Here is a 230686-nt window from a genome sequence, read left to right as displayed (position 1 = left end):
CCTCACATTTCACCCGCCGCCGCTGACTTCCAAGCACAGAGAGTCGCTGATGCCCGCCATTTACCAGTTAAAGTAGTAAAACAATTAATCAGGGATAATATTGAGCCACCTCCATCGGAATTCCTCGGTGAGCCAGTGATTAATGTGTTAAAACTTAATCTTGCCCTTGATAATTTGCACAAGAAAAAACAGTAAGGTTGAACATGGATCAACACGAACCACAGCGCCCTAACCCGGATGAATTACTGACACTGGTTAACGAGAAACAGCGCGGTAAATTAAAAATATTTTTCGGGGCCTGCGCCGGTGTGGGAAAAACCTACGCCATGTTGCAGGAAGCGCAAAGATTGCGTTCTCAGGGGCTGGATGTAGTTATCGGCGTAGTCGAAACCCATGAGCGGCAAGGAACTGCCGCTTTACTTAATGGTCTGCCACAACTGCCACTTAAACAGATCCACTACCGACGGCGCAGAACCACCGCCTTTGATCTTGATGCCGCCATTGCCCGTCACCCGGCCATCATTTTGATGGATGAGTTGGCATTCAGTAATCCCCACACCAGCCGTCATCCCAAACGCTGGCAGGACGTTGAAGAATTGCTTGAGGCTGGCATAGATGTACTGACGACCATCAACGTTCAGCATCTGGAAAGCCTTAATGATGTTGTGGGTGATATTACGGGTATCCGGGTCAGGGAAACTATCCCGGATCACATCTTTGATCAGGCGAATGAAATTGTCTTAGTTGATCTGCCTCCAGATGATCTGCGCCAGCGGCTCCATGAAGGTAAGGTATATATTCCTAGCCAGGCAGAACGTGCCATCGAAAATTTTTTTCGCAAAGGTAATTTGATTGCATTGCGGGAGCTCGCTTTACGCCGGACGGCTGATCGCGTTGATGATCAAATGCGTGCTTTCCGCGACACACAAGGGCCTGAACCGGTCTGGCATACCCGTGATAACCTCCTACTGTGCATTGGTAACAACTCAGGTAATGAGAAGCTTATCCGCACTGCCGCTCGCCTTGCGGCCCGATTAGGCTGTATCTGGCATGCAATCTATGTTGAAACTCCAAAACTGTACCAACTACCCGAAGGTAAACGGCGTACCATTTTAAAAGCACTTAGATTAGCGCATGAATTAGGGGCTGAAACCGCGACACTTTCCGATTCAAACAAAGAAAAAGCGGTATTACGTTATGCCAGAGAACATAACCTCGGCAAGATTCTGATAGGCCGTCGCTGTACCTCCAAACAGAAGCTATTTGGCTGGCAATGGCGTCCAGGTTTTGCTGACCGACTGGGAAAACTAGGGCCAGATTTGGATCTGGTCATTGTCGCATTAGAAGAACGCAGCCAATGGGATAAAGAGCATGACAACCGCCCTGTGAGTGAAAAATGGCGAGTACAGATTCAGGGCTGCTTAATCGCTATTGCGCTCTGTACACTTATCACCCTGTTCTCCCGAACATTCTTGCTGACCCTTGATAAAGCCAATCTTGTCACACTTTATCTGCTTGGCGTCGTCATTATTGCGCTATTTTACGGACACCGACCCTCAATCTTTGCCGCTTTTATTAATGTTATTAGTTTCGATATCTTCTTTGTACAGCCTCATTGGTCTCTTGCTGTTACCGATATGCAGTACCTGCTGACTTTTAGTGTCATGCTGATAGTGGGCGTCGTCGTTGGAAACCTCACAGCGGGAATGAGATATCAGGCGCGAATTGCCCGTTACCGCGAACAACGAACCCGCAATCTCTATGAAATGACCCGTGAACTGAGCCGAGCGCTGAATGAAGAAGATATTGCCCGCACCAGCTACCATTTTCTTACCAATGGTTTTCAGGCTAAAACCGGCCTCTTTTTACCCAACGACGATGGCAACTTATATCAATTGACGACAAATAATGGCGGTCATATGCTGATTGATGATGCCATTGCAAAATGGAGCTTTGATAAAAATCTGCCGGCCGGAGCGGGAACCGATACGCTACCTAGCGTACCTTACCAACTACAGCCTATTGCTACACCTTCTCAGACACTGGCTGTATTGGCTATTGAGCCATCTTATTTGCGCCAGTTACTGATCCCTGAACAACAGCGATTACTGCAAACATTTACCGGCCTCATCGCCAATGCCTTGGAAAGATTGCAACTCTCACGCCGGGCAGAATCCGCGAAGCTGGATACAGAGCGGGAACAGTTACGTAACTCGCTTCTGGCGGCCCTGTCTCACGATTTACGCACGCCGCTGACAGTCCTGTTCGGACAAGCGGAAATCCTGATGTTAGATTTATCTGCCGAAGGCTCTCCACATACCAAACAGGTGAATCAGATCCGCCAACAAATTCTCAGCACTTCCCGTCTGGTTAATAACTTACTGGACATGGCGCGTATCCAATCGGGAGGAATTCAGCTCAATCTGGAATGGCAATCGCTGGAAGAGATCGTCGGCAGTACCTTACGTTCTCTGGAATATGCGCTCAACCGTCACCCAGTCGCGGTTTCCCTGCCATCCGATTTGTTGTTGCATTGTGATGCCAGTTTACTGGAGCGGGTATTTATCAACCTGTTGGAAAACGCAATCAAATATACCGATGACCAAACACCACTGGGCATCAAAGCGACAACAGAAAAAAACCAGATTCATATTGAAGTTTGGGATGCGGGTAAAGGCATTCCCCCGGAACAAGAACAGTTAATTTTCGATAAATTCTCCCGCGCTCGTAAAGAGTCTGCCATTCCGGGCGTGGGCCTTGGATTGGCAATTTGCCGGGCAATTATTGAAATCCACCAAGGAAAGATTTGGGCGACCAATAACGAAAAAGGTGGAGCAAGTTTTCACTTTGTTCTACCGTTAGAGAAACCGCCAGAAATTATTACTGAGGAGATGTGATTATTACCAACAATAACACCATTTTGATTATTGAAGATGAAAAAGAGATCCGACGCTTTGTCCGGCTAGCGTTGGAAGGTGAAGGCTATCGCGTATTTGACAGTGATACCCTGAAATGGGGCCTGATTGAAGCGGGAACCCGTAAGCCTGACTTAATTATTCTTGATTTGGGCTTGCCGGATGGTGACGGTATTAATTTGATCCGTGATCTACGCCAGTGGAGCTCAATTCCCGTTATTGTTCTCTCTGCCCGTGATAAAGAAGCGGATAAAGTTGCGGCATTGGATGTCGGCGCTGATGACTATCTGAGTAAACCCTTTGGCATCAGTGAACTATTGGCAAGAGTCCGGGTTGCCTTACGTCGTTTTGCCAGAACTAATAAAGAAGAATCGATCGTTCATTTTTCTGATGTCGTTGTCGATCTGGTTAACCGCCGAATCACCAAAAACGATGAAGAACTACATCTCACCCCGATTGAATTCCGGTTACTAGGTGAATTATTGGCGAATAGCGGCAAAGTACTCACCCAACGCCAATTACTCAACCAGGTTTGGGGCCCTAATTATGTTGAACACAACCATTATTTACGGATTTATATGGGGCATTTACGACAAAAATTGGAAACTGACCCAACCAGACCAAAACATTTACTGACTGAAACCGGCATTGGCTATCGGTTTATGCCTTAATGCCTGAAACACAAATCGAATCTCTTCATGTCTCAGGCAATTAACATCTCTCAGCAAAACTTAGCTTATTTCACCTGACACACATGTTCAGATAAATAATAAGCGACAGACTCTTCACAGCAAGAGCCAATAATATCGGCACCCGGAAGCGCTTGTTTCACCCTATTATGCGCCGTGCCCATGATGACCCCTTTAGCGACGGTTGAAAGCATTTCTACATCATTCATACCATCGCCAAACGCAATAGTTTGATTGATTGGGACGCCAAGAAACTCAGCTAACTGAATTAAAGCTTGCCCTTTCGAAACACCACTACCCATTACCTCCAGACACCAAGGAAATGAGAAAGCGACACTGACATTATCGGAAAAGAGATCAATTAAATGACGTTCTAATTTAACCAACGCATCATGATCTCTCTTCTTGTGAATGAAAAAGATTTTCTCAACCGCATCACAAGGCATTTCATCAGCCTGTCTAACTACGGGATTAAAATTATCATTCTGATTAAAATCACTGAAACTATGGTGTAGCTCACTGGTTAACCATTGGGAACCACAATACATATTAATCACTAAATCCTGATCCGCCTGAGTTTCCTCAATCACTCTTTTTACTACATCACCCGGTAGATATTGTTTGATATCCAATTTCTTACAGGCACTGGTCAATCTGGCGCCATTAGACGTAATCAGATGTACAGGTATACCAAAGTCACCAATAATAGCATTAACATCAGCATGATGCCTGCCAGTGGCAAATACGATCTGCTTGCCTTTATTTGACAAATTAGTCAACACCTGATGGGTAAATTTACCTATCGTATCCCCGTGAAGTAATAGAGTTCCATCAAGATCTGTAGCAATAAGATTATACATAAGCGCTTCCCGGTACATTAAGAGCAGTTATCATCTAAGCTTTATTAAGCAATTCGAGCGATGCCTGCTTGGTAAATGTCATCCTTTCTTCCAGACTATGATTATCCTTTTCATAATAAATTGTTGCCTCTGCATTAACCTGAGGTCTTGGAGTTATTTTTTCCAATATTGGCATCGTGTCAAGGAATAATTGTCTGGAATAGTTAATAGCCCTTGTATAAGTATCAATAACCTCTTCAAATTCAGGGTAAATAGAAAATGAGATCTGATTGACAATTGGCCCCGCGTCAATACCTTCATTAATTTCATGGATCGTCACACCGTGGGACTGTTCTCCATTTTTCAAAGCCCAGTTTACCGGCCTTACGCCGCGATATTTAGGCAAATAGGACAAATGGATATTCAAGATTCTCTTACAAGAATTAATGAATTTTAACGGTAATATCCGCTTATGAAACACGACAAAGCATAAATCACAAGTGAAATCACCGCTGTCATAGCCGGGTAGATTCTCAACCTTATTATCCTCAATAACAGAAATATTATTTTGATAACAGAATTCGATCAACGTCTGATCAGTACTCACAGGTTCGAATTTATCTGCCACCACGTGCGATATTTTATACTCTTTATGATTTAAGAAATACTGACAAATGAAAATTGCCAATTCTCCTTTACCACAAATTACCACTGTTTTTGGATGGCTCATTCGCAAACCTCGTTAATTTCCTTAACCACACTAATATCACTAATACTAATTAGCCCCTGCATCACCATACGCAATGAACGTATTAAAATTTCATTATCGCTTGGTGTTCGGCAAGAAATACGCAAATACCTATCAGAATCTATATTTCCTTTGCCAGAACACTCTTTTACATATAACCCATGAATATCTAAAAGTAACTGTGATATCGTTTTTGCATCAGAAACATGCAATTTACAGTAAACAAAATTAGAATCCGTTTCATAGGCAGTAATACCTTCGATTGAATTTAATTCTTGCTGTAATTTTAACGTATCAATAATCACTTGTTCACAACTTAATTTATAACTCTCTCTATATTGAGGTAATCTCAATAAAAACTCTTCAGCAAAACCATTAATATTCCAAATGGGTAATACCGCTCTTATTTTACCAAGTAATTCCTGATTTGCAGTGGCAATATACCCGATACGAATACCACCAATGCCAAAGGTTTTACTCATGCTTCGAATAACAGATAAATTCTTATAGTTATCTAAATGCTTTAACATTGTGTCATCACGCATTTTAGAGAAATCTAAGAAAGATTCATCAATAATTAAATCGATATTTAATGCTAACAATTCGCCAGCCAAATATAACAGACTATCAATAGGCGTCAGTTTACCTGTCGGATTATTTGGTGATTCAATCACTACCACATTTGGCTTTTCCTCTTTCGCCAACGTTAATAGTTCATCAATATCTATCTCAAAATCTCTGCTCTCTTTACTATAGCTAAATATTGTTCTGTCTTTACCAAAGCAATTAGCATATTCATTAAATGAAGGTACCGTGACTAATACTTTACCTGTATAAACATCAGGAAGCCGTTTAATTATCTCAGCAGCGCCATTCGAAATACATAATTGCGTTCTCTCTATCCCAATAAATTCAGATAAAGCATGTTCGACTAAACGATTCCCGCCAGGATAATTTAAAAATATTTCATCAAAATTATTCTTTATTTCATTTTTCAATTTCTTAGGTGGAAAGTTGAAATTATAAATTAATCCAAAGTCAATAATAGGATAACGCCAGTAACCACCGTGCCTATTTTGAATAAGATCTAATTTATTATTACTTGAGATAAAGTCACAAATAGTAAGATCATAAGTATTATCTACCTCATACCATTGAAAATGATCAACAATACTTGCTTTAAATTCAGCCATATTATTCAGCAAAGAGTGTTTAAATATATCCTCATAATATAACCCAGTTGATCCGCTATTAACGTAACTTTCTAGCTCTTTAGTAACATATTCAGCAAAATTAGCGGTGCAAATATTATAAATATTTACCGTCTTATATTGACCTTCTTCAACCTGATAATGACTATCCTTAGTAGAATTTAATGCAATAATATTATCTTTATCTATTTTTGCATAAGTCCCTTCCATATTACCACTAAGAGGAGAAACAAGGACATTGAGATCTCCCGCTTTTAACATCACTGTTTCCAAACATTTCTTTGTGAAGAAAATATCCCCTTCAAGGATCAGCGTATCTTGCTTAATCCAATTCCTGGCAAGATATAAAGAATAGATATTATTGGTTGATTCCCACTTTTCACTATTAACAAATTCAATATGTAAGTTATATGCGCCTTGTTCAATATGAGACATTAAAACATCGCTCTTATAACCCACCACAATAATAACTTTTTTAATACCGACAGCTTCGATATTCCTCAGCGCATTATCGATAAATGATATCTGATTTGTTTCTACCAAAGGTTTTGGTTTATTTGATGTTCTGGTAGATAACCGGCTGCCTCTTCCGGCACAGAGAAGGATTGCTGTTTTTTTATTCATAGTCTTAATAAATTATTTTAAATTGATGTTAAAAGGTTATTTTATTCTTAAATAATAATTAACCTAAAATATAGTCCGTTAATAATGATATAAAATTGATATTGAATTAAATATTAATTAAATACGAGGTCATATATAACATGTTGATATACCCAAACCCCATCAATTCTTCCGTGGAAACTTGCCTCACCACCATTTTCACCACCCGTCTTTACACCAGCCCCCAGACCAAATGTATGAAAATTATTGAGCGCTTCACCTGAAGTTGATACAGGATTTAATTTTTCGTTGATCAACAAACCATATTTATCACTTTTAAATTCAAGAGTAATGTTATTTTTATCAATAATTTCAACAAGTTTTGAGTGATATCCCGTACAGTGAATCAATAAATCATCACAATTAATACGTTGCATAACTTCGTCACTCGATATTTCTGAGATATTTAAAATAGAAATATTTTTATGTCTTCTTTCTTTAAGTTCTTGAGCAAATACAAAAGAATCATATCTCAAACCTGAATATCGGTTAACCCGCCCACTTAAAGGACAGATATCTTCCTGAGTGAAAGCATAACCGTAAGATTCTGCACTTGCAGGTGAATCAAAGAACAATTTAAAATCTTTATTAACCAGAACATTTATCTTACCAGTAAACTTTAATTGCTCTATCAGCCGAATTAAACAAGAAACAGAACTATGTGACGAACCCAATATTGATATACTTTTTATATCACCTTTATTTATAACCTCATCATAAAAACCTTTAATGAAATCACCTGAGGTAATATTCTTGTTATTATGCAATAACCTGGATTCGTTTGAATTCCCACCTATATTAAACAGTACTTTTCTCGCTGATACAATATAATCTTCATTATTTTTATGATAAGTTATATCATAGTTACCATCTTCATTCTGCTTAATCTTTTTTACTTCCGCATCAGTCAAAACATTAAACCGATCACCATATTTATTTTCCTGAATAAAACGTGCAATTCTCTCCAAATATTGACCGACAAACCTCAATTCAACTGGCTTATCTCTATTGGCACTAAAATGTTCCCACTCCGGTGTTGATCTTATATATTGACTAAGCTCATCATCACAACCGTCAAACTTCTCTAAAAATACACTACCTAAAGAGTTCGCGGTAATTTTATATTTCTTTAATGAACCAGAACCCACTATCTCTGTTTTTTCTAAAATCAGACAATCTTTTATAACTTCATCTTTTAATAAATCCGGGATTAATGAAATATTTGCAGGCCCCGCACCACACATTACCACATCATAAAACTGCTTATTCATTGACAAACCCTAACATTTTTAATGAAATTTGTGTTTCAATCACATTCCCGGCAAACTCATGACGAGTCTGTTTATAACCAAGCGGTTGCCCAGCCAAACCCGCCTTAATAACATCACTATGATTAATTGTTTTACTCTCATTGCGGGAATAAACCAATAGCTCCTTCTCATAATCAAATGCCAGACAAGGAATGCAACTTAATTTTAATGTTTTGGCTAATTCAAGCCGATGATGACCATCAATAACCACATTCGTTGCTTCATCAATCCAGATTGGTTGAGTCCAGAAACCTTCAAATTTAACTTTTTCGATTAACTGCTCGACACGATCAGGGCAATGTAATTCAGTTGGTCTAAGATTTGAGACTTCTTCTAATATTAATTTCATGTTTATCCCTTAGTTTAAACATCCGATAGAAAATTACCAACATCAACACACTTAATATCGCTAATAATTGAAATAACACTCCACCATCAAATAATTGAATAATAGTACCACCAACTAACGGCGATATAGAAAAACCAATACTATAAAGTGACGCTGCACCAAAATATGCGCCACGTAAATCATTTGGCGCCAAACGATCAATAAAAACATTCACACATGGAAACAAAATAGTTTGACTGATACTCATGGTAAAAGCAGCCATATACCACAATAAATAAACATCATAATACTTGAATGAAATAAAGAACATACATTCAGATAAAATGAGTAATACAGACCCTATATTTATTTTCGTTTCCAACTCCATTTTTTGCGTTAACATGGAAAACGGTAACTGCATAACGACAATGGTTATCGCATGTAACATAATAAGCGAAGCAATAAACTCAGCGTACCCATTAAACCCTAATGAGGTAATTAACTGTGGCAAAGTTGAATCAAAATGGCCAAAAATAAACATCATGAGAATATTATTGATAACCAACATTAAAAACACACGGTCATTCAATAAAACCTTTATCGTTCCTTTAAAGTCTTCATTATTTGTTAAGTTGATTTTTATTTTCTTGCCAAATAGGTAAACAGGGATCATAAAAATCACATAGGATACCGAAACAATCAAAAAAGAAATAGAATTAATATCCAGGCTTAATTTTATTCCTAAATAAGGCCCGACTACCGCTCCCGCATTTAGAAATAAATACCTTAAGTACATGGCATTCTCTCTTACCTGCTTTTCCTCAATAATATCACCGATAACGGCTTTTATAGGATTATTCACCAGCGCCCAAGAAATATTCGCTAATAAAGTGCCAATAATAAAACCAGACTGATGTTCAGACAACCATAATATTAAATATGCCAATGAAGATATAAGACATCCAATGATAATTATCTTAGCCCGGCCGACTTTATCAGAGAAGTAACCTGCATAAAAACTTAATATTGATGAAATCGCAATAGATAAAGAGAGAACTAATCCAATCATCGATGCAGTAAAATGAAACTTTGTATATAATATGATGGATATAAAAGGCCATACCATCATTGATGTTGATCTTGTTACAAAAGTCCCCAGAAATAGACCCCATATACATGCCGGTATGGATGTATAATTATTAAGAGAAAAATTTTTCATTGCTATGTTCTTATATTATTTATATTGATATCTTTTAAGCCAATCATTTAAAATACTTATGGAAGTACATAAAACCCACTCTCCCCTACAAAAAATAAAATGTAGAGGAAATCACTAGGATGATCTGTACGATAAAGCAAATCCAATGATATATGATTTATTCTTAATATATTATCAAAACAGATGTTAATTGCAAACGAAATATGACACTTTTGTTACATGTTAAACGTAGATCAAATGCTGGTGATGTTAGTAAGCAACATAATGACATAAGTACTTTGCACTTTAACAGGCAAAAACGCAGGTAAAAAGGGCCTTTAATCTCAGATAGATACCTTTCAGTTCAATCTTTATCTATTCAAATAGCAATCAAAACTCAGCTTAATCTAATCCCAAAATAAACTGTAATATTATATTCAAAGTGAAATAGATAAATAAAATTGTATTTTAGTTTAATAGCTAAACTCTGGTGGGGATAATTATTATTTATAGATTTATATGAAGCCATCTGAGATTAAAACTGGAAACTATTTCACAGGCCCAAAATATTCAATAACTAAAATTGGGATTAGTAATGAGTTTATTCTTTAATTTCCTTAATGAGAGTAATGGTATATTCAAACCAAGAGAACTGTCTTATCATCTCAACTCATTTGATACTAACTATGAAGGATTACTCGCGATGGGTACCTGGCTTATCTATGCCTTATTATCAGCGTTTACTGCCGCTTTGGTCGCTATCTTCGGAAAAATCGGTTTGCAAAATCTTGATGCCAATACAGCAACAGCAATACGCGCAGTCATTATGGCGTTGTTTCTTGTCGGCGTCGTTGTAGTACAGGGAAAATTAAATCTGGTTAGTGAAGTGCTGGCAAATCGCAAGGCGTTGCTTTTTATCGTTTTAAGCGGTGTGGCGGGGGCATTGTCATGGCTGTTCTACTTTCTGGCAATCAGAAACGGCAATGTTTCTCAGGTTGCCCCGATTGATAAACTCAGTGTCGTGTTTGCTGTTATCTTGGCCGTTATCTTATTTGGTGAAAAGATATCATTTATGGCCGCAGGTGGTGTTGCACTGATCACTGCCGGCGCATTAATGGTTGCCTTGGGCTGAAAAATAAAAAATCCGCAAAAGCCATTTCACCATTGCGGATTCTTTTTAATCGAATAAAAGATCAACCTGCGGCAAAAACCTGGTTAACGATATCCAGTGCTTCCTGCTCAATTTTCTGCCGGTGCTCAGGACCAAGGAGGCTTTCACAATAAATTTTGTAGGCTTCTTCTGTCCCCGATGGGCGAGCGGCAAACCAGCCGTTTTCTGTTATCACTTTTAAGCCGCCTATTGACGCTCCGTTACCAGAAGCTTTTGTCAACCGGGCTGTGATTGGATCACCAGCAAGCTTATCCGCTTTCACCATTTCTGGTGATAACTTGGCTAATAATGCCTTCTGCTGATAAGTTGCCGACGCCTGAATACGGCTATAACTTGGCGTACCGAAGCGAACCGCCAACTTATTGTAATGCTGCTGCGGATTTTCCCCCGTTACCGCAGTCATCTCTGCCGCCAGTAAACACAAGATAATCCCATCTTTATCTGTAGACCACGGCGTACCATCAAAACGCAGGAAAGAAGCTCCTGCGCTCTCCTCTCCGCCAAAGCCCAACTCACCTTTATATAGACCGTCAACAAACCACTTAAAACCTACGGGTACTTCCACCAATTTACGACCAAGATCGGAGACAACCCGATCAATCATGGCACTAGATACCAATGTTTTACCTATCGCAACACTTTCTGACCATTGCGGACGATGGCGGAATAGGTAATCTATCGCAGTTGCCAGATAGTGGTTCGGATTCATCAAACCGGCAGGAGTGACAATACCGTGGCGGTCGTAATCAGGATCGTTTGCAAAAGCCAAATCAAACTTATCGCGCATGGCTAACAAACCCGCCATTGCCCAAGGGGACGAGCAATCCATACGAATGACGCCATCATGATCCAAGTGCATAAAACGGAATGTCTGATCGACTTGATCGTTAACCAACGTCAGATCCAAATTGTAGCGCTCACCGATACGCTGCCAAAATGCAATGCCAGAACCCCCTAAAGGATCAATACCAATTTTCAGCCCGGCCTGTTGGATAGCAGCCATATCAACCACATCGCCCAACGCGCTAACATACGGCTCAACTAAATCCTGCTGATGCAAATATTCACTGCTCAACACCTGAACAAATGGCAAGCGTTTAATGCCTTTCAGACCTTCTGCAAGCAACTCATTCGCACGACGTTCTATAATTGCTGTCAAATCCGTATCTGCCGGGCCGCCATCAGGTGGGTTATATTTAATCCCTCCGTCTTCTGGTGGATTATGGGAAGGGGTAATAACAATCCCGTCAGCCAACGCTTTCCCCAAGCGGTTATAACAAAGGATGGCATGAGAAATCGCAGGTGTTGGCGTAAATCCATTATTTTCCTGCACAATCACGTTCACGCTGTTAGCCGTTAACACTTCCAATACGGAAATAAATGCCGATTCTGATAAAGCATGGGTATCTTTACCCACATAACAAGGGCCATTAATTCCCCGTTGCTTGCGAACTTCTGCAACAGCCTGAGTAATTGCCAGAATATGCGCCTCATTAAAACTGTGACGCTGAGAACTGCCACGATGACCGGATGTACCAAATTTAACCTTATGCTCAGAGTTCTCCGGCTGAGGATGTAAGGTGTAATACTGTGATGTAAGCTGCGCTACATTTATCAGATCACTTTGGCGGGCAATCTGTCCCGCACGCGGATGATTTACCACTTTAAATCTCCCCTGGACAAGAGCTGCGCTGCACTTTGTGTCAGCACAGCCTTAATCAGTTAAATCGTGCCACATACCTTGTCGATAAAATTGGCTGAGAATTTCATATCCTGCATAATTTGCTCAACCATATTACGCTTACGATCAGTATTGGTGTTAGTAATCACCCAAAAAGGTGTGCCCGGAATGTGACGAGGTTTAGTTTGTTTACCACTGGCGAGTAATGTCTGTTGATCGCCAGCAAAATAAACGCGGGTACGACCATGCATAGCATCAGTCGTCTGGGAAAAACTTTCACTGTTCAAGCTATATAATGTAGATAAGATCAACATAAAACGCTCAACAGATTTTTTCTTATCAGAATAGTCATCTGAAAGTAACAATTCACGCATCACACGGACAGAATCACGCTGGCGGGCTACCGGCGCTTTCTCCACGGCACTGATAGGCTGTGCATTTTGTACTGGCTGTTCGGCGTTAAATTTCAACATTCGCCGTAAAATATCAGATGCACTTTCACCAATATGTTGTGTGTGGCTGGCAATATAGCGGTAAAGGTCTTCATCAACTTCTATCGTTTTCATTTCTATCCAGTACTGTTCTAAATAAAAAATTTTGACAGATTATAAAGTATAAAAAGAGAAAACAAAACAATTAAAATTTCAATAACTTAAAAGTATTTAAACATGAAAAACAGCATAATAAAATATCCACTTTTCATTTAAAATAAATCAATCAGTTACATAAATATTGTGAATATAAATCTCATTATCATGTTAAAGACTTCCCACAAGCCGGGGAATAAATCATCGCTATATTGCAGAAAGTTTTTATGATGATAGTAAAGAATGTCACAAAACCTATTTATTCATTGTAAAGTGTCATATCAATCTTTTAATACCACCTATTTAATCGTTGATAATCACATAATGATTTATTCTGATATTACACCCAGATAATGATAAAACCTGGTTGCAACATTGCCGACAATAAATTTAATCAAGGGAGATTAAGCAGCGAAGGGGAAAATTGATTATAGACGGTAAAACAGTTTAAATTCATGGAGATGTCTGTTTATTGCTATTAAATCTTTACAGGAAATGCATTTTAGTAAATTACACACCTTTTATTTAAATATAATATTTACCACTTGCCAAAATAAATCGTAACCATATAAATTATATGAAAAAATTGGCAATGTTATTATTATTCCATTTTATAGCATTAAGATTTTAAACTAAAATTCCATATCCTGTTTTCAATGTGAATTATAGATACAACAACCCCCAATTAATTGTATAAATCATAATATCTATTATTTAAATTTATTCCCATAAATTCAAAACAATATTATTAAACCAAGATTTCATATAAATACTAGAAAATAAAATAGATTTCCATAGCTTTCAACATTAATATACAGTTGAAATGGTGATGTTTTATAAAATTTCAGTCAGATATATACAATCATTAATTTTGAAATGTATATATCTGCCTTTATAATTTAATCAATAAGTGAAAGTTGTTGTCGTAAATAGGTACCTGAACCTAATAATCCTGGTTGTGGATGAGTAATCAAATAAACAGGAATCTGTTGTACTAATGTTTTAAAACGCCCTTTATCTTCAAATCCATGAAGAAAGTTCGATTGCTTAAAGAACTCAAGGAATCGCGGCACTATACCACCGGCGATATACACACCACCAAAAGTCCCCATATTTAACGCCAAATTTCCGCCAAATCGCCCCATAATTTCACAAAATAGTGTCAAGGCACGATGGCAATATTGACAACTTTCATCCAATGCTCGTTGCGTCACGGTTTCTGGTTCTAAATCTTCCGGCTGACGATGATCCAAGATAGCAATCGCCTGATAAAGGTTTACCAACCCACTACCGGACAAGATTCTTTCTACCGAAACATGCCCAAATTTACGCCGTAAAACGGCCAATATCGCATCTTGTTCTTCACTATTCGCTGCAAAATCTACATGACCACCTTCACCAGGCAAACTTACCCATTGCTTGTCTACTTTGATCAAATGAGCTACGCCAAGGCCAGTCCCCGCCCCGTAAACCGCTATCGGTTTGTCTTTAACCGCTTCTCCTCCGCCTAATTGAACCTTGTGTTCTTCTGTCAGCATTGGAATAGCCATAGATACAGCCGTGAAGTCATTGATCACATCTAATTTTTCTAGCCCAAGCGTCTGTTTCAGCTCACTAATCGAAAATGCCCATTGGTGATTGGTCATTTCTACCCAGTCACCATTTATCGGGCAAGCAATAGCGATACATGCATAAGTCACTACTGTTTTTTGCTCCGCCAAATAGTGATTGATAATAGACTCTAATCCTGTGTATTGTTTTGCACTATATGTTTCGATCCGCTCAATCGCCCCATTTTCCAAATTGCAAAGTGCTAATCTGGCATTAGTACCACCGATATCAGCAACAAATCCGTAGAAATTCATTTTTATATCCTAATAATTTGCCAGTACAACAATTAGGTAAAGCTTATCCCATCTGGCATTATTGGTATAGATCGTTTAACTATCTGATAATATCGTCCATTTAGCATGAGTACCCCGCATGTTGATATTTTGTGCTTTAGGGGATAGATTGATTATGTTAGTTGGAGAGTAACGCGCTAAAACCAAGGCTACCAACCTTACGAATAGCATAGAAGAAAAACCACCCTATTTAAGGGTCAATGTAAAAAAACCAACCTCACCAGTTGGTTTTTTACATTTATATACTATGCAGTTAAGGCTATATGGTTAAGCAGCCTTATGACGTTTATTGGATTTTCTTTTTTCACTTCTCATTGCTTTGCTGTGAGCCTCGGCGAGCACCCGTTTTTTCTCACTATTGGCAAAACGATTTAAAACTTGTCTGATTAATGGCTGGTAGCCTAAGCCATTAAGGTCAGCTATCATTTTCAAATCTTCAATCAGAGACCGATTTAATCTGATTGAAATGGGCTGTAACTCCAGCGCTTCGTTAATCAGATCTTCTGTTACATCATCAGATACTTTAACGTGAGCTTCACTACAACCAAGCTCACTGTTCTCCCATGCTTCATCAATGGAAGCTATCAGGTTATTTGCTCGCTTATCAGTTTGTTTGCTCATTTCTCTGTTCCTAGACCATATTTTTTGTAGATTCTCAATTCATCTTCGTTAGGTGCATAAGCTGACCTTATTCAACAGGTGGGTTTTTACCTGCTAATTTCAATCTGATGTTTGATGATATCAAGAGCTTCATGTGCTTTGGCGTTTTTAACTCATGGTTAATCTGTATATACACAAAATGATGAAGCTCATGCTAAGAATATTGATACTATTCTGCAATTTCACAGCATAAATACAGCACACGAGAATCTAGCCGTGGTAATAAAATTACTAAAAGATGAGGTGTAACATGAGTTTTTTTGACGAATTAAAAGCATCCCTAGAAGAAGCAGTTGAAATTAAACAAGGTAATAAAGCCGCAGAATGTGTGACCCGATACGAAGTTGCCGACGTTAAAGCCATCCGTGCTCAACTTAACATTTCACAGGCAGAGATGGCGGAGGCTTTAGGCACTAGCCTTGATACAAGCGTCAAAATCCGACAGGACTAGCGACAAAGGTGTTAGCTATCAATCCAAGAAAGCCCTAATTTCTATAGGGCCCTGGCGACGCATTGATTAGCCGGTGTGCCGTACAAGTACTAAAGTTACTTACCACATCTTGGCTCTACCTGTTTCCAAGAGGCCATAGTTTGAGTGTTCGCATTACTCATGACTTTTTTTACTGCGGGCCAGCGCTCACGCGCTGTTGTCTCGCTTCGCTCGGCTCGAACCTGCGACCAATTGATTAAAAGTCAACTGCTCTACCGACTGAACTAACAACCTGACTGTAGGAAAACTATTCTGATTGAATCTTTTGAGATGGTGGGTCGTGCAGGATGACTCGGCCTACGGCCTCGCCCTGCGGGCCAGCGCTCACGCGCTGTTGTCTCGCTTCGCTCGGCTCGAACCTGTGACCAATTGATTAAAAGTCAACTGCTCTACCGACTGAACTAACAACCTGACTGTAGGAAAAATATTCTAATTGCGTCTTTTGAGATGGTGGGTCGTGCAGGATGACTCGGCCTACGGCCTCGCCCTGCGGGCCAGCGCTCTCGCGCTGTTGTCTCGCTTCGCTCGGCTCGAACCTGTGACCAATTGATTAAAAGTCAACTGCTCTACCGACTGAGCTAACAACCTGACTGTAGGAAAAATATTCTAATTGCGTCTTTTGAGATGGTGGGTCGTGCAGGATGACTCGGCCTACGGCCTCGCCCTTCGGGCCAGCGCTCTCGCGCTGTTGTCTCGCTTCGCTCGGCTCGAACCTGTGACCAATTGATTAAAAGTCAACTGCTCTACCGACTGAGCTAACAACCTGACTGTAGGAAAAATATTCTAATTGCGTCTTTTGAGATGGTGGGTCGTGCAGGATGACTCGGCCTACGGCCTCGCCCTTCGGGCCAGCGCTCTCGCGCTGTTGTCTCGCTTCGCTCGGCTCGAACCTGTGACCAATTGATTAAAAGTCAACTGCTCTACCGACTGAGCTAACAACCTGACTGTAGGAAAACTATTCTGATTGAATCTTTTGAGATGGTGGGTCGTGCAGGATGACTCGGCCTACGGCCTCGCCCTTCGGGCCAGCGCTCACGCGCTGTTGTCTCGCTTCGCTCGGCTCGAACCTGTGACCAATTGATTAAAAGTCAACTGCTCTACCGACTGAGCTAACAACCTGACTGTAGGAAAAATATTCTAATTGCGTCTTTTGAGATGGTGGGTCGTGCAGGATGACTCGGCCTACGGCCTCGCCCTTCGGGCCAGCGCTCACGCGCTGTTGTCTCGCTTCGCTCGGCTCGAACCTGTGACCAATTGATTAAAAGTCAACTGCTCTACCGACTGAGCTAACAACCTGACTGTAGGAAAAATATTCTAATTGCGTCTTTTGAGATGGTGGGTCGTGCAGGATTCGAACCTGCGACCAATTGATTAAAAGTCAACTGCTCTACCGACTGAGCTAACGACCCATCTATAGGAAAACTACTCTAATTGCGTCTTTTGGAATGGTGGGTCGTGCAGGATTCGAACCTGCGACCAATTGATTAAAAGTCAACTGCTCTACCGACTGAGCTAACAACCTGACTGTAGGAAAAATATTCTAATTGCGTCTTTTGAGATGGTGGGTCGTGCAGGATTCGAACCTGCGACCAATTGATTAAAAGTCAACTGCTCTACCGACTGAGCTAACGACCCATCTATAGGAAAACTACTCTAATTGCGTCTTTTGGAATGGTGGGTCGTGCAGGATTCGAACCTGCGACCAATTGATTAAAAGTCAACTGCTCTACCGACTGAGCTAACGACCCATACCAAATAGATGTGATACCGCCTGAAACAATCTTAATGAAGTGGTGGGCGATACCAGATTCGAACTGATGACCCCCTCCTTGTAAGGGAGATGCTCTACCAACTGAGCTAATCGCCCACTTCAATAACTATTGCTGCTTCTATACCACTGAATTTATGATTGGTGGGCGATACCAGATTCGAACTGATGACCCCCTCCTTGTAAGGGAGATGCTCTACCAACTGAGCTAATCGCCCAATCATAAAATCTTTTTTATCACAACGAGATGGTGGGCGATACCAGATTCGAACTGATGACCCCCTCCTTGTAAGGGAGATGCTCTACCAACTGAGCTAATCGCCCCGTCGTGATGGGGTCGCATTATAGGGATAGTTCAGAATGAGTCAACGCTTTTTCTAGAGAAAAATATCGTTCGTCTCAAAATTAAACAAGGGTGAGATAATTATCGTCACTATAGGGTACAGTTTAGACAAATACACTGACTTTTCTCAACAACTCCCCGTTAACAGCATTGAGGAATTAAGGTGCAGTGATAAAATAGCCCCCCTCTTTTATTACTTTAAATCACCGATAACGTTCATTGAAAAGTGAAACGTAATTAAGGCAATCCCCAATGAGTAAAATCAAAACCCGTTTCGCACCAAGCCCAACCGGCTATCTCCATGTTGGCGGTGCTCGTACCGCACTTTATTCCTGGTTATATAGCCGCCATAACAAAGGCGAATTTGTATTGCGTATCGAAGATACTGACCTTGAACGCTCAACTCAGGAAGCTATCAATGCCATTATGGACGGTATGAACTGGTTAAATCTGAATTGGGATGAAGGCCCTTATTATCAGACGAAACGTTTTGATCGCTATAATCAGGCTATCGATCAAATGCTGGAGCAAGGAAGCGCTTATCGCTGCTATTGTTCTAAAGAGCATCTGGAAGAATTGCGTGAGACTCAAATGGCAAATGGCGAGAAACCACGTTATGACGGCCGTTGCCGTGATAATTCATGTCAACATAACCCAGATCAGCCCCATGTTGTCCGTTTCCGCAATCCACAGGAAGGTTCTGTTGTTTTTAATGATCGTATCCGCGGCCCCATTGAGTTCAGCAATCAGGAGCTTGATGATCTGATTATCCGTCGTACCGATGGCTCACCAACGTATAATTTCTGTGTTGTTATCGATGACTGGGATATGGAGATCACTCATGTCATCCGCGGTGAAGACCATATTAATAATACACCTCGTCAAATTAATATTCTGAAAGCACTCGGCGCTCCCGTACCAGAATATGCGCACGTTTCTATGATCCTCGGTGATGATGGTAAAAAATTGTCCAAACGTCACGGCGCAGTGAGCGTGATGCAATACCGTGATGATGGCTACCTGCCAGAAGCACTGCTGAATTATCTGGTTCGTCTGGGTTGGTCGCATGGTGATCAAGAAATTTTCAGCATTGAAGAAATGACTGAGTTGTTCAGCCTGGATGCTATCAATAAATCCGCCAGCGCATTCAATACAGAAAAACTGCAATGGCTGAACCATCACTATATTAATACCCTGCCTCCAGAGAAAGTTGCCGTTCATCTAGCATGGCACATGGAGCAACAAGGTATTGATACCCGTAATGGTCCACAGTTGGTTGATCTGATTAAATTACTGGGCGAACGCTGCAAGACTCTGAAAGAGATAGCCGAATCTTGCCGCTACTTCTATGAAGATTTTGCTGAATTTGATGCCGATGCAGCGAAGAAACATTTGCGCCCAGTCGCCCGTCAACCTCTTGAAGTTGTCCGTGCGAAGCTGACTTCAATTACTGACTGGACGCCAGAAAATGTTCATCATGCCATTCAATCCACCGCTGATGAGCTGGAAGTCGGTATGGGTAAAATCGGTATGCCATTGCGGGTTGCGGCTACCGGTGCAGGTCAATCCCCAGGTGTGGATGTCACTATTCACGCTATCGGGCAAACTCGTACTTTATCCCGTATTAATCAAGCGCTGGAGTTCATTGCTCAACGCGAAACTCAATCTTAATTAATGCATCAAAGGCATCACTTACTACAGGTGATGCCTTTCTGTTTTCCAAAAATCCTATTTAATTGCTACCTCTTTATCACTTTCCCAAACACCTTCTATTTCACTTCAATCCATTGCTCAACCTCTGTTTTGTTAATTGATCATAAAATTGATGGCTTTTTCAACGCTCGTTGTGAGAATGATAAGTTAGCCGTTGACAGTATTTGCAGGGTTTCATATTATGCGCCCCGTTCCATTAATTTTGATTGGGGCTATAGCTCAGCAGGGAGAGCGCTTGCATGGCATGCAAGAGGTCAGCGGTTCGATCCCGCTTAGCTCCACCAAATCCTTTATATTGAGATAAGGTATTTGGTACTAAAATTAGGAAATACCACGCTCGTGGGGCTATAGCTCAGCTGGGAGAGCGCTTGCATGGCATGCAAGAGGTCAGCGGTTCGATCCCGCTTAGCTCCACCAAAATTATCAGGCCCTGAAAGCCATGCTTTCAGGGCCTTTTGGTTATTCCCATTCATAACCACCATCATCGATTAAAAAACAAACGCCAACCTTGGCTAGCCTTTTTTCAATGGTTTCACCAACGAATCCAGTCCTTCTAGTTTTATTGCTAAAGTTATCTCCATCAGCGCACCCAATTTACCTTGTGGAAATTCCCCCTTACGAGCGAACCACAATAAATACTCTTCCGGTAAGTCAATGAGCATACGCCCTTTGTATTTACCAAACGGCATTGCAGTATTAGCAATTTCTATCAGGTTCTCTTTTTCCATAATTTACACATCTATAAGGAGAAATAGGTGAAAGGGAATCTGCACCATTCATGATGCAATATTCCACGATAAAACATCATCTTTTACAGTACTAAACCGGCAATAGCCGCAGACAAGAAACTGACAAGCGTTGAACCAAATAGTAGTTTCAAACCAAAGCGGGAAACGACATTACCCTGTTTCTCATTCAAGCCTTTAATCGCACCGGCCACAATCCCAATGGAAGAGAAGTTAGCAAAAGAAACCAGGAATACCGACAAAATACCCTGTGAACGAGGAGAAAGTTCTGTCGCAACGGATTGTAAGCTGTGCATTGCCACAAATTCGTTAGCAACCAATTTGGTTGCCATGACGCTACCAACCCGTAATGCTTCATCTGTGGGAATTCCAATTACCCAAGCAAATGGATAAAACACGTAGCCGAGCATCTCCTGAAAACTCTTTTCAAACACCATGCTGAACAAAGCATTAATAGCCGCAATCAGGGCAATGAAACCAATCAACATAGCAGCAACAATGAGGGCCACTTTAAAACCCGCCAAAATATATTCACCTAGCATTTCGAAAAAACTTTGGCCTTCGTGAAGATTGCTCATCTGAATATCCTCTTCACTATCAACAGCATAAGGATTAATCAGCGATAGGATGATAAAGGTACTGAACATATTAAGCACCAATGCCGCTACAACATATTTAGGCGCTAAAATTTGCATGTAAGCCCCAACGATCGACATAGAAACCGTTGACATTGCAGTCGCAGCCATCGTGTACATGCGACGCTCAGACATTTTTCCCAGTACGTCTTTATAAGCAATAAAGTTTTCAGACTGCCCAAGTATCAGAGAACTGACCGCGTTAAATGATTCCAGTTTACCCATACCGTTGACTTTAGACAGCAGAGTACCAATAACCCGGATGATAATTGGCAATAGTTTGATATGCTGCAAAATACCAATCAGCGCAGAAATAAAGATAATCGGACACAATACATTCAGAAAGAAGAATGCTAGTTTTGCATCCATCATGCCGCCAAAAATGAATTCAGTTCCTTCACCCGCATATTTCAGTAAATGCTCAAACAACCCGGCAAATCCCATGACAAATTCCTGACCAACACCAGAATTCAGGAAAAACCAAGCCAAAATAAGCTCAATAACAAGCAATTGAATAACATAACGAGGACGAATACTTTTACGGTCATTACTTGTCAAAATAGCAAGGCCGCCAATGACAATCAAAGCTAAGAAGAAATGCAGGATCTGAGACATATCACACTCCAAACACGATAGAAAGCGAGTTTTTATCAACGCATTCTATGCAATAAAAGGCGATCAAATAAGAATATACCCGTTATCTTTCAAGTCGCCTCTTTGTTGGCTGCACTCGCTCACCCCGGTCACATAGTTATCTATTGCTCCCGGGGATTCACTCCCTTGCCGTCGCGATGCATCTTAAAATCCATAGGGTATAGATATCACATTAGACTGAAATAATTCTTACTGTAAATCTTTACTTAATGTGTCTGATCACATTTTTAGCTGAATCGAATAAGATAAGCTTTAAAAATACCTTAACAACATATGACTGATTATTGAGAAAAACTCTCAATAATCAGTATATAAACAAAAAGTTATTCACCCAATAAACGGATCATTTCTTCTTCATCAATAACCGGAATATTCAACTCATTAGCTTTAGCTAATTTTGAACCGGCAGCTTCACCCGCAATCACCAAATCTGTTTTCTTAGAAACGCTGCCCGTCACTTTTGCCCCAAGTGCAACAAGTTTAGCTTTGGCTTCATCCCTGGATAACTGATGCAATGAACCTGTCAGCACAACTGTTTTACCCGAAAATGGGCTGTCAATTTTCTCAGCTTTCGTTACAACGACCGGTTCCCAGTCGATACCGATATTATCAATCAGATCGTCAATAACTGCTTGGTTATGGGGTTCATTGAAGAAGTTAACGACATGTTTTGCCACCACTTCGCCAACATCTTGAACCTCTTTCAATGCTTCCTCATCAGCGGAACGTAATTTATCCAGTTCGCCAAAGTGAGCAGCCAAATTAGCAGCGGTCGCTTCCCCAACTTCACGGATACCCAACGCATAAAGGAAACGGGCAAAGGTGGTTGCTTTCGCTTTTTCCAACGCATCTACCACATTCTGGGCAGATTTCGGCCCCATGCGATCAAGCCCAGTCAACTTGCCTGCCGTCAGCCTGAAAAGATCGGCCGGGGTTTCGACATACTCTTTATCCACCAGCTGATCGATAATCTTTTCTCCCATGCCGTCAACATCCATCGCCCGACGGGAAACAAAATGCCTAAGCGCCTCTTTACGCTGAGCGCCACACACCAATCCCCCCGTACAACGCGCTACAGCCTCCCCTTCAATCCTTTCAATGTCTGCCCCACATACCGGGCAATGTTCAGGGAAAACAACTTCATTACTGTCCTGCGGCCTTCTCTCTTCCAAAACACCGACAACTTGTGGAATCACATCTCCAGCACGGCGGATAATAACCGTATCGCCAATCCGCAAACCTAAACGTTCAATCTCATCCGCATTGTGCAATGTTGCATTACTGACAGTCACACCAGAGACCAATACTGGCTCCAGACGTGCTACCGGCGTTATCGCGCCAGTACGACCAACCTGAAACTCAACATCACGAACAATCGTCATTTGCTCTTGAGCGGGAAACTTGAACGCCGTTGCCCAACGTGGCGCACGAGCGACAAAGCCTAATGTTTCCTGTAATTCCAGCGAATTAACTTTGACAACGACACCATCGATATCAAACCCCAATGCGGAACGCTGGTTTACGATATCATGATAAAAATCAATAACCTGTTGACTATCGGTACACACTTTAACTTTATCGCTGACCGGCAATCCCCATTTCTTAAACTGTATCAATCGCTCGTAGTGACTAGCTGGTAATTCTCCCCCCTCCAATACGCCAACACCATAACAGAAGAAAGCCAATGGGCGTTTAGCCGTAATACGGGGATCGAGCTGACGCAACGAGCCAGCCGCCGCATTACGTGGGTTAGCAAATACTTTTGCCCCCGTGCGACGCGCCTCCTCATTCAGTTTCTCAAACCCTTTTTGCGGCATGAAAACTTCACCGCGAATCTCAATACGCGCTGGAATATTTTCGCCGAATAGACGCAGGGGAATTGCACAGATAGTCCGTATATTTGATGTAATATTTTCCCCGGTTGTACCATCACCGCGGGTTGCAGCCCGTACCAACTCACCATGTTCATACAACAGGCTGACCGCCAAACCATCCAGTTTCAGCTCACAGCACACCACTAAATCCTGAGTCTCTTTCAGACGGTCACGCACCCGCTTATCAAACGCCAGATAACTCTCTTCATCAAATACGTTATCCAGTGACAACATCGGAATTTCATGGCGGACTTGTTCAAAAGCCGTCAGAGGAGCAGCCCCAACCCGCTGCGTTGGTGAATCTGATGTAATCAACTCAGGATACTGTTCTTCAAGATCCTTCAATTCCTGCATTAACCGATCATATTCTGCATCAGGGATCTCTGGCGCATCCATGACGTGATACAGATATTCATGATGACGCAGTGTTGTTCTGAGCTTTTCTATTTGTTGAGCCGTTGATTTCATGATTTATAACCAGCGATAAAAAGCCCCCGGCTGGCGGAGGCTTGAACATTCGATAATTGATTATACCTGAACACCAAGTGTGCTGCGAATACGCGCTTTATACAATTCGATTTTTTGCGGTGTTAGCATTTTCCGCTCATCATCAAGCACCACGCCCCCAACATCAGAGGCAATACGCTGAGCTGCCTGTAACATCAGTTTAAAATTCTGATTAGATTCTCCGTAAGAAGGGACTACCATAAACATGGAAATCCCCGGAGTTGTAAAATCAGCCATTGTTTCAGGATTAAATGAACCCGGTTTCACCATATTTGCCAAACTAAACAGTACCGGGCCACTACCTGATGGGTTCACGTGACGGTGAAAAATCTGCATTTCCCCAAACTGGAAGCCAGATTGCAGAATACTTTGCAGCAAGGGTTCACCATTCAATGCCTGGCCGTGATGTGCTGCTACGTGAAGAACCAAAACGATTTCTTTCACTTTGGTCTGAGTTTCTTTTTCGCCAACCGCCTCCTGAGACTTTTCTTCAATCGCAGATCTGTTTTTTTCAGGCTCACTCTGCTCTTCGAATTCAAACAGACCGAGTTGGGGTTCCGGTTCTTCTATGGCTGCCCTTCTCGCTGTCGTTTCAGGCTGACGGCCCGTCAGCAACGGGTCATCGCTTTCTTCAAGCGTTGCAGCATCAATTTCAGTCAACTTTTGCTGACGGCGCTCGATAGCTGGCTCAGCTTTATACTCCTGATGAGATTTCACCTGTTTATGGGCATAAGGCTTTTGCTGATTGCTGAACGCTTCATCGTCACTGTCATCGACGAAACTGTTCTGACGATCATGTTTATGACGTTTGACTGGGCGATCACGAAAAAGCGAAGAACGCTCTTTACGGCTGGTCCACAACCCATGTAACAGCAAAGCTATTATTGCTATCGCACCAACAATGATTAATATCAGACGCAAATCCTGCATCATTGCTATCTCTGTTGTTTAATTAAGTATGCCACCACGGCGGAATATTTTCTGTATTAACTGTATTTGTCAAATAACACAAGTGCAAGCTTATACACACTTTTCTTATCAGAAAGATGCCTAATAAGCCCCTTTTGCGTTCTTTTTATACAGAACAATACTAGTCAGTCGAAAATCCTACCTATATGATAGCGTTTCAATCACACAGGAGAGAATAGGAAGTATGCTGAATTTGACAAAATTGCCCAAAAATTTGAGCGGCTTTCAGTATTTGATGCAAGGTTGCAAATTAATTACTCGCTCAGGCATTAAAAGATTTGTCCTATTGCCTTTGTTGGCAAATATTTTGTTTCTCGGCGGTTCATTTTGGTGGCTCTATCAGAAACTGGAGAACTGGATCCCTTGGATAGTGAGCAAAGTACCGGATTGGATGCAATGGCTCAGTTATATTTTATGGCCGATGGCCGTGCTCTCTGTTTTGCTGATTTTTACTTACTTATTCAGCACAATAGCGAATTTTATCGCAGCGCCATTCAATGGTCTGCTAGCAGAAAAACTGGAAGCGGATTTAACAGGAATCCCCGCACCGGATACCGGCGTTATAGCACTCTTCAAAGATGTTCCACGTATCCTAAAACGGGAATTAACCAAGCTATGCTACTATATTCCACGCGCTCTGGTCTTATTGTTACTCTATTTTATTCCTGTTATCGGGCAAACTGTCGCGCCTGTGCTCTGGTTTATTTTCAGTGCCTGGATGCTATCAATTCAGTATTGTGATTATCCCTTTGATAACCACAAAGTCAGTTTTCCAACAATGCGTAGCGCTCTTCGCCAAAACAAAATAATTAATCTGCAATTTGGCGCAACAGTGAGTATTTTAACCATGATACCCATTGTCAATTTGGTGATTATGCCTATTGCCGTATGCGCGGCGACAGCAATGTGGGTCGATCGCTATCGAGATCAACACGTCTCTCGTATTATGCCATGATATTCATTTAAGTTATTCTTTTAGACAATAAAAATATATTTAAGTTATATTTCCATTAACCGGTTGTTGGCGTATTGTTGACCGGATATCACTAAAGGGAGTTGAAAGACGAGTATGAGTAAAATTTACGAAGATAATTCTTTGACTATTGGTCGTACCCCGTTAATTCGCCTAAAACACTTTGGCAATGGGCGTATTCTGGCAAAAGTAGAATCCCGTAACCCAAGTTTTAGTGTAAAATGTCGCATTGGTTCCAACATGATTTGGGATGCTGAAAAACGCGGTATCCTAAAACCGGGACAAGAATTAATAGAACCCACCAGTGGTAACACTGGAATAGCGCTTGCGTATGTCGCCGCCGCTCGGGACTATAAATTAACGCTGACAATGCCAGAAACCATGAGTATTGAACGCCGCAAGCTCTTGAAAGCATTGGGTGCTCAGTTGATACTGACGGAAGGCGCTAAAGGAATGAAAGGCGCCATTGAGAAAGCTAACGAGATTAAAGCTAGCGATCCCGACCGCTACATTATCCTGCAACAGTTCAGTAATCCGGCTAACCCGGAAATCCATGAAAAAACTACAGGCCCGGAAATCTGGGAAGATACAGACGGTGAAGTGGATGCATTTGTTTCCGGTGTAGGGACCGGCGGTACACTAACAGGCGTTACCCGTTACCTGAAAAACACCAAAGGTAAAAATGTCACCGCGGTTGCCGTAGAACCCGAAGAATCACCCGTCATCAGCCAGACTCTGGCCGGTGAAGAAGTGAAACCTGGTCCCCATAAGATTCAAGGTATTGGCGCGGGTTTTATTCCAGATAACCTTGATTTGAAACTGGTTGATCGCGTTTTCAAAATCAGTAGCGAGGAAGCAATTAAAACCGCACGTGAAATCATGGTGAAAGAGGGCATTCTGGTAGGTATTTCCTCTGGTGCCGCCGTTGCGGCAGCGGTAAAACTTTCTCAGGAACCGGAATATAAAGACAAAAATATCGTTGTCATTCTGGCTTCATCAGGTGAACGCTATTTAAGCAGCCCACTGTTTACTGACTTGTCTGATGAATAAAAGTTTTTAAGTAAGTTACTTAGATTTATTGATAAAAAAGCACCTAAATGGTGCTTTTTCTGTGTGGTAGATCAAACTTTTTCACTTTGCCAGATGATTTCTTACAATGGGTCTAGTATTTAACCAATAATAATTATTTCGATGCTCGAAATTAATTAACAGGAGTAGTAGTTTCAGTTAAGTAGTTCCGCGATCTATCTTTACTTCAAACTATCAATCAGAAGCATCGGAAAGAACAATTTTTTTGATAATGAATAAAAATTTTTATTACATTATCAACCTGAGAGTCTATCTCAGTAGACGTCATTAGTGCTGTTTATTCTTACCAGTAAAAGTAAATACAGACAGCACACATGGCCCGGAAGTTATGGGTCGTACTAAAGAGCGTTCAGAGGCTATTTAGCGCTTTTGCCAGAACATTACTCAGTTCGCTCTTTAGGTAAATAAAATCGTCTTACATGGGATAGGCAGTGAATAAACACTCAAGTTAAAATTTGTCCATTACAAATTCTTAACTTACATAGCAAAAATCTAAGTTATTGAGGAAACGTTATGTTCCAGCAAGAAGTCACTATTACTGCGCCAAATGGCCTACACACCCGTCCCGCGGCACAGTTTGTTAAAGAAGCTAAAAGTTTCTCCTCCGACATTACACTGACTTCCGGTGGTAAAACTGCCAGTGCCAAAAGCCTGTTTAAGCTACAAACTTTGGGACTTACTCAAGGCACTGTAGTGACTATTTCTGCTGAAGGCGAAGATGAGCAAAAAGCAATCGAGCATCTGGTTAAACTGATGGCAGAACTGGAATAATTTTCCATTGACCACTTAATTTTCCGTTGACCACTAAGCCAGTCAAGATTCAGAGATTGTGAATATACCCTATGGATTTCAAGATGCATCGCGACGGCAAGGGAGTGAATCCCCGGGAGCATAGCAAACTATGTGACCGGGGTGAGCGAGCGCAGCCAACAAAGAGGCAACTTGAAAGATGACGGGCATAAACAGGTATTCACTTAGCCGTTCCTCATCCCCGGATAAACTTTTATCTGGGGATGTCAGTTTAAATGCATGTCCTAAAACAGCAAACCATCTGCGGGCTGGCTCTTTAAAGAATAATTATTAGTAGTTAGGTAACATCATGATTTCAGGCATATTAGTATCACCAGGCATCGCTTTCGGTAAAGCTCTATTACTGAAAGAAGACCCAATTATTGTCAATCAGAAAAAAATCAGTCAAGAGCAAGTCGAACAAGAAATTTTCCATTTCAAGCAAGGCCGTGAAAAAGCTTCATCCCAGCTAGAAATCATCAAGAATATAGCCGCAAAAAACCTCGGAGAAGAAAAAGCTGAAATCTTCGAAGGACATATCATGCTATTGGAAGATGAAGAACTTGAGCAAGAAATTATTTCGTTAATCAAAAACGATTTCAGAACTGCGGATGCCGCAGTCTATTCCGTTATTGAAACTCAGGCCCAAGCCCTTGAAGAATTGGATGATGAATACCTGAAAGAACGTGCCACAGACGTGCGTGATATCGGTAAACGCTTATTGAAAAACATTCTGGGTATGCCCATTGTTGATCTTGGCTCAATTTCAGAGGAAGTCATTCTGGTTGCCAACGACCTGACTCCATCGGAAACCGCACAACTTAATCTGGAAAAAGTACTCGGTTTTATTACCGATTTAGGTGGCCGAACTTCCCACACGTCAATCATGGCCCGCTCTCTTGAACTGCCAGCGATCGTGGGTACCACCCAAGCGACAACAACCATCCAGAATGGCGATTATCTAATCCTGGACGCGGTAAATAATCACATTTATATCAATCCATCTGATGCGGAAATTGAACAGCTAAAAAAGACCAAAAACGAATATCTGGCGGAAAAAACTGAACTTGCAAAGTTGAAAGATCTCCCGGCGATGACTCTCGATGGCCATCAGGTTGAAGTCTGTGCCAATATCGGTACCGTCCGTGATGTGATTGGCGCTGAGCGCAATGGCGCCGAAGGCGTCGGTTTATACCGTACAGAATTTCTGTTTATGGATCGTGATGCGCTGCCAACAGAAGAAGAACAATTCCAAGCTTATAAAGCTGTTGCCGAAGCAATGGGCAGTCAGGCGGTTATTATACGTACGATGGATATCGGTGGTGATAAAAATCTACCCTATATGAATCTACCGAAAGAAGAGAATCCATTCCTTGGTTGGCGTGCAATTCGTATTTGCCTTGATCGAAAAGAGATCTTACATTCTCAGTTACGTGCTATCTTACGTGCATCTGCTTTCGGTAAACTACGCATTATGTTTCCAATGATTATTTCTGTAGAAGAAGTACAGGCACTGAAAGCAGAACTTGAATTGCTGAAAGGTCAGCTTCGCGAAGAAGGTAAAAAATTCGATGAAGCGATCGAAGTGGGGGTGATGGTAGAAACACCAGCTTCCGCAGTTATTGCTCATCACCTGGCAAAAGAAGTTGACTTTTTCAGTATTGGGACAAACGATCTAACTCAGTATACTCTTGCTGTAGACCGCGGTAACGAGTTGATTTCTCATCTTTATAACCCGATGCTACCAGCAGTATTGAGCCTGATTAAGCAAACCATTGATGCTTCACACGCTGAAGGTAAATGGACGGGGATGTGTGGCGAGCTTGCAGGCGATGAACGTGCTACATTGTTGCTATTAGGCATGGGGCTGGATGAGTTTAGTATGAGTGCGATTTCTATTCCCCGCATCAAGAAAATCATTCGTAATACGCGTTACGAAGATGCAAAAGCGCTAGCTGAGCAAGCACTTTCTCAGTCTACCGCTCAGGGGTTGATAGAATTGGTTGATACCTTCATCAAAGAAAAAACACTTTGCTAACAATATCGGTTAAAACGCGGTCCAGTATAAACAATTAGGAGAAGATTCATGGGTCTGTTTGATAAACTGAAATCTCTAGTTTCAGATGATAAAAAAAACAGCGGCACTATTGAAATTATCGCACCTTTATCTGGTGAGATTGTCAATATTGAAGATGTTCCAGATGTTGTTTTCGCCGAGAAAATTGTGGGCGACGGTATCGCTATAAAACCCGCCGGCAATAAAATAGTCGCGCCAGTTGATGGAACAATCGGTAAAATATTTGAAACCAACCATGCATTTTCTATCGAATCGGACAGCGGTATTGAGCTATTTGTCCATTTTGGTATTGATACGGTTGAACTTAAAGGCGAAGGCTTTAAGCGTATTGCTGAAGAAGGTCAGCGTGTACAAAAAGGTGATTTAGTTTTAGAGTTCGATCTTAAACTCCTTGAAGAAAGAGCAAAATCAACCCTGACGCCTGTTGTTATTTCCAACATGGATGAGATTAAAGAGTTATCCAAGTTGAGCGGTTCTGTCACTGTTGGTGAAACCCCCATTATGCGGATTAAAAAGTAGCGACACTAAACTGTCACAATACCACTTTCATCTTAAAAACGGCCGACAATCACGGCTGTTTTTTTATCCTTTATCTTCGATTTACCTCATCTTCCAGTGAAAATTGGCTAATGTGAGCAGAGCTTGCCGCCTCTTTTACTCTACTCACGCTATACCCGTTATCTTTCAAGTTGTCTCTTTGTTGGCTGCACTCACTCACCCCGGTCACATAGTTACCTATGCTCTCGGGGATTCGCTCCCTTGCCGTCGCGATCCATCTTGAAATCCATAGGGTATAAATAATATAACCAGATTAATTAAATACTCCAGTAGAAAGATATCTGTCGCCTCGGTCACAGATAATGGCAACAATGACAGAACCTGGATTTTGTGCTGCAACACTTAATGCTCCAGCAACAGCACCGCCGGAACTGACCCCACAGAAAATTCCTTCTTTCTTAGCTAATAAACGCATGGTATCTTCAGCTTCCTGCTGAGTGATATCCAGCACTTGATCAACTAACTCCTTGCGGAAAATGCCAGGCAAATAAGCCGGCGACCAACGGCGAATACCTGGAATATGGCTATCCGCCGCCGGCTGTAAGCCAATAATCTGTACACTATTAGATTGGCTTTTTAAATAGCGGCTAACACCGGTAATGGTTCCCGTCGTTCCCATACTGGAAACAAAATGCGTAATACGCCCTTGCGTCTGTTGCCAAATTTCAGGTCCTGTCGTCGTAAAATGCGCTAAAGGATTATCCGGGTTATTGAATTGATCAAGAACTTTACCTTCGCCATCACGCTCCATTTGCTGAGCTAAATCACGTGCGCCTTCCATGCCCATTGCTCTACTCACCAAAATCAGTTCTGCACCATAAGCTCGCATAGAAGCCTGACGCTCAAGGCTCATATTATCAGGCATCAATAATTTAAGATGATAACCTTTTACTGCGGCAATCATTGCCAACGCAATACCCGTATTTCCGCTAGTGGCTTCAATCAACACGTCACCGGGAGAAATTTCACCGCGCAATTCAGCCTGCTGAATCATTGATAGCGCTGTTCTGTCTTTTATCGAGCCGGCCGGATTATTACCCTCAAGTTTTACCCATATTTCCACCCCTAGCTTATCGGTGATTCGTTGTAATTTTATCAGCGGGGTATTACCTATAAAATGTTCCAAGCTTGCCACAGCTATTACCCAAATTTTATTTAATAGAACAGCGAAATAACCATATTCAGACACATATCGCAAGACCTTAAATAAAAAATGCCCATCCCTGGCGGTAAGGAGATGAGCAAAATGGTACCAACCAAATCTTAAGTAATTATCAAGCAGTTTGGGCTAAACTCAGTGTTTGCAATTGTTTATCGCCCGCATATAAACGTGCTTCAGTGCCACCAATAAAATAACGGCTTCCTCTTGTAGGTACTGAAGTTTCATCAAACCAAATAACAGCAACCGACTCATGATGCCAACCTAGAGGCTGGACCGAAAGCTGCCAGAAATGCCCTCTAGGACTGACCTCAGTCACTTGTACCGGCAACGGGCTGGAAGGTGTCGGTTGCGAGTTCATCATGATATCCCACGGACGTAGGAATACATCGACATTCCCCTGATGGATTGGCGTCACATTGAGAGGTAAGTGCTGTCCGCCAATCAATAGCTGCGAGCCTTTAATCTCACCATTAAAATGATTGACCTCCCCTAGAAACTCCATCACAAAACGGCTTGCCGGATAACGCCATACCTCTTGTGGCGTAGCGACCTGTTCAATATTCCCTTGTCTCATGACAACAACCCGGTCAGCCACTTCCATCGCTTCTTCCTGATCGTGAGTGACAAAGACACTGGTAAATTTAAGTTCTTCATGGAGTTGGCGTAGCCAACGGCGTAATTCCATTCTTACCTGCGCATCCAGTGCGCCAAACGGTTCATCAAGTAATAGAATTTGTGGTTCAACAGCCAATGCTCTTGCCAATGCTACCCGCTGCTTTTGCCCACCAGAAAGTTGCGATGGATAGCGTTCAGCAAGATGCGTTAATTGCACCATCTCCAGCAACTCCATAACCTTACGGCGGATAGCCGCCATATTCGGACGCTTACGTCGTGGCAGTACTGTCAACCCAAAAGCAACGTTATCAAACACGGTCATATGCCGAAACAGTGCATAATGCTGAAATACGAATCCAACTTGCCGATCTTTAGCATGCATACGGCTAACATCTTGCCCGTGGAAACTCAGTTTCCCCTCGGTTTGTTGTTCCAGACCAGCAATAATCCTCAACAAAGTTGTTTTACCGGAGCCTGACGGACCAAGCAGAGCAATCATTTCTCCAGAAAAAATATTCAGAGTGACATCGCTCAGAACCTGAGTCCGACCAAAATATTTACTGATATTGTTAATTTCAATACTCATATTCTGCTCCTACCTTAACCATGTTGGCGACTTAATCGCCACTGCAAAGCACTTTTAACTATCAAAGTGATAATTGCCATCAATGCCAACAATGCCGCCGCGGTAAATGCCCCTACTGTGTTGTAATCTTGATGCAGTAGTTCAACCTGCAACGGCAATGTGTAAGTTTCACCACGAATAGCGCCGGATACCACTGAAACAGCGCCAAATTCACCAATCGCCCGGGCATTGGTTAGAACCACACCGTATAACAACGCCCAACGAATATTAGGTAACGTCACCCGCCAAAACATTTTCCAGCCAGACGCCCCCAATAAAATTGCAGCTTCATCCTCTTGGCTCCCTTGACTAAGCATCATCGGCACCAGTTCTCGAACAACAAACGGACAAGTCACAAATATCGTTACCAAGACCATCCCCGGCCAGGAAAACATCAATTGGATATCATAGGGTTCCAGCAAACTCCCTGCCCAACCATTCGAACCATAAAATAATAAGTAGAGCAGTCCAGCTACGACCGGCGAAACAGCAAACGGAATGTCGATCAATGTCAATAAACATTGCCGCCCCGGAAATTGAAAACGCGTCACCAGCCAAGCGAGCATGACGCCAAAAATTAGATTCACCGGAACAGTAATTAATGCGATCAGTATCGTTAACCAGATGGCATGCAACATATCAGGATCTAAAAGATTCTCAGTGACTACCTCAACTCCTTTAGAAAAGGCGGTCATAAATATCCAGACAATGGGGATCACTAACAGTAAGATTGAAAACAATACGCCTGTTATGATCAACGTCCATTTACCCCAATTTATAGGTAGTCGTTGCGCTACATGAGATTCAGATAATTCAACCATTAATGCCCTCCAATCCGTTTACCAAAGCGGCTTTGCAGAGTATTAATGCTAAACAGTAAGATCAGGGATATTGCCAATATAACCGATGCAATAGCACTGGCCGCTGGGTAATCAAACTCCTGTAAGCGGATGAAAATCATCAGCGATACTACTTCTGTTTGCCATGCAATGTTACCGGCAATAAAGATCACGGCACCAAATTCCCCCAAACTGCGGGTAAAAGAGAGTGCTGTGCCGGCAATTAAAGCGGGAGACAATTCTGGCAACACAACCCGCCAAAAAGTTTGCCAACGATTAGCGCCTAATGTTTGAGCTGCTTCTTCATATTCTGGCCCTAGCTCTTCAAGTACCGGCTGAATAGTTCGCACTACAAATGGCAGGCTTGTAAACGCCATCGCCACCGCAATACCTAACCAAGTATTGACTACTTTCACATCAAAGTGCCCAAGCAAAGAGCCATACCAACCACTAACAGAGAATAGCGTTGCCAATGTCAATCCCGCTACCGCAGTAGGTAATGCAAAAGGGAGATCCATCAAACCATCTAATAAGCTACGGCCTGGGAAACGATAGCGAGTTAAAATCCATGCCATCAGCATACCAAACACCGCATTAAACAAGCTGGCAACCGCGGCTGCCAACAATGTCACTTTATAAGCCGCCACAACTTGGGGATTAGCAATCACCTGCCAATACTGTTCCCAAGTCATACTGGAAAGCTGCACAACTAATGCGCTCAGAGGTAACAATAAGATCAAGCAGGTATAGAACAGGCTACTGCCTAAGCTTAACCCGAAACCAGGCAATACTCGCTTACTGGATCTCGAAAACATTACTTATGCCCCTCGGCCAGCAATTGATCCAGTATGCCGCCAGTATTGAAATGGGTTTTCATCACTTGCGGCCAACCACCAAATTGATCCTCCAATCGAAACAGCTTGGTTGCTGGAAAACGGGCTTTCTGCTGAGCCATCACGTCTTTATCACTGACACGATAATTAAAGCTGGTAATGATCTGCTGTGCCTGTGGGCTATAAAGATAATTTAGATAAGCTTTGGCCACTTTCTCTGTACCGTTTTTCGCAATATGCTTATCAACCCAAGCCACTGGGAATTCTGCCAGAATACCTACCGGTGGAACGATCACTTCATATTTATCATCACCATACTGCTTGCGAATGTTGTTCACTTCAGATTCGAAACTGATCAGTACATCACCCAAACCACGTTCAATAAATGAAGTTGTCGCCCCTCGACCGCCAGTATCAAACACGGCGACATTTTTCAGGAAATGCTTCATCCACTCACGAGTTTTACCCTGATCTCCACCATTTTCCTGTTGAATAGCCCCCCAGGCGGCCAAATAAGCATAACGGCCATTACCGGAGGTTTTAGGGCTTGGGAAGACTAATTTGACATCTTGACGCACCAAGTCATCCCAATTACGAATATTTTTGGGGTTGTCTTTACGTACAAGAAACGCCATCGTGGAATAGTAAGGTGAACTGCTATTTGGCAGACGGTTCTGCCAATCAGCCGATATCAGCTTGCCGCGATCATGCAAAATTTGCACATCCGTTACCTGATTGTAAGTCACCACATCAGCCCGCAATCCTTGAAGAATCGCCAGTGCTTGTTTGGAGGAGCCGGCGTGGGATTGTTTGATTATCAATTTGTCTTGTGGATACTGTTCATTCCACTGTTTTTCAAATTCAGGATTCAGTACAGAAAATAACTCACGCGCAACATCATAAGAGCTGTTTAACAGCTCTACAGCAAAGACACGACTGCTGCCTAATAAAGTTACTACTACCAGTCCGTTTAGTATTGTATTTTTTACTGAATACTTTCTCATTTCTCACCTTATCCGTTATTTCATCAAATAACGCGCCAGTGACTAATGTATCCAGTTTATTTATAACAGGGTAGATAACTATCACCGTTTAATATACTAAATTGCAATTAGAAAGCATGAAACGCAATAAGCTGGCGAAATAGTAAGGCTTTTAAATGGAAAATGCGGGCCTGTTACGGCACCGCAAGAGGAACCTAAACCGACTCAGTTGGTGCTTTAATTAGGAACGCTTATCGCTTCCAAATGATACGTTCCACTTTCCAATTTTTCAGCACATCATCAGAAGGAATCAAACCTTCAGGACCACTCCAATGACCTGTAAACAGATAACTAACATGTCTGCTCTGTGGAGATGTACAGACAATAGCGCTTTTCTCTGATTCACCTACCGTGTTTTGGCAAGCGCCAAATGCCCTGCTATAAAGTGCCGAAAATGGCATACCAACCTTTGTTCCCCAGACGGTTTCAATATTTTCATCCAATACTTCAATACGACTGATTTTCCCATCGGCCTGACCAAATAGCGCCATCTTCAATTGATCACCATCCATTGCTTGAAAGAGTGTTACCAATTGGCCATTTTTTGTTTCCATACCACTGCGTAAGTGGTACTTTCCATCCAATCCCTTCTCTATTGCCCCTTTATTCATTGCTGTCAGACCATTTATTTCTCCTACACCCTGATCTGAGATTTTTAAGGGGCTGCCAAACCAGCTAAGAGGAGACAAATTCGACCATGAAAAACCCGATGAACCCGTACAACCGGCCAGTAACAATGCACCACTTATTGTGATAAAACGCAATCCTGTCAACATGTTAGTTAAAGTATACTTCTGCATAACTGATTCCCTTATAGCTCAATACAGCGATAGGCACTGAGACATCACATCTGATTGTTAGTTTCAGAGAATATTTAAATTAATTACTTTAGATTAATATTTTATTGATAAAATACAACTTAGCGGTATTATTACCTCCCCCTAAAAATCATCACTATTAGTAAGGTCAATATGATGAAAAAAATATTTATAACCACCGCCTTGATTACTTTGTTCAGTATGCCGTCAATAGCTCAAACCTCACAGACGCAATTTGGTGGTTTTTCCGGTCCCGATTCAACACAACCCCCCGTCCAAGCAGCACCACAAGGTGGTTTTGTCGATCACAATGCAAGAGTTTCCACCACCCAACAAGTTAAAAATATGAGAGATGACAGTTGGGTCGTACTGGAAGGGCATATTGAATCCCGTATCCACAGTGATCACTTCATATTCCGCGATAATGCAGGAATTGTTGAAGTGGAAGTTGATCATAAATACTGGAATGGCCAAACGATAACACCTCAAGATAGAGTCCGTCTTGAAGGTGAAGTCGATAAAGAGTGGAATGGTATGACTGTTGATGTGAAAAAAGTCACTAAATTAAACTAATAATTGAACTAATGGCTTGTGGCTGAGTGGAATGCTTTCACTCAGCCATATTCTAAACTCAATATTCCTGATCACCAATCAAACGCTTACTAAAAATAACGCTCTCTTGATAACGATCTTCATATTCCAGTTTTTCACACATATAGATAGTGGCATCATTATCTTCAGGAACAATAAGAACTATTTTTGGACAACCACGGGCAATCAATTTCTTTTCTAATCGGGCAATTAATGCATTCGCAATTCCTCTACCGCGAAATTCAGGATGAACTCCCAAATAATAAGCAGAGCCACGATGACCATCATAACCACCCATAATCGTCCCAACCACTTCACCAGCCACTTCCGCGACTAAAAACAGGTCAGGATCATGAGTCAATTTACGCTCAATATCCACTTCAGGATCAACACCAGGATTAAGTAAATCGCAGCGTTCCCATAAGGTGATCACTTCTTCAAAATCATCTTGTCGAAATACCCGAATTTCCATCCCTAACCAACCTGTTTTTATCGAAATAACTATTTTCTCATTATCTCCGCTTTAACACCGGAATCAATACGAAAATGCGTTCTCTTCCACTATTCTTTTCCACTAACAGCTATAATATAACGTTCACCATATCATAATAGGGAAAGAATCATGAATACACCAAACATTAATCAGATTAAATCTTTTTTCCTTTCATTACAGGATGAAATTTGCCGACAACTAGAACAGGCAGACGGCAAAGCAAAATTTACTGAGCAATGCTGGCAACGAGAAAAAGGCGGCGGAGGCCGTAGTCGAATTATGAAAGAAGGCGCGATATTCGAACAAGCAGGCGCTAATTTTTCTCATGTATCAGGAGACATACTTCCCTCATCAGCAACAGCTCTCCGTCCTGAACTGACCGGCCGGCATTATCAAGCAATGGGCGTCTCTCTGGTTATTCATCCTTTGAATCCCTATATACCAACCAGTCATGCTAATGTTCGGTTCTTTATTGCAGAAAAAGAAGGTGAAGCGCCAGTATGGTGGTTTGGTGGCGGTTTTGATTTAACACCTTATTATGGTTTTAAGGAAGATGCTATTCACTGGCACACCACCGCTAAGAATATATGTCAACCTTATGGAGAAGATGTGTATCCAAAATATAAAAAATGGTGTGATAATTATTTTTATATTAAACATCGTGATGAAGCCCGTGGAATTGGTGGCTTATTTTATGACGACTTAAATACACCTGACTTTGAACATTGTTTCAATTTCACTCAAGATGTAGGTAAAGGTTTTCTTTCTGCCTATTTACCTATTGTAGAAAAAAGGAAAAACATATTATGGGGTGAACGTGAACGACAATTTCAATTATATCGCCGTAGTCGCTATGTAGAATTTAACCTCGTTTGGGACAGAGGAACCTTATTTGGATTACAAAGTGGAGGACGAACAGAATCTATCTTAATGTCCATGCCACCATTAGTACGCTGGGAATATGATTATCACCCTGAACCAGGATCTGCGGAAGCCGCTTTATATATCGACTTTCTACCAGCAAAAAACTGGATATGATTTTTTATCATGTTAGGAATATTATAAAAAACTATTCCTAACTATTTATATTTTTATTACAGCCAATGCAATAATCCCTCACACAAAAAAACTTAACAACTTATTAACAACCCCTTAACACAAAAGAAGCAGGTTGGACCTGATGACTATCTACTGGAAACGTGTTTAATATGAACCCGTACCTAAAGAGTACCTCTAATTAATAACTAAAAATTTATTCCAGGAGATATTTTATGCAAATACAAAACAATAACTACAGAGGCGTAATACCGCCGTACATTCTTCAAAATATCTATAATAATGACAATGAAAAGAAGAAAGTATTAATGACATTAAATCACACTCAGAGTTTAATGTTGGATAATGTTATTAAAGAATCTTCCGATGATTCCGGCGATGACGATAAAGTTACTAATACAACTATACATCGTTCTATTCACGATGCAGAAAATAAACGCAAGTTGCCGGGAAAATTAGTACGAGATGAAGGAGATCCAGATAACGGAGATAAATCAGTTGATAACGCATATAGATATTTAGAAGCAACTTACAATTTCTATAAAGAAGTTTTTAATCGCAACTCATTAGATGATAAAGGAATGAAATTAATTGCCACCGTGCATTATGGCGAAGAATATATGAATGCATTCTGGGGCAACGGACAAATGGTATTTGGCGACGGAGATGGTAAAACCTTTAATGATTTCACAACCTCTGTCGATGTGATCGGCCATGAATTATCACATGGTGTTATTGAAAAAACCGCAGATTTGGTCTATTTCTTCCAGTCTGGCGCGTTGAATGAATCAATAGCGGATGTTTTTGGCTCATTAGTAAAACAACATTACCTGAAACAAAAAGCTGATGAAGCAGATTGGGTTATGGGAAGTGAATTGCTGGGCAAAGATATTAAAGGTGTAGGGATTCGTTCACTGAAAAAACCTGGCAGCGCATATGATGATGAAACTCTCGGTAAAGATCCACAGCCTGGTCATATGGATGATTATAAAGACTTGCCGATTTACAGAGACAATGGTGGTGTTCATATTAATTCGGGTATTCCTAATAAAGCCTTCTATAATCTGGCGATAAAATTAGGTGGATATGCCTGGGAAAAAGCAGGAAAAATATGGTACAACACTTTGTTGGATAAAGAGCTTGCCCGGGATGCTAATTTCGTAGCCTTCGCCAAGTTAACAATTAAACATGCTCGTGAGTTATTTGATGAGGATGTTGAAAAAGCAGCAATTGATAGCTGGACAGAAGTGGGCGTTAAAGTGAAGGAAGATAAAGATAAAGACGATAAGGGCGGTGACAAAGGCGATAAAGGCGGTGACAAAGGCGATAAAGGCGGCGACAAAGGCGATAAAGGCGGCGACAAAGGCGATAAAGGCGGCGACAAAGGCGATAAAGGCGGCGACAAAGGCGATAAAGGCGGCGACAAGGACGATAAAGGCGGCGATAAAGACAAAACTAAAGATAAAACTGAAGAGTAATCTATAAACATATCGCTGGCTCAACGCCAGCGATATTTTATTATTTGTAATACCTGACTTGTAAAAAATATATCTAATAGAAGATGCCAAAATTGTTAAAGACGAATTTCACGCTATACTAAACAGACCTGAAAAATAACCGTAAAAATTTGGTATATTATGAATAATAAAACTCTCAAACTCACAACTGATAGTAAAATTACAATTTCCCTACAAGGAGGATTTGCCGCTACGCCTGGCCTTAACCAAGATAAAACAGTGAATTTAGAATCATTGTCTTCACACCAACAACAGTTATTTCTTCAAGCTATAGAACAAGACTTTTCCGATTCTATGCCATCAGAGCCATATCCTGATCAAGATTATTATCTGCTTAGTATCGTCAATGGAAATGAAGAACACCATTTCACCCTTCCTGAGTCAGATGCACCAGAAATCATTAACCAGATATGGGACGCCGACAAAAAGGGTGGTTAATCACCACCCCTTTTCCTATTAGCATTAACGCTTTTTCAGATGCGCCATCAGACGTTTACGTTTACGCATTTGATTAGGTGTCAACGTATTACGTTTGTCAGCATAGGGATTTGCCCCTTCTTTAAACTGAATCCGAATGGGCGTCCCCATCACCTTTAGGGATCGGCGAAAATAGTTCATCAGATAACGCTTATAAGAATCAGGCAAATCAGTTACCTGATTACCGTGGATCACAACAATTGGTGGATTATAACCACCGGCATGAGCATATTTCATTTTCACCCTGCGACCACGGATCATCGGCGGTTGATGATCTTCTTCGGCCATATGCATGATACGGGTTAGCAGTGAAGTATTGACACGGCGAGTGGCGCAATCATAAGCCTCAAGAATCGAGTCAAACAGATTCCCCACTCCACTGCCATGTAGAGCAGAGATAAAATGTACTCTGGCAAAGTCAACAAAACCAAGGCGATAATCCAGCATCTCCTTCACACGCTCTTTATCTTCTTGCGACATGCCATCCCACTTATTGACCGCAATGACCAATGAGCGTCCACTATTAAGAATAAAACCCAATAATGACAAATCTTGATCGGAAATGCCTTCTCGCGCATCGATCACCAGCAATACAACGTTAGCATCTTCAATCGCTTGAAGGGTTTTAATGACTGAAAATTTTTCAACCGTTTCAGTGATCTTACCGCGCTTACGTACCCCTGCGGTATCAATAAGGATATATTCGCGGCCATTGCGCTCCATTGGAATATAAATACTATCACGGGTAGTGCCAGGCATGTCGTAAACCACAACCCTTTCTTCACCCAAGATACGGTTAGTCAACGTAGACTTACCCACATTTGGCCTACCGACAATAGCTAATTTCAATGGCAGAGTTGATGGATCAAAATCTTCCTCTTCTTCTACCATCTCAATTTCATTCTGTTCCTGCTCTGCCCAATAAGCCGCGTTGGCTTCTTCCTCAGTCAGCTCAACCTCTTCTTCTTCACCTTTACCAGAGAAAGGTAACAGTACTCGTTCAATAAGCTGGGTGACGCCACGACCATGAGAAGCAGCGATAGAGTAGATATCCCCCAATCCGAGGGAATAAAATTCAGCAATAGCGGTATCAATATCCACACCGTCGGTCTTATTCGCGACCAAAAAAGTGGCTCTTTCGCGGCTACGTAGATGTTTTGCTATCGCGTGATCTGCCGGCATCAGTCCGGCGCGAGCATCTACCATAAACAGAACAATATCTGCCTCTTCAATCGCCATCAAAGATTGAGCTGCCATATGGGTTTCTACACCCTCTTCGGTGCCATCGATACCACCAGTATCAATGATGATAAACTCCTGCCCTTCAACCTCAGCTCGACCATATTTACGGTCGCGAGTCAGACCTGGAAAATCCGCTACCAGCGCATCTCTTGTACGGGTTAAACGGTTAAATAATGTGGACTTACCCACATTTGGGCGCCCTACCAGAGCGACGACAGGTATCATTTGTTGATGCCTCATGACTTAATTTGAAATTAGTATTCTGCTGTTCATCACAACAGGACACTAAAAAGACGAAACGGCTCCTGTTGTCTTTCTCTCCAGGAGCCGTAGGACTATAACTAACGCTTTACTTTATTTCCGGTAAACAGGCAGTAAGCAATACTCAACGGGTAAACAGATAAACCGTACCGTCTTTCGCCTGCACCATTAATTTATCACTGGCTACAACCGGACGGCTCATTAAACCAGAACTATCAACTTTATGTTGAGCAACAAACTTACCGTCATCCATATTCAGCCAATGCAGATAACCTTCACTGTCGCCGACAACCAAATAGCCATTATACATTTCAGGCGCGGTTAAATTACGGTGTTGCAATTTTGTCTGAGTCCACAAAGTGACGCCATCACTTTGACGCAGCCCCATAACCCGATCGTTTTGGTCAACAATATAGATATTATCACCAGAAACAACCATCTCGTTCACTGAACCCAAATCGCGCTTCCAGAGGATCTGACCTGAACGCATATCAAGCGCCACCAGATTACCGTTGTAAGCTATTGCATATATCACGCCCTCAGAAATAACCGGTGTCGTATCAACATCATTAAGACGACCGATTTCTGTAGAGCTGGTTACCTGAGAAATACGTTGTTGCCAAATCAACTGCCCCTGAGAAATCAAGACGGCGTTGACACGACCATTATCCCCACCGACGATAGCAGCACCGTAAGCCGCGGCAGGCGCCGATTCACCACGCAATGATAATGATGGCGTATCCAAATTAACGGACCATCGCACTTTACCATCAGACTCACTTAATGCCTGCAACATCCCATTGCTAGTATGAATCAATACCAAACCATCACTCACCACAGGACGCGACAACGCTTCACCGGCGACGTCAGATTGCCAGGCAACTTGGCCGTCTTTGGTATCCAATGCAATAACTTTGGCACGTTCAGTGCCTACATATAAATGATCCCCTGCGACGGTCAGACCACCAGAGAGCAATGCAGGTATACGGGAAGAGAGGAGACCCGCTTTTTCAGCCAGATTCACCGACCATATCTCTTTACCACTATCAATGTCCAACGCCTTAACGATGCCATGACGATCAGCAACATAAACAGCGGAGCCTTGCCAGGTTGGCGTCAAGTGAGAATAATAACGGCCTACACCATCACCTACAGATTTATCCCAAACCTCGCTTGGATTAAATTGATTTTCAACCTTTGGCAACGGTGACATCGTTACCGTGTCTTGCTCACTTGAACAACCAGCTAGCAGAACAGAAGCCACCAAACCAACCAAGAGTGTTTTACGCAGTTGCATTGAAAGAATTCCCCTTAGCTGGATAAGTTATTCAATTTAAGATTTAACATCGATTTGATCGCCTGTGGCGAATCTGAACTCAAACCTTTGGTGTACGCTGCGCGGGCGCCGGCAATATCACCTTTTTTCAACAGTGCATCACCGCGGATATCCTCTGCGACGGCAACCCAACCGGAACCTTTGACCAGTTCCAACGTTTTCAACGCAGCATCCGTTTTATCTTCTGCCAATTGAACCCTGGCTAAGCGAATATTCACCAGAGCCTGCAAATCCTCATTTTTTGCCTGACCAGCAGCCGCAGATAAAAACTGATCTGCTTTAGTTAACTCACTCTTTTCAACAGCAAGTTGAGCCAAATGCATATGCGTCATCACGCCATAACTGTTATTCGTTTCACTGGCAAATTTTTCAGCAGCAGCATGACCCTCTTTTGTACTGGCAATTAATCCTCGATCTACCCGTTCAAAAGCTTCTGCGCTTTCCTGCAACTGATTTGTCTGATGAGATTGCCAATAACGCCAACCAATCAGCGCCCCTGCCCCCAGCACCAGCCCCAAAACCAAGGCTTTACCATTATTGGCAAAAAAGCGACGGATCGCGTCTACTTGTTCGTTTTCATTGGTATAGACTTCCACAGAGTCTCTCCTTAACCTAACAGTTCAGCCAAACGAGCGGCAATTTCGCTTTGCGGCGACGTTTGTTGTTCACCTGTACGTAAATCTTTAATGGCTACCTTACCAGAACGAACTTCATCCTCACCGAGGATCAGCGCAATTTTAGCGCCTTGTTTATCCGCACGTCCCAGTTGCTTCTTAAAGTTACCACCACCGTGGTTCATCATTAAACGTAATTGGGGCAACATATCACGTACCTGTTCAGCCAAAATCAATGCTGCTTGCTGACTACCTTCACCAAAAGAAGCGAGATAAACATCTGCGACTGACCGCTCCGCAGCAAATGCTGGATTAATTTCTTGTACCAGCAAAACCAGACGTTCCATCCCCATAGCAAAACCCACAGCAGGCGTTGGTCTGCCTCCCAGTTGCTCAACCAGCCCATCGTACCGACCACCGGCACAAACCGTCCCTTGAGCCCCGAGTGCCGTCGTTACCCATTCAAATACTGTGCGGTTATAATAATCCAGACCACGAACCAAACGCTGATTAATCCGATATTTGATACCCGCCCCATCAAGAAGCGCACACAGGCTATCAAAATGTTCCTTTGATTCGGCATCAAGATAATCAAACAGTTCCGGCGCATCATTAAGAAGTTGCTGAACCTCTGGATTTTTTGAATCCAGAACACGCAATGGATTGCTGTACATACGGCGTTTGCAATCTTCATCCAGCTTATCTTTGTGCTGCTCAAGAAAAGCCACCAACGCTTCGCGATAATTAGCGCGTGCCGCCAACGAACCAATGGAATTCAGTTCAAGCGTCACATGCTCAAAAATACCGAGCTCACGCCACCAGCGGGCAGTCAATAAAATAAGTTCGGCATCAATATCAGGCCCTTGAAGACCAAAAACTTCCGCCCCTAACTGGTAGAATTGGCGGTAACGGCCTTTTTGCGGACGCTCATAACGGAACATCGGCCCTAAATACCATACGCGCTGTTCCTGATTGTACAGCAGACCATGTTCAATACCGGCACGCACACAACCTGCGGTATTTTCAGGGCGTAGGGTTATACTTTCACCATTGCGATCATCAAAGGTATACATCTCCTTTTCAACCACATCAGTGACTTCCCCAATAGCTCGTTTAAATAACGGGGTCTGCTCTACAATCGGTGTACGGATCTCACTATAACCATAACCCGCCAGTACCCGTTTCAAAATAGTTTCGATACGCTGCCAGATAACCGTATCTGTCGGCAAGTAGTCATTCATGCCTCGAATAGCTTGGATATTTTTTGCCACGTTTTATCTCTAGTTAATGATTCAAAAATGATGTTGATTGATTATAGAAGCGAATACCGACGAGCTTCAATTAACAAACAAAACAACGCTGGCTCATCATAACGATGAGCCAGTATCAGATACATTATTTGTCCAGTTGACTTATGCCAATGCGCTTATTTTCATCCAGCATTGATGCTTTAGCACGGATTTTAGCCTCAAGCTGATCAATCATATCAGTATTATCGAGGCGCTCTTTCTGCCGAACGCCATCTTCATAAAAACCACTTTTCGTTCTGGCGCCGGTGACGCCTAAAGTAGAAACCTCCGCCTCACCTGGCCCGTTAACCACACAGCCAATAATGGAAACATCCATCGGTGTGAGTAAATCCTCTAAGCGCTGCTCCAAGGCATTAACTGTGCCAATAACATCAAATTCCTGACGGGAACAGGTTGGACAAGCGATAAAGTTTATACCACGGGAACGAATACGTAATGCTTTCAGAATGTCGAAGCCCACTTTAACTTCTTCGACAGGATCAGCGGCCAGAGAAATACGTAAAGTATCACCGATACCTTCTGACAGGAGGATACCTAAGCCAATGGCTGATTTTACAGAGCCGGCACGTGCGCCACCCGCCTCGGTAATACCAAGGTGCAACGGCTGATTAATCTTCTGAGCTAACAGGCGATAAGCACCAACTGCCAGAAAGACATCCGACGCTTTTACACTGATTTTAAACTGGTCAAAATTAAGTCTGTCGAGAATATCCACATGGCGCATAGCCGATTCCACCAGCGCTTCTGGGGTTGGCTCACCATATTTTTCCTGAATGTCCTTTTCCAATGATCCACCATTTACACCAATGCGGATTGGGATATTTTTATCACGGGCAGAAGCCACAACCTCACGGATACGCGCTTCATTACCGATATTGCCAGGGTTAATACGCAGACAATCGACACCATACTCTGCAACTTTAAGCGCAATACGGTAATCAAAATGAATATCTGCAACCAAAGGAACACTCGCTTGCTGCTTAATCAACTTAAATGCTTCTGCGGCGTCCATCGTTGGTATTGATACGCGAACAATATCAACGCCAACACGCTCAAGCGATTTAATCTGTTTAACAGTCGCTTCCACATCCGTAGTACGTGTGTTTGTCATTGACTGCACCGCAATAGGCGCACCATCCCCGACTGGCACATTGCCTACATAAATACGCGTAGATTTGCGTCTTTTTATCGGCGATTCATTATGCATATAGGTGTTTCTCCCATACTTCCATGTGTTTACTGATAAAACTACAACCATGCCCTACTGCAACAGGCATTTTATTGTGCTGTTGGTACTTTAAAACGCGCGATACGGCCTGCTTTAGCAAAGCGGCTTAAATCGACAACTTGCCCCCGGAACTGTACATCCACTACAGCCGGAGCGCCGATAGTTAAATTATAGGGCAACGAGCCAGAAAGACTCAGGTGGTCGCCCTTATGTTTAGTTCCACTAAACAGCGTTTTTCCATTTGCATCCACAACTTGCAACCAACAGGATGCTTTAAAATTCATCACCAATTTATTACTGTCAACCACTGCCGTTGAATTATTTTCAGCCACATTAGGTATTTGCGTGGCCCCTTGATTAGCTGGCAACGGCGCAGTCTGAGTTTGTGGCCCGTTACCTGCTAGTTGAGTTTCAGGTGTTTTCACCACTTGGTTTTGAGTTGATGGCACAGATTGAGTCACTTCCTCACTATTATGACTATGAGTATTCGGACTATGAATATTCGCTGCCGCTGCATTTTCGGCCGCAGACACTGACGACTCACTTGTTGCCTGTTCGCTGGCCGGCAACTGTGTCGCCGACTTGTGACTTTCATTCACTTTAGCTTTTTTCTGAGCAATCTGAGCCGCCGAATGATCAGCCATCGAAATCAATTCCTTCTGTTGAGCTATGTGGTTTTGCCACCACCACGCTCCCGTCAAACTAATTACGATTAAAATAATCAACCACGTAATCCACATCAACCAACTTTCGCGTTTTTTACGTTTTTTACCCAATGAAAAACTCTGCATTGGTGAAACTTTCGCTGTTTTTGCCGGAGTATGCTTATCCAGAATTGCCAAAATTTCTGCTTCTGGAATTTGTACCAACTTAGCATAAGAGCGAACATAACCACGCAGGAAAGTCGGCACCATAGTGGTTGGAATATTGTCCTCTTCAATATCACGGATAGTAGAAAGTTTTAAACACAAGCGATCAGCTACAGTCTGCTGGGTTAGCCCGTGCTGTTCACGAGCCTGACGCAGGAGCTGACCTGCGGTTAAATAAGCTTGTTCTGGAGTCGTTTCAGTATTCATTAGCAAGAAGACGCGGTACTGTTCAGGTTGTGAAAAACTTCGCGCCGGCTCCTGCTATAATCTTTAAATTACACAATAGCCTGCGCGGCGAAATAGATTTGCTATTTTACTAGCGGCAAATCACTGATAACAAACACGCCTGTTAGCATGGCTCTCAGTAAACAGAGTTTTAACTTCTTCATACTGCCCCTGCTCACAGAGAAAAACGCTGTAATGATACAATACCGTATCATTTCCTGGCGCGTACTGCATCGCCATTTTGTAACGTTGGCGGGCAGCTTCCGGCCGACCAGAATATTGCTCATACAACGCCATACCTAATTGAGCCTGATAATGGTCCGGTTTTGCCAGTAAAACCTTATCAAAGTGATATCTGGCGGCGGGCAAATTACCTTTAGCCAGATAAGCCATTCCCAGTTGAATCCGGGTTTCTGTTGCGACTTTTCGCTGTTGATCGCCGTTTGTTGGTTGATTGGAACATCCAGCCAACAACATAGCAACCACCATCATTCCCGATAACGATTTCCTTATCATTCCATCCCCACCGACCAAAGATACGCAATTGCAACTATCATTTTACTTATGCATTTCACTTATGCATTTCAGTGACTGCATGAAGCGACATACCCACATTCCCATTCAGACTGTTCTTATCTGAATAGGTTCACCTGCCTGACGTTTTTTCAATGTACGTTTGGTACGATCAATTACATCACCGGCAAGCTGACCACATGCGGCATCGATATCATCACCGCGAGTCTTGCGGACAATAGTGGTGAAACCATATTCCATCAACACCTTGGCAAAGCGATCAATCCGGCTGTTGGAACTACGACCATATGGCGCTCCCGGAAACGGGTTCCACGGAATTAAATTGATCTTACTCGGTGTCTCTTTCAAACATTCAGCTAATTGATGCGCCTGTTCCACGCTGTCATTAATATGATCCAGCATGACATATTCCACCGTCACACGCCCCTGATTCGCATTGGATTTAGTCAAATAGCGGCGCACACCGGCAAGGAACTGTTCGATATTATATTTACGATTGATAGGAACGATATCATCCCGCACATCATCTGTCGGCGCATGTAGGGAAATCGCCAAAGCAACATCGATCATATCGCCAAGCTTATCCAGTGCCGGCACCACACCGGAGGTGGATAAGGTCACGCGGCGTTTTGACAGACCAAAACCAAAATCATCCATCATGATTTCCATCGCAGGCACCACGTTATTTAGGTTAAGCAGTGGCTCTCCCATGCCCATCATCACCACATTGGTGATCGGACGGCGACCACTGGATTTCAATGAACCAATAATTTTTGCCGCTCGCCAAACCTGACCAATAATTTCAGAAACCCGTAAATTACGGTTAAACCCTTGCTGAGCGGTAGAACAGAATTTACATTCCAGTGCACAACCTACCTGAGAAGAGACACACAAAGTCGCTCGATCATCTTCCGGGATATAAACCGTTTCAACTTGCTGATCGCCAACAGTGATCGCCCACTTAATCGTACCATCGGCAGAACGTTGCTCTTCTGCGACTTCCGGCGCACGGATCTCTGCAACCTGTTGCAATTTTGCTCGCAGAATTTTATTAATATCTGTCATCTGCTCAAAATCGTCATAACAGTAGTGATACATCCACTTCATCACCTGATCAGCTCGGAAGGGTTTTTCTCCCATATCAATGAAAAACTGACGCATTTGCTTACGATTCAGATCAAGCAGGTTAATTTTACCGCCTTTCTTTTCTGGAGTTTCAGACACGACAGGAGCAGCAAATTGTGCCGCAGTATTTGGTTGGGACATTTTTTTATATTGCCTCGTTGTGACACTTTCGGCTCTGCGTTGATGAATTCAACGCGAAGTTTCAATTCGGATATCACTATCAGTTTAGCATAGTGACAAATAACAAACGCCCCGTTGAATTAACAACGGGGCGCCGCATTGTACAAACTTTAATGCAATGATGCTACGGGTAACGGCAAATCAATTAACGCGGGCAAATTTCATCTTCTGTGAAGAAATAGGCAATTTCACGGTTTGCAGATTCAATCGCATCAGAGCCGTGAACCGCGTTTTCAGTAAAGCTGTCCGCATAATCAGCACGCAAAGTACCTGCTAATGCATTATCAGGATTAGTTGCTCCCATCAGGTCACGATGACGCTGTACTGCATTCTCGCCTTCCAACACCTGAACCATAATCGGGCCAGAAGTCATAAATTCCACCAGACCATCAAAGAAAGGACGGCCTTTGTGCTCCGCATAGAAGCCCTCAGCCTGTTCACGGGTCAGGTGAAGCATTTTGGCGGCAATAATTTTAAACCCGGCGCTTTCAAAACGAGCATAAATCGCCCCGATGGCATTTTTCTTCACAGCGTTAGGCTTAATAATAGAAAAAGTACGTTCAACCGTCATGGATAACCTCTTGGCTCTTCGTTCAGCAACTGATAATTTTAATTTTTCATTCCCGATAAATTAATCGGTTAATACTCATTCCGCAACCTTAGCGGAGGTAAAAGCGGCGTTGATTATAGGGGCACGAATAGCAGTTGCCTACAGAAAACATAACATTCCATTAAATTTTCCTTAGCGAAAATTACCATTTTTTCGTACAAATCACACTTTTACCTGAATCGTTTACTTCAAAGTAAAATTGACAGAATCAATTTGCCCGCCCAAATCCAAAACACTAAGCTGATATTTACCCGGTTGAGTCAAGGTCTGAACAAATCCCTGATTTTTTTCTGTGATCATTACCTGCTCTCCATTTAGAAACCACCATTGCTGCCCACCACTACCGCCTTGAGTTGTCATACGTAAATCAAGGCTGTTAAAACCGGGGAGCCGTTTCAATACATCTCCATTATGAATACCCACGATCAACAAGGGCGCTTCATCTGATTTCAACGGTGGACATTCGGGATTAATCGGCGGCAGACGCTGCGCTCGTCGCTCTTGCTCGGGTAACCATGATTCAAGGGTAATCGGCCATAAAGCGATATTTTTAGGCTGAGCATCGGGACAATCGGGGGCAACACGCAAACTGTTTTTATCCAACCATACCTGTTCATTAATACCCGAAATGGCCTCTTGCCCTACCGCAGGCAACGTAGGCGGAATGGTATTATTCAATATCCAGCTCAGACGACGCTGACGGCAATTATTATCTCCTTTCGGCAAACTCTTCCCTCCCGGCCAACAGATAACGGCCTGACTAACCGTTGCTGGACGAGAATCAACGGGGGTTCGTTTAGCCCCATTTCGCATATTGGCGAGTAACAGGTTATTGATCTGATTCATGATGGGAATCGCCGTAGCGTAGCCGAACTGCCCGACAACCGGCGTACCGTCCGGCCTGCCAACCCAAATACCGATGGTATAACGCGCGTTTAAACCGACAGCCCAAGCATCACGGTAGCCATAGCTGGTACCGGTTTTCCAGGCTAGCGGCACCTGTGCCGGTAACACATCATCAGGTTGCGGCAGAGCCTCTCCAGCCATAATCCGTCTCACTATCCATGCCACGCCGGGTGAAAAAAGTCGCCGATCACGCAATTTCTGCTGAGGAGTGAATCTCAAAGGGGCAACCTTCCCTTGACGGGCAAACGCCGCGTAAGCCGCCACCAGTTGATCCATCCGAACTGCCGTGCCACCAAGAATCAATGATAAATTGGGTTCACTGCCGGGCGGAAAACGCAATACCGTTCCCACATTTCGCATATTGGCGGTAAACCGCTTAGCGCCATAGGCTTCAAGCAGTTGCACGGCGGGTAAATTCAATGAACGAATCAACGCCTCACTGGCACTGACCGGCCCATGAAAGCCACTGTCAAAATTTCCCGGGCGATAATAATCAAAGCGGCGAGGCACATCCTGTAACAGTGATTCCCCATGAATTAACCCATCATCCAGCGCCATTGCATACAGAAATGGTTTCAAGGTTGATCCCGGCGAACGCCATGAACTTATCATATCGACATGACCAAAACGGCTATCATCCCGCAGATCCAGCGAACCGATATAAGCTTTCACCGCCATGTCTGTATGATCAACCACTAACACGCCAATCGACGTTTTTTCTGGTAACTGGTACTTCCAATTCACCGCCATATCTTCAAGCTGGCGCTGTAATCCCACATCAAGGGTTGTTTTAATGATCTCCTGACGAGAGCCTTTCGCCATTCGTCTGGCAAGAAGCGGGGCAAGCTGTGGCGCCTGACGAGGAGCCAGCCACAACGTCTCTTGGCGAATATCAGCAACCTTCTCTTCCGGCCAGATTTTATACCGCGCCAACCGTTGCAACACCTTATCACGAGCAGCCTGTGCCCGTTCAGGATAGCGATCTGGCCTTAAACGACTGGGAGCCTGCGGCAAAACAGCCAGTAAAGCCGCCTCTCCCGCAGAGAGTTCAGCAGGCGGTTTGGCTAAATACGCCCAACTCGCCGCACCGACGCCTTGTAACGTCCCTCCAAACGGCGCACGGTTCAGATACATCTCAAGAATTTCGTTTTTAGAATAGTGCCATTCAAGCTGCAAAGTACGCCAGATCTGTTTCAGCTTGCCGCCAAAAGTACGTGAATGGGGATCAATCAACCGGGCGACCTGCATTGACAGAGTACTGCCGCCGGATAAAATTTTACCTGCCCGAATATCCTGCCAGGCAGCCCTCGCCAGAGCAATCGGGTTAATACCCGGGTGTTTATAGAACCAGCGATCTTCATAAGTCAGCAATGCCTGAATATATTCCGGTGATACTTGATCCAACGTCACCGGATAACGCCAAACGCCTTCATCATCGGCAAAACGCCAAAGCGGCGTACCATCCTCACTCACGACAATACGCGCCATTTTGATTTCACGCAGTGGCAGAGGCCAAATTTTATCCGCCAGCCATAAACCCGCCGGGATCAGAAACAACAGCACGATCAGCCATATAAGGCGATGCGTTTTCTTCATCAATGGATACCTGGTGAGAAATCAACCCCTACGCCAAAGCGTAAGGGCGGATAGACTTTAGCGAACAACTTCCAGTTTTTCTGGTGTAGAACCGACCGCACGCCAGTAAGGCACATACATAGATTCAACCTGTGGCGCAGGAATGGTGTAAACACCCGGAGTAACAGCACGAGCCAAATAGAGCAACGTCACTGGCTGAGAAGGATCAACCGCGACTGCCGCCACATATCGATCATCACGATATTCCATATGGCGAATCGTCGCCTGCTGCATATCGCCAATCAATTCTTGTAGATTAGCGGCACTCTCGCTCAACTTAGCACTACTGTTAGCCAAATTTTGGTTCTCTAGTTCCAAACCGGCAGGCAATAAATCAACAACCAAAGCATCCGATACGGGTTTATCTGAACTAACCACCAATTTCACAACCACCATTTCACCACTTTTTAGATGGTCAATAGCAACTGGATTACCCTTCATATCCAGATAGCTACGCTCAATTTTCAGCACATTAGCGTAAGGTTTCGGAGAGCGCAGTGGGTAAGCCACCACATTCACTCGCGAATAGAGCGTGCTGTCACCAAGGTTACTGATACTCATACCTTGCAGAATATCCTGTGGATACAGCATCTCACTATAGGGTTTGTCCCTACTTATTGGTGAATTCCACTGACTAAACAGAGCCTTCCACGGTTGCGCCGATGTATCAATAAAGAAACGTCCCGCCAGATAGAGTGAATTACTCTCCTGAGTTGAAAAATAATTGCGGGATGTCAATTCATCAGACAACGCCAGCAATTTCTCATCACGCTCTTTTATCTGCATATTATTTTCAGTCAACAGAGCAACAATCATTGCGTTGTCGCGGATGGCACTACCGTAATCACCTAAATCTAAATCATCATTACGGTTTTTGCTGATCCCCAAATGAACCGCTTCATCTGCTCGGGTATTATCCCCCATCAGTTTCAGTGCAATGCCCAATTGTACCAGTGACAAGCCATTGCCAGCTTGCTGACGGCGTTCATAAACTTGTCTCAAAGCACCCAATGGCGCTTTCTGTTGATTAGCAAGCACCAGACCGGCATAAGCCTGAACCGAGAATCGCATTGCCTCCTGATTCTGGCTGTAGGGATAGTTAATAACACTCTTATCCTGTAAATAACGTAACAGACGATTATTGGCAGAAGTCAACACCTCTTTAGGTACGCTGTAACCGCGTTGACTTGCACGGAATAGAAAATCGGTAGCATAGGCCGTTAACCAATACTCCTCATCACCGGTTTTATCCCATAAAGCAAAGCTACCGTCATGGCGCTGCATACTCAGTAGATGAATAATTCCCTCATCAATACTTGCCCGGCGTTTATCATCATCTTCCGTCATGATGCCCAAGCTATTCAGCTCTGCTTTGTTCGAATAGAGTGACGGGTAAAGCCCGCTGATTGTCTGCTCAAGGCAGCCATACGGATAAGCGTACAATTCACGAATATAGCGTGAAATCTGTAACGGCGGACGGCTGCTCAGTAACAACTGCCCCTCGGCTCCTGCTGGTGATAAACCCGACAAGGCATCCGACGGCATCTGCCACTCCTCTCCCGGATGAATAACATTAGCGAACAGAACAGTTTCCGCTGGCTGTGCCGGACGCACGCCAATCTTCCAACTATTTTTGTACGGTTTCACATTTTCACCCGGCAAATTCAGACCATTAATCGTCAGGGAAACCTCTCCTTGACCAGAACCGTACTGCGCTGTGACCGGGATCTCCACGGTGGTGCGTTTGCCTTTTTCCAAAACTATCTCTTTGCTAACATCCCCCTCTAGCCTAATCAGGTCATCAGCAGCAAAGTTTAAGGTCAAGTTTTGCGTCTGTTCAGTTAAATTAGTCAAATCTAACGACAATAATGCGCTATCACCACCGGCCATAAAACGAGGTAATGCCATCTGTGCAACCACCGGCGCAGCAACGACAACTTTACTTTCACCGCGGCCGAACTCATCTTCACTCCATGCTTGAGCCATCAGCCTCAATTCACCGTTGAAATCAGGGATTGGCAAAACGATCTGCCCTTCGCCGTTTTCATCCAATGTCACCGGCTGTGCCTGTTCAGCGATAATCTTAACTTCGGTTAATGGTTTCCTACCGCCACGCTCAAGGGCGCTATCATCGCCATCACCGCCAAAACGCAGATTCGCCAGACGGCCTTCACCTTCAATCAACTGACCATAGACATCATATTGATCGACGCTGTAACGCTTACGACCAAAGAAAGCCTCATAGGGGTCCGGGGTTTTAAAATTCGTGACATTCAACACCCCTGTATCGACAGCAGAAAGCAGCACATTAACCTGCTTGGGTAATTTCCGCCCTTGCTGTGGCGTCGCTTTGACTTTAACGGTCAAATTTTGATTCGGACGCATTTTTTCCGGTGCGGATAGCGTTAAATCCAGTTTACGATTTTCATCAGCCAACGGCAGGTGCAACACGCCAATGGCCCGTTTTGGTGTCGCCTGACGAGATTTATCATCTGGACGCACCACCACCGCGGTTAAATAAAGGTCATGACGACGCCACTCTTTATTCACCGGCACTTCCACATCCAAACCTTGTTCTGGCACATCAATTTTTTGCCACCAAAGCGGCCCTTCGCTGGATTCCACCAACAGATAACCTTTACCGGCCTGTGGTGCGACCATATGCAATTTTATTTTCTCGCCTACCCGATAAGCAGGTTTATCCAAAGACAATTTCACCTGATCAGGACGAACAGCCCCTGTGCCACCGGTATTGTCCTGCCATGAGTAACCAGCCCAGAAATTAACGCTGGTCACTAATTGATTTTCTGGATTAACCACTTCAATACGGTACGAACCCCAATCAACCGGAAAACTAACCTTTGCGGTGCCATCTTGAGCAATCTGGATATGCTCATCCGCCATCACCAAATCTTTCTGGTCATAGCCTGATTGCCAACCTTCACCATCCGACCAACGCCAATAATAGTCACGGCGTTCATAAACCAGACGGGCGGTTAAATCTTTAGCAGCATATTTTTTTCCATTGGCATCGGCATACACCAGCGCAAATTGCGCCAGTGAATTTTCATCCACATTGTAACGGCTTTGATAACGACCTACGCGATAGTCATAAATCTCTTTCTGATTAAACAGCGGACGGATACCCACCAGCTTTTCTGTCGGCCAAACGGCCTGTTCAACCCGCCGAGTTATCGGGCGGCCACCTGATTCAAGCAAACTGGCCTGTACAATGACATTTACCGGCGAAGAGACCGAACTCCAGTTATCGGCACTGACATTAATTACGGCTTTACCATCATTCCCTAAAACCAGATCAAACTCATCCAATGTGCGACTAAGATTGTCCTCTGTAACCCCCCCAAACTCATAGCCGGGCAATTTTGCTACCGCATCACGAGCTGGACGCAGGAATAATTGCCCTTGCAGACGATTATATGCAGCAGGCGCACCATATAGATAACGGCCGTTAATCACGAAATCCACATCGTGGTCTTTCATCACCGGTTGCGACTCACTGCTAATTTCCAGCGCCATACGCTCCGGCAGAAAATCTTCGACATTAAACTTGTAATAACGAGGTTTGTTATCGCCTAAATCAAAACGTAGCGACCACAGGCCGGTAGCCGCTGAGGGAGGGATCACATAACGATATTGATACAATCCATTTTCAGGTTGCCAGACAAAACTATGGACTACCTGACCATCGGTTTTCAGTACATCCACTTTAACCGGCTGACTTTTCACTGCGCGGCCATCGCCATCACGCAACAGGCCATTGACAATCAACGTTTCACCCGGACGATAAAGATCACGAGGCCCAAAAACAAAAAACTGTTTGCTGTACCCTTGTAAGCCAGAAATATCGAACTCAGACAGATCCAGCGCCGGTGATACCAAATCAATCATACTCGTCTGATGGTCACGAGTAGCGAGCAATAGTTTCGCTTTCGCATTTTTCTCCAGACTGACGTGTCCATCATCGTCCGTCGTTGCCTTTGACAATAATTGCCCTTTCTCATCCAACAAACGTATTTCCACCCCTTTCAGGCTGCTACCTTGCGCCAAAGATTGGGTAAACACATCCATCCTATCCAGATAGCTGTGCATAGAAACACCAATATCACTTAAGGTAAACATTGTTGCTGGATTAGTGTCAGTGTATTTACCTGCTTGTTGCATCACCGCCAGATAAACGCCATCTTTCTGTAACTCTTTGATATTACTTAATGGCAACAGTAATTTTTCGCGGGTATTCAGTGTTGGATTCAGATCGAAACGGCCGGTATAAACCAGTTCCGCGCCTTTGAGCATCTCTTCAGATTCCCAAGAACTCATATTGTTGCGATATTGCCACTGTGCAATAAAAGCGGGTAATGCTGTCTCTTTGATCCTGAAAAAATTAACATCAATACGATTTACATTCAGGGCTAATACCGGCAAACCTTCAGCGACTTTACTGGGTAACAAAGAGCCTTTGCTGGCAAAACCGACGGACGGAGAAATCGTCGCGGTTGTCAGCGTTTTCTCATAAACCGTTTCGAGTTGACGATCATTGATACCTTTAACACCTTTATCTACGGTCAATTGCAACTCACAGGAGGGCGGCAAATGGCGCAAACGAAGCTCCATCATGTTATCTGATAGTTCCCAGGCACCATCAAGTTTGCCCTCTTTAACATCGACCAAACGAACATTCTGAGCAAAATCCTGATTTGGATCTAAAGGAACAGAAAATGTCACCACCATTGCACTAGCGCCATCAAGCTGAACTTCGGAAGCATCCAGAATCTTCACTGGTTTACCGGCATAACGTTTTGCTAATTCAGCCAGTGATGCCGCATCTTTCTGTCTTACGGATTTTGGTGGAATACTTGATTGCTGAGGTGTTTTTTCGCTTTGAATTTCTGTGGACTGTGGCTGAGCCACGTGCTTATTATCAGTACTATCAGATTGGTCACAACCAGAAAGCATCAGCAAAGAAGCCAAAATCACCGCCAAATAACGTTTGTTTTTTCCTGGTCGTTGCCAGAATTGACCTTGATTCATAACCATAACCCCTGTCTTAACTCCAACCAACTGATGGCAGGATTTAATGAATAACTTTATATACCCGTTATCTTTCAAGTTTTCTCTTTATTGGCGACACTCACCCCGATCACATAGTTCACTATGCTCCCGGGGGATTCACTCCCTTGCCGTCGCGATGCATCTTGAAATCCATAGGGTATATACCGCCTATTTATATTAGGCAACGTACAAACATTAAGTTCATATAATAGCCTGTTATTTTAACGAATTAAACATCACGGAGACGATAAATAAATCTAAATTTATCGATTCAATTTTCCATTAAGAACTCCATGTATCTAGTAAAAAAAAATTTTCGTCATTTCCCTCAGCGACCGAAGATAGCCCTTTACTGCACCACCTGCCCGATAATTCACAAGAAATAAAAAAATATAAAATCGACCATTAAAACAAAGTTGAATAAACAGAAAATTATCATTGTCGTACTGGTTATAAATATCAATACCGGATTAAATATACTCGATTTCAATATACCACTGTTTAATAAATTAATTATCTCAAGCAACAAAAGCAACAAATAACTTTAATAAATATATATTTAACATTTTATTTAATACATTATCAACCATTTATTAAGACTAATCATTATCTCAATAGGATATTTATAACAAATAAAAAGCCATATAAATAAAACACATTTAACTTCTGATGCAAAAACTACCATTAATCTGTAATCTGTAATCTGTAATCTGTAATCTGTAATCTGTAATCTGTAATCTGTAATCTGTAATCTGTAATCTGTAATCTGTAATCTGTAATCTGTAATCTGTAATCTGTAATCTGTAATCTGTAAATAGGTTGCCACTTTTTTATCAAAAGTGGCAATAATGACTTGCGTGAAACACCGATTATACAAATTATTTTCTATAAAATGTGAATAAAATCCTCTATGATGAAAAAATATAATAAAAAATGCGAATAAATTCAGCAATAAAAATATTAACCTATCGTTATTATAATCCCAATTATTTAAAACAGAAAAAAATACTAACCCCAACGCTGTCGCAAATGGGGTAATAACCTGATGAACATCCATTTTCTCAATAAATTTCATTATGTTACTCTACTAATAATACCTGCCCTGTTTTCAACTGTTTGACATTTGGCAACCAAAGTCTTCCCCAGCTACCCGTGCAATGACATCCATAAACTTCTTTTATATTTTCTTTTATGAAAAATTCTCTGATCTTCAATAACTCTGTCGGTAACGCTCTCCTTAAATGCAATCCTCCTATTACTGCGAATACTTTGTCCACACCGGTAATCATTTTGGCGTGGTTAATGATTTCACAAATACCTGAATGACCACAGCCAATGATAATCACCAGTCCATTATCACTTTTCCAAATTAATGCACTATCATCCAATATATAATCATTAGCCCAACAGCTCTTTCTAATTAATCCATAGGATTTACGATGACTGTTTGCTATTTCTCCTGAAAAAATAAATCGCTCACTTATTTTCATATGCGATTTCGTCAAACGAAATAAAACTCTCTTCTTAACTCTTTTATTAATTTTACCCGATATTTTTTTGAATTTTAAGACACTCTTTTTATTGAACATCACACCATAATATTTCTCGCTTAATGCATCAGGGTGACATATTAATTTAGCATTATGAGGAAAATAGTTAACACCACCTATATGGTCAGAATGCCCATGAGAGATAACAATTTTGGATATATCATCAATAGATATTCCCATCCTATTTGCATTCTCAATATAGCTACCATCTGGACCGGTATCAAAAATTATCTTCTCTTCACCATCCTCAAGTAAAAGACTCAGACCAGGCTTAGCTATCAAATATGAATCAGATGTTTTATTTTCCAAGAGTACAGTTATTTTTAATGACATAGCATATCCATTAGTTTTGTTGAAGTAATTAATCTATTAAACGATACGGGTAACAATAGCATTGACGTACATCAATAAAATAATGAAAAGCCATTATATCGTCACATTTTTATAAGCAGATCACAAATTACCCCTCCTCTGCTAGCCATTAATTTTTCAACATAAAATGATTATCTCTCTATCATATTTATTGTCTTGCAATATTAACACACAAATATTATACCTTACTGTACAACATATTTTTAAAGGTAGAGACAAATATATTATTAAAAATAAAACTCAACGATAGGTTATTCAAACCATTTAATCCAATTCACTATACTAATACCTAGTGTAGTTGACAATGCTTAATTTGAAATATCACTATAAAGCCAGTAATTGACTTACATGACCGCACTCATTTTATCTATATTATAAGATAAAAATATAATATATTTACCAGATATAATTTGACTTTACATTACATAAAAACATTTAAATAGAATAGTTAATAATTATCGTTATATACAAACATCATCTGTCGTTATAAACATAATCTATTAACTTATATCCAACCATTATTAACACCGTTATTAATACGACAACAAAAATATATTATTTTATGTAAAATATAGAATTAATATATTTAAAAATAATTGGTAGATTCACATAATAAGCGCAACATCGTTACTCTGGAAGTCAACATATCCGTAGTCCTTTAAATAATTCATTGGGTGTTTTACCACCCCTAAATAAATTTTCAAAATAATAGATCACTGGAAGGGAACTCAGTCCGATTTTTGCGATCTGATCAATTGCCAAAAATCCCAAACCTCAACACGGACTGAGTGATGCCTATCATAGCACCCATACCTCAAAATGAATGCCAGAAAATGAGAAAACTTATCCACAAAACCCGTGATAAGAACTATTCCCGTCGATTGACGGCGTTATTGATGCTCAATGAGGGATTGACGGTGACTTATGTCGCCAAAACCCTTCATGCCGCACGCTCTTCCATCAATCGTTGGGTTGAATGGTTTACATTATATGGACTCGAAGGACTCAACAGTTTACCGGCTGGCCGACCTGCTGTCTGGGATCTCACCCCTCTCTATAGCCTGTTGCTTTTCTTATTACAGCAATCTCCCCAAGAATTCGGCTATCTTCGCTCTCGCTGGAGCCTTGAGCTTATGACTCATACTCTTAATGAATTACTCAACCTCTCTCTGACACAAAGTGTCCTCTATCGTTATTTTGCTCAGGTGGGAATTGTCTGGCGCAGAGCGGCGCCCACGGTAAAACAACCTGATCCTGAACATGAGGAGAAAATGGCAAAGATCGCAGAAGCCAAAGCGAATATTTCAGAAAAACATCCCGTTTTCTATGAAGATGAGGTGGATATTGATTTCAACCCGAAAATCGGCGCGGACTGGTGTTTCAAAGGACAACAAAAACGGGTTATCACCCCGGGAAAAAATGAAAAACATTACCTTGCGGGTTGCCTCAATGCTCAGACAGAGCAAGTCACCTATGTTAAAGGAATAAAAAAGAACTCTGATTTATTTATCAAAATGTTAGATGAACTGAATCATCAATATCCCCATGCGGAAACTCTCACATTAATCTTAGATAACTACGGTATTCATAAAAGTCAGAAGGTAAAGGAGTGGCTGGCACGACATCCCAAATTTACCCTGTTGTTTTTACCCGTCTATTCACCGTGGCTAAATAAAATAGAACGGTTATGGCAATCGCTCCATGAGACAATAACGCGAAATCACCGTTGTCAATTTATGTGGCAGTTGCTTAATTATGTTGATGCCTTTTTGGCATCGTTTTCATCACAGCAAAAACCAGGAAGACAAAAAATGAGTGTAGCACTATTATGAAATCTTATTTAGTTTTTCAAGAACGATTACTTAATCGGTTTACCACAAAATTTAATTCCTTTGGAAAGTATTGCCTGATTAACCCATTGATATTCTCATTGTTTCCCCCTTCTCAAAGTGAACAATGACGCCAACAAATCATGCTATTTATCCCACACAATTAGAAAGGATTTAGGTTAAGTGATCTTCTGGCAAATCGAGCGGCAGCTAAAAAGCAAGATTGGCATGGATAAATAAGTCAGAAAAGGTAATACCTCATCACAAATTAACGATAACCGTCACATTAAAAGTAATTTCATACCGAAATCAATCATCATAAATGTGATATCCATCACATTATTAAAATAAAACAATAAAATTAATTTGAAATTATTAATGCTGGTTATTAAATGATTAATATTAATCTATTTTTTATACAATGCTGTCACAAAATAATCACATTGGCCTGTTTTTTGCTTTGTCATATAACCTCTTGTTTTTGCTGCTATCTTAACCAATCCCCTATTTTAGTTGCCCGGTTGATAATCAACCCTAAATATTGATCGTTAAGTTAAATTCATGGTTAATGCTGTTTCGACATTGTGGAATAGAAAGTCAATGAAAAGCAGTATTTTGGTATTAACGGTCTTTTGTAGCGTAGCCTCAGGCAGTCAAGCCGCCGACATCGCAGATCAACAACTCATTCATCAACAGGCCCGTCAGCAAGCTCTGGAGGCGCAATTAGCCCCGCCGCCTGCGGAAGTTCACCTGTCGGTACCGGAAACCGGGGAGTCAGCCGCCTTTGCGGTGGAAACCCCCTGTTTTCCTGTCACCCATGTCGTATTGGCCGGCACCGAAAATTTCCCGCACTGGCTACCGTTCCGGCGTGTCGCTCAACAAGGCGAAAACCATTGCCTGGGCGATAAAGGCATCAGCCGGCTGATAACCCAATTGCAAGATCAGCTCATTAATCACGGCTATGTCACCAGCCGGGTTCTGGCTCCTCCCCAGGATTTGCGTACCCAAACCTTAAAACTGGTGATGATACCGGGCAACATCCGGCATATCCGCTATACCCCAGACAGCGGGAACTATATCCAGCGGATAACCCCCTTTCCCGCGCGTGAAGGCAAGTTACTGGATTTACGGGATATCGAGCAGGGATTGGAAAACTTGCAACGTTTCCCGACCGTGCGGGCGGAGATGAGCATTGTCCCGGCAGCGCAGCCGGGGGAGAGCGATATTGTGCTGGACTGGCGTCAGTCCCGGCACTGGCGAGTCGCCACGTATCTGGATGATACCGGCTCCAAAAGCACCGGGCGTTATCAGGGCGGTTTAACCTTCTTTCTGGATAACCCGCTGGCGTTAAGCGACCTGTTCTATCTCTCCGGTGGCCGCGATATTCACTCATCTGCCGGGAAAAGCAGCCAAAACGACACGCTCTATTACTCGCTGCCCTTCGGCTACTGGATGGCGAGCGTGACGGCCAGTCATTACGATTATACCCAGACGATAGCCGGGCTGAATCAGGCGATCCAATACCGGGGCAAAAGCCAAAACCTGGCGGTCCAGCTTAGCCGGGTGCTACATCGTAACGCCGACCAGAAAACCGGGCTTAACGGTGAAATTTATCGCCGGACTTCGCGCAATTTTATTGATAAGACCGAAGTCGATGTTCAGCGCCGGGAAACTGCGGGCTGGAAGCTGGGGCTGTCGCATCATCACTTTATCGGCAGCGCGACGCTGGATACCCGGGTGACTTACCAGCAGGGCATGCGCTGGTTTGGAGCGCAACCGGCACCGGAAGAGTACCGCAATGAAGGAACCGCCTTACCTAAAATCACCCAATTCTCAGCGACGCTGGCCGGGCCGTTAACGCTGTTTTCTCAGCCCTTTTCTTATCGGACCCAATATTTGCGTCAGATAAGCGCCAGCCCATTGACGCCCCAGGATCGCTTCTCGATTGGCGGTCGCTGGACGGTGCGCGGCTTTGATGGCGAGCTGACCTTATCCGCTGATCGGGGCTGGTACAGCCGCAACGAGCTGGACTGGCAAACCCCGCTGAAAGGGCAGTCGCTGTATCTGGCAATGGATTATGGCGAAGTGGGCGGCCGGGGCAGCGACGCGCTGCTCGGAAAACACCTGGCGGGGAGCGCCCTGGGCTGGCGCGGCAGCCTGAAAGGGGTGAGCTACGACCTGTTTGTCGGCGTCCCGCTGTCCAAGCCCGCCGGTTTCCAAACCTCCCCCGTCACGGCCGGATTCAACCTGTATTGGCAGTATTAATTCAAATAGCAAAACTGCCGGTGGGTAGTGTTGTGTGGAGTAAAAATCATGAATAAGCAGTTATATCGTATTATCTTTAATCAATCTCGCCAGCTGTGGATGGTGGTGGCCGAGATAGCGCGGGCCGGACGGGGAAGAGCCGGACGTCGCGCTCACCGCCCCTCTTCACCGCAGCGTCGTTGCCGACTCACTGCGCTACAGTTTGGGTTGTTGTTAGCCTTTGGCGGGATTTCGCTCACCGCGCAGGCGGCGATTGTGGCCGATGGACAGGCGCCGGGCCGTCAGCAGCCCACCATCATTCGCAGCGCCAACGGCACGCCGCAGGTCAATATCCAGACGCCGGGCGCCGATGGCGTTTCCCACAATACCTACCGTCAGTTTGACGTGGATAAACAGGGAGTTATCCTCAATAACAGCCATCAAGCCACCCAGACGCAACTGGGCGGTATGGTCGCAGGCAATCCGTGGCTAGCCAAAGGGGACGCCAGCGTTATTCTTAACGAAGTCAACAGTCGTGACCCCAGTCGCCTCAATGGCTGGATTGAAGTCGCCGGGCATAAAGCCGAGGTGATTATTGCCAACCCGGCGGGCATCACCTGTAACGGTTGCGGGTTCATTAACTCACATCGCACTACGCTCACCACCGGACAGGCGCTGATGGAACAGGGTCGGTTGAAAGGGTTTGATGTCAATCAGGGGGAAGTGCGGATTGACGGGCGCGGCATGGACAGCACACAGCAAAGTTACACCGATATTATCGCCCGCTCCGTGGCGATTAACGCCAAATTACACGCTCAAGACCTGAAAGTGACCGCCGGGCGCAATATTGTCGATGCGACGCATCAGCAGATTAAGAAAAAATCGATTGACGATGAAAAGCACCCGGCGTTTGCGCTGGATGTGGCGGCACTGGGCGGCATGTATGCCCATAAAATCAGGCTGATAGGCACCGAGGCGGGGGTGGGCGTGCATAATGCCGGTAATATCGGCGCGTCTGCCGGCGAAGTGCATATCACCGCCGATGGCCGGATAGAGAATCGCGGCGCTATCAGTAGTCGTGACGCGTTGCAATTAACTTCGTCTGCTAATGTTTCGAACACCGGTAAATTGCTGTCACAGTCGGCACTGACCTTGCGGGCTGACGGCGCACTAGATAATCAGGGCCGGGTGGAAGCCCGCGGCGATACCACCGTTACCGCCGACACGATACACAGCAGCCATGACAGTGTATGGGCAGCGGGGCTGGATGATAAAGGTCGTACCACTTTACCCGGCTCCTTGACCCTGACGGCCAAACAACACGTTCAGGCCAATGGCAAAAATCTGGCCGCCGATACGCTGGCTATCCACAGCCAACAGATTGACCTGAGCGACAGCCAGACGGCGGCCGGGCAGATTCAACTGACTGCCGGTCAATCGGGGATAAGTACCGCTCGCGCTACCGTCAACGCCGACCGTTTTAGCGCGAAAACCCCGGGCCAGTTTAACAACGACAGCGGCCAGTTAGTGGCGCGGGAAATCCACCTCACGACCCCGGATATCTCTAACCTGAAAGGAAAAATTAACCAGACCGGGACCGGTGAACTGGCGCTTAACACCCACGCCCTGAATAACCATGAGGGGATGGTATTCAATCAGGGGAAACTGACCCTCACCACAGACCGGCTTAATAACCGTCAGGGCACTATTGCCAGTCAGGGCGAGGACCTGCATCTGACCGCGCATCAGGCCGATAATACTCAGGGCACCGTGCAACTGGCGGGCAACGGTCAATTATCACTCAATACCCAACGGTGGCTGGGCAATCAGGGCAAACTGCTCACCAATGGCGCCCTGACGATACAGGCCGGTGAACTGCAACTCAACCACGCTGAAACTCAGGCCGGGCAGATAACCGTCAACGCCGACACCCTGAGCCATCAAGGCGGCGTGATGCAACAACAGGGTAAGGATGACTTGTCCCTCACTACCCGGATACTGGATAACCAGCACGGCACCCTTGCGGGCAACGGCAACCTGAACCTTAAAGCAACGACCGTCGATAATCGTCACGGCAACATCGTGGCCGCCGAAAAAGGCTCGCTGACACTGGCGGTCAAAGACACGCTGGACAATCAGTCGGGCCGGGTGTTAAGCGGCGGGCAGTTAACCCTGCGCACCGGCGATGTTGATAACACCGGCGGGATAATCGCCGCGGACGGTAAAACCACGCTGACCAGCGCCGAGCTCACTAATACTCAGGGACAGATTGCCGGCAATGGCGGGCTGGACATTCACAGTCAACAACTGATAAACCGCGAGGGGACCTTACAATCCGCCGACGCCCTGACTTTGGATACCGACGGGCAGTTACTGGATAACCAGCAGGGCCATATTCTCGGTGAGGGCAAGACGACCCTCACCAGTGGCCCGCTGGACAATCGCCACGGTCATCTTCAAGGCGGACAGTTGGCTATCGATACCCGACACGCCGCGCTGGATAACCGGGACGGCAAATTGTTATCCACCGACACGTTAACCCTGAACACTCACCAACTCGATAATCGTCACGGGCAGGTGCAGGCGGTGGGCGACACTCAGCTTGATGTTGACACTCAAACCGATAACACCGGCGGCCTTATCCGTGGCGGTCAGCAATTGACCCTGAACACCGCTCGCCTGATTAACCGCGAGACGGCGCACACGGATAACGGGGTGGAAGCGCAAAACCTGACGGTCAACGCTCAACAGGTGGACAATACCCAGGGCGCTTTACGGGCAGCCAACCATCTGCAAGCTCAGGTGAGTCACACGCTGGAGAATGCCGAGGGGTTAATCTCCGCGGGCAAACAGCTTACCGTAGACGACAAGAGCGGGCACACCTCGCTGGTGATTAACAACCGGCAAGGCACCTTAATTGCCGGGGAACAGGCCACGATTAACGCACACTCTCTGAGCGGTGACGGCCAACTGTTATCGCAGGGCGATATGGCGGTCACTTTAACCGAGGATTTTCATCATACCGGCAACACCGCGGCCAATGGCAATCTGACCCTGAAAACAACCGGCAATCTCCTCAACGACCGCCAGATAAAAGCCGGTCGGGCGCTGCATCTTGACACTCACAATCTCACCAATAGCGCCTCCGGTGAAATTAGCGCCGGGCAAACGCAAATCCAGGCTCACGATACCCTGAGCAACACCGGACTGATTGACGGCGGTTTGACTCATCTCACGGCCAACACCCTGAACAATACCGGCACCGGGCGCATTTACGGGGACCAGCTGGCCCTCCAGACGGGCACATTGAATAACACCGCCCAGGACGGCAAAGCTGCGGTCATTGCGGCACGTGACCGGCTGGACATCGGCACCGGAACGCTCAACAACCAGCATCATGCGCAGATTTACAGCGTGGGCGACATGCGCATCGGCGGTCAGTTGGATAATACCCTGACGGCCACCGGTCAGGCGCGTGAGCTCAATAACCACGCGGCGACGATTGAAGCCGGGCGCCACTTGCAGATGAATGCCGACCAGATTAACAACACCAACGCCGGGTTGGTCACTCAGGTCGTCGAAACGGAAAAGTCTCAGCATCACGATGCAGTACTCAGCGGCCAGACCACTCGCTATGACTGGTCACAGGTGGACACTTCCCACCGCAATAAATACAAAGTGCACGATGCCATCATGCCGGATGGCAGCCGCAGTAATGACTTTTACGAATATCAGTACACCCGCACCGTCAAGGAAACTCAGGTTAAACAGAGCGACCCCGGTAAAATTCTGGCCGGGGGCAATATGACGCTCAACAGTGCGCAGGTCACTAATCACGACAGCCAGATTGTCGCTGGCGGCACGCTCGGTGGTGAAATTGGCGAACTGCACAATATCGCTACTCAGGGAGAACGGATTACCACCGATACGGGCAGTCAGACCCACTGGTATGCTAAAAAAACCAAAAAGAAAAAGTTCGGGTTCGGTGGCACCAAAACCTCGCAGGGGAAAAGCCGCAGCAATTATGACCCGGCCCCCGTAATAGAAACCATCGACCTGAAAACGCTGGCCTGGCAGGAGAATACCCGTCCACAGGGCACCGATATCACGATTACAGACCGACAGACCGGTCAGATACATTCTGCCCCCACGGCGGTTACGCCGGTGAACGGTATCAAAAATCAGCCACTGGTATTGCCCCCGGAGACCGTCAAAGGGCAAACAGTCGACCCGGTGATACGTGTCGTGACGCCTGATACCCGCTTGCCGAATAACAGCCTGTATACCGTGCAACCGGGCAGCGACAGCCACTATCTGGTGGAGACCGACCCGAAATTTACCCAGTATAAACAGTGGCTGGGTTCGGACTATATGCGGCAACAATTAACGCATGACCCGGCGCTGGTTCACAAACGCCTGGGCGATGGGTTCTACGAACAGCGGCTGGTGCGCGACCAAATCACTCAACTGACCGGTCAGCGCTATCTGCCGGGCTACAACAACGACGAAGCGCAGTTTAAAGCGCTGATGGATGCCGGTGTCGCCTTTGGCAAACAGCAACAGTTAACGCCGGGCGTCGCGCTGAGTCCGGCACAGATGGCGTTGCTGACTTCGGACATTATCTGGCTGACTAACCAAACCGTGCCCCTGCCGGATGGCACTAGCGAGGTGGTGACTGTGCCGCAGGTTTACGCGCGTGTCCGTCAGGGCGACCTGAGCAGTGACGGCGCTTTGCTGGCCGGAAATACCGTGGCACTCAACAGTCCGGGCGATATCACCAACAGCGGCACCATTAGCGGGCGTGACATCACTCAACTGACGGCCAACAATTTGACCAACAGCGGCTTTATTCGCGGCGGCAAAGTGGATGTGACGACCCAACAGACGCTCACCAACCGGGGCGGCCGGATTCAGGGGGATGACCGGGTAACTCTGAAAGGCCGGGATATCATTAGTGCATCGACCGTGCGCGGAGATGAAGCGAACCGCTGGCTGGACCGTCCGGCAGGCATCTATGTGCAGAACGATAAAGGCGCCTTATCGCTGAGCGCCATTAACAATGTCCAGCTCACCGCCAGTGACGTCAAGAATGCGGGTAAAGACGGTCACACCGAGATAACGGCAGGCCATAACCTGACGCTGGACGCCTTAAGCACGCGCCGCACAGAGCAAGGGAATTGGGGGAAAGATAACTATCGCCATCTGACCCAACAACAGGATATCGGCAGCCAGATAACCGGCGCCGGTGAGGTGACCCTGCAAGCCGGGCAGGATTTGAACGCCACCGCCGCTCATGTCAACGCCGGTCAACAACTGACGGCGCAGGCCGGGCATAACCTGACGCTGACCACCGGGACGGCCTCATCCGACTTAGTGGAGCACAGTAAACAGACCAGCAAAGGCTGGCTGTCGAAATCGTCAGTGGAAACCCACGATGAAGTGCATGACCGGCAGGCGCTCAGTACCACATTCAGTGGCGATAAAGTGACTCTACAGGCCGGTAAAGACCTCAATATCCGCGGCAGCAATGTCGCCGGTACGCAGGATGTCAGCCTGAACGCCGGTCATCAGCTCACCGTCACCACCGCAGCCGAAGCGCACGATGAAACCCATTTGCGGCAGGAGAAAAAATCCGGCCTGATGGGGACCGGGGGGATTGGCTTCACCTTAGGCAAAGCTAGCCAGAAAGTCACCACCGACAGTGACAGCCAGCTGAGCAAAGGCAGCACGGTCGGCAGCAGCCAGGGCAATGTCACCCTCAACGCGGGGGAACAGCTCCGGGTTCACGGCAGCGAGGTGATTGCCGGTAAAGACCTGACGCTGACCGGTCAACAGGTCGATATCACCAGTGCGGAAAACCGCCATCACACCACGACAAAAACCGAACAGAAACAGAGCGGCTTAACCGTGGCGCTGAGTGGCGCCGCAGGCGGGGCTATCAACAGCGCGGCGCAAACCGCCAGAACTGCCCGCAATGAAAGTGACCCGCGAGTGAAAGCCCTACAAAACACTCAAGCCGCCCTCAGCGGAGTGCAAGCGGTCCAGGCCGGCCGACTGGCGGCGGCTCAGGGCAGTGACGACAAAGGCAATAACAATCTGGCCGGGGTGAGCCTGTCCTACGGGCGTCAATCTTCCCGTTCAGAACAGCAGCGCCGCCAGACCACTCAACAGGGCAGCCATCTCACTGCCGGGGATAACCTGACCATAACCGCCAAAGGGGATGGCAAAGGCGCATCAGGCCAGCATGGCGATATCCGTATTCAGGGCAGCCAGTTACAGGCGGGTAAAGACCTGCAACTGAATGCCAATCGGGATATTCAACTCTCCTCCAGCCAGAACATCGAACAGACGACCGGTAAAAACAGCAGCCACGGCAGCTCGCTGGGCATGGGCCTGACTGTCGGACCGGGAGGCATCGGCCTGAACGTCTCAGCCAATGTCAGTCGGGGCACCGGCCGTGAAAACGGCAACGGCGTGAGTCACACTAACACCACGTTACAGGCGGGACAGACCGTCGGGCTGAACAGTGGCCGGGACACCACGCTAAAAGGGGCACAAGTCAGCGGCGAGCAGATTACCGCCGAGGTAAAACGTCATTTGACATTAAGCAGCGAGCAGGACAGCCAGCGCTATGACAGCCAGCAACACAACGCCAGCGCGGGCGTCAGCGCCACCGTGGGTCCCCTCACTAACGGCACCGCGAGCCTCAATGCCAGCCGCAATAAACTGAACAGCAACTATGACAGCGTGCAGGAGCAGACCGGACTGTTTGTCGGCAAAGGCGGCTATCAGGTTAACGTCGGCGACCACACCCAACTGGACGGCGCGGTGATAGCCAGTCAAGCCGACAAAGCCAACAACACCCTGAACACCGGAACGCTGGGCTTCAGGGACATTCACAATCAAGCGGACTTTACTGTTGAGCAGCAAAGCGCGGGCGTCAGCCTCGGCCAACCCACCGCCGGTCAGGTCCTGAATAATCTGGCGGTCAATGGGCTGAGCGGTTCCCATAACCAGGGCCATGACAGCAGCACCACGCACGCCGCCGTCAGCGACGGCAACCTGATTATCTGGGATAAGGCGCACCAGACGCAGGATATCGCGACCCTCAGCCGCGATACCGATAACGCCGCGAATGTCCTCAGTCCGATATTTGACAAGGAAAAAGAGCAGCAACGACTGAAACAGGCGCAACTGATTGGCGAAATCAGCGCCCAAATGACCGAGATAGCCAGTACGGAAGGGAAAATTATCGCCACCAAAGCGGCGAAAGCGAAGCTGGACCATATCAGTGAGCCGGACAAAGCCGCCGCCAGAAAAAAACTGGTCGACAGTGGCAATCCACACCCGACTGCGGCGGATATCAATAAGCAAGTTTATGACACCGCTTACACACAGGCGCTGAATGACTCGGGCTTTGGGACCGGCGGAACCTATCAGAAAGCCCTACAGGCGGCTACGGCAGCGATTCAGGGCTTAGCGGGCAACAATCTCGGTCAGGCGCTGGCCGGGGGCGCTTCACCGTATCTGGCGGGAGTGATTAAGAACTTGACCACTGACCCGCAAACCCATCAGGTGGATATCGCCACCAACACGCTGGCCCATGCGATTTTAGGCGCGGTGGCGGCGGAAGTCAGCGGCAATAATGCCCTGTCGGGTGCAGTCGGTGCCGCGTCGGGTGAACTGGCGGCTCAGGTTCTGATAAAGCAACTTTACGGCGATGGAGCAAAAGTCAGTGAGTTAACGGAAGAGCAAAAACAAACTATCAGCACCCTTTCCACTCTGGCGGCCGGGCTGGCAGGCGGTATTGCTGGTGACTCCACCGCCAGTGCCCTCACTGGGGCGCAGGCAGGGAAGAATGCAGCTGAGAATAACTATCTGAGCAGTGAGCAGATAGATGACTGGTCTACGGAAATGAAGTCCTGCCAGGCTGACGGCGGTGACTGTGGAGGTATCATTAAAAAATATGAGGAGTTGAGTACCGCACAACAGAAACAGCTAATAAGTGACTGTGCCGCTAACCCGGCGAGCTGCCAGCAGAAGTACGGTGATGTGCTGACCGATAGTCTGACAGTGAAACAGGCGATAGATCGTGCCTTGGGTGAAGATATCCCGATCAAAATGGTCTACGATCTGACTGCGACCTTTGCGCAGCAAATGCAAGCAGAAGGCGTTGTTGCTACAAACAAAGTCTCTGAGGCTCTCCAGAAGGAATACGGTCTGGATGAGGTACAAGCGGGTATTGTAGCGAGTGCAGCGGCGTCGACGTTTGGTGGGATTAGTAAGGCTGGTAATAGACTTCCATCCATTAATTCCAGCGCAAAAATTGCGACGGGACAAAGCGTAGGCAGTTTCGAAAAAAGTTTAGTGGGACTTCCTTCTGGAGAACGTGTTGCTATCGTAAAACAAACTGCTGCAAAAGTTATTGTCGAGCAAGGTATGGTTAAAGATAGCAAATTGACCCAAATGAACGGTGGACGAGATGTGTACAAGGGTAAAGATGGAAATTTGTATGCTCTCGATACACAGCATGGCCGATTTGAAGTTGTTTCTCCAAAAGGTAAGCACTTAGGTGAAGTTGACTTCTCTATGCAAATGAGAAAATCGGCTGATACATCCGGCAGTCATAATTTGAAGGTAAAATAATGAAACTCATCGATCGTATAGAAAAATATATATCCAGAGGAACCGTATTCAGGTTGCCGGCAGCATGGCCCTATGAAGAACAAGTTGATTTTATGGTTTTTGAAACTCAGGATGATGAGCGCCCATATGGACTAATTATCTCCTCTGGATATAAGGCTGGCCTATTTTTAGTGAAATTACCCATTGAAAGTATTTCGGATGAAGGGCATGGGCTAAATACGGAATGGGTTATTAAAAATTGGTCTAAATGGATTTATCCAGAATGTGATGTGAAAGATGTATGTTTAATAGAACGATATACAGCAATAGCTATTGATTGAATGAGTAAAATCCCAATCCTCGCGGCTGGGATTTTTCTTTAATCGTTACTTGCTATCTACCAGCCGGGTAATCAACTGCTTTAGTTTAGTGTTACCTCTTTATGCAATCACTAAATCCAAACGGTAATTGTAGAAGAAGCTGTTGCTGCTATGATGCGGATGTACAGATCGCAGGTCACGGTATAGCGGTAGCATGTTCCGGGTTGGAAAGGCGCGTCGGGGGAAAAAGTTGCGGTACCGAAAACGCCACAGCAAAAAACGGCTGTAACTGACGGAAAGGACAGTGAAAAAGCAGGTTCTCTGCCGGATTCCGTGACAGAGAGAGTTGTTGTAGACAACAATCACCTCAGTGTGGAGAAGAATCAATCACGCAGTGAGGAACTGGTTAATTGTCAGGGTGATACCAGTTGCCGTTCTGCCGTTAGGGATAAATACCGACAGGAGTATGACAAGGTTTAGGAGCGGATAGCAACGTGTTCAGGGGCTAACCAGTGCGTTGCCGTTGCCAAAGAGCTGCGGGCATTGCAAGGTGATTACAGTGCCCGGATAGGCGAGATTCAGGAAAAAGCCAGAATGCAGGGACTGGATTCTCTTACGCCGGCAGAAGTAAGGGAATGGGCAGATTTACGTGGTGCCATGTCAAATATTGACGCATCACGGAATTTGGTGCTCCATCGTGCCCAAGTCACCGGCGGCTCAGAAGAAACCACCCAAGAAATCGTGAAGATTATGGGGCAGACGGGAATTGCGGCGTCTGCGGGGGTGGCCGGAGGGATCAGTAAGTCTGGAGCAAAAAGCGGTGGAGATGTTGGAAAAGACAAGTAATCGTATCAACCAAATCAGGGGGCTGTTGGTAATATGGGAGAGTTCTTCAAACAGCCGGGGTTTGGGAACGAAGCGAAAGCAGGTTCACAAAAAACCAGTAAAATATATCAGGGTCAAACGGTTTATAAAGCATCAAAGAACATTAATGATAATATCCGTAAAGGTGACCAGTTCTATCTGGATAATAAACATAAAAATCATCTTGAAGTTTTTGATAACAAAGGAAACTTTAGAGTTGTGTTAAATATGGATGGCTCCATTAATCTGGTCAAAACAAGGGCTGCGGAAGCTGAAGGGAGGAAATTACTAAAATGATTAGTGAAAACTATTTCGATGAATTAAAAAATATTTATCTTTATCTTTCAAAAGAGATATCAGAATGTCCAATAGATCAAGGAGATCTATTGATTGACTATGAGGATAAACAAGATGCTTTATTTGAACGAAATTTCGAGTCACTAAAAAATGCAAAGGAATTACTAAAACAAGCTAAGTTAAATGATGACAAAATCGCAATGCAGGCGGCGTTAGTTTATATCAGAGTGTATGCAATGGGACTGTCAAGCTTTTTTGATTCTTTTAAAGAAGATGCCGACTCTTTGTTAAAGGCTTCAGATTGGCCGGACATCCCAGAGAATTACCAATTTCCAGAATGTTACAATTATCTACTTAGTAAATAGCATTAATCCCGGTTAATCTGAACTGCCCCCAAATGTTAGATAATCATCCGGCATTTAAAAAGGGCAGTTCATTACGTTTGAAAAAAGTGGCTTACAGGCTAAAAAGTCGCGTCGGGGCGTTATGGGCCGGGCATCAAACCGTACCGGGAAGAATTGATTGTAACCGACTGATTGCATTGGAAAATTCAGTGTCCATCGGTCAACTTCGCAATGGAATGCGTTGTTGCGGATAATAATGCCCTAGCTATACCAATGCCACCACCACCGATAGCCGGTTCAAACACGGGTGAAGCCGTGAATGAAGCAAATCAGACAATAGCTTCAGCTTTGGACAAAAAATTGAAGGAAATGGGAGAGTCTATAGATAAAGCCACCCAATGCTCCTTTGGCCGGGTATGTTCGTCAGATTATGTGGATAATGAAAGCCAACCAAATGTGGGGGAAAACCTGACGAATGAAGAGAAGAAGGAGTATGGTGGTACAGGAAATCAACAGCCACCTGAAGATAATCAAAATAAGAATGGACAGAATGAACATAAACCATCAAATATCAAAATGGCTGATGACAAGTATTTAAAACAGAATGGAATTGATGCCCATGAGCTTAAATCTGATGTTGTTGGTAAGAAAAATATATCGAAATATGATATTTATGTAAATAAAGAAACTGGTGAACTATGGGTTTTCAGAAAAGGGGGTACTGGAGAAGGTATCCCAACAGGTGAATTCATTAAATAAGGTTATAACGAATGAGTAAATCAACTGTGAGTGTGTATTTTTTGATCTCGGGAGATAAATTAAATCCTGGGGATGTAACTGAAAAATTAGCTATTCAACCAACAAAATGTTGGGTGAAAGGCGATCCTATACTAGGTAAAAAACGCCTTAGAATAGATAGTTGTTGGCTTTTGAGTACAGGTGATGAAGAGTCGCTTGATATTGGTGAACAGTTAGGAAAAATATTCGTATTACTACAGGACAAAAAAAAGGTTTTAGTAAAATTAGCTAATGAATATGAGCTTGATTATCAGTTTAATATAGTAATTAAAATAGAAGAAGGAATTAGACCAGCAATAAGTTTGGATAAAATGATGATCAAAGAGCTTGACGAGTTAAATGCGGGACTAGACATTGATCTGTATATATATAGTTAAAAATTAAATAAGTTGTTGTCGATAACAATCACCTAAGTGTGGAGAAGAATCAATCACGCAGTGAGGAACTGGTTAATTGTCAGGGTGATACCAGTTGTCGTGCGACTGTCAGGGATAAATATCGGCAGGAATATGACAAAGTTCAGGAGCGGATAGCAACGTGTTCAGGCGCTGACCAGTGCGTTGCCGTTGCCAAAGAGCTGCGGGCATTGCAAGGTGACTACAGTGCCCGGATAGGCGAAATTCAGGAAAAAGCCAGAATGCAGGGGCTGGATTCCCTTACGTCGGCAGAAGTGCGGGAATGGGCAGATTTACGCGGTGCGATGTCAAATATTGACGCATCACGGAATTTGGTGCTCCATCGTGCCCAAGTCACCGGCGGCTCAGAAGAAACCACCCAGGAAATCGTGAAGATTATGGGGCAGACGGGAATTGCGGCGTCTGCGGGGGTGGCCGGAGGGATCAGTAAGGCTGGAACAAAAGGAATAAAGGGAAGTGCTGTACCAGTACCTAATCCAGTGACAGCAAATAATGGGTTAGTGTATAAATCCAATCCTAAACATACTCTTGGTGGTGATGGAAATCGCCGTAATGCGGGAATAGAACCAAAAGACTCATTGAAACTTTTTGAAAACTCAATTCCAAGCTCCAAAAATTATGGTAATAAAGAAGTTAGATTTGCTAAGGACGAAAAAGGTAGTGTTCATCGGTTCGAAGGGACCAATGGGGAATATCACTGGAATGGAAGTACCGGTGATGTAAAGAATCCATTGAATAAAAATGACATTCCTAATGAAGTCAAAAAACAACTTGGTTTGTCCGGAAAATGGAGATAAAAATGATTTTTGGTGATCCATATCGTTTTGCAGTGTTAATACAACATCTTCCAGAATGGAGTGATGATACTTATAAAAATGGACTTTTCCATTTTTGTATTGATGGTTTTTTTTTCCCTGAAGAAATAAGGACATCTACCCTTTGGGTAGATGTTTTTTCATTGAAAGACAATACTAATGCTTTATTTTCTTTTCAGGAAAATAAAGCGTTGTTTGAAAAAGGAACTAAAGATGCTTTTAACTTTATGTTAGGAATGATTTCTCCAGAGTTGATAGGACAAGATGAGCCCGAAAATTTTGAGCAATCTTATCAATATCAAGCGTCAACAGAAAATATTAATGATGCTGGTTTTGTTGTTTTTGCTGTTTCTCATGGTGATATGGTTAGGATACTTGGCGCTAAGTATAGTGAATTAAAGCAAGACGAACATGGGAATGGTTTTTGGGAAACGATCACTAATCCTGATATCAGAGAGGCTATTCTTTATAAGAGTGAAGTTAATGAAATAATTTCAAAAGCATTCGAATATTATTCAACCATTTAACTCACTGCCTTTTAACAGCATCAAAGCAAAATAGCTTATGAGGCTCAAAAATCGTATCGGGGCGTTGTTGGTCAAGCATCAAACCGCACTGGGAAAAATGGTTTGTAACTGACTGAGTGCATTAGAAAAAATCAGGTTCGGCGTCAGACTTCACGACAGAGAAAGTTGTTGTCGATAACAATCACCTAAGTGTGGAGAAGAATCAATCACGCAGAGAGGAATTGGTTAATTGTCAGGGTGATGCCAGTTGCCGTTCTGCCGTTAGGGATAAATATCAGCAGGAGTATGACAAGGTTCAGGAGCGGATAGCAACGTGTTCAGGGGCTGACCAATGCGTTGCCGTTGCCAAAGAGCTGCGGGCATTGCAAGGTGACTACAGTGCTCGGATAGGCGAGATTCAGGAAAAAGCCAGAATGCAGGGGCTGGATTCCCTTACGCCGGTAGAAGTACGGGAATGGGCAGATTTACGCAGTGCGATGTCAAATATTGACGCATCACGGAATTTGGTGCTCCATCGTGCCCAAGTCACTGGTGGTTCAGAAGAAACTACCCAGGAAATCGTGAAGATTATGGGGCAGACGGGAATTGCTGCGTCTGCGGGGATTGCTGGAGGGATCAGTAAAGCTGGAGCAAAAAGCGGTGGAGATGTTGGAAAAGACAAGCAATCGTATCAACCGAATCAGGGAGCTGTTGGGAATATGAAAGAATTCTTTAAACAGAAAGGATTTGGTAACCAAGCGAAAGGAAACTCACAAAAAACTAGTAAGATTTACCAAGGACAGAGTGTCTACAAAGCATCAAATGATATAAGTGATAATATCCGTACAGGAGATCAATTCTATTTAGATGGCCGTCATAAGAACCACTTGGAAGTTTTTGATAAGAGAGGAAACTTTATTCATGTGTTGAATTTGGATGGTTCGATTAATTTAGATAAAACTAAGGCAGCAGCAGCTGAAGGAAGGAGACTCCCAAAATGATTAAAGATCTTTTCTTTGAAATGTTAAATGATAGTTATCATCAACTTTCGAAAGAAATCTCTGAAAGTAATGTCACTGATAACTTATTGATTGATTATGAAAGTGATTTAAATGAAATGTATTTGCTGGATATGCATAGGCTAAAAGAGGCAATTTGTTTATTACAAAAAGCACAGCTTATTGATGATAAAATTACCATGCAAGCCGCATTAGTTTACATTAGAGTGCATTCAATGAGATTGTCCGGTTTTTTTGAGGATATAAAAGATGATTCTGATACTTTCTTAAAAAATTCAGAGTGGCCGAATATACCAGAAAATTATCAGGTGCCTGAGCATTATAACTATCCTAACAAGTAAAGTAGAAATCCTAGCCGTTGTGAACTATACCCCAAAATGTTGGGCAACCATCTAGCTCTAAAGGTGAAGTTCATTATGCCGGACAAAATGGCTTATCGGGCTGAAAAGTCGCGTCAGGAAGTTTTGGGTTCGGCGACCAAACCGCACGGGAAAAAACGGATTGTAACTGACTGAGGGCATTGGGGAAATCGGAGTTCGGTAATCAACTTCGCAATGGAATGCGTTGTTGCGGACAATAATGCCCTTGGCGCAGCAGCCGGCTCGGATCTTGGATTCTGGTTAAGTAAAACACCAGACTGCGATACGACGTGCAAGGCTAATATTGCTAAAGGTATAGCTGATGGAAACCTAATTGTCTCTGCGGGAGGAATGGCAGTAGCCGGTGGTGCCCAGATTGTGGCCGCCACACCTGAAATTGCTGCAATGGCACGAGCTGCACTGGAAGGGTGTAAAGCTGCGCCAACAATTTGTCTAAATAATGCAGGTATTCAGGTTGCAGAAGCATTAACGCCGGGTGGTGTAGGTGCTGCTGGTGTGATCGGTGTAGGCAAAACAGCGGCAGAGGCTACTGTGGCTAAGACGGTAGCAAATCGTGTCAAAGAAAATGTTACTACTAGTCAGGTTGCCAGAGAATCATCGAACTTTGGACAATACAGTAAAGCAGAGGGTTCTGTTCAGGAATCATTAGGAATTTGGCCGCCAAATCGGGGAGCTTATGGTCCCGTTGAGAAAGTGACACTACCAACTGGTAAAATTATTGATAGATATGGACACCCTGGAGGAAATTTCGTTTCACCTGCTGGAGTACCATTTTCAGAAAGAGCTTTGCCTCCCTCTTATGAAACGACTAAACCCTATTTTCAATATAAAATCATCAAACCTATTCCTGATGTTCCTAAATCTAATATTTTGCCTTGGTTTGGACAAAAAGGGACGGGAACTCAGTATGAATTACCGAAACCAGTTCAGTGGTATTTAGATAACGAATATATGAAAAAGGTGGATAAATAAATGACGCGTGAAGAATTGATTGAACAGCTAACTCTATTGGGTGTAGATGAAAATAGTTATTCCTTAGATGGATTGCGAAATAATGACTGTACATGTGTAGTGCAGCAAGAAAATATGTGGCGTGTTTGCTATGTAGAAAGAGACTCCCCTTATATGCTTGCTTCATTTACAACAAAAGAAGATGCCTATGGATTTATACTTGAACAATTTAAAAAGTGGTTGTCTTAAAATGAATCCCAGATCAATCACCTGAGTTGTTGTGGAGAATAACTATCTGAGCGTGAATGAGCTGGACAATTTTGCGCACCAAGCCCGCACCTGTGAAGGCGAAAGCTGTAAGCAGGTGATCAAGGAGATGGTTGATACCAATATCCGTAATCAGCAAGAAATGATGGATTTCTGCAACAGCAGCCCGACCCAGTGTGCACAGAAGTATGGTTATCTGGTTGATCAGTGGCCAGTGTTTGAACGTACCCTCAAAAATATGGACCGGGATGGCACATTGCCGGTTGAGTTCAGAAATTACCTGTCGGCGGTGAATACGTTAGGTCAAGCGGCAACCGGCAACCGGCAAGGTAGGCGAACTCGGCTGGACAAAACGCTTTGAAGCTATGGGCATGAGTCAAGAGACTGCCGCTGCGATGGCGATGACGCTGCCTATTGTGATAGAGGGAGCCAAAGGGCCGAAGTCGTCACCAAAATTATCGCAAAATAATGCCGGCAAAGGTGCTCAGCCTGAGTCAGCAGGGAAAAACACAAGTGGCGCGGAAAATGCGGCAACTTATCCGAAGTTAAAAGAAGACTTAGTGCAACGAAACCTTAGTCATATTGCTTCGCAAGACCCAAGGTTGGCGGCTGTAGTTAAAGGTGATAATGGTAAGCTCAATTATGGCATTGGGGCAGGAACTCGAGCAGACGCGGATAGATTAGGCAAAATCTAGGTAGGAGATGGAGCCAAGAAGACTACTGGAAATGGCTGGGTTAGTGCGGATGGTACAAGAGGTTATAGACCACCATCAGAGAAACCTAATAGTGCCCATGCCACTACTGGTGTGCAAGCCAATTTTGAAACATATTCAATTGATTCTAAAGGAAAAATAAATAAGACTGGAAACGGTCATTTAAATATTCTGGATTAAAAGAGGATGCATTAGTGAAAGCAGTACTAAAAGGCATAGATTGTATGCATAAAGATCCAGTCATGTACTCCGGTGAAGATGACGGAACTATTAATATAACCTTATCCCTATTAATCGGGCCAGAGTCAGAAAGTGGGAGTGAATATTTTGATCTTTTTATCTGTACACCTGAATGGCTGTGTAACCATCATTGGCAGCCGGAATTGATACGTCATACGCTTCTGGTACGTGAGTATAATTTGGATGAAATTAAAAAGACCATTACAAACTATATCGATCAGTGCGAGGGGCAAGATTGGATGGAGATAGCACAAAAACTATCTCGTGTCTTTGCCTGGGAATATGAGGATTATCAACCTTAACCTGTTGTTATCCAAAGAGTCCAGCTAAAGAACTGGACTCTTCCTTTAGCCATCAGTCATTCTCAGCCAATTTGAATGATTAACTGTCCGGCTTCTCTGGTAATAGTGATCGGGGTTCCCATGGTAAACCCCAGCGCGGCCAGCCAGCGTCCCTCAATAGTGAGCTGCGGGTACGGATTGGGCTTGCCCCGGTAGTAGGTGCAGCAGTTGGTAATATTGTAGGTACTGCTGGAGGAAAAGTAATCGACGTTGGAAATAAATATTTCCCTATAGTATCGGATAAAACGGCAAGTACTATTGGAGCTATTGGTAGTGCTATAGCCAGTGAAGTTACAGGCAGTAAAGTTGAAGATAAGCTGGATAAATCAGGAGGAGCAAAATGATAATTCATTTTAAGTCATTACTGATTCTTCTGTTATTTTGCACAATTATTATGATTATGGTGGTCTTATCAGGATGCCTGTGTGCTGCGATTTTAGTTTATTTGAAAAACGAAACATTCATCTTTAGTTGGCATGATGATGTTGTTTTTTCAGTAAAAAAAGGGGTAGTAATAGGTATACCGACTGGAATAGGAATCTGGATCTTATCCCGTTTGAAAGGAAATCGTGAGAATTAAGACGCCACCATCTGATCGATGACCGGACCAACTTTGGCTATTGTACAAAGGTTTTTACATTTGTTGTAGACAACAACCACCTAAGTGTGGAGAAGAATCAATCACGCAGAGAGGAATTGGTTAATTGCCAGGGTGATGCCAGTTGCCGTTCTGCCGTTAGGGATAAATATCGGCAGGAATATGACAAGGTTCAGGAGCGGATAGCAACGTGTTCAGGGGCTGACCAGTGCGTTGCCGTTGCCAAAGAGCTGCGGGCATTGCAAGGTGACTACAGTGCTCGGATAGGCGAGATTCAGGAAAAAGCCAGAATGCAGGGGCTGGATTCCCTCACGCCGGCAGAAGTAAGGGAATGGGCAGATTTACGTGGTGCCATGTCAAATATTGACTCATCACGGAATTTGGTGCTCCATCGTGCCCAAGTCACCGGCGGCTCAGAAGAAACCACCCAAGAAATCGTGAAGATTATGGGGCAAACGGGGATTGCTGCGTCTGCGGGGGTTGCCAGAGGATCAGTAAGGCTGGAGCAAAAAGCGGTGGAGATGTTGGAAAAGGCAAGCAATCGTATCAACCGAATCAGGGGGCTATTGGTAATATGAAAGAATTTCTTACTCAACCCGGTTTTGGTACTCAAATAAAAAATAGTACACAAAAAATCAGCCAAATATATCAGGGGCAGAGTGTTTATAAAGCCGATAACAATATTGGAAAGGTGATCAGCTATATCTTGATGGTCAACATAAAAACCATTTTCAGGTTTTTGATAATAAAGGGAAATTTAAGGCTGTCTTAAACTTGGATGGTACGGTAAACCAGACCAAAACTGATGCTGCTAAAGGAAGGAAATTATAAATGTCTATGCGTAGAATAGCGTTGAGCAATAAAAAATTGCGTGGTATACCACGTAGACTACGTTCATTGAAAATATGGTCCGAGTCATATAGAACCTATTTTCCTGTTATCACTGAAAATGATTATTCTTATGGTTACTGGAATGTGAAAATTCCGGTACATTCAGCATTAGTACAAGGAAAACAGACAAATAAAAACATTCAATCTACTTGTGCTCAAGATTTGATAGATGCAGCTTATAACATTTATAAGGCGAAGCCAGACAACATAAATAATATAATAATTACTTGTTCCATTGTATTGCCTGATATGTTTTCAAGTGAATTATGTATATTCACATCTGAGGAATACTTCAATGAACATACACGTAATGGGTATAGTCGGTTTGGTAAAATAACTTTATTGAGTGAACGAAGTTTATGCAAAGAGTGGAACTTACGATTACCCGATGGTTTTCAGAGCTAGGTGTTCTTAGAATAAGTGAAGATGACGAAGGAAAGCCTTATTATTCTGAACACTGGTATATTGGTGAAGTTAACTAAAGCTAAGAATTTATGTTTTAAATATAAATCTCGGCCAACAACGCCGAGATTTTACTTTATATACCAGCTAATTATCCTTTATTAGCCGGCCGGATAATCAACTCAACTGCCCCCGCTCAACGGTGATGTTCACTGCCTACCCGGTGGCAAATCCGGCTTCTTACAGCCAGTTGCCTTAAGGTGCAAGCTGGGATGCTGGCTGTAATAGTGGGTCATACCATGCGTTCAATATAGAGCATCCGGATATAGCCTGCTTTAATACCAGTACCGTATGTGAAGATAAAGAACTGAGTGGCATTGGCGGATTTCTTTATTTACCCGCAATAAATGTTATCTTTGCAATATTTAGCTCTTTATTTAATTCATATAAAACAATGACAATCTTAAACTCTGGTTATGATTTTCTAGGTGAATTACGTATCCTTATAGGATTTGAGTTTATCTGTTTTACAATTATTTTTGGAGTTGCACTTTATACATCTATTCTCTTCTTTAGAAAAAAGAATAAAACACCTTTATTTTACATTATCCTGTTAGTTTTTACTTTATTATTTATCATCACCGATTTAGCATTGGCTCATTATGTATATGAAATAAAACTGGATTATAATTATCTTTTCTTGTTTTTTAGAACTGTATTTTATGCATGTATATGGGTGCCTTACTTTATTATATCTATTCGAGTTAAAAGGACATTTATAAAGTAATGATTAAAATTAAACTATTTTTCAAATAACATTCAATAAGAGTAGGTGGATTTTTTGTAACTCATATTTATTCGAAAAATATAACAGTCAAAATTACCCCGACTTTGTGAGTTATTCACAAAAATCAGGTAATTTAAATCATGTCTTCATTAAAGTCTGAGTCCTGTATTTTACTGTACTCAGACTATTTAATTTCTACTTGATTCTTAAGCGTTCAGCGAATGGGCGATTACGATGGCCCACCTATTCAGGTGAGCCATTTTTGCTGTTATTACTTAGCGTTATAGCAAGTTAATCAGGCAAATTTCCCCTTGCCAATTGTGGTATCTGCCCAGGCTGTCGTAATAGCCACTTTTTCCCTGCTGTCCAGCCCTTCGATAAAACCGTTATCACCGGCTGTTGGGGCAAAATTGCTCATTGCCTGAATCAAGGTGTCAACCGCATGGTCTGAAAGTGCCGTAAATTCACGCTCTCCTGATGCATTTTTACGCCCCATCTGCGTCACTAATTTGGCTCGGTTACCATTAAAGTAATGACTAAAGGTGACTGAACCCACTGATTCAAACAGGCTCTGAGCGGTTTTATCCTGAGTACGGCGATTCACGGATAACACGAGATCGTATCCACTGCGTTGGAACCACAGGTTTTGCCAGTCAATATCGTTAAAGATAATCATATCTTCTGCGTTGATATCATTAACCTGATTATCAATCACTTTGCTACTGACCACAAAGCTGTCTACCCCCGCACCACCCTGGAAATGGTTCTGATATCCCCCCAAAACCAGTAGATCTTGACCATCACCGCCGTCAAACTGGCTGAATTTCGAAATTGTAGCCGCTATCAGGTGGTCATCACCTTCTCCACCATTAATCACCGCGTGATAGCCCATCAGTTTAATTACATCGTCACCCGTGTTGCCATCGATTCGGTTGTCATTACCAAATACCCTGCCAAAGTCATTGCCTTCACCTAGCTCAATCCGGTTGTTATTACCGATAGTTACGGCATAATCCTGACCTTCCCCGGTATCCACCTGATTGTAGTTACCGGAGGTGACAACGTAGTCTTGCCCGTTACCGGCATCAATCAAGCCACCTTCGCCAAAAACAAATGTCTGATCATTCCCTTCCCCCATGAACACATGGTTAATGCGTCCGGCTACCACTGCGGTATCATCGCCATTACCGCCAAACATCCAGTTTTCACGCCCCATCAGAACGCCCAGATCATCACCTTCTCCACCAGTAAAGATGTTGGAGGTGCCGATTGAGTAATAAACATCATCACCACGTCCTCCCCAGAAGTTGTTGTTATCGCCCAAATAAGCACCGAGATCTTTACCGTCTCCGCCCCAGTTGAAGTTGTAGTTCCCCAACGATATATGGATATCGCTATCTCCTTGCAGATGACCGCTGTTACGCAAGAAATCAAACGTTTTTTGCTCCATATTGAGCAGATCTGCGGTTAGATTCTCTTTCAGATTGGTCACTAACGATTTCATCTCTTGTTGTTTATCTTTGCTGAATATCGTCGCAAACAAGTTAGGTAAGTTCAGCGAATTAAAGCCCAATGCACGCTCAGGTTTGTTATTAGTCTGAATATTCCCACTGTTGATGGCGCCCGGTACGCTTTTTTCCCGATTTTCATCAGGCGCTTTCTCTTTCAGTCCATGACTGACAAGAAATGATTCAATACCATCGGCACTCATATCGGCACGCTGTTTCAAACCATCAATCAATTTATCCGGATCAGTGAAGACACGTAGTTGCTCACCACCAAACTTGTGAATAACTTCCAGCATCTCTCGCAAAATAGCCTGGCCATCAACCGGCTTACCAGTACGAGCAACAATCTGTCCGTCCTGAGTGTAATCCACACCAAAAATATCCGCTAAAGTGGTATCTGCATTCACACTGGATAACCGACCAAGCAGTTTGTTTTTAAGCTGACGCGGTAAGTCCTGTAGATTGTAAGTAAATGTTGTCTTCGCCAGACCCGTCGTTGAATATTGCTGCGTCATCAGACCAAACAGAGAACCTAAGTTGGTATCCAGAATCGATTGAATATGGTCGCCGAACATAAAGTTCCAGCTACCAGTCGTAACCTGAATGTCCGCCCCCTGACCACCTACCGCAAAATTGAAAGCCAGTTTCTCATTAGCTTGACGAAATTTATCCGCACGGCTCATTTTACTGGTATCAATATTGTTGCCGTGACCACTTAACCATTGGTGGTATTTTTTGTTCAATGCCGCTTCTGTGTCACTTTTCAAACCACGGCTACTGCGCTCAAGCTGCGAATCCAGATCAACCAAAGTCTTGTAATCCACGCTGCTGGTTTGGTCTAAACCAGACATGTCCAGCACAAATTTTTTCGCGCCAGATAGCGTCCACTGTTGATTCTGCGCCGCCAACCAATCCCACTCTTCGCCGGAATGAGCAATAGATTTCAGTACACCGGTAATACGAGCAGCGCCATCAAATGGGTTAACTAACGGCGGCGTAGGGATGGATTTATCCATCATGACAATCAAGTCATTACTGCGACCTTGGTTGAAGCTGACGTTACGGTTGCCAATAAACATCTGCGCCCCTTCAAATGCCTGATACCCCCCCAGATTAACGCTGTGCTTACTGTCACCATTCCCAATATGAACCATCACATTGTTGTCGCCAAAGGCCAGTGACTTAAAGCCACCAGTACCTACTTTGATACTTACATTCGATGTTCCCCAGTTGATCGCGGTAAATTCACCGTCGCCCACGTTTACCTGTATATTCCCGGCGTAATTCAGCGATTGATCCGATTGAGGATTTGAACCGAGCGCTATCCTGTTTTTGCGCTTCCCTGGCGCGGTGAAAATATCATGGTTATTCGCAATTGCCCCTTTGGTCACTGAATCAGCTTCTGTGTACCCCACTTTGGCAAGGTTGATATCGCTTTCAGCCACGCCACGACGCAATTTTTCTGTTGTAGTCGTTAGCTCACCCTGTTCATTCCAGCGTAACACCAGTTTGTTATCGTTCAACTTGTTAACCCACTGATTATTTTTATCACGGGTAAATTTACGACCTGTTGCATCAACTGCCACTTCACTACGACGCGCTGAAACATCACTACGGATGCCCTGTTTATCTAAAGCGGCAATAAAACGATAGGCAAAACCATTCCGTTTATCATCACTAATCAGTGAACAACCCACGATGCTGATACGATCTGGTTTCCCTGCCTGGTTAAAGTTCTGACTGAACTGTTTTAGTTTTATTGCCAATTCATCAGCACTATAACCACTTAAGCGAGTGTTATTTTGTGCCGATTCGTTACGGCCGTGACCAACAATCTGCCAACGTAATTTGCCTGATAATCTGGCAGGATCTCCATAAATGACATGATATTTGCCATCAGCATCAAGTTTAACCACTACGCTGGATTCTGGGTGTTTACCCGCCAGATTGATCGCTGCTTTTGCTACAATCGGGTCATTTTCCATTTGAATAATGATCTGGCTACCAAAACGTGTCCCACGATTGTCACTCTTTTGCAGCGAATTCTTCACCACAGCCCGATTTTTATTTTGAGAGCCGGAGAGCGTCGATACAATCCTATCAGCATATTGGCTCATTAAAGCACCGCTCTCGACATGACCATAAAAGGTTTGTTCACCCGATACGCGATAACCAGAAGCGGTCAATCTTGCACGCAGTTTTTCCCCCTCATGCCCTAAACCTTGATTGTCGGTTAACAACATGATCGGCGTATTGATAGGCAAGCCTTTGAGGTTTTTTTCCACTGAAAATTGCCCATTCATCGCTTTTGCCAATGCCCCAATTATGCCGCCAGGGTTTGGTATGTCATGGGCGGTTATGGTTTTAGTCATACTCGATATTGGCCTGTCGAGTAACAGCCCTGACACCGCTTGATTATTTTGCGCCGCATATCGGGCAAGATCAGCCGCCACCGGCCCACCGACGGAATAACCATGAATGATAATATTACCCGGCTTAATACCTCGATCTTGCACCAAGTAGCGAAACATCGTCCGGGCATCCTGATAGAATCCTTGTTCACCGGGGCTACCATCACTACCACCATAGCCGCGCATGTTGATAGCCAGCATATCAATGCCCTGATTTTGATAGTGGCTTTGGATATCATAAGCTTGCTCTTCCGCAGATAAACCTGAGCCATGAAGGAAAAGTACGACTTTTTTCTCTGCTGTTGTCGAAGCATCACCTGATTCTATGTCACCCTGATGATAATATCCGGTTAAACGCCCTTCCTCGCCTTTCAGGGTGATTTTGCTTGATTTGCCGTTAGCAATCTCATCATTAAGCATGGCCTGTGTTTCATCACTGATATGGCGACGATCTTCTTTAAAACCATGCAGTTCGTTGTTAAAGAATCGGGTCACTGGGTTTAAAGAGGCTTCATCCTGTGGAGAGGTACCATCATCCTCAATTAATACTGACTCTGACGCTCCATTTCCGCCCAATAACGACTGTAATCTTTCCACCAGAGAACCGCTCTGTTCTCTCTCAGAGGTATTTTCTCGATAAAGGTGTTGAGTTTTCTCAAATGCACTATTCAATGCCTGATTTATCCATAGTTTTCCTTTATCCCCGGCGATATCCATCAGATCCCTATAACTGGCGGTGTAGTTTTGCAGTACCTGCCTACGATTATCACCAGTCTTCTGCAACGCTTTGTAAACTACCAAACTTTCATTAACCGAATGACCACCATCAAATACCAGAAACACCAAAGTATTAAGATATGCCTGCTCCTGCGAGAAAGCGGGATCTTGACTAGCAATATAGTTATTAAGATGAACCATGATATTGGTCGATCCAGATGCCCCCGTCACCACGGAATGCCCTTGTGCCAGTGCGTTACGCTCAAGCGTTGTTTCCCGCCCAGGCGTCAGCACTCTGCCTGCCGCCACCTTTCTGCCATACAGAAAATCTTCATATTGATCACCGGATGGCTGGTAAGGCAGTGCAATACCATAATCGTTAGTTTTCTGTTCAGTTAACTTCACTTTATAGGTAACATCCGCCATATTCGTTAACTTACTACTGGTGGAACGCGCCTTATAGATCTCATCCCGATAGAAAATGTCCGCTTCCGCCTTCCATTGAGATAAATGTAATCCCATGCCATCAGTGAGCGACATTTTTACTGCCAGAAATGGAATTTTGATCATTTCAAAGCCGTTATCCACCTTGGTCATCATGATTTTAAAGTTATCAAAGGTCGGTTTTTGCAGGAATGCGGTCAGTTCAGGCACCCGACTGAACCAAGGACGAATATCCTTTTTAATTTTTTCGGCGAACGCTTGCATCCTGATAGCAATCTGTCCGTCGCTGACGGCTGAGTCAGAAGTACTTTGCATATACAGCTCAAATTCCTGCACCAGAAACTGACCTATCCGCCTGGAGGTGGCTATCGCATCCGGTGATGCGGTTTTTACCAATGTATGCGCTAGCTCAGAATCAAAACGACGGCCAAATAAGTTGTCTATATATTGGGTGGTCGACTTTTCTCTGTGCGCGTCAGCCTGTAATGACAGTGCCAAAGCATGTAATTTAGGATATGCCTGTAACTGGTTGACAGCATCATCAAACAACCGGATGGTTTCTTGCGATGTGACTTGCCCGGTGAGCCAAAGTTCCCTAGCCCGTTTGATCAAAGGCCCCGCTTCCGGGATATTCTCAGCGTCTAATCGGCTCATGAAAACAATGAGGCTTTCACTTTCAGTCTTAGGCGCCTCCCGTTCCGCCGTTGAGTTCTTTCGAGTTAAAGGTGTAATTTTCCATTTAATAAGTTGATTAATTTCGTCTGGGGTGACGCTACCTTTCAAACCGACAATACGTCCGGTTCCATCAAATATAACTCGCTGCTTAAGATGTTCAGCATGTTGAGGCGCCACGGTGATCCCAAGGACGCCAGCGGATTCGGCTCGCTGGGCTTGCAAGTGCTCCATCATCCGGCCCATCCTAAAACGGATTAAGTTCACTTGACTGACGCGCAGAGCAAATTCTTTTGGGTTACGCTGTTGCCAATGTGAAAGTGCCTGCTCAAACTGCAACACATGCTCTTCATCAAAATGGCTCATCGTTTTATAGAAAATATCACGTACAGCAACCAGCGCTTTACTAAGCTGCCTTTTCCTCCCCAATGTTCGCACATTAGGATTGATAAATAACTTATTCCCCTCTTTCAATAAATTAAATTTTGCACTTTCAAATATTGCGGAATCTTTCTGCTCTACCTTGACATCATTCCCCAACGATTCCAGATTAATGCCTGAAATCCGTGGTATTTTTCTGACAAACTTATCTGAACTGTTCGATGTTGGCATTACCATATCGTCAGATTGTACTTTGTTGTCAGATCGTGCTTTGACCAACTTTGAAGTAGTTAAAACGCCGGTATTTTCCGCGCGGATACCGGCATTTATCTGTAGACGATCAACCGCTAGTTTGGCGCCATCCAGCGCTTGTAACTCTTCTTCGGTCAATCCCTTGTAGAATCTTTTTTCAGCTTTCAGTATTAATTCGGGATCAACATAGCTACCGGTTTCCCCTGCTCCTGTCGATTCGTAGGCATTGCCAGACAAACCACTGCCACCGGCACCGGTACGATCAGGTTTGGAATCACTCTGTTTTGCCCTTCTGGCATCTTCTTGTACCTGAGCAATCTTATTTTCAGCCGCTGCAATATCACGTTTACCCCGATATTTCGCCCCCTGATAGGCGATATTTGCGTCATTTTCCGCTTCTTCGGCCCGTTGTTGCTGCAATAATGCCTCTTCTTTCCTTAACGCGGCTTTTTCCTGAGCCTCTGCAATGTCTTGTTTTGCACTGGCATGGTGCTGTTCACTTTGTGCTACGCCGACCTCGGATTTCGCAACCGCTTCTTTTACTTGTTGTTGATTATCCGTAATAGACCGTTGAGCATTAGCTAATTTTTTCTGAGTAATAAATTTGGTGTAATTCAACTCATCCTGGGCACGGCTCAAAAATTGGGAAGCAAACTGATTGCGCCACTGATCACCTGATTGGCCGCTATAGTTGGAATAGTCATCAAGCGCCTCCAAACCTTGCGTCATGGAAATCAGTTTGTCAGTTTCTTCCTGCGCTTCTGCTTCTATCGCGTTACGCTGTGCCAGCCCATTTCGGCTAAGTGCTTCCTGATCGGTTAATTCCAATTGGGATTGAGATTTTGCAATCGCTGCCAGTTGTTTCTCTTTTTCCTGTTCTAACAGTTGGCGATCTTTTTCTGCTTTTTCTTTATCGTTTAACGCATTTTGCGCCGCTTTATCCTGATTCACATGTTCAGTAATAATATTGGCTTGTGGTGAGCTCTCAGATTTTGCAATAACGTTATCCAAAATATAGCCTACGCCATCACTCAAACCGGTCCCTTTAAACTCAATTCGATTACTGCCTGCTTTTGCTATCAGCTCTAGTGTTTTATTTTGCCATTTCGCTGCATCGCCAAAAGTCGAGAATACAAGTTTGCCGTTCCAGAAAACATCCATACCATTGTCGGCTGAGTAAGAATCGGGACGATTAGCAAAATCAAAGCCTAACGAAATCACCTCTCCCTCAAAACGATTTTGCAGGTCCTGATAAATAGCGGTGTTTTTATCAACATCAAGTTCACTAACTCGTTCGCCATAACGGGTATTATTAGGTCCGTCAGTACTCACTGGGCTATATGCCGCAATATCATTGGTTGATTGCCAATCTAATTTACTTTGCTTAAAGTCGTCATTGACAATCAGTGACGTCTCAGATTTCACAACGATATTGTCTAAGATGTAACTAAATCCATCATCCTGTCCTGTACCTTTAAACTCAATCCGATTAGTACCCGCTTCTGCCATTAAATCGAGTTTTTGAGTGTGCCATATAGTTCGCTGCCCAGAAGTTGAGAATACCTGCTTACCATTCCACAACACCTTTATTCGATTGTTATTCAGATCATTACCCATCATTTCTGAATGACTCATAAAATCAAAAGTCAGTGAAACTACTTCTCCTTCAGACAAATTTTGTAATTCCTGCCAAATTACGGTGTTTTTATCAACATCAAATTTACTGACTCGTTCACCATTACCAGTATTATCAAGACCATAAACACTTGCCGGGTTATATGCCTCCATATCATTGGTTGATTGCCATCCCAACTCACCTTGTTCAAAGTCACCATTGACGAGCAGATTTTCATTCTGATCCGACTCCGATCTCGTTTTTTGACTCAAAGCACCTTCTATTGAACTGACGTCAGGCGTTTCCACGGCTGTTATAGCGCCATTGAGACGATGGTTTAAATCTGAACTTATCGGCGCGATTTCATCCATCTGAAAGCCATCAATGGCAGAGACTTCCGCTACATTAATCGCACCTCTGCCTTTATGGGCGCCAGACGTGTTAACTTCCTCTCCGTGAACCAGGTAATTGATCGCCTGACTGCCTCCCACTCCGAGTACAGTTTGTTTGATATTGTCGAAGAAAGAAGCAAGCTTGTTGCTTTCTGTATTACTCGATGCAACAGCCAAGCTGTAAAAATCACCATTACCAATCTTAACCACTGCGTTATTACGTGCATAAGAGGCATTGATACACAGACCATCACCAACATAAATATTGGCATTACCTTTACCCTTCATGACAGCAATATTAAGGCCATCCCCAACTTTGGTATTGACGTTATATTTCCCCCACGCCACGTTAACCGAAACACCATTACCTACGTGAGTGTTAATGTTAGCGTCACCATGAGCAGCAGTGATATTTAAGCCATTGCCTACTGTCGTCGTGACGTTAGCTTTCCCTTTTGCCGCCGTCACCTGCATACCATCACCCACTTTGGTGATGACATTGCCTTCACTCCATAAGGCGTTAAAGCTGTCGCCCTTACCTACTTGGGTGACAATGTTAGCCTTACCTTTAGCCAGCACCACATTACGTCCATCTCCTACCCTGGTGATAACGTTGGCTTTGCCCCAAGCGCCAGTGTAATCATCGCCGTTACCCACATGGGTAATGAGATTGGCATCCCCCTGAACCACCGTGATTTCTTGTCCAGTCCCCACTTTGGTAATGAGATTAGCTTTCCCTTTCGCGAAATTGTAACGGTCGCCATTTCCCACTTGAGTCAGGATATTCGCCTCACCCCAAGCTGCATTTACCCCGGTACCGTCTCCGATTTTGGTCATCAGATTGGCTTTACCTTTGGCAAACCCCACCGTTGTGCCATCGCCAACATGAGTCATCACATTACCCACATCGGAAATAAGCAGACCGACCGTGGTTCCGTCGCCTACTTTGGTCAGAATATTGCCTTTGCCAAGCAGTACTCCTGCGGTTGTCGAATCACCGATATGCGTAACAACGTTCGCTTTCGCCGCCGCAACCACCCCCATAAAATCATTACCCACTTTGGTGACAATATTGGCCTCACCCAGTGCTAACACGCCGGTTAAACCATCCCCGACATGGGTCATAATATTGGCTTTACCAAACATGGCCGCCAGTGTCGTACCCTTACCGACTTTGGTCATCACGTTCAGTTCACCGGCAAACAAACCGATACTGGCGCCATCACCCACATGCGAATAGATATTGGCTTTCCCGATCATTAAAGCGGCGGTCAGATCGTTACCGACTTTGGTCAGCACATTGGCGCCTCCAATCATGGCCGCGAAGGTATTGCCATCCCCGACATGGGTAAAGATATTGGCTTTGCCGACCATCGCCGCCAGAGTCATGCCATGACCCACTTTCGTGGCGATATTGCCCTTCGCCAGCATCAGCGCAACAGTTGTACCATCCCCAATATGAGTAAACACATTGCCTGCGGCTACCATTAATGCCAGCGCATGACCGTCACCCACTTTGGTAAAGACGTTCACTGCGCCGCCCATTAACGCCCATGCATCCCCTTTGCCGACATGGGTAAACAGGTTGCCCGCGCCAATCATGGCGGCAATCGATGTACCATTCCCGACTTTGGTGAAGATATTGCCTGCCGCAGCCATCACGCCCAGTGTCAAACCGTCGCCAACATGAGTCAACACGTTGCCGACGCCGAACATGATGCCGGTCGTGTCACCCTTGCCGACTTTGGTTAAGATATTAGCGCCACCGAGCATAACACCCGTGGTATTGCCGTCACCGATATGCGTGAGAACATTCGCGCCACCGCCCATTACCGCCAGCGCATTGCCTTTTCCCTTCTTGGTTAAGATGTTGGCGCCGCCCAACGCAATGGCGTTGGTGTCGGCCGTTTCGCTCTCATCACTGAGATGGGTGATAATATTGGCGCCGCCGAACATACCGGCAACCAGATCTCCCGCACCGAGTTTAGTCAGTACGTTAGCACCGCCCAAAAGTACAGAGGAGATATCCCCGGTTCCCGCCTGAGTGATGACGTTAAAACCACCCGCACCGAACCAGTTGCCATTGCCATTACCGATTTGGGTATGGGTGTTGTACCCGCCCAACATCAGCACCCGGCTGCTACCGTTGCCTTTGTGGATTGAGATATTGCCATAAGCCAGAAGATGAGCCAGATATCGCCCATCCCCGACACGCACAACAACATTTGCTGCGCCGCCGGCATAAATATCCATTTCTCCATGCTGGCTTTGGTGAACCAGAACATTAGCTAACCCCGCACCACGGAACGATAGATTGCCCTCTTCACCGTTTTTCACAATGACATTAGCACCACCGCCCCCTTCAAAATAGGTATTACCGAATGTTGAACTGTGCAAAATAATGTTAGCTGCCCCCGCTCCGGTAAAATTAATATTACCGTGCGTGATATTGGACGTAATAATGTTTCCACCACCCGCACCGTTGAAATAAATATTACCGGAGCTATTACCGCCATTTCTTGACGATTTAATAAGATCTTGCTCAGAATAACCTTCAAGATCAGTCAAACGATCAGCAATATCATCTATTACATTTAAATCATAGTGAAGCTGACTTAACGTATAACCAGCCCCTATTGATTGATAACCACCAGGATAGGAAAAACTTTCATCTGCTAAACGATCAGTATGGTCACCTGTTTTATACCAAGATTTTGCAATATATTTCAGCTTCCCTGTTTCATAATCATTCGCCAACTTAACCTCAACCACTTTGGTATAAGGAGCCAGAAATGTTGCATATACATAAGTATTCGGTTGTTCGTTTGATTTTACCGGAGAGACATCTATTTTCAGTCCATTAGAAGAGATCGCATATCCTCCTATTTTGGCCCTGCCCAGTGTGACATCTTCCGCCTTAATGTTGGCGCCGCCAGTATAATTTACCCATTTATCGGTTAATAATACCTCCTCAACACCTTGTATCGTGGTTTCTTGTCGATATATAAGATTAATATTGCCAAGCGTAATAGCACCTTCCCATTTAACCGGGATAAATCCATTATTTACATTGATATTTTCTTTGGCAATATCCTTAAGATGATTACCTTCCTTATACCAAGAAGTGGCATAATAACGGAGCTTACCAGTATCAGGATCATTTTGCAGCCGTACAGCTACAACTTTAGTATTAACATTATTGGCAAAAGCAAAGAGATAAGTATCAGGCTCTACTGCGGATTTAATTGCTTTAACTTGCTGAGGTTGTTGAATCCAGCTTCCCTCCATTGTTGCTGATGTCATAACAATATCTTTAGCCTGAGCAAATTCTATTTCATTTTCCGTACCTGCCCGGGTAATTTCATTATAAGCCCCTGCGCCCGTAAAATGAATATTACCGTGTGCGACATCAGAATAGAGTTTGTTATAACCACCCGCGCCTTCAAAAGTAATATCGCCCTGCGTCTGTCCATACCCATCTTCACTGTGGCGTATACGTTCAATACGATTCACGGCCCCCGCTCCGTGCAAGGTAATATCCCCTTCTCTACCTCTACGTACAACATGATTATCAGCACCAACACCATTCAAAATGATGTCACCGCTTTCTATCCGCGAATCGATACTATTTGCAGCGCCTGCACCATTAAATGTCACATCTCCTTGAGTGCCTTCATAATGATTATACCAAGTACGGTCAATTTTATTAGCCGCTCCTGCACCGGCAAAATAGACATCTCCCTGATCAGTTTCATGCCATAATTTATTGTATCCGCCAGCGCCTTTAAAACTTATATCTCCAGATAAACCTTTACGAGCCAGTTTGTTATAACCAGCAGTACCCGAATAATATAAATCTCCCGTTTCACCCGTGTGATCAATAAAAGCCGCACCTGATGCGCCGGCAAATGACAGACCGCCATTTCCCGTTTTGCTAATACCGGTATAACCTGATGCTCCCTTTACTGAAAGTTTACCAGTTGTATGGTATACATCTACTTTTAATGAACCAACCGTAACATCATCATCTCCGCCATAAGCATAAACTTCACCACCGACACCAATAGCAGTAATACTGTTGCCGTCATTATCGTCGTAATATTTTCCAGTAAAGAAGTACTCGGTACTTCTATTTGATGATTTTCCCATAAATAGCCCTTTAATTTATTATTGAGGTTAAGCAGAAAACCACTGCACCTAACGGATAGGGCAGTTATTTTGAATATTCAAGTTCTCATCTTCTGAATTTTTAATAGCAGAAAATTAAATAAAGGATAAAACCGCTATTAAAATTAACATCAGATATTGTTTACACGAATTTATCAGACATACTTTTTCCCAAAAGTAATTTATTAATAAAACGGATATAACAAGAAAAACACCTAGTTCAGAAAAGTTTCAATTTGATGCATTTACAAACACCTTAAAACAAATCCATTGAATGAGATAAATAAAAAATTCAAAAAAATCGTTAACGCAGATATTTTTTCTGCGATAATATTGAAAATACAGACAAGATAATAAAGCAATGACTAAACTAAGATATAAAATTTTATCAATTACGATCAATTATTTTATTCCATTTCCATAAATAACCACACAGATTATAACGATTAAAACAATATAAGTAAATGAGATAATAATATCCTACTTTTTTAGTCAGGAAATAATAATGATAAATAAAATTTACCAATAAATATAACCATTAATCAACAAACAACCAATAATATAATGAACATTCGTTATTCAGCCGTAAAAATAGCTCACCAATTGTGTGAGCCATTTTTATTACTCATTTTACTTTTATTCTAGAGAATTAATTATGCAAACCGCGCCTTACCAATAGTAATATCTGACCACGCCGTTGTAATGGCAATTGTCGCCTTATTGTCCAGATTTTCAATAAAACCATTATCGCCTGCTGTCGGGGCAAAACTGCTCATTGATTGGATCAAAGTATCAACCGCATTATCCGATAGCGCCGTAAACTCACGCTCTCCCGATGCACTCTTATCCCCCATCTGCGCTACCAATTTGGCACGATTACCATTAAAGTAATTGCTAAAAGTGACTGAACCTATTGATTCAAATGCTCCCTGAGCGGTTTTATCTTCGGTATGGCGGTTTACTGATAACACCAGATCATATCCGCTACGTTGGAACCATAGGCTTTGCCAATCAATACCATCAAAGACAATCATATCTTCCGCATTGATATCATCAATCTGGTTGTCAATCACCTTACCGCTGACTACAAAGCTGTCTACACCCGTCCCACCCTGAAAGCGGTTCTGATAACCCCCTAATACCAGCAGATCCTGACCATCACCGCCATCAAACTGGCTGAACTTAGAAATAGTGGCCGCTATCAGGTGGTCATCACCTTCTCCACCATTAATCATCGCATGGTAGCCCAACAGTTTAATCACATCGTTACCGGAGTTACCGCCAATTTGGTTGTCATTTCCAAATACTCTGGCAAAGTCATGGCCTTCACCTAACTCAACCCGGTTGTTATTACCAATGGTCACGGCATAATCTTGATCTTCCCCGGTATCTACCCGGTTGTAGTTGCCTGAGGTGACAACATAATCCTGACCCTTATCGGTATTAATTAATCCACCTTCGCCAAAGACAAACGTCTGGTCATTACCTTCACCCATGAACACATGGTTAATACGTCCGGCAACCACCGCGATATCATCGCCATTACCGCCAAACATCCAGTTTTCACGTCCCATGAGAACGCCCAGATCATCACCTATACCACCCGCAAAGATGTTGGAAGTACCGATTGAATAATAAACATCATCTCCGCGACCACCCCAGAAGTTGTTGTTATCTCCTAAATAGGCGCCAAGATCTTTACCATCACCGCCCCAGTTGAAGTTGTAGTTCCCCAACGATACATGGATATCGCTATCCCCTTGCAGATGGCCGCTGTTACGCAAGAAATCAAACGTTTTTTGCTCCATATTGAGCAAATCTGTGGTTAGATTTTCTTTCAGATTGGTCACTAATGACTTCATCTCTTCTTGTTTATCTTTGCTGAACATCGTCGCAAACAAGTTAGGCAAATTCAGCGAATGAAAACCAAATGCATGTTCTGGTTTGGCGCTCTCCGTCTCCACAGTCGCTGGCGTGCCGCTCTGCCTTTCCTCATTTTCATCAGCATCTTTCTGTTTCAGGCCATGACTCTCAGCAAAGGATTTAATGCCATCCGTCCCCATATTAAGGTGAGATTTCAGGCCATCGAGCAATTTATCTGGATCAGTGAAGACTTTCAGTTGTTCACCACTGAATTCCCCTATAACTTCAATCATCTCTTTTAGAATAGCCACACCATCCACAGGCTCGTCTCCACGGGAGACAATACGACCATCCGCAGTGTAATCCACACCAAAGATATCCGCTAAAGTGGTATCTGCATTCACACTGGCTAACCGACCAAGCAATTTGTTCTTAAGCTGACGTGGCAAATCCTGCGGATTATAGGTAAACGTTGTTTTCGCTATACCAGTTGTCGAGTATTGCTGAGTCATTAAACTAAACAACGACCCCAGGTTAGTGTCGAGGAGCGACTGGATATTGTCACCGAACATAAAGTTCCAGTTACCCGTAGTTACCTGAATATCCGCCCCTTGGCCCCCTACTGCAAAGTTGAATGCCAGTTTTTCATTAGCCTGACGAAATTTATCCGCACGGCTCATATTGCTCATATCAACGCTGTTGCCATTCTTGCTTAGCCACTGGTTGAATTTCTTATTCAGCGCTGCTTCCGTATCACTTCTCAGACCACGGCTATTACGTTCATGTTGAGAACCCAAATCAACCAGAGTCTTATAGTCAACGCTGCTGGTTTGGTCCAAACCAGACATATCCTGAACAAATTTTTTCGCGCCAGCGATTGTCCATTGCTGATCTTGCGCCGCTAGCCACTCCTGCTCTTCACCAGAATGAGCAATGCTTTGCAATACCCCGGAAATACGAGCGGCGCCATCAAATGGATTAACCAACGGCGGCGTTGGCAGGGATTTATCCATCATCACAATCAGGTCATTACTACGGCCTTGGTTGAAACTGACGTTACGATTGCCAATAAACATTTGCGCCCCTTCAAGCGCCTGATAACCGGCAATATCGACACTATGTTTACTGTCGCCATTGCCGATGTGCACCATCACATTGTTATCACCAAAGGCCAGTGATTTAAAACCTCCAGTACCTGCTTTGATGCCAACGTTCGACGTCCCCCAATTAAGCGCAGTAAATTCACCATTCCCCACATCCACCTGAATATTACCTGAGTAACTTATCTGGTTATTCGATATATGGCTTGAGTCGGTTTCAATTTTATTTTTGCGCTTCTCTGGCGCTGTGAAAATATCTGCATTATCCACAATCGCACCTTTGGCTGGCATATCTGCATCCGCTATACCGACACGAGAAAGATTGATATCGCTTTCAGCAATATTGTGACGAACTCGTTCTGAATGCGTTTCAAGTTCGCCTTTTTCATTCCAACTCAAGATAACTTTGTTATCAGTCAGATTATTGATCCATTGATTATTTTCATTCTGGGTAAATTTACGGCCAGTGACATCAATGGCAACTTCACTACGACGAGCCGAAACAGTCGTGTGAATATTTTGCTCTTTTAAGGCGGTGATAAAGTGATGAGCAAAACCATCTCGTTTGTCATCACTAATCAGCGAACAACCCACGATGCTAATGTGGTCTGGTGTACCGACCTGACTAAAGCTCTGAGTAAATTGTTTGAGTTTTATTGCCAGCTCATCGGCACTGTAACCACTCAGACGAGTATTATTCTGCTCTGATTCGCTACGACCATGCCCGACAATCTGCCAACGCAACTTGTCCGAGGGTTTAAATTGAGCTGAATCCCCATAGACAACACGGTATTTACCCTCAGAATCGAGCTGAACCACTACGCTGGAATCTGGATGTTTACCCGCCAGATTTGCTGCTGCTTTAGCAGCTACAGGATCATCCTCCATCTGGATGATGATTTGACCATCAAAGCGGGTTTCTCGACCATCGGTTTGTGGTGTGACTGAAATGCGTTCCCAAGATTCGACATCTCTGTTTTTTAGAACAGTGTCCGATGATAATTTTTCCAGCACAGATACCGTAGCATCACCATTCTTCGAGCCTTTCAGTGTCAATTTACTGACGGTTGGGTCAGCAAATATCTTACCAATATTCAACTGTACGAAACTGGCTGCTTGTTTAAAGTTGTTGCTTTCAACTTCAACAAAAACCTTTTGGCCTTTCTTATCTATGACTTCCAAAGTGACGACATCTTCACGGTAATCCGCGATCCACCCTTCAACACCTGAATCCAGCGAAAACATTATTTCCTGCTCTTTCAGTGCCTGCAATACATGACTTTGTTCACCCTCACGCGCCTGTTTCCAAGTATTGTCATAACCCGTAATAGCGCTATCTTCAAATGTATTATAGTTAATATAGAAGCTCGATTTTGCACTGTCCTCAGGACTGGCAGATGTATATTTATAACCTATAGGAGATCGGTAACCCGTGATCAGGCCCTTATGGAAAGAATCCATAAAACGGTGAAAATCATTATAGTTATCAAACGATTTAGCACCAAAATTAGGATCAAAGAATGACCAGATTGTTTGAGCTTCACTCTTATGTACAACAACCGACATGGCGTGATCTTCAGACATAAACATCATATAAGTCGATTGCTTCACATTGCGCAGTTGCTCCATAACAGACTCATAGCCATCAACCTCATAATTCAGCGGATCACCGATCCTCGCCCCTGTTAACCCATTTGCTTTTAGCCTTGCACTATAATCAACATTCCCCTTCGCTTTCTCGATCAAACTGCCAGCATCAAGCTGTTGAAGATGTTGTATTGATAACAATTTTTCAATAGCCGGGCCGACTTTCTGACGGCGATATCGGTTAAGCAAAGAGGATTCAATAGAGTTGATATCCGTTTTCTTATTCACGGAATTGTCATTGTAGGCTTTAGCTACCTCCTGCAACCACTCTATATAAGCTTTTCCCCCTCCCACGCCATTCACACGTTCTTCCATCATATAGCGGGAAGACAGCGCAAAGCATATTCCTTCCAGAAACTCTTTGGACTGAACGTCATTACCATTAGTCACGAGCACATTACTAATTTCTGGAATAAGCTTCTTAAACTCCCCCAACAAATCCTCATTCTGACTAAAGTGGAATGAATAATCAGCCAATTGTTTTCCATCTGCTTTAAGATCAAAAATGGTATAACCCACTTCCTGGAATAAACTTTTCTTTTCCACATTATGATCTTTGCTCTGAGATCCAGAAGGGGTCGATATATTCTCAATCGCCTGATGGATCTTTCTTAAACCAGACACGTCAATGCCTTTACCATCTTGTGATAAATCGCTGGCTTTCAGATTTGAAAAGACAGCATCTGAGACATTTTGACCATACTCTTTAATAACCGCCGCTTTGACTTGCTCAATCGCTTTATCAGCACTTTCCGCTTTCTGGTTAATATGAATATTTGCCTTACCGCGAGTGACAAAATCACCATTTTCATCAACATAAAGGTGTTTTGAATCCTTAAGATTGGCACTGCCAAGTTTATCGTACAGACTACTGAAATCACCTTGCTCTGGGATTCTCACAGTGGATTCAGTAAGCGCCATCGACTCTTCAAAGCGTGTGTCAATTTGAGACAATAATGCCTTCATTGCCGGGGCACGACCTGAGTCAGGATGACCTAAGAGATAGCCTTCAACCTGTTGGCGCAAATCGGATAATTTTCCTATCACATCCAATTCATCGTCTTTTCTTCCTTGCCAGACATGGTGATAACTCTCTAGTGCATCAATCACTTTTTGGTAACTGTCACCACGCATTTTACCTGCAATGGATGCGGCTTGATGGAACTCACTCACCGACATCAATTCTGGCACGGGCTTCCAGATGCCATTCACTTTATCAGCAAGAATTCGGGTATGCCCTTGATGATGAGATATAATCCGATCTTCCATGAAATATAACTCATCAGGTAACTGCGCATAATTGTCGTAATTAGCAAGAATAAAACGTTCAACTGCTTTAAGCAGATTATTACTGGTCGTGTTTTTTACAATAATTCTCTTAAATTCATTGCCATTACCGGGCCATGAGCACACCTCAAATCCTTCATCGCTCTTTTGCACTAATAAGTTACGTTCTGTACGTAATCCATAAAACGGCAATGCTTGATTCAGCATAGTGTCGACGGCACTGAGCTTAATATCGAGATCAATAACAGTATCGGCTTTATAACCACCGGGGTTAACCGCCAGCCTTTTTTCCTGCTCTTCAATAGTCAAAGCATCAAACCGCGCCTTCACAGTAATACCCGCCTCGGTTAATCTGCGGCCAATCAATTCTGTAGGCAACCCTTTATATTCACTTGCCGGTTTATCCAACAATAGAATTTCACCTACTAATCCTTCACGTTGCAGTTTACGCAATACAGGTAATTCAACATTCCAGAAATAGTTGCCAAGACGTAAGCCCCCTTCAGAGATCAAATAAACATCACCACGTGATCCTGCGGCATAGATGGAGCTCCAGAAACCAGTGTTGCTATACGTAGCAGCATCAATTGCCGCTCTTAGCGCGTTATGCCTATTATTTTCATTATCGGAGAGATACGTAATTTTCCATTTCATGAGGTACTGATTGAGCTGAATCGCAAAAGCGTTTCCCTGCACATCAACATCGTAAACGATTTTCTTACCATCCGGTTGGGCGGCCTCAAGAACATCTCGATGTCTTCTAAAACTCTTCCCGGACCAGAATGAAACAATACTTTTGTCATCGCGGGCAGCTTCAAAGCTATGACCATAACTGTCCAGTTTTGCGATAAACTCAACTCGTTTATCCCAGTCATAATCCAAAGTCGCATCAACAAACAGTTTCGCTAAAGATGCGATTTCATTCTCAGGTACTTTATGTTTGACTTTGGGATTCCTGAGATGCCGTTCAATAAAAGCCACTATATTCTGCCTGGTATTACCAGAAATCTCGGCATTAACACGCTTAAATCCGGGAATAGGAATATATTCGTCCGATGCATTATCGTTACCATTATCAAGCCAACGGTAGATGTGGGCGATTTTTTGTGCGCGACTTAATACGGAAGAGTCTATCGCCCTCTTTTTGCTGCCGCCCAATCCTTCCAGATTAATACCAGAAATTGTCGACGCTTTTTTAATGAGTTCACGCGTCTCATGTAAAGGAGGTACTACAATGCTGTCAGATTGTGTTTCAACAGACCGAGGAATAAGCGAAGCACCGGTATTTTTTGCACGAATTCCCGCGTTGATCTGCAACCGGTTAACAGCTTGTTTAGCATTCTCTAACGCTTGCAATTCTTCTTCGGTCAGCCCTTGATAATATCTGTTTCTCGCTTCTAGCATCGATTCAGGATCAATATGGCTGCCGATTTCTCCCGCTCCGGTTGATTCATAGGCTTTTTCTCCTGACCAGCCGCTGCCGCTTGTACCAATGCGAGCCGGTCTGGAATCGTTTAGCTTCGCTCCTTTAGCATCCGCTTGAGCCTGAGCCGCTTTATTTTCCGCCGCTGCGGTATCACGCTTACCACGACGTTCAGCATTCTGATACGCAATATTGGCGCTATCCTTCGCCTTTTCTGCCTGCTGCTGTTGTAAAAGCGCTTCTTCTTTTCTCTGATCCGCTTTGAATTGCGCATCTACACCATCAAGAATCGCCTTGTCACGATTTTGTTTACCTTTTTCCGCACCCGCTTCTGATAGCGCCACGGCATCTTTTACTTTTTGCTGTGTATCAATCGTATTCCGATGTATATCTGTCAGCCGTTTTTCTAATGTCGGCTTGAGGTTATCCAACCGTTTCTGGATCTCCTCAGAGATTCCACCCGCATAGTCGAGATAATGGCTATCTAACTCACGACTATCATCGGTTTCATCTTTAAGTTGCTTAAAGTTGTCAGCTATTAAAGTCAGCTCTTTAGTCACTGCCTGAGCTTCCTCTTTTATCGCCTCACTCTGCTCTTGCCCATTCCGGCTAAGCGCTTCCTGATCCGTTGATTCCAATTGAGATTTTGATTTTTCAATCGCTGCCAGTTGTTTCTCTTTTTCTTGTTCCAGGAGCTGACGATCTTTTTCGGCTTTTTCTTTATCGCTTAACGCATTTTTGGCCGCCTGGTCTTGCCTGGCATGTTCAATAACACTATTGGCTGGCAATGTACCTACAGACTTTGCAACAACGTTATCCAAGATATAGCCAATACCATTATTATCGCCGATACCTTTAAATTCGATGCGGTTAGTACCTGCTTTGGCGATTAATTCCAGTGTTTTACTTTGCCATGCAGTATCACCATTAGTAATGGTAAATTTGCTTTCACCATTCCAAAGAACTTCCATGCCTTCATTATACGTAGTGCTATTTGCACGCTTTGCAAAATCAAAGCTTAATGAAATGACTTCACCTTCCGACCTGTTTCTCAGATCCTGGTAAATAGTGGTACTGATATCCACATCAAGTTCACTGACCCGTGAGCCATGACCTGCGTTATCAAGGCCGTAAGCACTTGCCTCATGATAGGCTTCAACGCCATTGGTTGACTGCCAGCTTTGATCGCCTCGTTCAAAGTCACCATTCAAAATCAATGACATTTCAGATTTCACAACAACGTTATCTAAGATGTAACCTAATCCATCATCCCAACCTGTACCTTTAAATTCGATTCGATTAGCGCCTTCTTGCGCAGTTAATTGCAACGCCTTGTTTTGCCATTCAACTTCGTTGCCAGAGGTTGCGAAGATACTTTTACCATTCCATAGCACGTCCATACCTTCACCTGAGGCAAGACCGGAACGTTTAGCAAAGTCAAAACTCAGTGAAACAACTTCACCCTCAGACAGATTTTGCAACTCCTGCGAAAGCGTGGTGTTAACATCCACATCAAGTTCACTGACTCGCTTTCCATGACCCGCATTATTAAGGCCGTAAGCATTCGCCGGATTATATGCCTCAACACCATTAGTTGACTGCCAACCTTGATTACCTTGTTCAAAGTCACCATTGACGATCAGGTTTTCGTTCCGATCCGATACCGATCGCGTTTTTCGATTTAGCGAACCGGCTAAAGAACTTTCTATTGAGTTAATATCAGGCACTTCTACCGCTGTTACAGAACGACTCAGACGACTGCTTAAGTCCGAACCAACTTGATCAATTTCCTCCATCTTAAAACCATCAATGGCAGAAACTTCGGTTAAGTTAATTGCACCTCTGCCCCTGTGAGTGCCTGACGTGTTAGACTCATCCCCATGTACCAGATAGTTGATCGCCTGACTGCCTCCCACTCCGAGTACAGTTTGTTTGATATTATCGAAAAAAGAAGCAAGCTTGTTACTTTCTGTATTACTCGATGCAACAGCCAAGTTGTAAAAATCACCATCACCAATCTTAATCGCCACGTTGTTGCGTGCGTAAGAAGCATTAACATACAAGCCGTGACCAACCTGAATATTGGCATTACCCTGGCCTTTCATCACCGCAACATTGAGACCATTGCCAACTTTGGTATTGACGTTATATTTCCCCCACGCCACGTTAACCGAAACACCATTACCTACGTGAGTGTTAATGTTAGCGTCACCATGAGCAGCAGTGACATTTAAGCCATTACCTACTGTCGTGGTCACGTTAGCTTTCCCTTTTGCCGCCGTCACCTGCATACCGTCACCCACTTTGGTGATGACATTGCCTTCGCTCCATAAGGCGTTAAAGCTGTCGCCCTTACCCACCTGAGTGACAAAGTTAGCCTTGCCTTTAGCCAGCACCACATTCCGCCCGTCACCGACTTTCGTGATAACGTTGGCTTGTCCCCAGGCTCCAATGTAATCATCACCGTCACCCACATGGGTGATAATGTTGGCATCGCCCTGAACCACCGCGACTTCTTGTCCATTCCCTACTTTAGTTATGAGATTAGCTTTACCTTTTGCGAAGTTGTAACGGTCGCCATTTCCCACTTGCGTCAGAATATTGGCATCCCCCCAAGCCGCATTCACCCCGGCGCCATCGCCAATTTTGGTAATAAGATTAGCTTTACCTTTGGCAAACCCCACCGTCGTCCCCTTCCCAACATGGGTCATCACGTTACCCACATCGGAAACAAGCAGGCCGACCGTGGGGCCGTCTCCTACTTTGGTCAGAATATTGCCTTTGCCAAGCAGTACTCCTGCGGTTGTCGAATCACCGATATGCGTAACAACGTTCGCTTTCGCCGCCGCAACCACCCCCATAAAATCATCGCCCACTTTGGTAACGATATTGGCCTCACCCAGTGCTAACACGCCGGTTAAACCATCCCCGACATGGGTCATCATATTGGCTTTACCAAACATGGCCGCCAGTGTCGTACCCTTACCGACTTTGGTCATCACATTCAGTTCACCGGCAAACAAACCGATACTGGCGCCATCACCCACATGCGAATAGATATTGGCTTTCCCTATCATTAAAGCGGCGGTCAGATCATTACCGACTTTGGTCAGCACATTGGCGCCTCCAATCATGGCCGCGAAGGTATTGCCATCCCCGACATGGGTAAAGATATTGGCTTTGCCGATCATCGCCGCCAAAGTCATGCCATGACCCACTTTCGTGGCGATATTGCCCTTTGCCAGCATCAGCGCAACAGTTGTGCCATCCCCAATATGAGTAAACACATTGCCTGCGGCTATCATCAATGCCAGCGCATTACCGTCACCTACTTTGGTAAAGACATTTACTGCGCCACCCATTAACGTCCATGCATCCCCTTTGCCGATATGGGTAAACAGGTTGCCCGCGCCAATCATGGCGGCAATCGATATCCCCTCTCCAGCTTTGGTGAAGATATTGCCTGCCGCGGCCATCACGCCCAGCGTCAAACCGTCGCCGACATGGGTCAACACGTTGCCGATGCCGAACATGATGCCGGTGGTGTCACCCTTGCCGACTTTGGTTAAGACATTAGCTCCACCGAGCATAACGCCCGTGGTATTGCCGTCACCGATATGCGTGAGAACATTCGCGCCACCGCCCATTACCGCCAACGCATTGCCTTTCCCTTTCTTGGTCAAGATGTTGGCTCCGCCCAACGCAATAGCGGTGGTATCGGCAGTTTCACTCTCATCACTGAGATGGGTGATAATATTGGCGCCGCCGAACATACCGGCAACCAGATCTCCCGCACCAAGCTTAGTGAGCACGTTAGCACCACCCAAAAGTACGGAGGAGATATCCCCGGCTCCTGCCTGAGTGATCACGTTAAAACCACCCGCCCCGGACCAGTTGCCATTGCCATTACCGATTTGGGTATGAGTGTTGTATCCCCCCAACATCAGCACCCGGCTGTTACCGTTGCCTTTGTGGATTGAGATATTGCCATAAGCCAGAAGATGAGCCAGATATTGTCCGTCCCCGACACGTACAAGAACATTTACCGCACCACCAGCGTAAACATCCATTTTCCCGCTCTGGCCTTGGTGAACCAGAACATTGGCTAAACCCGCACCATGAAATGTCAGATAGCCCTTTTCGCCACTTTTTACAATGACGTTAGCTGCACCAGCTCCATCAAAATTCGTATCACCGAATTTTGAGCCGTGCAAAATGACATTCGCCGCCCCTGCGCCCTTAAAATTAACATTTCCCCGCGTGACATTAGATTTAATAACGTTTCCACCACCCACACCGTTAAAATTAACGTAACCACTGCTTGTGGGTGACTTTGCAAAGTCTTGCTGACTATATTCTTCGCTATGTACTAATCGATGGGAGGTACGGCGCACTGTATTAACGTTATATTGAAGCTGGCTTAACGTGTAACCGGGACCAATAGAAGTATATCCGTTAGCATAGGAAAGCTCTTTATTAGCCAAATTACCCGTATGATCGCCTGCTTTGTACCATGCTTCTGCTCTGTATTTCAGTTGCCCTGTATCAGGATCGTTTTTCAACTGAACTTTAACGATTTTTGTATATGACCCCATGACCTTGGCATACACATAAGTATTGGGTTGCCGGTTTGATTTGACTGCGGAAACATCGACTTTGCGACCATCAGAGAAGATCGCATATCCCCCCATTTTGGCATCACCTAACGAGATATCCTCTGCTTTAATCACCATGCCGCCCGCATAGGTTACCCACTGATCTATCAGTAGGCTTTCCTCGATAGCATGAATCTCGATGGGCTGCTGACGCTCAAAAACCAAACTAGAGAGACAGTAAGCGCCATTAGCGTTTACCGCGACAAATCCATTGCCTGACGAAATTTCTTTCGCGGCAAGATTTTTAAGGTGATTACCTACTTTATACCAAGAAGTGGCATGATAACCGAGTCTACCCGTGGTGGGATTATTTTGAAGCTGGACTTTGCTGATTTTAGTGTACATTCTGTCAGCAAACGCAAAAAGATAGGTATCCGGTTCGACGGTTGATTTAATACCTGTAACTTGCTGAGACTTCTGAATCCAGCTTCCTCCCATCGTTGCCGTCTTCAATACGATTTCTTCGGCTTTGGCAAATTCCAATGCTTCACCATCGAAATCGCTATCCGCGCCTATTCTGGTGATTTCATTGTAAGCACCCGCACCGGAGAAATTAATATTGCCATGTGCGACATCAGAATAGAGTTTGTTATAACCCCCCGCGCCTTCAAACGTAATATCACCGCGGGTCTGTTCATACCCATCTTTATTTTGGCGTACACGCTCAATGCGATTCGATGCCCCCGCACCACGTAAGATAATATTACCTTCTTTACCTTTACGTACGATGTGATTATCAGCACCAGCCCCATTAAATGTAACGTTACCGCTCTCTACTCGTGAGTTGATGCTGTTTGCAGCGCCTGCGCCATTAAAAGTCACACTTCCCTGTGAATCTTGATAACGGTTAAACCAGGTATGGTCAATGTCGTTGTATGCCCCTGCACCGGCAAAATCTAAATTTCCCCGATTAGTTTCATGCCATAACTTATTGTATCCACCGGCCCCTTTAAAATTTGTATCACCAGACAAACCCTTACGAACCAGTTTGTTGTAACCGGCAGCACCCGAATAATTTAAATTTCCCGTTTTACCGGTGTGATGAATAAAAGCCGCACCGGCGGCACCCGCAAATGACAGACCGCCATTTCCCGTTTTACTAATGCCGGCGTAACCTGAAGCTCCCTTTACCGCAAGGTCACCATCTGTATGGTATACATCGACTTTAAGTGAACCAACAGTAACATCATCATTTCCGCCATAAGCATAAACTTCACCACCAACACCAATAGCAGTAATACTATTACCATCATTATCGTCGTAGTATTTCCCAGTAAAGAAGTACTCAGTACTTCTATTTGATGATTTCCCCATCAAAAATCCCTTTAAATCATACAGAAATTAAACAAAAAACCACTGCACCTGACGAATACAACGGTTGTTTTGGATATCAAGTTTCCCGCGGACAGTACACGCTTTCTGACCTTTCCACGGCAAAAAGACACGGCGGCGCAAATCCCTGGCAACTTCACGCCCATGACCAAAAGGCGCAATCATTTCGGGAAAAAAGATATGTGGACCTGAACGCCAGTCTGTGTGGGTAAGCTCTCTTTCTCCTGAAAGAAGCTCCTCTCGATTCTGCTCAGATAAAAAAGCCCAATTACAAAAGGCGATCGGATGCCCGTGTTCATCTTCGTAATAGCAAAACTGATTCAGCTCAAATGCAGGCAAGATACGCTGTTGCCACTCGGACACCAAGTATCTCCGATGCAGAGGAGAATGCTGACTCAGCAACATGACTCCTCCAATCATCGCTTGAATTTCTGCGTTATTCAGTTTCACTGGTTGATGTATAATCGCCATGCGCTAATCAACCATGAGATCTTATTTTGTATTTTTAGATGGGCGTTTTTTAGCATTATCAGACTCTTCCACTATGGATTCTGACGCCATTTGTTCTTCGGCTACTTGTGGAGCCGGTAAAAATCCTGCTGCAACCAACTTGTCAAATTCAGCCGCCATCCGTGGATCTTCCAACATATTTTTAACCATCGAAACCATATACATAAATCCCGATGCTGGCATATGGATAACTTGCTTTAATTCAAGTTCATTATCATTTTCCGCCATTATCCCATTCGCCATACGATTTGGCTCTTGACCAACGAAATAAAGAGAAAAAACACCTTTGTTATAATTAACGCTAGAGATAGTTTGTACGAATTTTTCAGACATATTTTTATTTACCAAAAATAAACAATTTTTTAATGAGACTATGCAATGTTTACAACAAGAAAAGCATTCAATTCAGGGATATCCTGAGTTTGTATATCTATAAATACATTAAAGCGTAAATGAATCAATAAATAATATAGAGACAAAACTCAAAATCAATATTTATATACAAAAAGTCCTTTTACCCCCCATATATAGTCCCATTTACCTACACTGGTACTGGCAATAAATATAAGATAATAATGCAATACTTAAATACCACACAAATCAACATAATATTTTGTTTTAATTGATATTTTTGTGAATTTTAAAGATGTTTTTTCATGAATGAAATTGAGAAATTGACCATAGCATCATTAAGATTAATATTGATGATATGTAATGGGAAAGAAAATATTACTGATATTGATAACTTAAAAAGCTCTGGTTGTTACCATTCCTATATAAAGGATATAGAGAAAAAATTTAACTTATCTCTTTCAAATAAAAATTCCGTAAGCAAAAAGCATCATAACATACCTTTACCCGCAATCTTGTTTGATAATAATGGGCTACCTTTTGTTTTAGCCAAATCGAATAAAGAAAATTCATTAATACAGAGGGTTAATAAAGAAAATCCCGAAATATGGTCCGAAGAAAGGCTAATAAAAGAGTGGAATGGAAAATGGATTAAAATTAAACAGAAACAAGCGCAATTTAACATCAGTTGGTTTATTCCAGAATTCCTGGCACAAAAGAAAAATTTGGGTGAAATACTGCTATTTTCCTTTGTGTTACAGATTCTTGCGTTAATTTCACCTTTAGTTATTCAGGTAGTTATGGACAAGGTCTTAATCCATCAAGCGTTATCGACACTTGATGTATTAGTCTTTGGCTTAATTATTGCCGGCATCATTGAGGTGATGTTACGTGGATTGCGCGAATACCAATACGCACACACTGCCAACCGTATTGATATCAAATTGGGATTAAAATTGGTCCAGCATCTGTTCGGGCTGCCTTTACTCTTTTTTAAATCCCGTCAGGTAGGGGCAATCGTCACACGAGTGCGTGAACTGAATACCGTCAGAGAATTTCTGACCGGTTCAATGTTCACCTTATCTGTCGATCTGCTGTTTATGTTTATTTTTATCTATGTGATGACGCTGTTATCCAGCACACTGACCTGGGTTTTTCTCGCTACTTTCCCTTTTTATGCCATTTTGGCATGGTGGCTGACTCCGCGCATGGAAAAAGCGGTTGAACAACAGTTCACCCATGCAGCAATAAATACCTCTTTTCTGACTGAAACGGTTTCCGGTTCTGAAACCCTAAAAAGTCTGGCGGTAGAGCCAAGATTCGTTCGTCGTTGGGATCGCCAGACTGAGAAGATGGTGGATACCAGTTATGCGGTACAGCAACTGAGTAACCGTTCAAACCATATTGTGATGCTACTACAAAAAGTCACCAATGCAGCGATTCTCTGGTTAGGCGCGTCAGAGGTTTTATCACTGCAAATGACCATTGGTCAGTTGATCGCCTTCAACATGATGGTAAATCACACTTCCCAACCATTAGCCAGATTGGTGGAACTATGGGGACAATTTATCAGAACGCGAGTAGCCGTCGATAAATTAGGAGATATGTTAAACCTGCCAACTGAACAGCAATCCGGTCAACAACAAATCACACTGCAAGGAGCGATCTCGTTTAACCATGTTGTCTTTCGCTATCAGCCTGATATTCCACCGACGATTAAGGGATTGACTCTCCATATCAGAGCCGGAGAAACCATCGGTATTGTGGGTGCTTCTGGTTGCGGGAAAAGTACGTTGGCTCGTTTATTACTCCGTCTTTATACCCCAGAAACAGGCGCAATCACCTTAGATGGGATTCCATTGCAAAATATAAATATTGCAACACTCAGGCAGCAAGTCGGCGTGGTTCTGCAAGAAAATTTCTTATTTAACAAAACAGTATATGAGAATATTGCCCAATCAAAACCCGATGCCAATCTGGAAGCCGTCATTAAAGCGGCCAAACTAGCGGGCGCTCATGAATTTATTCTCAAGCTCCCAATGGGATATGACACAACTATCGCAGAAGGCGGGCAATCTTTATCCGGCGGTCAGCGTCAGCGACTTGCCATTGCCCGGACTATCCTGGCTAACCCCACAATTCTCATTCTTGATGAAGCCACCAGCGCCCTTGACGATGAATCACAATCACTCATTCAATCCAATATGGCGGAAATTGCCCAAGGCAGAACGGTTATTACCATCGCGCACCGCCTTTCAACTGTACGTCATTGCGATCGCATTATTGTTCTTAAGCAGGGAGAAATTATCGAACAAGGCTCTCACGCTCAATTGCTTAGCCTCGGCAAGCAATATCGAAAGCTCTGGCAATTACAACAGGAATTGAAGCAGGAGGCGCCTCACCATGATTAAGGCTATTCAGAACAAAATTAAAACACGGTGGCGCTCTTGCCCGCGACACTATGAATTTTTACCGACACACCTGGCGTTATCACAGCGTCCGCCTTCACCGTTCGCTCGCTATACCGCAATCACACTCAGCATCGGTGTCATCATAGCCTTGCTCTGGGCCTATCTGGGCAAGTTGGATGTTCAGGCTACGGCAACCGGCCGTCTGATCGTCTCAGGTCGTTCTCAGATAATTCAAGCTTATGAACAGAGTCGGGTGACAGCTATCCATGTTCAGAATGGACAGCAAGTAACAAAAGACGCCCCACTGCTGACATTGGACACACTCGGTGTTAATCAAGATATCGCTCGGTTACTCAAGCAGATCGAATATCAAGTCCATGAAAAAATTCGTTATCAGGCTTTAACTGAGGAACAGGCGCCAGAAGAACAAGCACTATTTCAAACATTGCCGGTATCTCAACAAGCACAAGTTGTTGAAAATTACTCCCGTGAGAAAAGAGAGTATGAAGCGAACGTAACAAATCTGAAAGCAGAGATGAACGTCAATCTCTCTTCTCAACAATCACGGAAAAGCGATATCAACGCGCTCACTAAACTCCGGCAAAATATTAGCCAGCGTTTAAAAGCGCGCCAGACTTTAAGTCAAAAACAGGTGATCAGCAAAGTTGAATACCTTGAACAGGAAAAAGAGTTTCTGGAAACAGAACGTCTGATTACTCAACAAAATGCAGAACTTAATGTGCTGCAATCGCAATATATCGGCCTGGAAGAGCGCTTAAATAGCCTGAAAACTCAAAAAGAGCGTGAATGGTTTGATAAAAGAAAACAGGCCGAAGTTCAATTGGTTGTTTTAGAGCAAGAGCTGGCAAAAGCTCAAGTGCGAGAACAACTTGAAGTTATTCGCTCTCCCGTAACAGGAACCGTTCAACAACTCAGTGTGCATACATTAGGCGCAGTTTTGCAACCAGCGCAAAACTTAATGGTGATCGTCCCTGACGACAATGTGCAACTGGCAGAGGTGCAAATTCTCAATAAAGACGCCGGATTTGTGCATCCGGGGCAACAAGTCACCGTTAAGGTAGATGCTTTCCCCTATACGCGTTATGGCACTATCGATGGTGAACTGCTGAGTATATCCAGAGACTCAACCACCGATGAACAGTTGGGATTAGTCTTCCCGGCTCAAGTAAGCCTCAAAAGCAATAATATCGTCATAGACAATACGCATGTTGACATTACCCCCGGTATGTCAATCGTCGCTGAAATCAAAACTGATCAGCGTCGCGTTATCGATTATCTCCTGAGCCCGATCAGAGAGTATCAATCTGAAGCCTTGAGGGAGAAATAATCGTGAACATATTACCCTCTTCTGCTACCGATTCCGGTAACAACACCCATAATCAGGCACTGGACTGTATTGTCTATGTGGGAAAACAATTTCATAAGTCAGCCACTATCGATCAACTCCAACACAGCCTAGGTTTTGATTCTTTACATTTGAATGAGTTACAACTACGCGAAGCCGCCGACGCTATTGGGCTACACAGTAAAATTGAGCAATTAACCGCCAATACAGGGCCAACGTTACCCTTACCGGCACTGATTGAATTGGAACAGCAATGGTGGGTACTGATTGAAGTCAGCCACACTCATGTTACTGTTCTCGATCCTGCGACTGAACAAACGCAGTCACTCTCTTTATTTACTGATAATAAAGAACACGCCTATAAGATTCTGTTGATCGCCGATCAGGAATTAACTAAAAAACATGTCAAATTCGGCCTGGGCTGGTTTTACCCCTCTATTTTTCGCCAGAAAAGTCAGATAAGAGATCTCTTTTTATTTGCCATTGTTCTGCAATTATTTGCGCTGGTCAGCCCGATCCTGTTTGAAAACATCATCGATAAGGTATTGGTAGGACGAAGTTTATCCAGCCTGCATGTATTAGGTATGGCTATGCTCGCTATCGCCCTTGCCGAACCCTTGTATAGCTTTATGCGCAACACCGTGTTTGGGCATATGGCAAGCCAGATAAACTCTGAACTCTCCGGGCGACTGTATCGCCATCTGACAAGCTTGCCACTGCAATATTTTAAGCAACGACAAACCGGGCAGATTATTGCCAGAGTCAGAGAAATGTCTCAAATCCGCCAGTTTTTGACGGGTTCTACCCTGATGCTGCTGTTAGATCTGATTTTCGTTATCATGTTCATTGGCGTCATGTTTTACTATGCCAAGATATTGACCTGGATCGTTATTGGCTCACTCTTTGTTTATTTCGTATTCTGGCTTATTGCCGGGCCAATTATTCGCCGCAAAGTGGAGGCGGAATATGAAACCGATGCGAATGCAACGAGCTTTCTGACCGAAGCTGTAACTGGCATTGAAACCATCAAAACCACCGCGACTGAAAATCGTTTTTTACATCAGTGGCAACGCATTCTCAGCCAACAATTAACTAAAAGCTTTGCGGCACGGAAAAGCGGTTTAATTGCCGGGCAAGGCATCGATTTTGTCCAGAAATTTACCGCCGCAATCCTTTTATGGTGGGGAGTGACAGAAGTTTTACGTGGTGAACTGACGCCGGGACAACTTATCGCTTTTAATATGCTGGCCGGACATGTCACCCAACCTATCCTCCGGCTGGCACAGGTTTGGCAAGATTTTCAGCATACGTTAATCGCTCTGAAACGTGTGGGGGATATTCTTGATGAACCAATGGAGAACAGTAAACAAGGATTAGCTTCTGTACCTGAGCTGGCAGGTCAGATTGAATTCAGAAACATTCGTTTCCGCTATCATGACGACACACCGGAGGTTCTGGCAAATTTATCGTTGTCAATAAAATCTAGTCAATTTATTGGTATAACCGGACCATCGGGTTCAGGTAAAAGTACGCTCGCCCGTTTACTACAAAGGCTATATGTACCTCAACATGGACAAGTGCTAATTGATGGGATGGATCTGGCTATTGCCGATCCGGTCTCTTTACGCCGCAATATGAGTGTTGTGCTCCAGGAAAGTATCCTCTTTTCCGGCAGCATCATCGATAACATCCGACTATGTAAACCCAACGCCACTGATGCAGAAGTCTATCGCGCGGCTGAGTTATCTGGCGCCATTGAATTTATCCAATCGCTTCCTCACGGTTTTGCTCATCCGGTCGGGGAGAAAGGGGCAAATCTCTCTGGTGGTCAAAGGCAGCGCATCGCATTAGCAAGAGCCCTCTTGGTCAACCCGACTATTCTGATCCTCGATGAAGCCACCTCAGCATTAGATTATGAATCTGAAGCCGCAATCATGGCAAATATGGATGAAATATGCCGTAACAGAACGGTTATTAGCATTGCTCACCGGCTCAACACAATTCGCCATGCCGACAAAATTTGCGTGTTAGATCAAGGGCAAATCGTCGAATTTGACTCACATGATCAACTACTTCAACAAGGCGGTTTATACGCCCATTTATGGCACCAACAAATTGGTGAAAGTTGAATTGACATTCAGCTTAATTTCTTAAGAAGAGGAAGCATAAATTTTGACTCGAAATGTGTCTATTTTTGTTTATTTGATTAATAAATTAACAAAATGTAAATAAATTATTTAAATTGTAACGTTCAGTTATTAATATGTTAGATAAATTAAATATCTTTATACATCTTAACTTTTAAGTTGGAGAACTCTTATGGATAGGAATCCAGTTTCGTTAAGCGCTTTGGCATTTTCAGGAGGATCTCTAACTTCGATTACCGGCCCGATAGAAATTTTAACCACCGCCGCTCACTTAGCCGGAGCACCGGAACCAGAAATCAATATTATTACCCAAGATAATCAAGATGTTATCGGGCTAGGCGGTGTTCGGCTAAAGCCCAATAAACTCATAGGAGAAATTAAACAAACAGATATTGTCTTGGTGGGGGCAATCGGACTCCCCTATAACGATCTCAACTCTTGCACGCAAGAAACCTTGGATTGGTTGCAAATGATGGAACAAAAAAATATCCCTATCGTCTCTATTTGCTCTGGTTCATTTATCCTGGCTAAAGCTAACTTACTCAATAACCGTAAAGCCACCACCCACTGGCTATTTACTAACTTATTTAAGGATATGTTTCCACAAGTACAGTTACACTCGGAGATAAAAATCACCAGAGATAACAATATCTTTTGTACTTCTGGCACCTATGAATACAACGATGTCATGATGCATATTGTTGAACAGATATATGGTCAAAACACCCGGGAAACCTGTAGTCAGCTTATATTTGGCGATATGGAAGGACTTCCTTCGCATACTCTGGCAAGTTTTGTCCCCTATCGCCAACATTCAGATACATTAATCCACAAACTACAAGACTGGATGCATTCTGCCCCATCGGACCGATTATCGGTTGGCAATTTAGCCGATAAAATTCATCTGTGTGAAAGACAGATGAAGCGGCGTTTTAAGACTGCAACCGGCCAGACTCCTATTCAATATATCCAACAGATTCGATTATCTCTGGCGAAATGCCGGTTAGAAAAATCGAATAAGACCATAGAAGAGATCAGCCATGAAGTTGGCTACGAAGATACCCGTTATTTCAGAGAGTTATTCAAGAAACTTAATGGGTTAACACCAGTAGAGTACCGTAGAAAATACCAGCACCGCTAAAACGGAAACTCAATCACAATCCTTTACGGATAAGCAATGACGCCGCTTTTATCTTTGTCAGGCAGTAGCGATACACTAGAAGCTGGGGTATCATGGCGCGCTATATTTTATGGTATACGCCCTTTATTAATTGAATTTATGGCAAAAGAACAAATGGATCGCACCACTCTGGATTTGTTCGCAAATGAACGCAGACCGGGGCGCCCAAAAACCAACCCACTTTCCAGGGATGAACAACTCAGAATCAACAAACGTAACCAACTTCGCCGTGATAAGGTGCGCGGTCTGCGTCGTGTGGAACTGAAAATAAATGCTGATGCAGTAGATGCGCTTAACTTTCTTGCACAGCAACGCAACATCAGCCGCAGTGAACTCATCGAGCAAATTTTGTTGGCCCAGTTAGCAGAAAGCAACATCACGACTTGATAGCATTGAAGGCACGAAATCACACAAACTTGACAGAATTGTCCTGACTGTTTAGTCAAAATAGGATTTTGTTTTTTTATTAATACAATCAGTACCTTTTTCACTGACTTTTAACATTTTATACGTATATCTCATACAGAAATACACAAATAAAACAAGAGGTTATATTATCCTATGGCAATTATAGGTATATTTTTCGGCAGCGATACCGGCAACACAGAAAATATTGCCAAAAAGATCCAAAAAATTCTGGGTTCCGACATTGCAGAAGTCCATGATATTGCCAAAAGCAGCAAAGAAGATATCGAACAGTTCGATATTCTGCTACTCGGCATCCCTACCTGGTACTACGGCGAAGCGCAGTGCGACTGGGATGATTTCTTCCCTACTCTGGAAGAGATCGATTTTGAAGGGAAGTTGGTCGCTCTTTTTGGTTGTGGCGATCAGGAAGATTACGCGGAATATTTCTGTGATGCGATGGGAACTATCCGTGACATCATTGAACCCCGCGGCGCCATTATTGTTGGTCATTGGCCAACTGAGGGCTATCACTTCGAAGAATCAAAAGGTCTGGCTGATGATAACCATTTTATCGGGCTTGCTATTGATGAAGACCGCCAACCAGAATTAACAGAAGAGCGTGTTAATGCCTGGACCAAGCAGATCTACGAAGAGCTGAGTTTGTCAGAAATTCTTGCAGGATAGCGGCCTATCCCATTAAGCGCAATTGGTGCAGGCTATTTCTTATCAATAGTGAACCCACGGTAGGTGAGAAGTGACTCGCTTCACTCGCCCTGTGGGATCGCGTTCAAAGGCTATTGCTTTTATTAGAACACTGCTTAAATCCGCTTTTTATTACGAAGAATGGCAAAAAATATCCTAAACACGATAAATAGTAAGGTTATTCCTGCCTTTTATAAATGATTATTCTGGCAAAATGTGTAATGAAAGTTCAGGTTAACGTGGTTTTCATTTTCACTAGCCATGCCTATAATCATAATCTGATAACTAACTGGTACTTTTTGAAGTATCGCTAAGTTCACTTTACTGAGTAACAGGACTGAATCCGCATGACCGACAACAACAAAGCATTAAAAGATGCTGGACTTAAAGTTACACTTCCTCGATTGAAAATACTGGAAGTGTTACAGGAGCCTGAATACCACCATGTCAGTGCGGAAGATCTCTACAAAAAACTGATTGATAACGGTGAAGAGATTGGACTTGCTACTGTCTACCGCGTGTTGAATCAGTTTGATGATGCCGGAATTGTCACCCGTCACAACTTTGAGGGCGGCAAATCGGTTTTTGAACTCACTCAACAACACCACCACGACCATTTAATCTGCCTGGACTGTGGTAAAGTCATTGAATTCAGTGACAAATATATTGAAAGACGCCAGAAGAACATTGCTGAGCGTTATGGGATTAAACTTTCAAACCACAGCCTTTATTTATATGGTCACTGCTCCGCCGGTAATTGCCGCGAAGATAGTAGCGCACATGACGAGAAGTAATTCACGCCTGAACCGCTAATTTTTTATCTACCTAGAGGGGAACCCGCCAGGGTTCCCCAAAAGGGGCTATATTTCAAGCTGATTCAGGTCTGTCAAAGATGAGCTATAAGCCAAGCTCTGAGTGAGAGCCAAGACGGACAAGGCACAATGTGTCCGCATCGGGTTTCTGATAAATCAGTATCAAGTCAGGCTTGATATGACAATCTCGAAAATCCTTCCAATCACCAGAAAGAGCATGATCGCAATATTTCGGCTCTAGCAAACTATCAGAAGCCAATAATTCAATCACCAGCATCAGTACGTCATCAAGAACTTCACGATGCCGACCTTTCTTTTCTCTCTTGTAATCTCGCTTAAATTGGCTTGCGTAGTCAATCGTCCGCATTAAGATCGGCCATTAAATCTTTTACAGTGGAAAATGATTTACCGCAACCTTTGCGAGCTTCTTTCATTGCAGCTATTGTTGTCTCATTTGGTACCAACGGCTCAAAAGGTAACACTTTTTCTCTTGCTACCCGCGTTAACATCATGCGAACGGCATCTGATACAGTCAAACCCATAGCAGCCAGAACGGCAGCCGCCTCTGTCTTAATCTCTCCATCTATACGGGTTTGTACTAATTGGTTTGTAGCCATATAAGATCTCTCATTGAATTACATTGTAATGCAACTGTAATTCAATGAGTGTCTATAATCAACTTTCGCTCAATACATGAAGAGGTAATTGAGTTTCATCTATTGAAAAATTTTTACATAACTAACGTCATAGATATAACTGTAGTTTATCCAATTTACCCATTTTCCTCTGAATCTGTAGATTGAGGAACCCATCAGGGTTCCCCTCTTGCTACAACATTATCATGCCTTTACGTTATCAATTCGGCTGTAACGTTTACCATCCGGGCTGACAGAACGGATTAACACATCACCTCTCACTCTTGGGCGTTTATGGTTGTTATAAACTTCCCAGTTACGACCGCCATCAGTCGAATACTGAATGACCAATCCAGGCAGAGCAACATTAGCCCGCAAAATGCCACGTTTTACCTTAGCCCCCGGAACCGGTAAACGGTAAGCAATGCCTGCTTTATCCAGTTTACTCAGTTCACGTTGCCCTATCAGGTTAGCGAATCGAGTCCAGTCACGATTAAGCGCATCTACATCGACTTTATACGTTTCTCCCCGCTTATATGTCTGACCCGGAACATAATCCAGTTCCCAACCGGCCCGGTGCCATGCTCGTTCTGCCAGCGGCAACAAGCGCGGATAAATCATATATTCCATCTGCTCATCAGTACGAACCGTTTCACTCCATCCTTGACCTGAAAGCCCATAAGCGCCCGGCCACGGTTTATCACTTTTCGCACGGAATGCATTACCATCACGGTCAACGGAAGTTTCAGCATTTTGTGGCATGTTATTAGGCGCAAAACTAAAGATCTTAGCTTCATCGTTAAAACGGGCCGCCCAATAATAGCCACGCTCCTGTGGATGAACTTCATATGGCATATCCAGATAAATATAATCTGGATTAGATATCACCACTTCATAGCCCTTATTTGCCCAATCATTGACTGAATCAAAACCGCCATCGTAGAGAGTATCCCAGAAATTCACTCCAACACGTTTAGTGGCAAACTCTTTAGCACTGCCAGCATGTTTTAAACCATCCTGCCACGCCTGCATCCTCTCGATACCATTAGCGTTCACAATTTTGCTTACTTCAATTGCGAAATAACTGGCAATATGATCAATATCTTTCACAACACCCTGTTCTATCAACTTCTGACAAACCTGAGATTTAGACCACGGTTTATCTTCCGCACTTTTATCAATGATGCCCTTACCCGGTACGATAGGACCATTTTTATCCTGGAATCCATCTCCTAAACGGATATTCTTCGCTTCATCTCCGCCGAAATGCCAGGTCTCCAATGGTGAGCCAGCAGCTTTATGCATAGCGGCAATTTCACCTATGACTTTCTCAACAAACCGTTTTGAAGAATCCATACACGGATTTAAATAACTGCGACGATCATAGAGCTGAACAGAGGTTGCTCTGGTGGTATCCGTTGGGTCCAGCAAACGATACTCATTCGCTCCTTTCACATTCCCCTGAGCGATCAATTTCTTATAGCGAGCTTCCATAGAAACAACGGCGGCACGAGCATGGGCTGGCATATCAATTTCAGGAATAACGTCGATATAACGCGCTTTGGCATATTTCAGAATATCAATATAGTCTTGACGGCTGAAATACCCGCTGCCCATATTGTTGTTATCAGGACCTGAACCCAGTTGTGGCAACAAACATTGAGTTTCATCTAAATCATGACACCGCTGGCTGCCGACTTCCGTCAACTCAGGTAATCCAGGAATTTCCAAACGCCAACCTTCATCATCAGTCAGATGAATATGGAATTTATTCAACTTGTAACTTGCCATTTGGTCAAGCAAACGCAGAACGGCCTGTTTACTGTGGAAATTACGCCCTACATCAAGCAGAACCCCACGATATTCAAAGCGGGGCGCATCTTTTGCCGCCAAAGTAGCAATCTTCCTATCGCCATCAACAGGAATTAATGACAACAGAGATTGAAGGCCGTAAAACACCCCAGATTGGTCAAAAGCAACAATTTGCGCCCCATTCTGGGTAATATTCAGACGGTAAGCCCCTTTAACCTGCCAATCACCGGTAAAATCTGAAGAGACAATTTGGGTCGCAACGGGATAACCACTATTCTCTAATTTAATTCCTTGATCAGTAAAACGTTTTCTGACAAGAATAACTGCCTCGTCATTTAAACCACCTAATTCCAGTCTCACTCCGCCAGATAAATCAACATCCTCGGTAAAAATCTGAACCTCTTTTGGTGTCGGGATAATTTGCCCACGCAATTTTTCTGATCCAACCTTTTTGACCTGCAAGTTTTTCATATAACGATTTTCAGGCGTCATCAGAATATTGTTATCTGTCTGCGTGCGTTTCCACTGATCGCCGGTAAAAGCAGATAAAAATTGGCTCAGATCTTCTGTATCCGTATTAACAAGTACTTTAGGTTTCGCGTCACCCGACGTTGCATACCAGCGGGGCAGAAAATCAGTACTGTAAATCTGCCAGTATTCTCCAATAAGCGGCAGTTTTACCTGCTCATTAACTTTAATGCCGGTGAATTTTTCGGTTGGCTCCAGTCTATGTAAATCGCCCGTGATACGTGTGATTTTGAACTGCTCATTATCCACACTCAGAACCTGGCGGATACTGTGGAAATAAATCGCCCAGTCAGAAGAGTCAATCGCCTGACTACCATTGGTTAAAGTAATATCCACTCGATTACATTTAGCCCAATCCGCCCCCAGTACCGCACAGTTAACGCCGTGATCTCCCGCCTGATTATCAACAACCTTATAATTAACTTTTAATTGACTCAGTGCATCAACCACTTGTTGAGCTGTTTGGGAAGCATATACAGAGCCTATAAGTCCAACTGTTGCAGTCAGTGCTGCTAATGTATGCAATTTAAATTTCTTCATTATTACCTCTTTCAAACACAAAAGTTATGTAAGGTAAGCCGCTGCTCAGAAACACTAAGAGCAACAACAACGAGCCATGAGAAGACAATAAATGACTTGATGACGTTGAATTTAATCTCTTTCTCACTTTGGAAAAATAAATGCCAATCTTGCGCATATGTAACCATAAAATTACTGCTAAAAATGTAAATCGATTTATAAAATAAAAAACCTTACATTAAGAAAGAAAATTAAAATCACTTAATCAACATCTATAAAGACTATTTTTCACATCATGAATTATCAATGAAAAAAAAGAAATTTTTTGTAAAACATGACAGAGAACACATTACAAAGAAACACGAGGTAAGTTATATACATCATTGATATAAAAATAAAAAATAATACAAAACCGAAAGATTAACAATATGAAAAACGTACTAAAAAATAGATTGATTAATACATCTATTTTCCAACTAAAATAGATGTAAAATTATTTATCAATGATAATATTTAAAAAAATAAACTATCAGTTGTGATTTTTTATATTATAGACAATAGTTAAATAATCCGAATTTAATTAAATAAAAATTCAGTAATTGAGGTGAAACCTCTATTTTTCTCAGAATTAAATTAGAGAAAATTAATACATATAAAATACCGGGATATTGCTAATAAGCTTTTATCCCGGTTAAATCATTATCTTTTTTAAGTACAATCTATACAACCTATATTTACTTGAATTTAAAGCTCTTCACGAACAGCAAGACCTAAGTTTTGCAACATTGGCGCATTCTCACATGCAATATAGAATACTTCATTAATAGCACTACTGTTAACATGTTGATGCCATGCCCACACAGGCACATATATCGCATCACCGGCTTTCCATGAAACATGTTGTTCACCAATGAGTGAATACCCCTCACCATCAACAATATATATTATGGTTTCATAACTGTGTCTATGTTTACGGGTTGATTGTCCAGGTTGTAATCCTCCCAGAGTCATACTGAGAACTTTACTGGGTAAATTAACCATAGCCACTTTATGGCGCCTTTCATTTGAGAAACTCAAATCTTGACTCAATTCAGAATTCAATACATCTTCATGAATCAATTTAGCAGGCTTATCTTCAATTAATTCTCCGGGAACTTTGCCAAAGTCTCCAGATGAGAAAAACGTTTCTTTCACTATAATTACCTCCAATATTGTAGTTTATTGTAAAATTTGCATTCTGAAATAACACCCAAAATATTTCATCTTACAAATATCTTAGGCACCATTTCTGCCTATGCTCCCTAATTATCCTGGCAATACCATGTTATATATCCGTTATCTTTCAAGTTGCCTCTTTGTTGGCTGCACTCGCTCACCCCAGTCACATAGTTATCTATGCTCCCGGGGATTCACTCCCTTGCCGTCGCGATGCATCTTGAAATCTTTAGGGTATATATCTATTAGTTCTGACAAAAGTGCAAGAAATTCCATCAAAATTACCGATAAATATTTTTAATAAAATTAACTATATTATTCTGCGTAATAACAGTGATGGTTGAACTATATTATCGTTCTATACACCCAACCACCCGTTCCACAGGCGCACCTCTCTTAATACGCTAACACCAAACCCCAATGATATTTCGATTGTTCGCTAATTTTTTATATGCACACCAAATAACCATCAATGCTTTGCTATGACAATTATATTAGTCCTATCGACATTACCAGAAGGGCCGTTACCTGCCGACAATTTTATCCAATATTGAACCTATATTGTCAGGAACCTTATCACCTCTCCAAGCAATATATTGGTCAGGGCGCACTAATAGGAGCCTGGTTTGATATAATTGCCAAGCATCATGACCGGGAAGATCAACAATCTTGACCGGAATTTTACGTTGATATGCTTGAGCTAATAATTCAGATATATCTGGAAAATGAGATCCTACCCGCAGCAAACTAAATCCAGTGCCTAAAATATCGAACAGAGATACCCTGACGCCAGGAATAGGTGTAAGCCACAAATGTGGCAATCTCCCTCCAGGTACGCTACTCGGTTTATAATTAAGCCAATCATCATCCGGTACTGGATCGCTATTAATAATATGAGGAGAGTTATTATATCGGGCGCCAAGTTCAACACCGATAGAAGTAAATTGACAGCGAAAATTACTCAGCTCAATACCAATTTTTTCACGCGCCAAATCACCCGCAGAATCCGCATCTTCCAGATTCTCAGGCACATATAGTGATGCTGTCTGCCGGGTATAAGAGCGTGCAGCGGCAGTATTTCTCAATGCAATTGGGCGACGCTCGCTTTCATAAGAATCCATTAGCGTATTACCTGCCCAACCATTTATAGATGCAACAATTTTCCAGGCTAAATTGCTAGCATCGTCGATCCCCGTATGCATGCCAAAACCACCTGTAGGGGAAAATAAGTGAATAGAATCTCCTGCTAAATATACCCTACCCTCAGAATATTTATCAGCAACGAGAGCAACACCACCTTTCCATATCGTATTGCCAAGGACTAATACCTCAACATCTGAACCGATTCCTGCCCGCGCTATGCGAATGACTTCCGAATCATCAATAACTTTCCCATCTTTACTTTGGGTCACAAATAAAAAATCATCTTCACCGTCCAGGCAGATAAATAACATATGCTCCCTAGGTGAGACAATACCGTAGATAAAGGATTTTTTGTCTCGTAATAATCCTTGATGAATTCCAGGAACACGGATATAACTGGAAACCATTCCACCCGTTAGAAAACCTACCTTAGCTTCCACTGTTCCTTCGTATGCTATACCAAGTTTAGATCGAATAAAGCTCTGCCCGCCATCGCTCCCAACCATATATGCAGCCTGCCAGACTTCATCGGCATATTTTCCATCAACATGCTCCGCATAAAGTTTTACTTTATCTTGATACTGGACAAAATCTTTAACACGCCAGCCATATCTCATTGTGATATTTGGACGACTCCTTGCATGTTGTAGCAAAAACCGTTCAACATACATCTGATTTACACGTACTATTGGCTCTGGCACAGGATCTGTCGAAACCGCATTTTCACGCATAGACATTTTTTGCATTTCCGACAGCAACTTGATTCGTGCAAGCTCCCATCCATTAAGCCTGGTAAAATATGACGCGTCCAAAGGGAACTCTTTTGGCAATCCTAACGACCGAATAGGCTGAGATATACCTAAACGACGATAATGTTCCATAATACGGGCGCTATGGGTATTACCTTTAGGCTGCCATCGGGTATCCTCCTCTAAATTAAAGATAACGGAGCGAACACCATATAAATCCAGGAATAAAGCTAACATTAGGCCAACAGGTCCACCACCAACAATGGCAACGGGTGATACAGAAATATTTTCCGAAGTCAAAATATATTCTCCTTAATAATAATTTATGCCAATAAACATTTCAGCTCCAATATATCAATTAAAAATTTTTGTATGTTTTTGAATTATCGTCTTTTCTTCTCTCTTCATATAGAAAAATAGTTATAATCATGCTTTATAAATTATTTATTAAACATTATTTTATTTCCCTAACAGCTAGCCCCCACAAGCCTCTTTGCCTATAAATTGAGATACTTACTTTGTTACTTTCTTAAGAAAACATTTATATGTTATATCTTCTGGATTGTTAAGCGTATAATCAGTTTCTTCTCGAAAAAAATCACTTTCAAGAATAAATGGAAGATTATAATTCAAAAAAATAGCATCAACATTTTTACTATTTTCTAATATTTTAGATATATTGCTATTTCCTACAGAAACGAATTTATTTACCCTATATCGCATTATACTAAACAAGGTATATACCCGTTATCTTTCAAATTGCCTCTTTGTTGGCTGCACTCTCTCACCCCGGTCACATAGTTACCTATGCTCCCGGGGATTCGCTCCCTTGCCGTCGCGATCCATCTTGAAATCCATAGGGTATAAGTTCATTGTTTCCTCAATATCAGCCGCAACAGGTGGACAGTATCCCTCTAATGCTATCATGGCAACAATAACTCTTACGCTGTAACCTAATTCCAAAAAAGAAGCAGCTTAAATTCTTAGTAAAAATACCGGTGGGCTGAAAATGAGTTGGTGGGAACACATCTTTGTGAATGTTAAAGAACCGCTCCATACGTTCAAACTCAGAAACATCGGGAGATTCAACAAGAATCAATTTTTCTTACAACTTTGATAATAGCATTCTCATGAAAAACTCAATTCATAATATATTACCTTACTTATAATCAATTCCAATTACTGGATATGTAATTAGCGGTTTTTAGAATCCTATATGAAACTTTTTTATTTCTTTAATATTTATCAAGAATTTTAGCAGAAATACTCCTTAACTTATGTTTCAGAACTTTACTTATCGTCCTCGTAGGAATTTTGATCAAAGCTATTCACAACCACCACACATTCTCTAATATAGTATTTCTTCTCAGACTTTTCCAATATTAGTTACATAATTTGTTGTCCAACAATATTTACATTTAAAGTTAACTTTCCATTCAATAGAATAGACAATGATTAATTTCTTTTTTTATTTTTGATATCATATGAATTCAACCCAATAATTATTACGTTATATATGATCGCAAACGTTTGTATTGTTTCTTTCACCATAAATATATCTATCAACACTTTATGCTGATATTTCACCACTAGAAACCATATCAAGTACTTTTGCTGCACATGTCATTATGACGCAAAGTATCTCAATCACATTCGGATAAAAGCGTTACATCTGTATTTACCCCAATATTGCTTTGATATAGTTCATTAAGCATCGCAATGCGAAAACGCACCATTTCTTCACCCACTGCAATAACATCCACCCTCCGGTAAGGTTTCTCCTCAATCATCCGATCAATAATTTTCCTCATCGCAATGGCATGATCTTCATCTTCTTCAACATGGATTCTAAAGAAATGCAATGCATCATCAGGTGCCTTTATGAATTGCAAAGCATCCAAAATTGGGCCATAAACCAAAGGTACAATCGCCTCAGCTCCTAAACACAGTGCCGCAAGCCCTCTTAGAGAATCATCACTGCGGCAGTGGCGAAACATAGCATCAATCAGTTGCTGAGTGCTGTTAAGAATCGGATCACTTTTAGGAACAGCGTTAATAGCTGCCATCGCCTTTTTATATAACTCTGCGTGAGATATCTTTGCAGCATCGGTTCCTGTTAGCTCTTCCAACAAATTGTGAGAAAGCAACACAAAATCTTTTTGGTCTGCTAAACCTCCCATCAATGAACAGAGATAGCGGGTAAAATATTGTGAATAATGATGGTGCTGGATCATAAATTTTCTTAATAAATTCTGCTCCACCTGTCCAGAGCGGCAAGCGACCAGAAATATATTTGAATTAAGCTCCTCCAATAACTCTTTAGAGAAAACGTCTTCCCATAGTGGAGATAAAAAATAACCGGTTTCTTTTCTAAGTTTGTTTTGAGTGTTGATAGCGAGTTCCATAATAAACCCTTTTAGTAACATTCAACCGATGAAATAGATGATATATAGGCTCTTCTCAAGCCAAAAATAGTCGTTCTATGTTTATGCAATCCTATCAGTCTGTTAGCACAGATTGCCGCAATACCGTAGGTAAGAATATAGATGTTAATGGCCAAACTCAGCTCTACTGTGCTCCCATTACGCACGGTATTCAAAGGAATGACCACGGTCATAAGACAAGACGAGTGAAATTTTATTTACACTCGATCCCGTATCTATTTTGGTTTTCATGACCATTTCGATTTTCGCCCTTAAATATGTACTGTGCATCGCTATATGGCAGCGAAAGCAAAATGAATTTTATTTCATACTACAGATTCGCTAATAGTGGATAAATAGACCTAAAATCACTTCTGAAGTGACTTTCTTGTCACCAATAGTGACCTAAAAAAATCCCAGGAGGCCAAATGAATAATTTGAGTGGATTTATAATCTTCATCCATGTAGCCGAAGCTCGTAGCTTCGCGACAGCAGCCCGGCAACTCGGACTCTCTCCTTCGTCCGTTAGCAAAAGCATATCCCGCTTAGAAGAGAAATTAGGTGTCCGCCTGCTCCAACGTAGCACACGTAGTGTCAGTTTGACGGCTGAAGGCACACTGTTCCTTGAGCGCTGCAAACGTATCCTGGACGAGATTTCCACTGCGGAACATGAACTATTAAGCTCCATCTCTGCCCCTCAAGGCCGCCTGCGAGTAAGTTTGCCATCGCTCAGTAACCTGATGTTGCCCGTATTATCCGCTTTTGCCACCTGTTACCCACAGATAGAGCTAGAACTGGATTTTAGTGATCGATTAGTTGATGTTATCGATGAAGGGTTCGATGCTGTGGTTCGCACTGGAGAACTCAACGATTCACGACTAATGAATAAACGTATAGGGTCTAGCCGTCTTGTCTATGTTGGCGCTCCAAGCTATTTTGCACAACACGGTAAACCATCACATCCCGGAGAGTTATTACACCACGCCTGTTTGATGCACCGTTTTCCCACTACCGGCCTGTTGGAGAAATGGCCTTTGCGCTCAGGAACATCCGAAGTAGACATTCATCTCCAAGCAAAAATAACCAGCAATCACGTCGAAACATTGCTACACATGGCGATCCAAGGTCACGGCATCGCCTGTTTGCCTGATTTTACCGTTAAACAAGCCTTGGTTAGCGGTGAATTGTTAACCATTCTGGATAAGTGGGCGGGTACTTCAAGCACTTTCCGTGTTCTCTGGCCATCTAACCGTTGGGTATTACCTAAAGTCAGAGCTTTTGTCGATTTCATGGCAGATAATTTATTCCCAAAAGATAAATAAAATATTTATCAACAACTTATAGAGGTGTTTACGTATGAATTGATACTTTTGATTTTATCCTGTAATCCTGATAACCCGTTTACCCATAGCTTAGCTTTCTCTAGTAATGACAAATTTAGCCATAAAAAAACTGCACCTCATGCTGGATTAAATGTCCAACTTGTGAGGTACAGTTCATTATCTTAATTAATCCTGAGAAATTTTTGCCCAGGTATCACGCAGACCAACGGTACGGTTAAATACCAAATTTTCGGCGCTGGAATGACAACTATCAGCACAGAAATAACCTTCACGCTCAAACTGATAAGTTTGTTCTGGTTTAGCATCAGCTAAACTTGGCTCCACAAAGCCCTGACGAATCACTAGCGACTCTGGGTTAATTGTCGCCAGAAAATCATCTTCTGCCCCTGGGTTTGGTACGCTGAACAGACGATCATACAGACGGAATTCCGCAGGAACCGCATGAGCCGCGCTAACCCAATGAATCACACCTTTCACTTTCCGACCATCCGCTGGATCTTTATTCAACGTTTGATCATCGTAGCTGCAATAGATCGTCGTGATATTATCGTCAGCATCTTTCTCAACGCGCTCCGCTTTGATGATATAAGCGTTACGCAGACGGACTTCTTTACCCAATACCAGACGCTTATATTGACGGTTCGCTTCTTCACGGAAATCTGCCCGGTCAATGTAGATCTCACGGCTAAATGGCACTTCACGGCTGCCCATCTCCGGTTTGTTCGGATGATTAGGCATACTCAAAATCTGCTCCCCTTCCGGCATGTTTTCGATCACTAATCTGACCGGATTGAGAACAGCCATTGCGCGGGGGGCATTTTCGTTCAGATCATCACGGATGCAAGACTCCAATGCTGCCATTTCCACATTGTTGTCCTGCTTGGTGACACCAATACGACGACAGAATTCACGAATAGACGCGGCAGTATAACCACGACGACGCAAGCCCGAGATCGTTGGCATACGGGGATCATCCCAACCTTCAACAATCTTATCTGTCACCAACAGATTTAGCTTACGCTTAGACATGACTGTGTATTCAAGATTCAAGCGCGAGAATTCATACTGACGCGGGTGACAATCAATAGTGATGTTTTCCAGCACCCAATCGTACAGGCGGCGGTTATCCTGGAACTCCAGCGTACACAGCGAATGTGTAATACCTTCAAGAGCATCAGAGATACAGTGGGTAAAATCGTACATTGGGTAGATGCACCATTTTTCACCGCACTGATGATGTTCTGCAAATTTAATACGGTACAAAACTGGATCACGCATCACAATGAAAGGTGATGCCATATCAATTTTAGCGCGCAGACAAGCTTTACCTTCGTCAAATTCACCGGCACGCATTTTTTCGAACAACACCAAGTTTTCTTCAATACTGCGGTCACGATATGGGCTGTTTTTACCCGGTTCTTTCAACGTGCCGCGATATTCACGGATCTCTTCGGGACTTAATTGATCAACATAAGCCAGACCTTTGTTGATCAATTCAATAGCATATTGATACAGCGTATCGAAATAATTAGAAGAGTAGCGAATATCGCCGCTCCACTCAAAACCTAACCACTGAACGTCATTTTTAATAGAATCGACGTATTCAACATCTTCCTTAACTGGGTTGGTATCATCAAAACGCAGGTTACACTGGCCCTGATAATCTTTTGCAACACCAAAGTTCAGGCAGATAGATTTCGCATGACCAATATGCAGATAGCCATTGGGTTCAGGCGGAAAGCGAGTATGTACCGATGTATGTTTACCAGTTGCCAAATCTTCGTCAATTATCTGACGAATAAAGTTTGTCGGGCGGGCGTCTGCCTCACTCATTTCTTATACCTCAATAATGCAAAAATGCGTCACATAACCGCCTATAATCCAACAAGCAGTGCTGAGAAACAACCGTTTGTTCATGTAAAATGGCGATTCAGTATAAAGTTGGAGCGAAAAAACAACTCTCCGCCGAAAAAGGAACTGCTTTTATAATTTTTTACTGAAAAATAAGCATGATACTTAGCAATCCAAACCCATTTATCCATGCTTCCACAATCTCATATATAACAAATAGTTACGAACAAACCTTTATTAAGATCGAAAAAGCACTCAACAGTGGCATAGTCAACAATACAGCATGCTTTATTTATAATTATCCGTAAAAATGAAGGAGCATTGAGTAATTTGCAATATGAAATAACTCATGAAACTATTTTCAATCAATATTTCATTCAACCATAAAAAACATTATCGAATAATAACCATCCAATTTTAAAGAATAAATAATTGACACTATGTTTGTCATAAATAACCACTTGATAAAATGAACATAAATCTATAATTTAAATTTCTAGATTACCTATTAATCGATGCTTTCACTCTGTAAATATAAAAAATAATTATACATATCAAATTTACGATTGAAACACCATTAATGACATTATAAATTAAATTTTTATATATAAAAAACCAAGAATAACAATAAATTAATCTCATAATCAATTCTGATAATTCAGTATTTCACCATCATGATTTTATCTCTATTACACCACTATTCTCTAACGGGTATTTGTTTGAAAATAAATTTATAACCAAGCCAATAAAATAAACTAAAGAATAATAAAGAGTTACGTTACATACACGCATTTTAATGTTTAAACCATCGTAAATAAACAATAAAATACTTTGCAATTTATTATTAAGGTAATAATATTATCAGGTATCTTATGTGTAATAAAACTATCTAAGTATAGTATGATACACTTAATCAATCCTAATCATTCTGAATATTAAACTAGAAAATTAACACATGAAAACAATGCTCAATAATTTCATTTATTTAATAAAACACCCTAAGGGAAATAAGAATGCCAAATATAATATCAAGCAAGAAAGTAGCAGCAGCTCCAGCAGTAATAGTCATTAATGGCAACTACATATCAAATGATTATCATTCTGGTTTTAAAGTTGGAGCGACATCCTTCGCACTAAAAGTTGCTGATTATTTTACAAAAAGAAACTTACTTTCTGGTTTTATACTCTACAAAAGAGATGAATCATTAATTTCACCTAAAATAACCGAGGGTATAATTAAAGATATAAAATGTATAAATATCTTTTTTAATTTCTCTATGAAAATTTCAGACATAAGAAATATGCTGGAAAAATGTATCTCAATATTATCAATAGAAAATGACCAGACAGTTCCTGCAATAGTTTATTATCAAACAGATACATTATTATCCTATCACCCTCCCCATATACCTTGTTGTATAACGCATCATGGCCCTTTCGTAGAAGACTTTCATCAACACTATTCTCTGGAAAAGACATATGATGCTTTTGAAAATAAAAATAAGGCTCAACATCTTAATATTCAACAAATGAAAGGGATTGAGACATTAATTGATAAAAAATATTTTGTTTTCCAACATTCAAAATTACAAGGTAATTTTTTACTCAAAAAAGGAATAAACCCAGACAATATAAAAAACATTAGCCCACCTATTTTCTTTGAAGAAAATACTGAATTGAACATAGAAAATAAATATATTAATGATTTTATTAAAATTAATAAAAATGAATTATTATTGTTTACTGCGGCAGCCAGATTAGATTATTTTAAAAATATAGAACTATTAATCAATTCAGCAGTTGATTTACTGGGCAAAGGTATTCCCGTTAAAGTTTTCATTGCAGGTGATGAAGAGAGCAAAAATACCAGAAGGAATAAATTGATATCTATGGTTCCCCCCAGATATCAGTCACAGTTTTTTATATCACATAAGTTATCCCAAACAGAATTATTTAGCGTTTTCAATAGCATAAAAAACAAATCTATTTTTGTATGTACATCACGCTATGAAACTCTTGGCATTACACCATTAGAAGCGGCATTAAATGGCGTATGCACAATCTTACCCAATTTAAATTTAATTGAAGCAGCTTCTTATTTTTCTTCAGAGTATAAATTTACATATAATATAGATTCTCTTACTGAGAAGATAATATCAATATACGAAAAAAATCTATTTACCACTAGTCAACAGTTACAATACATAAGTTCTTTAATTTCAAAAGCATACTTCGAAGATAGTATGGAAAAAGCATGGGAAGAAATCTCAATAAGTTATATATCAAACCAAAACTCTGTCTCTTAATGTCTAATCATAACACTTAGACTATCCACTAAATCAATGGGCACATACAGATGCCCATTCCTAAGACTCTTATTAATTTATCCGTTTTTCATTATCAAGTTTTATGTCACTCAATCTATTTCGATAGCTAAAAATCAAATAAATCACTATGTTAATTCAATTGAAAATCTGCATCCGTTTACTACACATGACTTAATTTATGCAATTTTAAACAATATCGCTACAGTGATCACAATTACTCATTTATGTGTAGCTTTTTATTATTTTTCAACTAAAAATAAGTTGTATTGCTGTTGTTCATAGCGAGCTATTTTTTCAATAAAACATCCTACAACTAAAGGTAAGCATTATGGGTATATTCAACTACTTGCAGCGATTGGGAAAAGCATTGATGCTTCCCATTGCTACACTTCCCGTAGCCGCGCTTTTGCTACGTTTCGGCCAACCCGACGTATTTAATATTCCTTTCATCGCCAGCGCTGGCGGTGGTATTTTCGAAAACCTCCCACTGTTATTTGCATTAGGTATCGCAGTGGGCTTAGCAAAAGATAATGCTGGCGCTGCCGCACTGGCAGGTGTAGTTGGCTTTTTAGTACTCACTAAAGCCACGTCAGTCATAGACTCGACTATCAATATGTCTTTTTTCGCCGGTATTATCGCGGGTATTGTCGCCGGTCATTGTTATAACCGTTTTTCAGATACACGCTTGCCAGAGTTTCTTGCTTTCTTCGCAGGCAAGCGATTAGTCCCTATCATGACAGGCATTATTTGTCTGTTCATTGCATGGATATGTGGCTATGTCTGGCCGTATGTCCAGCACGGTATTGATTCTTTCAGCCTGTTAGTATCAAAGAGCGGCATGCTCGGATGGTTTACTTATGGTGTACTTAACCGCTCTCTCATTCCATTTGGTTTGCACTATATCCTGCACTCTGTTTTCTGGTTTAGTCTGGGTGACTGCCTGAAAATTACTTATGATTTAGCCAGCTCTGTACATAATATCTGCCTAGCGCCGGATGTTGTCCGTTCTCTGACCATCGGCGCAGCGGTTCCAGGCATTGATGGCTCAACCATTACCCAAATAGCCACCGATATGAGCCGCGGCGACTTGAACCGTTTCTTTGCCGGTGATCCACATGCCGGAGTTTACATGGCCTGGGCTTATCCTATCTTCATGGGCGGTTTGCCCGGCGCGGCGCTGGCAATGTATTTATCAGCGCCAAAGGAACGTCGTCCTCAGATTGGCGGGATGTTATTATCCGTTGCGTTGACAGCATTCTTAACCGGTATAACTGAACCAATAGAATTCTCATTCTTATTCCTAGCGCCCGCTTTATATGTTCTGCATGCAATATTGGCTGGCGTTAGCATGGTTATCGTCAATTCATTGGGTATTCTGCATGGTTTTGGATTCTCCGCCGGATTAATTGACCTTGTATTGAGCTGGGGTCTGGCAACCAAGCCGTGGTTGTTAATCCCATTAATCGCCTTGTTCTTTGTGCTGTATTTTGTTTGTTTCACCCTCATGATTCGTATTTTCAACTTACGTACCCCAGGCCGTGAAATTGGAGAGACAACTCAAGCGATCTCTGCCGCCCAAGATAACGAAACAATCCAACATTACATTACCGCTCTTGGTGGCGCACAAAATATTCATACGGTAGACGCCTGCATTACCCGTCTTCGCTTAACCGTTGGAGACAACACTCAATTGGATGAACACCGGTTAAAACAATTAGGTGCAAAAGGCGTCCTGAAAATAGGTAAACAGAGCGTTCAAGTTGTATTAGGTCCCCAGGCAGAAAGCATTGCCGGGCAGATACGCACTCAACTACATTCAGAGAAACCACACAAAAGGTCATAGCTAAAAACACCTTGAATTTAAAAGGGAACTCATCTCTCGTTCCCTTTTATTTTCCTTGCGAAATAAGATGACTTAATAAGTGACAAAAACCGTAAAATTCATAACTTTTTTATTAATTTTCTAGCTATTCTTTACATCTTATTTTAAGATAAAAAATATCTTTGAGGTACAGCATATCTCTGCTCATACCAATGATTTAGTATTCGCACGATAAGAAGATTAGTTAATCAGTTAATTTATCCAACCGCTATAATTTCTTGTTTTAAGAGGCACTTATGAGGCTGATCCCCCTAACGAATGCAAGTGACGTTGGTAAATGGTCCGCACACTATATCGTTAGCAAAATCAATGCATTTAACCCCACCGCCGAGCACCCTTTTATTTTGGGGTTGCCAACCGGCAGTACACCACTGGCAACTTATAAAGAGTTAATTGTTCTGCATAAAGCAGGGAAAGTCAGTTTTAAACATATTGTGACATTCAATATGGACGAATATGTCGGTATCGCCGAGAATCATCCACAAAGCTACCATAGATTTATGCACCAGAATTTCTTTGATCACATTGATATTCCAAAAGAAAACATCAATCTGCTCAATGGTAATGCCTCTGATGTCGAAGCGGAATGTCAACGTTATGAAGACAAAATTAAATCTTACGGTCAAATACATCTATTTATGGGAGGTGTCGGTAACGACGGTCATATTGCCTTCAATGAACCGGCATCATCTCTGACTTCCCGTACACGCATTAAAACACTTACCGTAGAAACCCGCACAGCTAACTCCCGCTTCTTCGATAATGATATTAATCAGGTGCCTAAATACGCCCTGACCGTCGGCGTAGGCACGTTAATGGATGCAGAAGAAATTATGATCCTTGCAACAGGTCTCAATAAGGCTCAAGCCATTCAGGCGGCAATTGAAGGCAATGTCAACCATATGTGGACGATAAGCTGTCTGCAAATGCATCCTAAATCCATCATTGTTTGTGACGAACCGGCAACAATGGAATTGAAGGTAAAAACAGTCAAATATTTCCACCAACTGGAAGCAGATATTATCGGCGAATTCGCCAGCAAAAACTAACAATCTACACAGCCTGACGCCTCTCTCGCAGGCTGATTACCGTCATTATCTTCAATCATCATCTCCCGATCCCATAGGAGGCTAAGATGTATGCTTTAACCAACTGCATTATATATACCGGTCACAACAGACTAGATGAGCATGCCGTTATCATTGCAGACGGCTTAATTAAACGAATTTGCCTAATACAAGAGTTACCCGAACAGATTGAAAAACGTGATCTAAATGGCGCAATTCTTTCTCCCGGCTTTATTGATCTGCAAGTTAATGGCTGTGGTGGTGTTCAGTTCAACGATCAGTTGGAAAATATTTCAGAAAAAACACTGGATATCATGCAAAGAACCAATGAACGCTCCGGCTGTACCAGTTACTTACCCACTCTGATTACTAGCACAGACGAATTGATGATGGCCTCTGTTGAAGTCATGCGCACTTATCTTAAGCATCATCAGCATCAGGCTTTGGGCCTGCATCTGGAAGGTCCTTATCTCAATCCGGTAAAGAAAGGCACTCATAATCCAGAGTTTATCCGTAAGCCTACATCTGAAATGATAAATTTCCTGTGCGATAACGCTGATGTCATCACTAAGTTGACTCTCGCACCGGAAATGGTTGAACAAAAATATATTCAGCAGTTAGTAGAAGCCGGTATTGTCATTTCCGCCGGTCATTCAAATGCCAGTTATGAAGAGGCCCGACAGGGATTCCAAAACGGAATTACTATTTCAACTCATCTTTACAATGCCATGCCAGCTATTTCAGGCCGCCAACCCGGCTTGATTGGCGCTATCTTTGATACACCTGAAATTTATGCTGGAATCATCGCTGATGGTTTGCACGTTTCATGGCCAAATATTCGTAATACCAAGCGTTTGAAAAACGATAAGTTAATTTTAGTAACAGATGCGACGGCCCCAGCCGGACTCGATCCGACCTCCTGTAAAATGGAGCATTTCACCTTCGCAGGTAAGACCATATACTATCGCAACGGATTATGTGTTGATCAAAACGGCGTTCTAAGTGGCTCTTCTCTCACTATGATAGATGCCGTTAAAAATAGCGTTGAACATGTTGGTATTGCACTAGATGAAGCACTGAGGATGGCAACTCTCTACCCTGCTCGCGCAATTGGCGTTGATAAATATCTTGGCGCCGTTGAAACCGGGAAAATCGCTAACCTCACTGTTTTCAGTCACGACTTTAAAATCTGCAAGACCATCGTTAACGGAAAAGAAACTGAACTTTGACGGACTAAATAGCTGATGAGTTATAACAACACACAAAAACAAATTGGTAATATTGACCTTGTAAAGCAACTTAACGGAGCCGTGGTATATCGGCTGATTGATCAACAAGGGCCAATCTCTCGCATTCAAATTGCTGAACAAAGTCAACTTGCGCCGGCCAGTGTGACTAAAATTACTCGTCAGCTACTCGAGCGGGGCTTGATTAAAGAAGTCGATCAACAAGCCTCTACCGGAGGCCGCCGCGCCATTTCCATCGTTACTGAAAATCGTCACTTCCATACTATCGGTGTCCGCCTTGGCCGCCATGATGCTACTCTCGCTCTTTATGACATGAGCGGCAGGGCCTTGGTTGAAGAACATTATCCACTGCCTGAAGCGACTCAGCAAAAAGTTGAAAACCAGCTCATCAACGCAATAGAAAACTTTATTCAACAAAATCAACGCAGAATACGCGAACTCATCGCCATTTCAGTTATCCTGCCCGGATTAGTTGACCCCGATACCGGCATCGTCCGTTATATGCCTCATATTAAAGTGACTCACTGGACTCTGGTCGATAATTTGAAAAAGCATTTCAACATTACCTGTTTTGTTGGTCATGATATTCGCAGTTTGGCATTGGCTGAACACTATTTCGGCGCTACCCGTGATTGTGAAGATTCAATATTGGTACGTATCCATCGAGGTACCGGCGCCGGGGTGATTATCAATAACCAGATACTTCTCAATAATAGAGGAAACTTAGGTGAAATTGGCCATATTCAAATTGATCCACTCGGTGAACGTTGTCACTGCGGCAATTTTGGCTGCCTGGAAACTATCGCCGCTAACTCAGCGATAGAAGCGCGAGTTCAGCATCAATTAAAGCAAGGTTTTCCAAGCCAGCTAACATTGAATAATTGCAATATCAGAGCTATCTGCCAAGCCGCTAATCAAAATGATCCATTAGCCTCTGAAGTGATAAAAAGCGTCGGCCATCACCTCGGCAAAGCCATCTCTATCGCGATTAATTTATTTAACCCACAGAAGGTTGTGCTGGCGGGAGAAATTACTGAAGCTCAAGAAGTGCTCTTACCCGCTATTCAAAGTTGTATCAACTCTCAGGTTTTGAAAGAATTCCGTCAAGATCTGCCAATCGTGGTTTCTGAATTAGTCCACTGTTCTGCTATTGGCGCCTTCGCTCTGACTAAACGTGCTATGCTTAATGGTGTCCTGTTACAACACTTGCTTGAAGGGTAATGTTATTTTTTGTTGCTTTTGACAGCAAAATGCTTATATGCCAATCAAACAAGCGACTTTAAGCAGATTTCGAGAAAAAAGCAGTTGACGCATTTATCTGATATACGCATAATGCGCCCCGCAACGCCGATGAAGGTAATGCAAAAAAGATGGCTACGTAGCTCAGCTGGTTAGAGCACAGCACTCATAATGCTGGGGTCACAGGTTCGATTCCCGTCGTAGCCACCATCTTTGCGGGAGTGGCGAAATTGGTAGACGCACCAGATTTAGGTTCTGGCGCCGCAAGGTGTGCGAGTTCAAGTCTCGCCTCCCGCACCATTCATTCATCGAGTTGTCGTTATTCAGATGGGGTATCGCCAAGCGGTAAGGCACCAGGTTTTGATCCTGGCATTCCCAGGTTCGAATCCTGGTACCCCAGCCATAATCCTGATAACACAATTCTGACAACATGTTGTGCATGTGAATACTTTCAGTTGGGGTATCGCCAAGCGGTAAGGCACCAGGTTTTGATCCTGGCATCCCCAGGTTCGAATCCTGGTACCCCAGCCATTAACTGAATGTACCTCACTAACTATTTTGCAGTAAATTTCTCGCATCAAAAATAAGGCTACGTAGCTCAGCTGGTTAGAGCACAGCACTCATAATGCTGGGGTCACAGGTTCGATTCCCGTCGTAGCCACCATTTTATTGGGGTATCGCCAAGCGGTAAGGCACCGGATTCTGATTCCGGCATTCCCAGGTTCGAATCCTGGTACCCCAGCCATATTCAGGAAGCCCGCTTACAAAAGCGGGTTTTCGCTTTCCAAGTCCCTTCTGTTTTTCTCCGCTCGTAAGTGCATATATTTACTGCATATATAGAAGAAAAGTAAATTGTCCACGCCATAAACAAATTTACGACGTGCTTGTGATCTTCACTACCAATCTATACGGTTACAATCCTAACGCATACTTAAGCACCGTTTTTTTCATTACACCAGCCCGTTGAGCTGCCATCAGCGCCAGATTACGAACAACTTTCAGCCCTGGCTGCTCATTACTGAACACGGTGTAAAATAGATCCATTCCAGCTTGCATCATCAGGTTATCCGGCATTCTACAACGCTGATAACGCATCAACACTTCCAATGAATCCCACTGCTCTGTTAATTCTTTCGCCTTCACCAAAACATCAAGCAGAGTATTCACATCCCGATAACCAAGATTTACTCCCTGCCCGGCCAGCGGATTAATGGTATGAGCCGCATCACCCAACAATACTAATCCTTCACGTACATAACTGTTAGCATGATGACGAGCCAAAGGAAATGAACCGGCGGCAACGGGAGTCACTTTACCTAACCGCACAGGAAATGCCTGAAAAATTTCCTGCTCAAGTTGAGCCATCGACATTGCCTGTAATTGTCGTATGCGTGCCGGTTTGTCGTACCACACCAGCGAAGCCCATTGATCAAACAGTGGAAGAAACGCTCTCGGGCCAGAAGGAAAAAACTGCTGCCAGGTAATATCCTGTTGTGGCTGTTCTGTTTTTACCGTGATCAACATACAAGACTGTCTGTACTGCCAGCCACGGCTGCCAATTCCCGCCATTTGCCGAATCTGAGAACGAGCACCATCAGCCCCGACAATCAAGCGAGCCGTCATTTCTGTTCCGTCAGCCAGAGTCACTAACCACCCCACTTTCTGCCACTGCATTGATTGCAATACTGCCGGGCATAGCAAAGTCAAATTGGGATATTTTTCAAACTGTTGCCACAAAGCCAGTTGCAAGATATGGTTTTCAACCATATAGCCCAACTCAGGCAACCCTAGGCTTTGTGCATCAAACACCAAATTAGAATCATTCTGTTCCCAGGTCTCTAATGTACGATACGGCGCACTACGCATCTGCAATACCGTATCCCATGCGCCAAGTTGTTTGAACAAATCGACAGAAGCACAACTGATTGCTGATACACGTACATCAGGATGACTCTGTGCATCATAAGATTGTGGTGGTTGATGATCCAATAAAGCAACTGTCCAACCCTCCTGTGCCAGCCCCAATGCTGTTGCAGCGCCGATCATGCCAGCACCAACCACCACTACATCAAAAATCTGTTGTGAATTATTCATCTCAGTCATGCTATTAACCCATTGATTAGTACAGTGTACCGAATTTTTAATTCTCCGGTAGAGAATATCCTGTTTAACAGTCTGGTCACTGCTCCTGCAAATGACTACAATACCCGACAACTTTATGCCTAATACACAATTGCTTTTGCCGTGTAATAACCCGTTTCAGCGCGGTAGAAAGCTCGGATGCACAAGAAAATGTCGACGATAAAAAAACTGTATATTAAAACTTGGGGCTGTCAGATGAATGAATATGATTCATCTAAAATGGCCGACCTGCTGGAAAGTACTCACGGTTATCAGTTAACCGATGTCGCCGAAGAAGCAGACATTTTGCTATTAAATACCTGTTCAATCCGCGAAAAAGCACAGGAAAAGGTTTTCCATCAATTAGGCCGCTGGAAAAACCTAAAAGATACTAATCCAGATATCATCATTGGAGTCGGTGGCTGTGTCGCCTCTCAGGAAGGGGATTTCATCCGTCAACGCGCTCAATGTGTAGATATTATTTTCGGGCCGCAAACATTGCACCGTTTACCTGAGATGATCAACCAGGTGAAAGGCACCCGCAGCCCGGTTGTTGATATCAGCTTCCCGGAAATCGAGAAATTTGACCGTCTGCCTGAACCGCGTGCTGAAGGTCCGTCTGCTTTTGTTTCTATTATGGAAGGCTGCAACAAATACTGTACTTTCTGTGTCGTCCCTTATACCCGCGGAGAAGAAGTTAGCCGCCCATGTGATGATGTTCTGTTTGAAATCGCGCAACTTGCCGCGCAAGGCGTACGTGAAGTCAACCTTCTCGGTCAGAACGTGAACGCTTATCGTGGCGCCACTTATGATGGTGATATCTGCTCTTTCGCTGAGTTAATTCGTTTGGTAGCGGCTATAGATGGTATTGACCGTATTCGCTTTACGACTAGCCACCCAATTGAGTTTACAGACGATATTATCGCAGTTTACGAAGACACGCCGGAATTGGTTAGTTTCCTGCATCTACCGGTGCAAAGTGGCTCGGACCGTATTCTAACGTTGATGAAACGCGCCCACACAGCCCTCGAGTATAAAAGCATTATCCGCAAACTGCGTAAAGCACGTCCTGATATCTTGATAAGCTCTGACTTCATTATCGGATTCCCAGGTGAAACCCAAGATGACTTCGAGAAAACCATGAAACTGATCGCTGATGTCAATTTCGATATGAGCTACAGCTTCATCTATTCTGCTCGTCCGGGAACGCCAGCAGCCGATCTGCCTGATGATGTCAGTGAAGAAGAGAAGAAACAGCGTCTTTACCTGTTACAACAACGTATCAACCAACAAGCAATGAGCTACAGCCGTGCTATGTTGGGCAGTGTACAACGTATTCTGGTTGAAGGAACTTCCCGTAAGAATGTGATGGAACTTTCTGGCCGTACCGAAAACAATCGGGTTGTCAACTTTGAAGGCCAGCCTGATATGATTGGCAAATTCGTTGATGTTGAAATTGTTGACGTCTACGCCAACTCACTACGCGGTAAAGTTATCCGTACCGAAGATCAAATGGATCTTCGTACACACGAATCACCTGAGTCCGTTATAGCCCGTACCCGTAAAGAAGATGAAATCGGGGTCGGCACTTATCAGCCCTAAATATAGAGATAATCAGTGATTCAACAAATTCATTCACAAATAGCAACTCAGGAAATTTTCCTCGAACCAGCCGATAATCAGCGCCTAATGAGTCTGTGTGGTCCGTTTGATGACAATTTGAAGCAGCTTGAACGCCGGTTAGGTATTGAAATCAGCCGTCGCGATAACCGCTTTAAACTGATGGGTAAACCGCTGTGCGTTAGCGCAGCCACTAATATCCTACGCCATTTATATGCGGAAACTTCCCCTGTCCGTGGGGTGATCCCTGACATCAAACCAGAACAGATCCATCTGGCAATTACCGAGAGCCGGGTTCTGGAGCAAACCGCCGAGAGCATACCCGAATACGGTAAAGCTGTTAATATTCGCACCAAACGCGGCATGGTGAAACCACGCACGCCCAATCAGGCACAATATATTGCTAATATTCTTAGCCATGATATTACGTTTGGGATTGGTCCTGCCGGTACGGGAAAAACTTACCTAGCCGTTGCCGCTGCGGTTGACGCACTGGAACGGCAGGAAATCCGCCGTATCCTGCTAACCCGTCCGGCAGTAGAAGCGGGCGAAAAATTGGGTTTTCTACCTGGCGACCTGAGCCAAAAAGTTGATCCGTACCTGCGCCCACTCTACGACGCTTTGTTTGAAATGCTAGGTTTTGAAAAAGTTGAGAAGCTGATCGAGCGTAACGTTATTGAAGTTGCTCCATTAGCTTATATGCGTGGACGAACCCTAAACGACGCTTTTATTATTCTGGATGAGAGCCAGAACACGACCATCGAGCAGATGAAGATGTTTCTGACCCGTATCGGCTTCAACTCAAAAGCGGTTGTTACCGGTGACGTTACGCAGATCGACCTGCCTCGTGGGCAGAAATCCGGCCTACGCCATGCCATTGAAGTTCTATCAGGCGTCGGCGAGCTGAGTTTCAACTTTTTCCACAGTGATGATGTTGTCCGTCACCCGGTTGTTGCCAAAGTTGTCATTGCCTATGAAGAGTGGGAAGCAACCGAGCAAAAACGCAAACAGACACTCAGTGAACAACGCAAGCAGGAAGCACAATGAGTTCAGTCATACTTGATTTACAAATTGCCTGTGAGCATTTACAAGGTCTTCCTGAAGAAACCCTGTTCCAGCGCTGGCTGGATGGGGTTTTGCCTCAATTTCAACCTGAAAGTGAAGTCACTATCCGCATTGTTGATGAGGCAGAAAGCCACGATTTAAATCTGACTTACCGTGGTAAAGATAAGCCAACAAATGTGCTATCTTTCCCATTTGAAGTACCACCAGAGGTTGATTTACCCCTGCTTGGCGATCTCATTATCTGTCGTCAGGTTGTTGAAAAAGAAGCGGAGGAGCAACAAAAAACAGTAGAAGAACATTGGGCGCATATGGTTGTGCACGGCTGCCTACATTTGCTGGGTTATGACCATATAGAAGATGATGAAGCAGAAGAAATGGAATCTTTGGAAACAGAAATTATGCAAGCGTTAGGTTATGCTGACCCCTACCTTGCAGAAAAAAAGTAACCATTCGTACCATTTTTATGCTAAAAAATACCGACAATAACTTATTTAATGGGAAATTTTCATTAAAACGCCATGAGCGACGACCATCCTTCAAGTAACGATAACCCTGGCCCTAAGAAAGGGTTTTTCACTCTTCTTCTTAACCAGCTTTTTCACGGTGAGCCAAAAAGCCGTGATGAACTGGTGGAACTGATCCGTGACTCTGAACAAAACGATCTGATTGATCCTGATACCCGCGATATGCTCGAAGGGGTAATGGATATTTCCGATCAGCGTGTCCGGGATATCATGATCCCCCGTTCTCAAATCGTTACATTAAAACGTAATCAAACCCTGGACGAATGTCTGGATGTAATTATCGATTCGGCTCATTCTCGCTTCCCTGTGATCAGTGAAGACAAAGATCACATTGAAGGAATTTTAATGGCAAAAGACCTATTGCCATTTATGCGTACCGATGCGCCGCCATTCAGCATAGATAAGGTTCTGCGTCAGGCTGTCGTTGTACCTGAAAGTAAACGGGTTGACCGCATGCTGAAAGAGTTCCGTTCTCAACGTTATCATATGGCAATCGTCATTGATGAGTTTGGTGGTGTATCGGGCCTGGTCACTATCGAAGATATTCTTGAACTGATCGTCGGTGAAATTGAAGACGAATACGATGAAGAAGAAGATGTCGATATTCGTGCCTTGAGCCGTCATACCTATACGGTACGAGCGCTAACTCAGATTGAAGACTTTAATGAAGCCTTTAGCACCCAATTCAGTGATGAAGAAGTGGATACTATTGGCGGTCTGGTTATGCAAGCATTCGGTCATTTGCCAGCCAGAGGAGAATCTGTTGATATCAACGGTTATCTCTTTAAAGTCGCTATGGCCGATAGCCGAAGAATTATTCAAGTTTACGTTACGATACCGGACGATGCGCCAATACCTAACCTTGAAGAAGAATAAAATCTGAATGAACAAAGCTTCATTATTAAATTGCCAGCGGCTGCGCGCCCTGCTGGCACTGTTTTTCGGAGCCAGTGGAACACTGGCTTTTTCGCCTTTTGACTTCTGGCCTGCCGCTATTATCTCCCTATTTGGACTACAACTTCTGACTTTGAACAGAACACCCCGACAAGCGGCATTTATTGCTTTTTGTTGGGGATTCGGCCTGTTTGGCAGTGGTACAAACTGGGTGTATGTCAGCATTGCCAATTTCGGCGGCATGCCGACCGCAGTCAATATTCTGCTGGTCATATTACTTGCCGCCTATCTCTCGCTCTATCCTGCTTTATTCGCTGGCTTACTCAACCGCTTCTTCGCAAAAACGAACGGGGTAAGGCTGGCTGTGGCAGCACCTGCATTATGGCAACTTACCGAATTCCTGCGCGGCTGGATTCTAACCGGTTTTCCCTGGCTACAATTCGGCTACAGCCAATTAGATGGTCCAATGAAAGCCATTGCACCAATTTTGGGTGTTGAGGCCATCACTTTCTTGTTAATGGCTCTCAGCGGGTTATTCGTTCTGGCCATCGTACATCGGAAAATAGTCGCTGGTGTTATCGCTGTCGCCATTTTGCTATTACCGTGGTCAATACGCCATTATCAGTGGTACAACCTACTACCTGAAAAAGCAGTTGATGTCGCGCTGGTTCAGGGAAATATTCCACAATCCCTGAAATGGGCACCCAATATGCTCAACGAAACTATGGACATCTACATGGACAATAGCCTGCCATATATCGGCAAAATACCGATAATCATCTGGCCGGAGTCTGCTATTCCTTCATTGGAAAGTTATCAACGCCACTTTCTAACAAAATTAGATGAGCTGTTACGCAATCAACACACCAGCCTTATTACCGGTATTGTCGATGAAAGAGCCGTTGGCGACAGCGATAAGATCTATAACAGCGTGATTGTCCTCGGCGATAAAATACCTTATCAATATCCGGCAGCTATTCGCTACGATAAATATCATCTGGTACCATTCGGCGAATTTGTTCCTCTGGAGTCTCTACTCCGCCCTCTGGCGCCATTCTTCAACTTACCCATGTCTTCATTCAGCCGTGGCAACTACATTCAACCACAGCTTTCTGTTGCAGGATATAATTTAACCACCGCTATTTGTTATGAAATTATACTGGGCGAACAGGTTCGTGCGAATTTCAAACCGGATACCGAATTCTTACTCACTGTTTCCAATGATGCTTGGTTTGGTGGTTCAATTGGCCCTTGGCAACATTTCCAAATGGCACGCATGCGTTCCCTCGAATTAGGACGCCCATTACTACGTAGTACCAATAACGGCATTACAGCCGTTATCAGCCCGGACGGAGAAGTACAGGCAGCACTCCCACAATTTACCCGTAATGTTCTGGCAGCTAAAGTGACGCCCGCAACCGGAATAACACCCTATGCTCGCTGGGGTAACTGGCCGGTATGGATAATTACCGTATTGTTTGCCCTGTTTGCCTTAACATATAACCGCCGTAAATCTTAATCCATATAGCCAAAAGGGAGCGAAATTGCTCCCTTGCACTATTCCTTTGCACTATGCAGGAACCGATTAACTTTTAATCCATTTTCCATCCAATTGATAGAAAAACAAAGGAGTAACAAGTTATGCAAGCAAAACGTCTGCAACCATCAGAAATTTCACCAGAGCTTTATAATGCGGTCGTAAAAGTCGATGAATTAACTTACCAATCCACTCTCGGTAAGGCGCTCATCGAACTCATCAAAGTCAGAGTTTCCCAAATCAATGGCTGTGCCTTTTGTCTTAATATGCATTCCAAAGCTGCCCGCAAGGCAGGAAATAGCGAACAAAAACTCTATCTCCTGAGTGCCTGGAAAGAGGCAACTATTTTTACATCACGGGAACGTGCGGCATTAGGCTGGACAGAGGCTTTATCTCGGGTTGCCGAAACTGGGGCAGAAGATGAACATTACACCCCGCTATTAGCAGAATTTGATGAAAAAGAGATTGTCGATTTAACGTTGTTAATCGGCCTTATCAACCTGTGGAATCGTCTGGCAATTGGTATGAAATATACCTAACCCAATTCTACCACTGACCTATCTTAAGAAATTCAGCATAGTTAATTACTAGCGATAATTAACTATGCTAACCCTCAACAACTGATATCACTCTATGTTATGCAAATAACCTACTTAAACAACTTATTGGTGCTAATTTTACCCCTCTTTACTATTTTGGCACGCTAATTGCTGCTATATCTATGAATAGAAAGGGAAATAGCTGTTTCAATAACCAAAAATGGGAAAATGCACTAAAAAAATGATAATCACGCACCTTTATTGTGCAAGATAAACAACATTGTTCATTTATAGTGCGAGACAGCTCCCGAAATAGAAACAATTCATTTTCATTGACTAACCCTTTTGTACTATTTTTTAACACTATATATACATATGACAGCAAATGATCCTCGATTAAAAACAAATCACAGAGAGACTTTTGCAAACACAACATCGCAAACGATAGCCACATTAAAGGAGTTGTATATGCGTATGCGTAACCTAGTATTAACCATGATGTTACTTGGCATGGCGGGGGCTGTTCAGGCCGAAGAATTAACGGGAACACTGAAAAAAATCAAAGATGATGGCGTGATCATTGTGGGACATCGTGAGTCTTCCGTACCTTTTGCTTACTACGATAATCAGCAAAAAGTCGTCGGCTACTCTCAGGATTATTCTAATCTGATTGTTGAAGCGGTGAAAAAGAAACTGGACATGCCAAATCTGCAAGTAAAATTGATACCCATAACTTCTCAAAATCGCATCCCATTGCTACAAAATGGCACTTACGATTTCGAATGCGGTTCCACTTCCAATAACCTTGAACGCCAAAAACAAGTCACTTTCTCAAACTCTATCTTTATTGTTAGTACACGTTTGCTGACTAAAAAAGGTTCCGGTATAAAAGATTTCCCTGATTTAGCAGGCAAAAATGTCGTTGTTTCAGCAGGTACGACTTCTGAAATATTGCTGAATAAACTCAACGATGAAAAAAACATGAAAATGCGCATCATCAGTGCAAAAGATCATGGTGACTCATTCCGTACTCTGGAATCCGGCCGTGCAATCGCCTTTATGGTGGACGATGCTCTGCTAGCAGGCGAACGCGCTAAAGCGAAAAAACCTGATCAATGGGAAATTGTTGGCACGCCTCAGTCTAGAGAAGCCTATGGTTGTATATCGCGCAAAGATGATCTTCAATTTAAGAAGCTGATCGATGAGACGATTGTTCAGGCGCAAACCTCAGGAGAGGCAGAGAAATCATTTGAGCGCTGGTTCAAACACCCGATTCCACCCAAGAATCTGAACCTGAACTTCTCTTTGTCTGATGAAATGAAAGCACTATTTAAATCGCCAAATGATAAGGCGCTTGACTAGAAATATAATTAAAAAATGACTATTTGATTGGCATCACAGGGTGCGAGGTGGCCGTTCCCTACCTCGCTTTTTTTTCTCAGCCAATCAGTCGCTTTCAGGGGATCAAACTACCCCCTCGCAGGGAGTATTATTATGTCAATCGATTGGAACTGGGGCATCTTTTTGCAAGCTGCCCCCTTTGGCAATACGACTTATCTAGGCTGGTTGATAGCTGGATTTCAGGTGACGATCGCCTTGTCTATCTGCGCCTGGATTATCGCTTTCATTGTCGGCTCGCTGTTCGGCATCTTGCGCACTGTTCCCAATAAAATATTATCTGGGATAGGGACCTGTTATGTTGAGCTTTTTCGTAACGTACCGCTGATAGTTCAATTTTTTATCTGGTATCTGGTTGTACCTGAACTACTGCCAGAAAAAATTAGTCTGTGGTTTAAAACTGAATTGGACCCTAATATTCAATTTTTTCTCTCATCCACTGTCTGTTTAGGTCTTTTCACTGCGGCACGTGTGTGTGAGCAGGTTCGTGCCGCCATACAATCACTACCACGCGGGCAAAAATCGGCAGGGCTGGCAATGGGGCTAACCTTGCCACAAACCTATCGCTATGTCCTATTACCCAACGCCTATCGAGTGATCATTCCACCCATGACATCAGAAATGATGAATCTGGTAAAAAACTCCGCCATCGCCTCCACTATTGGTCTGGTAGATATGGCAGCACAGGCAGGTAAGTTACTTGATTACTCAGCACATGCTTATGAAACATTTACCGCCATTACGTTGGCCTATGTCGGAATCAATCTGGTGATTATGCTCGCCATGCACTTGCTTGAGAAAAAGGTACGTTTACCGGGTAATATTGGAGGTCAATAAATGTACGAGTTTGACTGGAGTTCGATTATCCCCAGTATCCCGTTTCTGCTACAAGGCTTAGTCATTACAGCAAAAATAACGATTATTGCTGTTGTTGTCGGTATTCTCTGGGGAACCGTGCTGGCCGTTATGCGGCTCTCTTCGATAAAAGTACTGAGCTGGTTTGCCACTTTATATGTCAATCTGTTCCGCTCTGTACCACTAGTTATGGTACTGTTATGGTTCTACCTAATTGTACCTAGCCTAGTACAGAATGTTCTGGGGATTTCTCCGAAAACAGATATTCGTTTAATTTCAGCTATGGTTGCATTCGCCTTTTTCGAAGCAGCTTACTATTCAGAAATTATCCGGGCAGGAATTCAGAGTATCTCCCGCGGGCAATCTTCGGCGGCACTGGCATTAGGTATGACGCCAATGCAAAGTATGAGGCTGGTTATCCTGCCTCAAGCATTCCGTGCGATGACTCCGCTGTTATTGACACAGGGGATCGTACTGTTTCAAGACACCTCATTGGTGTATGTGCTCAGTCTCGCGGACTTTTTCCGTACTGCGGCAAATATCGGTGAGCGTGATGGCACTCAGGTCGAAATGATCCTATTTGCTGGTTTGGTTTATTTTATTATTAGTATTGCCGCATCTATGCTGGTTAACTATTTGAAGAAAAGGACTGTTTGATGATCTCCCTGAAAAATGTATCCAAGTGGTATGGCCAATTTCAGGTTCTCTCCGACTGCTCAACTGAAGTTAAAAAAGGTGAAGTCGTTGTGGTCTGTGGCCCATCCGGCTCAGGCAAATCCACCCTGATAAAAACGGTTAATGGTCTGGAATCCATCCAACAGGGTGAAATTCTGGTTAATGACATTAAAGTCAATGACAAAAACACCAATCTGGCACAACTACGTTCTAAAGTCGGCATGGTGTTCCAGCATTTTGAGCTGTTCCCCCATCTCTCCATCATTGAGAATTTAACTCTGGCACAGATTAAAGTGCTCAATCGTGATAAAAAAACGGCAGAAGAAAAAGGATTGAAATTACTTGAACGCGTCGGGCTTGCCAGTCAGGCGAATAAATTCCCATCGCAACTTTCCGGTGGTCAGCAGCAACGTGTAGCAATCGCCCGTGCCCTTTGTATGGACCCGATTGCCATGCTATTTGACGAACCCACCTCCGCACTCGACCCTGAAATGATCAATGAAGTGCTTGATGTCATGGTTAAACTGGCAGACGAAGGGATGACCATGATGGTTGTTACTCACGAAATGGGCTTCGCCCGTAAAGTAGCCAGCCGAGTTATCTTTATGGATGAAGGCAAAATTGTTGAAGATAGCAAGAAAGAAGATTTCTTTGCGAATCCAAAATCAGATCGCGCCAAAGAATTTCTCGCTAAAATTCTTCACTAACCTCATTTCATTTCCGGTGGTGACACCCGTCGCCATCGGATTTTCCCTCAGAACCACTGTTTCTTATATATCAAATCAGATATGCTATGCCGATCTCATATTTTACCAACTAAATGATTGCTACCAGCGTAGCTTTTTACTCACCATAGGATTATCGGTGCCATGCAAGAACAATACCGTCCAGAAGATATAGAGCCGCAAGTTCAGCTTCATTGGCAAGAGAAGCAAACTTTTAAAGTGACAGAAGATAACAGTAAAGAAAAATATTACTGCCTGTCCATGCTACCTTACCCTTCTGGCCGACTACACATGGGCCATGTACGCAACTACACTATCGGCGACGTTATCTCCCGCTACCAGCGTATGCTGGGTAAAAATGTCCTACAACCTATCGGTTGGGATGCGTTTGGACTGCCTGCGGAAGGCGCCGCGGTCAAAAACAATACCGCGCCTGCTCCGTGGACCTATGCCAACATCGAATATATGAAAGGTCAGTTGAAAACACTGGGCTTCGGTTACGATTGGGATCGTGAAGTCACAACCTGTACCCCGGAATATTACCGTTGGGAACAGTGGTTCTTCACTAAATTGTATGAAAAGGGTCTGGTTTATAAAAAGACCTCCGCAGTTAACTGGTGCCCTCACGATCTGACCGTTCTAGCTAATGAACAAGTGGTCGATGGCTGTTGTTGGCGTTGTGACACTAAAGTTGAACGTAAAGAAATTCCGCAATGGTTTATCAAGATCACTGATTATGCCGAAGAGTTGTTAAATGATCTGGATATGCTGGAAGAGTGGCCTGAACAGGTCAAAACCATGCAGCGCAACTGGATTGGTCGCTCCGAAGGGGTAGAAATCACTTTTGATGTGGTTGATAGTCAGGAGAAGCTGACCGTCTATACTACCCGTCCTGATACGTTCCTCGGCGCCACTTATGTTGCGGTTGCCGCAGGCCATCCTCTGGCAAAACAAGCAGCAGAAAATAACCCTGAACTGGTTGCTTTCATTGATGAGTGCCGTAATACCAAAGTTGCAGAAGCAGATATGGCAACAATGGAGAAGAAAGGCATGGCAACCGGTATGTTTGCTATTCATCCATTGACCAAAGAGAAAGTGGCAATCTGGGTTGCAAACTTTGTCCTGATGGAATACGGCACCGGTGCTGTCATGGCAGTTCCCGGCCACGATCAACGCGATTGGGAATTTGCGACAAAATATAACCTGCCAATGAAAGCCGTTATTCTGGACAGTGAAGGTAATGAACCAAATGTTCATGAAGCCCCGGTAACGGATAAGAATGTTCTGTTTAATTCCGGTGAATTTAGCGGTCTGAATCACGAAGCCGGTTTTAATGCCATCGCTAATAAATTGGTGGAAATGGGCGTAGGTAAGCGTAAAATCAACTATCGTCTGCGTGACTGGGGTGTTTCCCGTCAACGTTACTGGGGCGCTCCTATTCCAATGGCAACACTGGAAGATGGCACGGTTGTTCCGGTTCCAGCAGATCAACTGCCTGTTATTCTGCCGGAAGATGTCAAAATGGATGGCATCACCAGCCCAATTAAAGCTGATCTTGAGTGGGCAAAAACCACTATCAACGGCCAACCAGCACTACGTGAAACAGATACCTTCGATACCTTTATGGAATCTTCCTGGTACTACGCTCGCTATACCTGTCCAGATTATGACAAAGGCTTGCTCGATCCAGCGGCTGCTAACTATTGGCTGCCAGTTGACCAATACATCGGTGGTATCGAACATGCCATCATGCATCTGATGTATTTCCGTTTCTTCCATAAACTGATGCGTGATGCAGGCTTGGTCAATTCCAATGAACCCGCTAAGCGCCTGTTATGTCAGGGCATGGTTCTCGCCGATGCTTTTTATTACACCGGCAAAAATGGTGAAAAAATCTGGGTTTCCCCAGCTGATACTATTGTTGAGCGTGATGATAAAGGCCGTATCGTTAAAGCGACGGATAAAGAAGGCCATGAGCTGATTTATACCGGCATGAGCAAAATGTCTAAATCCAAAAACAACGGCATTGACCCTCAATTGATGGTAGAAAAATATGGTGCTGATACCGTTCGCCTGTTTATGATGTTCGCGGCTCCACCAGAGCTGACATTAGAATGGCAAGAATCCAGCGTTGAAGGAGCAAATCGCTTCCTGAAACGTGTATGGCGCCTGGTTTATGAACATAGCAGCAAAGGGGCAACTCAACCGCTGGACATCACAAACCTGACAGTGGAACAAAAAGATCTATTCCGAGATCTGCACAAAACCATCGCTAAAGTCACAGATGATGTCGGGCGCCGTCAGGCATTCAATACTGCTATCGCTGCGGTAATGGAATTAATGAATAAACTGACCCGCGCACCACAAGAAACTGAGCAGGATCGCGCTCTGATGCAAGAGGCTCTGTTGGCGGTTGTCCGTATGTTGTCACCAATAACACCTCATGCTTGCTTTACAATGTGGCAAGCTCTGGGTGGTGAAGGAGATATTGATACGACTGATTGGCCACAAGCTGATGAACAGGCAATGGTTGACGATACCAAGCTAGTCGTCATTCAAGTTAACGGTAAAGTGCGTGGTCGTGTTACTGTGCCAGCCGATGCGACTAAAGAATATGTTCATGATCTGGCAGCACAAGAGTATGGTGTGGCGAAATATCTCGAAGGCGTCACTATTCGCAAAGTCATTTATGTACCAGGCAAACTGCTGAATCTGGTCGTCGGCTGATAAAGGAGGCAATGTGCGGCATCGTATTTTAACGTTGTTGCTGGGGTTGGCGGTGCTGGTCACCGCTGGCTGCGGTTTTCATCTGCGCGGCACCACTCAGGTGCCACCAGAACTCAAAAAGCTGCAATTAACAAGCAGTGACCCATATGGGCCACTAGCCCGTTCTGTTCGCCAACAGCTTCGTCTGAATAACGTCACTATCCTTGAGGATGGCAGCGCTGATATTCCTATTTTGAAGTTAATCGGCTCTTCTGAAAATAAAGATACTGTCTCTGTTTTCCAAGATGGTAAGGCTGCTGAACGCCAATTGACACTGTACGTTGATGCACAAGTCATTATGCCAGACGGCAGCGTATATCCGCTGCGCTCCAGGGTTGACCGCTCTTTTTTCGACAACCCATTAGAAGCTCTGGCGAAAGATGCTGAAAACGAGATAATCAATCAGGAAATGCGTGAACAAGCCGCTCGCGGGTTAGTTCGCCAGTTATTGACTGTTCACAACGCAGAAAAGCAGAAAGCCAGAGAAAAGCAGTCAGGACAGCAAGCTGCGCAAGCACAATGATCAAACTCTATCCCGAACAACTGATTTCGCAGCTCAATGAGGGGCTGCGAAACTGTTATCTGATATGGGGTAATGAACCTCTACTATTGCAGGAAAGCCAAGATCACATCCGCAAGGCTGCTGAAAAACACGCATTCACGGAACACTTCACCTATACGCTGGACAATCATACCGAATGGGATGAGATATTTGGTATCTGTCAGTCATTAAGTCTATTTGCTAGCCGTCAAACACTCACTTTGCTTCTGCCGGAAAATGGCCCTAACGCAGCAATGGCTGAACAACTGGTAAAACTAGCAGAGCTTCTTCACCCAGATATACTGTTAATACTACGTGGTCTGAAATTAACCAAAGCTCAGGAGAACAGTAACTGGTTCAAAGCACTAGGAAAAAACGGTGTTTATGTCAGTTGTCAGACACCCGAACAGCACCGTCTGCCGCAATGGGTTGCACAACGGGCCAAAGCCATGAAATTGACGCTGGAAGAGCAGGCCAATCAACTACTGTGTTACTGCTATGAAGGAAATTTACTGGCGTTGGCTCAGGCACTTGAGCGACTCTCCCTGCTATACCCAGATGGTAAACTGACCTTACATCGTATTGAAAATGCAGTGAATGATGCGGCTCACTTTACACCTTATCACTGGGTAGACGCGTTATTAGCGGGTAAAGCAAAACGAGCCTGGCATATTCTGAAACAGTTAAAACAAGAAGATTGCGAAGCTGTTATTCTATTACGTACCGTACAGCGGGAATTGCTGCTACTACTCACTCTGAAACGCCAAAGTACCACAACTCCGATGAAAACGCTGTTAGATCAGCATCGGGTATGGCAAAACCGTCGCCCATTACTGACAAGTGCTCTGCAACGTCTCACTCAACATGATTTGCAGCAAGCACTTCATTTACTTGTACAGATGGAACGCCAAATCAAGCAGGATTACGGCCAGCCTATTTGGTCAAATTTAGAAACTCTTTCCATGCTGTTATGTGGCAAAACCTTACCTGAGAGCTTGCTTAATGCCTCATACCACTAATTCTACTTGCCCCAAACAACCCGTTATTCAAGCATTATTTGGTGGAACATTCGATCCCATCCATTATGGGCATTTACAACCAGTTGAAACCCTGGCATATCAAACTGGTCTGAAACAAGTGATTTTACTACCAAATCACGTCCCGCCACACCGCCCACAACCAGAAGCCTCCGCACAACAGCGGCTTGAAATGGTACAACTGGCTGTACAAGATAACCCTCTGTTTACCATCGATAGGCGTGAACTGGAGCGCACCACGCCCTCCTACACAATTGATACGCTAGAGTCATTCCGTCAGGAACTTGGCAACAAACAACCACTGGCATTTATAATCGGCCAAGATGCTTTATTATCACTGCATACTTGGCATCGTTGGCAAGAACTGCTGAGTCTCTGTCATTTATTGGTTTGCGCTCGTCCAGGTTATCAGACCCAGTTTTCCACAACTGAAATGCAACAATGGTTTACAGAACATCAAATCCGCGATCCAAACCAGCTTGGTAGTCAACCTAACGGTTATATCTATCTGGCGGATACACCGCTGCTGCCTATCTCAGCAACAGATATCCGTCAACGCCACCAGCAAGGGTTAAGTTGTGACGATTTACTCCCCCTTTCAGTGCAAAAGTATATAGACTCACAGGGGTTATATCGCCAATAGCGAAATCTACCTCGATTAGTCGCTTAGTTGGCTTACCCTTAAGTGACCTGGCATGCTATTATTCCGCACTATTTAATCAATTGTGATAAAAAATAAGGATGAGCCTTTTGCAAGGTAAAGAACTCCAACAGTTTGTTATTGATAAGCTTGAAAACTCCAAAGCACAGGATATCGTTTCCCTTGATGTTCAAGGGAAATCCAGTATTACCGATTGCATGATTATCTGCACCGGAACCTCCAATCGCCACCTGATGTCTGTCGCAGACAATCTGGTTGATGACTGTCGTGCGAGCGGCCTGATCCCACTTGGCGTTGAAGGGCAAGGCGTGTCTGACTGGATCGTCGTAGACCTCGGTGAAGTTATCGTACATGTCATGCAAGAAGAGAGCCGCCGCATGTATGAACTTGAAAAGCTCTGGAGCTGAGTTTGAAGCTGCAATTAATCGCTGTAGGTACAAAAATGCCGGACTGGATACAGGCCGGCTTTATCGATTATTTGCGCCGTTTTCCCAAAGATATGCCATTTGAATTGGTAGAAATTCCGGCTGGCAAACGGGGCAAAAATGCAGATATTAAGCGCATTCTGGAAAAAGAAGGCGAACAGATGCTGGCCGCTATTGGCAAAGGCAACCGTATTGTTACCCTGGATATTCCGGGTTCCCGTTGGGAAACACCTCAACTGGCGCAACAACTTGAACATTGGAAACGAGATGGTAGAGATGTCAGTTTATTGATAGGCGGGCCAGAAGGTCTCGCTCCAGCATGTAAAGCTGCCGCAGAACAAAGCTGGTCACTGTCACCTCTGACCTTACCCCATCCTCTGGTCCGGGTTTTGGTTGCGGAAAGCCTGTACCGGGCATGGAGCATTACCACCAATCATCCCTATCATCGGGAATAATTTGGTTATCAACGGATAAAAGCGAATTCTGGCAATGGGATGAAAAATAAACGTACCCCTTTTCGTGATTATACGGCTGAATCAGCCCTATTTGCTCGCCGCGCATTGGTGGCGTTTATTATCATCCTGGTACTGACTGGTATCCTGATTGCCAATCTTTACCATTTACAAATTACTCGCCACGAAGACTATCAAACCCGTTCAAACGAAAACCGTATTAAACTGGTTCCAATTGCGCCAAGCCGCGGTATCATCTATGACCGTAACGGCACCCCATTGGCGCTTAATCGAACCATCTACCAGTTGGAAATCATCCCCGAAAAGGTAGAAAACCTTGAGCAAACGCTAAATGATTTACGTAATGTTATCGATCTGACTGACGAAGACATTGCCAACTTTGAAAAAGAGCGTAAGCGTTCGCGCCGCTTTACCTCTATTCCACTAAAAACGTCGCTTGACCATATTCAAGTCGCACGCTTTGCCGTTAACCAATATCGTTTCCCTGGTTTTGAAATAAAAGGTTACCAACGCCGCTTCTATCCTTATGGTTCAGCACTGACACATATCATCGGCTATGTGGCTAAAATTAATGATAAAGATGTAGAACGATTGGATAAAGAAGGTATTTTACCTAATTACGCCGCTACCCATGACATCGGCAAACTGGGTATTGAACGCTACTATGAAGCTGTTTTACACGGCAAAACAGGTTACGAAGAAGTCGAAGTGAATAACCGAGGCCGGGTAATACGCCAATTACATGAACAACCACCGCAGGCCGGACAAGATATTTACCTCACTATCGATCTCGAATTACAGATCTACATTGAGAAACTCCTCACAACCAGCCGTGCTGCGGTCGTTGTCAGTGATCCACGTAATGGGGAAATTCTGGCGCTGGTATCTAACCCAAGCTATGATCCAAACCTATTCGTAAACGGCATCTCCAATAAGAACTACCAGGAATTATTAAACAACCCTGATAGACCGCTTATTAATCGTGCTACTCAAGGGATCTACCCTCCAGCTTCGACAGTGAAACCTTTCATTACTGTTGCAGCACTAAGCACAGGCGTGATCAATAAAAATACCACCATTTTTGATCCGGGTTGGTGGCAATTACCGGGTTCAGAAAAACGCTACCGTGACTGGAAACGTTGGGGACATGGTAGTCTCAATCCGCATAGAGCCATTGTAGAATCAGCGGATACTTTCTTTTATCAAGTTGCCTATGATATGGGAATTGATCGTCTATCTGAATGGATGACCAAGTTTGGCTATGGCGAATACACTGGCATCGACCTGGCCGAAGAACGCACCGGTATCATGCCTACTCGCGAATGGAAACAAAGGAAATATAAAAAACCTTGGTACCAAGGAGATACCATTCCTGTTGGCATCGGCCAAGGATATTGGACAGCAACCCCCATTCAAATGGTGAAAGCGCTGATAACTTTAATTAACGATGGTAATGTAAAAACACCACATCTGCTGCTAAGCAAGAAGCTGAAAGGTGAGATGATCCCTTATCAACAAACAGAAAATATCCAGATTGGCGATATCCATTCAGGATATTGGGAATTAGCAAAAAGTGGCATGTACGGTGTTGCCAACTTGCCAAACGGTACCGGCCACAAGAGTTTTACCGGCACGCCTTATAAAGCAGCGGCCAAATCGGGAACAGCACAGGTCTACAGTTATGAAACCTACAATGCCAGTAAAATTGCAGAGCATTTACGGGATCATAAGCTGATGATTGCTTTCGCGCCTTATGAAAATCCGACCGTAGCTCTTTCCATTATTTTAGAGAATGGTGGCGCAGGTCCAGCAGTAGGAACCCTTGTTCGCCAAATCCTCGACCATGTACTATTAGGGGATAACAACACAACATTGCCGAATGCGGTCCCGACTCCCCCCGGAACAGAAAGTGACTGATTAACACCATGACAGAAAACCAAAAAAGGGTTCCTCTCTGGACCAGATTACATATCGACCTACCGTTACTCCTGTGCATTTTGGCATTGCTGATATACAGCGCTTTTGTTATGTGGAGTGCCAGCGGTCAAGATATGGGTATGATGGAGCGCAAAGTTGGTCAAATTGGCGCCGGACTGGTTGTCATGCTCATCATGGCGCAGATTCCGCCAAGAGTTTATGAAAGCTGGGCGCCCCATCTCTATATTGTTTGTGTCATTTTACTGATTTTTGTCGACGCTTTCGGGCAAATAAGTAAAGGCGCACAACGCTGGCTGGATTTAGGCATCATCCGCTTCCAACCTTCTGAGATCGCCAAAATCGCAGTACCACTGATGATCGCACGCTTTATGAACCGCGATTTATGCCCGCCCTCGCTGAAAAATACCACCATTGCTCTGATGCTCATTTTTCTGCCGACTTTACTGGTTGCCGCTCAACCAGATCTGGGGACTTCAATTCTGATCGCGGCTTCCGGTCTATTTGTCTTGTTCCTTTCTGGCATGAGTTGGCGATTGATCGGCATTGCAGCTCTACTATTAGCCTGCTTTATCCCCATTTTGTGGTTCTTCCTGATGCATGGCTATCAGCGTGATCGCGTCATGATGCTACTTGATCCAGAAAGCGATCCGCTAGGTAAGGGTTACCACATTATTCAATCAAAAATCGCAATTGGCTCCGGTGGCTTATCAGGTAAAGGCTGGCTATTAGGAACACAATCTCAACTGGAATTTCTGCCGGAACGTCATACAGATTTCATATTTGCCGTACTGTCGGAAGAACTTGGTTTAATTGGCGTACTACTATTATTAACATTATATATGTTATTAATTCTGCGTGGACTGGTCATAGCAACCAAGGCACAGAACACTTTTGGCCGGGTTATGGTTGGCGGCCTGGTGTTAATCCTGTTTGTTTATATCTTCGTCAATATCGGCATGGTGAGTGGTATTCTGCCTGTAGTAGGCGTTCCTTTGCCATTTGTCAGTTATGGCGGCTCAGCGTTAATCGTCTTAATGGCTGGTTTCGGCATTATCATGTCGATTCACACACACCGAAAATTGTTGTCTAAAAGTTTATAGAGAAGAGGTTTCAATGCGTCAACACTGGCTTATACTTGGCATGATTGCAGCCCTGCTATCCGGCTGTACTACTCCTGACAAACAAAAACCTTCCCCGTTACCAGCAGTACCAACGCAGGATGTTCTGGGAGCAGAACCTCGCTACGAGCCTTATCACCCTAGCGCCAATAATGATTATCAGATGAACGGACATACTTATCACATTGTTCAAAATCCGTCTCAATTCAGTGAAACTGGCTACGCGAGTTGGTACGGTGAAGAATCTAGCGGCAAAATGACCGCAATTGGCGAGCGTTTCAATCCTTATGCGCTGACAGCCGCCCATCCTACCCTGCCAATTCCAAGTTATGTCCGTGTGACCAACTTGAGCAATGGCCGTATGATGATTGTTAGAGTCAATGACCGTGGTCCTTATAAACCAGGGAGAATTATCGAGCTATCGAAGGCTTCCTCTGAACGCTTAAACCTGACTCAAAGTACCAAAGTTAAGGTTGATTTTATTGAGGTGGCCCAAGACGGTTCTGTATCTGGCCCCGGTACCATTGGCAGCCAGATAGTTAAACAGAGTTACGCTCTACCGGGTAGACCCACGCTGACAACCAGCCCACTAGGAACACCAACAATGGAGAACGTCCCTGATCAGACCGGCAGCCAGCCTTTAACAAATCAGCAGGTGGAACAAACTCAATCATTGATGGCACAACCGGAAACTACCGAGCAACTACCCGCAATGAAACTGCAACCCCCTAAACCTGTTACAAACAGTACTTCGATAGTAACAGCACCGACAGCCGCCTCAGCGAACGGTTTTATGGTTCAGGTTGGCGCTGTTAGCAGTGAGCAACGAGCAAAAGAGTGGCAACAAACACTGGCGCAACGCTTTAATGTTCAAGGACGCGTAACTCAACATAGTAACGTTTATCGTGTACAGTTGGGGCCATTCAACAATCGCCAGCAAGCTGCCGATTTACAACAAAAACTGGCTGACCAGATACAACAGTCTTCTTTTATCGTCAGCCCTTAATCGTTCTCTTACTGATATCTCACTTTGATTCAGATATCAGTAAGAGGAGTAAAAAAATGTAAACCCGAGTCTTGTCAAAATTTGGCAATGTCAGTATTTTTTTCATTTGCTATGATGTGACTCGATATCAACCTTTTCTCACGGATGCTGTCCAACCGACCATGAAATATACAACCACTTTTCATTTTATAAAAAGCGCCACCTTGGGTGTCGCGCTGGCAATAAGTGCTTCTGCCTTTGCCGATGGAAATGATATCAACCTGAAAACGATGATCCCAGGCGTGCCTCAGATCGACGCGGAAGCTTATATCCTTATCGATTACAATTCAGGCAAAGTGCTAGCCGAAATGAATGCAGATGCACACCGTGATCCTGCCAGTCTGACAAAAATGATGACCAGTTATGTCATTGGTCAAGCAATTAAATCAGGCAAAATCCACCCAAATGATATGGTCACTGTCGGTACTGACGCATGGGCAACAGGTAATCCGGTATTTAAAGGTTCTTCCCTGATGTTCCTCAAGCCAGGCGATCAGGTCTCGGTTTCCATGTTATCCCGCGGTATAAACTTGCAATCCGGTAACGATGCCTGTGTTGCAATGGCAGATTATGTTGCCGGTAGCCAAGAGTCTTTCGTTAATTTAATGAATGGTTATGTGAAATCTCTCGGATTAAAGAATACGAATTTCAAAACCGTTCATGGTCTGGATGCAGAAGGCCAATATAGCTCTGCCCGTGATATGGCGCTGATTGGTCAAGCGCTGATCCGTGATGTTCCCGAAGAGTACGCCATCTATAAAGAAAAAGAGTTTACCTACAACAATATCCGTCAAACAAACCGTAACGGCTTGTTGTGGGATAAAAGCTTGAATGTCGATGGTATCAAAACCGGTCACACTAGCGCAGCGGGTTATAACCTGGTCGCTTCTGCAACGGAAGGCGATATGCGTCTGATTTCTGCGGTATTAGGCGGCCACACTTACAAAGGCCGAGAAACAGAAAGTAAGAAACTACTGACCTGGGGTTTTCGTTTCTTCGAAACTGTTGCTCCTCTGCAAGCAAACAAAGAGTTCGCTTCTGAACCAGTCTGGTTTGGCGATAACGATAGGGTTCAGTTAGGTGTTGATAAAGATGTTTATCTGACTATTCCCCGTGGCCGTCTGAAAGATCTGAAAGCCAGCTATGTCATGAATAATAGTGAATTACATGCACCACTGGCGAAAGATCAAGTCGTGGGTACTATCAACTTTCAACTTGATGGTAAGACTATTGAACAGCGGCCTTTAGTCGTCATGAATGAAGTAAAAGAAGGCGGCATCTTTAGCCGCTTTATCGATTACATCAAGCTACTATTTCATCATTGGTTTGGCTAATTCTTGAGATAATTAAGCGATAAACCCCACCAAAGCGAATCGGGCTACCGCCCAATCGCAGTAAGTCCCCCGCGTTTTAAGGCGGGGGAAAGTATCAAATTTTACAGAAGAAACTGACCGTACGATCGCGGAAAGCAAAAACAGGAGCGCCCATGAAAACGAAATTAAATGAACTACTTGAGTTCCCTTGTTCATTCACTTACAAAGTGATGGGCCTGGCGGAGCCTGAGCTAGTCAATCAGGTCGTTGAAGTAGTTCAACGCCATGCACCGGGCGATTACTCTCCACAAGTGAAACCAAGCAGCAAAGGCAACTACCACTCAGTATCCATTACCATAAATGCAACTCATATTGAACAGGTAGAAACGCTGTATGAAGAGTTAGGTAACCTTGAACTGGTACGGGTCGTGCTGTAATAGAAGCCAAAAAATCCCCTATAATTTCACAGGGGATTCTTTATCTATCAGAAATACCACTGTTTCAAGCGCGCTAAACTGGAGAGAACCTCTTCCGAGGGTTATACTGACCAAATCTTATAGCTATCAAATGAAGTTTCAATTGCAACATAAAACGATTTTCTTACGTCAATTAGGAATACAACCCTACGGGCCGATTTCTGATGCAATGCACTTATTCACTGAGCAGCGAGATATTAATACACCTGATGAAATCTGGCTGGTACAGCATCCAAAAGTCTTTACTCAAGGACAAGCAGGTAAAGCTGAACATTTGCTATCCCTCGGTGATATTCCGATTATTCAATCCGATCGTGGTGGACAAGTCACCTATCATGGCCCTGGTCAACAGGTTATGTATGTCATGATTGACATCAAACGCGCCAAAATTGGTGTACGGCAATTGGTTACGGCGATAGAGGATACTGTCATTAAAACCCTTGCTCACTTTGGTGTGGAAGCCTATGCCCGCCCGGATGCTCCCGGTGTCTACGTCAATGAAGCCAAAATTTGCTCTCTTGGATTACGGATACGCAAAGGTTGTTCTTTCCACGGGTTAGCCCTCAATATCACAATGGATTTAGAACCCTTTTTGCGTATTAATCCTTGTGGCTATGCCGGCATGAAAATGATTCAACTCAGTGACTTAGTTCCCGGAATTACTGTTGAGCAAGTACAGCCTATTCTGGTGGAGAAATTTTGCCGGCAGTTAGGATTTAAATTGAACAATTAAAGATGCTATAATTTTTTAACATTTTTCAAAAATTTTTTAATGGTTTGTCATACAGTAGACTGAATGATAGATCTCAACCTGATGAATTTAACACTGGAACCAGCACGATTATGAGTAAACCAATTCAGATGGAACGTGGCATTAAGTACCGCGACGCAGACAAAATGGCGCTGATCCCGGTCAAAACAGTGATGACCGAACGTACAGAAATCTTGCGTAAACCTGAGTGGATGAAAATCAAACTTCCTGCGGATTCCAGCCGCATTCAGGGCATCAAATCCGCCATGCGCAAAAATGGTCTGCATTCCGTCTGTGAAGAAGCGTCCTGCCCTAACCTGGCTGAATGTTTCAATCACGGTACAGCAACCTTTATGATCCTTGGCGCAATTTGCACCCGCCGTTGCCCTTTCTGTGATGTTGCACACGGCCGCCCAATGGCGCCTGACACCAACGAACCGGTAAAACTGGCACAAACCATCAAAGATATGGCTCTGCGCTACGTTGTCATCACCTCCGTTGACCGTGATGACCTACGTGACGGTGGCGCTCAACACTTTGCTGACTGCATTTCTGCTATTCGTGAAAAAAATCCATCCATTAAAATCGAAACCTTAGTGCCTGATTTCCGTGGACGTATGGATCGAGCACTTGAAATACTGACAGCAACACCACCCGACGTCTTTAACCATAATCTGGAAAACGTACCTCGGGTTTACCGTCAAGTGCGCCCTGGTGCAAACTATGAGTGGTCACTAAAATTACTTGAAAAGTTTAAAGAAGCCCACCCTGACATTCCAACCAAATCGGGTCTAATGGTCGGTCTTGGTGAAACCAACGAAGAAATTCTTGATGTTATGCGTGATCTGCGCCGCCACGGTGTGACTATGCTGACTCTGGGACAATACCTACAACCTAGTCGTCATCATTTACCGGTACAACGTTACGTCAGCCCACAGGAATTTGATGAGATGAAGGAAGAAGCGTTAGCTATGGGATTCACCCATGCCGCCTGCGGTCCATTTGTTCGTTCTTCTTATCATGCTGACTTGCAAGCCAGAGGTGAAGAGGTCAAATAACCCAGTTTCTTATACCCTATGGATTTCAAGCTGCATCGCGACGGCAAGGGAGTGAATCCCCGGGAGCATAGCAAACTATGTGACCGGGGTGAGCTAGTGCAGCCAACAAATAGGCAGCTTGAAAGATGATGGGTATATTATGACTAATATTATTCTGGCAGTATTTATCGGAGGCGGCTTAGGCAGCGTATTACGCTGGTTTATCAGCCTCCGCCTTAATAATATTTCTTCTAATATCGCGATTGGCACCCTTACTGTTAACTGTATCGGTGCATTAATTATCGGACTAGGGTTAGCCTATTTTAATAAATCTACCCATCTCGATCCGGCCTGGAAATTGATGTTGACCACCGGTTTTTGTGGAGGTTTAACAACCTTTTCCACCTTTTCTGTTGAAGTGGTTTATTTGTTACAGGAAGGAAAACTAGGATGGGCGCTGGGAACAGTTTTGCTTAATCTTTTTGGCTCATTATTAATGACCGTGTTAGCTTTTGTATTGATGCGTGAACTTTAAATTAAAATTATCTGCATATCACACAAGCCAAAAAAAACCCGTTGAAATAACGGGTTTTCGAAATACGGAGTTAAAATCAGATAGCGACAACGTTTACAGCAGATGGACCTTTAGCGCCGTCAGTGATTTCAAACTCTACTTTTTGACCTTCTGCCAAAGTTTTAAATCCGTTACTCTGAATAGCAGAGAAATGCACAAATACGTCTTTGCTACCATCTTCTGGAGTGATAAACCCGAATCCTTTAGATTCATTAAACCACTTAACGTTACCTTTAATTTTTGACATCAAACTTACCTTTAACGTGAAAATTAAGACACAAAATCTGTGTCGCATACAGTACAGCAAATAAGTTGGTTCACTGTCTACAACCAAGATCACGAAAAGCATAATAAAATACGATAGATGTTATCTTTAATTTAGTTTTACCACTAAATAATACACATATATAAATATCTATAACCCTCCCTGGTCTTTTATCACACAATTTACCTAACAAACAAATGACTAGGCTTTTTCATGTTCCAATAGCCAACTTTTAATATTCAAGCCTCCGGTATATCCCACCAATTTACCATCATGTCCAATAACACGATGGCAAGGCACAATTAATGAGATCGGATTACGAGAATTAGCCATTCCTACCGCGCGGCAATAATTAACTGAACCTAATGCTAATGAAAGTTGCTTATAACTCCACACTTCTCCAAATGGGATCTTACATAGCTGTAACCATACACGCTGCTGGAATTCAGTTCCTGCCGGGTTAAGTGGAACAGAAAACTCAGTACGCTTACCCGCAAAATATCCCCGTAACTCTTTCACGCACTGCTTGGTAATATCATTTTTTACTTCGGGCGCTGTTTTTTCATCAACAAAATATAGACTGGTCACCCCCTTATCATCCGCAGTGATATGAATATACGGTTTAGGGAATCCTTTGGGTGTATCAAAATAGTGATGATACATAACCACCTCCATTGAAAAAAATATCAATCATTATAGGGATTAGAGTAAATCGTCTTTTCGACAAATTGCAATGATGAATTCAGTTGCTCCCTTACCACCGACTAGAAAACTTAAACTTGTCTAAAGGCGAAAAGCCGGCCAACAAACAGAGAATAACTCACATTGTAATTTTAATGATAGTCACTCGATGTAAAATTAACACCATATATAGTATGGTTGAAATAAAATTTCACTATATATAGTATAGCTCAAGTTCTGGCCTTTAGTAAAATTATTACTCATGAACCAAATTTTGCCATTGCATGCCCACAAACTGACAAAGGAGTCGTTAATGAGCATTACCATTTATAGCAAACCAGACTGTGTACAATGCAACGCAACCTATCAAGCGCTAAGCCGAAGAAACATTCCTTATCAGATTGTCGATTTGACCGAAAACCCGCAGGCTTTAGCGACTATCCGTGCTATGGGCTATCAGCAAGTTCCTGTGGTTGTCACGGACACACAGCATTGGTCAGGATTTCGTCCAGATAAAATCAACGCATTAACTGAGAATTTGTAGGTTTATTATGAATATAAATCCGCTGATCTATTTCTCCAGTTCGTCCAGTAATAGCCATAGATTTGTTCAGAAACTGGAGATACCAGCCCTTCGTATTCCGATCAATCAATCGGGTAACCTATTAAATGTAACTTCTCCTTACATTTTACTGACACCCAGTTATGGCGGTGGTAGTGCTAAAGGCGCCGTTCCACTACAAGTGATTCGATTTCTAAATATCGCCGAAAACCGGGCACTAATCCGGGGAGTCATCGCGGCCGGGAATACAAACTTTGGCGAAGCTTACGGCATAGCTGGACGGATAATTTCAGAGAAATGTCAAATCCCCCTCCTATACCGTTTTGAACTGTTGGGCACTGAAGAAGATGTACAACGGGTACGCCAAGGTATTCAAAGATTCTGGCAACTGATTCATTAGAGAATAGGTAATTATGACTTTTCAAATTAATGCACAACAGGATTATCATGCTTTAAATGCCTTGCTCAATCTGTACGATAGTGAAGGAAAGATGCAATTTGATAAAGACAAACTGGCTACTCATTACTATTTTCGCCAGCATGTAAATCCAAACACACTATTTTTTAATAGCTTAAAAGAGAAGCTGGATTTCCTCCAACAAGAGGGATATTACGAAACAAACGTGCTGGAGCAATACGATTTTGCTTTTATTAAAAAGCTCTTTCAGCAAGCCTATAGCAAAAAATTCCGCTTTCAAACCTTTCTGGGCGCATTCAAATATTACACCGGCTATACTCTGAAAACCTTCGATAATAAACGCTATCTGGAACGCTATGAAGATCGGGTATGCATGGTAGCACTGACCCTGGCCCAAGGCGATCAGATGCTGGCTTGTCGTCTGGTGGACGAGATGATCAGCGGCCGTTTTCAACCAGCAACGCCAACCTTTCTTAATTGTGGTAAGAAACAGCGAGGAGAATTGGTTTCCTGTTTCCTGCTGCGCATTGAAGACAATATGGAATCCATCGGACGTTCGGTGAATTCAGCATTACAGCTTTCAAAACGTGGCGGTGGTGTCGCATGCTTACTCAGTAACCTACGGGAAACGGGTGCGCCGATAAAAATGATTGAAAACCAATCATCAGGTGTTATCCCAGTGATGAAAATGCTGGAAGATGCATTCTCATATGCCAATCAACTCGGTGCACGCCAAGGTGCAGGCGCTGTTTATCTCCATGCTCATCACCCCGATATTCTCCGTTTTCTGGATACAAAACGGGAAAATGCCGACGAAAAAATCCGTATCAAAACACTCTCTATTGGCGTCGTTATTCCTGATATCACTTTTAAGCTGGCTAAACATAATGAAGATATGTATCTATTCTCACCTTATGATATTCAACGGGTTTATGGTGTTCCAATGTCCGAAATTAGCATTACAGAAAAATATGCTGAAATGGTGAATAACCAACAAATTCGGAAATCAAAAATAAATGCCCGTGAATTTTTCATGACGTTAGCTGAGATCCAATTCGAATCTGGCTATCCCTATATTATGTATGAAGACACTGTGAATAATGCTAACCCAATTAAAGGTCGGATTAATATGAGTAATTTATGCTCCGAAATTTTACAGGTTAACAGTGCCAGCGAATATGAAGATGATTTAAGTTACCGCCATATTGGGAAAGATATTAGTTGTAATCTGGGATCAATGAATATAGCTCATACAATGGATTCACCTGATTTTGCCCTCTCTATTGAAACGGCTGTCCGCGCTTTAACCGCGGTATCAGATATGAGCCATGTCCGTTCAGTTCCTTCTATTGAAAAAGGAAATCAGGATTCTCATGCCATTGGTTTGGGGCAAATGAATCTTCACGGCTATTTGGCAAGGGAAAAAATTCATTATGGTTCCGAAGAAGGAATAGATTTCACCAATATCTATTTCTATATTGTCACTTACCACGCTCTGCGTACTTCCAATCAGATCGCCATTGAACGCAATAGCTACTTTAAAGGTTTTAAAGATTCTCGTTATGCCAGTGGTGAATTTTTCAATAAATATACAGAAAGCGCATGGCAACCTCAGACAAAAAAAGTCTCTCAATTGTTTGAACAAGCAGGAATAACCATTCCTAATCAACAAGACTGGCTTGCATTAAAAGCCTCAATTATGACTCACGGTATTTACAATCAAAATCTCCAAGCCATTGCTCCTACAGGTTCTATTTCATATATCAACAATTCAACCTCAAGCATTCACCCGATTGTATCCCGTATTGAGATCCGTAAAGATGGTAAAACAGGACGAGTATATTACCCAGCGCCATTTATGACGAATAATAATCTTGAATATTACCAAGATGCTTACGAAATAGGACCGGAAAAAATTATTGATACTTATGCTATAGCCACTCAACACATCGATCAAGGATTATCACTGACACTCTTCTTCAAAGACGACGCCACTACACGTGATATTAACAAAGCCCAAATTTATGCCTGGCGTAAAGGAATTAAAACACTTTATTACATCCGTCTGAAACAGACTGCTCTGGAAGGCACGGAAGTACAAGATTGTGTTTCATGCTCACTGTAAAATGATTCTGGAAATTTATTATGATTAGTAATCCTATACGCGCAATTAACTGGAACCGAATTGAAGATGACAAAGATCTAGAAGTTTGGAACCGACTGACAACTAATTTTTGGTTACCGGAAAAAATTCCATTATCCAATGATATTCCTTCATGGAATACACTGACGACAGAAGAAAAAGAGCTGACTATTCGAGTATTCACCGGGCTGACACTACTGGACACAATTCAGAACACCGTTGGTGCTCCAGCGTTAATGGAAGATGCTCTAACACCTCACGAAGAAGCGGTTATGTCCAATATTAGCTTTATGGAAGCTGTTCACGCGCGTTCTTATAGTTCGATTTTTTCAACATTATGCCTAACAACTGATGTGGATGATGCTTATCGCTGGAGTGAAAGCAATGTTTCATTACAGAATAAAGCCAAAATTATATTAAATCATTATAGTTATCATCATCCATTAAAGAAAAAAGTCGCCAGTGTTTTTCTAGAGTCATTTTTATTCTATTCGGGTTTCTATTTACCTATGTATTGGTCAAGTCGAGGAATATTAACAAATACAGCCGATTTAATCCGACTTATTATCCGGGATGAAGCCATTCACGGTTATTATATTGGATATAAATTTCAACAATCATTAAATAAATATTCAACATTAGAACAGAAAGAAATTAAAGAATTCACTTTTTCATTATTATTAGAATTATACGAAAATGAAATTAAATATACAGAAGAACTTTATGATATTATTGGCTGGAGTGAAGATGTTAAAAAATTCTTGCATTATAATGCCAATAAAGCGTTAATGAATCTTGGCTATGAAACCTTATTTCCTCCAGAAATGACAGATGTCAGCCCTGCAATCCTCTCTGCATTATCACCAAATGCCAATGAAAACCATGACTTCTTTTCTGGCTCAGGTTCATCATATGTTATCGGTAAAGCAGTTAATACTGAGGATGAAGATTGGAATTTCTAAAGATAATGATTTGATTTTATATAGGATAATTCAAAATAACCATAATACTCTAATATTTTAATGCCCATATTATTGAGCCTGTTTTTTAAACGATAAAACGCCATAAAATCTTTATATTTTTATGGCATTTTTTCATGATTGTTGCCATTTCTATGGATATTTTTTGCCATTACTGCCTCCTATTATCATCAGAAACAACAAAAAACATTAATATAGCTAATTAATTTTAAATTAAATTTCATTCCAATTAGATATAATCAACACTATAAACTAATAATCGATTCCATTTACAACATAGCAAATAATTCATTTGGCAATAAAATGTAAAAATATATTAATAACAGCAACATAGAATGAAATTATCCTTTCAACAACCACATTGACTTATATGAAATAAATTGCCAATAACAATGAAATTACGACAAATACATCTAATTTAAGTCATTTAATATTACTATTTTTTACATTAATTATTATTAACATAGGGTTGTCAGGCTCTCTCAGTATGTTAGGGTATATATATTCAAAGAATCATGCAGAGATGAATAATGCATAACACCATTACATAACCATCGAAAGGGAAGTAACTATTTCATGGCAATTAAACTTGAAGTTAAAAACCTCTATAAGATATTTGGCGATCATCCAGAATATGCTTTCAAATTATTGAATTCAGGCTTAAGCAAAGATCAGATATTTGAAAAGACAGGTATGACTGTCGGCATACAAAATGCCAATCTGGCCATTGAAGAAGGAGAAATATTTGTCATCATGGGATTATCAGGCTCCGGCAAATCCACAATGGTACGCCTTCTCAATCGTCTGATAAAACCGACTCGCGGCCAGGTACTAATTGACGGTGAAGATATTTCTGAGATTCCAGAAACAGCATTAAGAGAAATTCGCCGTAACAAAATCAGTATGGTTTTCCAATCATTTGCACTGATGCCACATCTAAACGTACTGGAAAACAGCGCCTTTGGTATGGAACTTGCCGGGATCGCCAAACAAGAGCGCGATAAAAAAGCATTGGATGCACTGAAACAGGTAAACCTGGAAAATTATGCGCAATCCTATCCAGATGAGCTATCAGGCGGAATGCGCCAACGTGTCGGGCTTGCCAGAGCATTAGCTAATAACCCAGATATTTTGCTAATGGATGAAGCGTTTTCTGCCCTCGACCCATTAATTCGTACAGAAATGCAAGATGAACTGCTAAGTCTGCAAGGCAATCAGCCGCGGACTATCGTTTTTATTTCTCATGATTTAGATGAAGCAATGCGCATCGGCGATCGGATTGCCATTATGCAAGACGGTGTTGTTGTACAAGTCGGCACACCTGATGAAATCCTGAATAATCCAGCAAATGACTATGTAAAAACTTTCTTTCGTGGCGTAGATATCAGCCATGTGTTTAGTGCTAAAGACATTGCCCGTCGCCGTCCAGACTCTCTGCTGCATATTGCACCCGGTTTTGGTCCTCTTTCTGCATTGAAAGTCCTCGATGACGAAAACAGAAACTATGGTTACTTAATCGAACATGGACAAAAATTCGCCGGTATAGTTTCCACAAATTCATTGGAAAAAGCATTACGGGAAAAAAAACCTATCGAACACGCCATATTAGCGGAACCGACCGCCGTTGCCGCAGATATGCCCCTCAATGAGCTGATTGCTGTTGTAGCACAATCACCTTGTGCGGTTCCGGTTGTTGGAAATAACGACAAATACATCGGCGTTATTTCCAAAGGGATGCTGTTGCAGGCATTAGATAAGGAGACACCAAATGAGTAACCAAAACGAACATCAAACTCAGCCTGGACAGAATACACAGGATACCCCTTCCTCTACTGTGGATAATACAGATCCCTGGAGTAACGGAACCAGTGCTGACAATGCAACAGGTTCTGACTGGCTGGATGCTCCCACAACTACGGTACAGCCTGAACATTTCAATATCATGGACCCATTCCAACACCCACTTATCCCCTTAGATTCATGGGTAACACATGCTATTGATTGGATTGTGCTAAATTTTCGTCCCGCATTTCAGGGAATACGCGTCCCCATTGACTTTGTTCTCAGTGGCTTTGAACAATGTCTGACTTCAATACCGGCCCCTATTGCCATCCTATTTTTCGCCTTGATTGCCTGGCAGTTATCAGGCATTGGTATGGGTATTACCGCGCTGATTTCTCTGGTAATTATTGGTGCAATAGGCGCATGGTCTGAAGCGATGGTTACGCTATCACTAGCTCTGACATCTCTGTTGTTCTGCACTATCGTTGGCTTACCACTCGGTATATGGCTGGCACACAGCAAAAGAGCTGCAAAAATCATTCAACCTCTGCTTGATGCTATGCAAACCACACCGGCATTCGTCTATCTGGTCCCGATTGTCATGTTGTTTGGCATCGGTAACGTGCCTGGGGTTATCGTCACCATTATCTTTGCTCTCCCCCCGATTGTCCGTCTGACAATTTTAGGCATCAAACAAGTTCCGACAGATCTGATAGAAGCAGCCGAATCTTTTGGCGCCAGCCCTCGCCAGATGCTGTTTAAAGTTCAATTACCACTGGCTATGCCAACCATTATGGCCGGTGTCAACCAAACCTTGATGCTAGCCCTATCAATGGTTGTTATTGCATCAATGATTGCAGTTGGTGGTTTAGGCCAAATGGTTTTGCGAGGTATTGGCCGTCTCGATATGGGACTTGCCGCAGTAGGCGGCGTCGGGATTGTTATTCTGGCGATTCTCCTTGACCGCCTAACACAGTCCCTTGGCCGCGATAACCGAACGAAAGGGGTAAATCGCTGGTATGCCACTGGGCCAATTGGGTTAATTACCCGTTTATTCAGCCAAAAAGCATAACCTTCAAAAACACCGATCAAACCACAAGAGTTTGGTAAACACATGATGACCGCAACAGGAGAAAAAACCATGCGCAAAATAGTTATCTGGGCGATATCCCTGTCATCACTGATAAGCTCTCAATTATTCGCTGTCGAATTACCAGGTAAAGGTATCAGCGTACAACCCGTACAAAGCACCCTTAGCGAAGAAACATTTCAGACGTTGATCGTCAGTAAGGCATTGGAAAAGCTTGGCTATGATGTCAAACCCATCAAAGAAGTAGACTACAACGTCGCCTATTCCTCTATCGCTTCCGGTGACGCAACCTTTATGGCTGTAAGTTGGGAACCTCTGCACAACACCCAATATCAGGCAACAGGCGGCAACGCAAAATTCTACCGTGTTGGCAACTATGTAGAAAATGCCGCTCAGGGGTACTTAATCGACAAAAAAACAGCGGAAAAATACAACATCACGAATATTGCCCAACTGAAAGATCCGAAAATAGCCAAATTATTCGATACTAACGGTAATGGCAAAGCCGATTTGACTGGCTGTAATCCCGGCTGGGGCTGTGAAATCGCCATTAACCATCATCTTAAAGCTTATGGTTTAAACAATAGCGTTGAACATAATCAAGGGAACTATGCGGCCATGATGGCAGATACTATTACCCGCTATAAAGAAGGCAAACCCATCTTATATTACACATGGACACCTTATTGGGTTAGTGATGTGCTGAAACCGGGTAAAGATGTTGTCTGGCTGCAAGTTCCTTTCTCCGCTATGCCTAACGATGAAAGGATAGATACGAAACTGCCAAATGGTGCTAACTATGGTTTCCCGCCAAGTATTATGCACATTGCCGCCAATAAAAAGTGGGCAGAAGTCAACCCGTCCGCCGCCAAACTATTTTCTATCATGAAAATGCCCCTCGCTGATATCAACGCCCAAAATTTGCGGATGCATAATGGTGAAGCATCACAAGCGGAGATTGAACGTCACGCCAATGGTTGGATTAAGGCTCATCAGAAATTGTTTGATGGTTGGATCGAAACCGCCGCCAAGGCTGCCGAAAATAATTAACATTCTGGATATCACAGTGAATTGGTCTGTACCAATTCACTATTTTTCACTTTCATTTTCTTTTATACCAAACTTATCGACTCAATTAGTGTTTTTAAGTTTAACCCCTCGATTCCTTCTGTTTTAGCATTGAATCTGATAATAAAAAATCATTACAATGTGAAAAATTTATCACGTGACTACTTACTTTTTTTAATAAATTAAATATCTATCTCCCTCACTTAACTTGCTGTTTAAATATAAGAAAACCTATCTATGGAAGAAAATATTTCCCGTACATCATTAAGCCCTGCTTTAGTAGCTCTGATGGCGATCGCCACAGGTCTGGTTGTCGCCAGCAACTACTATGCGCAACCACTGCTCGATACTATCGCACTACAATTTAATCTGACCGCCAATGAAGCGGGATTTATTGTGACCACAGCTCAATTGAGCTATGCCGTCGGCTTGATATTCCTTGTTCCACTGGGTGATATATTTGAGCGACGCGGCCTGATTGTCTCCATGACAATATTAGCCGCCGTTGGATTATTGATTACCGCTACATCGCAAAACATCTGGCAAATGCTATTAGGAACGGCACTGACGGGCTTATTTTCGGTAGTCGCCCAAGTACTGGTCCCTCTGGCCGCGACACTTGCCCTCCCCCACCAGCGCGGGAAAGCTGTCGGTACGATTATGAGCGGTTTACTGCTTGGAATATTACTGGCAAGAACCATATCAGGAACAATGGCGACTCTTGGTGGTTGGCGAACTGTTTTTTGGGTTGCCAGCGTCTTATTGGTGATCCTTTCTTTAACATTATGGCGCTACCTGCCCCGTTATAAACAAGTAACTGATCTCAATTATTTCCAATTACTACGCTCTATTGCAAAATTCGTTACTACAACCCCTCTTCTAAGAGTACGCTCTATACTGGGAGCACTGACATTTGCCAATTTCAGCCTGCTATGGACATCAATGGCATTCCTGCTCTCAGCGCCTCCTTTTAACTATTCCGAAGGCGTAATCGGCTTATTTGGGTTAGTCGGCGCCGCCGGAGCACTAATGGCAGCCAAAACTGGGCAACTCGTTGATAAAGGAAAAGGCTCTCTGACCACCACCATTTCTCTGGTGCTATTACTTCTTTCATGGATACCGATCGGTTTAGCTAAAGAATCATTAATTGGCTTTATGATAGGTATTTTGCTTCTTGATATTGCAATTCAAGGTGTTCACGTTACGAATCAAAGCACGATATACCGCATGATGCCGGAAGCCAGAAACCGACTCACTGCCGCTTACATGACCATCTATTTTATCGGTGGAGCCTTTGGCTCTCTGGTTTCAGGCTATGCTTACAAACACTCAGGTTGGTATGGCGTCGCCGCCGCTGGCATGGCTATCAGTACAATCAACCTAATCGTTTGGTTTTTCGGCAAAAAGTACGAACCAAAGACGTCGTAAAAAACAGGCCATGACATAAAAAACGCTTAAATAAAAACATTTATGAAACATTTATTAAGGATGATATTTTCTATTTGATTTCCTTTTGTTAATGTTACATAACATTTATATAACCAGATGGATTTTATGCCTGTTTCTGATACATCATCCCCCTTAACCAGTAAAAAATCTTCTTTTACTGAAGGAATAATAGACAGTTTACCTATTGTCATCGGTTACATTCCCGTAGCCTTTGCTTTTGGTCTCAATGCTGTAAAACTTGGCTTCAACCCAATAGAAGCCATCTTCTTTTCATGCATCATCTACGCCGGTGCAAGTCAATTTGTCATCACAGCTTTATTAAGCGCAGGCACATCACTCTGGATCTCTGCCCTAACAATCATAGCAATGGATGTTCGCCATGTTCTTTATGGCCCATCTTTAAGGCACCGTATCAAAGATAAGTTAACGGAGAAAAAAACTGTTATCTGGGCTTTTGGTCTGACAGATGAAGTTTTTGCCGCCGCTACTGCAAAACTTATTAAGAACCAACGGAGCTGGAGTGAAAACTGGATGGTTGCTATTGCGATCTGTTCCTGGCTGGCTTGGGTCGTAGGTACCGCAGCCGGGGCATTTCTTGGTAACGGTTATTTGGAGTCCTACCCTGCCGTAGAAGCTGCCATGATTTTCATGTTGCCAGCACTGTTTCTCAGTTTTCTTCTTGCTTCTTGCAGAAAGCAAAATAGTTATTGTGTTGCAACCGCGCTAACCGGGGCACTGTTGGGAATTACATTTTTTTCAATTCCAGTTGCTATTCTGGCAGGTATTGTCGGTGGCTGTATCGCAGCACTGTTACAACCGCAAAATAGTTGCGATGATTCTTGTGAACAAAAGGAAACACCATGATTGACAGCAAGATTTTGCTTATTGGGCTATTTGTTGGGTTAACTAACTTTTCGTTTCGCTATCTGCCACTGCGGTTTGGGAAAGCACGCCAATCTGCCGGCAGGAAAGGTGGAAAAACAAGCATTATTCTTGACAGTATTGGCATTGCATCCATTTGTTCTTTACTCATCGTATCGGGTGTACCTGATGTGATGAGAGAGAGTCAAAAACTATTTCCGACCCTCATCGGCTGTCTGGCCATCTGCTTAATCTTTTACAAAACAAGGAAAATTATACTCGCAACGTTATTCGGCGCACTGCTTTTTGGACTAACATTCAAAATATTTATGAATTAGGTATCAATATCAAAAGAAATATGATGATAACAAATAACTACAATTGCTAAATTTATCTTTTAATATACCATTTGGATGTTTGATAACAAAAGTTATCTTACCAGTTGAAACTAATAAGGTATCTAAATAATGGAAAGTTCGTTTACGCCTACCGAAGAATTACTGAATATTCGTGCAGCACAGCAAGCCAAATTAAATAAAGATATCCCTTATCAAGAGATCCTGTTGACTAGGTTATCAATGCACGTCCAAAGTAAATTGCTTGAAAACCGTAATAATATGCTGAAAGCCCAGGGAATCAACGAGACTTTGTTCATGGCCCTGATGATCCTTGATACTAAGGAAAGCCACAGCATTCAGCCATCAGAATTAAGTGCCGCATTGGGTTCTTCCCGTACTAATGCCACTCGTATTGCTGATGAATTAGAGAAACAGGAATGGATTGAAAGAAAGGAAAGTCATAACGACCGCCGTTGCCTTCATCTTCATCTGACAGAACAAGGTACAAAATTTTTAAATAGTTTGCTTCCACCTCAACATGATTGCCTGAGAAGACTTTGGTCATGTCTTGACCAGGAGGAACAAAAACAGTTAGAAAAGTTAATGAGAAAATTACTGGTCAGACTTGATACAATGGGCGATTGTATCAAAAAATAGCTTGTTGTTTAATCGATCAATTTTTGATCAAACAATACTTTCTTGGTCAAATTGTTCGAAAAAATTTTCCTGTTAGCTAAGATGATATTTTCTGCAAAAAGCTAACTATTATTCTTCGATAACATTGGATCCTGTGTCGTTCACCTTTCCAGTAGCGATGATATAGCGCTACTGGAAGGTGATCTGAAAAAAATAGTATTACTAGAAGATAAATAACAAGCATGGGGATTTACTATGAGCGCAAATGAGGAAATAGAAGTACAAGCGGCACAAGATCCAAACAGTAGCAAAAAAAGGCAACGCAGTCGTGCCTTAGTGTTACTAGCCCTTGTCTTCGCCCTGCTCGGTGTTGCCTACTTTTTCTATTGGTTTCTCATTTTACGCCACCACCAAGAAACAGATAACGCCTACGTTACAGGTAATCAAGTTCAAATCATGTCGCAAGTTGCTGGCAGTGTAATCACAGTTAACTTTGATAATACTGACTTTGTGAAAAGCGGTAGTGTATTGGTACAACTCGATCCCCGTGATGCAGAATTAGCATTAGAAAAAGCAAAAACAGCATTAGCCAACAGTGTTCGCCAAACACATCAACAGATAGTTAACAGTAAACAGTATCAGGCTAACATCGCTCTACGCAGATCCGAATTAACCAAAGTTCGAAATGATCTTAGCCGTCGTGAAATACTTAGCGTTCAAAAAGTCATTGGCAAAGAAGAATTGCAACATGCACAGGAAGCCGTCGCCAGTGCCCAAGCCGCGCTGGATATGGCTATCGAACAATATAACGCTAATCAAGCAATTGTTCTGAATACGCCTCTAGAGAAACAACCTACCGTTGAACAAGCTGCAACGGAAGTCCGTAATGCCTGGCTAGCACTACAACGCACGAAAATAGTCAGCCCAATTGATGGCTATGTCTCACGCCGTAGTGTACAAGTTGGTGCTCAAATTAATAAAAATACGCCACTAATGGCGATAGTTTCGGCAAACGATATGTGGATCGAAGCTAACTTCAAAGAGACGCAAATTTCTGGTATGCGCATTGGTCAACCCGTGGAAATCACCAGCGATTTCTATGGTGGGAGCAAAGTATTTAGCGGCAAAATTACTGGCCTTGATATGGGTACCGGCAGCGCCTTCTCTTTATTACCCGCTCAGAACGCCAGTGGCAATTGGATTAAGGTTGTACAACGTTTACCCATCCGCATTGAGTTTGATCCTAGGCAATTAGAAAAATACCCATTACGCATCGGCCTCTCGACTAAAGTCAGAGTAGATACTACAAATCCTGACGGCCCCGTTCTGTCTGATAAAACACGCACTAAATCGGCTTATCACACCACGGCTCTGGCAATAGATATGTCTCCTGCCAATAAGATAGTTAATGACATTATTAATAGTAATGCTGGGAAATAATACCGGAGGCCAAGGTGATAAGACAGCCGCTTACAGGTGCCAAACTTGCATGGATGACCATTGCGTTATCCTTGGCAACATTCATGCAAGTGTTGGATTCCACCATTGCTAACGTAGCGATACCCACTATTTCAGGTAATCTGGGATCATCAAATTCTCAAGGGATCTGGGTAATTACTTCTTTCGGCGTTGCCAATGCGATATCCATCCCGATTACTGGATGGCTGGCAAAACGCATCGGCGAAGTTAAATTATTCATCTGGTCAACCGCACTATTCTCCATCGCTTCCTGGCTATGCGGTATTTCCAACAGTCTTAACATGCTAATCTTCTTTCGGGTTATTCAAGGATTAGTTGCAGGTCCTCTTATCCCTCTTTCACAAAGCCTACTTCTGAACAATTATCCACCAGCCAAAGGAAATATGGCATTGGCGTTATGGTCACTCACGATTATTGTCGCGCCGATTTTTGGCCCTATTCTGGGTGGTTACATCAGTGATAACTACCATTGGGGATGGATTTTCTTTATCAACGTTCCTGTTGGTATAGCGATTATTCTGATTGCTATGCAAACGCTGAAAGGGCGTGAAACTCAAACAGAGATCAAACCTATCGACACAATAGGACTGATGTTGTTGGTTGTCGGCGTTGGTTGTTTACAAATCATGCTAGATCAGGGTAAAGAGCTAGACTGGTTTAATTCTACAGAAATTATCATCTTGGCGGTTATCGCAATCATCTCATTAGCATTTTTGGTGGTATGGGAATTGACCGATGATAACCCGATTATCGACCTATCACTGTTCAAAGAACGTAATTTTACAATTGGCTGCTTCTGTTTGAGCTTAGCTTATATGCTCTATTTCGGCACAATTGTGTTATTACCTCAGTTACTACAGGAGGTGTTCGGTTATACAGCAACCTGGTCAGGTCTTGCATCAGCACCGGTAGGATTATTGCCACTCATCATTTCTCCACTGATTGGTAAATTCAGCAATAGAGCAGATATGCGCTACATAGTGACGTTCAGCTTTGTTGTTTATGCCATCTGCTATTACTGGCGTGCATATACATTCGAACCAGGCATGGATTTTGCCGCAGTCGCATGGCCTCAGTTTATCCAGGGGTTTGCTATTGCCTGTTTCTTTATGCCACTCACAACCATTACCCTTTCTGGCTTACCGGCAGGGCGAGTGGCATCCGCATCCAGCCTATCGAATTTTATCCGAACATTGGCAGGTTCAGTAGGAACATCACTAACAACAACCATGTGGACCCAACGGGAATCAATGCATCATTCCCATTTTACCGAACACATCAACCCTTATAGCCCCGACACTCAACAGATTTATCAACAATTATCGGAATCGGGAATGAGTAACCAACAAATTCCCGCTTATCTGGCAAAAGAGATCACCCATCAAGGGCTCATAATTTCAGCGAATGAAATTTTCTGGCTCTCCGCCAGCGTATTCCTGATATTAATCGTACTCGTGTGGTTTGCGAAACCACCATTCACACAAGGAAGTAAAGAGAATATTGGCGGAGCGCACTAAATCTTAATAGCAAAGCGGGGAACATTACATTCCCCGCTTTTCCTATCAAACTTTATTCTGTCGCCACCATTCAGCCAGCATAATGCCAGTTGCAACAGAAACGTTCAGACTTTCGACTAAACCCGTGCCGCCAACAAACAAACTCATATCACCATGTTTCCAAGCACTGTCACTCAAACCATCACGTTCCTGACCAAGAACCAGAACCATTTTTTCCGGTAATTCAGCTTTGGCTAAATCGGTACTACCTTTATGGCTGGATGTCGTTACAATGGTGTAACCCGCTTGACGAAATTTATTCAATGTGGTGAGCAAGCTATCAGCATCAATACCTTTAATATGCTCAGCGCCACCTTCTGCTGTACGAATAGCCGCCCCCGACTCCAACAAGGCCACATCGTGCAAAATCACCCCTTGCACACCGAAATGCGCACAGCTTCGCATAATAGCGCCAAGGTTGTGAGGATTACCCACATCTTCAAGAGCCAAAACACAATCTTTTACTGGAGCATCTTTCAGGTAGGTCTCTGCATCCAAGCCGTTACGTTTCTTAATCAGAAAACAAACACCACCATGATGTTCAGTACCTGACACTTTTGTCAGTTCAGCTTCATCCACAACATGATAGGCTTTACGGTTAGCAGCCATCCATTTCAGCGCATTGCGGAAACGTGGTGTCACTGACTCAACAAACCATGCACGCACTATCGCTTCAGAACGGTTTTTAAACATCGCCTGACAAGCATTTTCACCATAAATCCGGGTTTCTTCCATGCGCTGACGACGGAGCTGTTCAGGATCAATCTGGCTTTTCCCACTGATACCACCATGCTCTGATGGTAAAGAATCACTCTCAGGGCGTGACACTGTTTTCCAAGGCGATCTTTCACGCTCATTGACACGCGGAGAACGGGATGTGCGCTCACCGTCCCGACGACGCTGACCTTGATCGCGCCCTTTGCCAGACGGACGTTTGTTATTGCTGCGGCTGTCATTATCGCCCTCACTGCGGACATACATCACTTTGACTTTGCCATTTTTACCACTGTATGAATCGTTCATTTGTTTCTCCAACTGCTTTATGGCGCGAAGATTACCTGATGTGCGCATCTTAAGCTACCTCTGACAACCATAATCCAATAAAATGCGTCCTTAATTTTCCTGCTTTCGGCGAGGCATGCCGTACTTGCCACGAAGAGCACAGTCAAGCTACCTGTTGAAACAGACACCCACCGAAGATATTCAAGCTACAGCCTGGGACCATTTTGGAACAAGCTGGCAATTTAATTGCTTCTCAGCAACTGCATCCGATAACGTAAGTCACAGCAATGATTTGCGAAATCAGCTACAGTTATCAATTAACCACAAATAAGGAGCCTCCTGATGAGCCAGCGCGGACTTGAAGCTTTATTACGCCCTAAATCCATTGCTGTAATTGGCGCCTCAGAAAAACCAGAACGAGCGGGTTCAGTTATGATGCGCAACCTACTCGCAGGAGGCTTTGCCGGGCCAATACTACCGGTAACCCCCAATAGTCGTTCTGTTCAAGGGGTTTTCGCTTACCCTTCAATAGATAAATTACCAATCACACCAGATTTAGCCATTATCTGTACTCATCACCACCGCAATTTGCCATGCCTGGAACAACTGGGGCAATTAGGTTGCAAGACAGTGATTATTCTTTCTTCGCCAAAGCCTCAATTTCCTGAACTAAAACAGTGTTGCCTGCGCTATAGCATCCGACTACTAGGACCAAACAGTTTGGGACTACTGGCCCCCTGGCAAGGGCTGAATGCCAGCTTTTCTCCGATTCCAATTCTCAAAGGGAAATTAGCCTTTATTTCTCAATCTGCGGCAGTCTCAAATACAATTCTTGACTGGGCGCAACATCGGGGAGTCGGATTTTCCTACTTTATCGCGTTAGGTGACAGTGTAGATATCGATATTGATCATCTGCTCGATTTTCTGGCTCGTGACAGTAAAACCAGCGCTATCTTGCTCTATGTAGAACATATCCATGACGCTCGTCGCTTTCTTTCTGCATCCAGAAGCGCTTCCCGCAATAAACCTATTTTGGTGGTCAAAAGCGGCCGTACCAAGCGAGCACAGAAATTACTTGGTGAACAACAAAATCTGGATGCAGCTTATGATGCAGCAATTCAGCGAGCCGGATTATTACGCGTGCAAGATACGCATGAAATGTTTTCTGCTGTAGAAACCCTAAGCCATATGTCGCCTTTACGGGGAGAACGACTATTTATCGTCAGCAATGGTGCTGCTCCAACCGCAATGGCGCTGGATGAGTTATTCCGCCGTAACGGTAAGCTCGCAATATTAGGTGAAGAGACAACGAAAGCATTAAAAACACAATTACCAGAAACTATCTCCCTACATAATCCGCTGGATTTAAGAGATGACTCCACGGTGGACCGCTATATTGCTACGTTAAAACCGTTACTAGACAGCCACGACCATGATGCCCTGTTGCTCATCCATTCTCCTAGCGCAATTGCCCCCGGTATTCAAACCGCCACCAAAGTCATTGAAACAATCCGTAAACACCCAAGGGGAAAATGGCTAACTATTTTTACCAATTGGTGCGGTGAATACTCTTCTCAAGAAGCCCGCCGCCTATTCAGTGAAGCAGGTATTCCAACTTATCGCACCCCTGAAGGGGCAATTACTGCTTTCATGCACATGGTGGAATATCGTCGCAATCAAAAACAATTAACAGAAACACCCGCTCTACCAGCAAACATCACCGCTAATACTGCACGTGCCCATCAATGCATACAACAAGCGCTGGAACAAGGAAACTCTCGTCTAGATACCCATGAAGTTCAACCTATTCTGGCAGCCTATGGCCTCAATACATTGCCAACATGGATTGCTTATAACAGTGATGAAGCAGTCAATATTGCCCAACAGATCGGTTATCCTGTCGCTCTGAAATTACGCTCGCCAGATATCCCGCATAAATCAGAAGTTCAGGGGGTTATGCTCTATTTGCGAAATGCAAATGAGGTCAAGGCTTCTGCTCAAGCGATTATCGAACGTGTCAATCAAAATTTCCCACACGCAAGAATTCAAGGACTGTTAGTTCAAAGCATGGCAAACCGTGCCGGCGCACAAGAGCTACGTATTGCCGTAGAACAAGATGAAGTATTTGGCCCACTGATTATGTTAGGTGAAGGCGGTATTGAGTGGTCGCAGGAAACACAAGTAGCCGTCGCGTTGCCGCCACTCAATATGGCATTAGCGCGATATCTGGTTATTCAAGCGATTAAAAGTAGAAAAATTAAGCTCAAGGGCGCTCCCCAATCATTAGACATACTAGCACTCAGCCGACTGTTAGTTCAGGTATCTAATCTGTTACTTGATTGCCCGCAAATTGTACGACTAGATATTCATCCGTTACTGGCTTCTGGAGACGAATTCACATTATTAGATGTTTCAATGGAATTATCTTCAATAGAAGGTGATCCACGAACCAGATTAGCTATCCGTCCATATCCAGGCGAATTAGAAGAAATGATAAGACTCAAAGGAGGTGCTGAATGCCTGCTACGCCCGATTTTGCCAGAAGATGAACCGTTGCTGAAAGATTTTATCGGCCAGGTTACTAAAGAAGATCTCTATTACCGTTACTTTAGTGAAATCAGTGAATTCACACATGATGATCTGGCAAATATGACTCAAATTGATTACGACCGCGAAATGGCATTTGTTGCCGTACGACATCCTAAAACGACTCCGGAAATTATCGGGGTTACTCGTGCCATAGCCGATCCTGATAATGTCGAAGCAGAATTCGCTGTGCTAGTGCGTTCTGACTTAAAAGGGATTACCCTTGGATATCAGCTTATGATAAAACTGATTAACTATACGCGAGAACATGGCATAAACCGCCTAAATGCTATCACCATGCCAGAAAACCGTACTATGATAAAACTGGCTAAAAAACTGGGATTTACCATAGATGTTCAATTTGAGGATAGCATTGTAAACTTATCCCTCGAACTTTAAATCAACTTCGTGATGAATCGCACAGACTTGAATCATTAGGCATTAGAGCGTTAAATCATGCTCACAATTAGCCAGACTAATGGTATTATCGCCAGATCATTTGATTCATTGCTTTACATAGTAGTCTTTTAGCCATCCAACATAAGAGAAAAAGCGCACTGTGATGTTGTCTAAATTCAAACAAGCTAAACATCAACAACACCTTGCACAACTGCCTAAGCTACCTCAGTCAGTTGCTGATGTTAAAACACTTTATCAACCTGAAGTGTTCCGCAGCACCCTGCTGGAAAAAATTGCTAACGCTGAAAAACATATTTATATCATCTCCCTCTATCTGGAAAATGATGATGCAGGGAGAGATATCCTGAATGCACTTTATACAGCTAAACAACAACGTCCGGACTTGGACATTAAAGTGCTCGTTGACTGGCATCGGGCACAACGTGGACGAATTGGCGCCGCTGCAATGGTAACGAATGCCGATTGGTATTGTTCTATGGCAGAAGCTTATCCCGATGTGAAAATTCCAGTACTAGGTGTGCCTGTAAATACCCGCGAAGCACTGGGTGTTTTACATTTAAAAGGGTTTATCTTTGACGATACTGTGATTTATAGCGGAGCAAGCATTAATGACGTTTATCTCCACCAACATGATAAATATCGTTATGATCGCTACCATTTGCTTCACAATGCAGAACTTGCAGAAGCAATGAAACACTTTGTTGATAGTTACATTATCGCTACAGGAGCGGTACAGAAACTGGATTGTAAGGATCGTCCTCGTATTCCTGAAATTAAAAACCTGATCCGTCAATTACGTTTTTCTTTGAGGCACACGACCTATAAAATAAATAACCAGGCAACGAATAATGAACTATCTGTCACTCCACTTGCCGGTCTGGGAAAGAAAAATCTACTAAATAAAACCATTAGCCATCTGATCGCCAGCACAGAACAAAAACTGATTATTTGTACTCCGTATTTTAATCTTCCAGCTATCATTGTTCGGCGGATTGTTAATCTACTCCGTAAAGGTAAACACGTGGAAATTATTGTTGGCGATAAAACTGCTAACGATTTTTATATTCCACCGGAAGAGCCATTTAAAATTATCGGCGCATTACCCTATTTATATGAAATCAATCTGCGCCGTTTCATCAGCAGACTACAGCGTTATGTTGACAACAATCAACTGACGATCAGGTTATGGAAAGATGGTGATAATAGCTACCACCTAAAAGGTGTGTGGGTGGATAATCAATGGCAATTGATTACAGGAAATAATCTCAATCCTCGTGCCTGGGGACTAGATTTAGAAAATGCTATTCTTATCCACGATCCTCATAAAGAAATGCAGGAGCAACGTACAGAAGAACTGCACTGTATCCGTACTTATACTACGGTTGTCAGTAATTATCAGGAATTGGACAGCATCCAGCTTTACCCAGTCAAAGTACGTAAACTTATCCGCCGTTTACGCCGTATCCGGGTAGACAGACTGATTAGTCGTATTCTGTAATTGAATCGATAAAGCGAATTATCTTTTCTAAATCAAATCTCCTGATATTGAATATATTTCGGGAGATTTTTTACCATCGAATTTTAATTTGATAAATTTCAATTTTCATTTATAACAAAATTTTATCGAATCATAATTCTCTAATGTTCTCTTTAGAAATATTAATATAGCAGGTCACATATACCTTATTAATCATATACTATTTTAAAGCCTCATATATTATACAATAAGGATAGTGGTTTTTAACAAATTAAGAGAACATAGCACCCCCTCTTTTCAGCTTTATTCCCAATATCTGATAAAAATAAAACTCAAATAATGAAATTTATTTTCGATACTTAAATACCCGGCACGACTTCAAAAAATAGCTTTTCATAATGATGTTTTAATTTCAATTAAATATTATACTCCAAAGAATATAGCCTTTTAGGGCAAGAAATTCATAGGAACAGATATATTTAAAAAAACCATCGATGTAATCCCATTTTGAAATATTATTTATTCCTAAATAACTATAACGAACAGCTAAAATTAAATATCACCATTCAGTTAATAAATATATTTCTGAAATATTACTTTACTTGCTTATATGCTTCGACTTTGATCTTATGGATACTCATCGTCAGAATGTTGAAGACATTAACCAGAAACATGGAAAATCTCATTAACTCACTACAGGTTATTTAAGCAGAGTTTTTACGGCGTATGAGACAAAATCCCAAAAAAATCTCAACGATTATGGGAAGAACAACAACTTATATCATCTAAGAAGCATGAAAAAAACTTTGTCTCAAGGCAAATTCCGGTCAGGGGGAAACAACGATGTACCGCTAAATACAAAACTGCCCACTATTAAGCGGGCAGTATGACAACTTTATAAATCTCATCGGCTTACAAACAACTCTTTAACCGTTCGCTTTGCCGACCGTCTCGACTCGCGACGTTCAAATCCGTTCCCGACAGAGTTTGTCCTATATAATGCGGAGAGACACAGTAACCAGGCAATATAAGCAAACAAAATGAGATATGCCTTAATACGCAAAAACCCCCAGCTTACGCTGAGGGTTTCCACTGTATTTAAAGCCTGGCAGTGTCCTACTCTCACATGGGGAGACCCCACACTACCATCGGCGCTACGGCGTTTCACTGCTGAGTTCGGCATGGGGTCAGGTGGGACCACCGCGCTATCGCCGCCAGGCATATTCCGTTTTATTCCAACCCTTGTCTGACTCTAAAGTCACCACAACCATTGGAACCAATCTCTGAACAAGCTGAAATCTGTCTCTCTTCTGTCTTCCGACTTCTGTTTGCTGTCTTCTGACACCAAAACCCCTTCGGCGTTGTAAGGTTAAGCCGCTCGGTTCATTAGTACTGGTCAGCTCAACGCATCGCTGCGCTTACACACCCAGCCTATCCACGTCTTCGTCTTAAACGTTCCTTCCGTGACTAAAGTCAAGGGAAGACTCATCTCAAGGCAAGTTTCCCGCTTAGATGCTTTCAGCGGTTATCTCTCCCGCACTTAGCTACCGGGCGATGCCATTGGCATGACAACCCGTACACCAGCGGTGCGTCCACTCCGGTCCTCTCGTACTAGGAGCAGCCCCTTTCAATCTTCCTGCGCCCACGGCAGATAGGGACCGAACTGTCTCACGACGTTCTAAACCCAGCTCGCGTACCACTTTAAATGGCGAACAGCCATACCCTTGGGACCTACTTCAGCCCCAGGATGTGATGAGCCGACATCGAGGTGCCAAACACCGCCGTCGATATGAACTCTTGGGCGGTATCAGCCTGTTATCCCCGGAGTACCTTTTATCCGTTGAGCGATGGCCCTTCCATTCAGAACCACCGGATCACTAAGACCTACTTTCGTACCTGCTCGAGCCGTCACTCTCGCAGTTAAGCTGGCTTATGCCTTTGCACTAACCTCACGATGTCCGACCGTGATTAGCCAACCTTCGTGCTCCTCCGTTACGCTTTGGGAGGAGACCGCCCCAGTCAAACTACCCGCCAGACACTGTCCTCAACCCGGATAACGGGCTTAAGTGAGAACATCGAGCATTCAAGGGTGGTATTTCAAGGATGGCTCCATGCAGACTGGCGTCCGCACTTCCAGGCCTCCCACCTATCCTACACATCAAGGCTCCATGTTCAGTGTCAAGCTATAGTAAAGGTTCACGGGGTCTTTCCGTCTTGCCGCGGGGACACTGCATCTTCACAGCGAGTTCAATTTCACTGAGTCTCGGGTGGAGACAGCCTGGCCATCATTACGCCATTCGTGCAGGTCGGAACTTACCCGACAAGGAATTTCGCTACCTTAGGACCGTTATAGTTACGGCCGCCGTTTACTGGGGCTTCGATCAAGAGCGTCGCCTTGCGGCTAACCCCATCAATTAACCTTCCAGCACCGGGCAGGCGTCACACCGTATACGTCCACTTACGTGTTTGCACAGTGCTGTGTTTTTAATAAACAGTTGCAGCCAGCTGGTCTCTGCGACTGGCTTCGGCTCCGGAGGCAAACTCCTTCACCTACCGCCAGCGTGCCTTCTCCCGAAGTTACGGCACCATTTTGCCTAGTTCCTTCACCCGAGTTCTCTCAAGCGCCTGAGTATGCTCTACCTGACCACCTGTGTCGGTTTGGGGTACGATTCAATGTCACCTGATGCTTAGAGGCTTTTCCTGGAAGCCGGGCATCAGCCACTTCACTGCCGTAGCAGCTCGTCATCACGCCTCAGTGTTACAGAAGAGCGGATTTGCCTGCTCCTCCCACCTACACGCTTAAACCGGGACGACCGTCGCCCGGATGGCCTAGCCTTCTCCGTCCCCCCTTCGCAGTCACATTCAGTACAGGAATATTAACCTGTTTCCCATCAGCTACGCCGTTCGGCCTCGCCTTAGGGGTCGACTCACCCTGCCCCGATTAACGTTGGACAGGAACCCTTGGTCTTCCGGCGAGCGGGTTTTTCACCCGCTTTATCGTTACTTATGTCAGCATTCGCACTTCTGATACCTCCAGCGGGCCTCACAGCGCCACCTTCAACGGCTTACAGAACGCTCCCCTACCCATCCAGAGAACAGACGTCAGAATACAGCTTACAGATGACGTCCCAGTCCGGTCAGCATTTTCGCTATGGCTTCACAGCCACAGACGATTACTATCCAGAACCTGATTAATCAAACCCTTCAAGACATCATTCCGTCCTCTGTCGTCTGAAATCTGTCCTCTGAATGCCGCAGCTTCGGCGCATGGTTTAGCCCCGTTACATCTTCCGCGCAGGCCGACTCGACCAGTGAGCTATTACGCTTTCTTTCAATGATGGCTGCTTCTAAGCCAACATCCTGGCTGTCTGGGCCTTCCCACATCGTTTCCCACTTAACCATGACTTTGGGACCTTAGCTGGCGGTCTGGGTTGTTTCCCTCTTCACGACGGACGTTAGCACCCGCCGTGTGTCTCCCGTGATAACATTCTTCGGTATTCGCAGTTTGCATCGGGTTGGTAAGCCGGGATGGCCCCCTAGCCGAAACAGTGCTCTACCCCCGAAGATGACTTCACGAGGCGCTACCTAAATAGCTTTCGGGGAGAACCAGCTATCTCCCGGTTTGATTGGCCTTTCACCCCCAGCCACAGGTCATCCGCTAATTTTTCAACATTAGTCGGTTCGGTCCTCCAGTTAGTGTTACCCAACCTTCAACCTGCCCATGGCTAGCTCACCGGGTTTCGGGTCTATACCCTGCAACTACTTCGCCCAGTTAAGACTCGGTTTCCCTGCGGCTCCCCTATACGGTTAACCTCGCTACAGAATATAAGTCGCTGACCCATTATACAAAAGGTACGCAGTCACCCTGACGAATCAAGGCTCCCACTGCTTGTACGTACACGGTTTCAGGTTCTCTTTCACTCCCCTCGCCGGGGTTCTTTTCGCCTTTCCCTCACGGTACTGGTTCACTATCGGTCAGTCAGGAGTATTTAGCCTTGGAGGATGGTCCCCCCCTCTTCAGACAGGATTTCTCGTGTCCCGCCTTACTCGTCGAACTCACAGCCATGCCACCTTCGAGTACGGGGCTGTCACCCTCTCTCGCCGGCCTTTCCAGACCGTTCCTCTGATGCCATCGCTGATGCTGGTTCTGGGCTGCTCCCCGTTCGCTCGCCGCTACTGGGGGAATCTCGGTTGATTTCTTTTCCTCGGGGTACTGAGATGTTTCAGTTCCCCCGGTTCGCCTCATTAACCTATGGATTCAGTTAATGATAGTGCAACGCATCGCACTGGGTTTCCCCATTCGGACATCGCCGGTTATGGCGCTTCATATCAGCTTACCGACGCTTTTCGCAGATTAGCGCGTCCTTCATCGCCTCTGACTGCCTAGGCATCCACCGTGTACGCTTATTCGCTTAACCTCACAACCCGAAAAAGTCTCGGATTGTTCAGCTTGAGAGACTCCCCAATAATACCTTGTCGATATTACTGAGTGTTTCAATTTTTCAGCTTGTTCCAGATTGTTAAAGAGCAAAATAATTCGCAGCATACTGTTGCCAATATACTCTGAACTACATTTAGTATGAGTATGGTGGAGCTAAGCGGGATCGAACCGCTGACCTCCTGCGTGCAAGGCAGGCGCTCTCCCAGCTGAGCTATAGCCCCATACAGAAATAGACCGCTATCGCAGAATTTTATACAAACCTTTTCATCACAGCCAGTTTCAACGCGAATCACGCAGTGTGCGCAAGCACATGAGTAATGCAGCGTTTAAAATGGCAAAGAGGAAAAGCGTTTGGTAGGCCTGAGTGGACTTGAACCACCGACCTCACCCTTATCAGGGGTGCGCTCTAACCACCTGAGCTACAAGCCTGTCACGATAACCTATTCTCTTCTTTCATCAGACAATCTGTGTGAGCACTGCACTCAACGCATCTCAGGTAAGGAGGTGATCCAACCGCAGGTTCCCCTACGGTTACCTTGTTACGACTTCACCCCAGTCATGAGCCACAAAGTGGTCAGCGCCCTCCAAAAAGGTTAAGCTACCGACTTCTTTTGCAACCCACTCCCATGGTGTGACGGGCGGTGTGTACAAGGCCCGGGAACGTATTCACCGTAGCATGCTGATCTACGATTACTAGCGATTCCGACTTCATGGAGTCGAGTTGCAGACTCCAATCCGGACTACGACAGACTTTGTGTGTTCCGCTTGCTCTCGCGAGGTCGCTTCACTTTGTATCCGCCATTGTAGCACGTGTGTAGCCCTACTCGTAAGGGCCATGATGACTTGACGTCATCCCCACCTTCCTCCGGTTTATCACCGGCAGTCTCCTTTGAGTTCCCACCTCGACGTGCTGGCAACAAAGGATAAGGGTTGCGCTCGTTGCGGGACTTAACCCAACATTTCACAACACGAGCTGACGACAGCCATGCAGCACCTGTCTCTCAGTTCCCGAAGGCACTTCGCCGTCTCCAGCAAATTCTGAGGATGTCAAGAGTAGGTAAGGTTCTTCGCGTTGCATCGAATTAAACCACATGCTCCACCGCTTGTGCGGGCCCCCGTCAATTCATTTGAGTTTTAACCTTGCGGCCGTACTCCCCAGGCGGTCGATTTAACGCGTTAGCTTCGGAAGCCACAGCTCAGGGCCGCAACCTCCAAATCGACATCGTTTACAGCGTGGACTACCAGGGTATCTAATCCTGTTTGCTCCCCACGCTTTCGCACCTGAGCGTCAGTCTTCGTCCAGGGGGCCGCCTTCGCCACCGGTATTCCTCCACATCTCTACGCATTTCACCGCTACACATGGAATTCTACCCCCCTCTACGAGACTCCAGTCAACCAGTCTTAGATGCCATTCCCAGGTTGAGCCCGGGGATTTCACATCTAACTTAATTGACCGCCTGCGTGCGCTTTACGCCCAGTCATTCCGATTAACGCTTGCACCCTCCGTATTACCGCGGCTGCTGGCACGGAGTTAGCCGGTGCTTCTTCTGCGGGTAACGTCAAAATCCAACTCTGTTCAAGCTAAATCCTTCCTCCCCGCTGAAAGTACTTTACAACCCGAAGGCCTTCTTCATACACGCGGCATGGCTGCATCAGGCTTGCGCCCATTGTGCAATATTCCCCACTGCTGCCTCCCGTAGGAGTCTGGGCCGTGTCTCAGTCCCAGTGTGGCTGGTCATCCTCTCAGACCAGCTAGGGATCGTCGCCTAGGTAGGCCATTACCCTACCTACCAGCTAATCCCATCTGGGTTCATCCGACGGCGTGAGGCCCTTTCAGGTCCCCCACTTTGGTCTTGCGACATTATGCGGTATTAGCCACCGTTTCCAGTGGTTATCCCCCGCCCTCGGGCAGATCCCCAGACATTACTCACCCGTCCGCCGCTCGTCAGCAAAAGCGCAAGCGCTTTCCTGTTACCGCCCGACTTGCATGTGTTAGGCCTGCCGCCAGCGTTCAATCTGAGCCATGATCAAACTCTTCAATTCAAAGCTTGATGCTCAAAGAATTCTGACTAATTAGTTCGTAATGAATTAACTGTTGTTCACTCTTCAAGACTTTAAAACGTATTTTTTTGTGATACGGTCTTGTGAGTGCCCACACAGATTGTCTGATTAATTGTTAAAGAGCAGGCTGAATTAAAATTTAACATTCTCGTTCAGCCGGGCTGCGTATACTACGCTGTTCACCCGCAGAGTCAAGCGCTTATTGGCTTTCTCTCTGCCTGACCTCTCAATCTTTATCAGCGTTGTGTCGGTCAGTGGTGGCGCATTATAGGGAATTCTTTGACGCTGGCAAGCGTTTAATTACAAAAAAAATCCACCCGAACACCAATTAGGCAAAAATAGTGCTAAATTGCGATTTAATGCGCAAAATGATAAAAAAAGAGGCAGTTCCCTGCCCCTTATTTCTCGTTAACCTTACTCTCGCGTTAAATATCAAGTTATTGCTTTGCTACGATATGGCTATTTTCCACATCCAGAGTAACTAGTTTTCCTGGCAATAGTTGGCCGGAAAGTATCTTTTGAGCTAATGGGTTTTCGATTTCCTGCTGGATAGCTCGCTTCAATGGCCGTGCTCCGTAAACAGGATCGAACCCTGCTTCCGCCAACATGTCCAACGCTTGCTGAGTAATCGTCACCTGATAACCACGTTCTTCCAGACGCTTGTACAAACGTTGCAATTGGATATCTGCAATCGCTGATAAGTGATTACGCCCTAATGGATGGAACACAACAGCTTCATCAATACGGTTAATAAATTCAGGTCTGAAATGATGGCTAACAATTCCCATCACCATATCTTTCATTTCACCATAATTCAGATCACCAAAACGCTCTTGGATCATGTCCGACCCAAGATTAGACGTCATGATGACAACCGTGTTGCGGAAATCGACGGTACGACCTTGCCCATCAGTCAACCGACCATCATCCAGCACCTGCAATAAGATATTGAATACATCCGAGTGCGCTTTTTCCACTTCATCAAGCAGAATAACGGAGTAAGGTCGACGGCGAACCGCTTCTGTTAGATAGCCGCCTTCTTCATAACCAACATACCCCGGCGGCGCTCCTACCAACCGTGATACGGTATGTTTTTCCATAAATTCAGACATATCGATACGCACCATTGCATCATCGCTGTCAAACAGGAAATTCGCTAACGCCTTGCACAACTCAGTTTTCCCAACACCGGTTGGACCAAGGAACAAGAATGAACCAATCGGACGATTTGGATCAGCTAATCCAGCACGGCTACGGCGAATCGCATTAGATACTGCATTGACTGCCTCATCCTGACCAATGACACGTTTATGCAGCTCTTGCTCCATGCGCAACAGTTTGTCTTTTTCACTCTCCAGCATTCTGGCAACCGGAATACCTGTCCAACGAGCAAGAATTTCTGCAATTTCCGCATCGGTAACTTTGTTACGAAGCAGTTTCATATGCTTACCTTCAGCTTGTGTGGCTGCGGCAAGCTGTTTTTCCAATCCAGGTATTTTCCCATATTGAATTTCAGACATCTTCGCTAAATCACCACCGCGGCGCGCCTGTTCCAGGCTGATACGGGCATTTTCCAATTCTGCTTTTATGTGCTGAGTACCGGTCAGTGCTGCTTTCTCAGCTTTCCACTCTTCTTCCAGTTCAGAATATTCGCGCTCTTTTACGATCAGCTCTTCATTAAGCATTTCAAGCCGTTTTTTACTGGCATCATCAGACTCTTTTTTCAGCGCCTGCTGTTCCAATTTCAATTGGATAACCCGACGCTCCAGACGGTCCAGCGCTTCCGGTTTTGAATCCATTTGCATACGTAAACTGGCGCCCGCTTCATCGATCAAGTCGATCGCTTTATCCGGCAACATACGGTCTGAGATATAACGGTGAGATAATGTTGCGGCCGCGACAATTGCAGGGTCGGTAATTTGTACATGATGATGTAACTCATAACGTTCTTTCAAACCGCGCAAAATAGCGATAGTGTCTTCCACGGAAGGTTCTGCGACATAGACTTTTTGAAAACGGCGTTCCAGCGCTGCATCTTTTTCAATGTATTGACGATATTCATCCAGTGTTGTTGCCCCAACACAGTGAAGTTCGCCACGGGCCAAGGCTGGTTTTAACATGTTGCCGGCATCCATTGCCCCATCAGCCTTACCCGCTCCAACCATAGTATGCAATTCGTCAATAAACAGAATGACATTGCCCTCCTGCTTGGAAAGGTCGTTCAGCACACCTTTCAAACGTTCCTCGAATTCACCACGATATTTAGCCCCTGCTAATAGCGCTCCCATATCCAGAGAAAGTACGCGCTTATTTTTAAGCCCCTCAGGAACTTCACCATTAATGATTCGTTGAGCAAGCCCCTCAACAATAGCCGTTTTACCAACCCCGGGCTCACCAATTAAGACCGGATTATTTTTGGTACGGCGTTGTAATACCTGAATAGTGCGGCGAATTTCTTCATCACGGCCAATCACCGGATCAAGTTTGCCTTGTTCAGCACGTTCAGTCAGATCAATAGTATATTTTTTCAGGGCTTGGCGTTGATCTTCCGCTCCCTGATTATCAACTTTTTCACCACCACGCATTTGTTCTATTGCCTTAGTGATTTTTTCTTTTGTTGCGCCGACAGCTTTCAATATGTCACTTAATGTGCCACGTTCTTCCAATGCTGCCAGAACAAATAATTCAGAGGAGATAAAATTATCCCCGGCTTTTTGTGCTAATTTGTCGCACAGATTTAAATGGCGAACTAAGTCATTGGATGGTTGCACATCACCACCAACACCCTGTACCCGCGGCAAACGTTCTAAAGCCAGCTCAAGCTGATTGCTGACACGGCCTGCATCGATTCCAATTGACGTTAATAATGGGCGAATAGAGCCACCCTCTTGTTTTAACAGTGAACTCATTAAGTGAATTGGTTCGATGAACTGATTATCATGCCCAAGTGCAAAGGACTGGGCGTCAGCGAGAGCAAGCTGGAATTTATTAGTAAGACGATCCAGACGCATAACACCTCCAATACTGTTCAGAATGTTGCTACTGGAGATTAAATGAGGCCATTCCTCAAATATTCAAGGTTATTCTGAAAAGCAAATTGTGAGATATTCCCTTATGCGCCAACGGATCGCCCTACGGGATAGGTTATATCAGCCAGATTAAAGTTGCCATACGTCCGGTGATCCCATCACGCCGATAAGAGAAAAATTTCTCTTTATTAGTGACAGTACACTCACTCCCGCCAAAAATCGCATTCACACCAACAGATTGCAATTTTAGTTTTGCCAACAAATAGATATCCGCTAAATACTTTTCGCCAAAAGGTATAAAAGCTTGACTCAAATCAGCATGCTGGCTAGTGAACGCTTGCAAAACTTCATTGCCGACTTCAAATTTTTTCGCGCCAATCGCCGGCCCTAACCAAGCTTGGATCTGATGAGGTTTAGCGTTAAATTGAGCGATAGTGTTTTCCAGTACGCCAGCGCATAAACCTCGCCACCCCGCATGGGCAGCCGCAACCTCATCACCGGCAAAACTGCAAAATAGTACAGGCAGGCAATCTGCCGTCATCACAGCACAAACCTGCCCAGGAATATTGGTATAAACAGCGTCAGCTCTCTTATCTTCCAGTGGCTGACCATTAAGTCTCACAACGCGCGTACCATGAACCTGTTCTAACCAGATTGGTTGCTGAGGCAGTTCTGCCATTTCCGCTAAAATATGCCTGTTTTGTTCTACAACATCAGGTTTATCACCAACATGCGTGCCCAGATTCAGGCTATCGTAAGGCGATAAGCTCATTCCCCCTAAACGGGTAGAACTACAGGCTTTTACTGTCGTCGGCCGCGGCCAGTTTGGAAAAATAAGCGAGGTCATTTACCAATCCATTTCGTCTTTAAACGCTTCTGCATCTGTTTTTAATGCCTTAACCAGCATCACCATATCTTCGGGTAATTCAGCGTGCCACTCCATTTCAATGCCGGTTATCGGATGATAAAGGCGCAGCATCGTGGCGTGCAATGCCTGACGATCAAAGTTACGCATTACCTCGCGAAATTCATCAGAAGCCCCTTTCAAAGGACGAGGACGACCGCCATACAAAGGATCGCCTACCAATGGGTGACTGATATGGGCCATGTGAACACGTATCTGGTGTGTTCTGCCTGTTTCCAGTCTGAGGCGCAGACGAGTATGCGCCCTAAAGTGCTCCATTACCCGATAATGGGTAATAGCCGGTTTTCCCATTGGATGCACTGCCATATGCGTTCGTTTTGTTGGATGACGAGAAATGGGCTCTTCAACGATTCCGCCAGCGGTCATACGACCTATCGCCACCGCTTCATATTCACGGGTAATTTCGCGTAGTTGGAGTGATTCGACTAAACGTGTTTGAGCGGGAACCGTTTTAGCAATGACCATCAGCCCTGTCGTATCTTTATCAAGACGGTGAACAATGCCCGCCCGAGGAACATCGGCAATTTCAGGATAGCGATATAACAGCGCATTCAATACCGTACCGTCTGGATTTCCTGCTCCCGGATGAACGACCAAATCACGCGATTTGTTTATGACTAGAATGTCATCATCTTCATAGACAATATTTAACGCAATATTCTGAGGTTCCCAACGCGCATCTTCTTCAATGATGGCATCAATTGCAATTTCTTCACCTCCCAGCACTTTTTCTTTTGGCTTATTGATTAATTTGCCATTAACCTGAACTCTGTCATCCAAGATCCAATCTTTTATGCGTGATCTTGAATAATCAGGGAACAATTCAGCCAAAGCCTGATCTAAACGTTGACCGAGCTGAGATTCGGCGACTGTTGTATTAAGTCGAATTTGTTGTGCCATATATTGTTTCTACACTTACGTTGAGTTTTGACGGCAGAGCCGTTTAATTTAATATAGTGTGCTATTGTAACTCGATCTTTTGCCGGGAGCTTCATGGATAGTCTCCCAGAAAACACTCAGAGGATAATCAACACGTGATGATACGCATAAAATATCTGGTGGCGGCAGCCACATTGAGCCTGGTACTTTCCGGGTGCGCTGGTAATAAAAATGCTGTCCCCGACAGCCCACCCGCGGAAATTTACTCTAAGGGTCAGGAAAAGCTGCAAAAGGGTAGCTATCCAGATGCGATCAAGCAATTGGAAACCCTCGATAATCGCTATCCATTCGGCCCCTATTCACAGCAAGTACAACTCGATCTGATTTATGCTTATTATAAATCCTCTGACTTGCCAATGGCGCTTGCTTCTATTGACCGCTTCATACGCCTGAATCCAACTCACCCCAACATTGATTATGTTCTGTATATGCGAGGATTAACTTCACAAGCCTTAGATAACAGTCTATTGCAGAGTTTCTTCGGCATTGACCGCTCAGATCGTGATCCTGAACACGCCAGGGTAGCATTCAAGGATTTTAGCCAATTAGTACGCTATCATCCTAACAGCCTGTATACCGCCGATGCCATTAAGCGTTTAATGTTTATCAAAGAGCGCCTGGCAAAGTATGAACTTTCTGTGGTGGAATATTATAACAAACGCGGCGCCTATGTCGCGGTGGTAAATCGAGTTGAGCAAATGTTACGTGATTACCCTGATACACAGCCAACTCTCGCAGCATTGCCTTACATGAAAAAAGCTTATACACATTTGGGTTTAACAGCTCAGGCAGATAAAGTAGCAAAACTCATTGCTGCTAATCCTGTATAAAAAAGCAGATGATAAAACAGCGGTTGGCGCCGCTGTTTTATTTTTACTTGTCAAATCCAAAAAAACCGCTTATCCATTAGGAGAATAAAAGACTCAACTTGTCAATAATGTCTCATTAGCTTCAATCCTGCAATAGATATTCTTTGTATTTTTACCATTAATCACAATTACTTCAACTAGTTGCCTCATGTCTAGTTAAACGTGATTTAGATCACCTTTTTCATGAAAAAGAAATGTATTCTGAAATTATTGAAGGTGGATAATCAATAATGAGAGGTAACTATATGATAGTGAATATTACCAGCAAACAAATGGAGATTACCCCGGCAATTCGCAACCACGTAGAAAAACGTCTAAGCAAACTAAATAAATGGCAAGTAAATCTGATAAATCCTCATATTATTCTATCAAAAGGGCCTCAAATTTTTAGGGCTGATGCAACCATAAGTATACCGAATGGTATGCTAGTTGCCGGTGCGAAGCATGAAGATATGTATATTGCTATCAATGAATTATTAACAAAACTGGAGCGTCAATTGAACAAAGTACAGCATAAGGGAGAGGCACGCCGTACTGACAACAGTGTTAAAGAATTAAACCTTAACCTAGAAGCACAACTAGAAACAGAACCAGAAATATCACAATAAAATAACAATGACTTGCCTCTGACGCGTCCAATTTGGACGCGTTTTTTGTTGACAGAAACAACAACATAAGGTTAATTAACGAAAATTACCGTAACCCCTTGTCCAGTGCGGATGGCTGCCGATGAAATGGAAAGCATAATGGAAAGCTTCGCCCGGTTGGACAAAGATCGGTCACATAAACTATGAATATGAGAATATGATGAATACAAACCTGTTTTTCTCTTCTTTCTTTTTTACCTTCCCCTGAGGGAGGCTTTCGTCGTTGAAAAAAGAGTGAGAAGACGAACAGTAAGCCTCCCCATCGGGAGGCTTTTTTCTGTCTATTGCAAACCTATTATTATCAGAATGTGAATAACCCATTAGGAACCCATTTATGGATCAAAATAATTTGCTGAAAATACGGGAAAAAGTCAGCGAACTTGATTTAAAGTTACTGATTTTACTAGCAGAGCGTCGCCAATTAGCTTTTAATATCGCACAAACTAAGTTAAAGGATAATCGCCCTATCAGAGACAAAGATCGCGAACGAGAACTATTAGATGTCCTAATTAAAAAAGGGAAAAACTACGGGCTTGATGGCTTTTATATTTCGCGTCTCTTTCAGATGATCATTGAAGATTCCGTACTCACTCAACAAGCATTATTGCAGCAACACCTAAATCAAACACCCCAAGATTCAGCGCGTATTGCATTCCTCGGTCCTAGAGGCTCCTACTCTCATATCGCAGCCCGCCAATATACCGCACGCCATTTCAATCAATTAATTGAATGTAGCTGTCATAAGTTCCAGGATATCTTCTCCCTGGTTGAAACAGGCCAAGCGGATTACGGAATGTTACCCATTGAAAATACCAGCTCTGGTTCCATCAATGATGTTTATGACTTGTTGCAACATACCAATTTGTCAATTGTGGGAGAAATAACCCTTCCTATTGACCATTGCCTACTCGTTGCAAGAGACACAACGCTATCAGAGATCAAAACGGTTTACAGTCACCCTCAACCATTCCAACAATGTAGCCAATATATTAATCAATTCCCACATTGGAAAATTAAATATTGCGAAAGCACTGCCGCAGCAATGCAAGAAGTCGCTGAACAGAATTCACCAGAAATTGCAGCTTTAGGTAGTGAAGCGGGCGGCGCACTTTATCAGTTACAAGTTCTGGAACAGAATCTAGCCAATCAATCACATAATATTACTCGTTTCATTATTGTTGCCCGTCAGCCTATTGAAGTTGCAGAACAGGTACCGGCCAAAACGACATTTATTATGGCAACCGGACAGCAGGCAGGCGCGCTGGTAGATGCGTTAATGGTGCTGAAAAAACATAATATTATTATGAGTAAACTGGAATCTCGCCCGATTAACGGGAATCCGTGGGAAGAGATGTTTTATATTGATGTCCAAGCTAATATTCGTTCAATTAATATGCAACACGTTCTGAAAGCATTGGCGAAAATCACTCATTCATTAAAGGTATTGGGATGTTATCCAACAGAAAGTGTGGTGCCGGTTAATCCTTCCTGATTAAAAAGAACCGGGTATTAAAATATCCGGTTCAGATTATTGGCTTTCAACATTTTTATTATCAATGAGAAAATTTTTACTGCCTTTAACCTTCGGTTTAAAGGCTTTTTATTTATTTCGTAAACCCCGACTTTCTCAGCTTAAATACGTTTATCTGAATGTGACAAAACCGGTGTTAATAAAAACCACGTTTTATCTGTCGCCACGGTTTTAAAGCCTGGAAAAAACCGCAAGCATATCGTGAAAAAGAAGGCAAAAACTTTAATCATTAAAGGTAAAACAGAAATGATTAAAGCTTTTTTAAAGCAAGTAAAAAATCTGGTGTTATACTGACACCGGAAGAGAAAACATCAGAAAAGACAGGTTTTAAACTTATTAACAAGGTGACAAAATGACAACATTAACCATAGAACAAGAATATGAGATTGTATCAAACCATTTATCAAGAATATCCACATTAAGAAGATTTGCGCAAACAAAAGATGTTGAATGGTTAGATGATGTTTACAAAGCATTAGAGGTAGTCGTTCAAGAAAACAAAGAAATCTTCAGATTAATGAGTTTAGAAGCGGAACAAAAAGAACAAAAACGTTTAGAAATATTAAGGCTGATTGAAGAAACCGGCCTTGATCTTAAGACCATTAATATACCTGTTACCGTCTCTAGTTTTAAAGCTAAAAAATCAAATGCAGGAAAAGGAAAGACGAGAAAACCTAAGTATCAGTTTAATGAAAATGGAGAAGTTAAATACTGGTCAGGAAACGGGAAAAAACCATCAGGTTTACAAAAACTCCTCAATGAAGGTCATTCATTAAATGAATTTTTAATTCAGAAATAAAACGCCTCAGAATGAGAATAGCCTCATAGGTTTATCATCTGTTTAATACTATTTACTTTCCTTTTTTGCTTGCATTCGCTTTTTGGGACGATCGCAAGCGCCTTTTTATGGGCGATTAACTCGGTTATTAATTAAAAAAGTGTAAAAAAACGGGCACCCATTAATGCCAAATTTTTAAAAGGTAAAGATCATCTAAAAACAGCTTACTCCCCGCTTATTCATCAGCGATGCTATATCCCAATTATTTTACGAAACAGGTTATAAAAATAACGCAATAAAAAAGGGGTAAAACGGTTAATCTGTCAGGATTTAAGCCCTGAAAATAGAGTTGATTATCTAAAAGAATATCTTTACATCGTTAGGCCATTTACTGGCTGATTTAAAAAAAATAAAGGGTAATGACTGATAAAAACCTCTCAAGATTGTCAATAAAAACGGAGTCAGTAAAGATAAAGCAAGGATGATTAACATTCGTTAAATATAAAACACGATATCCCATTGTGATTAAACCTAATAAAAAACAGGTGTAAAAAAAGATAAAAATAGTGTTAAAACCTTATACCGATTAAACCCAGAAGCTAAACCATGACTTTTAATAACAATTTAAAAATTGCCCATCGTAAAACCATCAGTGAAAAATAAGCAATAAAAATCGGTTTTGTTAATGCTTAAAGAGAATATGATTAATGCTTATTGAGCGTAAAACACCACATAATACCATGATGGTTAAACTTTAATAAAACAAGGCATTAAAAGAGGGGAAAACAACTGTTAAAACCTGTACTATCTCAGCTTTAACAATTACCGGTTATTTATAATGTATCTGTCAGATTAAATCCGGTTCAGCTTTTTTTCCCCAGATTCATTTACCATCTAAAAAGCAGACGTTAAAAGGGGAAAAAATACGATTAAAACCGTATGCCATTAAATCCAGAAACTAAAACCATGACTTTTAATAACAACTTTAAAACCGCCCATCGTAAAACCATCAGTGAAAAATAAGCAATAAAAATCGGTTTTGTTAATGCTTAAAGCGGATATGATTAATACTCATTGAGCGTAAAACACCACATACCATGATGGTTAAACTTTAATAAAACAGGGCATTAAAAGAGGGGAAAACAACTGTTAAAACCTGTACTATCTCAGCTTTAACAATTACCGGTTATTTATAATGTATCTGTCAGATTAAATCCGGTTCAGCTTTTCTTCCCCAGATTCATTTACCATCTAAAAAGCAGACGTTAAAAGGGGTAAAAATACGATTAAAACCGTATGCCATTAAATCCAGAAATTAAAACCATGACTTTTAATAACAACTTTAAAACCGCCCATCGTAAAACCATCAGTGAAAAATAAGCAATAAAAATCGGTTTTGTTAATGTTTAAAACGAAGATGATTAATACTCATTGAACGTAAAACCACATACCATGATGGTTAAACTTAGTAAAAAACAGGTGTAAAAAAGGGGTAAAACATGGTTAAAACTCTATACCGATTAAACCCAGAAGTTAACACCATGACTTTTAATAACAACTAAAAAACTGCCCATCGTAAAACCATCAGTAAAAAATAAGCAATGAAAATCGATTTTGTTAATGTTTAAAACGAATATGATTAATGCTCATTAAGCGTAAAAAACGACATACCATGATGGTTAAACTTAATAAAAAAGGCATTAAAGGGGATAAAAACACGATTAAAAATTTATACCAATTAAATCCAGAAGTTAAAACTTAAAACCATGACTTTTAATAATCACTTGAAAACCACCTATCATAAAACTATCAGTAAGAAATAAAAACCGGTTTTGTTAATGTTTAAAACGAAGATGATTAATACTCATTAAACGTAAAACCACATACCATGATGGTTAAACTTTAATAAAAAAGGCATTAAAAAAGGGAAAACAACTGTTAAAACCTGTACTATCTCAGCTTTAACAATTACCGGTTATTTATAAGGTATCTGTCAGATTAAATCCGGTTCAGCTTTTTTCCCCAGATTCATTTACCATCTAAAAAGCAGGTATTAAAGGAGGTAAAAACATGGTTAAAACCGTATACCGATTAAACCCGGAAGTTAACACCATGACTTTTAATAACAACTTAAAAACTGCCATCGTAAAACCATCAGTAAAAAATAAGCAATGAAAATCGATTTTATTAATACTTAAAGCGAATATGATTAATGCTCATTAAACGTAAGACCACATACCATGATGGTTAAACTTAGTAAAAAACAGGGATAAAAAAGTGGTAAAACATGGTTAAAACTCTATACCGATTAAACCCAGAAGTTAACACCATGACTTTTAATAACAACTTAAAAACTGCCCATCATAAAGCTATCAGTAAAAAATAAAAACTGGCTTTATCAATGCTTACATACCTAGAAAAAAAGATAAATGAAAATATGAATAGGTTTATCCGTTTACCAGAAAATATATCTCCCCAAAAACCATCTTTAATAACGTTTTCAACCGGTGAATAACCTTTTCCTAAACCAGTTAAATAACTCGATGATAAAAAACCAGCGTAACAAAACCCGCAAATAAATAATTTAACCAAATAATAACTCAGCTATTTTCAGCATTATTATATTGCTCATCTCCCATGTAAAATTGCAATACCTTAAATACGCCAGTTTAAACTTGCTTTATACGACTTTAATCCGTCCAATAGCATTGCTTTTTTACGGTTTAATTTAAGCTATTCCTCTATTTTATGCCTTTAATGTGATCTAATCTGCAAAGCCTTTCACCCTCATTAATACAATTAAATTTGTCAGCAATTTGAACAGGGTATTGTCATATCCGATTCTTTTTATACCCGTTATCTTTCAAGTTGCCTCTTTGTTGGCTGCACTCGCTCACCCCGGTCACATAGTTCGTATGCTCCCGGGGATTCACTCCCTTGCCGTCGCGATGCATCTTGAAATCCATAGGATATAGCTATTGGCGGCTATCATTCGCTTGTTGAAGCAATACCCTGCTCTCTCTCATAAAATGAGGCGCATAATCACCAAACCATTCACTAACATCTTCAAAACTGCTGACAAAAGCCCGTTTATCCCGGCTTTCCAATATCCCTAACGCTTGTCCAAAACTTTGATGATAACGGCGTATAAGATCAATATTCTCTGGTGATGACATAATAATATCCGCGTAAAGCTGAGGATCTTGCGCAAACAACCGCCCGACCATGATCAGTTCCAAACGGTAAATAGGCGAAGATATTGATAACAGTTGTTGTAAATCAGCACCTTCCTGTGCGAGATGTTGCCCATAAGCAAATGTCGTGAAATGGCGCAACGCCTGAATAAAGCTCATGTTTTTATCATGCTGTTCAGGACTCATTTGATGCAAGCAAGCCCCCCAAATCAACAACTGTTCTAAAAACCATTGATAAGCTTCCTCTTGACGTCCGTCACAGTAAACAACAACTTGTTTTACCAAACTACCGACATCCGGCCCAAACATAGGATGTAATCCCAACACTGGACCTTTATGCACATCAAGCATAGCTTGTAATGGCTGCTGTTTAACGGACGCCAAATCCACCAAAATGCAATGGTCAGGTAATGGCGGTAAACGGCGAATAACCTCTTCTGTCAAATGGATAGGCACACTGATAATCACCATACCCACTCCCGCCAGAATCTGCTCCGCGTCAGGCCAATCTTGTGGCTCCAGATTTTTGACTTCATAACCAGACAATGTTAACAAGCGGCCAAACAGTTTCCCCATTTTGCCCAAGCCACCAACAATGACTATCGGCCCCAATTGAGGACAAAGCGTTTTAAACCCTTTGTTATTTTCACTGGTGTAGGACTCCCGCATAATACGGCGCAGAATATCTTCAATTAAATCAGGTGGAACACCAAACTCTTCGGCCTCCTGCCGACGTGAAGCAAGCATCGCCATTTCTCTGTCAGGCGCATAAATTGATAACCCATTCTGGCTTTTTACCTCACCAATCTCTGCAACCAATTCCAGACGCTTTGCCAGTAAGCCCAGCAAAGCTTTATCCACTTCATCAATCTTATCCCGCAATTGAGATAATTCAGCCGCCATATTTATTATCCCGCTTTTTTCAGTACTGTCATTCTTTGCGACAATTGCCTGCTAAGTTGCTGATGTAATTTTCTTAGAATCGCCTCTGTCGTCTGCCAACTAATACACGCGTCAGTCACTGATACGCCATATTTCATTTCACTACGCGGTTGCTCAGAGGATTGATTACCCTCATTAATGTTGCTTTCCAACATAATGCCAGTAATAGAGCGATTCCCTGAAATGATCTGATCCGCAACAGAATCCACAACCAAACTTTGGCGACGAAAATCCTTGTTAGAGTTACCATGACTACAATCAATCATCAAGGATGGCAATAATCCAGACTGAATCATTTGCTGTTCACATTCCATTACATGTTGGGCGCTGTAATTAGGGGTCTTACCTCCACGCAAGATAATATGTCCATTCGGGTTTCCTTGAGTTTGTAATAAACACACCTGCCCCGATTGATTTATTCCCACAAAACGGTGTGGCATAGCGGCGGCACACATCGCATTAATTGCCGTGCTCAAGCTACCATCAGTCCCATTTTTAAAACCAACAGGCATAGATAAACCTGAAGCCATTTCACGGTGTGTCTGAGATTCCGTGGTTCTCGCGCCAATTGCAGACCAACTGAATAAATCCCCCAAATATTGTGGACTATTCGGATCTAAAGCTTCTGTTGCAAGAGGTAATCCCATTTTAACCAAACTGAGTAGTAAGCGGCGGGCAATATGCAGGCCAGCTTCCACATCAAATGAACCATCCATGAATGGATCATTAATAAGACCTTTCCAACCCACGGTTGTACGAGGCTTTTCAAAATAGACACGCATGACGATGTACAAGCTATCACTCAATTCAGCAGAAAGGGCGGCCAAACGGTGAGCATAATCCAAAGCCGCGTCTACGTCATGAATAGAACAAGGACCACACACTACCAGCAAACGGGGATCACGGAGCTGAACAATGTCAGCAATAGTTTTACGCGCGTTTGCAATAACATGCAGATCATCATTGCTCAGTGGATATTGTTGCTTTAATTCTTTTGGAGTGATAAGAATTTGCTCACCACTGATGTGAACGTTATTAAGTACATCTCTTTGCATGAACATGTCGATTTTCTCCTCAAATTATCATTCTGTACTCATTTGTTTTTATGCATTTGACTAATAACATATCACGCGTCGTAAAGAATACAATCCAAAAGTGTAAACAAATCTAAAACACTGTAAATTATTGTTTACAAAAAATGAAAAAGGAGTCAATTCAATGATAAATCTATTCTAGAACCAATTAATAAGATTAAAATTATTTCATATGGAAAAATATTAGAAATAATTATCTTAAAATAAGATTAATATCAGAACAAATAGGCAATGTTTTATGATCGTTAATCTTTCATTTTTCCATTTAAAATCATCAGGTAAAAAATATATTTATCTCATTTCTATTACTAAAAACAGAGAATATCAATAATCTCAGTCTATATTTTATATAAAGTTACCGAATGCACCCATAAAATATTAAGCTATATCCAATCCTCTTTTTCATTAATTTAATTAAGGAAAGTCAACACACTAATGTCAACGGTCTGAGGCCGGATTTTCCGGCCTCTTTATTAAAATATTTGTTACAGAGCTTGCTGTAAAAAAGCAATTAATTCCTGATTAACTTTATGGGGTTGCTCTAATGTGGAAATATGCCCTGCATCCTGGATAATAATATGATCACAGTGCAATATTTCAGCCATCAAATAACCTTCCAGAGGCGGGCGAGGCGTATCTTGTTCACCAGTAATAACCAGCGAGGGAATATCTAATTTTTCCAACAAATGCATTCTATCTTCACGCCCAAATATTATTCTACCTAACGGAACAACACTATTACGCAATGTTTCCGCAGGAATGGCTACCAGACGCTGAGTTAATTCATCAACCAAATGTTGAGCCGGTTGCTGACTAAAGAAGGCTGGCGCTATCTGCTGTTGCAAAATAGATTGAGGAATTGCACCAGCCTGCTCTATCGCATCCAACATGGCAAAGTATTTTGTATGAGTCACCTCAGGTTCTAATCCGACAAAGGTATCCATCAAAACCAGTGCCTTAACTCTGTCCGGCGCCATCTCTACCAACTCAATTCCCCACATACCGCCAGCGGATAACCCAATGATAGCGAACTCTTTAATGCCAAGTTGATCCATCAACGCTAGGTAATCCCGAGCTAAATCAGCTAAAGTGCGATGTTGTTCTGGTAGCTCTCCCGAATTTCCATGTCCCCAGAGATCAGGAACAATCACCCGGTATTTTTTACTTAAAGCCTCGATCTGAGGCGCCCACATAGTAGAATCAAACAAATAGCTATGCCCTAGTAATAACGGGAAACCTTCACCTTCATCTCGGTAAGCCATTGTTTTGTTGTGTATTTTAAAAGTTTTCAAAGCAAATCCTTATCGTCAGTTAATCACGTCTGAAATTATTCTAAGACTCTCAAAATAATTGTCTTTAAGATTATTACAATCTGATAATAATGTATTGCCGAATCATTTATCGATGAGTAAAAATCCTCCTTCATAAAAGGGGACATTGATTTCACCCCAGAGGGACGTAATAAAAGATCCTCCAAAAAACTCGCCCGTATTCAACCTGTTTTTTCATTACAATAAACCAAATTGATGACCACGCCCACAAAACGTGGTTTTAAATCGGAGATAAAAAAAAGAGGCCAGCAATTGCTGACCTCTTTTAATGATAACTTTCGGATGTAACGAAAGCGTATTATTTGCTGTTCAGACGCTCTTTAATACGAGCGGCTTTACCAGAACGCTCACGCAGATAGTACAATTTAGCTCTACGAACAGCACCACGACGTTTAACGTTAATGCTGTCTACGACTGGGGAGTGAGTCTGGAATACACGCTCAACACCTTCGCCGTTAGAAACTTTGCGAACAGTGAATGCAGAGTGCAGACCGCGGTTACGGATAGCGATAACCACGCCCTCGAATGCCTGCAGACGTTTCTTAGCACCTTCTACGACCCATACCTTAACTTCCACGGTGTCACCCGGACGGAATGAAGGTACGTCTTGCTTCATCTGCTCTTGTTCAAGTTGTTTAATAATGTTGCTCATAATAATTCTCTTACCCTAGGTAAACTGATATATCAGAGACATTCCCTTCGGGGATATGTCTGGATTAATTAGTTGCTTCAGCTAGATGTTCCCGTTGGAACTCTATTAGCAATATCCTTTGCTCGTCAGTCAGAGCTAGGTTTTCCAGAAGTTCAGGTCTTCTAAGCCAGGTCCGGCCAAGCGATTGTTTCAGCCGCCAGCGATTAATTTCAGCATGATTTCCAGACAGCAATACTGGTGGAACTTCCATACCATCTAATACCTCCGGGCGAGTATAGTGCGGACAATCCAGCAATCCATCAGCAAAAGAGTCCTCTTCCGCCGATGCCTGACGCCCCAGAACACCCGGTATGAACCGAGAAACGGAGTCGATCATCGTCATTGCAGGGATTTCACCACCGCTGAGTACGTAATCACCGACAGACCACTCTTCGTCAATCTCGGTTTGGATCACCCGCTCATCTATCCCTTCATAGCGGCCGCAAATCAAAATCAGTTTTTCATTTGTTGCCAGCTCACAAACCCCTTGTTGGTTGAGTTTGCGTCCCTGAGGTGAAAGATAAATCACTTTTGCGCCTTCGCCTGCCGCAGTTTTTGCTGCATGAATGGCTTCCCGTAAAGGCTGAACCATCATCAACATGCCTGGACCACCGCCATAAGGTCGATCGTCAACGGTACGATGCCGGTCATAGGTAAAATCCCGTGGATTCCAGCATTCAATACTTAACAGGCCATTTTTCACTGCCCGGCCAGTTACCCCATAATCGGTTATTGCGCGGAACATTTCAGGAAACAGGCTAATAACCCCAATCCACATTATCGCGTCCCACTCATTTCAACCGCTTATAACCGGAGTTTAAAAACCAGGATCCCAATCTACTTCAATGGTTTTAGTAGCGAGATCGACTTTCTTGATAACCTGCCCATCAAGAAACGGAATTAGCCGTTCCTTGATACCGAATGCATCTTTCAAGTTTGCTTTAATTACCATTACGTCGTTAGAACCGGTTTCCATCATGTCATTGACAGTCCCCAAGTTATAACCCGCGGTGTTGATTACCTGGCAACCTATTAAGTCTTTCCAGTAGTAATCACCCGCATCCAGCTCTGGCAGTTGTTCTGAATCTACAATAATTTCGCAATTAGTCAGTAAATTCGCAGCATCCAGATCATCAATACCTTTGATTTTGATGATCATATCCTGATTGTGGTGTTTCCAGGCTTCCAGTTCGATGTGTTGCCACCGACCTGCCCGTTGAATAAACCACGGTTGATACTCAAAAATGTCTTCGGCATGTTCGGTGGAAGAAAAAACTCTGAGCCAACCACGAATACCATAAGTTGAACCTAGTTTTCCCAATACAATTGGGTTTACAGGCGGTTCAAAACAGGTTTGCTTGCTCATAGTTACCACCGCGACAGATTAAGCTGCTTTTTTGGCGTCTTTGATCAGTGTAGAAACACGATCAGACACAGTTGCACCCAGACCAATCCAATGTTCGATACGGTCCAGATCTAAACGCAGTGCTTCTGCTTTCCCTGTTGCAATAGGGTTGAAGAAGCCAACACGCTCGATAAAGCGACCATCACGCGGGCTGCGGCTATCGGTCACGACTACTTGGTAAAACGGACGCTTTTTGGCGCCGCCACGAGCTAAACGAATTGTTACCATAACATCCTCATTAGTTAACAAAACAACCAGACTTCATCGAGGAACGAAGTCCGGTTGTCAGATAAAAAGCCCGAAAAGTTTACTCACTTTGGCGCAAAAAGCAATCCAAAGTGGATATTCTTCGAGACTTTATCGATTAACGGCCCATAAATCCGGGTGGCATCATGCCTTTCATACCACGCATCATTTTTGCCAGGCCGCCTTTTTTCATCTTTTTCATCATGCGCTGCATTTCGTCGAATTGTTTAAGCAAGCGGTTAACATCTTGAACCTGAGTGCCTGAACCATTGGCAATACGACGTTTACGAGAGCCTTTAATTATTTCCGGTTTTTGCCGTTCTTTACGTGTCATGGAATTGATAATCGCTTCCATTTTCACCAGAATTTTATCGTCCATCTGGGATTTCACTGCATCTGGCACTTGAGACATTCCCGGCATTTTGCTTAACATGCTGGCCATTCCCCCCATGTTACGCATCTGCTTTAGCTGATCTAGAAAGTCATTTAAATCGAAACCGTCACCTTTCTTTAATTTAGAAGCCAGCTTTTCAGCCTGAGTGCGATCGACTTTACTTTCAATCTCTTCAATCAGGGAAATGACATCGCCCATTCCAAGGATGCGAGAGGCAATACGATCCGGGTGAAACGGCTCCAACGCATCCGTTTTTTCACCAACACCCAGGAATTTAATCGGCTTACCGGTAATATGACGAATAGATAGCGCAGCACCGCCACGAGCATCGCCGTCGACTTTAGTTAACACCACACCGGTCAGCGGCAATGCTTCATTGAAAGCTTTCGCGGTATTAGCCGCATCCTGCCCCGTCATCGCATCAACAACAAACAGGGTTTCCACTGGATTAATGGCTTTATGAACCTGTTTGATTTCATCCATCATCGCTTCGTCAACATGCAGACGACCCGCCGTATCCACCAAAAGCACATCATAGAATTTCAATTTGGCATGCTGTACCGCTTGAGTCACGATATCAACGGGTTTTTCCTGAGCGTCAGAAGGATAAAAATCAATACCCACTGCCTGCGCCAAGGTTTCAAGCTGTTTGATAGCCGCTGGCCGATAGACGTCGGCAGATACCACCAAAACTTTTTTCTTCTGTTTTCCTTTTAGAAAACTACCGAGCTTGGCGACGCTGGTCGTTTTACCCGCGCCTTGCAGGCCCGCCATTAATACGACGGCAGGAGGCTGAGTAGAAAGATTCAGTTCACTGTTAACTTCCCCCATCGCCTTAACGAGTTCATTCTGAACAATTTTGACAAACTCTTGGCCGGGAGTAAGGCTTTTATTAACCTCGTGGCCTACCGCGCTCTCTTTAACGCACGAAATAAAATCACGCACTACAGGCAATGCAACATCAGCTTCAAGTAAAGCCATGCGAACTTCACGCAGTGTCTCTTTAATATTGTCTTCGGTCAGTCGCCCACGGCCACTGATATTGCGCAATGTGCGCGATAGTCTGTCGGTTAGATTATCAAACATTGTCTCTGCTCAATTTTTTTAAAATGGGCTACCTGTAAGGCGTATTTCGCAAATTATAACACGATGGTAAAGGATCTCTGCACAGAGATTCGCACCAATGCTTAACAACGGTTGGAGGCTATCCTTGCTGGCGGTATACTTAAGCTTTAATTCAACCAAAGACTATCGCTAAAACGGCTAATGCTATGCCAGTATTTTCTATAATTTCTTTATTCGCTTATTTACTCAGCTTGGTACTGATTATTCCCAACTTACTGCGGAAATCGAAAGGATACCGCAGGCTGGCATTACTTTCTGCGATTGTCGCTTTAACTTGTCATGCTATTGCACTTAAGTATCAGATCTTCCACGTTAGCAGTGGGCAAAACCTCACTCTTCTAAACCTAGGTTCTATTGTCAGTTTACTGACTTGTATCATCATGACAATTGTTGCTTCTCATGGCCGCGCCTGGTTCCTGCTACCCATTGTCTACAGTTTTTCCATGATAAATTTGGTCCTGGCGAGTCTGATGCCAGGTGAATTCATTACCCATCTAGAGGCCAGCTTTGAATTATCTATTCATATTGGCTTAGCGCTTCTTGGTTACGCAACTTTACTTATCGCTGCATTATATGCATTACAACTTGGATGGTTGGATCATCAGCTTAAAAACAAAAAACTCTCTTTCACGCCAGATATGCCCCCATTAATGTTCATTGAACGCAAAATGTTTCATATCACTCAGGTTGGCGTAATATTGCTAACACTGACTCTCTGTACCGGCATCCTCTATATAGATAATATTTTCAGTAGCGAAAATATCCACAAAGCAATTTTGTCTATCATCGCGTGGTTTGTTTACATTGTTTTATTATGGGGCCACTACCATGATGGATGGCGCGGTAAACGCGTTATCTGGTTTAACCTGATCGGCGCATTTACTCTAACACTCGCCTATTTCGGCAATCGATTATTGCAGGAAATCATGGTTTACTAGGAGTATGATGTCCAATCAATACTTGGAAGGAATTCCGCTTTGGAGCATGTCTCAACAAGCACATTACTGATTATTTTAGTCATCATGGTCATTGTCTCAGCTTATTTCTCCGCCTCCGAGACAGGTATGATGACAATGAATCGTTATCGCTTACGTCATCTGGCAAAGCAGGGGAATCGCTCTGCCCGCAGAGTTGAAGCATTACTTCGTCATCCTGAGCAGCTTATCAGCCTGATTCTTATCGGTAATAATCTGGTTAATATTCTTGCCTCAGCACTCGCTACTATCATTGGCATGCGTCTTTATGGCGATGCCGGAGTCGCTATCGCAACCGGTATTCTGACGTTTATCGTACTGATATTTTCTGAAGTTATGCCAAAAACGATAGCCGCCCTCTATCCTGAAAGAGTCGCTTTTCCGAGCAGTTTTTTGCTCCGCCCGTTACAGAAAATCATGCTGCCGTTAGTTTGGACGCTAAATAAAATTACTTTATTGTTAATGCGTTGCCTTGGTATCAAACATCCTACTGGCTCTAATCACGCAATTAGCAAAGATGAGCTCCGCACTATTGTAAATGAATCAAATGCCAAGCTATCACAGCAACATCAGGATATGCTGACTTCAATTTTAGATCTGGAAAAAGTCACAATCGGCGACATTATGGTTCCCCGTAATGAAATTATTGGCATTGATATTAATGATGACTGGAAATCCATCATACGGCAATTAACTCATTCACCTCACGGCCGGATCGTGCTTTATCGTGATTCGCTTGATGACGCTATCGGCATGCTTCGTGTACGTGAAGCTTACCGACTGATGACAGAAAAAAAAGAGTTCACCAAAAGAAATCTGATTAAAGCAGCAGATAAAATCTATTATGTTCCAGTCAGCACACCGCTTAATATCCAGTTAGTGAATTTCCAACGCAATAAGGAAAAAGCCGGGCTCATCGTTGATGAATACGGTGATATTCAAGGACTAGTCACTGTTGAAGATATCCTCGAAGAGATTGTCGGTGATTTTACAACATCCATGTCCCCTTCTCTAGCAGAAGAAGTTTCACCACAAAGCGACGGCACTATTTTGGTTGATGGGACAGCCAATATCCGCGAATTAAATAAAGCCTTTAACTGGGCATTGCCTATTGATGGGCCACGAACGGTTAATGGTATGGTGCTTGAAGAGTTAGGAGAAATACCTGATCTTAATGTACAAGTACAAATCGGCAAATATAACTTTGAAGTACTTTCAGTGAACGATAATGTCATTAAACAAGTTCGAGTCACTCCCATTAGCCAATTTCCTGAGCAAGAAGTACAAGCTATTTAAATCGCCGCGAAAAATTAACACCGCTGGAGGTATATCACCAACCTCCAACGGCAAATTCCTGTTAATACTTCATCTCAGGAACCCAAAATATTATCACTGCTATGGAACTACACTTTCAATTCAGTCAGTTTTTCTTCCGGTAATGCCAACTCGTCATTCTTATTAACGAGGACGTCTGAATCAAGGATATGACGTGCAATATCCTGGGCTTCTGTCAGTGAATGCATGTGATAAGTACCACATTGGTAAATATTTAGCTCTGGGATCTGGCTCTGATCTTTCACTTTCAAAACATCAGCCATCGCCGCTTTCCATGCGTCCGCAACGCGTATTTCCGCCGGTGCGCCAATCAAGCTCATATAAAAACCTGTTCGACATCCCATTGGCGATATATCAATAATTTCAACCCCCTCGCCATTGAGGTGGTTGCGCATAAAACCAGCAAACAAATGTTCAAGTGTATGAATACCCTTTTCAGGCATAACCTGTTTATTGGGTACGCAGAAACGTAAGTCAAAAACTGTGATGGTGTCGCCATGAGGCGTTTTCATAGTCTTAGCAACTCTTACGGCTGGCGCATTCATACGAGTATGGTCAACAGTAAAACTATCCAGTAAAGGCATTTCTTCATCTCCACAAAAAATTCAGATTTTTCTTCAAGCAAATGAAACTTTTTCATCTGCCACCGGTCATAAAGAATGAAAGAAGCGTTATTATTATCCCTATTCTCTAGAAAATCCCATTTGGCCACTTTTACTTGTGGCCATTTTCTTTTCTAGCATCCCGTCTGTTGCTTCAGATACTCATCAAAACTCATCGTATCCTCACGTTCCAACGCGTCTTGTCGCTCTACGGAGGCCCTGCGTTCTATAGCAAACTGTTCGTCGCTAATAACCTCATATTTTTCATTGATCAGTTGCTGATGGTATTCATCTGCCAGTTCCAGTCCAAAACCACCAATACCCTGGCTCTTCATTTTTTCCAGCACGCGAGCCGATAAAGTCAGTGATGAATCATCAAACATAGCAATTAATTCTTCGCAAACCTTTTGATATTGTGTGCCAGAACAACTATCCAATATTGCGGCAACCCGTTTCAAGTCACTAAATAACTTTTTGCCGACTTTTGCCAACGGCTCTTCCACACTTCCACAACCAAGACCAATCATTTGCCCTGGTTTACGCCCTTCAAGGATCACTCTATCCCAGTTCTTACGGCAACAATCTAATTCATCACTGCCCATCTCAGGCGCTTCGGCAAGCACGCACCATATTAAGAATAGGTCAAGAAAACGGATTTGTGTTTCATTGACGCCAATCGCGGCAAATGGATTAATATCCAATGAACGAACTTCGATATATTCCACTCCCCCACGCAGCAACGCATCAGAAGGCGATTCATTCTCTTTTGTGACACGTTTAGGTCGGATTGGCGCATACAACTCATTTTCAATTTGTAAGACGTTGGTATTGAGCTGAATATGTTTATCACCTTGCTTAATACCCAATTTAGCAAACTCATCAGATGGCTTATGAATCGCTTTTTTCAACCCGTCAATATAGGTGTGTAGGTTATTAAACGTAATATTCAGATCACTTTGTGATTTATTGGTGTACCCCAGATTACTCATTCTTAGTGAAGTCGCATAAGGCAGATAACAAGTTCCATCTTCTGTCCGATCAAAAAGAAAAGAGGTTTCTCTTCCACGTAAGAACGAGGAACAAATTGCCGGAGAAGCGCCAAACAAGTATGGGATCACCCATCCAAAGCGGTAATAGTTACGGATCAAGCGGAAATAGCCATTAGAGATCTGCTCTTTACCACTCTCTGTATCTTCAATACCAGCCCAGGCGCGCCAGAACTCAATTGGCAATGAAAAATTATAATGAACCCCGGATATGGTCTGCATTAACGCGCCATAACGATTTTTTAACCCTTCACGGTATAAAGTCTTATAGCGACCAACATTCGATGTGCCATATTGAGCCAGAGTAATGTTCTCCTCCGCATCAATAAAGCATGGCATACTCAATGGCCACATTTTTTCTTTATCCAGCATACGCGCCGTGTGACGATGAATATCGCTAAGAAAAGAAATCGTATATTTTATGTCATCATTAACTGGTGTTATGAACTCCAACAATGACTCTGCAAAATCAGTAGTAATCCATTTATGCGTAAGCGCTGCACCAAGTGCTTTAGGATGTTCCGTTATGGCTAAACTACCATCGGAAGTAATACGCAATGTTTCACGTTCAACACCGCGACGAATTCCATTTAAAATTGTCGGATGCGCCTCTAGCCATGATAGAGCCTTTGATACGTCCGGGATCAATTCGACCTCCCGTAGTGTTTTAGAAGAATTTTTATAAGGGTTTACTTTATCTTAAACAAGTCAAATTGTCGCTGATTAGATATATACCCGTCATCTTTCAAGTTGCCTCTTTGTTGGCGGCACTCACTCACCCCGGTCACATAGTTTGCTATGCTCCCGGGGATTCGCTCCTTTGCCGTCGCGATGCCTCTTGAAATCCATAGGGTATAGCAGCAAAAACATTTCAGCGTCATACAAAGAGCGAGTTGGTTATGTGACAACACGGACAGCCGGAAAGGAAAAAGCCCTGCTGTTGAAGCAGGGCTTGATATGGCGCATCCAGAAGGATTCGAACCTCCGACCGCTCGGTTCGTAGCCGAGTACTCTATCCAGCTGAGCTATGGATGCATGTTCAGTTTTTCACTCTTGGTAAAAGACAGTAGTTGCTTCTATTACCTGAGTGGTGCCTTGGACGACTTCATCTCAAGGCTAAATATGGCGCATCCAGAAGGATTCGAACCTCCGACCGCTCGGTTCGTAGCCGAGTACTCTATCCAGCTGAGCTATGGATGCGTGTTCAGTTTTTCATTCTTGATAAAAGGTAGTAGTTGCTTCTATTACCTGAATGGCGCCTCAGATAATTTCATCTCAAGGCTAAATATGGCGCATCCAGAAGGATTCGAACCTCCGACCGCTCGGTTCGTAGCCGAGTACTCTATCCAGCTGAGCTATGGATGCGTGTTCAATTTTTCACTCTTGGTAAAAGGCAGTAGTTGCTTCTATTACCTGAATGGCGCCCCAGATGATTTCATCTTAAGGCTAAATATGGCGCATCCAGAAGGATTCGAACCTCCGACCGCTCGGTTCGTAGCCGAGTACTCTATCCAGCTGAGCTATGGATGCGTGGTTTAAATGGCGGTGAGAGAGGGATTCGAACCCTCGATGCAGCTCTTAACCGCATACTCCCTTAGCAGGGGAGCGCCTTCAGCCTCTCGGCCATCTCACCGTACGCTTTCTTTCGAATCGCGACTCAGAACTTTTATTTAAGCTCCTCGTCACTGCGTGGCGCACATATTACTTTCCCAGACTTATAAGTCAAACAATTTTTCTAAACCTGTGTTTATTTGAACACTTCACACACAAGATGTTTAGTTTGCCGTCAAAAAGTGTGCTTTATCAGCAGTAAATTATCACAACCTCAATTGAAGTACATACAAATCGTTATTCGCCACAATAGCATGATAGGAACATGCTGTTCTTACGATAGAAAAACAAAAAAGATGGGAAAATAGACAAGAGTTTAAGAAATTAGCAAGACCTAAAAATACCAACAGAGGTGAGATCCCTCAAAAATGGCGCCCGGTTCTGACAGAGATAGGACGCCAACTTAGAGTCAGTAAGTTGTTGGCTGAGACTTTTCGGCCTGAATCCGCTGATAAATTTCTTCACGGTGAACAGAAACTTCTTTAGGGGCATTTACACCAATACGAACTTGGTTACCTTTAACCCCCAGTACTGTAACTGTTACCTCATCGCCTATCATGAGCGTTTCACCAACTCGACGAGTCAGAATAAGCATTCTTTGCTCCTTGAAAATTTAAAAGAGTCGGGTCTTTCGGTTTCCCCGCTATTATCCATCAAACACCGTGAAAACGTAAAACAATGGTATATGCTTAAAGTATAAGCAATTTTAAGCGCATTTCCTACCTATATAGTTTAGCCAAAATAAATAAATATGCGCTTAACCTTTTAACAATTTCACAACAAGATTTCAAGACACCACAAAAACAACGCTATGATGCCCCGTAAACTCAGGTAATACCGCTTATAGCCGCGATGCTACCCACTCTTCCACGCTATCCAAAGCAGAAGGCAATGCTTCAACATCAGAACCACCTGCCTGGGCCATATCAGGACGACCACCGCCTTTACCACCGATCTGCTGAGCTACAGAAGAAATTAACTCACCTGCTCTTATTTTAGCAGTCAGATCCTTTGTGACACCAACAATTAAGCTGACTTTATCATCACTTATAGTGGAAAGCACAATAATCGCTGAACCTAGTTGATTTTTTAGATCATCAACCATCGTTCTCAACATCTTAGGTTCTGTATTACTTAACTGACTGACCAGCAACTTCACACCCTTCACTTCTTTCGCTTTGCTTGCTAAAGAAGAGCTCTCTTGTGCAGCCTGCTGATCTTTAAGCTGTTGAAGCTCTTTTTCCAACGCTTTGGTTCTATCCAGCGTCACCCGTACTTTTTCACTCAGGCTATGGATATCACTTTTCACTAATTGAGCAATATCTTGAAGTAAATCAACCTGTTGATGTACAGATTCCACCGCTTTTTTACCTGTAATCGCTTCGATCCTACGGATACCCGCAGCCGTTCCAGATTCAGCAATAATACGGAACAAGCCAATATCACCGGTGCGATTTGCATGAGTCCCTCCACATAATTCAGTGGAAAAATCCCCCATTGACAGTACGCGAACTTGTTCTTCATATTTTTCACCAAACAGTGCCATCGCACCTTTGGCTTTTGCTGTTTCCAGATCCATCAATTCAGTAACAACAGGTGAATTTTGACGAACTTCGGCATTAACCAAATCCTCAACCTGACGGATCTGTTCTGGTTTCATCGCTTCAAAGTGAGAAAAATCAAAGCGAAGGTATTTATCGTTAACCAGAGAGCCTTTCTGTGATACGTGCTCACCCAAAACTTGACGTAACGCAGCATGTAACAGATGGGTTGCTGAGTGATTCAAACGAATTGCATCACGACGTTCAATATCAATAACCGCATTGATGTTACGGTTTACACTTAAGGTACCTTTTTCAAGCTTACCAATATGACCAATAGCCTGACCATATTTTTGTGTATCAATAACACAAAAAGCACAATCGGCATTACTCAGAATGCCTGAGTCACCAACTTGTCCACCAGATTCAGCATAAAAAGCGGTCTTATCCAATATAACAATCGCTTCTTCACCCGCTTGAATTTGATCGACTGATTCACCATCACGGAAGATAGCAGTTACTGTTGCCTGCTGTTCGTTATGATCGTAACCAGAGAAATCACTGCGTTCATCAACTTTGATCAATTCATTATAATCGGTGCCGAAACCACTTGATTCACGAGCACGACGACGCTGATTTTCCATTGCCAGGGCAAATCCCGCTTCATCAACGCTAATATTACGCTCACGGCAAACATCAGCGGTTAAATCCACAGGGAAACCATAGGTATCATACAGACGGAAAGCCGTTTCGCCATCCAGAATATCACCGGACAGTTTTGCCAGTTCATCGTCTAACAATTGCAGACCACGTTCCAGAGTACGAGCAAACTGCTCTTCTTCTGTTTTCAAGATCTGCTCAACAATGGTTTGCTGGCGTTTAAGCTCTTCTCCCGCAGCACCCATCACGTCTATCAATGGCGCAACCAGTTTGTAGAAGAAGGTATCTTTAGCCCCCAACATGTTACCGTGACGGATAGCTCGGCGGATAATACGACGCAGAACATAACCACGGTTTTCATTAGAAGGAGCAACACCATCACAAATCAAAAATGCACATGAACGAATGTGATCAGCAATAACCCGCAGAGATTTATTACTCAGATCATCTGTAGCGCCAGTGACATTAGCAACAGCAGTAATCAAATCACGGAACAGATCGATCTCATAGTTAGAATTGACGTGCTGCAATACAGCGGCGACGCGCTCCAGCCCCATCCCCGTATCTACTGATGGTTTTGGCAACGGCTCCATCGTGCCATCAGCATGACGGTTGAACTGCATAAAGACGATATTCCAGATTTCAATATATCTGTCATCATCTTCCTCCGAGCTTCCTGGCGGTCCACCCCAGATATGTTCACCATGATCATAAAAAATTTCAGTGCAAGGGCCGCAAGGACCGGTATCACCCATTTGCCAGAAGTTATCCGATGCATAAGGCGCGCCTTTGTTATCACCAATGCGGATAATTCTTTCTGTTGGTATGCCGACTTCGTTCTTCCAAATATCATAGGCTTCATCATCTGTCTGATAGACAGTCACCCATAATTTTTCTTTAGGCAAATTGAACCAATCTTTGCCCGTCAGAAGTTCCCAAGCATAATTAATAGCATCATGTTTGAAATAGTCACCAAAACTGAAATTACCGAGCATCTCAAAAAAAGTATGATGGCGTGCGGTGTAACCTACATTTTCTAAATCGTTATGTTTACCACCGGCACGAACACAACGCTGAGCAGTTGTTGCCCGGGAATAAGATCTTTTGTCCTGTCCAAGAAATAGATCCTTAAACTGGTTCATCCCTGCGTTGGTAAATAGCAGTGTTGGGTCATTATTTGGCACCAAAGAACTACTTGGTACGATTTGATGCCCTTTAGTATGAAAAAAGTCGAGAAACGCTTGACGGATCTCAGCGGTGCTTTTGCTCATAATTGTCCCGAAATCAAGCTGGAAAAAACAGATTTATGAATTGGTTAGGTGGGATATTCCATCACCTACTTTCAACTCACGAATAAACAAAGTGGGGATAAGATAAAAGTTCTTCTATTAGAAGTATACCCGTCATCTTTCAAGTTGCCTCTTTGTTGGCTGCACTCGCTCACCCCGGTCACATAGTTACCTATGCTCCCGGGGATTCACTCCCTTGCCGTCGCGACGCATCTTGAAATCCATAAGGTATAAAATCCCAGACACATCCATTCGCTGGCAGCATTGTAAATCGTCTGGGTATTTTCTGAAAGCATGATCGCATAATATGGATAATACTTGCTTTCTGAGAGAAGAAACCGCGTCATTATTAACGCGGTATAAGTTTGATGACAAAACTTTTACAGTTTTAATCCGAGAATTACAGACTACCGATATAATGAGTCAGATTAGAATTCTTCGTTATTCATCTCTTCGTTTTCATCGCCTTCGTAATCAGAAGCGGCACTACTGAATTCGCCGGCATTATGCAACAGCATTTCACGTAATTTTTTATCCAGTTCAGCAGAAATTTCAGGATGCTCTTTCAGGTAGATGGTAGCATTCGCTTTGCCCTGACCAATTTTATCGCCATTATAGCTGTACCATGCACCCGCTTTTTCCACCAATTTATGCTTCACGCCTAAATCGATTAATTCACCATAAGTGTTAATGCCTTCGCCATACATAATCTGGAATTCTGCTTGCTTAAATGGCGCTGCCACTTTGTTTTTGACTACCTTAACACGGGTTTCGCTACCAACAACCTCTTCGCCATTTTTCACAGAACCAATGCGGCGAATATCCAGACGAACAGAAGCATAGAATTTCAGCGCGTTACCACCGGTTGTGGTTTCAGGATTACCGAACATGACGCCAATTTTCATACGGATCTGGTTGATAAAGATCAACAACGTATTAGAGCTTTTCAAATTACCGGCCAGTTTACGCATTGCCTGACTCATCATTCGAGCTGCCAGCCCCATATGAGAATCACCAATTTCCCCTTCTATTTCGGCTTTTGGCGTTAAGGCAGCTACGGAGTCTACGATAATGACATCAACAGCGCCGGAACGTGTCAACGCATCGCAGATCTCAAGAGCCTGTTCTCCGGTATCGGGTTGAGAGCACAACAGATTATCAATATCAACGCCCAACTTCTTAGCATAGATAGGATCAAGGGCGTGTTCAGCATCAATAAACGCACAGGTTTTACCTTCACGTTGTGCCGCGGCGATAACCTGTAATGTCAGCGTTGTCTTACCAGAAGATTCCGGGCCATAAATTTCAACAATACGCCCCATCGGCAGGCCACCAGCACCTAATGCAATATCCAGTGACAATGAACCCGTGGAGATAGTTTCAACGTCCATTGAACGGTCTTCGCCCAAACGCATGATGGAACCTTTACCAAACTGTTTTTCAATTTGGCCTAGTGCCGCCGCTAGTGCTTTTTGTTTATTTTCATCAATAGCCATTTTTACTCCCTCGTAAGCAATGAAAGGGCTCTCTCACTGCCGATGAATAATTTTTAATACTGAAATGTTGCCTACAATTATACTGTATAATCATACAGCATCAAGTTAATTTTTTATACCCGTCATCTTTCAAGTCGCCTCTTTGTTGGCGGCACTCACTCACCCCGGTCACATAGTTACCTATGCTCCCGGGGATTCGCACCCTTGCCGTCGCTATCCATCTTGAAATCCATAGGGTATATAATCTCTGATAACAATGTTTTCAGAGAATAAATGACAGCTTGAAGGCGTACTTCATTTCGATCACCGTTAAAACAACAATTGCGGGACACAACTTCTACCCCATTTACCGTCAGATATGCAAACCCAAACCACACGGTACCAACAGGTTTTTCTTCGCTACCGCCATCAGGCCCGGCAATGCCACTGACTGAAACCGCCAGATCTGCCCGCGCAGCTTTCAGCGCTCCTGCGGCCATTTCTCTCACCACCTGTTCACTAACAGCCCCATATTGCTGTAAAACAGCTTCTGACACGCCCAGCATTTGATGCTTAGCTTTATTACTGTATGTCACAAAGCTTCGGTCAAAATAAGCAGAACTACCGGCAATATCTGAAATTGTTTTCGCCAACCAGCCACCGGTGCAAGATTCAGCGCAGGTCACCCACAGTTTTTGCTGTCTCAACTTCTCTCCCAGTTCAATACTAAGCTGAGTCAGAATTTTTTCACTCATAACACACTCTTTATCCGGTAAAAGATCAATTTCTTTGAAACCGGTTCCAAATCCACAAACTCATGATTGTCAACGCCAACAGAGTACCAAAACCTATCCCTGTTGTAACAACCGGGACGCCTATTTTAATAACCAATGAGTACAAGCCAAGCATCAATAACATGGCGATATTCTCACCCAAGTTCTGTACTGCGATGGCATAACCGGCCCCAACCGTTTGTCTGCCGCTTTCCTGCAATAATGCATTCAGTGGAACAATAAACAAACCGCCAAAAATACCGAGTATGATTAATAAGACGTAGGAAGCCCAAATATTTTGCTGAACAGCAAAAATGACCACCATCACGCCGATTAAAACACCAGCAGGCATACAACGATGGACCGTTTTAAGGGTAATAAAACGGGCAGCAACACCTGCGCCAATAATAATGCCGACAGCAACCATCACATTAAGTATTGTCGGCGTGCTATTGTCAGAAATTCCCAGCACAACAGGTACCCATAAGACCAATAGGAATCTCACTGTTATACCCGCCCCCCAGAACAAACTGGTGCCAATTAAAGAAAACCTAGCGCCTTTGTTATGCCAAAGAATACAACAAGATGAAGCAAAGTCTGTCAGCATCTTTTTCAGATTCCAGCCCTTATCCTGACGTACAGCCGATAATCGAGGGAGAAAGAAATTAGCGATAACAGCGATACCATACATCAGCGCACAAACAAGCAGTGCGATAGCCAGGTTCCAATCAGACAACAAACCGCCAGCAACAGAACCTGTAAGAATGGCAATGATCGTTGAAGCCTCCATCAAACCATTAGCCTTTACCAAACGATCACCATCGGTCAGTTCAACCAAGATTCCGTATTTAGCCGGTGAATATGATGCAGCACCTACTCCCACCAAGGCATAACCCAGAAATGGATCATATCCCAAGCAAATAGTAAATGCGCCCAACAACTTGACGCTATTAGCAAACAACATCACACGATCTTTCGGGAAACGATCGGCTGTTTGCCCCACAAAAGGCGCCAATAGGATATATGCCAAAACAAACACTATCTGTAATATCGGCTGGCTCCAGTCAGGATAAAACTGGGCTTTCAACTGTGCCAGAATCGCAAATAACAGCGCATTATCGGCAAAAGCTGAAAAAAATTGTGACACCAATACGGCTTTCATGCCACGGGTTAATAACGGTTGAACAACGACGGATGGATTCACGATGATTATTCCTGTTCAGCTTCACTTTCCAATGACACGATTTTTTCCTGTTTAGCAAAATGTTTCCCCTGACCGAGAATAGTACAGAATCCCTGTTCATCAATTGAAACAATGTCTCCGGTATCGAACCAATCAAACTGAATATTTCCATGCTCATCTTTTGCCGCTGGTAGTTCTAAATGATTTGGATCTTCAATTCTCAGATACCCTTTCATCATATTCGGGCCACGCAGTTGCAAACGCCCCCCCGCCTTAATTCCTGCTACCGGAATCAAACGGGATTCCATTGCCGGCAAAATCCGCCCAACAGTACCGACCTTAGCCATCATCGGCACATTCAATGCAATGACAGGCGCACATTCTGTCATGCCATATCCTTCTAAAATGCGAATACCGAATTTGTCTTGCCAAATCTGTTTCGTATTTTCAGTGAGCTTCTCAACACCGGCTATAACACAACGAAGACGCGCAAAATCATATGAATGAGCGAAATAGGCATAATTCTCCAGGAAAGTGGATGTACCCAATAATACGGTACAGTTACGCTCATATACCAGTTCTGACACTATCCGGTAATGCAATGGGTTTGGGTAGAGGAATATTCGGCTACCAGACAACAACGGAGTGAATAAGCCAACCGTCAATCCAAATGCATGAAATAGCGGTAAAGAAGACATAAAACGGTCAAGTGGATTAAAATCAGTAATGGTTTTTATCTGTTCCACATTGGCTAACAAACTAGCGTGGCTGTGAACCACACCTTTTGATACAACTTCTGAACCGGACGTAAATAGCACCAAAGCATCATCATCTGGTTTTTGCGCCACCATCGCTCGCTTCGGAAAAAAGAGGTGCCACAAGATCCATAATTTATCCTGAAAAGTCACTGTACCTGCCAAATCCTCAAGATAAACCCAATTAACCTCGGTAACCTGCTCAGATAAATGAGTTAATCGCTCCTTTTCCAGAAATTGTCGGGAAGTCACAATAGTTTTAATACTGGCAATCTCTACCGCATTCTTCAATCCATGACTGTCGGTTGTATAGTTTAATAAAGCCGGTATTCTTCCTCTCAAAGATGCCCCGAATATCGCAGCGACCATAATAGTGGCATTGGGTAAAAGAAAACCAACCCGTTCCCCCTGACAGGTAAAACGCTGCAAAATACGGCTGGCGCCCAGTACTTTTTTAAGCAGACTGTTATAACTGTCTTCTTTAAAAGAAACATCTTCAATACAGGGCTTAAAACGACCAAATTGTTTTCGTGCAACCAGTAAAGATTCAAATATTGTTTCTTGCGGTCGGGTCGCCATTCGTGCACTCATCATTATTTCATGCAAACGCTCACCGGCTAAACGACGTCGTTGCTCCGAACCAGACGCATTCGGCATCGGCAATTGTGTCGCAGGCAGGATTTTCATTGTCACCTTCGGAAAAAGGTGAAGTTTGAAAATACCTTTTAATCGGCTGAATAGGGTTCTTTCTAATCCTTCAAAGCGAACAGGAACCACAGCGGCTTCGGATATCGCCGCAATAAAAGCCGCCCCATCATAGATTTTCATCAAAGAACCGGTAACAGTAATTCTCCCCTCTGGAAAAACAACTATTGGCCGCCCCTTTTCTATTTCCTTAACCAACACCCTGACAGCCATTGGATTTATTGGGTCCAAAGGGACTATTTCAACATAGCGACTTACCAGTTTCATAAAACCACGATTTGCAATATTGGAATAGACAGCAAATACTGGCTTAACCGGCAAGAAAAGCGTCAGCAAAACACCATCAAGAAAAGAGACATGATTAGGCGTGATAAGGCATTTAGGGTGGTTAAATTGTTTAATATCTCCTTCTACTGTTAAACGAAACATTAAACGAAAAACAAGCCTTAGAAATTTAAACAACATATTCGTATCTCAACCCATTTGAAAAAATAAATAGAAGATACTATTTATTATTCGACACTGTAATAGTCTTATTTCTCTATAAAAAAATACTAAAATAGTGTCAGGAGACTATTCCAGAGAGCATAATTTCTTTCACATAAGTTGCAATTTTTTCCGGTGAAAGTTGCGCATTAATAATATGGTTCGCACATTCACAGTAGAGATTTTCTCTGGCGGCAAGCACTTCTTCCATTTCTTCAACAATAGATTTTCCCGTCAAACTAGGGCGTTGGGTACTTTCTGGTTGCTGCATTAATCGTTCAGCCAAAATGCTCGCTGAAGCTTGAAGATAAATCACCGTGCCATTTTGTCGCATATATTGGCGATTTGCAGTGGAAAGAATGATCCCTCCACCGGTAGAAATAACACTATTGCTTTGACTAACTTGTTGTAAAGCTTGGCTTTCTAATTGCCGAAATTGTTGCCACCCTTGCTGGTTAACAATATCCGCAATGGTCATGTTGCTGGTTTGTTGGATATAGTGATCAGTGTCAATAAATGTGTACGATAATTCATTGGCTAATAATTTTCCAACCGTCGTTTTTCCTGCCCCACGTGCACCTACAATAAACAATATTTGGTTCACTGCCTGATATCCTTGGTAAATTTCATCGTTAAAAATATATTAACGCCTATAGTAACCAGAACTTTACACTAACGTAAAATCAAAAGTTAATATATACGGTAAAAGCTACCCCAAAGCATGATCTTATCGAAACTTCAATATAACCAGATACGCTTCTGGGGTAACAGTAAACACATTATTTACGGATTAAATCATCCCCATAACCAATCCATTTATACGTAGTCAGCGCATCTAATCCCATTGGGCCGCGGGAATGCAGTTTCTGCGTACTAACGGCAACTTCCGCTCCCAAACCAAACTGGCCGCCATCAGTAAAGCGAGTGCTAGCATTCACATAAACCGCGGCAGAATCAACCTGACGAACAAAATAGTCAGCATTGTGCAAAGATTGAGTCAAAATAGCATCAGAATGGGACGTACCATAGGTACGAATATGATCAATTGCCTGCTCCATATCACTGACAATTTCCACATTCATATCCAGAGATAACCACTCATCACGGTAATCTGCTTCCGTAACATCCACGACCTTAGCCGGTCCATCCTTCAAAAAAGCCATTGCTGATTTACTCGCATGCAGAGTCACTCCCTGCGCTTTCATGTTCTTGCTCAATGCAGGCAGAAAATCAGCCGCAATCTTATGATGTACCAGCAAGGTTTCCAAAGCATTACAGGCACTCGGACGTTGCACTTTAGCGTTAGTGATTACAGTTAATGCCTTATCAAAATCAGCACTTTCATCGACAAAAGTATGACAAACACCAATTCCACCCGTAATAACTGGAATGGTCGATTGCTCGCGGCACAGCTTATGCAACCCTGCGCCACCACGTGGAATCAACATATCCACATAGCGATCCATTTTCAGTAGCTGAATGACTAACTCACGGTCCGGTTTATCTATCGCCTGCACGGCTGCGGTAGGTAATCCACTCTGTTCAAGTGCCTGCTGAATGACTTTCACTGTCGCTTGATTGGTGTTGTGAGTCTCTTTACCACCACGCAAAATAACCGCATTACCGGTTTTCAAACACAGAGATGCAACATCGATGGTGACATTAGGACGTGCTTCATAAATCACCCCAACCACGCCTAACGGTACACGGCGACGCTCCAACCTCAAGCCACTGTCAAGCAAACTGCCATCAATGACTTCCCCTACCGGGTCAGATAAACCGCACACCTGACGAACATCGTGAGCTATCGCCGTCAAACGCTCCGGCGTCAATAACAGACGATCCAACAATGCTTCGCTCATGCCCTGTTCGCGGGCCTGAATCATATCAAGCTGATTAGCTGCAAGAATGATTGCGCTTTCCTGCTCTAGTAAATCTGCAATGCGGACTAATGCCTGATTTTTCTGTTTTGTACTTAGCTGTGCCAGTTGCCATGCAGCTTCCCTGGCAGCCTTTCCTATTTGTTCTAACATTATGAATCCTTAACTCACAATCATGTCGTCACGATGAACCGCAACAGCGCCATATTCATAACCGAGGATCTGGCTTATCTGCTGTGAATGGCGGCCTGCAATTAAACGTAGAGCATCACTGTTATAACGGCAAACACCATGCGCCAAATCCTTACCAGACAGGCTACGAATGCAGATAACTTCTCCACGGGAGAAATCACCTTTAATATTTTTAATCCCTTTCGGTAATAAAGAGCTGCCTTTTTCGCAGATTGCTGTTTCAGCACCATGATCTACAATAATTTCACCCGCCGGAGGTGCGCCAAAAATCCAACGCTTGCGATTTTCCATCGGGCTTTCCAACCCATGAAAGCGAGTACCTACTGAATTACCTTCAATGACATCAGAGATGACATCAGGTTTATTACCAGCGGCAATAATGACATCAATACCCGCGCGACCTGCAATCCCCGCCGCCTGAAGTTTAGTTGCCATTCCTCCCGTCCCTAAACCCGAAATGCTATCACCGGCAACCATACGTAATTCATCGCTGATGTCATAAACTTCCGGGATAAGTTTTGCGTCTGGATTGCTACGCGGATCAGCGGTATATAGCCCTTCAATATCCGTCAGCAATAGCAACTTATCCGCTCCCCCCAGAATTGCCGCCAGCGCAGATAAATTATCATTATCACCCACTTTAATTTCCGCCGTCGCAACCGCATCATTCTCATTAATTACGGGCACAATGCGATTATCGAGCAAAGCCTGTAAGGTATCTCTGGCATTTAAAAAACGTTCGCGATCTTCTAAATCCGCTCGGGTCAGTAACATTTGCCCAACATGAATACCATAAATAGAAAAAAGCTGCTCCCATAATTGAATCAACCGGCTCTGCCCGACCGCCGCCAGCAATTGCTTGGACGCAATCGTCGCCGGGAGATCCGGATAGCCCAAATGTTCCCTCCCTGCCGCAATAGCACCGGAAGTCACAATAATAATGCGATGACCTTTTTCATGCTGTTGAGCACATTGCCTTACCAGTTCTACAATATGAGCTCGATTCAGGCGACGAGAGCCGCCTGTCAGTACGCTCGTCCCCAGTTTCACAACCAATGTTTGGCTGCTATTCATCATATTTTTGCCATTAGATTTAAATTAAAAAAACAGTGCTCAGTTTTAACAGGAGAGAAGCATTATGCCAACAGGCATAATGCTAAATCGAAAAAATAGGAGCTTAGAACAAATCTATGCAGTAGACTTCATCCGAAAACACATGAAATCTTTATAAAATAAAGCAGTTAACAATCAACAAGTAATGGGAATTTCACTAACAGATTTTATTTTTCAACCATTGACTAATCTCCCGTAACACCTTATTGAAACTGTTATAAACAGGCGTTGTCGGAATAGCCAGTAATTTACTATCCATTGATGACATTGCTATCAACTTAGACTCTTCTTTCGGGCTGAAAATATCATTCTGCCAGTAACCCGCTAGCATAGGAACGGAACAACGCCGACCTAGCAAACCTTGTTTTTTAAGAGAGTAACAACCGAGTTCGAGGCGAAATGCATTTTCATCCACATTATAGATACCCAATCTGCTAGCAAACATATCAAGGTGCATCGAAGGTGAATTTTGTTGACGTTCAACGCTATTGAACCACTCATGAACAATAGCGCCAAGAGTCGCAACGCCCTTGATACGTTTAGATTCCAGATAGGCCAATCGGACGGCAATATTGGCGCCAAAGCGAAAACCAAAGAGGCCAATTCTGGTGTGGTCAATCCAGGGAATTTCATCCAATTGATGGATTATTTGTTGATGGAGAATACAGGTATCCTGTGTCAGCTTAAGACGTGAAGAGTAACCAATCGAGGGCATATCCACAGTTAACATCGCAAACCCAAGCGGCGCCAGATAATCACGGAATAGCCGATAATAATCACTTTGCAAATTATCCAAACTGCCGCAAACCAAAATAGTTGGAGAAGGTCTTTGCAGTTGCTGAGGCAGATGAAGGAAACCGGTCACACAACCACCTTCCTTGAGTTTGAACTCGATTTTCCTCAACTGATAGTCAGAAC

General features: G+C 43.3%; 166 protein-coding genes, 22 tRNA genes, 3 rRNA genes, 6 other RNA genes, 5 pseudogenes and 1 other annotated feature (2 of these 203 running past the window's edge). Of the genes and pseudogenes, 105 read left to right on the top strand and 97 right to left on the bottom strand.

Annotation, left to right across the window (positions count from 1 at the left end):
* The 3 genes in view from kdpC to kdpE are tightly spaced (at most 8 nt apart) and all read left to right on the top strand, a layout consistent with a single transcriptional unit that may run on beyond the window.
* Positions 1-195, top strand: the 3' end of a protein-coding gene (gene kdpC / locus B0X70_RS07185; protein ID WP_217471196.1) for a potassium-transporting ATPase subunit KdpC. It extends 387 nt beyond the left edge of the window; only the last 195 of its 582 coding nucleotides appear in the window; the start codon falls outside the window, past its left edge; the stop codon is at positions 193-195.
* Positions 196-203: 8 nt separating this feature from the next.
* Positions 204-2897 (top strand): two-component system sensor histidine kinase KdpD, encoded by a 2694-nt coding sequence (gene kdpD / locus B0X70_RS07180; RefSeq protein ID WP_217471195.1) that lies wholly within the window; start codon positions 204-206, stop codon positions 2895-2897.
* Positions 2894-3586 (top strand): two-component system response regulator KdpE, encoded by a 693-nt coding sequence (kdpE, locus tag B0X70_RS07175; RefSeq protein ID WP_036780871.1) that lies wholly within the window; start codon positions 2894-2896, stop codon positions 3584-3586. The genes kdpD and kdpE overlap by 4 nt, the downstream gene beginning before the upstream one ends.
* A gap of 65 nt (positions 3587-3651) precedes the next feature.
* Here the strand turns inward: kdpE and B0X70_RS07170 are convergent, their stop codons facing one another.
* From B0X70_RS07170 to B0X70_RS07145, 6 genes are all read right to left on the bottom strand, one after another.
* Positions 3652-4464 carry a Cof-type HAD-IIB family hydrolase gene (locus tag B0X70_RS07170; protein ID WP_217471194.1) on the bottom strand — a complete coding sequence of 271 codons (813 nt, stop codon included), beginning with the start codon at positions 4462-4464 and terminating at the stop codon, positions 3652-3654.
* A 34-nt stretch (positions 4465-4498) separates the two neighbouring features.
* Complete coding sequence (locus B0X70_RS07165) at positions 4499-5173, bottom strand: formyl transferase (protein WP_036780874.1); 675 nt, start codon at positions 5171-5173, stop codon at positions 4499-4501.
* Positions 5170-7026, bottom strand: a complete 1857-nt coding sequence (locus tag B0X70_RS07160; RefSeq protein WP_217471193.1) for an aminotransferase class I/II-fold pyridoxal phosphate-dependent enzyme — start codon at positions 7024-7026, stop codon at positions 5170-5172. The genes B0X70_RS07165 and B0X70_RS07160 overlap by 4 nt, the downstream gene beginning before the upstream one ends.
* A gap of 113 nt (positions 7027-7139) precedes the next feature.
* Entirely contained in the window at positions 7140-8336 is a 1197-nt protein-coding gene (locus tag B0X70_RS07155; protein WP_217471192.1) for a hypothetical protein, read from the bottom strand.
* Positions 8329-8724: a ParB N-terminal domain-containing protein gene (locus B0X70_RS07150; RefSeq protein WP_036782494.1), complete on the bottom strand. Its 396-nt coding sequence runs from the start codon at positions 8722-8724 to the stop codon at positions 8329-8331. Before B0X70_RS07150 ends, B0X70_RS07155 begins: the two co-directional genes overlap by 8 nt.
* Positions 8690-9922, bottom strand: a complete 1233-nt coding sequence (locus B0X70_RS07145; protein WP_036782497.1) for an MFS transporter — start codon at positions 9920-9922, stop codon at positions 8690-8692. Before B0X70_RS07145 ends, B0X70_RS07150 begins: the two co-directional genes overlap by 35 nt.
* A 682-nt stretch (positions 9923-10604) precedes the next feature.
* On the opposite strand from B0X70_RS07145, the gene B0X70_RS07140 reads away from it, so the two are divergent.
* Complete coding sequence (locus tag B0X70_RS07140; RefSeq protein WP_036812956.1) at positions 10605-11033, top strand: EamA family transporter; 429 nt, start codon at positions 10605-10607, stop codon at positions 11031-11033.
* A 61-nt stretch (positions 11034-11094) separates the two neighbouring features.
* Here B0X70_RS07140 and pgm read toward each other — a convergent pair whose 3' ends face one another.
* The 4 genes from pgm to B0X70_RS07120 form a co-directional block, all read right to left on the bottom strand.
* Entirely contained in the window at positions 11095-12735 is a 1641-nt protein-coding gene (gene pgm / locus B0X70_RS07135) for a phosphoglucomutase (alpha-D-glucose-1,6-bisphosphate-dependent) (protein ID WP_217471191.1), read from the bottom strand.
* A 59-nt stretch (positions 12736-12794) separates the two neighbouring features.
* Positions 12795-13319, bottom strand: a complete 525-nt coding sequence (gene seqA / locus B0X70_RS07130) for a replication initiation negative regulator SeqA (RefSeq protein ID WP_036782502.1) — start codon at positions 13317-13319, stop codon at positions 12795-12797.
* Positions 13320-14239: 920 nt separating this feature from the next.
* Positions 14240-15205: a glucokinase gene (glk, locus tag B0X70_RS07125; RefSeq protein WP_217471190.1), complete on the bottom strand. Its 966-nt coding sequence runs from the start codon at positions 15203-15205 to the stop codon at positions 14240-14242.
* A gap of 306 nt (positions 15206-15511) precedes the next feature.
* Positions 15512-15865 (bottom strand): hypothetical protein, encoded by a 354-nt coding sequence (locus tag B0X70_RS07120; protein ID WP_217471189.1) that lies wholly within the window; start codon positions 15863-15865, stop codon positions 15512-15514.
* A 289-nt stretch (positions 15866-16154) separates the two neighbouring features.
* Between B0X70_RS07120 and nadS the strand changes: the two are divergent.
* Positions 16155-16421, top strand: a pseudogene (gene nadS, locus B0X70_RS07115) (NadS family protein).
* Between the two features lie 141 nt (positions 16422-16562).
* Here the strand turns inward: nadS and B0X70_RS07110 are convergent.
* The 13 genes from B0X70_RS07110 to B0X70_RS07050 all read right to left on the bottom strand — a co-directional run bounded on the left by B0X70_RS07110 (position 16563) and on the right by B0X70_RS07050 (position 18486).
* Positions 16563-16621, bottom strand: a tRNA-Lys gene (locus B0X70_RS07110).
* A 44-nt stretch (positions 16622-16665) separates the two neighbouring features.
* Positions 16666-16798: non-coding RNA, RtT sRNA (locus B0X70_RS07105), on the bottom strand.
* Between the two features lie 44 nt (positions 16799-16842).
* Positions 16843-16975: non-coding RNA, RtT sRNA (locus B0X70_RS07100), on the bottom strand.
* A gap of 44 nt (positions 16976-17019) precedes the next feature.
* Positions 17020-17152: non-coding RNA, RtT sRNA (locus tag B0X70_RS07095), on the bottom strand.
* Between the two features lie 44 nt (positions 17153-17196).
* Positions 17197-17329: non-coding RNA, RtT sRNA (locus B0X70_RS07090), on the bottom strand.
* Positions 17330-17373: 44 nt separating this feature from the next.
* Positions 17374-17506, bottom strand: a non-coding RNA gene (locus B0X70_RS07085) — RtT sRNA.
* Positions 17507-17550: 44 nt separating this feature from the next.
* Positions 17551-17683, bottom strand: a non-coding RNA gene (locus B0X70_RS07080) — RtT sRNA.
* 44 nt (positions 17684-17727) lie between these two features.
* Positions 17728-17803, bottom strand: a tRNA-Lys gene (locus B0X70_RS07075).
* 150 nt (positions 17804-17953) lie between these two features.
* A tRNA-Lys gene (locus tag B0X70_RS07070) sits at positions 17954-18029 on the bottom strand.
* Positions 18030-18066: 37 nt separating this feature from the next.
* Positions 18067-18142 (bottom strand) — tRNA-Lys (locus B0X70_RS07065).
* 43 nt (positions 18143-18185) lie between these two features.
* Positions 18186-18261, bottom strand: a tRNA-Val gene (locus B0X70_RS07060).
* A gap of 43 nt (positions 18262-18304) precedes the next feature.
* Positions 18305-18380 (bottom strand) — tRNA-Val (locus B0X70_RS07055).
* A gap of 30 nt (positions 18381-18410) precedes the next feature.
* A tRNA-Val gene (locus B0X70_RS07050) sits at positions 18411-18486 on the bottom strand.
* A 271-nt stretch (positions 18487-18757) separates the two neighbouring features.
* Between B0X70_RS07050 and gltX the strand changes: the two genes are divergently transcribed.
* From gltX to B0X70_RS07035, 3 genes are all read left to right on the top strand, one after another.
* Positions 18758-20176 carry a glutamate--tRNA ligase gene (gene gltX, locus B0X70_RS07045; protein WP_214040078.1) on the top strand — a complete coding sequence of 473 codons (1419 nt, stop codon included), beginning with the start codon at positions 18758-18760 and terminating at the stop codon, positions 20174-20176.
* A 250-nt stretch (positions 20177-20426) separates the two neighbouring features.
* Positions 20427-20502, top strand: a tRNA-Ala gene (locus B0X70_RS07040).
* 57 nt (positions 20503-20559) lie between these two features.
* Positions 20560-20635 (top strand) — tRNA-Ala (locus tag B0X70_RS07035).
* 95 nt (positions 20636-20730) lie between these two features.
* On the opposite strand, the gene B0X70_RS07030 is transcribed toward B0X70_RS07035, so the two are convergent.
* The 4 genes from B0X70_RS07030 to zipA form a co-directional block, all read right to left on the bottom strand.
* Positions 20731-20946 (bottom strand): DUF3820 family protein, encoded by a 216-nt coding sequence (locus B0X70_RS07030; protein WP_036812801.1) that lies wholly within the window; start codon positions 20944-20946, stop codon positions 20731-20733.
* 83 nt (positions 20947-21029) lie between these two features.
* Complete coding sequence (locus B0X70_RS07025; protein ID WP_217471188.1) at positions 21030-22214, bottom strand: NupC/NupG family nucleoside CNT transporter; 1185 nt, start codon at positions 22212-22214, stop codon at positions 21030-21032.
* Positions 22215-22576: 362 nt separating this feature from the next.
* Positions 22577-24595, bottom strand: a complete 2019-nt coding sequence (gene ligA, locus B0X70_RS07020) for an NAD-dependent DNA ligase LigA (protein WP_217471187.1) — start codon at positions 24593-24595, stop codon at positions 22577-22579.
* A 60-nt stretch (positions 24596-24655) separates the two neighbouring features.
* Positions 24656-25567, bottom strand: coding sequence for a cell division protein ZipA (gene zipA, locus B0X70_RS07015; protein ID WP_105399238.1), 912 nt, complete (start codon positions 25565-25567; stop codon positions 24656-24658).
* Between the two features lie 250 nt (positions 25568-25817).
* Here zipA and cysZ point away from each other — a divergent pair, with 250 nt between their 5' ends.
* From cysZ to crr, 5 genes are all read left to right on the top strand, one after another.
* On the top strand, positions 25818-26558 hold the full coding sequence (cysZ, locus tag B0X70_RS07010; protein ID WP_217471695.1) for a sulfate transporter CysZ: 741 nt from the start codon (positions 25818-25820) through the stop codon (positions 26556-26558).
* Positions 26559-26672: 114 nt separating this feature from the next.
* Positions 26673-27626 carry a cysteine synthase A gene (gene cysK / locus B0X70_RS07005; RefSeq protein WP_046397729.1) on the top strand — a complete coding sequence of 318 codons (954 nt, stop codon included), beginning with the start codon at positions 26673-26675 and terminating at the stop codon, positions 27624-27626.
* A 552-nt stretch (positions 27627-28178) separates the two neighbouring features.
* Complete coding sequence (gene ptsH, locus B0X70_RS07000) at positions 28179-28436, top strand: phosphocarrier protein Hpr (RefSeq protein ID WP_021323875.1); 258 nt, start codon at positions 28179-28181, stop codon at positions 28434-28436.
* 328 nt (positions 28437-28764) lie between these two features.
* The gene (gene ptsI, locus B0X70_RS06995) at positions 28765-30492 is read left to right on the top strand and encodes a phosphoenolpyruvate-protein phosphotransferase PtsI (protein WP_036782538.1); all 1728 of its coding nucleotides are present in this window, start codon (positions 28765-28767) and stop codon (positions 30490-30492) included.
* 48 nt (positions 30493-30540) lie between these two features.
* Positions 30541-31050, top strand: coding sequence for a PTS glucose transporter subunit IIA (gene crr / locus B0X70_RS06990; protein ID WP_015833547.1), 510 nt, complete (start codon positions 30541-30543; stop codon positions 31048-31050).
* A gap of 292 nt (positions 31051-31342) precedes the next feature.
* On the opposite strand, the gene cysM is transcribed toward crr, so the two are convergent.
* From cysM to B0X70_RS06960, 6 genes are all read right to left on the bottom strand, one after another.
* The gene (gene cysM / locus B0X70_RS06985; RefSeq protein WP_217471186.1) at positions 31343-32224 is read right to left on the bottom strand and encodes a cysteine synthase CysM; all 882 of its coding nucleotides are present in this window, start codon (positions 32222-32224) and stop codon (positions 31343-31345) included.
* Between the two features lie 139 nt (positions 32225-32363).
* Positions 32364-33452 (bottom strand): sulfate/thiosulfate ABC transporter ATP-binding protein CysA, encoded by a 1089-nt coding sequence (gene cysA / locus B0X70_RS06980; protein ID WP_036781590.1) that lies wholly within the window; start codon positions 33450-33452, stop codon positions 32364-32366.
* 14 nt (positions 33453-33466) lie between these two features.
* Positions 33467-34312 carry a sulfate/thiosulfate ABC transporter permease CysW gene (cysW, locus tag B0X70_RS06975; protein WP_036781593.1) on the bottom strand — a complete coding sequence of 282 codons (846 nt, stop codon included), beginning with the start codon at positions 34310-34312 and terminating at the stop codon, positions 33467-33469.
* A complete protein-coding gene (gene cysT / locus B0X70_RS06970) occupies positions 34312-35145 on the bottom strand; it encodes a sulfate/thiosulfate ABC transporter permease CysT (RefSeq protein ID WP_214040085.1) in 834 nt (277 codons plus the stop codon). Before cysT ends, cysW begins: the two co-directional genes overlap by 1 nt.
* Positions 35145-36167 carry a sulfate ABC transporter substrate-binding protein gene (locus tag B0X70_RS06965; protein WP_036812786.1) on the bottom strand — a complete coding sequence of 341 codons (1023 nt, stop codon included), beginning with the start codon at positions 36165-36167 and terminating at the stop codon, positions 35145-35147. The genes cysT and B0X70_RS06965 overlap by 1 nt, the downstream gene beginning before the upstream one ends.
* A gap of 230 nt (positions 36168-36397) precedes the next feature.
* Complete coding sequence (locus B0X70_RS06960; protein ID WP_036812784.1) at positions 36398-37006, bottom strand: RpoE-regulated lipoprotein; 609 nt, start codon at positions 37004-37006, stop codon at positions 36398-36400.
* A 174-nt stretch (positions 37007-37180) separates the two neighbouring features.
* On the opposite strand from B0X70_RS06960, the gene B0X70_RS06955 reads away from it, so the two are divergent.
* The gene (locus B0X70_RS06955) at positions 37181-37597 is read left to right on the top strand and encodes a YgiW/YdeI family stress tolerance OB fold protein (RefSeq protein ID WP_036781603.1); all 417 of its coding nucleotides are present in this window, start codon (positions 37181-37183) and stop codon (positions 37595-37597) included.
* Positions 37598-37655: 58 nt separating this feature from the next.
* Here B0X70_RS06955 and B0X70_RS06950 read toward each other — a convergent pair whose 3' ends face one another.
* Positions 37656-38087, bottom strand: a complete 432-nt coding sequence (locus tag B0X70_RS06950; RefSeq protein ID WP_036781605.1) for a GNAT family acetyltransferase — start codon at positions 38085-38087, stop codon at positions 37656-37658.
* Positions 38088-38237: 150 nt separating this feature from the next.
* Between B0X70_RS06950 and hemF the strand changes: the two genes are divergently transcribed.
* The 3 genes and pseudogenes from hemF to B0X70_RS06935 all read left to right on the top strand — a co-directional run bounded on the left by hemF (position 38238) and on the right by B0X70_RS06935 (position 41119).
* Positions 38238-39146: an oxygen-dependent coproporphyrinogen oxidase gene (gene hemF / locus B0X70_RS06945; protein WP_217471185.1), complete on the top strand. Its 909-nt coding sequence runs from the start codon at positions 38238-38240 to the stop codon at positions 39144-39146.
* Positions 39147-39379: 233 nt separating this feature from the next.
* Positions 39380-40474, top strand: a pseudogene (gene prtS, locus B0X70_RS06940) (metalloprotease PrtS); the annotation flags it as partial.
* 327 nt (positions 40475-40801) lie between these two features.
* The gene (locus B0X70_RS06935) at positions 40802-41119 is read left to right on the top strand and encodes a protealysin inhibitor emfourin (protein ID WP_217471184.1); all 318 of its coding nucleotides are present in this window, start codon (positions 40802-40804) and stop codon (positions 41117-41119) included.
* A gap of 24 nt (positions 41120-41143) precedes the next feature.
* Here the strand turns inward: B0X70_RS06935 and der are convergent, their stop codons facing one another.
* From der to B0X70_RS06870, 13 genes are all read right to left on the bottom strand, one after another.
* Positions 41144-42625 carry a ribosome biogenesis GTPase Der gene (der, locus tag B0X70_RS06930; RefSeq protein WP_036781615.1) on the bottom strand — a complete coding sequence of 494 codons (1482 nt, stop codon included), beginning with the start codon at positions 42623-42625 and terminating at the stop codon, positions 41144-41146.
* A gap of 160 nt (positions 42626-42785) precedes the next feature.
* Positions 42786-43958: an outer membrane protein assembly factor BamB gene (bamB, locus tag B0X70_RS06925; protein WP_036781616.1), complete on the bottom strand. Its 1173-nt coding sequence runs from the start codon at positions 43956-43958 to the stop codon at positions 42786-42788.
* A gap of 14 nt (positions 43959-43972) precedes the next feature.
* Positions 43973-44593: a YfgM family protein gene (locus B0X70_RS06920; RefSeq protein ID WP_036781618.1), complete on the bottom strand. Its 621-nt coding sequence runs from the start codon at positions 44591-44593 to the stop codon at positions 43973-43975.
* A gap of 11 nt (positions 44594-44604) precedes the next feature.
* Positions 44605-45882 (bottom strand): histidine--tRNA ligase, encoded by a 1278-nt coding sequence (gene hisS / locus B0X70_RS06915; protein ID WP_105395891.1) that lies wholly within the window; start codon positions 45880-45882, stop codon positions 44605-44607.
* A 124-nt stretch (positions 45883-46006) separates the two neighbouring features.
* The gene (gene ispG, locus B0X70_RS06910; RefSeq protein ID WP_036781623.1) at positions 46007-47128 is read right to left on the bottom strand and encodes a flavodoxin-dependent (E)-4-hydroxy-3-methylbut-2-enyl-diphosphate synthase; all 1122 of its coding nucleotides are present in this window, start codon (positions 47126-47128) and stop codon (positions 46007-46009) included.
* 71 nt (positions 47129-47199) lie between these two features.
* On the bottom strand, positions 47200-48225 hold the full coding sequence (rodZ, locus tag B0X70_RS06905; RefSeq protein WP_217471183.1) for a cytoskeleton protein RodZ: 1026 nt from the start codon (positions 48223-48225) through the stop codon (positions 47200-47202).
* Positions 48226-48345: 120 nt separating this feature from the next.
* Positions 48346-48759 carry a tetratricopeptide repeat protein gene (locus B0X70_RS06900; protein WP_246593467.1) on the bottom strand — a complete coding sequence of 138 codons (414 nt, stop codon included), beginning with the start codon at positions 48757-48759 and terminating at the stop codon, positions 48346-48348.
* Between the two features lie 105 nt (positions 48760-48864).
* Complete coding sequence (gene rlmN, locus B0X70_RS06895) at positions 48865-50043, bottom strand: dual-specificity RNA methyltransferase RlmN (protein ID WP_036781629.1); 1179 nt, start codon at positions 50041-50043, stop codon at positions 48865-48867.
* 184 nt (positions 50044-50227) lie between these two features.
* A complete protein-coding gene (ndk, locus tag B0X70_RS06890; RefSeq protein ID WP_036812770.1) occupies positions 50228-50653 on the bottom strand; it encodes a nucleoside-diphosphate kinase in 426 nt (141 codons plus the stop codon).
* Positions 50654-50875: 222 nt separating this feature from the next.
* A complete protein-coding gene (pbpC, locus tag B0X70_RS06885) occupies positions 50876-53194 on the bottom strand; it encodes a peptidoglycan glycosyltransferase PbpC (RefSeq protein WP_217471182.1) in 2319 nt (772 codons plus the stop codon).
* A 57-nt stretch (positions 53195-53251) separates the two neighbouring features.
* Positions 53252-58282 (bottom strand): alpha-2-macroglobulin family protein, encoded by a 5031-nt coding sequence (locus B0X70_RS06880; protein WP_217471181.1) that lies wholly within the window; start codon positions 58280-58282, stop codon positions 53252-53254.
* Positions 58283-58874: 592 nt separating this feature from the next.
* A complete protein-coding gene (locus B0X70_RS06875; protein ID WP_217471180.1) occupies positions 58875-59378 on the bottom strand; it encodes a hypothetical protein in 504 nt (167 codons plus the stop codon).
* A 4-nt stretch (positions 59379-59382) separates the two neighbouring features.
* Positions 59383-60186, bottom strand: a complete 804-nt coding sequence (locus B0X70_RS06870) for an MBL fold metallo-hydrolase (protein ID WP_036781641.1) — start codon at positions 60184-60186, stop codon at positions 59383-59385.
* An 830-nt stretch (positions 60187-61016) separates the two neighbouring features.
* Between B0X70_RS06870 and B0X70_RS06865 the strand changes: the two genes are divergently transcribed.
* Positions 61017-62057 (top strand): IS630 family transposase, encoded by a 1041-nt coding sequence (locus B0X70_RS06865; RefSeq protein WP_217470325.1) that lies wholly within the window; start codon positions 61017-61019, stop codon positions 62055-62057.
* A 16-nt stretch (positions 62058-62073) separates the two neighbouring features.
* Here the strand turns inward: B0X70_RS06865 and B0X70_RS25915 are convergent.
* Positions 62074-62169, bottom strand: a pseudogene (locus B0X70_RS25915) (hypothetical protein); the annotation flags it as partial.
* A 485-nt stretch (positions 62170-62654) separates the two neighbouring features.
* Here B0X70_RS25915 and B0X70_RS06860 point away from each other — a divergent pair.
* The 20 genes and pseudogenes from B0X70_RS06860 (at position 62655) to B0X70_RS06780 (ending at position 81155) form a co-directional block, all read left to right on the top strand.
* Positions 62655-64319, top strand: coding sequence for a ShlB/FhaC/HecB family hemolysin secretion/activation protein (locus tag B0X70_RS06860; RefSeq protein WP_217471179.1), 1665 nt, complete (start codon positions 62655-62657; stop codon positions 64317-64319).
* Between the two features lie 48 nt (positions 64320-64367).
* Positions 64368-72189, top strand: a pseudogene (locus tag B0X70_RS06855) (two-partner secretion domain-containing protein); the annotation flags it as partial.
* 23 nt (positions 72190-72212) lie between these two features.
* Positions 72213-72944, top strand: coding sequence for a colicin E3/pyocin S6 family cytotoxin (locus B0X70_RS25755; protein WP_336246321.1), 732 nt, complete (start codon positions 72213-72215; stop codon positions 72942-72944).
* Positions 72944-73264 (top strand): Imm45 family immunity protein, encoded by a 321-nt coding sequence (gene imm45, locus B0X70_RS06850; RefSeq protein WP_112896999.1) that lies wholly within the window; start codon positions 72944-72946, stop codon positions 73262-73264. The genes B0X70_RS25755 and imm45 overlap by 1 nt, the downstream gene beginning before the upstream one ends.
* 312 nt (positions 73265-73576) lie before the next feature.
* Positions 73577-73723, top strand: coding sequence for a hypothetical protein (locus tag B0X70_RS25060; RefSeq protein WP_246593466.1), 147 nt, complete (start codon positions 73577-73579; stop codon positions 73721-73723).
* A 63-nt stretch (positions 73724-73786) separates the two neighbouring features.
* On the top strand, positions 73787-74089 hold the full coding sequence (locus B0X70_RS25055) for a hypothetical protein (protein ID WP_246593465.1): 303 nt from the start codon (positions 73787-73789) through the stop codon (positions 74087-74089).
* A gap of 33 nt (positions 74090-74122) precedes the next feature.
* Complete coding sequence (locus B0X70_RS25050; protein ID WP_036806468.1) at positions 74123-74404, top strand: hypothetical protein; 282 nt, start codon at positions 74123-74125, stop codon at positions 74402-74404.
* Positions 74401-74769 (top strand): hypothetical protein, encoded by a 369-nt coding sequence (locus B0X70_RS06840; protein WP_040150627.1) that lies wholly within the window; start codon positions 74401-74403, stop codon positions 74767-74769. Before B0X70_RS25050 ends, B0X70_RS06840 begins: the two co-directional genes overlap by 4 nt.
* Before the next feature lie 32 nt (positions 74770-74801).
* The gene (locus B0X70_RS06835; RefSeq protein ID WP_131817632.1) at positions 74802-75002 is read left to right on the top strand and encodes a hypothetical protein; all 201 of its coding nucleotides are present in this window, start codon (positions 74802-74804) and stop codon (positions 75000-75002) included.
* On the top strand, positions 74980-75507 hold the full coding sequence (locus B0X70_RS25045; protein WP_246593464.1) for a polymorphic toxin type 33 domain-containing protein: 528 nt from the start codon (positions 74980-74982) through the stop codon (positions 75505-75507). Before B0X70_RS06835 ends, B0X70_RS25045 begins: the two co-directional genes overlap by 23 nt.
* 11 nt (positions 75508-75518) lie before the next feature.
* The gene (locus B0X70_RS06825) at positions 75519-75923 is read left to right on the top strand and encodes a DUF4279 domain-containing protein (RefSeq protein WP_105396847.1); all 405 of its coding nucleotides are present in this window, start codon (positions 75519-75521) and stop codon (positions 75921-75923) included.
* Between the two features lie 38 nt (positions 75924-75961).
* The gene (locus B0X70_RS06820; RefSeq protein WP_246593463.1) at positions 75962-76759 is read left to right on the top strand and encodes a hemolysin/hemagglutinin-like protein HecA precursor; all 798 of its coding nucleotides are present in this window, start codon (positions 75962-75964) and stop codon (positions 76757-76759) included.
* A 2-nt stretch (positions 76760-76761) separates the two neighbouring features.
* Positions 76762-77304: an immunity 42 family protein gene (locus tag B0X70_RS06815; RefSeq protein ID WP_046397994.1), complete on the top strand. Its 543-nt coding sequence runs from the start codon at positions 76762-76764 to the stop codon at positions 77302-77304.
* A gap of 191 nt (positions 77305-77495) precedes the next feature.
* Positions 77496-78284 (top strand): hemolysin BL-binding protein, encoded by a 789-nt coding sequence (locus B0X70_RS06810; RefSeq protein WP_217471177.1) that lies wholly within the window; start codon positions 77496-77498, stop codon positions 78282-78284.
* Positions 78281-78643, top strand: a complete 363-nt coding sequence (locus B0X70_RS06805) for a hypothetical protein (protein WP_052105887.1) — start codon at positions 78281-78283, stop codon at positions 78641-78643. The genes B0X70_RS06810 and B0X70_RS06805 overlap by 4 nt, the downstream gene beginning before the upstream one ends.
* A 213-nt stretch (positions 78644-78856) precedes the next feature.
* Positions 78857-79654 (top strand): TNT domain-containing protein, encoded by a 798-nt coding sequence (locus B0X70_RS06800; RefSeq protein ID WP_065391094.1) that lies wholly within the window; start codon positions 78857-78859, stop codon positions 79652-79654.
* Positions 79655-79882: a hypothetical protein gene (locus tag B0X70_RS06795; protein WP_065391093.1), complete on the top strand. Its 228-nt coding sequence runs from the start codon at positions 79655-79657 to the stop codon at positions 79880-79882.
* Between the two features lie 31 nt (positions 79883-79913).
* Positions 79914-80261: a hypothetical protein gene (locus B0X70_RS06790; protein WP_246593462.1), complete on the top strand. Its 348-nt coding sequence runs from the start codon at positions 79914-79916 to the stop codon at positions 80259-80261.
* Positions 80262-80271: 10 nt separating this feature from the next.
* The gene (locus tag B0X70_RS25040; protein WP_246593461.1) at positions 80272-80595 is read left to right on the top strand and encodes a hypothetical protein; all 324 of its coding nucleotides are present in this window, start codon (positions 80272-80274) and stop codon (positions 80593-80595) included.
* Between the two features lie 212 nt (positions 80596-80807).
* Positions 80808-81155 carry an immunity 8 family protein gene (locus B0X70_RS06780; protein WP_105396848.1) on the top strand — a complete coding sequence of 116 codons (348 nt, stop codon included), beginning with the start codon at positions 80808-80810 and terminating at the stop codon, positions 81153-81155.
* A 62-nt stretch (positions 81156-81217) separates the two neighbouring features.
* Here B0X70_RS06780 and B0X70_RS25750 read toward each other — a convergent pair whose 3' ends face one another.
* A complete protein-coding gene (locus B0X70_RS25750; protein ID WP_336246320.1) occupies positions 81218-81298 on the bottom strand; it encodes a SymE family type I addiction module toxin in 81 nt (26 codons plus the stop codon).
* A 592-nt stretch (positions 81299-81890) separates the two neighbouring features.
* Between B0X70_RS25750 and B0X70_RS25035 the strand changes: the two genes are divergently transcribed.
* The 3 genes from B0X70_RS25035 to B0X70_RS25910 all read left to right on the top strand — a co-directional run bounded on the left by B0X70_RS25035 (position 81891) and on the right by B0X70_RS25910 (position 83872).
* Positions 81891-82370 (top strand): hypothetical protein, encoded by a 480-nt coding sequence (locus B0X70_RS25035; RefSeq protein ID WP_246593460.1) that lies wholly within the window; start codon positions 81891-81893, stop codon positions 82368-82370.
* Positions 82371-82623: 253 nt separating this feature from the next.
* On the top strand, positions 82624-83088 hold the full coding sequence (locus B0X70_RS06765) for a DUF3916 domain-containing protein (RefSeq protein WP_217471176.1): 465 nt from the start codon (positions 82624-82626) through the stop codon (positions 83086-83088).
* A 307-nt stretch (positions 83089-83395) separates the two neighbouring features.
* Entirely contained in the window at positions 83396-83872 is a 477-nt protein-coding gene (locus B0X70_RS25910; RefSeq protein ID WP_217471691.1) for a DUF2569 domain-containing protein, read from the top strand.
* A 295-nt stretch (positions 83873-84167) separates the two neighbouring features.
* On the opposite strand, the gene rtxA (B0X70_RS06755) is transcribed toward B0X70_RS25910, so the two are convergent.
* The 4 genes from rtxA (B0X70_RS06755) to rtxH all read right to left on the bottom strand — a co-directional run bounded on the left by rtxA (B0X70_RS06755) (position 84168) and on the right by rtxH (position 110581).
* Complete coding sequence (gene rtxA / locus B0X70_RS06755) at positions 84168-96413, bottom strand: MARTX multifunctional-autoprocessing repeats-in-toxin holotoxin RtxA (protein ID WP_217471175.1); 12246 nt, start codon at positions 96411-96413, stop codon at positions 84168-84170.
* Positions 96414-97084: 671 nt separating this feature from the next.
* Complete coding sequence (gene rtxA / locus B0X70_RS25030; protein WP_246593459.1) at positions 97085-109720, bottom strand: MARTX multifunctional-autoprocessing repeats-in-toxin holotoxin RtxA; 12636 nt, start codon at positions 109718-109720, stop codon at positions 97085-97087.
* A 27-nt stretch (positions 109721-109747) separates the two neighbouring features.
* On the bottom strand, positions 109748-110209 hold the full coding sequence (gene rtxC / locus B0X70_RS06735) for an RTX toxin-activating lysine-acyltransferase RtxC (protein ID WP_046395515.1): 462 nt from the start codon (positions 110207-110209) through the stop codon (positions 109748-109750).
* 21 nt (positions 110210-110230) lie between these two features.
* Positions 110231-110581, bottom strand: a complete 351-nt coding sequence (gene rtxH, locus B0X70_RS06730; RefSeq protein ID WP_110086745.1) for a protein RtxH — start codon at positions 110579-110581, stop codon at positions 110231-110233.
* A gap of 323 nt (positions 110582-110904) precedes the next feature.
* Between rtxH and B0X70_RS06725 the strand changes: the two genes are divergently transcribed.
* The 7 genes from B0X70_RS06725 (at position 110905) to fur (ending at position 119607) form a co-directional block, all read left to right on the top strand.
* On the top strand, positions 110905-113010 hold the full coding sequence (locus B0X70_RS06725) for a peptidase domain-containing ABC transporter (RefSeq protein WP_217471174.1): 2106 nt from the start codon (positions 110905-110907) through the stop codon (positions 113008-113010).
* Positions 113003-114358 carry an HlyD family type I secretion periplasmic adaptor subunit gene (locus tag B0X70_RS06720; RefSeq protein ID WP_217471173.1) on the top strand — a complete coding sequence of 452 codons (1356 nt, stop codon included), beginning with the start codon at positions 113003-113005 and terminating at the stop codon, positions 114356-114358. Before B0X70_RS06725 ends, B0X70_RS06720 begins: the two co-directional genes overlap by 8 nt.
* Before the next feature lie 2 nt (positions 114359-114360).
* Complete coding sequence (locus B0X70_RS06715; RefSeq protein WP_217471172.1) at positions 114361-116505, top strand: type I secretion system permease/ATPase; 2145 nt, start codon at positions 114361-114363, stop codon at positions 116503-116505.
* A 190-nt stretch (positions 116506-116695) separates the two neighbouring features.
* Complete coding sequence (locus tag B0X70_RS06710; RefSeq protein WP_217471171.1) at positions 116696-117664, top strand: GlxA family transcriptional regulator; 969 nt, start codon at positions 116696-116698, stop codon at positions 117662-117664.
* Positions 117665-117802: 138 nt separating this feature from the next.
* Positions 117803-118090 (top strand): LexA regulated protein, encoded by a 288-nt coding sequence (gene ybfE, locus B0X70_RS06705; protein WP_110090925.1) that lies wholly within the window; start codon positions 117803-117805, stop codon positions 118088-118090.
* A gap of 174 nt (positions 118091-118264) precedes the next feature.
* Positions 118265-118795 carry a flavodoxin FldA gene (gene fldA / locus B0X70_RS06700; protein WP_036776677.1) on the top strand — a complete coding sequence of 177 codons (531 nt, stop codon included), beginning with the start codon at positions 118265-118267 and terminating at the stop codon, positions 118793-118795.
* 365 nt (positions 118796-119160) lie between these two features.
* Entirely contained in the window at positions 119161-119607 is a 447-nt protein-coding gene (fur, locus tag B0X70_RS06695; RefSeq protein ID WP_036776678.1) for a ferric iron uptake transcriptional regulator, read from the top strand.
* Positions 119608-119710: 103 nt separating this feature from the next.
* On the opposite strand, the gene B0X70_RS06690 is transcribed toward fur, so the two are convergent.
* The 6 genes from B0X70_RS06690 to B0X70_RS06665 form a co-directional block, all read right to left on the bottom strand.
* Positions 119711-119992 carry a type II toxin-antitoxin system YafQ family toxin gene (locus B0X70_RS06690; protein WP_036813362.1) on the bottom strand — a complete coding sequence of 94 codons (282 nt, stop codon included), beginning with the start codon at positions 119990-119992 and terminating at the stop codon, positions 119711-119713.
* On the bottom strand, positions 119979-120242 hold the full coding sequence (locus tag B0X70_RS06685) for a type II toxin-antitoxin system RelB/DinJ family antitoxin (protein WP_011145648.1): 264 nt from the start codon (positions 120240-120242) through the stop codon (positions 119979-119981). Before B0X70_RS06685 ends, B0X70_RS06690 begins: the two co-directional genes overlap by 14 nt.
* 222 nt (positions 120243-120464) lie before the next feature.
* Positions 120465-123140, bottom strand: coding sequence for a beta-N-acetylhexosaminidase (locus B0X70_RS06680; RefSeq protein WP_217471170.1), 2676 nt, complete (start codon positions 123138-123140; stop codon positions 120465-120467).
* Between the two features lie 723 nt (positions 123141-123863).
* The gene (locus tag B0X70_RS06675) at positions 123864-124313 is read right to left on the bottom strand and encodes a cupin domain-containing protein (RefSeq protein ID WP_217471169.1); all 450 of its coding nucleotides are present in this window, start codon (positions 124311-124313) and stop codon (positions 123864-123866) included.
* Between the two features lie 545 nt (positions 124314-124858).
* Positions 124859-126526, bottom strand: coding sequence for an FAD-dependent oxidoreductase (locus B0X70_RS06670; RefSeq protein ID WP_217471168.1), 1668 nt, complete (start codon positions 126524-126526; stop codon positions 124859-124861).
* Positions 126527-127869: 1343 nt separating this feature from the next.
* On the bottom strand, positions 127870-128631 hold the full coding sequence (locus B0X70_RS06665) for an iron-containing redox enzyme family protein (RefSeq protein WP_051560666.1): 762 nt from the start codon (positions 128629-128631) through the stop codon (positions 127870-127872).
* Positions 128632-129077: 446 nt separating this feature from the next.
* On the opposite strand from B0X70_RS06665, the gene B0X70_RS06660 reads away from it, so the two are divergent.
* Positions 129078-129971 carry a LysR family transcriptional regulator gene (locus B0X70_RS06660; RefSeq protein WP_036776691.1) on the top strand — a complete coding sequence of 298 codons (894 nt, stop codon included), beginning with the start codon at positions 129078-129080 and terminating at the stop codon, positions 129969-129971.
* A gap of 186 nt (positions 129972-130157) precedes the next feature.
* Here B0X70_RS06660 and glnS read toward each other — a convergent pair whose 3' ends face one another.
* Positions 130158-131825 carry a glutamine--tRNA ligase gene (gene glnS / locus B0X70_RS06655; RefSeq protein ID WP_217471167.1) on the bottom strand — a complete coding sequence of 556 codons (1668 nt, stop codon included), beginning with the start codon at positions 131823-131825 and terminating at the stop codon, positions 130158-130160.
* 1031 nt (positions 131826-132856) lie between these two features.
* Here glnS and B0X70_RS06650 point away from each other — a divergent pair.
* From B0X70_RS06650 to B0X70_RS06600, 11 genes are all read left to right on the top strand, one after another.
* Positions 132857-134149, top strand: a complete 1293-nt coding sequence (locus tag B0X70_RS06650; protein ID WP_217471166.1) for a glycosyltransferase — start codon at positions 132857-132859, stop codon at positions 134147-134149.
* A gap of 349 nt (positions 134150-134498) precedes the next feature.
* The gene (gene nagE / locus B0X70_RS06645) at positions 134499-136013 is read left to right on the top strand and encodes an N-acetylglucosamine-specific PTS transporter subunit IIBC (protein ID WP_217471165.1); all 1515 of its coding nucleotides are present in this window, start codon (positions 134499-134501) and stop codon (positions 136011-136013) included.
* A gap of 275 nt (positions 136014-136288) precedes the next feature.
* Positions 136289-137101 carry a glucosamine-6-phosphate deaminase gene (nagB, locus tag B0X70_RS06640; protein WP_105399048.1) on the top strand — a complete coding sequence of 271 codons (813 nt, stop codon included), beginning with the start codon at positions 136289-136291 and terminating at the stop codon, positions 137099-137101.
* 86 nt (positions 137102-137187) lie between these two features.
* Entirely contained in the window at positions 137188-138348 is a 1161-nt protein-coding gene (nagA, locus tag B0X70_RS06635; RefSeq protein ID WP_217471164.1) for an N-acetylglucosamine-6-phosphate deacetylase, read from the top strand.
* 15 nt (positions 138349-138363) lie between these two features.
* On the top strand, positions 138364-139587 hold the full coding sequence (gene nagC, locus B0X70_RS06630; protein WP_036813349.1) for a DNA-binding transcriptional regulator NagC: 1224 nt from the start codon (positions 138364-138366) through the stop codon (positions 139585-139587).
* A 151-nt stretch (positions 139588-139738) separates the two neighbouring features.
* Positions 139739-139815 (top strand) — tRNA-Met (locus B0X70_RS06625).
* Positions 139816-139820: 5 nt separating this feature from the next.
* Positions 139821-139905 (top strand) — tRNA-Leu (locus B0X70_RS06620).
* A 28-nt stretch (positions 139906-139933) separates the two neighbouring features.
* Positions 139934-140008, top strand: a tRNA-Gln gene (locus B0X70_RS06615).
* 53 nt (positions 140009-140061) lie between these two features.
* Positions 140062-140136 (top strand) — tRNA-Gln (locus B0X70_RS06610).
* A 56-nt stretch (positions 140137-140192) separates the two neighbouring features.
* A tRNA-Met gene (locus B0X70_RS06605) sits at positions 140193-140269 on the top strand.
* A gap of 6 nt (positions 140270-140275) precedes the next feature.
* A tRNA-Gln gene (locus tag B0X70_RS06600) sits at positions 140276-140350 on the top strand.
* Between the two features lie 167 nt (positions 140351-140517).
* Here B0X70_RS06600 and ubiF read toward each other — a convergent pair.
* Entirely contained in the window at positions 140518-141699 is a 1182-nt protein-coding gene (gene ubiF / locus B0X70_RS06595; protein ID WP_217471689.1) for a 3-demethoxyubiquinol 3-hydroxylase, read from the bottom strand.
* A 198-nt stretch (positions 141700-141897) separates the two neighbouring features.
* On the opposite strand from ubiF, the gene miaB reads away from it, so the two are divergent.
* From miaB to crcB, 24 genes are all read left to right on the top strand, one after another.
* The gene (miaB, locus tag B0X70_RS06590; RefSeq protein WP_036813394.1) at positions 141898-143328 is read left to right on the top strand and encodes a tRNA (N6-isopentenyl adenosine(37)-C2)-methylthiotransferase MiaB; all 1431 of its coding nucleotides are present in this window, start codon (positions 141898-141900) and stop codon (positions 143326-143328) included.
* A gap of 87 nt (positions 143329-143415) precedes the next feature.
* Entirely contained in the window at positions 143416-144393 is a 978-nt protein-coding gene (locus B0X70_RS06585; protein WP_181147861.1) for a PhoH family protein, read from the top strand.
* On the top strand, positions 144390-144857 hold the full coding sequence (gene ybeY, locus B0X70_RS06580) for an rRNA maturation RNase YbeY (RefSeq protein ID WP_217471163.1): 468 nt from the start codon (positions 144390-144392) through the stop codon (positions 144855-144857). The genes B0X70_RS06585 and ybeY overlap by 4 nt, the downstream gene beginning before the upstream one ends.
* 72 nt (positions 144858-144929) lie before the next feature.
* A complete protein-coding gene (corC, locus tag B0X70_RS06575; RefSeq protein WP_036776710.1) occupies positions 144930-145811 on the top strand; it encodes a CNNM family magnesium/cobalt transport protein CorC in 882 nt (293 codons plus the stop codon).
* Between the two features lie 7 nt (positions 145812-145818).
* Entirely contained in the window at positions 145819-147348 is a 1530-nt protein-coding gene (lnt, locus tag B0X70_RS06570) for an apolipoprotein N-acyltransferase (RefSeq protein ID WP_217471162.1), read from the top strand.
* A 122-nt stretch (positions 147349-147470) separates the two neighbouring features.
* Positions 147471-147905 (top strand): carboxymuconolactone decarboxylase family protein, encoded by a 435-nt coding sequence (locus tag B0X70_RS06565; RefSeq protein ID WP_040151540.1) that lies wholly within the window; start codon positions 147471-147473, stop codon positions 147903-147905.
* 468 nt (positions 147906-148373) lie between these two features.
* Positions 148374-149267 (top strand): amino acid ABC transporter substrate-binding protein, encoded by an 894-nt coding sequence (locus B0X70_RS06560; protein WP_036813341.1) that lies wholly within the window; start codon positions 148374-148376, stop codon positions 149265-149267.
* 132 nt (positions 149268-149399) lie between these two features.
* Positions 149400-150140 carry an amino acid ABC transporter permease gene (locus B0X70_RS06555; RefSeq protein WP_036813338.1) on the top strand — a complete coding sequence of 247 codons (741 nt, stop codon included), beginning with the start codon at positions 149400-149402 and terminating at the stop codon, positions 150138-150140.
* Positions 150141-150815, top strand: coding sequence for a glutamate/aspartate ABC transporter permease GltK (gltK, locus tag B0X70_RS06550; protein WP_036776721.1), 675 nt, complete (start codon positions 150141-150143; stop codon positions 150813-150815). It abuts the gene before it with no gap.
* Positions 150815-151540: an amino acid ABC transporter ATP-binding protein gene (locus B0X70_RS06545; RefSeq protein WP_036813335.1), complete on the top strand. Its 726-nt coding sequence runs from the start codon at positions 150815-150817 to the stop codon at positions 151538-151540. The genes gltK and B0X70_RS06545 overlap by 1 nt, the downstream gene beginning before the upstream one ends.
* Before the next feature lie 162 nt (positions 151541-151702).
* Entirely contained in the window at positions 151703-154285 is a 2583-nt protein-coding gene (gene leuS / locus B0X70_RS06540) for a leucine--tRNA ligase (RefSeq protein ID WP_217471161.1), read from the top strand.
* 13 nt (positions 154286-154298) lie between these two features.
* Entirely contained in the window at positions 154299-154847 is a 549-nt protein-coding gene (gene lptE / locus B0X70_RS06535; RefSeq protein WP_217471160.1) for an LPS assembly lipoprotein LptE, read from the top strand.
* On the top strand, positions 154844-155884 hold the full coding sequence (gene holA, locus B0X70_RS06530) for a DNA polymerase III subunit delta (protein WP_040151545.1): 1041 nt from the start codon (positions 154844-154846) through the stop codon (positions 155882-155884). Before lptE ends, holA begins: the two co-directional genes overlap by 4 nt.
* On the top strand, positions 155868-156545 hold the full coding sequence (gene nadD, locus B0X70_RS06525) for a nicotinate-nucleotide adenylyltransferase (RefSeq protein ID WP_051560668.1): 678 nt from the start codon (positions 155868-155870) through the stop codon (positions 156543-156545). The genes holA and nadD overlap by 17 nt, the downstream gene beginning before the upstream one ends.
* Positions 156546-156643: 98 nt before the next feature.
* The gene (rsfS, locus tag B0X70_RS06520; RefSeq protein ID WP_074525019.1) at positions 156644-156970 is read left to right on the top strand and encodes a ribosome silencing factor; all 327 of its coding nucleotides are present in this window, start codon (positions 156644-156646) and stop codon (positions 156968-156970) included.
* Positions 156971-156972: 2 nt separating this feature from the next.
* The gene (gene rlmH / locus B0X70_RS06515; protein WP_040151546.1) at positions 156973-157443 is read left to right on the top strand and encodes a 23S rRNA (pseudouridine(1915)-N(3))-methyltransferase RlmH; all 471 of its coding nucleotides are present in this window, start codon (positions 156973-156975) and stop codon (positions 157441-157443) included.
* A 39-nt stretch (positions 157444-157482) separates the two neighbouring features.
* Positions 157483-159378, top strand: a complete 1896-nt coding sequence (mrdA, locus tag B0X70_RS06510; protein WP_036813319.1) for a peptidoglycan DD-transpeptidase MrdA — start codon at positions 157483-157485, stop codon at positions 159376-159378.
* Positions 159379-159386: 8 nt separating this feature from the next.
* Positions 159387-160499, top strand: coding sequence for a peptidoglycan glycosyltransferase MrdB (gene mrdB, locus B0X70_RS06505; protein ID WP_036776743.1), 1113 nt, complete (start codon positions 159387-159389; stop codon positions 160497-160499).
* A 13-nt stretch (positions 160500-160512) separates the two neighbouring features.
* Positions 160513-161523 carry an endolytic peptidoglycan transglycosylase RlpA gene (gene rlpA, locus B0X70_RS06500; protein ID WP_040151550.1) on the top strand — a complete coding sequence of 337 codons (1011 nt, stop codon included), beginning with the start codon at positions 160513-160515 and terminating at the stop codon, positions 161521-161523.
* Positions 161524-161684: 161 nt separating this feature from the next.
* Positions 161685-162896 (top strand): D-alanyl-D-alanine carboxypeptidase DacA, encoded by a 1212-nt coding sequence (gene dacA / locus B0X70_RS06495; RefSeq protein ID WP_036776813.1) that lies wholly within the window; start codon positions 161685-161687, stop codon positions 162894-162896.
* Between the two features lie 152 nt (positions 162897-163048).
* Entirely contained in the window at positions 163049-163312 is a 264-nt protein-coding gene (ybeD, locus tag B0X70_RS06490; protein ID WP_011145617.1) for a DUF493 family protein YbeD, read from the top strand.
* A 130-nt stretch (positions 163313-163442) separates the two neighbouring features.
* The gene (gene lipB / locus B0X70_RS06485) at positions 163443-164084 is read left to right on the top strand and encodes a lipoyl(octanoyl) transferase LipB (protein ID WP_181147858.1); all 642 of its coding nucleotides are present in this window, start codon (positions 163443-163445) and stop codon (positions 164082-164084) included.
* A gap of 110 nt (positions 164085-164194) precedes the next feature.
* The gene (lipA, locus tag B0X70_RS06480) at positions 164195-165160 is read left to right on the top strand and encodes a lipoyl synthase (protein WP_036776751.1); all 966 of its coding nucleotides are present in this window, start codon (positions 164195-164197) and stop codon (positions 165158-165160) included.
* A gap of 139 nt (positions 165161-165299) precedes the next feature.
* Positions 165300-165674, top strand: a complete 375-nt coding sequence (crcB, locus tag B0X70_RS06475; RefSeq protein ID WP_036776815.1) for a fluoride efflux transporter CrcB — start codon at positions 165300-165302, stop codon at positions 165672-165674.
* Positions 165675-165750: 76 nt separating this feature from the next.
* Here crcB and cspE read toward each other — a convergent pair whose 3' ends face one another.
* Entirely contained in the window at positions 165751-165960 is a 210-nt protein-coding gene (gene cspE, locus B0X70_RS06470) for a transcription antiterminator/RNA stability regulator CspE (protein ID WP_021323071.1), read from the bottom strand.
* A gap of 219 nt (positions 165961-166179) precedes the next feature.
* Positions 166180-166641 carry a methylated-DNA--[protein]-cysteine S-methyltransferase gene (locus B0X70_RS06465; RefSeq protein ID WP_036776753.1) on the bottom strand — a complete coding sequence of 154 codons (462 nt, stop codon included), beginning with the start codon at positions 166639-166641 and terminating at the stop codon, positions 166180-166182.
* 331 nt (positions 166642-166972) lie between these two features.
* Here B0X70_RS06465 and nrdH point away from each other — a divergent pair, with 331 nt between their 5' ends.
* From nrdH to emrB, 13 genes are all read left to right on the top strand, one after another.
* Positions 166973-167203, top strand: a complete 231-nt coding sequence (gene nrdH, locus B0X70_RS06460; protein WP_036776755.1) for a glutaredoxin-like protein NrdH — start codon at positions 166973-166975, stop codon at positions 167201-167203.
* 13 nt (positions 167204-167216) lie between these two features.
* Positions 167217-167621: a class Ib ribonucleoside-diphosphate reductase assembly flavoprotein NrdI gene (gene nrdI, locus B0X70_RS06455; protein ID WP_040151579.1), complete on the top strand. Its 405-nt coding sequence runs from the start codon at positions 167217-167219 to the stop codon at positions 167619-167621.
* Positions 167622-167634: 13 nt separating this feature from the next.
* Complete coding sequence (gene nrdE / locus B0X70_RS06450; RefSeq protein ID WP_217471159.1) at positions 167635-169764, top strand: class 1b ribonucleoside-diphosphate reductase subunit alpha; 2130 nt, start codon at positions 167635-167637, stop codon at positions 169762-169764.
* A 20-nt stretch (positions 169765-169784) separates the two neighbouring features.
* Positions 169785-170744: a class 1b ribonucleoside-diphosphate reductase subunit beta gene (gene nrdF / locus B0X70_RS06445; protein ID WP_217471158.1), complete on the top strand. Its 960-nt coding sequence runs from the start codon at positions 169785-169787 to the stop codon at positions 170742-170744.
* Positions 170745-171338: 594 nt separating this feature from the next.
* Positions 171339-172538, top strand: a complete 1200-nt coding sequence (gene proV / locus B0X70_RS06440) for a glycine betaine/L-proline ABC transporter ATP-binding protein ProV (protein WP_217471157.1) — start codon at positions 171339-171341, stop codon at positions 172536-172538.
* Positions 172531-173616 (top strand): glycine betaine/L-proline ABC transporter permease ProW, encoded by a 1086-nt coding sequence (proW, locus tag B0X70_RS06435; RefSeq protein ID WP_040151557.1) that lies wholly within the window; start codon positions 172531-172533, stop codon positions 173614-173616. The genes proV and proW overlap by 8 nt, the downstream gene beginning before the upstream one ends.
* A 69-nt stretch (positions 173617-173685) precedes the next feature.
* Positions 173686-174684 carry a glycine betaine/L-proline ABC transporter substrate-binding protein ProX gene (proX, locus tag B0X70_RS06430; RefSeq protein WP_217471156.1) on the top strand — a complete coding sequence of 333 codons (999 nt, stop codon included), beginning with the start codon at positions 173686-173688 and terminating at the stop codon, positions 174682-174684.
* Between the two features lie 255 nt (positions 174685-174939).
* A complete protein-coding gene (locus B0X70_RS06425; protein WP_217471155.1) occupies positions 174940-176130 on the top strand; it encodes an MFS transporter in 1191 nt (396 codons plus the stop codon).
* A gap of 126 nt (positions 176131-176256) precedes the next feature.
* Complete coding sequence (locus B0X70_RS06420; protein ID WP_036813302.1) at positions 176257-177015, top strand: AzlC family ABC transporter permease; 759 nt, start codon at positions 176257-176259, stop codon at positions 177013-177015.
* Positions 177012-177350 carry an L-valine transporter subunit YgaH gene (gene ygaH / locus B0X70_RS06415; protein ID WP_418889054.1) on the top strand — a complete coding sequence of 113 codons (339 nt, stop codon included), beginning with the start codon at positions 177012-177014 and terminating at the stop codon, positions 177348-177350. The genes B0X70_RS06420 and ygaH overlap by 4 nt, the downstream gene beginning before the upstream one ends.
* 129 nt (positions 177351-177479) lie before the next feature.
* Positions 177480-178007, top strand: coding sequence for a transcriptional repressor MprA (gene mprA / locus B0X70_RS06410; RefSeq protein WP_036776777.1), 528 nt, complete (start codon positions 177480-177482; stop codon positions 178005-178007).
* Between the two features lie 234 nt (positions 178008-178241).
* Positions 178242-179426 carry a multidrug efflux MFS transporter periplasmic adaptor subunit EmrA gene (emrA, locus tag B0X70_RS06405; RefSeq protein ID WP_217471154.1) on the top strand — a complete coding sequence of 395 codons (1185 nt, stop codon included), beginning with the start codon at positions 178242-178244 and terminating at the stop codon, positions 179424-179426.
* Between the two features lie 14 nt (positions 179427-179440).
* Entirely contained in the window at positions 179441-180982 is a 1542-nt protein-coding gene (gene emrB / locus B0X70_RS06400; RefSeq protein WP_036776786.1) for a multidrug efflux MFS transporter permease subunit EmrB, read from the top strand.
* A 45-nt stretch (positions 180983-181027) separates the two neighbouring features.
* Here emrB and B0X70_RS06395 read toward each other — a convergent pair whose 3' ends face one another.
* Complete coding sequence (locus tag B0X70_RS06395; protein WP_214040018.1) at positions 181028-182044, bottom strand: tRNA/rRNA methyltransferase; 1017 nt, start codon at positions 182042-182044, stop codon at positions 181028-181030.
* 321 nt (positions 182045-182365) lie between these two features.
* Between B0X70_RS06395 and B0X70_RS06390 the strand changes: the two genes are divergently transcribed.
* Positions 182366-185008, top strand: coding sequence for a bifunctional acetate--CoA ligase family protein/GNAT family N-acetyltransferase (locus B0X70_RS06390; protein WP_217471153.1), 2643 nt, complete (start codon positions 182366-182368; stop codon positions 185006-185008).
* Between the two features lie 163 nt (positions 185009-185171).
* On the top strand, positions 185172-186527 hold the full coding sequence (gene pssA, locus B0X70_RS06385; RefSeq protein ID WP_217471152.1) for a CDP-diacylglycerol--serine O-phosphatidyltransferase: 1356 nt from the start codon (positions 185172-185174) through the stop codon (positions 186525-186527).
* A gap of 1082 nt (positions 186528-187609) precedes the next feature.
* Here the strand turns inward: pssA and rrf are convergent.
* From rrf to rluD, 8 genes are all read right to left on the bottom strand, one after another.
* Positions 187610-187725: ribosomal RNA gene (gene rrf / locus B0X70_RS06380) — 5S ribosomal RNA — on the bottom strand.
* A 146-nt stretch (positions 187726-187871) separates the two neighbouring features.
* Positions 187872-190924, bottom strand: a 23S ribosomal RNA gene (locus tag B0X70_RS06375).
* Between the two features lie 168 nt (positions 190925-191092).
* A tRNA-Ala gene (locus B0X70_RS06370) sits at positions 191093-191168 on the bottom strand.
* Positions 191169-191299: 131 nt separating this feature from the next.
* Positions 191300-191376 (bottom strand) — tRNA-Ile (locus tag B0X70_RS06365).
* Between the two features lie 68 nt (positions 191377-191444).
* Positions 191445-192990 (bottom strand): 16S ribosomal RNA (locus B0X70_RS06360).
* Together the 16S, 23S and 5S rRNA genes with 2 tRNA genes alongside form the textbook arrangement of a ribosomal RNA operon.
* A gap of 455 nt (positions 192991-193445) precedes the next feature.
* Positions 193446-196019 (bottom strand): ATP-dependent chaperone ClpB, encoded by a 2574-nt coding sequence (gene clpB, locus B0X70_RS06355; protein WP_217471151.1) that lies wholly within the window; start codon positions 196017-196019, stop codon positions 193446-193448.
* A gap of 133 nt (positions 196020-196152) precedes the next feature.
* A complete protein-coding gene (yfiH, locus tag B0X70_RS06350; protein WP_046395556.1) occupies positions 196153-196884 on the bottom strand; it encodes a purine nucleoside phosphorylase YfiH in 732 nt (243 codons plus the stop codon).
* Positions 196885-197862, bottom strand: a complete 978-nt coding sequence (gene rluD / locus B0X70_RS06345) for a 23S rRNA pseudouridine(1911/1915/1917) synthase RluD (protein WP_046395557.1) — start codon at positions 197860-197862, stop codon at positions 196885-196887. It lies immediately after the preceding gene.
* Positions 197863-197999: 137 nt separating this feature from the next.
* On the opposite strand from rluD, the gene bamD reads away from it, so the two are divergent.
* The 4 genes from bamD to B0X70_RS06325 all read left to right on the top strand — a co-directional run bounded on the left by bamD (position 198000) and on the right by B0X70_RS06325 (position 201747).
* Positions 198000-198731, top strand: coding sequence for an outer membrane protein assembly factor BamD (gene bamD / locus B0X70_RS06340; RefSeq protein WP_214069787.1), 732 nt, complete (start codon positions 198000-198002; stop codon positions 198729-198731).
* A gap of 284 nt (positions 198732-199015) precedes the next feature.
* Positions 199016-199378 carry a ribosome-associated translation inhibitor RaiA gene (gene raiA, locus B0X70_RS06335; protein ID WP_036782348.1) on the top strand — a complete coding sequence of 121 codons (363 nt, stop codon included), beginning with the start codon at positions 199016-199018 and terminating at the stop codon, positions 199376-199378.
* Positions 199379-199576: 198 nt separating this feature from the next.
* Positions 199577-199696, top strand: a sequence feature (Phe leader region).
* Between the two features lie 55 nt (positions 199697-199751).
* The gene (pheA, locus tag B0X70_RS06330) at positions 199752-200909 is read left to right on the top strand and encodes a bifunctional chorismate mutase/prephenate dehydratase (RefSeq protein ID WP_036782318.1); all 1158 of its coding nucleotides are present in this window, start codon (positions 199752-199754) and stop codon (positions 200907-200909) included.
* Between the two features lie 391 nt (positions 200910-201300).
* Positions 201301-201747: an H-NS histone family protein gene (locus tag B0X70_RS06325; RefSeq protein ID WP_046395558.1), complete on the top strand. Its 447-nt coding sequence runs from the start codon at positions 201301-201303 to the stop codon at positions 201745-201747.
* A gap of 2954 nt (positions 201748-204701) precedes the next feature.
* On the opposite strand, the gene tyrA is transcribed toward B0X70_RS06325, so the two are convergent.
* The 8 genes from tyrA to ffh form a co-directional block, all read right to left on the bottom strand.
* Positions 204702-205823 carry a bifunctional chorismate mutase/prephenate dehydrogenase gene (gene tyrA / locus B0X70_RS06320; protein WP_105396160.1) on the bottom strand — a complete coding sequence of 374 codons (1122 nt, stop codon included), beginning with the start codon at positions 205821-205823 and terminating at the stop codon, positions 204702-204704.
* A 5-nt stretch (positions 205824-205828) separates the two neighbouring features.
* Entirely contained in the window at positions 205829-206923 is a 1095-nt protein-coding gene (locus B0X70_RS06315) for a 3-deoxy-7-phosphoheptulonate synthase (protein WP_269468757.1), read from the bottom strand.
* A 518-nt stretch (positions 206924-207441) separates the two neighbouring features.
* Entirely contained in the window at positions 207442-208248 is an 807-nt protein-coding gene (locus B0X70_RS06310; protein ID WP_246593458.1) for an alpha/beta fold hydrolase, read from the bottom strand.
* 337 nt (positions 208249-208585) lie between these two features.
* A complete protein-coding gene (gene rplS / locus B0X70_RS06305; RefSeq protein WP_036814090.1) occupies positions 208586-208939 on the bottom strand; it encodes a 50S ribosomal protein L19 in 354 nt (117 codons plus the stop codon).
* A 64-nt stretch (positions 208940-209003) separates the two neighbouring features.
* Positions 209004-209756, bottom strand: a complete 753-nt coding sequence (gene trmD, locus B0X70_RS06300) for a tRNA (guanosine(37)-N1)-methyltransferase TrmD (RefSeq protein ID WP_217471150.1) — start codon at positions 209754-209756, stop codon at positions 209004-209006.
* Between the two features lie 39 nt (positions 209757-209795).
* On the bottom strand, positions 209796-210344 hold the full coding sequence (gene rimM, locus B0X70_RS06295; RefSeq protein WP_036782333.1) for a ribosome maturation factor RimM: 549 nt from the start codon (positions 210342-210344) through the stop codon (positions 209796-209798).
* Positions 210345-210362: 18 nt separating this feature from the next.
* Entirely contained in the window at positions 210363-210611 is a 249-nt protein-coding gene (rpsP, locus tag B0X70_RS06290) for a 30S ribosomal protein S16 (RefSeq protein WP_036814097.1), read from the bottom strand.
* A gap of 136 nt (positions 210612-210747) precedes the next feature.
* Positions 210748-212109 (bottom strand): signal recognition particle protein, encoded by a 1362-nt coding sequence (ffh, locus tag B0X70_RS06285; protein WP_105398119.1) that lies wholly within the window; start codon positions 212107-212109, stop codon positions 210748-210750.
* 185 nt (positions 212110-212294) lie between these two features.
* On the opposite strand from ffh, the gene B0X70_RS06280 reads away from it, so the two are divergent.
* Positions 212295-213086 (top strand): cytochrome C assembly family protein, encoded by a 792-nt coding sequence (locus B0X70_RS06280; RefSeq protein ID WP_036814103.1) that lies wholly within the window; start codon positions 212295-212297, stop codon positions 213084-213086.
* A 39-nt stretch (positions 213087-213125) separates the two neighbouring features.
* Complete coding sequence (locus B0X70_RS06275) at positions 213126-214418, top strand: HlyC/CorC family transporter (RefSeq protein ID WP_217471149.1); 1293 nt, start codon at positions 213126-213128, stop codon at positions 214416-214418.
* Between the two features lie 107 nt (positions 214419-214525).
* On the opposite strand, the gene luxS is transcribed toward B0X70_RS06275, so the two are convergent.
* The 17 genes and pseudogenes from luxS to frsA all read right to left on the bottom strand — a co-directional run.
* Entirely contained in the window at positions 214526-215041 is a 516-nt protein-coding gene (luxS, locus tag B0X70_RS06270) for an S-ribosylhomocysteine lyase (RefSeq protein WP_036782343.1), read from the bottom strand.
* A 152-nt stretch (positions 215042-215193) separates the two neighbouring features.
* A complete protein-coding gene (gene gshA / locus B0X70_RS06265) occupies positions 215194-216753 on the bottom strand; it encodes a glutamate--cysteine ligase (RefSeq protein WP_110085930.1) in 1560 nt (519 codons plus the stop codon).
* Positions 216754-217063: 310 nt separating this feature from the next.
* Positions 217064-217140, bottom strand: a tRNA-Arg gene (locus B0X70_RS06260).
* An 88-nt stretch (positions 217141-217228) separates the two neighbouring features.
* Positions 217229-217305 (bottom strand) — tRNA-Arg (locus tag B0X70_RS06255).
* A gap of 88 nt (positions 217306-217393) precedes the next feature.
* A tRNA-Arg gene (locus tag B0X70_RS06250) sits at positions 217394-217470 on the bottom strand.
* Positions 217471-217558: 88 nt separating this feature from the next.
* Positions 217559-217635: transfer RNA gene (locus B0X70_RS06245), tRNA-Arg, on the bottom strand.
* A 10-nt stretch (positions 217636-217645) separates the two neighbouring features.
* Positions 217646-217738, bottom strand: a tRNA-Ser gene (locus B0X70_RS06240).
* A gap of 387 nt (positions 217739-218125) precedes the next feature.
* Positions 218126-218311: a carbon storage regulator CsrA gene (gene csrA, locus B0X70_RS06235; RefSeq protein WP_002209449.1), complete on the bottom strand. Its 186-nt coding sequence runs from the start codon at positions 218309-218311 to the stop codon at positions 218126-218128.
* 246 nt (positions 218312-218557) lie between these two features.
* A complete protein-coding gene (gene alaS / locus B0X70_RS06230) occupies positions 218558-221188 on the bottom strand; it encodes an alanine--tRNA ligase (RefSeq protein ID WP_217471148.1) in 2631 nt (876 codons plus the stop codon).
* A gap of 446 nt (positions 221189-221634) precedes the next feature.
* Positions 221635-222702 carry a recombinase RecA gene (gene recA / locus B0X70_RS06225; protein WP_046394746.1) on the bottom strand — a complete coding sequence of 356 codons (1068 nt, stop codon included), beginning with the start codon at positions 222700-222702 and terminating at the stop codon, positions 221635-221637.
* A 176-nt stretch (positions 222703-222878) separates the two neighbouring features.
* Positions 222879-223436: a nicotinamide-nucleotide amidase gene (pncC, locus tag B0X70_RS06220; protein ID WP_217471147.1), complete on the bottom strand. Its 558-nt coding sequence runs from the start codon at positions 223434-223436 to the stop codon at positions 222879-222881.
* A 25-nt stretch (positions 223437-223461) separates the two neighbouring features.
* On the bottom strand, positions 223462-224658 hold the full coding sequence (gene lplT, locus B0X70_RS06215) for a lysophospholipid transporter LplT (RefSeq protein ID WP_105396154.1): 1197 nt from the start codon (positions 224656-224658) through the stop codon (positions 223462-223464).
* A 26-nt stretch (positions 224659-224684) separates the two neighbouring features.
* Positions 224685-226562 (bottom strand): annotated as a pseudogene (aas, locus tag B0X70_RS06210) (bifunctional acyl-ACP--phospholipid O-acyltransferase/long-chain-fatty-acid--ACP ligase); the annotation flags it as partial.
* 100 nt (positions 226563-226662) lie between these two features.
* Positions 226663-227187, bottom strand: a complete 525-nt coding sequence (gene aroL / locus B0X70_RS06205) for a shikimate kinase AroL (protein ID WP_217471145.1) — start codon at positions 227185-227187, stop codon at positions 226663-226665.
* A 175-nt stretch (positions 227188-227362) separates the two neighbouring features.
* The gene (gene proA, locus B0X70_RS06200) at positions 227363-228616 is read right to left on the bottom strand and encodes a glutamate-5-semialdehyde dehydrogenase (protein ID WP_214068529.1); all 1254 of its coding nucleotides are present in this window, start codon (positions 228614-228616) and stop codon (positions 227363-227365) included.
* Between the two features lie 9 nt (positions 228617-228625).
* On the bottom strand, positions 228626-229729 hold the full coding sequence (proB, locus tag B0X70_RS06195) for a glutamate 5-kinase (RefSeq protein WP_105396167.1): 1104 nt from the start codon (positions 229727-229729) through the stop codon (positions 228626-228628).
* Positions 229730-229925: 196 nt separating this feature from the next.
* On the bottom strand, positions 229926-230686 hold the 3' portion of the coding sequence (gene frsA / locus B0X70_RS06190) for an esterase FrsA (RefSeq protein WP_217471144.1). Its footprint extends 487 nt past the window's final position; the window shows 761 of its 1248 coding nt (coding positions 488-1248); its start codon lies off the right edge, out of view; it ends in the stop codon at positions 229926-229928.

It is taken from the genome of Photorhabdus akhurstii, assembly GCF_019090985.1.
In the GTDB taxonomy this organism is placed as follows: Bacteria; Pseudomonadota; Gammaproteobacteria; order Enterobacterales; family Enterobacteriaceae; genus Photorhabdus; species Photorhabdus akhurstii.
The sequence above is the reverse complement of the archived record's forward strand: the minus strand, read 5'-3'. Positions and strand labels throughout refer to the sequence as shown.

Bases quoted from the DNA above. Each gene is read 5' to 3' on its own strand.
- B0X70_RS06565 (WP_040151540.1), top strand. From the start codon at position 147,471: ATGCAAGCAAAACGTCTGCAACCATCAGAAATTTCACCAGAGCTTTAT.
- nagC (WP_036813349.1), top strand. From the start codon at position 138,364: ATGAGTTATAACAACACACAAAAACAAATTGGTAATATTGACCTTGTA.
- crcB (WP_036776815.1), top strand. From the start codon at position 165,300: ATGACTAATATTATTCTGGCAGTATTTATCGGAGGCGGCTTAGGCAGC.
- nrdE (WP_217471159.1), top strand. From the start codon at position 167,635: ATGACTTTTCAAATTAATGCACAACAGGATTATCATGCTTTAAATGCC.
- B0X70_RS07025 (WP_217471188.1), bottom strand. From the start codon at position 22,214: ATGTCTCAGATCCTGCATTTCTTCTTAGCTTTGATTGTCATTGGCGGC.
- gltX (WP_214040078.1), top strand. From the start codon at position 18,758: ATGAGTAAAATCAAAACCCGTTTCGCACCAAGCCCAACCGGCTATCTC.
- B0X70_RS06965 (WP_036812786.1), bottom strand. From the start codon at position 36,167: ATGAGAAAGTATTCAGTAAAAAATACAATACTAAACGGACTGGTAGTA.
- rodZ (WP_217471183.1), bottom strand. From the start codon at position 48,225: ATGAATACTGAAACGACTCCAGAACAAGCTTATTTAACCGCAGGTCAG.
- B0X70_RS06685 (WP_011145648.1), bottom strand. From the start codon at position 120,242: ATGGCTACAAACCAATTAGTACAAACCCGTATAGATGGAGAGATTAAG.
- bamB (WP_036781616.1), bottom strand. From the start codon at position 43,958: ATGCAACTGCGTAAAACACTCTTGGTTGGTTTGGTGGCTTCTGTTCTG.
- B0X70_RS07150 (WP_036782494.1), bottom strand. From the start codon at position 8,724: ATGAAATTAATATTAGAAGAAGTCTCAAATCTTAGACCAACTGAATTA.
- B0X70_RS06875 (WP_217471180.1), bottom strand. From the start codon at position 59,378: ATGAAATTTATTGAGAAAATGGATGTTCATCAGGTTATTACCCCATTT.
- B0X70_RS06395 (WP_214040018.1), bottom strand. From the start codon at position 182,044: ATGAACGATTCATACAGTGGTAAAAATGGCAAAGTCAAAGTGATGTAT.
- rlmN (WP_036781629.1), bottom strand. From the start codon at position 50,043: ATGTCCCAACCAAATACTGCGGCACAATTTGCTGCTCCTGTCGTGTCT.
- mprA (WP_036776777.1), top strand. From the start codon at position 177,480: ATGGAAAGTTCGTTTACGCCTACCGAAGAATTACTGAATATTCGTGCA.
- proB (WP_105396167.1), bottom strand. From the start codon at position 229,729: ATGAATAGCAGCCAAACATTGGTTGTGAAACTGGGGACGAGCGTACTG.
- ndk (WP_036812770.1), bottom strand. From the start codon at position 50,653: ATGACGGTTGAACGTACTTTTTCTATTATTAAGCCTAACGCTGTGAAG.
- clpB (WP_217471151.1), bottom strand. From the start codon at position 196,019: ATGCGTCTGGATCGTCTTACTAATAAATTCCAGCTTGCTCTCGCTGAC.
- B0X70_RS06860 (WP_217471179.1), top strand. From the start codon at position 62,655: ATGAAAAGCAGTATTTTGGTATTAACGGTCTTTTGTAGCGTAGCCTCA.
- recA (WP_046394746.1), bottom strand. From the start codon at position 222,702: ATGGCTATTGATGAAAATAAACAAAAAGCACTAGCGGCGGCACTAGGC.
- ybeY (WP_217471163.1), top strand. From the start codon at position 144,390: ATGAGTTCAGTCATACTTGATTTACAAATTGCCTGTGAGCATTTACAA.
- rtxA (WP_217471175.1), bottom strand. From the start codon at position 96,413: ATGGGAAAATCATCAAATAGAAGTACCGAGTACTTCTTTACTGGAAAA.
- pbpC (WP_217471182.1), bottom strand. From the start codon at position 53,194: ATGAAGAAAACGCATCGCCTTATATGGCTGATCGTGCTGTTGTTTCTG.
- der (WP_036781615.1), bottom strand. From the start codon at position 42,625: ATGATACCTGTCGTCGCTCTGGTAGGGCGCCCAAATGTGGGTAAGTCC.
- B0X70_RS06825 (WP_105396847.1), top strand. From the start codon at position 75,519: ATGAGTAAATCAACTGTGAGTGTGTATTTTTTGATCTCGGGAGATAAA.
- B0X70_RS25045 (WP_246593464.1), top strand. From the start codon at position 74,980: ATGGAATGCGTTGTTGCGGATAATAATGCCCTAGCTATACCAATGCCA.
- nagA (WP_217471164.1), top strand. From the start codon at position 137,188: ATGTATGCTTTAACCAACTGCATTATATATACCGGTCACAACAGACTA.
- ygaH (WP_418889054.1), top strand. From the start codon at position 177,012: ATGATTGACAGCAAGATTTTGCTTATTGGGCTATTTGTTGGGTTAACT.
- lipA (WP_036776751.1), top strand. From the start codon at position 164,195: ATGAGTAAACCAATTCAGATGGAACGTGGCATTAAGTACCGCGACGCA.
- bamD (WP_214069787.1), top strand. From the start codon at position 198,000: ATGATACGCATAAAATATCTGGTGGCGGCAGCCACATTGAGCCTGGTA.
- proW (WP_040151557.1), top strand. From the start codon at position 172,531: ATGAGTAACCAAAACGAACATCAAACTCAGCCTGGACAGAATACACAG.
- rsfS (WP_074525019.1), top strand. From the start codon at position 156,644: ATGAGCCTTTTGCAAGGTAAAGAACTCCAACAGTTTGTTATTGATAAG.
- corC (WP_036776710.1), top strand. From the start codon at position 144,930: ATGAGCGACGACCATCCTTCAAGTAACGATAACCCTGGCCCTAAGAAA.
- B0X70_RS06280 (WP_036814103.1), top strand. From the start codon at position 212,295: ATGCCAGTATTTTCTATAATTTCTTTATTCGCTTATTTACTCAGCTTG.
- gltK (WP_036776721.1), top strand. From the start codon at position 150,141: ATGTACGAGTTTGACTGGAGTTCGATTATCCCCAGTATCCCGTTTCTG.
- nagB (WP_105399048.1), top strand. From the start codon at position 136,289: ATGAGGCTGATCCCCCTAACGAATGCAAGTGACGTTGGTAAATGGTCC.
- B0X70_RS06950 (WP_036781605.1), bottom strand. From the start codon at position 38,087: ATGGAAATTCGGGTATTTCGACAAGATGATTTTGAAGAAGTGATCACC.
- rluD (WP_046395557.1), bottom strand. From the start codon at position 197,862: ATGGCACAACAAATTCGACTTAATACAACAGTCGCCGAATCTCAGCTC.
- nrdH (WP_036776755.1), top strand. From the start codon at position 166,973: ATGAGCATTACCATTTATAGCAAACCAGACTGTGTACAATGCAACGCA.
- B0X70_RS06690 (WP_036813362.1), bottom strand. From the start codon at position 119,992: ATGCGGACGATTGACTACGCAAGCCAATTTAAGCGAGATTACAAGAGA.
- fldA (WP_036776677.1), top strand. From the start codon at position 118,265: ATGGCAATTATAGGTATATTTTTCGGCAGCGATACCGGCAACACAGAA.
- imm45 (WP_112896999.1), top strand. From the start codon at position 72,944: ATGAAACTCATCGATCGTATAGAAAAATATATATCCAGAGGAACCGTA.
- crr (WP_015833547.1), top strand. From the start codon at position 30,541: ATGGGTCTGTTTGATAAACTGAAATCTCTAGTTTCAGATGATAAAAAA.
- B0X70_RS06560 (WP_036813341.1), top strand. From the start codon at position 148,374: ATGCGTATGCGTAACCTAGTATTAACCATGATGTTACTTGGCATGGCG.
- csrA (WP_002209449.1), bottom strand. From the start codon at position 218,311: ATGCTTATTCTGACTCGTCGAGTTGGTGAAACGCTCATGATAGGCGAT.
- B0X70_RS06800 (WP_065391094.1), top strand. From the start codon at position 78,857: ATGGAATGCGTTGTTGCGGACAATAATGCCCTTGGCGCAGCAGCCGGC.
- B0X70_RS06900 (WP_246593467.1), bottom strand. From the start codon at position 48,759: ATGATAAGGAAATCGTTATCGGGAATGATGGTGGTTGCTATGTTGTTG.
- emrA (WP_217471154.1), top strand. From the start codon at position 178,242: ATGAGCGCAAATGAGGAAATAGAAGTACAAGCGGCACAAGATCCAAAC.
- B0X70_RS06420 (WP_036813302.1), top strand. From the start codon at position 176,257: ATGCCTGTTTCTGATACATCATCCCCCTTAACCAGTAAAAAATCTTCT.
- cysA (WP_036781590.1), bottom strand. From the start codon at position 33,452: ATGAGTATTGAAATTAACAATATCAGTAAATATTTTGGTCGGACTCAG.
- B0X70_RS06765 (WP_217471176.1), top strand. From the start codon at position 82,624: ATGTCTATGCGTAGAATAGCGTTGAGCAATAAAAAATTGCGTGGTATA.
- miaB (WP_036813394.1), top strand. From the start codon at position 141,898: ATGTCGACGATAAAAAAACTGTATATTAAAACTTGGGGCTGTCAGATG.
- B0X70_RS06935 (WP_217471184.1), top strand. From the start codon at position 40,802: ATGAATAATAAAACTCTCAAACTCACAACTGATAGTAAAATTACAATT.
- B0X70_RS06840 (WP_040150627.1), top strand. From the start codon at position 74,401: ATGATTAGTGAAAACTATTTCGATGAATTAAAAAATATTTATCTTTAT.
- B0X70_RS06585 (WP_181147861.1), top strand. From the start codon at position 143,416: ATGAGTCTGTGTGGTCCGTTTGATGACAATTTGAAGCAGCTTGAACGC.
- proX (WP_217471156.1), top strand. From the start codon at position 173,686: ATGCGCAAAATAGTTATCTGGGCGATATCCCTGTCATCACTGATAAGC.
- B0X70_RS06660 (WP_036776691.1), top strand. From the start codon at position 129,078: ATGAATAATTTGAGTGGATTTATAATCTTCATCCATGTAGCCGAAGCT.
- proV (WP_217471157.1), top strand. From the start codon at position 171,339: ATGGCAATTAAACTTGAAGTTAAAAACCTCTATAAGATATTTGGCGAT.
- ptsH (WP_021323875.1), top strand. From the start codon at position 28,179: ATGTTCCAGCAAGAAGTCACTATTACTGCGCCAAATGGCCTACACACC.
- B0X70_RS06425 (WP_217471155.1), top strand. From the start codon at position 174,940: ATGGAAGAAAATATTTCCCGTACATCATTAAGCCCTGCTTTAGTAGCT.
- B0X70_RS06955 (WP_036781603.1), top strand. From the start codon at position 37,181: ATGAAAAAAATATTTATAACCACCGCCTTGATTACTTTGTTCAGTATG.
- B0X70_RS06720 (WP_217471173.1), top strand. From the start codon at position 113,003: ATGATTAAGGCTATTCAGAACAAAATTAAAACACGGTGGCGCTCTTGC.
- B0X70_RS07165 (WP_036780874.1), bottom strand. From the start codon at position 5,173: ATGAGCCATCCAAAAACAGTGGTAATTTGTGGTAAAGGAGAATTGGCA.
- hemF (WP_217471185.1), top strand. From the start codon at position 38,238: ATGAATACACCAAACATTAATCAGATTAAATCTTTTTTCCTTTCATTA.
- B0X70_RS06665 (WP_051560666.1), bottom strand. From the start codon at position 128,631: ATGGAACTCGCTATCAACACTCAAAACAAACTTAGAAAAGAAACCGGT.
- B0X70_RS06835 (WP_131817632.1), top strand. From the start codon at position 74,802: ATGTTAGATAATCATCCGGCATTTAAAAAGGGCAGTTCATTACGTTTG.
- ligA (WP_217471187.1), bottom strand. From the start codon at position 24,595: ATGAAATCAACGGCTCAACAAATAGAAAAGCTCAGAACAACACTGCGT.
- B0X70_RS06555 (WP_036813338.1), top strand. From the start codon at position 149,400: ATGTCAATCGATTGGAACTGGGGCATCTTTTTGCAAGCTGCCCCCTTT.
- rlpA (WP_040151550.1), top strand. From the start codon at position 160,513: ATGCGTCAACACTGGCTTATACTTGGCATGATTGCAGCCCTGCTATCC.
- B0X70_RS06795 (WP_065391093.1), top strand. From the start codon at position 79,655: ATGACGCGTGAAGAATTGATTGAACAGCTAACTCTATTGGGTGTAGAT.
- ffh (WP_105398119.1), bottom strand. From the start codon at position 212,109: ATGTTTGATAATCTAACCGACAGACTATCGCGCACATTGCGCAATATC.
- lnt (WP_217471162.1), top strand. From the start codon at position 145,819: ATGAACAAAGCTTCATTATTAAATTGCCAGCGGCTGCGCGCCCTGCTG.
- cysT (WP_214040085.1), bottom strand. From the start codon at position 35,145: ATGTTTTCGAGATCCAGTAAGCGAGTATTGCCTGGTTTCGGGTTAAGC.
- nrdF (WP_217471158.1), top strand. From the start codon at position 169,785: ATGATTAGTAATCCTATACGCGCAATTAACTGGAACCGAATTGAAGAT.
- B0X70_RS25050 (WP_036806468.1), top strand. From the start codon at position 74,123: ATGGGAGAGTTCTTCAAACAGCCGGGGTTTGGGAACGAAGCGAAAGCA.
- ybeD (WP_011145617.1), top strand. From the start codon at position 163,049: ATGAAAACGAAATTAAATGAACTACTTGAGTTCCCTTGTTCATTCACT.
- B0X70_RS06465 (WP_036776753.1), bottom strand. From the start codon at position 166,641: ATGTATCATCACTATTTTGATACACCCAAAGGATTCCCTAAACCGTAT.
- cysK (WP_046397729.1), top strand. From the start codon at position 26,673: ATGAGTAAAATTTACGAAGATAATTCTTTGACTATTGGTCGTACCCCG.
- pheA (WP_036782318.1), top strand. From the start codon at position 199,752: ATGGATCAAAATAATTTGCTGAAAATACGGGAAAAAGTCAGCGAACTT.
- B0X70_RS06870 (WP_036781641.1), bottom strand. From the start codon at position 60,186: ATGTCATTAAAAATAACTGTACTCTTGGAAAATAAAACATCTGATTCA.
- trmD (WP_217471150.1), bottom strand. From the start codon at position 209,756: ATGTGGATTGGGGTTATTAGCCTGTTTCCTGAAATGTTCCGCGCAATA.
- B0X70_RS06710 (WP_217471171.1), top strand. From the start codon at position 116,696: ATGGATAGGAATCCAGTTTCGTTAAGCGCTTTGGCATTTTCAGGAGGA.
- B0X70_RS07120 (WP_217471189.1), bottom strand. From the start codon at position 15,865: ATGAGCAAACAAACTGATAAGCGAGCAAATAACCTGATAGCTTCCATT.
- dacA (WP_036776813.1), top strand. From the start codon at position 161,685: ATGAAATATACAACCACTTTTCATTTTATAAAAAGCGCCACCTTGGGT.
- fur (WP_036776678.1), top strand. From the start codon at position 119,161: ATGACCGACAACAACAAAGCATTAAAAGATGCTGGACTTAAAGTTACA.
- B0X70_RS06650 (WP_217471166.1), top strand. From the start codon at position 132,857: ATGCCAAATATAATATCAAGCAAGAAAGTAGCAGCAGCTCCAGCAGTA.
- rpsP (WP_036814097.1), bottom strand. From the start codon at position 210,611: ATGGTAACAATTCGTTTAGCTCGTGGCGGCGCCAAAAAGCGTCCGTTT.
- ptsI (WP_036782538.1), top strand. From the start codon at position 28,765: ATGATTTCAGGCATATTAGTATCACCAGGCATCGCTTTCGGTAAAGCT.
- B0X70_RS06815 (WP_046397994.1), top strand. From the start codon at position 76,762: ATGATTTTTGGTGATCCATATCGTTTTGCAGTGTTAATACAACATCTT.
- rimM (WP_036782333.1), bottom strand. From the start codon at position 210,344: ATGAGCAAGCAAACCTGTTTTGAACCGCCTGTAAACCCAATTGTATTG.
- tyrA (WP_105396160.1), bottom strand. From the start codon at position 205,823: ATGGCGGCTGAATTATCTCAATTGCGGGATAAGATTGATGAAGTGGAT.
- B0X70_RS06725 (WP_217471174.1), top strand. From the start codon at position 110,905: ATGAATGAAATTGAGAAATTGACCATAGCATCATTAAGATTAATATTG.
- ubiF (WP_217471689.1), bottom strand. From the start codon at position 141,699: ATGAATAATTCACAACAGATTTTTGATGTAGTGGTGGTTGGTGCTGGC.
- pncC (WP_217471147.1), bottom strand. From the start codon at position 223,436: ATGAGTGAAAAAATTCTGACTCAGCTTAGTATTGAACTGGGAGAGAAG.
- alaS (WP_217471148.1), bottom strand. From the start codon at position 221,188: ATGAGCAAAAGCACCGCTGAGATCCGTCAAGCGTTTCTCGACTTTTTT.
- B0X70_RS07155 (WP_217471192.1), bottom strand. From the start codon at position 8,336: ATGAATAAGCAGTTTTATGATGTGGTAATGTGTGGTGCGGGGCCTGCA.
- B0X70_RS06390 (WP_217471153.1), top strand. From the start codon at position 182,366: ATGAGCCAGCGCGGACTTGAAGCTTTATTACGCCCTAAATCCATTGCT.
- cysW (WP_036781593.1), bottom strand. From the start codon at position 34,312: ATGGTTGAATTATCTGAATCTCATGTAGCGCAACGACTACCTATAAAT.
- ispG (WP_036781623.1), bottom strand. From the start codon at position 47,128: ATGCATAATGAATCGCCGATAAAAAGACGCAAATCTACGCGTATTTAT.
- B0X70_RS06680 (WP_217471170.1), bottom strand. From the start codon at position 123,140: ATGAAGAAATTTAAATTGCATACATTAGCAGCACTGACTGCAACAGTT.
- B0X70_RS07160 (WP_217471193.1), bottom strand. From the start codon at position 7,026: ATGAATAAAAAAACAGCAATCCTTCTCTGTGCCGGAAGAGGCAGCCGG.
- zipA (WP_105399238.1), bottom strand. From the start codon at position 25,567: ATGATGCAGGATTTGCGTCTGATATTAATCATTGTTGGTGCGATAGCA.
- yfiH (WP_046395556.1), bottom strand. From the start codon at position 196,884: ATGACCTCGCTTATTTTTCCAAACTGGCCGCGGCCGACGACAGTAAAA.
- B0X70_RS06960 (WP_036812784.1), bottom strand. From the start codon at position 37,006: ATGCAGAAGTATACTTTAACTAACATGTTGACAGGATTGCGTTTTATC.
- B0X70_RS06315 (WP_269468757.1), bottom strand. From the start codon at position 206,923: ATGTTCATGCAAAGAGATGTACTTAATAACGTTCACATCAGTGGTGAG.
- B0X70_RS06805 (WP_052105887.1), top strand. From the start codon at position 78,281: ATGATTAAAGATCTTTTCTTTGAAATGTTAAATGATAGTTATCATCAA.
- B0X70_RS06325 (WP_046395558.1), top strand. From the start codon at position 201,301: ATGACAACATTAACCATAGAACAAGAATATGAGATTGTATCAAACCAT.
- B0X70_RS07145 (WP_036782497.1), bottom strand. From the start codon at position 9,922: ATGAAAAATTTTTCTCTTAATAATTATACATCCATACCGGCATGTATA.
- glk (WP_217471190.1), bottom strand. From the start codon at position 15,205: ATGAATTTCTACGGATTTGTTGCTGATATCGGTGGTACTAATGCCAGA.
- ybfE (WP_110090925.1), top strand. From the start codon at position 117,803: ATGGCAAAAGAACAAATGGATCGCACCACTCTGGATTTGTTCGCAAAT.
- lipB (WP_181147858.1), top strand. From the start codon at position 163,443: ATGAAGTTTCAATTGCAACATAAAACGATTTTCTTACGTCAATTAGGA.
- B0X70_RS25040 (WP_246593461.1), top strand. From the start codon at position 80,272: ATGAGTCAAGAGACTGCCGCTGCGATGGCGATGACGCTGCCTATTGTG.
- pssA (WP_217471152.1), top strand. From the start codon at position 185,172: ATGTTGTCTAAATTCAAACAAGCTAAACATCAACAACACCTTGCACAA.
- mrdB (WP_036776743.1), top strand. From the start codon at position 159,387: ATGACAGAAAACCAAAAAAGGGTTCCTCTCTGGACCAGATTACATATC.
- B0X70_RS06865 (WP_217470325.1), top strand. From the start codon at position 61,017: ATGCCTATCATAGCACCCATACCTCAAAATGAATGCCAGAAAATGAGA.
- glnS (WP_217471167.1), bottom strand. From the start codon at position 131,825: ATGAGTGAGGCAGACGCCCGCCCGACAAACTTTATTCGTCAGATAATT.
- rtxC (WP_046395515.1), bottom strand. From the start codon at position 110,209: ATGGCGATTATACATCAACCAGTGAAACTGAATAACGCAGAAATTCAA.
- cspE (WP_021323071.1), bottom strand. From the start codon at position 165,960: ATGTCAAAAATTAAAGGTAACGTTAAGTGGTTTAATGAATCTAAAGGA.
- leuS (WP_217471161.1), top strand. From the start codon at position 151,703: ATGCAAGAACAATACCGTCCAGAAGATATAGAGCCGCAAGTTCAGCTT.
- B0X70_RS07140 (WP_036812956.1), top strand. From the start codon at position 10,605: ATGGGTACCTGGCTTATCTATGCCTTATTATCAGCGTTTACTGCCGCT.
- luxS (WP_036782343.1), bottom strand. From the start codon at position 215,041: ATGCCTTTACTGGATAGTTTTACTGTTGACCATACTCGTATGAATGCG.
- seqA (WP_036782502.1), bottom strand. From the start codon at position 13,319: ATGAAAACGATAGAAGTTGATGAAGACCTTTACCGCTATATTGCCAGC.
- nagE (WP_217471165.1), top strand. From the start codon at position 134,499: ATGGGTATATTCAACTACTTGCAGCGATTGGGAAAAGCATTGATGCTT.
- B0X70_RS25755 (WP_336246321.1), top strand. From the start codon at position 72,213: ATGAAGTCCTGCCAGGCTGACGGCGGTGACTGTGGAGGTATCATTAAA.
- B0X70_RS06880 (WP_217471181.1), bottom strand. From the start codon at position 58,282: ATGAATCAAGGTCAATTCTGGCAACGACCAGGAAAAAACAAACGTTAT.
- rplS (WP_036814090.1), bottom strand. From the start codon at position 208,939: ATGAGCAACATTATTAAACAACTTGAACAAGAGCAGATGAAGCAAGAC.
- nadD (WP_051560668.1), top strand. From the start codon at position 155,868: ATGCCTCATACCACTAATTCTACTTGCCCCAAACAACCCGTTATTCAA.
- kdpD (WP_217471195.1), top strand. From the start codon at position 204: ATGGATCAACACGAACCACAGCGCCCTAACCCGGATGAATTACTGACA.
- mrdA (WP_036813319.1), top strand. From the start codon at position 157,483: ATGAAAAATAAACGTACCCCTTTTCGTGATTATACGGCTGAATCAGCC.
- rtxH (WP_110086745.1), bottom strand. From the start codon at position 110,581: ATGTCTGAAAAATTCGTACAAACTATCTCTAGCGTTAATTATAACAAA.
- proA (WP_214068529.1), bottom strand. From the start codon at position 228,616: ATGTTAGAACAAATAGGAAAGGCTGCCAGGGAAGCTGCATGGCAACTG.
- raiA (WP_036782348.1), top strand. From the start codon at position 199,016: ATGATAGTGAATATTACCAGCAAACAAATGGAGATTACCCCGGCAATT.
- holA (WP_040151545.1), top strand. From the start codon at position 154,844: ATGATCAAACTCTATCCCGAACAACTGATTTCGCAGCTCAATGAGGGG.
- B0X70_RS07170 (WP_217471194.1), bottom strand. From the start codon at position 4,464: ATGTATAATCTTATTGCTACAGATCTTGATGGAACTCTATTACTTCAC.
- rtxA (WP_246593459.1), bottom strand. From the start codon at position 109,720: ATGGGGAAATCATCAAATAGAAGTACTGAGTACTTCTTTACTGGGAAA.
- B0X70_RS07030 (WP_036812801.1), bottom strand. From the start codon at position 20,946: ATGGAAAAAGAGAACCTGATAGAAATTGCTAATACTGCAATGCCGTTT.
- B0X70_RS06545 (WP_036813335.1), top strand. From the start codon at position 150,815: ATGATCTCCCTGAAAAATGTATCCAAGTGGTATGGCCAATTTCAGGTT.